Raw genomic sequence first — 230686 nt, forward strand, 5'->3', positions numbered from 1 at the left:
AGCATTGCGGGCACTGGAAGCGGTGGCCGCAGACCCGGCACAGCGTCAGGGGCGCATAGCCGCGCCGGTTGAGGAACAAAAGCGCCTGTTCGCCGCGCTCCACCGTCTTGCCGACAGCTTCGGTCAGTGCGGGCGACAGAAACCGGCCCGGCGGCGGTGGAGAACGCCGCATGTCGATGGTCTTCAGGTCGGGAAGTGCAGCTTCCGCATAGCGCCCGTAGAGCTTGATTCGCCTGTAGCGCCCCTGCTCCGCATTGACCTGGCTTTCGATGGAGGGCGTGGCCGACGCCAGCACCACCGGAAAGCCGCTGATATGGCCGCGCACCACCGCCATGTCGCGGGCATTGTAGAAAACCCGGTCCTCCTGCTTGTAGGCCGGGTCATGTTCTTCATCGACGACGATCAGCCCCAGTTCCTTGAAGGGCAGGAAAAGCGCCGACCGCGCGCCTGCGACGACCCGCACGGTCCCTTCCGCGATCTGCCGCCAGACGCGCTCGCGGGTGCGCGGCGCAAGATCGGAATGCCATTCAGCGGGCTTTGCCCCGAACCGGTCATGGAAACGGTCGAGAAACTGCTGGGTCAGCGCGATTTCGGGCAGGAGAATCAGCACCTGCCTGCCCTGCTCGATCGCCTTGGCGACCGCTTCGAAATAAACTTCCGTTTTGCCCGAACCGGTTACGCCGTCGAGAAGCGAAACCGAGAAACCGCCGGCTTCAACCGCTTCCGACAGCATTTCAGCCGCCGCCTGCTGGTCTTCCGAAAGCGTGGCGCGCGCATAGTCGATATCCGGCCTTGCCACCACGGCTGGCGGCGGCAGCATGACTTCCTCGAAAACGCCTTGCGCCTTCAGCCCGTCCACGACCGTCATCGAGACGCCCGCCGCATGGGCAAGCCCGGATCTGGTCCAGGCAAGCCCGTCGCGGGCGAGCTCCATCACCCGCGACCGGGCGTCGGTCATGCGCTCCGGCTCGCCTCCGGAATAACGAAGGCCCGGCACCGATGGCTCGGGATCGAATGCGGCCGGCACGCGCAGCACCATGCGCGCCACCATGCCGGGCGGCGACAGCGTGTAGTCCGCTGCCCAGCGCATGAAGCGCAGCATGTCGGCACCCACCGGCGGACAATCGAAGACCTCGGAAATTTCCCGCAATTTTCTAGCATCGACCGCATCGGTTTCACCCTCGCAGACGATCCCCGCCACCTCACGCGGTCCAAGCGGCACGCGCACGATCGATCCGGGCTGGACGTTCATACCCGCCGGAACCATATATGAGTAAGGCCGCTCCGCGGGCATGGGCACGAGCACGGGAACCACCCGTGGCGCGAGTTCCGGAAACAGACCAGAAATGGGGTTTGCAATATCGTGCGAATCTTTCGACATGATCGCGTGACCTTGGCGCGGCTTTGCGCTAAAGAAAAGCCACCTTCCGGGAATTAAATGGTTTTAAATTCCTCAAATCCACCCGCGCTCATTATGGAGGAACGCTGTTATGAAGTTTTTCGTGGACACTGCGGACGTCAAGGAAATCCGCGAGCTCAATGACCTTGGGCTGGTCGATGGCGTGACCACCAACCCGTCCCTCATCCTGAAGTCGGGTCGGGACATTATCGAAGTGACCAAGGAAATCTGCAACATCGTCAAGGGCCCGGTTTCCGCCGAGGTTGCCGCGACGGAATATGAGCAGATGATGAAGGAAGCAGCCGTCATCTCCAAGATCGCTGACAATATCTGCATCAAGCTGCCTGTAACGCTGGACGGACTGAAAGCCTGCAAGGCCCTGTCTTCCGAAGGTCACAAGGTCAACATGACGCTTTGCTTCTCGGCCAATCAGGCGCTTCTGGCGGCAAAGGCCGGCGCGACCTTCATTTCGCCGTTCATTGGCCGCCTCGACGATACCGGCATCAACGGCATGGAACTGATTGCCGAAATCCGCACGATTTATGACAATTACGATTTCCGCACCGAAATTCTTGCCGCTTCGGTTCGTACCGTCAATCACGTCAAGGAAGCAGCCCTCATCGGCGCCGATGTCGTGACCGCACCGCCGGCAACGCTCAAGGCACTGGTCAAGCATCCGCTGACCGACAAGGGCCTCGAAACCTTCCTCGCCGATTGGGCGAAAACCGGCCAGAAGATCGCCTGATCGGCGACCTTGCCAGACGTGTGAAAGGCGGGCCATCGGCCCGCTTTTTTATTCCAGCACGGTTTCCCCGTCCTGCTTGCTCACCCGGATCGGCCGCGCGCCGCATTGTTCTGCAATGGCGCTTGCAAGTGTGGCGGAATGCGTCACCACCCATATCTGGCTACGCTCCGATGCCTGGGCAATCATGCGGGCAAGCGAGGGAAGCATATCGGGATGCAGGCTCGCCTCCGGCTCGTTGAGCGCGATCAGCGGCGGCAGGCGATAGGAAAGCAGCGCACCGGCAAGCGCCAGCATGCGGATCTGCCCGTCGGACAATTCTCCGGCCCGGAACACGCGATGTGGAAAGGCCGGAAAATTCAGGCCGAACGTCGCCGTCTCGCCCGGAAAGGGAATATCCAGCGCCGCACCATCCAGCGCATCGGCCACCAGCCGGTCCAGATCGACCGTATCCTGCCGGATATGGGCCAGCGTCGCGAAGACCGAGGCAAGATTTCCGCCGTCCTCGTCCAGCATGGCAGCGGTAGCGGCGATGGAGGGCTGACGCGCCGGTGCGTCGCGGTCGCTTCGAAAGCCATGATAAAAGCGCCAGCTTCGCATTTGCGCGGCCAAATCACCGATCTCCGGATAATGGCCGGATTGCCCCAGCACCGCCAGCCCGCTTTCGGAAGTCAGCAAGCGTGCGGGATGTTCCATGCGCCGCCCTTCCCCGTCCCGTGCGAAGACAACCGGCCCGCGCCGGTCCATCAGGTCGACAGGACGACGCCCCGTATCAAGGCTGAGATTTTCTTCCTTGATCTGCGGCTCGAAGGGAAAGGCGCCCGAAACCGGCGGAGGCAATCCCGCCTCGACACTATAGGCAAGTCGCGATGCCAGTCTTTCATCCTCGAAATGGGCTTCCAGAATGATGCGCGCCGGTTCGTGCTTGCGGCGGTTTCCGCCCCACATGGCCGATTGCATCCCGCCCTCACGCACGATTTCCGTTGAGAAATTGCCCTCGGCGGCCGCCTTCACCAGTTGCAGGGCGCGATAGAGATTGGATTTTCCGGCCCCGTTCTCGCCCACAAAAACCGCTACCTGCCCGAGATCGACACGGACGGAACGGAGCGAGCGATAGCCTTTGGCGGAGAATGAAACGAGCCGCATAATTCTTCCCTGGAGCGTTCTCCGCGAAATAATTCACACTGGACAGCAATGCCCCTGAAAAAACAAAAGGCGGCACCGAGAGTACCGCCTTGTGTCGTGTCACGCCATCGCAACAATCAGAGCTTCGACAATTTCTGCGCAAGAGCGAGGAAGACCTGTTCGGCCAGTTCTTCGGCAGCACGCTTGCGCGCATCGCGTTCGGCGCGCAGGTTCGCAAATTCCTGGCGCGGACGGTCGAAGGAAGCGCCGACCGTACGGGTGCCTGCGGCAAGCGGCTTGCCATCCTTGTCACGCAGCACGAAGTTCGACGTCGCCTTGACGATACCGGACGACGGACGGCCGGTACGGTCGGTCTGGTCGCCAATGTCCACGCTCACCGCGGCAAGCGTGTAGCTGCTCAAGCCAAGGCGAAGCCGATAGGTCGGATTGGCCGGCTCACCGGCACCGCCGCCGAGCAGGAAGATGAGGCGATTGCGGACCTGCTGGCTGAAGACGTCGCCAGCCGGATCGATCGCCACCGAAGCAAGCTTGGTGCGCATATCCGGCGTCACGCTGCCGCCTATGGTTCCACCGGCGCCAGCGCCGGAGGAGTAAAGCGGCTGCACGGTGCATCCAGCCATGAGAACCGCGGCCCCGAGTGCGAAAATCGCAACGCGGAAAGCTTTGATTGCGGAGAAAAAGCGGTCAGGCAACGACATTGACGATCCTTTGCGGCACCACGATAACCTTCTTCGGCGAGCCCCCGTTGAGCGCAGCCTTGACGAAGTCAAGTTCGAGCACCGCCTGCTGGATGCTAGCTTGATCAGCGTCGCGTGCGATTGTCAAATCCCCACGCTTCTTGCCGTTGATCTGCACCGGCAGAACGATCTCGTTTTCCACCACCAATGCCGGATCGAACACCGGCCAGGCGCTGCGGGCGACCAGCGTTTCACGACCGGCAACCTTGCCGCCCAGCGCTGCAAGGCACTGTTCGGCCAGATGCGGCATCATCGGCGCCAGCATCAGGATGAGCTTTTCCGTGGCGTCGCGGACAGCGCCCTTCAACACGTCATCCGCATTGCCCGAAGCAACCTGCTGCAACGGTCCCGCAACCGTGTTGACCAGTTCGTAAAGACGGGCAACGCCACGGTTGAAGGCCAGCTTCTCGATATCGTCGCCGACAGCCTTGACCGCCTTGTGCGCAGCCTTGGAAACGACAAGGGCTTCGCCCTCGGTACCGGTCTTGGGCGCAACGTCCTTCAACTGTTCGGCAGCTTCGGAGATCAGACGCCAGACGCGCTGCACAAAGCGGTGAGCGCCTTCGGCACCGGCCTCTGTCCAGATTACGTCACGCTCGGGCGGCGAATCAGACAGCATGAACCAGCGCGCCGTATCGGCGCCGTAGGAAGCGATGATGTCATCCGGATCAACGACATTCTTCTTCGACTTCGACATCTTCTCGATGGAGCCGATTTCCACCGGCTCGCCCGTGGAGAGCAGGCTCGCCATGCGCTTGCCGTCGGTTTCCTCGATCCGGATATCGGCTGGCGCCACCCACTGGCCATTGGCCTTGTAGGTTTCATGCACGACCATGCCCTGCGTGAACAGGCCCTTGAACGGCTCGTCGATGCCGACATGACCGGCGACCTTCATCGCGCGGGTGAAGAACCGCGAATAGAGCAGATGCAGGATCGCGTGTTCAATGCCGCCGATATACTGGTCGACGGGCAGCCAGCGGTCGGCAACCGCGCGATCCGTGGGCTCGTTTTCCCATGGCGCGGTGAAGCGTGCATAGTACCATGACGAATCGACGAACGTGTCCATCGTATCGGTCTCGCGGCGGGCATCGCCGCCGCATTTCGGGCACTTCACATGACGCCAGGTCGCATGACGGTCGAGCGGATTGCCCGGACGGTCGAACTCGACATCATCCGGCAACTTGACCGGCAGATCGGCGCGCGGCACCGGATTGACGCCGCAAGCCTCGCAATGGATCATCGGGATCGGGCAGCCCCAATAGCGCTGGCGGGAAATGCCCCAGTCGCGCAGGCGGAACTGCACCTTGCGGCTTGCCTGCGGACGATTGCCGAGCGTGGTGTTTTCGAGGCGGTTCGCCACTTCATTGAATGCGGCTTCCGGCGAAAGCCCGTCGAGGAAGCGCGAATTGATCATCACGCCATCGTCGGTATAGGCCGTCTCGCCAATGCTGAAGCTTGCCGCATCCTCGCCCTTCGGCAGAACGACAGGCGTGACCTTCAATTTGTACTTGTTGGCGAAATCCAGATCGCGCTGATCGTGCGCCGGGCAGCCGAAAACCGCGCCCGTGCCATATTCCATCAGGACGAAATTGGCGACATAGACCGGCAGCTCCCAGTTCTCGTCGAACGGGTGCCTGACCTTCACGCCAGTATCAAAGCCCTTCTTCTCGGCCGTTTCGAGCGCCGCCAGCGATGTACCCTGATGATGGCATTCATCGATGAAGCCGGTGAGCGGTGCATTGTTTTCGGCCAGCTTCTTCGCCAGCGGATGATCGGCGGAAATCGCGACGAATGCCGCACCAAACAGCGTATCCGGGCGGGTCGTATAGACTTCGATTTCCGAGAAACCTTCCGGCGCGGTCTTGCCATCCAGCGCGAAGCGGACCTGCAAGCCTTCCGACTTGCCGATCCAGTTGCGCTGCATCAGGCGGACCTTTTCCGGCCACTGGTCGAGCGTATCGAGACCGGCCAGCAATTCCTCGCTGAAATCGGTGATCTTGAAGAACCATTGCGTCAGTTCGCGCTGTTCGACCAGCGCGCCCGAACGCCAGCCGCGACCGTCCACCACCTGCTCATTGGCAAGCACGGTGTTGTCGACCGGATCCCAGTTGACCTTGGAGGTCTTGCGCGTCACCAGGCCCTTTTCAAAAAGGTCGATGAACAGCATCTGCTGGCGATGATAATATTCCACGTCGCAGGTCGCGAATTCACGCGCCCAGTCGAGCGAAAGCCCCATCGATTTCAGCTGGCCGCGCATGGTGGCGATGTTCTGGTAGGTCCATTCCTTGGGATGAACCTTGTTCTGCATCGCAGCATTTTCCGCAGGCATGCCGAATGCATCCCATCCCATCGGATGGAGCACGTTGAAACCCTTGGCGCGCTTGTAACGGGCGACAACATCACCCATCGCATAGTTGCGCACATGGCCCATATGGATGCGCCCCGATGGATAGGGGAACATCTCGAGCACATAATATTTCTCGCGGCTGTCGCTATTGTCGGTTTCGAAAGTCCGGTCTTCTTCCCAGACTTTCTGCCAATGAGCTTCCGCCACGCGCGGATTATAACGTTCGGCTGCCATGACCGTATTTACTCGCACGAAGGTGATGCAATAAGGAGAGTCGATATTTAATGGCGACCTTCACCACGTATTGGCGAAAGCGTCAACCTTTTGCGGATGAAAAGCCTGAAAGCGAGAGTTTCATGTCGGATATCGTAGCGAACCTGAACACGGTCAAGGCCGCAATCGCCAGTGCCGAAAAGGAAGCACGGCGCGAAAAGGGCTCTGTGACACTCGTCGCCGTATCGAAAACCTTCGACGCCGACGAGATCCGCCCGGTGCTCGACGCGGGCCAGCGCGTCTTCGGCGAAAACCGCGTGCAGGAAGCGCAAGGCAAATGGCCGCAGCTGCGCGGGGATTATTCCGGCATCGAACTGCATCTCATCGGCCCGCTGCAATCCAACAAGGCCGCCGATGCCGTCGCTCTCTTCGACGTCATCGAAACCGTCGACCGCGAAAAGATCGCCGCCGCCCTGGCCGCCGAGATCAAAAAACAGAACAAGACCCCGAAGCTGTATGTTCAGGTGAATACCGGGCTGGAAGAACAAAAGGCCGGGATTGCCCCGAAGGAAGCGGTCGCCTTCGTCGAACGCTGCCGCAAGGAACATGGCCTCGCAATCGAAGGACTGATGTGCATCCCGCCTGCGGGTGAAAATCCCGGCCCGCATTTCGCACTTCTGGAAAAGCTTGCCCGTGAGGCTGGCGTTGAAAAACTCTCCATGGGCATGTCGGGCGATTATGAAACCGCCATCGGCTTCGGCGCGACATCGGTGCGTGTCGGCTCGGCCATCTTCGGTGGGCGGAGCTATGCCAACCCCGCCTGAATTGTGACCCGTACTGTTTGTTTTTGTCGCATTATCCTGCGCAAAACCGCATCACTTTTGCTGGAAATGCTCCTAATGCAGGACGATCTCGCCCTGCACATTCCTCCAGTCCGAGGGGCCAAGCAGCCGGAAATGCGTGTAGCTGACCGAATGCAACGGCCCGTCGATCTCCCGATTCCAGAATTCGATGAAATGATTGAGCACCGGAAAATCCGGCGCGAGGTCATAATCCTGCCAGACGAAAAGCTGCAGCAGATGCGGATGATCGGGCAGGTGATAGAAGACTTTCGCCGTCGTCAGGCCGTAGCCGGCAAGTTGCAGTTCAAAGGCTGATTTCGCGTTCAAAGCGGACGTCGTCATGGCGATTTCCCCTTTTTGTGAAGAGCCATATTGCATGGCTCCTGATTAGAAGATAATCACTCCAAATGGTTTTTAAACTGTAAAAACAATATATTAGCAACAGTCGGCGGCGAGTGCTGCCAGTTGCCATTTCTAACGATGCGTCATTGTGGATCATGGACGCGCCGATTGTCTAATTTACCTTGCCCGCAATGGAAGGTAGACAGGGCACCCGATGGTCTCGCCATTCACGGCAGGCCGTCTCATCCGGCGGGAGGTGCCGGGCAGTTTTGGGTGCATTATGCGTGCGGGACATGTCTGTCCGGTTCGCACAATGCTGAAGGAGGACATCATGTCGGAAAAGCTTTACCCGGTTCTTGCCGAGGCAAAGAGAAACACGCTCATCGACAACGCAACCTATCTCGACTGGTATCAGGAAAGCGTGAGCGACCCGGACGGCTTCTGGGCAAAGCACGGACGGCGCATCGACTGGTTCAAGCCCTTCACCAAGGTCAAGAACACCGATTTCAACGGCGACGTGTCCATCAAATGGTATGAGGACGGCGTCACCAATGTTTCCTACAACTGCATCGACCGCCATCTGAAGAGCCGTGGCGACGAGGTCGCCATCATCTGGGAAGGCGACAATCCCTATATCGACAAGAAGATCACCTATCGCGAACTCTATGAAAACGTCTGCCGTCTGGCGAATGTGCTGAAGAAGCACGGCGTGAAGAAGGGCGACCGCGTCACGATCTACCTGCCGATGATCCCGGAAGCCGCCTATGCGATGCTGGCCTGCGCGCGCATCGGCGCGGTGCACTCGGTCGTCTTCGCCGGCTTCTCGCCGGAAGCGCTGGCCGGCCGTATCGTCGACTGCGAATCCACCTTCGTCATCACCGCCGATGAGGGCGTGCGCGGCGGCAAGCCGGTTCCGCTGAAGGAAAACACCGATACCGCCATCGACATTGCCGCCAAGCAGTATGTGATGGTCAACAAGGTTCTCACCGTGCGCCGTACCGGCGGCAAGGTGAGCTGGGGTCCGGGCCGCGATCTCTGGTACCACCAGGAAGTCGCGAGCGTCGAGCCGACCTGCGATCCGGAACCGATGAATGCGGAAGACCCGCTCTTCATCCTTTACACATCCGGCTCGACCGGCAAGCCGAAGGGCGTGCTGCACACAACCGGCGGCTATCTCGTCTATGCATCGATGACGCATCAATATGTCTTCGACTATCATGACGGCGACATCTACTGGTGCACGGCGGATGTGGGCTGGGTGACGGGCCACTCCTATATCGTCTATGGCCCGCTGGCCAATGGCGCGACGACGCTGATGTTCGAGGGCGTGCCCAACTTCCCCGATCAGGGACGTTTTCTGGGAAGTCGTCGACAAGCACCATGTCAACATCTTCTACACGGCGCCGACCGCCATTCGCGCGCTGATGGGTGCGGGTGATGAGTTCGTCACGCGCTCGTCGCGCTCATCCCTGCGCCTGCTCGGTTCGGTCGGCGAGCCGATCAATCCGGAAGCCTGGGAATGGTATTACAACGTGGTTGGCGACCAGCGTTCCCCCATTGTCGATACATGGTGGCAGACGGAAACCGGCGGCATCCTTATCACCCCGCTGCCCGGCGCAACGGACCTGAAGCCGGGTTCTGCGACGCGTCCGTTCTTCGGCATCAAGCCGGAACTGGTGGACAATGAAGGCGCTGTTGTCGAGGGCGCCGCAGACGGCAATCTGTGCATCATCGACTCCTGGCCGGGCCAGATGCGCACGCTTTACGGCGACCACAAGCGCTTCGTCGAAGCCTACTTCTCAACCTATAAGGGCAAGTACTTCACCGGCGACGGCTGCCGCCGCGACGAGGACGGTTACTACTGGATCACGGGCCGCGTCGACGACGTGCTCAACATTTCCGGCCACCGACTCGGCACGGCGGAAATCGAATCGGCGCTCGTCTCGCATCACTCGGTTTCGGAAGCCGCTGTCGTTGGCTATCCGCATCCGATCAAGGGACAGGGCATCTATTGCTACGTCACGCTGATGACCGGCGAAGCAGTTCAGGATGAAGACGCCCTGCGCAAGGAGCTGACCTTGCACGTGCGCAAGGAAATCGGTCCCATCGCCACGCCGGACAAGATCCAGTTCTCGCCGGGCCTGCCGAAAACCCGCTCGGGCAAGATCATGCGCCGCATCCTGCGCAAGATCGCCGAAGACGAGTTTGGTGCACTGGGCGATACCTCGACGCTGGCCGATCCGGGCGTCGTGGACGACCTGATCGAAAATCGGCAGAACAAGAAATGACAAACGAAAGGCCGGGAATTTCCCGGCCTTTTCACATTGCGATTAAACATTCGCTTTCGACATCTACCGAATAGATTTTCCGCGCCGCAACGACCTGAAATGTTTTTTCAAGCGGACGCATATGGGTGATCTCCCAAGCAAGCCAACCATCTTCGAAATATGAGGCACAAGCTGCTTTCATATCGTCTCGGGTAAAGGGCCGAACACGGCCAATCCGGACCAGTGCTACCGCATAGCCATCCGGATCGTAATCGCCATCTTTCTCCAGAAACCGCTGATTCTCCACAATCAGCAAATCTTCGCCTGCATCGAGATTGGGAAGCCAGCGTCTCACCTCAAGGGTTTTCTCCCCAGACGCTATCCGGCGACCGCTTGGAGCGACGATCGAGATTGCTTTTACCAGCATCGATAATCGATCCTCGCAGGATAATCAGAAATCTATCGTCCGCCCCTTGATCTCCCAGTCACCATAACGGGCGGGGTCTTTACCCCCGCGACCGCCGATTTCGCGAGGTGCCTGGGCTTCCTTTTCGACGGCACGGCGCGCTTCGGCTTCCTTCAGCGCGCGTTGGGCAGCGGGCGGCAGATCGTCAAACGGGCGCTTGTCCACGTTTTCCGGGCTTTCGGTTGCTTCGGTTTTCTCGCTCATCGGTCACATTCCTGTTGGCTGCGTCAGCTCCCATTATTGAAGCGAAGCCTGTTCATACCCATCATATAGGCAGAAAGGCACGCGCTGCAAAACCCTTGCGGGCCATGCAGCTTCAGATTTTGGAGACCGCCACGGATGAATATGACGAAAACTGCCATGCTGATCGCCCTCATGACGGTCATGTTCATGAGCATCGGCTATTTGTTGGGCGGCGGGGGCGGCATGATGATCGCGCTTGTGATCGCCGTCGCCATGAACCTGTTCGGTTACTGGAACTCCGACAAGATGGTGCTGCGCATGTACAATGCGCAGCAAGTGGATGAGCGCAGCGCACCGGACTATTACCGTATGGTGAGCGGCCTTGCCGCCAATGCGGGCCTTCCCATGCCGAAGGTCTACATCATCCATGAGGACCAGCCGAACGCTTTCGCCACGGGCCGCAATCCCGAAAATGCCGCCGTTGCCGCCACGACCGGCCTTCTCAACCGGCTTTCACCCGAAGAAGTGGCGGGCGTGATGGCGCATGAGCTGGCCCACGTCCAGAACCGCGACACGCTGACCATGACCATCGTCGCAACGCTTGCCGGTGCCATATCCATGCTCGGCAATTTTGCCTTCTTCCTTGGCGGCAACCGTGAAAACGGCAACGGCATCATGGGTGTGGTCGGCACCATCCTCGCCATGATCGTCGCACCCTTCGCCGCAATGATCGTGCAGATGGCCGTCAGCCGCACACGCGAATATGCCGCCGACAAGCGCGGCGCGGAAATCTGCGGCAACCCGCTTTGGCTGTCCTCGGCACTGGGCAAGATCGCGCGGGGCGCAAAAGCCATCCCGAACGAGGAAGCCGAACACAACCCGGCAACCGCGCATATGTTCATCATCAACCCGTTGAGCGGACGCGGTGCAGACAATCTTTTCTCGACCCACCCGGATACTGATAACCGCATTGCAGCGCTTGAACAGATGGCCGCCGAAATGGGCATCCGCTCTGCCGGAATGGCTCCTCGTGCCGCGGCCCCTTCCCAAAGCAGTGGTCCATGGGGTAATGCAGGCGGTAACAGCAATGGCGGTTCCGGTTTTCGAGGGCCGTGGTCATAAGGCATGATCCCGAAAAGTGGGAACCGGTTTTCGGACAAGATCATGCTTAAACAAAAAGTAGCAGAACAGCGTGAACGATAAAAAGCCTGCGCCGAAGCGCGGAAACAAAAAGCCGCTAACCAACAACAGCGCCGCAGACCTGCGCCCCGGTCTGGCGGCGCGTTTGTGTGCGGCCCGCCTTCTCGGCGCGGTGATCGAAAAGAACACTTCGCTCGACGGCCTGACCGACAATACCCACGGTCATCCGCAATATCTGGCGCTGGAGCCGCGCGACCGCGCACTGGTTCGCGCCATTCTTGGTTCTGCGCTGCGCAATCGCGGCAGCATCGAACGCGCCATCAACAAGCGGCTCGACCGGCCATTGCCGGAAAATGCGGTGGCGCTGAAACATCTTCTGCATGTCGCCATCGCCCAGATTTTCTATCTCGACCTCCCCGACCATTCGGCGGTTGATCTGGCCGTGGAGGCGGCGAACAGCGACCCGCGCAACCGCAAATATGCCGGTCTGGTCAATGCGCTGCTGCGCAGGCTGTCGCGCAACAAGGAACGCGCGCTCGCCCACACGCTTGAGCCTGAAACGAACGTGCCGGAATGGTTTGCAAAGAGCATCACCGAGGCCTATGGCGCGGAAAAAGCGGCAGCCATTCTCGCCATGCACGCCTATGAGCCGCCGATCGATTTTACGGTCAAGGGCGACGCGGAAGCGTGGGCCGAAAAGCTGGGTGGCGTGGCGCTTCCCAACGGCTCGGTTCGCCTGCAGACGGTCGAAGGCAATCTCACCGATCTGCTCGGCTTTGCCGAAGGCGACTGGTGGGTGCAGGATGTGGCGGCAAGTCTGCCTGCGCGCCTGATGGGTGACATCAGGGGCAAACGGGTTGCCGACCTGTGCGCCGCCCCCGGCGGCAAGACGGCGCAGCTTGTGCTCCAGGGTGCGGATGTGACCGCGCTCGACCTTTCCGAAAATCGGCTGAAGCGCCTGCGCGGCAATCTGGAACGGCTCGGTTTCGAGGCGAAGACCGTCGCCACCAATCTTATGGATTTCCAGCCGGACGAACTGTTCGATGCCGTGCTTCTGGATGCGCCCTGCTCCTCCACCGGCACGGTGCGCCGTCATCCGGACGTGCCATGGACCAAGACGCCGCAGGATATCGCCAAGCTTGCCGAACTTCAGGGCAAGCTTCTGGCGCATGCGGCCACTCTGGTCAAACCCGGCGGTGTAATCGTCTTTTCCAACTGTTCCCTGCACCCGCTCGAAGGCGAGGAAATGGCGCGCAAGGCGGCGGAAAATCCGCTGCTGGAGCCTTTCCCGATCACGGAGCAGGATTGTTCCGGTCTGGAGGGGCTGGTAACGGTGGAAGGCTTTTTGCGGTCCACGCCGGCAGACCTGCCGCCGAAGCGTTTTGACGGCAATCCGCAGATGGCCGGAATGGACGGTTTCTTCGCCGCCCGCTTCAAGCGTCGGGCCTGAGACCGGATATAAGCAGACAAGTCGGATAATTTGCCATAACGGGCCGGGATGCCCGTTATGGTTAACGCTCGATTCACCATTTCTGTACAATTGTATCAAGGGAAACCGGCCTTTCGATCTGGCCGCAGCATAATGACAAACAATACGGAGAAAGACCGGGTGGCAGTCGCCCTCAGCGAAACCCCACATCTTTGGGGACTGGCCGTTGCACAGGCGTGGCGCAAGTTCAGCCGCCGTCTGCGCATGGGGCCGCTTTATCGCTGGCGCTTCACCGGCTTCACCCCGGACCGTATCCTGATCGCCCCGCCCGACCTGCGCGTCGCCGACCCGCAGCTGGCGCAGGAATTCTACCACGGCCGCTTTGCGCTTGCCGGTCGACTGGTCGAGACCGGCGGGTTGTCGCCTTTCGCCGTCGAGCCGCCGACGCCGGAGTGGGAAGCGGCACTTCAGAGTTTCGGCTGGCTGCGCCATCTGAAAAGCGCCAACAGTGAACTGGCAACTGCCAATGCGCGCGCGCTCGTCGATGACTGGATGCGCATGTTCGGCAAGCGCATCGGCGGTCTTGCCTGGTCGCCGGAAGTCACCGCCCAGCGCATCATTGCCTGGCTGCAGCATTCCAATCTCATTCTGTCGGGCGCGGAACTTCCCGCCTATCGCAAGTTCATGCGCTCACTCGCCATGCAGGTGCGTTACCTGCGCACCGTCGCTGCCGCCATGGATGATGGCGAGGAACGCCTGCGCGCCCGCATCGCATTGGCTTTCGCCGCCCTGGCGCTGCCGGTTTCGCCGCCGACGGCACGTGCCGCGCGGCGCAATCTGGAATATGAGCTGAAGCGCCAGATCCTGCCCGATGGCGGGCATATTTCGCGCAATCCCGTTACGGTTCTGGAGCTGCTGGCCGATCTTCTGCCGCTGCGCCAGACCTATGCCAATGGCACGGAATCCCCGCCCAAGGCGCTGATCGAAGCCGTCGAGCGCATGCTGCCGGCCCTGCGTTTCTTCCGTCATCAGGATGGCAGCCTTGCACTATTCAACGGCGTCGGCCCCACCATGCCGGAACGCATCATTTCGGTTCTGCGGCACGATGAAACTGCCGGATCGCCGCTGACCCACGCGCCCTATTCGGGCTATGAACGGCTTTCGATGGGTTCGACCACCATCATCGCCGATACCGGACTGCCGCCGCCCGTCACCGCATCGCGGGACGCCCATGCCGGCTGTCTCGCCTTTGAAATGTCCTCCGGACGCCAGCGCTATATCGTCAATTCCGGCGTCGACCGTTTCGGCCCGCCGGAATTTCGTCCATTGGGCCGTTCGACGGCTGCGCATTCCACCGCGACCATCAATGACACGTCCTCGTGCCGTTTCAGCCTGAATGCGGGCCTCTCCAACATGATCGGCACGCCGATTATTGCAGGCCCGACGCGCGTACAGCGCGACCGGATCGAGGAGATGGGAAGGCAGGGGTTTGTCGCCAGCCATGACGGCTATGCGCGCCTGTTCGGCATCTATCACGAACGCCGCCTCGTCCTGTCGCATAATGGCAGCGTGATTCAGGGCGCCGACCGCTTCTATCGCGGCGACGGTCGTCCGCTGAAATCAAACGGACGCGACAATATTGCCGTCCGTTTCCACCTGCATCCCTCGGTCGATATTTCCTTCGATGAGAACGGATTGATCGTCCTTTCGGCTGACCGCGACGATACCTGGGTCTTTTCCTGCTTCGAGGTTGCGCCGCAGCTGGAAGATTCGATCTTCTTTGCGGGCTTCCGCGGCCCCGTGACATCGAAGCAGATCGTGCTCTCCTTCCCGGCTTCCGAATTGCCGGAAGTGAACTGGCAGTTCAGCCGCGTCGCGCTCGGCAGTTACGTGTAATTCGCTCTCCCGCTCCTCCCCTTCGAGACGGCGCCCTTCGACAAGCTCAGGACGCCTCCTCTGGATGAGGGTGGAGCGTAATTAATCAGCCTCGACGAACGGCACGCTGCGTTTGCGAGTCGACAGCGACATATCCATTCTGGAACGCTCTTCAAGCACCACCGCCCTCACCCTGAGGAGGCGTCCTGAGCTTGTCGAAGGGCGCCGTCTCGAAGGGTCGAGGATCAATGGGATCGAATGGAGAGCAAGAAATACCTCTTCACCGTTCCTTTCCGGCCTTTTGCGGTAGGATTCTCGGCGCGCCTGTGTTAGGGCGAGCCGTCCACTTTCCTGAACGCATCCGTTTCAGCAACGAAGAGACCAACTCCCTATGGCTGTCAGCTCCAAGCATATTCCCGCTCCCGATCTTCATCGGGTGCGCCGCGCCCTCCTTTCCGTTTCCGACAAGACCGGCCTGATCGATTTCGCCAAGGCGCTTCACGCGCAGGGCGTCGAAATCCTTTCGACCGGCGGCACCGCCAAATCGATTGCCGCCGAGGGCATTCCGGTGAAGGACGTGTCCGAAGTAACCGGTTTCCCGGAAATCATGGACGGGCGCGTCAAGACGCTGCATCCGGCAGTCCATGGCGGCCTGCTCGCCGTGCGCAATGATCCGGAACACGTCTCGGCCATGGAAGCACACGGCATTGGCGGCATCGATCTCGCCGTCATCAATCTCTATCCGTTCGAGGAAGTCCGCTTCAAGGGCGGCGACTATGACACCACCGTCGAAAACATCGACATTGGTGGCCCGGCCATGATCCGCGCTTCCGCGAAGAACCATGCCTATGTCGCAACCGTCGTCGATCCTGCCGACTATGCAGCAGTCGTCGCTGAGCTGGAAAAGCATTCCGGTTCCCTGCCGCTTGCCTTCCGCAAGAAGCTCGCCGCCAAGGCATTTTCGCGCACCGCTGCCTATGACGCCGCGATTTCCAACTGGTTTGCCGAAGCAATCGAGGAAGAAACCCCGGTCTATCGCTCGGTCGCAGGCAAGCTGCATTCCGTCATGCGCTATGGCGAGAACCCGCACCAGACGGCAGGTTTTTATCTCACCGGCGAAAAGCGCCCCGGCGTTGCCACCGCGACCCAACTTCAGGGCAAGCAGCTTTCCTATAACAACATCAACGACACCGATGCGGCTTTCGAACTCGTCGCCGAATTCGACCCGGCCCGCACCGCAGCCGTTGCCATCATCAAGCATGCCAATCCGTGCGGCGTGGCAGAAGGCGCATCGATAAAAGACGCCTATCTCAAGGCGCTCGCCTGCGATCCGGTTTCGGCCTTTGGCGGCATCGTCGCGCTCAACAAGACGCTTGATGAAGAAGCTGCCGAAGAGATCGTCAAAATCTTCACCGAAGTCATCATCGCCCCGGATGCCACCGAAGGCGCACAGGCCATCGTCGCAGCCAAGAAGAACCTGCGCCTGCTCGTGACCGGCGGTCTGCCGGACCCACGCGCCAAGGGCATTGCCGCCAAGACGGTTGCCGGTGGCCTGCTGGTCCAGTCACGCGACAATGGCGTGGTGGATGATCTCGATCTCAAGGTTGTCACCAAGCGCGCGCCGACCGAAGCCGAACTCAACGACATGAAATTCGCCTTCCGCATTGCCAAGCATGTGAAGTCGAACGCCATCGTCTATGTCAAGGATGGCGCGACGGTCGGTATCGGCGCAGGCCAGATGAGCCGTGTGGATTCCGCCCGCATCGCAGCCCGCAAGGCGGAAGACGCTGCCGAAGCCGCCGGTCTTGCCGAGCCGCTCACCAAGGGCTGCGTGGTCGCTTCCGATGCGTTCTTCCCGTTTGCAGACGGTCTTCTGTCAGCCGTTCAGGCCGGCGCAACCGCCGTCATCCAGCCGGGCGGCTCCATGCGCGACGACGAGGTGATCGCCGCTGCCGACGAACATGGCATCGCCATGGTCATGACCGGCATGCGCCATTTCCGGCATTAATGCATGTCTCCCAAAAGTGGGAACCGGTTTTGGGATAAAGACATGCATGGAAACTAAAGCTTAAAGCGTGTCATACGAGTACGATAAAATGCGACACGCTGTTAAAGCTTATACGCATTATAAAACAGGCATTTATCGAGGCCCCGAAACCAGCCGTTCCGGGGCCTCGTTTTCATTGAGTTTCATATTGTTTCGTTTAAATTCGTTTTCAGAATAGGCCGGATCAACGGAGGAGCCCGCCCCATGACGCAGTTTATCGGTTCCATCGACCAGGGAACCACGAGTTCGCGTTTCATCATTTTCGACCGGCAGGGCGATATCGTCGCCAGCGACCAGCGCGAACACGAGCAGATTTATCCGAAGGCGGGCTGGGTCGAACACAATCCAACGGAAATCTGGCGCAATACGCAGCACGTCATTGCCGCAGCGCTGAAGAAGGCAAACCTGAAGGCAGCCGACATAGCTTCCGTCGGCATTACCAACCAGCGCGAAACCACTCTGCTCTGGGACCGGAAGACCGGCGTGCCGCTCCATAATGCGGTCGTCTGGATGGATACGCGCACGGACGAGCTGGTCGCCCGATACACGAAAGACGGCGGCGCGGACCGCCTGCGCGAAAAAACCGGCCTGCCCATCTCGACCTATTTCTCCGGCCTCAAGCTGCGCTGGATACTCGATCACGTTCCCGGTGCCCGTGAAAAGGCCGAAGCTGGCGACGCGCTTTTCGGCACCATCGACACATGGCTGGTCTGGAACCTCACCGGCGGCACCGATGGCGGCATTCACATCACCGATGTGACCAACGCCTCCCGCACCCAGCTCATGGATCTTTCCACGCTGAAATGGGACGCGGATATTCTCCGCCTGTTCGAGATTCCTGCTTCCTGCCTGCCAGAAATCCGCTCCTCGAGCGAGGTCTATGGCGAGATCGCCCTGCCCTCGCTTTCCGGCGTCAAGCTGGCGGGTATTCTGGGTGACCAGCAGGCAGCGCTCTTCGGCCAGGCCTGTCTGGAACCGGGCGAGGCCAAGAACACCTATGGCACCGGTTGCTTCATGCTGATGAACACCGGCGAGAAACTGGTGCCCTCCAATTTTGGACTGCTGACCACGGTTGCCTACAAGCTGGACGGCGCGAAGCCGGTCTATGCGCTGGAAGGGTCAATTGCGATCACCGGTGCTCTGGTGCAATGGCTGCGCGACAATCTCGGCATCATCAGGCACAGCAGCGACATCGAAACGCTGGCCCGCACCGTAGAAGACAATGGCGACGTCTATTTCGTCCCGGCCTTCTCCGGCCTCTATGCGCCGCACTGGCAGGATTCCGCGCGCGGCATCATTGCTGGCCTCACCCGCTTCGCCAACAAGGGGCACATCGCCCGCGCGGCGCTGGAGGCGAGCGCCTATCAGGTGCGCGAAGTGCTGGATGCGATGGTGAAGGATTCCGGCGTCGAGATCACGGAGTTGCGCGCCGATGGCGGCATGACCGTCAACGAGCTGCTCATGCAGTTCCAGTCCGACATTCTGGACGTGCCGGTCGTGCGCCCGAAAATCATCGAGACCACGGCGCTGGGCGCTGCCTATGCGGCGGGACTTGCCGTCGGCTATTGGAAATCGACGCGGGACATCGTGGAAAACTGGCAGGTGGGCCAGCGCTGGCACCCGCGAATGCCGGTCGAGGAAAGCACGCGCCTGTTCCGCTCGTGGGAAAAGGCCGTGCAGCGTTCCATGGACTGGATCGAATAGAGCCGTCTCGAAAAGACCGGAACCGCCTCCGGCACGTCAATGCGGGCCGGATGCAAGCGGCTTGTCGGCCGGGATAAGGCGTAATGGCAGCCAGATAGAGCCCCACGACAAAAAACAGCAGTAGCACCGACATGCCAATCGCCGCGCAGCCAGTGAGAGCCGTGATCGTCGCGACCAGAAACGGCCCGAGAAATCCCGTCGCCCGGCCCGCCAGCGCATAGATGCCGAAATAGCGACCCGATTCCTCCGGCCTGATGCTGCGCGCAAACCACGAACGGGCGGACGCCTGCACCGGCCCCAGGGCGGCGCCGATCATCAGCCCGTAGACGAGAAATGCCTGTTCCGCAGCCGTGGAGAACAGCCCATGTCCCTCGGAATAGCCAACCGGCAAAAGCCCGAGCAGAAAATAATTCGTTCCGGTGGAAACGATACCGAACGAGGCGATGAGCAGAAGCACCAGCGATCCGAGCACGATGGCTTTTGAGCCGAGCCTTGCATCGAGACGAGCCGCGACGAGGCAGCTCAGGATCGCCGACACATTGGTGATCATGCCGAAGAGGCCGATTTCGTTGATGCTCCAGCGAAACAGTGAAGCGGCATAGCCCGCGCCGAGCGCGACAATGGCATTGAGCCCGTCCTGATAGACAAGGCGGGCGGCAAGGAAGCGGACTATTCCCGGACGCTTCCGCACTTCCCTCAGCGTCGACTTCAGTTCCGTCAGGCCGCTGCCGACCGCCTGGCGCAGCGGCTGGCCGCGCGCCTGATCCGGCGTGAACAGGAACATCGGCATGATGAAAACGAGATACCACAGCGCCGCGATGGGGCCGGTGATGCGGGCATCTTCGCCGCTGGCAGGGTCAAGCCCGAAGAGCGGCGGAAGCCCGATCAGGGTCCTGCCCGTCTCGGGTGACGACGCCAGAAAGACCACGACGAAGATCAGCACCAGCACGCCGCCCAGATAGCCGAGCCCCCAGGCCAGATTGGATACTTTGCCAATCTCCCTGGCGGGGACGAGCCGCGGCATCATGGAATCGTTGAAGACGATGGAAAACTCCGCCGAGATCATGGCGATGCTGAATGCCAGAAGCACCCAAAACAGGTTTGCGCCCGGCACCGCGAACCACAGCGTCATCAGGCCCGCGATCTTCAGGACGGCAAAGAAGCCGATCCACGGTTTGCGCGCGCCGGTCTTGTCGGCAATCGATCCCAGAACGGGCGACAGCAGTGCGATCACGAGGCCCGCGGCGGCAAAGCCGTACCCCCAGGCGATCTGCCCCGCTTCCGGCGTGTCGGCCATGCGTGAGATGAAATAGGGACCAAAGATGAAGGTTACGATGACGGTGAAGAACGGCTGCGCCGCCCAGTCGAAGAATATCCAGCCCCATACGCCACGCCGCGAGGCATGGCTGCGGGCAGCCATAAGCTGATCGCTCAATTACTCTTTCCTTCCCCCCACGCCCGAAGCGGCTTCCGACGATAGAGCACCATGCGCCTTTTGGCGTATAAAGACCACTCCAGCCCGATACATCTGCACACTATGCTTTGCGAAAACCGGTTCCGGATTTCATGCAGATGCACGCAGGCCAGCCGAGCCGTTCGGCTGCATCGTTCCTTCAATGTATCGGATGAATTTCAGGCCCAAATCATATTAGCGGGAGCTTATACCCCGAAATGTGCACTGGAAAGAAATAAAAAGGGCGGCCACAGCCGCCCTTCTGCAATAGAATTTCCCGACCTGCCTACTGGGCGAGATCGGACATCAGGCCCGCTGCAACCGCCAGTCGCGAAACGGTCAGGTCGCCACCTTCCGTCAAGGCGACCATGCGGTTCTGCACCTGCTCGATGCGGGCGCCATCGGCTGCAAACCAGGCTGCCGCCGGGTCCTTGTCCTTGGCGAAACGCTTGAGTGCCGCAATGGTGATGCCGCGTGCAGCCTGCGTGATCGTATCGCTTGCCCGTGACAGCGCCAGCCCGTCATAATAGTCCGTGACGGGGATGGAGCGCGCGGCTTCCTCGATGCGACCGATGCGGAAGGCTTCCGAAACACCGAAATAGGTCTTGGCGGTAACCACCCGGTCGGCGCCCGCCAGATGCGCGATCAGCGCAATGTCCGGCATGATGCCTGCAAGCTGCAGATTGGCAAGACGCTGTGCCAGCTTTTCCGGCGCACCCATTTCCACGAAAGCGGCCTTGTCGGCCTGAAGCGCGGTTTTGAGATATTCCGGCATCAGACCGTCGAAACGCGGCTCCAGTTCGGCGCGCGCCCTGGTGATCGTATCCACCAGTTCCGTCAGGTTGGCGCGCGTCGTGTCGTTGCGCAGCACCCATGCCGTCGTCGCCTGCAGCATTTCGCCGACGAGATGGTAGAACTGGTTCTGCACATCGCCCGGAACGCGATTGTCCAGCGCATCGATGGCGTCATAGATCGTGTCGATGTCGAAGCCGTCACGCACCGCCACATAAGCGCGGACGATATCGGCAGGCGACTTGCCGGTCGTATCGGCCAGGCGGCTGATGAAGGTGATGCCCCCGCGATTGATGACATCGTTCGCCAGCAAGGTGGCGACGATTTCACGGCGCAGGCGATGACCCGAGATTTCCTCGGCATAGGTCTTCACCATGCGCTTGGGGAAGTAGCCCATCAGCAGCGACTGGAAGTACGGCTCGTCCGGAAGCTGGCTCGCCACCAGATCGTCACAGAGCGAGAGCTTCGCATAGGCCAGCAGAACCGCCAGTTCCGGGCGGGTGAGCGGCTGGCCAGCCTTCTGGCGCTCGGCGAGCAATGCGTCCGACGGCAGGTTCTCCACCTTGCGGTCGAGCAGCTTGCGGGCTTCCAGTTCCGCCATGAAGCGCGCCTGATAGGGCAGCTCCGCCAGTCCCTGGCGTTCGCTCAGCGAAAGCGCTAGCGGCTGCAGATAGTTGTTGCGCAGCACCAGTGCCGAAACATCGTCGGTCATGCTGACCAGAAGCTTGTCGCGCGCCGGGCGCTTGAGCTTGCCCGAACGCATGGCCGCAGCCAGCGCGATCTTGATGTTGACCTCGACGTCCGAGCAGTTGACGCCCGCCGAATTGTCGATGGCGTCCGTGTTACCGCGACCGCCCGACAAAGCATATTCGATACGCCCGCGCTGGGTCACGCCAAGATTCGCGCCTTCGCCGATCACCCGCGCACCGACTTCCGAGCCGGTGATGCGGATCGCATCATTGGCGCGGTCACCAACCTGCGCATCCGTTTCAGCGGAGGAGCGGATATAGGTGCCGATGCCGCCGAACCAGAGCAGATCGACCTTGGACTTCAGGATCGCCGTCATGATTTCCTGCGGCGTTCCGGAGGTCTTGCCGAGGCCGATGGCATTGGCCGCTTCCGGAGAGAGCGTGATCGTCTTCTGACTGCGGCTGTAGATGCCGCCGCCAGCCGAAAGCTTGGAGCGGTCATAGTCCTGCCAGCTCGAACGCGGCAACTCGAACAGGCGCTTGCGCTCGGCAAAGCCGTCCGCCGGAACCGGGTTCGGGTCGATGAAGATATCGCGATGGTCGAACGCCGCCACGAGGCGAATCTGTTCGGAAAGCAGCATGCCGTTGCCGAAGACGTCGCCCGACATGTCGCCCACGCCCGCAACCGTGAAAGGCTCGTTCTGGATATCCATGTCGAGTTCGCGGAAATGGCGCTTCACGGCTTCCCACGCGCCGCGCGCGGTGATGCCCATGCCCTTGTGGTCGTAACCGGCGGAACCGCCCGATGCGAAGGCATCGTCCAGCCAGAAATCATGCGCCTGGCTGATGGCATTGGCCGTATCGGAGAAAGTGGCCGTGCCCTTGTCGGCGGCAACGACGAAGTAAGGATCGTCATTGTCATGGCGCACGACTTCCGCCGGCGGCACGACATCGCTGTCCTCGATATTGTCGGTAACGGACAGGAGCGTGGAGATGAAGACCTTGTAGGCATCGCGGCCGGCTTCGAACACCGCATTGCGATCGCCGCCGACCGGCAGACGCTTCGGATAGAAGCCGCCCTTGGCGCCGACCGGCACGATAACCGCGTTCTTGACCTGCTGCGCCTTTACCAGCCCCAGCACTTCGGTGCGATAATCCTGCGCGCGGTCCGACCAGCGCAGGCCGCCGCGGGCGACCGCGCCGAAACGCAGGTGCACGCCTTCCACTTCCGGCCCGTAGACGAAGATTTCGCGGTACGGGCGCGGGTCAGGCAGGCCGTCGACCAGACGCGGATTGAGCTTGAAGGCGAAGGTGACGCGCGGCTTTCCCTCGGCATCCGGCTGATAGGCGTTGGTGCGCAGCGTCGCTTCGATCAGATTGCGGAAACGGCGCAATATCTGGTCGTCATCGATGCTCGGCACGCCCAGCAGCGCCGTTTCGATGCCATCGACGAGCTTCTTTTCAGCCGCATCCCGGCGCTTGGCCGACGGATTGAAACGCAGGTCGAACAGCGAATAGAGGTCGCTGGCGATTTCCGGATAACGGTTCAGCGCTGCCGCGATGAAGCCCTGCGAATAGGCGATGCCCGCCTGCTGCAGATAGCGCCCATAGGAACGCAGGATCATGATCTGGCGTGCCGTCAGGCGCGCGGTCTGCACCAGCGCATTATAGCCGTCATTATCGGCCTGACCGTCCCAGACATTGCGGAACACGTCTTCCAGCATCTCGCCATCGTCGGAAAGATCGACCGGTGCCCCATAGGCGTTCACGAGCTGCATGTCGTGCAGGTAGACGGTCGCACCGTCTTCGCCTGCCTGCGGCAGGTCGATGGTCTGCTCGCTGACGACACGGAAACCCATGTTTTCCAGAAGCGGCACGCGCTGCGACAGCACGACCGGCGCACCGTGATGATAGATCTTCAGCGAAACCGCATCGGGACCGTCGGTGCGATAGCGATAGAAATCCACGAAAAGCGGCGCCTCGGCGCTGAGGCTGGCAATGCGTTCCGCATCGACCAGCGCTTCCGGCGCCGTGAAGATTTCGCGGTAGGACGGCGGAAAGCTTGCGGCAAGCGCTACGGTCTTCGCGTCGGCGCTGTCGGAGCTTTCACGCACCGCGTCGTCCCAGGTGCGGACGATGGCGCGCACTTGCGCTTCCAGCGCTTCCCGGTCCACATGCGGCGTGGAACGCTCGTGACGGCGGATGACGAACTGGACGCGCGTCAGGCCGTTCTGCAGGAAGACTGGATGGAATTCAAAACTGTCGCCGCCATAGACGTCGACCAGATAATGCCCGATCTTCTCGCGCACGACCGAGTCGTAACGGTCGCGCGGGATATAGACCAGCACGGTGGCAAAACGGCCAAACCGGTCGAGACGCGGAACAGCGCGCACCCGGGGACGCTCGCCCAGCGCCAGGATCAGTTCGGCATTGGCCGTCAGGCTTTCCACATCGATCTGGAAAAGCTCGTCGCGCGGATATTCCTCCAGCACGTTGATGAGCGCCTTGCCCGAATGGTCCTCGCGGTTGAAGCCGAGATGCTTGATGACCGCATCGGCCTTGGAACGGATGAACGGAATGCCCGCGACCGAACTCGTATAGGCAACCGAGGTAAAGAGGCCGACCAGGCGCAGTTCGCCGATGGCCTCGCCCTTCTCGCCGAATATCTTCACGCCGACATAATCGAGATAGGAGCGGCGATGCACCAGCGAAAGCGAGTTCGCCTTGGTGACGATCAGCGGCTCGTTGCTGTCGAGGAATTCGGTCACTTCGCGCGGCGTCACCGTGTCGTCGTCATCCTTGCGCAGGACGCGGACCTCGTGATCGTTGAGAATGCCGAGCGTTTCCTTGACCGGCACGAGTTCGCGCTTGTCGCCCTTGCCCTTGAAGGTCAGCTCGCGAAGTCCGAGGAAGATGAAACGGTCGTCGCGCAGCCATTCGAGAAAGGCGATCGCTTCCGGCATGGCGGGATCGCCCGTCATGTCGTGCACGCGCTTGTAATCGGCGATCGCGCCATCGAGGCGCTTCAGCATCGGCTTCCAGTCGCTGACGGCGGCGCGAACCTGCCCCAGCACACGCTTGATGGCGGCGGTCAGGTCGGCCTTGGTCTGCTTGTCGAGAGCCGGGAGATGGATCTGCACCAGGCTGACGCGCTCGACGCCCTTGGCAGGCGCAAGCTGCGATGCCTCACCCAGAATGACGAGCTCGTCCTTCTCGCGCGCAATGTCCAGAACCGGATGCACAACCATGAAAATCTGGTTGGCATGATCGTTCAGCTCACCCATGATGGAGTCGAGCAGGAACGGCATATTGTCGTTGACGATGGTGATGACGCTCACCGGGCGACCATGGCGTTCGATACCGTTATCGACGCTGATGATGCTCTTGCCCTTGCGATAGGATTCCAGAGCGGCATAGCCGTGACGGGCTGAACTGTCGAGAGCGGCGGCATCGTAAGCGGCCAGATCTTCTGGCGGCGCCCATTCGAAGAGAAGCTGCGAGAAGGCTGTAAGCGCCTTCGACTTTCCTCCCTTCTTCTCCTCCTTGCCTGCCTTTGAACCCTTAACCTTGCTCGACCGATCCTGCTTTGCAGTCACGTCGGATACTCCTGTCATGATGGCAATGCGCGCCAAACTAGCAGATTAGGCACCGGATTCGATGGCAATTCGTTGAAAATAACGAAAAATTTCCCGGAAAGTCAGAAAAACCGCATTTAATCCATTTAATTTGGAACAAAACTTCGAAAACTTCCCGCGAAATTTCGGATTATGCCAGTGGATTTCTCCACGGCGCGCAGAAATGATGCCGGAAGGGCAAAGCCGCGGGCCGGTTTTGCCCTGTTTCAGACTAAAGTTGCAGATGATTCTGATGGAACCGAGCGGCTCTCATAACTCGATCAGGTGATCGTCGAGTTCGTTGACATTGTCCGCTCCTGCCGGGAAATGCGTCTCCAGCAAAAGGCCCGCCTGACCGATCGCCAGCACGAAACCCTCGGCCACCTGCGCCCGCGACGCATGATGGACGAGCGTCGCCACGATCGCATTCCACTCGTCCTGTTCGACCCGCGCATTGATGCCCGCATCGGCGATCACCTCGGCATAATGTTCGGCCATGGAGACGAAGAGCAGGATGCCGGTGCGATGCTCGGTGATATGCACATTGCGCGCCAGGAACTGTTGCAGCGCATTGAGATGCGCGCGCTTGTAACGGATGCGGCGCGGCACCAGCAGCATGCGGATGGCCGGAAAGGCCCACAGCACCAGCATCGCGGTCAGGAAGGCCGCCAGCACCGCAAGCCCGAACATGGGGAGGCGGACATCGAACCAGTACCAGTGCGCCAGAAACGCCACGACGACCGATGCCAGCAGAATGCCGCAGGTGGCGACAAAGCCCGCCGCAAAGAAATAATCGTCGCTGGAACGGGCCAGAACCGCATAGATTTCGCCGCTGGTCTCGGCTTCCGCCTTGCGGATCGCCTCGGCAATGCGGGCATGGTCCTCGGCGCCAATCAGCGTGTGATGCTTCATCCCTGCGTCTCCCTACCAGCTACCCGAGGCGCCGCCGCCACCCGATGAACCACCGCCGCCGGAGAAACCGCCGCCGCCCCCACCGGATGACCAGCCACCGCCGCCACCCCAGCTTCGGCCACCCCTGCCGCCAGACCCGCCGCCGCCGCGATTGTTGTAATCCACCACCATGCCGAGCCACTGATACCGGCCCGGCCCGATCTTGCGCCCGAAAACCGGCGTCAGGATCGCCATGCCGAAACCGCCGAAGAAGATCAGGCACCAGAAGGCAATGAAGACGACGAACACCCAGTCGACATCATCGGAACTCGACTGCACATTGCGTCTGGCGCGCGCTTCAAGCTCGGCGGCATCGCCGGAAAGCACCGAAAGAATGCCGTCAACGCCCTGCACGATGCCCTTCGAATAATCGCCGGTGCGGAATTCGGGAATGATGGTGCCATTGATGATGACGCTTGAAAGCGCATCGGTCATGACACCTTCGAGGCCGTAGCCGACCTCGATGCGCACCTTGCGGTCATTGGGCGCCACCACCAGCAATATGCCGTTGTTTTCCTGTTTCTGGCCAAGCGCCCAGGCGCGGAACAGACGATTGGAATAGGTTTCGATGTCTTCGCCATTGAGGCTCGGGACCGTCACCACGACCACCTGATCCGAAGATTTGGCTTCGAAATCGGCAAGCTTCTGCGTGAGGCTCTGGCGCTCTGCCGGATCGATGATCCCCGCCGCATCCACCACGCGGCCAGTCAGGGTCTGTGCGGGTTTCGATGCATCCTGTGCCAAGGCTGCCGTATGCAGCATCAAGGCTGCGGAAAACAGCAGAAAGACAAGCGCAATAAGATGCCGCGGCCAATAAAAGCCACGACGATCACGCATGGGTGCTGCACCCGCCTCCAGACGCATCATGAGACGCGCCGTCAGTTGAAGTTGACTTTGGGCGCGGCCTGGCTGCCTGCATCGGCGCTGAAGCTCTGCATGGGCTGCGCATCGCGATACCAGATCCACGTCCAGATCATCGTCGGCATGGTGCGCAGCGACGTATTGTAGACGCGAACCGCCTCGATATAGTCGCGGCGGGCGACGGCGATGCGGTTTTCAGTGCCTTCGAGCTGCGACTGCAATGCAAGGAAGTTCTGGTTGGCTTTCAGGTCCGGATAGCGCTCGACCACCACCATCAGGCGCGACAGCGCGCTCGTCAGGTTGGCCTGATTATCCTGAAACTGCTTGAAGAGTTCGGGATTGTTGAGTGTTTCGGGCGTGATCTGCACCTGCGTCGCCTTGGCGCGCGCCTCGATCACGGCCTGCAGCGTCTCCTGTTCGTGAGCGGCATAGCCCTTCACGGTCTCGACCAGATTGGGCACGAGATCGGCGCGGCGCTGATACTGGTTTTGCACCTCGCCCCAAGCGGCCTTCGCCCGTTCCTCATTGGTAGGGATAGTGTTGAAACCGCAGGCGGAGAGCAGCGGAACCAGAACAGCCAGACCAAGAGCGATGAAAATACGGCGGCCCAGGGCTGCAAGCGAGAAAGAAGTGGCAACCGTCGTACCCGACATGGATTTCTCCTGAAAAGGGCGCTTTGCCGAGCGCCGGGGAAACAAATTCAACACCCGCATGAGTGCGTTCACGCAAATGCGAGCCGTCAAATCAGCAAGATAGTCGAAATTCACTCGTTTTCCAGTCGGTTTGGACAACAAGGTAAAACCGCGACCGCCTGTTTCAGGGATGCAGGCGGAAAGCGCCGCTTTCGACCGCAGCGCGAACAGCGGCAAGCGTCTGACTGCGCGACCACCCTTCGGCAGCCAGCACGTGCGGCTCTAGCGGCCCCAGCGCGGACAATTGCCCGTGCAGTTCTGCAATCGGACCCGGATCGGTCAGCGTATTGCCGCCACGCTCGCGGCAGCGCCGGATCGCCTCATCGAGAGATGGACGCAGAACCACATAGTGAAGCGGGGTGGCAAGGTTTCGGAAGGGCTCGAGGAACCATGGCCCGATTATGCCGTCGACGATGACGAAATAGCCGCCGTTGGCATAGGCCTTGGCCGCCTTGGTCAGCGCATCCATCACAATGGCATTTTGCGCATGGGCTTCCGGCAGATAGGGCTGGATCGCACCATTATTGATGAAGTGCCAGAAATCGTCCGAATGAAGGTGAACCTTCGGCGAACCCGGCTGGTTCGCAAGCCTCTCGGCGGTCGTGGTTTTACCGGCGCCCGGCGTGCCGGTCAGAATAAGAATTTCACCAGAATGTTCCATGATCCGACCTTATCATGGAATGCCATCAGGCCAGTCCCGATATCTCAATCCATATCGGGATCATCGCCACAAGCACCCGTGGAATAGCATCTGGACCCAATCCTCGCCTTATGGGCGGGCAGCGCGTTGACGTTCTCGCATATGTGGATCAGGGTTGCATAGGTACTATCGATCTCACTCCCGTCGATCATGACAATACCATTCCTGACAACCGGTTCAGCTCCGCCGTTCGAAGTGAGAAGCACAATGATCCTGAGAGCGATGTTCGCCTGATGACAGGGTCCCAGGGCGCTCGCCATGCGTGCCAGTTCGCTGCCGGGAGCAGGCTTCGCCTCACCTGCCGGCGCTTGATTCTGTTCCGCAAGTGCTATCAATGCATCGAGAAAGGGGCCGTCCTCCCTCTCGATTTGCGATGCCAGTGCCTCCAGCCCAGCCTTGTCACCCGCTTCGATGAGGTCGGCAATCCGGTCTTCCAATTGTTGCGCTGCCGCTCCGTCTCGATAAGAGGCGGCTGCCGCAGCCAGTAGCTGCGCGTCGATCGCGCGCGCCGGACTGGCAAGTACGGCGACAATAAGCGCGGGCAGCACGGCGGCGAGTTTCAATGTAATCCCCATTCGCCCCCCAGGAAAGCGGTCAACAAAAAAGCGGCGGATTGCTCCGCCGCCTTTTTATAACGCAAACTGCGCGAAAGATTATTCGCTTGCAGCTTCTTCAGCCGGGGCAGCAGCGGCTTCTGCAGCGGCCGCAGCAGCTTCAGCAGCCTTTGCAGCGGCTTCTTCTTCAGCCTGCTTGGCCATGGCCAGACGTTCCTGGGCCTTTTTGCCCGGCTCGCCCTTGGTCGGGTTGCTGCGGGCCGGACGCTTGGCAATGCCAGCCTGGTCGAGGAAGCGCAGAACGCGGTCGGTCGGCTGTGCGCCCTGTGCAATCCAATGCTGGATGCGGTCGGCGTCGAGCTTCACGCGTTCAGCGTCCTTGGCCAGCATGGGGTTCCATGCGCCAACGGTTTCGATGAAGCGGCCGTCACGCGGGCTGCGGACGTCGGCAACGACGATGTGGTAGTAAGGACGCTTCTTGGAGCCAGCGCGGGCCAGACGAATCTTCAGAGACATTTTTCTTTCCTTTAGACAATTGCTTCGCCCGGGGATGGCCGTGGCAAAACGGGTTAAGCTATCGATATAGCTATTGTTTTCCGCCGTGATTGGCGGCGGCATGCTCATGATGCCGAATGACTTCCTTCACGATGAAGTTCAGGAATTTTTCGGCGAAATCGGGATCGAGATGGGCATCGACTGCCAGCGCGCGCAGACGCTCCACCTGACGCTTTTCGCGGGCGGGATCAGCCGGTGCGAGGCCGCGTTCGGCCTTGAGTACGCCAACGGCCTTTGTGCAGCGAAAACGTTCGGCCAGCATATGGATCAGCGCCGCATCGATATTGTCGATGGAGGCGCGCAGTGCCAGAAGTTCAGCCGGTGCAGTGTTCTGTTCGTCGCTCATGATGCTCACTTCTTCTTCGGCAGGCCCGGAAGACCGCCACCGAGGCCGGGAAGCTTGGGTCCGCCCAGACCGGGCAGACCGCCCGGAAGACCGCCGCCGGGAAGGCCCGGCAGACCGCCGCCTTTCGTCAGGCCCGCTGCTTCCGCCTGCTTGGCAAGCGCCTCAAGCTGCTTGGGGTCCATCTTGGAGAGATCGGGCATGCCCATTCCTCCACCCAGACCGCCGAGCCCCATCTTGTTGGCAAGGCCGCCCATCATCTGCTTCATCATTCCGCCCTTGCCCTTGCCCATGACTTTCATCATGTCGGCCATCTGGCGATGCATCTTGAGAAGCTTGTTGATGTCGGCGGCGCTGGTGCCGGAACCCTTGGCGATGCGCTGCTTGCGGCTGTGCTTGAGAATGTCGGGATTGGCGCGCTCGGCCTTGGTCATCGAGCCGATGATGGCGAGCTGGCGGTCGAACACCTTGTCGTCGAGACCGGCAGCGGCCACCTTGTCCTTCATCCCGCTCATGCCGGGCACCATGCCCATAATGCCGCCCATGCCGCCGAGCTTCTTCATCTGCTTGAGCTGTTCGGCAAGATCGTTGAGATCGAACTTGCCCGACTGCATCTTCTTGGCCATCGCCGCGGCTTTTTCCGCGTCGATGTTTTCGGCGGCTTTTTCGACCAGCGAAACAATGTCGCCCATGCCGAGAATGCGGTCGGCAATGCGCTTCGGATAGAACTCCTCGAGCGCATCCATCTTTTCGCCGGTGGCGATCAGCTTGATCGGCTTGCCGGTGATGGCGCGCATCGAAAGTGCCGCACCGCCACGGCCATCGCCGTCCATGCGGGTGAGCACGATGCCGGTAATGCCGACGCGCTCATCGAAATTGCGCGCCAGATTGACGGCGTCCTGACCGGTCAGGCTGTCGGCCACGAGCAGGATTTCATGCGGATTGGCGGCCTTGCGGATATCCGCCATTTCCACCATCAGCGGCTCGTCAATATGCGTGCGGCCTGCCGTATCGAGAATGACGACATCATGCGCGCCGAGCTTTGCAGCCTGAACGGCGCGCTTGGCGATTTCCACCGGCGACTGTCCGGCAATGATCGGCAGCGTGTCGACGCCGGTCTGGATGCCAAGCTGGCGAAGCTGTTCCTGCGCAGCCGGACGGCGCGTATCGAGCGAGGCCATCAGCACTTTCTTGCGCTGGCGCTCGGTCAGACGCTTGGCGATCTTGCCAGTCGTCGTCGTCTTGCCCGAACCCTGCAGGCCGACCATCATGATCACGACCGGGGCCGGCGCATTCAGGTCGATGGAGACGCCTTCGGTGCCGAGCATTTCGACAAGTTCGTCATGGACGATCTTGACGACCATCTGGCCGGGCTTGATGCTTTTCAGGATTTCGGCGCCGACAGCCTTCTCGCGAACGCGGTCGGTGAAGGAGCGAACCACTTCCAGCGAAACGTCGGCCTCGATCAGCGCGCGGCGCACTTCGCGCAGCGCCGCCGTCACGTCGGCTTCTGAAAGAGCGCCGCGTCCGGTAAGGCCGTTCAGGATGGAGCCAAGACGCTCCTGAAGTGATTCAAACATCGAATTTCCTTTTAATCCGAGAAGAGGCTTATGCTTCGTCAGGGATAAATCGTCCCGTGTGTCTGCCAGTTCAAGAAGCAACCAAAGCGGTACAGCACCCGAGGGCGCATCGCGCTGTCGGATGTGGACCTCCGGGATCTCTTTATACCATGATGGGTCCCGGTCGGTGGCTCGCGTTCTGAAGATCGCGGATAGATTGGAGCAGGCTTTAAGGCGATCAGCCCGCAATGTCAAGCAAAAGGCCCGAAACGGGCTGAAACCTGCACCGGAAGTATCCTCCGGCGCATTCTCCCGCTTGCCGTCCCCAAGAGGTAGCCTGAAGAGGCAGATCGTGGGACCTGCCGGCGGGCTGCATTTCTTCTGCGACCAAAGAAACACTTGCCGATCTGGTGCAAAAATGCTTGAAACCGCGCCGCTCGACCACTCTTCAGCTGCCATTCCGACATGACATTTGGTGTAAGGAATGGCAAGTTCGCGTTGAAGTCGAATCAATTCCAAAGGAGAAACGAATGGCGTTGGTTGCCAAGGGCCGGACTTGGACGGCAGCAGCAGTTCTTGCAATGGGCATGATGACGGGAACAGGCATTGCCGAGGCGGCCCAGTGCGGCAACAACGCCGCAGGCTATAATGCCTGGCTCCAGCAGACCCTGAAGGAAGCGCCGTCGCGCGGCGTTGGCAAGGCGGGCCTCAATGCGCTGGCCGGCACCAAATATGCGCAGGCCACCATCAATGCCGACCGCAATCAGAAGAGCTTCAAGCTCTCCTTTGAAGACTTCATGAAGAAGCGCGGCGCCGACACCATCATCAAGCGCGGCCGCGCCCAGAAGCAGCAGAACGCCGCTCTCTTCGCCGCAATCGAGAAGCGCTATGGCGTTCCGGCCGGCCCGCTGATCGCGATCTGGGGCATGGAAACCGGCTTCGGTTCCTATCTCGGCAAGCAGCACACCCTGTCGGCCGTCGCAACGCTGGCCTATGATTGCCGCCGTTCCGATTACTTCACCGGCCAGCTCTACGCCGCTCTCAAGCTCATCGATCAGGGCGACCTCAGCCCGCAGGCCGTAGGCGCGATGCATGGCGAAGTCGGCCAGACCCAGTTCATGCCGGCAAACGTCCTGAAATACGGTGTCAGCGGTTCGGGCGGCTCCCATTTCGACCTGCGCAACAAGGCGGACGCGCTCCATTCGACCGCGAACTTCCTCGTCGGCCACGGCTGGCAGCGCGGCGCAGGTTATCAGCCGGGAGAACCCAACTATGGCGCGATCCAGGGCTGGAATGCCGCACAGGTCTACCAGCGCGCCATCGCCGTCATGGGCAAGGCCATCGACGGCAACTAGAGCATGATTCCGAAAAGTGGGAACCCGGTTTTCGGATAAAATCATGCTCTAACAAAATTTGGAGCGGGACGACGGCTCAGTTTAAAAACACCCCGCTTTGAAGCCCAAATCCGCAATTTCGCTTTGAAATTGCCACAGAAAAGCCACACGCGACACAAAATAGCCCCAAAATTTGGGGCTATTTTTGCATGTTCTGGTGCGGTTTTTCGCGTTTTGGCAACGAAAAACACCGATTTTCGGTATTTCAGAAAAAACAAAACGGCCCTCTCGATCAGAGAGGAACCGTTTCGGAAGGCATTTTCGGGGAGCCGGATCAGGCAGGATCAGGACGTTTGAAATCGCCTGTCTGATGATCCATCACCCACAGTTCGCCGGTCGAAATATCGAACCATGCGCCATGCAGGGTCAGCTTGCCCTTCTTCTCCAGAATATCGACGCAGGGGAATGTGCGCAGATTATTGATGGAGTAGCGGATCGAGATTCGTTCCAGCGCGGTCTGGCGTTCGCTCTGCGTCATGAGTTGGTTGCCGCTGACGGCTTCGGCGGCGGGAGCGATCAGGCTCATCCACTTGCCGATAAAGTCACCGGGCGAAAGCGGCGCGCTTTCGGTGTCGAGCGCCGCCTTGATGCCGCCGCAGCGGCCATGGCCCATGACGACAATGTTCTTCACCTTGAGGCTCTGCACCGCGAATTCCAGCGCTGCGGAAGCCGCATGATATTCGCCATCGGGTTCGTAGGGCGGGATGAGATTGGCAACATTGCGCAGGACGAAGATTTCGCCGGGCGCCGCGTTGAAGATGGTTTCGGGGGCTGCACGGGAATCACAACAAGCGATAACCAGCGTTTCCGGTGATTGTCCCTTGTCGGCCAGATGGCGATATCGTGCAGTTTCGTGGGCAAAATGCTCGCGCATGAAGGTTCGATAACCGGCGAGAAGTGAGTCTGGAAGATCAACCATATTTTTCCAATATCCCTATCGAAAACCGAGATCAATCGAAATGCATTGAACGGGCTGCGTCGAATTGGACGCATGTTTCCGTTCGCATTCACGCATGTTTCTCAAGCCCAAATCGCCATGCGGAGACCGAAATCGTCGCGTTCCACATGATCAGGATACGGACGCGCCTCGCCACGCGCATGGCGACGGGCCACGAGATACATGGCGCAGGCATCGAGAAAGTCATCCTCCTTCGCGCCGCGCGGAACGGGACTTTTTAAAAAATCCTCCGGCAGTCCGCAGCGCTGCAACAAGGCCCGGCGCTCCGCCAGCCCTTCCGGGTTTACGCGCCCCTTGATCTTCTTCGGCAGGGACATGGAATTCATGCCGTTCAGCGCGGCAAAAGCCAGTTCCGGATGCGATTCAATGATGCGCGCCGCCAATGCGGCATCGCTTCGCAACAGGGTGTCCAGTTCGCAGATCTTCGGGAAAAGCCCGAAAGCCTGCCTTGAAACCTTGCGCGGCGGATCGGTCCGTTCGAGCGACAGGGAACAGCTTTCGCGGTAATCCCCGGCATAGACGGCGGCGCGCGGCGGAATGGAGAAAAGGCTCGACTGCCTTTCGCCAAGATGGGCGCGCGCAGCCCGCTCCGCCGAACGCAAGCCCCTTTCCGGCAGGCCGATCGGCATGTCCACGGCAATGATCGCCTCGTCGGGAAGCGAAGCCGTCAAAGCGGCAAAACTGCCGAACACTTCGGCCCGCAAACTCCCACCATCCCCGGTCACCGCGATCCAGCCGCCGGGGCAGCCGTCCACACCGGCAAGCACGGCTTGCGTCAAGCGCGGAACCCTTTGGTCGGATGCATCAGCCGCCGTGTCTGCACCATGGCCATCGGCGTGGCGAGGCTCGACGCGTCGGCCTCCAGCATCAGTTCGTCCGCACCGCGCTTTGCCGAGCGCGCCATGATCTCGAACACCGCCGCCGTGGTGCTTTGCAGCATTTTCTCCTCTGTCATGCCGGAAAGACGCCGCGCCAGAAACACGGCCGAGGTCAGATCGCCAAGCCCGTTGGTCGGGCCTTCCACGCGGCGATGTTCGGCCATCAGCGCCATGGTCGGCGTCAGCAGAATATTGCCGATGCTGCCGCTCATCAGCGGAAAGGCCGATGTGACCAGCATGGTTGCCGGACCAGCCTCCAGCGCGGCTTCCATCAGGGCTGTGTTGTCTTCGAGCGGCACGCCGGTCAGCCAGGAAAGCTCGAACCGGTTGGGCGTTGCGATATCGGCAAGCGGCAGAAGCTTGTCGCGAATGCCGGTCGCCGTCGCCTCGGGCACGTAAAGCCCCTTCTCGTCGCCGATGACCGGGTCGCACAGATAGACGGCGTCAGGGTTTTTCGCCTTCACGGTCTTCACCAGTTCGGCGACGGCTGCCGCCTGTTCGGGATGGCCGAGATATCCGGTCAGGATGGCGCCCACTTCGCCAAGCCACGGCGCGCGCTGAAGATCCTGCATCAGGCGCGAAAACTCTTCCGCCGGCGGCACGATGCGGCCCGCCGGAGCGCCGGGAACCCCGTGTCCCGGGTGCCATGGCAGCACCACGGTTGGCACGGCCCAGACGGGAAAACCCAGTGTTTCCAATGCGAAAACGGCGGCCCGATTGCCGACCGAACCGCGCACGACATGGCTTGAGATGACAATAACGGTTGTCGCATCCGAAGGCGCAGAAAGCGTCATTGGGTACCTAGCTTTGCATGAGATAGAAAATGAGCCAGACGATGATGGCCAGCGTGATGAGGAAGCCGAGCCCGCGTCCGACACGTGTGGCCCACAGTTCGACGGCATCGTTTTCAGGAGCGTCGGCGGCTGAAAGATGCTGCGCCGTCCGGGTAAATCCACGCCGCACCATGCCTTCTGCGCCGGTCTGCTCGCGCTCGAGCCGGTCGAGAATGCGCCGGGCCTCTTCCTGGCGTTCGCGTCCCGGCCCGCCGCCTTCCCCTATGCCCGCCTGCTGGCGCTCGCCCATGCTCTGCCTGCCCTTGGAGCGCATCCTGAAACGTGTGAAACGACTTTCAGAACAGATGCGCGTTAAAACAAATGACCGGAACGCCGATCCGATTCAGAAGATCGAAACGCGCTTCAGTTTGAATTGACAGGCACAGCATCACGCTCAAAAGGCCGTTCTGCAAGCAGAATATTGCGAGCTCAAGAGAGCTTTACGATAAGCTTTCCGAAATTGCCGCCTTCGAGCAGGGAAATGAAGGCTTTCGGCGCGTTCTCCAGACCTTTGACAATGTCTTCGCGGTAGCGCAGCTGGCCGTCGGCAATCCACTTCACCATGTCGTGATAGAAGGCTGGCCGCTGATCGGCGAAATCGCGCTGGATAAAGCCGCGAATGGTGAGGCTTTTCGACAGGATGTCCCGCATCACCAATGGCAGCCGGTCAGGCCCGTCGAAAGGCCCGCTCTGATTATACTGTGCGATCAACCCGCAGACCGGCACGCGCGCAAACTGGTTCAGCAGCGGAAACACCGCATCGAAGACCTTGCCGCCGACATTCTCGAAATAGATGTCGATACCCTTCGGGCAGGCCTGCGCCAGTTCCTGCGCGAAACTCTGGCTGTGATGGTCGATGGCTGCGTCGAAGCCGAATTCATCGATCAGCGCCTTGCACTTGTCCGCCCCGCCCGCGATGCCGACGGCGCGCGCGCCCTTCATCCGGGCAATCTGCCCGACGGCAGACCCGACCGGGCCGGTCGCCGCCGCAACCACGACGGTTTCGCCGGATTTCGGCTGGCCGATGGTCAGAAGGCCGGAATAGGCCGTAAAGCCCGGCATGCCGAGAACGCCGAGCGCCGTCGTCACCGGTGCCTGTTTCGGGTCGAGCTTGCGCAGGGTGGAAGCATCGGCCACCGCATAATCCTGCCAGCCCGAATGGGACAGCACGAAATCGCCCGGTGCAAAGCCCGCGCTTCTGCTTTCAACGACTTCGCCGACCGTGCCGCCCTCCATCACATCGCCGATGGCCACCGGCGCGGCATAGGATTTCGCCGCGCTCATGCGCCCGCGCATATAGGGATCGAGCGACAGATAGCGCAGGCGCAGCAGAACCTCGCCATCACCGGGACTGGGGAGCGCCGCCTGCTCCAGCCGGAAGTTTTCCGCAGTCGGGCGACCTTCGGGGCGGGACGCCAGCACAATACGGCGATTGATCTTTTGGCTCATGGACGGAACTCCTGATGATCGGCTTCGAGCGTTCCGATCTTATTGAAAGGGATCGGCGCTCCAAGCATTTGTTTTAAGCCGGGATCGAAAAAACTGACCGCCCGCAGCCGAACCAAGCTATACATCGGTTGTGAACGCCTGGCTTGGAAAGCTGTTCCAAATCGCATTCCGAAAAGTGCGAAGCGGTTTACGGAATGCGCGCTCCGAAGCCTGGGATTTTGCGCCACGCATCACCCTTTTGCAGCAACCCCTTGGATGACAGTATGAATCAGGACAAGCTTTTTCTCTTGAAACCGGGTTTTGAGGATCCGGCCTATCCCGGCCAGAAATTTTATTGCTGGCACTGCGCGCTCATCGAGGGCGTGCTGGCTTCGTTTCCAGCATTGGGAAGCGATCTGGACATCGAGCGCGTGGAATGGCAGCGCCCGCGCAAGGCCGTAATCGCGCTGGCTGGCGAGGACAACCAGAGCCTGCCTTTGCTGATTGTGAAGGATGGCGACCGCTCCGCATTCGAGACCGGCGTGCATGACGGGCGGTCGCTGATTGCCGACCCGCACAAGATATTAGCCGCCCTCACGGAACGGCATGGATTTCCGCCCCTGCATCCCTGAAAGCCTGCCTCATTGTCACATTGGCGGTGGGGGGCCCTCACCTCGTCCTTCGAGACGGCACTTTGCGCCTCCTCAGGATGAGGTGACAGACGCCATGCCGCCTGCTTCATTGTCGATGATGACCAACTCGGCGCCCTTATTGATGCCCGGATACAAACAAAAACCCCGCCACAAGGGCGGGGTTTCGCTTGGGGGCAGTAAAGATTGCCAACCACCTCATCCTGAGGAGGCGCAAAGCGCCGTCTCGAAGGACGAGGTGTTTAGCGCAATGCTTACTTCATCGTCGGGATGACGAATTCCGCACCGTCCTTAACACCAGACGGCCAGCGCGAGGTGACGGTCTTGGTCTTGGTGTAGAAGCGGAATGCATCCGGGCCGTGCTGGTTGAGATCGCCGAAGCCGGAAGCTTTCCAGCCGCCGAAGGTGTAATAGGCGATCGGAACCGGGATCGGCACGTTGATGCCGACCATGCCGACCTGCACGCGGCTGGCGAAATCGCGGGCCGCATCGCCGTCACGGGTGAAGATCGCAACGCCGTTGCCATATTCATGGTCGTTCGGCAGAGCCAGCGCTTCCTCGTAATTCTTGGCACGCACGACCGAGAGAACCGGGCCGAAGATTTCTTCCTTGTAGATGCGCATGTCCTTGGTCACGTTGTCGAACAGGCAGCCACCCATGTAGAAGCCATCTTCATAGCCCTGCATCTTGAAGTTACGGCCATCGACGACCAGCTTCGCGCCTTCCTCGACACCGAGATCGACATAGCCGCGCACGCGGTCGAGCGCTGCCTTGGTGACCAGCGGGCCGTAATCGGCGGAATTGTCGGTGGAGGTGCCGATCTTCAGCGATTCAACGCGCGGGATGAGCTTTTCCATCAGGCGGTTGGCGGTGTCTTCGCCGACCGGCACCGCGACCGAGATCGCCATGCAGCGTTCGCCAGCCGAACCGTAGCCCGCGCCGATCAGCGCATCGACGGTCTGGTCCATGTCGGCATCCGGCATGATGAGAAGATGGTTCTTCGCACCGCCGAAGCACTGCACGCGCTTGCCGTTCGAGCAGCCGCGGCCATAGATATATTGCGCGATCGGCGTCGAGCCGACAAAGCCGATGGCCTGCACGTCCGGATCGTCGAGCAGCGCATCGACCGATTCCTTGTCGCCGTTGACGACGTTGAAGATGCCTGCCGGAAGACCGGCTTCCATGAACAGTTCGGCAAGGCGCATCGGCACGCCCGGATCGCGTTCGGACGGCTTCAGCACGAAGGCATTGCCGCAGGCGATCGCCGGACCGGCCTTCCACAGCGGGATCATGGCCGGGAAGTTGAATGGCGTGATGCCTGCCACGACGCCGAGCGGCTGGCGCATGGAATAGGTGTCGATGCCGGTACCGGCATTGTCGGTGAACTCGCCTTTCAGCATATGCGCCGCGCCGAGGCAGACTTCCACCACTTCGAGGCCGCGCTGGATATCGCCCTTGGCGTCGGCAATGGTCTTGCCGTGTTCGCGCGCCAGCAGTTCGGCAAGGCTGTCATATTCGGCTTCGACCAGTTCAATGAACTTGCGCAGGATGCGGACCCGGCGCTGCGGGTTGGTCGCAGCCCAGGCGGGCTGCGCGGCCTTGGCGTTTTCGACTGCGGCACGCACTTCGTCCTTGGTGGCCAGCGCCACCTTGGCCTGCACCGAACCGTCGAGCGGCTGGAAGACGTCCGCCGTGCGGCCGCTCTTGCCTGCCACATGCTTGCCGCCAATGAAATGTCCGATATTGCGCATCGAAGAACCTCCCTGATGATCGCTTTGGAGGGCGCAGGCGCCCCCATCGTTGCCCTCATCTTGACTCTGCAAATTCGTGATTGCAAGGCGCTGAAAAGCGTATCTGTTGTGCAAATTTTATAGTAACAAAGACCATCCTCATGCAGGGAACATCATGAACTGGGACGATATCCGCATTTTTCTCGCCGTTGCCCGCTCGGGCCAGATTCTGGGCGCGGCCAGGAGGCTCGGCCTCAACCACACCACCGTCGCGCGGCGGCTCACCGCGCTTGAAACAGCGCTTTCCACCACGCTTTTGACGCGCCGCACCAACGGTTCGACGCTGACGCAGGCGGGCGAAGAGTTTCTGCTGGCGGCTGAACGCATGGAAGCCGAAATGCTCGCCGCCCGCTCGCAGGTCGGCAATGCCGATATTGCCGTGTCGGGCACGGTGCGCATCGGCGCGCCGGATGGTTTCGGCGTCAATTTCCTGGCGCCCCGGCTGGCGCGGCTGACGCAGAAATACCCGGACCTGACCATCCAGCTTGTGCCGGTGCCACGCTCCTTTTCGCTGTCGCGCCGCGAGGCCGATATCGCCATCACCGTCGAACGCCCGGAGCAAGGCAGGCTGATTGCCCGCAGGCTCGTCGATTATACGCTGGGTCTCTATGCGCATCGCCGCTATCTGGAAGAAAACGGCACGCCGGAAAGCCCGGAAGACCTCCCCCGGCACCGGCTCATCGGCTATGTGGAGGATCTCGTCATCAACCCGTCGCTCGCCTATGCACCGGAAATCAGCCGCGACTGGAAACCGGCCTTTGAAGTGTCGAGCGCTCTGGGACAGGTCGAGGCCGTGCGGGCCGGTGCGGGCATCGGCATTCTTCACGCCTTCATCGCCCGTGCCGATCCCGACCTTGTGCCCGTGCTGCCGGACCGGGTGATCCGCCGCGCCTACTGGCTCGCCTATCACGAATCCGCCCGCACATTGCGGCGCGTGACGGCGGTTTCGGCGCTCATTTCCGAACTGGTGGAAAGCGAGAAATCGCTGTTCAGTTAAGCTGACCCCGAAAAGCGTGAAGCGGCTTTCGGGTCAGATCATGCTGAATCAATCGAGCCGCATATAGGCGATCATCACGCCGACAATCATCGCAGCCGGAACGAACAGGGCGTCGAGACCGATGAAATAATGTCCAAGTCCGCCGCCGACAGCGCCCAGCATCAGGGAGAGCCACACGGCCACGTGCTGGAGCCAGCGCCATTTCGGCGTTTCCCCGCGCAGAGAACAGGCGAGATCTGCGGCAGCGTTGAAAAGCGTGCCGGTCACATAGGTCACGCCGAGGCGTGCGGCACCAATCGGCTGCACCGCCGCGTTCTGCGCGCCCATGGCCGCGGCAAGCAGCAGCACTGGCTGGACAAGCAGCGCGCCCTCGCGTCGCAGCACACCGACCAGAAGCAATATAACCACCACGCTTGCCATCACATAGAGACTGCCGCGACGCCCGCACGACCGCACCGTCAGCGTGCCGAAAAAGGCTCCGGCAAAGAACAACACGATCAGGATGGCCGGAAACCAGACCAGCACGGTGCCCTGCACGCCCGGCTGTCCCGCCAGCCCGACGCCAAGCTGGGTCGTGTTGCCGCTCATGAAGGATGCGAAGAAACCGCCAAGCTGCAGGAAGGCAATCGCATCGACGAAACCAGCCGATGCGGTGAGAACCAGCCCGAGCGACAGTTTGGAATTCGGTGTCATCTGATTGAACTTCGCAATGAAGAAACCCGGCTTGCGGGAAGCCGGGCCTGTTCAGAAAAATATTTGCAGATCAGGCGCGTTTGACGATGCGTAGGATGATAAGCAGGATGGCCGCGCCGATAAAGGCATTGACGATTGCGGCGATGATCCCTCCGCCGATGGAAAACCCAAGGCGCGGCAGCAACCAGCCCGCAAAGAAAGCGCCGATCACGCCGACGATAATATTGCCGATCAGGCCGAAACCGCCACCTTGCACGACCTTGCCAGCCAGCCAGCCGGCGATGAGACCCACAAAAAGAAATACGAGAAGACTTCCAACATCCATGCGTTTTTCTCCCTCTCAGAACGCGCCGTCCGGCGCGCCTGATGCGAGTTGACTATATGTTGGCGGAAGGCACAAGGGGGGCGCGAACACCTCCCCCGTTAAATCAGTCCACGAGATGCCGGAAAGCAGCCACCACATCCTCGTAAACCTTGCGCTTGAAGGGAACGATCAGGCCCGGCAACTCGGCCATCGGCTTCCATTCCCAGCGGTCGAACTCGGCGGTATGGCCGCCCGGCGGCGGGTTGATGGCGATTTCGCTCTCGTCGCCCTCGAAACGATAGGCAAACCACTTCTGCGTCTGCCCGCGATACTTGCCCTTGAGCGCGATGCCGACCAGATGCGGCGGCAGATCGTAATTGATCCAGTCCGAAGCTTCCTCAAGCAGTGAAACCGACTTCATGCCGGTTTCCTCATAAAGCTCGCGCACCGCCGCTTCGACCGGGTCCTCGCCCTTGTCGATGCCGCCCTGCGGCATCTGCCAGAGCTGCGTCGCGCCATCCATCTCGTCGCCCGGAATGACGATACGACGGCCAGCCCAGACAAGACCGGCCTTGTTCAGCACCATCAGCCCGACGCAGGGGCGGTAAGGCAGGCTTTCAGGATCGACCGGATGACCGGCTGAAGCTTTATGCTTCGACATGACATTCTCCATGATATGCAGACTCAGAGCATTTCCAGCTTAAATTGAACCATTGGAAATGCTCTATCTTTTTGTTTTGCGCATTATCCGACGCAAGACCGCTTCGCACTTTTGCTGGAAATGCTTTACTGCCGTTCGGGATCGCGGACCAGCGCCGAAACCGGCACGATTTCAATACCGCGCTTCTTGACCTCATTGGCCCATGCGGCAACCGCATCGACGGTGACGGCAAAGGCCGAACCGGTGCCGATGGCGCTGCCATTGGCCCGCGCTATCCGTTCCAGCTCATCGAGACGGTCGAGGATCGCGCCGCGTTCCTGCGCCGCATCGATCAGCACATCCGCCGCCGCGAAAGGCACGGCATCGCTGGAAGCAATCCGGTCGGCCTCGCTGCGCGCCGAGGTGCCGTCATCCAGATAATAGAGGCCGCGCCTGCCGATCTCGCCCAGCACCGGCGAGAAAACTTCCGTCTCGGATGTGAAACGCGCGCCCATATAGTTCATCACTCCGGCATAGTTGGTCATGCGCGACAGCGCCCACAGCAACGAAGCCTCATTCTTCTTCGCCCCGTCACCGACCGTCAGCGTATTGCGACCGGGATTGACGCGCGGATAATCGAACGGCTCCATCGGCAATTGCAGCACAAGTTCATGACCGTTTTGCCGTGCCGCCTGCATCCAGCGCTGCAAACTGTTGCCCTGCGGCGCAAAACCGAGCGTGACCTCCTGCGGCAGCTTGTCGATTGCCTCCATGCTGCCGGTCTGGGAAAGCCCGAGACCGCCAATCACAAGCGCAATCCGCGCGCCGCGCGCGCCGGACCAGCCGACCGCATAGGCATCCATCGGGCGCAGGCCGTCCGCACCGCGCACGGGAAGCGGCCCGGTCGAGCTCTGCTCGACCAGCGCCGGTTCCGGCAGATGCGCGACGCGCTGATCCTGCCCGGACTGATGCGTGTTCTGCACCACGACCACATTGCCATCCGCCGTACCCGCAGCGACATTTGGCATGCCGGTTGGCATGTCCGGCGTGACCTTGATGATGGCCGGTCCCGGCTGTCCGCCTACCCCGCGCAGCGCGCTGCCGGGCGGCGGCGTGTTGCCGGTCGCGGGTTTCATGACGGGCTTGACGGCGGGGGCTTCGGGTTGCGCCGGTTCCACGGCGGCGGTTTCCGTCTTGCGGAAGCCTGCCTGATTGGTCTGCCAGATGGCGAACACCGCGCCCCCGGCAAGGCAAAGCCCGGCCACCACGGCCAAGGCTTTCATGGAAGAACGAAAAGCGCGGGAGCGTAAGCCCCCGCGCTTTTGCGGTTTCTTGTCCAGTCCTAACGGGCTGTTCAGATCCAGCATGGAGCGATCAGTTCAACACGCCCTTCTTCGGGTCCGGCGGGAAGGCGGCATTGGCAACCTCGCCACGCAGGAGCTTGATGGCTTCATTGAGCTGGATGTCGTCCTTCGGATCAGCCGGGACATAAGCCGACGAACCGGAGCCGTTATCATCCTCGGCATTGCCCTTGATGTGGCCCTTGAGTTCGGATTCGCCGCGAACGACGTCCTCACCCTTCAGTTCCGGCGGCAAAGGCTGGTCCACCTTGATGTCCGGCGTGATGCCCTTGCCCTGGATCGACTTGCCCGACGGCGTGTAATAAAGCGCCGTGGTCAGACGCAGCGAGCCGTTTTCGCCAAGCGGAATGATCGTCTGCACCGAACCCTTGCCGAAGGACTGCGTGCCGAGCACGGTGGCGCGGCGATGATCCTGCAGGGCACCGGCAACGATTTCCGAAGCGCTGGCCGAACCGCCATTGATCAGGACGATGACCGGCTTTCCGTCGGTCAGATCGCCCTTGCGCGCATCGAAACGGGTCACGTCCTGCGGATCGCGGCCACGGGTCGAGACGACCTCGCCCTTGTCGAGGAAGGCGTCGGAGACAGCGACCGCCTGGTCGAGCAGGCCACCCGGATTGAGGCGCAGGTCCAGCACGAAGCCCTTGAGCTTGTCGCCAGGAATCTTGTCCTGAATATCCTTGATCGCCTTCTTCAGGTCGTCGGACGTCTGTTCGGTAAACGAGATGACGCGCAGATAACCGACATCGTTCTCGACGCGATAGCGAACGGCCTTCACCTTGATGACGGCGCGGGCGATCTTCAGCGTGATCGGCTTGTCGGCGCCTTCGCGCTGGATCGTCAGTTCGATCTGCGACCCCACTTCACCGCGCATCTTGTCCACGGCGTCGTTCAGCGAAAGCCCGCGAACTTCCTGCCCGTCGATCTTGGTGATGAGATCGCCTGCCAGCACACCGGCCTTTGAAGCGGGGGTATCGTCGATCGGCGCGATGACCTTGACGAGATCGTTGTCCATCGTCACTTCGATGCCGAGACCGCCGAACTCACCCTTGGTCTGCGCACGCATGTCCTGCGCGGCTTCCGGGTTGAGATAGGACGAATGGGGATCGAGCGAGGTCAACATGCCGTTGATCGCGCTTTCGGTCAGCTTCTTGTCGTCGGGCGGCGTCACATATTGTGCGCGCACACGCTCGAAAATATCGCCGAAAAGGGCCAGTTCCTTGTAGACATCGCTATCTTTCCCTGCCGCAAAAGCAGTGGAAGCCGGCGCGCCCTGGACCATCACCATGGCTGACGCCCCCACAAGGGCCCCGGCGAACAGCAGCGACAGTTTACGCATCATTTTCACGTCCTTCCAGAAAGCCGTTCGGTCCACCACGGTGCGGGATCGACGGGTTTTCCATCCTTTCGAAATTCAATGTAAAGCAATGGCGCGCCATTGCCCACCTCTATCGGTGCAACACTTGCGAGAAGTTTTTCTCCCATTGCGCCGACCGGCTCTCCCGCAAGTACAAATTGGCCTTGCGACACGTCGATTCGACCCATGCCAGCCATTACGACATGATATCCATTGCCCGCGTCGAGTATCAAGAGCTGCCCGTAGGAACGGAATGTGCCCGCGTAAAGTATCACGCCATCGGAAGGTGACGTAATCGTGGCAGAGGGCAAGGTTTCGACGACCTGCCCCATCATGGAACCGCCGACGCCGTCCTTTTCGCCGTAGCGGCGCACCGTCTTGCCCGCCGCAGGCAATGCGAGCTTGCCCTGCAAGGACGCAAAATCGACCTGTGCGCGCAGATGATTGTCGTCGGGCGCGGTTTCCCCGGCCTTTTCCCTTGCTGCGGCAAGGCGATCCGCCTCGGCCTTGCGGGCTGCTTCGGCCGCATCGCGCACGCCCGCCATCTGCTTGTCGAGCCCGTCGATAAGGTCTTTCAGGCTGCCTGCCCTGGCCGCCAGCTCTTCCGAACGCTTGCGCTGCGCCTCGATTTCCTGTTCCGACTGCGCCTGCAATTTCTTCTTCTCTTCAAGAAGAAGTGATTGCCGTTTCTGTTCTTCGGCCTGGTCCGTGCGCGTCGTCTTCAGCTTTTCCTGCTCTTCCGCAATGGAAGCCGTAACCCGCTGCATGTCTTTCAGATCGCCGGTCAACTCCTCCACCTGCTCGCGCATTTCGGGCACCACGGCGCCCAGAAGCACGGCGCTGCGCACCGAGGCGAGCGCGTCGTCGGGCCGTACCAGAATTGCGGGCGGCGGGTTGAGGCCCATGCGCTGCAATGCGGCCAGCACTTCGGCCAGAACGCCGCGCCTTGCGCGCAGCGACGCGCGAATGCCGTCTTCCTGCTCGCGCAGCGCGGTCAGCTTGTCGGCGATATCGGAAATATCCTGCTGCAGCTTCTTGTCGGTCTTGGCCGACTGGATCAGCGCGGCGGTAATGGTCGTCTGGTCCTTCTTAAGCCCGGCCACCTCGTCCTCAAGCTGTTTCAGCCTGTCGCCGGTGACGGTAAGCTCGTTGCTGAGCTTTTCATATTCGCTCGCCGCCTGATCGCGCTGCTGCTGCAAGGCTTCCTGCGCAAGAGCGGACGGCGCAGACAGTCCGGCCAGCCCGGCAACGACAAGGCCGGCGTGCACAGATGCAAGCAATCTTGGTCTTTTGAAAAGGCGTACAGGGTACATGCTGTTCTATCGGGACGAAACAAGGCGAAATTCAGGGCTGAAACCGCAACCTAGACCGATACCGTTAACGAACCATCAACCATAACGGCCAGCATCAGGTTGGAAGGCGCTCCATCAGCTCGATGCGATTCCCGAAAGGATCGGAAACATAGCAGCGCTTGTAGCCTTCCAGCGGCTCATCCTCGCTCACCGGATGACCGGCTTCGGACAGGATATCGATCAGCTCATCAAGATCATCGATCAGAAACGCCGGATGCGCCTTGCGCGCAGCCACGAAGGCCGGATCGACGCCCAGATGTATTTTCAGAGCGCCGCGCTCGAACCAGCAACCGCCGCGGGCGGCAAGGTTCGACGGCTTCGGAACCTCCGGCAGATCCAGAAGGTCTCCATAAAACGCGCGTGCCCGCTCTTCTCCGCCTTGCGGCATGGCAAGCTGTACATGATCCAGTTGCTCGACGCGCATAATGCCCTCCCGCTGTTTACGATCAAGCCTACAAAGCAGGGCATGATCGCACAACGGAATTCAGGAAGGTATCGCCGCCTCCAGCCACTCCGTGAGGGCACGGCGGATTGCGGTCTCCGCTGGCTCGCAACGCGTGAAAGCCCACCAGATATGGGCGCCCTGCCAGATGCTGGCCATCTGCCAGCCGAGACGTTCGGCTTTTTCCGCATCGCTGGAAAGACGTCGCCCGAGCGCACCGGCCAGATAGGCGCCCCATGCTGCGCCCCGCGCCCCGCAGCACCGGATTGCGAATATCTTCGCGCAAAAGCAGAAGCCCATCGGTCGCATTATATTCAGCGGCGTCCGATGGCATCAGCGCCATCAGCAGGTCGATTGCGCCCTGCGGGCCGGGCTCTGCATCCTCATCGGCCGCGCGCGTTGCCGCATCCAGCTTGTCCCACGCCCGCAGCAGCACCGCCTCAAGCATGGATTGGCTGTTGCCGTAACGCTGGACCAGCGTGGCGGCGGAAAGCCCCGCCGCCTTTGCAGCCCGCGCGAAGGTCAGTCCATCGGGACCGGCTTTCGCCACGACAGCCAACAATCGGTCGAGCACTGCCTCATCGGGCACGGATTTGGTTCTTGCCATGGTGAATATATAAACGTATGTTCATTTATAAATCAACCGGAGAAATCACAATGGCGAAAATTGTCGGCTATATCGCCGCCAGTCTCGACGGCTTCATCGCGGACGAGAACGGCAGGCTCGACTGGCTGTTCAAATATGATGGCGCAGATCTGGGCGAGCACGATTACCGCACTTTCATCCAGTCGATCCGCACTGTCGTCATGGGTCGCGCCACCTATGACTTCGTGGCTGAAAGCGATGCGCCCTGGGCCTATGGCGACCAAAGATGCATCGTGGTCACGTCACGGCCTGTCGAAAACCCCAGGGGGCCGCTTGAAACCCGCCATGACGTCGATGCGCTGATTGCGGAACTGCGCGCGCTCGATGACGGCGATGTATGGATGCTCGGCGGCGGCCAGTTGCAAATGGCGTTTCTGGAACGCGGCGCGCTGGACGAAATCGAGATTTACGTCATCCCCGAACTCATCGGCGGCGGCATGCCGCTGTTTCCGCCGACCGGCTTCAAGGCGAGCCCTGTTCTCCTCAGCGCCAGGACGCTTGACCGCGGCTGCGTACGCCTGCATTACGCATTTCACGACCGATGATAGGGGTGGCCACAGAACCAAAAGCGATTGAGATCAGCCTGATGATCATATAAGGAAAAACAGTGTTTAATGATTTTTTTAAAAAAGAACCAATTGGAATTGGTGGTTTTCTGCTAATTCCAATTGTAGCCGTAATATCCTCAGTAATATTCATTTCACTTGATATATTTTATACAATAGAGGCATTCCCCGAGGAAGTCATTATTGAAATATATCGCGAGAATATATTACTCGGATCATCTATAGTTTTTGTTATAATACTACAAGTATTTCTTGTTATTTTAGGCATATTATCTTTATATTTCATGATAAGGCGCGATATAAAAACAACAGGGTGCCTTATTGCATTCTTCATAATAAAAGTAATAACGCTCAATATCGCAAAAGCAAACTTGAATGAACTTTCATACGATTTCATCATTGATGGAATCGAGAAAACTGGCCAATCATTTCTTTCAAGATCGGCGCCATTGCTATTTGTCCCATACCTTGTTCTATCAAGAAGAGTAAAAAATACCTTCAAAAGAAATCAGAAATCTTCAATATGAAAAACCGTCACGACCGATGATAGGGATGGCCTGCCAGAATGGTGGCGGCGCGATAAAGCTGCTCGGCAATCAGTATGCGGGCAATCTGGTGCGGCCATGTCAGTTCGCCCAGCGCCAGAACGAGATCGGCGCGTGATCGCAATGCCGGATCGTGACCGTCCGGCCCGCCAATGGCGACGATAAGCTGGCGCTTGCCGTCGTCGCGCATACGTCCGACCGCCGCCGCAAAAGCTTCCGATCCAAGCGCCTTGCCGCGCTCGTCGAGCAGGATCAGGGCCGCGCCGCCAGAACTGGCATTATCGAGCGCGTCGTGGATGCGCTGGGCTTCCTCGGCCTTGCGCAGTTCCGCCGTCTGGCCACGGCTTTCCGGAATTTCGCTCACACCGGCGAATTCAAGCCCCAAAGGCGGTCCAGCCTTGGAAAACCGGTCGAAATAACGCTCAACCAGTTCCCGTTCGGGGCCGGTTTTCATTCGGCCCACGGCAAAAACACTCACACGCATGACGCTCTCAATTCATCGAATTAAAGCGTGTCACGCTTTAATCTTTTCTTTCACGCATTCTTCCGCGCAAAAGCGCTGCGCACTTTTGGCTCGAAAATGCCCTAATGCACCGTTTCCAGCGCCCGTTCGTCGTCGAAACCCTCATCGAGCCAGATCTTCTCGATATTGTAGAAGTCACGGACTTCCGGTCGGAAGATATGGACGATGATATCGCCGGTATCGATGAGAACCCAGTCGCCACTCTCGAGACCTTCGACCCGCATATCCTTGCAGCCTGTTTCACGCAGGGCCTGCAAAAGATGGTCGGCAACCGCCGTCACATGGCGATGCGAACGGCCCGACGCGACGATCATGAAATCGCCGATCGTTGATCTTCCGCGAATGTCGATGGGGATGATGGATTCCGCCTTGGAGTTTTCGAGACTGGCCAAGGCCGCGTCGAAGGTCTGGGACACGAGATTGGACTCGTCCATCCCGACCGTGGAAGGCACGTGATGAGCCTTCTTCTCAATTGCTGTTCTCAGTGTAATCCCTTTCTCAACAGAACAACGCAGTGTGGCAGTTGTAAGCACCACACTCCCTAAAATAGGCAGAGTCCCTGTTTTGTTTCAAGTGCACGAGCTTTTCCAGCCCGTTCACTTTTTCAGTTTCTTTGCCCGTTCTACCCATATCTTGCAGAAATTGTCATGAAACCATCAAGATGCGGTACGGGTTTTGCGGATAGCGGTGGAGGAAAGCGACGACCGCGGCCCATGGATGAAAGTCCAGGCCGGAGGCGTGCGCCGCGCCAGCATGGGCGCATATTGTTCGTCGATGCGGCTGTCGAAAAATGTCTGCGCCATGCGCGACGACAGATAGGCGAGCGTGGACCCCGGCCGGTCGATGACCGCAATCGGGAAATTCTGCGCAATCTCGCGCCAGCGCTGCCAGCGATGGAACGAAGCGAGATTGTCGGCGCCCATCACCCAGACGAAATGGACGCCGGGATTGGCGTCGCGGATGAGCGCCAGCGTATCCGCCGTGTAGCGGACGTTGAAGGCGGCTTCCAGCGCCGTCACCTTGATGCGCGGGTCTTCGGCCACTTCCTCGCTCAGCTTCAGCCGCTCGGCGAGCGGCACCAGTTCGCGGCTGTCCTTCAGCGGATTGCCGGGCGTCACCATCCACCAGAGCTGGTCGAGCTTCAGCCGCCTTATGGCGATTTCCGCCACCAGCGCATGGCCTCCATGCGGCGGATTGAACGAGCCGCCGAACAGCCCCACCGCCATGCCCTTTTCGACATGCGGCATGCGCAGATAATGCGCACTGACACCCGGATATTTTTCCTTCAATGCGGAAAGCCCGAAGCCGAACTTCATCCGAAACTAACCACGAACCTGTCCGCTGCCGCGCACGCGATATTTGAACGAGGTCAGCTGCTCGACGCCAACCGGTCCGCGCGCATGCATCTTGCCGGTGGCGATGCCGATTTCGGCGCCCATGCCAAACTCGCCGCCATCGGCAAATTGCGTCGAGGCATTGTGCAGGAGAATGGCCGAGTCGATTTCGTTGAAGAAACGCGCAACCGCTGCCGCATCTTCCGCCACGAGGGCTTCGGTGTGATGCGAGGCATAGCGGTTGATATGTTCGATTGCGCCCGAAATGCCATCGACCAGCGCAACGGAAATGATCGCATCGAGATATTCTGTCGACCAGTCCTCCTGCGTGGCGGGCTTCGCCGGATAGAGCGCCAGCACATCGGCGCTGCCGCGAATTTCGCAGCCCGCGGCGACAAGATCGTCAAGGATCGGCGCCAGATGTGTCGCAGCCACCGCACGATCCACCAGAAGCGTTTCCGCAGCACCGCAAATGCCGGTGCGCCGCATCTTGGCGTCGAGCGCAATTCTGCGCGCCATGTCGAGACCGGCGGTTTTATCGATATAGAGATGGCAGATGCCTTCCAGATGCGCGAAGACCGGCACCCGCGCTTCCGACTGAACCCGCGCAACGAGGCTTTTGCCGCCACGCGGCACGATCACGTCAATCGCGCCATTGAGACCCTTCAGCATTTCGCCGACAGCGGCGCGGTCGGTCACCGGCACGATCTGGATCGCATCGGCAGGCAGGTTGGCGGCTTCAAGCCCCCTCACCAGCGCTTTGTGAATGGCAGCCGACGAATGCGCCGAATCCGAGCCGCCACGCAGGATAACCGCATTCCCCGCCTTGAGGCAGAGCGCACCGGCATCGGCGGTTACATTGGGACGGCTTTCATAAATGACGCCAATCACACCGAGCGGCGTGCGCACGCGCTCGATATGGAGGCCGTTCGGACGGTCCCATTCGGCAATCACCTCGCCCACCGGATCAGGGAGCGCCGCGATGGCGCGGATACCATCGGCGATGGCGTCGATCCGGCTGTCATCGAGCGTCAGGCGATCGACGAAAGAAGCCGCCATGCCGTTCTTTTCCGCATTGGCGAGATCGAGCTTGTTGGCTTCCAGAATCTCGGCCCGCGCTTCCAACATCGCCTCGGCGGCGGCAATCAGCGCCTTGTTCTTCTGTTCGGTGGTGGCGATGGAAAGCGGGGCGGCGGCAGCGCGCGCCTTGCGCCCCACTTCCGCCATCACGGCAGCAATATCGTTTGCCGTATCTGCCTTGGTCAGCATGTCCTCTCCCCTTACACCGCTTCCGCATTGCTGGCCGCGCGCACGACCAGATCGTTGCGATGGATCATCGCCGCGCGCGCATCATAGCCAAGAATTTCGCTGATCTCATCGCTTTTATGGCCGGCGATCTTGCGCGCATCCTCGGCATCGTAAGCGATCAGTCCGCGCGCGATCTCGCGCCCGTCCTCATTGAGCACCGCGACCGTATCGCCGCGCTCGAATTGCCCGTCGATTTCCTTCACACCCGCAGGGAGAAGCGATTTGCCGGATTTCAGCGCCTTGGCCGCACCGGCATCCACCGTCAACCGGCCAGCCGGTTCCAGATTGCCGGAAATCCATGTCTTCCACGCATTGACAGGCGCGCGCGCCGGTTCAAACAGCGTTGCGCGCTCGCCGCGATCGATGGCTGAAAGCGGGCCGAAACGCGTGCCCGATGTGATGATCATCGCGGTCCCGGCCGCATTGGCGATCTTGCCCGCATCGAGCTTGGTCTTCATGCCGCCGCGCGACAGTTCGGAAGCCGCCGCTCCCGCCATGGCTTCGATCTGCGGCGTGATGGTTTCGACCAGCGGCAGAAACTCCGCGTCCGGGTTCTTGTGCGGCGGGGCCGTATAAAGTCCGTCAATGTCGGAGAGCAGAACCAGAAGGTCCGCCCCCATCATGGTCGCCACGCGCGCGGCGAGACGATCATTGTCGCCATAGCGGATTTCGGTGGTTGCCACCGTGTCGTTCTCGTTGATGACCGGCACGGCCTTTAATTTCAAAAGCGTCTCGATGGTCGCGCGCGCATTGAGATAGCGGCGGCGCTCCTCGGTATCGGAAAGCGTGACCAGAATCTGGCCGGAACGGATGGAATGTCCGCCGAGCACATCCGCATAGGCCTTGGCGAGCGCGATCTGGCCAGCGGCGGCAGCGGCCTGGCTTTCCTCAAGCTTGAGCGCCTTTTTCGGCAGGCCGAGGACGGTGCGGCCAAGCGCGATCGCGCCGGAAGAAACCACCAGCACCTCGACGCCTGCGTGATGAAGCGCTGCAATATCCTGCCCCAGGCTTTCCAGCCAGTCGCGCTTGAGGCCGGTTGCGCGATCCACCAGAAGGGCGGACCCGATTTTGACAACGATGCGGCGATAGTCCTTCAGTTTCTTCAGCATGTTTCATTCCCTCGCCGCATCCAAAGCGCATCCCGAAAAGTGTGAAACGGTTTTCGGATAAGATGCGCGCCCAAATAAAATCCGACGCTTAGTCTTCGGCTTGCGCCGTACCGGCCTCTGCGGTGCGGCTCTGATCAATCACGGCAGCAAGCTGGCGCAACGCATCGTTCAAACCTTCATGGCTGACCGCCGAAAGCAGCAGCGGATCGCGTCCGCATGCCTTTTTCAGCGCCTTGACCTTGGCCTTGCGCGCTTCCGCATCCAGCGTATCCACCTGCGACAACGCCACGATTTCCGGCTTGTCGGCAAGCCCATGCTCATAGGCTTCCAGCTCGCCGCGAATGACCCGATAGGCCTTGGCCACATCTTCTTCCTGCGCTGACACCAGATGGAGCAGAACCCGCGTGCGCTCGACATGACCGAGGAAACGGTCGCCGAGACCGACGCCTTCGCTCGCCCCTTCGATCAGGCCCGGAATATCGGCAATGACGAACTCGCGGCCATCCACGCGCGCGACACCCAGATTGGGATGCAGCGTGGTGAAAGGATAATCGGCAATCTTCGGCTTCGCCGCTGTCACGCTTGCGAGGAAAGTGGACTTTCCGGCATTGGGCAGGCCGACCAGACCGGCATCGGCAATCAGCTTCAGGCGCAGCCAGATGGTGCGCTCGATGCCTTCCTGCCCGGGATTGGCGCGGCGCGGCGCGCGGTTGGTCGAGGTGGTGAAATGCAGGTTGCCGAAGCCCCCGTTTCCGCCCTTGGCGAGACGATAGCGCTGGCCGATCTCGGTAATGTCGCAGATCAGCGTTTCGTCGTCTTCCTCGAAAATCTGCGTGCCGACCGGCACCTTGAGAACAACGTCGTCGCCCTTGCCGCCGGTCATGTTGCGGCCCATGCCGTGCATGCCGGTCTTGGCCCGGAAGTGCTGCTGATAGCGGTAATCGATCAGCGTGTTGAGACCGTCCACGGCCTCCACCCACACATCGCCGCCGCGTCCGCCGTCGCCGCCGTCTGGACCGCCGAATTCGAGAAATTTCTCGCGGCGGAACGAAACCGCCCCCGCCCCGCCATTGCCGGAGCGGATATAGATCTTTGCCTGATCGAGAAACTTCATCTGAACGTAACCTTCTTGATGCCCGCGCTGCGGCAGGCTTTTGGGCGGCGCGCGCCCTGAATAGGAATTACATGCGGGCGCGCCCGCATGTGGTGTGTTGCAATTACAGCAAAACCGGCTTCCTGCAAACAGTCGAGGAAGCCGGTTTCCGCCTATTTCGGGTTTCGTTCAGGATCGGTGAAATCGATATAGATCAATTCCTGATCCAGATACTGGCCCTGAACGTAAAGCGACTTGGGTTCGACGCCGTAAGTCTTGAAACCAAGCGCATAATAGACGCGTTTGGCGGCTTCGTTCGTGGCGACCACCTTGGCATCCACAACGACGACCTGCGTTGCCGCATGGTCGATGACCTTACCGACAAGCGCCCTGCCGAGTTGCAGCCCGCGCGCTTCGGGAGCCACATAGACGCCCCAGAGCGTGCCGCGATGGCGCTCGGACCTGCGATCATGGCGGAACATGCCCGCCGTTCCCAGCAGGTTTTCGCCATCGAAGGCGCCGAAGACCACATTGCCGTTCACCTGTTCCAGGCGGCGCGCAAAGACGCTGTCCGAATAGGCATTTTCTTCCTCGAAACTCGAACCGAAGGCCATCGGCGCGCGCTGCAAGGCGCTCAACCTTATGGCCCGGTAACGATGCAGGTCGCCCTTTTCGAGCGCGCGCACCACGATCCTGTCGCGTGCGATTGCGTGGGTATCCATCATGTCATTCCCCGATGATTATCGGTCCTGCGCCAGCCGGAAGGGCTTCACGCAGGACCATTTTGCAGCCACACAGGGCTGGTTTTGGAACAGCCCTTACGACTGCCAGCTTCTCAGCCCGATCCAGGTACGCCGATCGAGGACATAGCGTTCGACCGGCACATTGCCTGCGGCGAGCGAGTCGGCCATGCCCATGCTGCTGAACTGGAAGCCGCACTTGTGGATCACCCGGCGCGAGCCGCCATTGATGGCATGGCACGAGACATGCAGCCGTTCGATGGCGGTCGCACGAAAAGCCAGATCGATCAGGGCGTGCGCGGCCTCGGTGGCAAAGCCGTGTCCCCAATAGGGTTCGCCCAGCCAGTAGCCGATTTCAAGCCCGTCGCCACGATCGAGCGGATGGATGCCGCAGCAGCCCATGAAGATGCCGGTTTCCGCTTGCGTGATCGCGTAGATGCAATTGCCCATCTCGCCTTTTCGCACGCGCTCGACAAAGTCGACGGCGTTTTCACGCGTGTATGGATGCGGCATACGGGCAAGCATACTGGAGACGCGGGCGTTATTGGCAAGATAGGAAATCGCATCCACGTCTTCGACATGCGGCGGGCGCAACACCAGCCTTTCTGTGACGAGGACGGGGCAGTCCAGCTCGTAGGCCAGGTCGGGAGCCTTTGCATCCTCCAGGCCGGGCGACAGATCTGCGTAACTGCCTCTTCTTTCGCTACTGCTTGCGTCGTAACAATCTTCTTCCAGAACTTCGACAACCATTTTTCGTTCCTCCAGAGCGTTTCATTTGAGGCGCATCTTGTTTGAAAACCGCTTCGCACTTTTCGAGATGCGCCCAAATGCAAAAAGGGAAGATGGGTGGCCCCATCTTCCCTTCGATCTTTTGGCTAGGCTGCCATTTACACCGGGTCCGATGGGACGCCGGTGCTTGTGAGAGTGCCCGGCTTACTCTGCTGCTTCCGCGATCGGGTTAACCGACACGTACGTGCGACCGTTGGCTTTCGTGCGGAAAGACACGGAGCCGTTTACGGTTGCAAAAATCGTGTGGTCCTTGCCGAGGCCGACATTGGCGCCCGGATGCCACTTCGTGCCGCGTTGGCGCACGATGATGTTGCCGGCGAGCACAGCTTCGCCGCCGAACTTCTTCACGCCAAGGCGTTTGGATTCTGAATCGCGACCGTTACGCGAGGAACCGCCAGCTTTTTTGTGTGCCATTGGTGTTCTCCTTTAATCTCTCTGTTTACTCAGCCGACTCGGCCTTGGCTGCGGCCTTCTTGGGCGCTGCCTTCTTCGGCTTTGCGGCTTCGCCTTCGGCGGCGTCTGCCTTCGGAGCCTTCTTCTCGGCGGCCTTCTTGGAAGGCTTCGCGCCGTCGGTGAGGATTTCCGAGATGCGGATGGTCGTCAGTTCCTGACGATGACCGCGTGTGCGCTTCGAGTTCTGACGGCGACGCTTCTTGAACGCGATGACCTTGCGGGCACGGCCCTGTTCAACGACTTCGGCGGTGACGAGAGCACCGGCGACGGTCGGGGCGCCAATGGTCGAGCCGACCATCAGGACTTCTGCGAATTCTACGATGTCACCGGCTTCGCCAGCAACTTTTTCGACCTTGATGAGGTCGTTTGCGGCAACGCGATACTGCTTGCCACCGGTCTTGATGACTGCGAACATTTGTTGTCCTTTCGGTTGTTCGGTCCGGCTCTCATTCTGCGACATTGGCGTCGAAGCGATGGGCCGTCTTTTTATCAGTCGGTTGATGAGCGGGCTTTTGGCCCTTGATCGCAGTCCCGGAAAAGCCCGAAATCTGCAATCAAAACAATAGGCGCGGATCACCCCACGCCTAAGGTCTGGTGCTTATAGGTGCGAAGCGGCAGAAAAGTCAAGAATTTTCACAAGGGAATGCAAATTAGCTCTTGTCTAATCGGCGCTGGCCCGTTATTGAGCCGCTGCACGCTCGGCATTCGTCATTGATGCTTGTTACTGTGCGATTCTTCAAGGGTCGTTTTACAGTGCTGCACAACGCGGAGAGGTGGCTGAGTGGTTGAAAGCACCGCACTCGAAATGCGGCATGGGGGCAACTCCATCGGGGGTTCGAATCCCTCCCTCTCCGCCATTTATTTCCTTGCAAGAACATCCAGCCACCCGGTGAACAGCGCATCATTTACCGCCGCAAGCATGAGCGCGTGCTTCTCCGCACCGCGCAAACCGTGCTAGAAGAGCCTCATGAGTGTGTTATCCGCCGTTGCTCCCATCTATCATCCCCCGCTGGAACCCTATGTCTCGATCCTTCATCGCGATGCGGGCTTTCTCGTGCTGGACAAGCCGAGCGGTCTCCTGTCCGTACCCGGACGCCATCCTGCCCTGTCTGACAGTCTCGCAACGCGCGTTCAGGAAACATTTCCGCAAGCGCAGATGATCAACCGTCTCGACAAGGATACGTCGGGCATCGTCCTGATGTCGCTCGATCGCAAGACGCATGCCGCTATCGCCGCTCAGTTCGAGGCCCGCACGACGCAAAAATCCTATATAGCCGTCGTCTGGGGAAACGTTGAGGAAGACGAAGGGCTGATCGACCTGCCGCTGGCGATTGATCCCGGCAACAAGCCGCGTCATCGTGTCGATCACGAGCACGGCAAGCCTGCCCAGACACGCTGGCAGGTGCTCGATCGCAGCGAGCGCACGACCCGGCTGCGGCTCTTTCCCCTTACGGGCCGCACGCACCAGCTGCGCGTGCATATGAAAGCGATTGGCCATGTGATCCTCGGCGACGAATTCTACGCCGAAGGCGAAGCGCTTGCCGCCGCAGACCGCCTGTTGCTGCACGCGGAAGAACTTTCCTTCAGGCACCCCGATGGCCGCGCTGTTACCTTCACCGCGCCCTGCCCTTTCTGAGAGCATCCATGTCGCAGAAAATCGATACATCGGAGCTTGTCGTTGATTTCGTCGGCGGCGCTGTCGGCCACCGGTTCCGCTCCGGCGAAGGACGCGGTCAGGCCCTCGCCAAGGCCGCGGGACTGACGCGGGATGCCACGCCGGAAATCGTCGATGCGACGGCTGGGCTCGGGCGCGATGCCTTTCTGCTGGCCTCACTCGGCGCGAAAGTGATCTTGATCGAGCGCTCCGAAAAGATGCACGGGCTTCTCGCCGAGGGGCTGGCGCGTGCAGCCGCGGAAGGAGGCCGCTATGCCGAGACTGTTGCCCGCATGACGCTTTTGCACGGCGATTCCTGCCTGCTCCTGCCCGAATTGAAGCCGCAGGTCGTGCTGGTTGACCCGATGCATCCGCCGCGTGGCAACAGTGCGCTCGTCAAAAAGGAAATGCGGCAGATACGCGAAATCGTCGGCACCGATCCGGATGCCGAAAGGTTGATGCAGGTGGCACTCGAGGCAGCGCAATACCGTGTGGTCCTCAAATGGCCGTTGCGCGCCGATCCCATGGCCGGATTGCGCAAGCCCTCCCATCAGATTCTCGGCAAGAGCACGCGTTATGACGTGTTCGTCAAGGCGAAGATCGGTTGAACATCGCGCAAGAACTATGGCTGTCCGCTTCCATCTGATGCGAAGTCGCGCGGCATCTCGACAGAATAGATACAGACGCTGTTGCGGCCCTTCGCCTTGGCCTCATACATGGCAGCGTCCGCAGCCGCGAGCAGTTCCCCTGCCGACCGGCCATGTCTGGGAAAACAGGCGACACCAATGCTGCACGTGACCTCCAGAGAGGTTCCACCCAGTTCGACCGGCTCGCTTACCCTGCGCCGTATCTCATCCAGCCGGGAACAGAAATCCCCCTCGTCTGCCTTCAGAACCAGAATGAATTCATCGCCGCCCATGCGACCGGCAAGTTCACCCTCGCCGAGCAGAAGCAAAATCCGGCCGGCGACCTGCTGCAAAAGCCTGTCTCCGGCAGCATGGCCGAGTGTATCGTTGACCGGCTTGAACTGATCGAGGTCGAGAAAGCCGACAGCCACCTTCCGTGAATGGCTGGACGCCTGATCGAGCATCTGTTCGAGTTGTCGTTCCAGAAAGGCCCGGTTCGCCAGCCCGGTCAGCGCGTCGTGCTCGGCCAGATAGCGGATGCGCTCGTCGGCGATGCGCCTGTCGATGGCAATTCCAGCCATCCCTGCAGCGGTGGCCAAAAACTCACGCAGGCCGCGATCATCGGAAACCTCGCCATCGACCATGAAACCCAGAACACCATGTCCTGTACCGTCCGCCGAAGGAATTTCGATGCAGAATATCGCTTCGCTTTCAGGAGCCAGCGCTGTCAGTGCAGCTTCAAGGCGCGCCGGGGAAAGCGGCGCCTGTCTCAGACCAGTCGCCAGCGAAGGCAACGAGGGGGCCGAAACAATGACATCATCTGCGTTTTGAGCGGTCACGACGGCGACGCATCGAACACCCCCGGCAAGGCTTTCCAGCAACCGGGCCAGTTGATCGACGAATTCCGATATCGCAACGGCGCTCACCGTCATTTCCAGAATGCGGGCCTGCACCTGCATGAAGCGTTCGGCCTTCTTCTTGATGGAAATGTCGCGCGAGACGCCCACGACACCGATGATGTTGCCGCTCCTGTCGCGCAGTGGGACGCGCGAAATCATCAGCCAGCGATCCGCTCCGCCGCGCATGGCGCGCTCTTCATAGCCGAGGTCAGGCACGCCGCTTTCCATGACCCGCCTTTCGATCTCGGAAATGCGCGCCGTAATCGCTGCTTGGCCGTGTATATCGACGTCCGTCAGCCCGATGAGTTCGTTGATGTCTGACAGGCCATTGTTGCGAACCACCGCATCGTTGGCAAACAGGAACCGCCCTTGCAGGTCCTTGGCATAGATGAAATCCGGCACGTGATTGATCATGGCGACGAGCCAGTCGAGCTGGTCCGTGCCTGTCGGGGCATTGTCGCCTGGCCTTGGCTGTGACAAGCGGTGCAGCCCTTCGCCGGGGCGCGGATCGCCGACACCCTCGCTGGCATTCTCGCCGTTATCCTCGTTGACACCCAGCGTGGATGCGTCTGCCAGACCTTTCATGGATCGGGCCCCTCCATGCCCAAGTTCATATTAGCAATCTTTTGGGTGGTGGGAATGGCATAAAAGAGCCACACCTGCGCTTTGCATCCTATGCGGCATTCTTTTCCGTGACTTTACCCACGGCGCGCAAACTGCCAAAATTAGAGCGCGTTTCGATCTGACTGAGTCAGATCGACGCTCTAAGCTGTTCTATTAATAGCATAATCTTATCGATCCTCGTTTCACTCAGGTCGGATTATGCTTTAAACCGGAACAGAATAACGATGGCAGTCGTTCCAGGTTTGCGGAGTTTCCTGTCAATTGCTCCGGCACATCGTTTCGATCACGAGGTCTTATGAAACAGAGCATCGACCTGACGACAGCCCCGATCAATCAGGCTCTGCTGCTCTTTGCCCTGCCGACCCTTGGCTCGTCCATATTGCAATCGGCCAACGGTTCCATCGACACGATCTGGATCGGGCAGTTACTGGGCGAATACGCACTTGCCGCAACGACGAACGGCAATCTGGTCATGTTTCTGCTGACCGCTTTCGTCTTCGGTTTCGGCATGGCATCGACGATCCTCATCGGACAGGCTTTCGGGCGACGGGATATAGAAACGGCGCGCACCATAGCGGGCACCACGGTCGGCACTTTCGTACCGCTCAGCATCGTGGTCGCGGTCATCGGCTGGCTGCTCGCCCCCAAAGTTCTGGCGCTGCTGGGAACTCCTGAAACCATTGAACCGCTGGCGCGTGCGTTCCTGCAGGTCACTTTTCTGGCCATGCCGGCGATCCTGATGCAGACAATCCTGATGATGGCACTGCGCGGCAGCGGCGACGCCGTGACCCCGCTGATATTCATGGGAATGGCCGTACTCCTCGATATAGTGCTCAACCCCTTCTTCATCCTGGGTTGGGGTCCGCTGCCTGCGCTCGGTATTGCGGGGTCCGCACTGGCAACAGCTGTCGCCAATTACATAAGTCTCGCGGCGATGCTCTATTATATCTACCATCGCGATCTCCCGTTGCGCCTGCGCGGCAGGGAGTTGTGGCTTCTTGTTCCGGACCGGAAGTTGTTGAAGCTGATCTTTGTCAAGGGACTGCCGATGGGCATCCAGATGATCGTTGTCTCAAGCTCGATGCTGACCATGATGCGGCTCGTCAATCGCGAGGGTGTTGACACGACAGCCGCCTTCGGCGCCACGCAGCAGCTGTGGACCTATGTGCAGATGCCGGCAATGGCGTTGGGTGCTGCGGTCAGCGCGATGGCGGCCCAGAACATCGGAGCCGGTAAATGGGATCGTGTCAGCTCCATAACCCGCATCGGAACGATCTACGCAGTGCTGATGACCGGAGCCCTTGTCGGGCTGCTGCTGGTCGCCGACCGGCAGGCCCTGCAGATATTTCTCGGCGCTGAAAGCCCGGCCATCGCGATCGGCCAGCATATCGGTCAGATCGCCACCTGGGGTTTCATCGCGTTCGGCGTGACAATGGTTCTCTTCGGAACAGTGCGTGCAAACGGCCAGGTCATCTGGCCGCTCATCATTCTTTTCGTATCGATGTATCCTGTGCGCCTCGGCGTCGCTATTGGCCTGCGGGAACAGCTTGGTTCCGATGCGCTCTGGCTGAGCTTTCCTGCCGCGATGCTGTCGACCCTGCTGATGTCGACCATCCTTTATTTCCACGGCGGCTGGAGAAAGAATTCCTCCATGCGGGTCGACGCTCATGAGTTGCAGGGCGAAGCGGCATGCGTATCGCAATCAACGGAAGCCGCTCCATCCAGCAACGCCCTTGCTCCCAATGCGCCCCTCGTCGCCGAAGTGAAAGCCGGCAGCTGAAGCTTCCGGCTCCGCCGATGGGGGATGGGTACCCCAACCACTTAAAGCGATTTCATGATCGTTTCGACACCTTCTTCCACTGACAGAACGGACGTATCCAGGCGCAGATCAGTGCTCCATGGCTCGAAGTGGCGTTTCTATATTTGATCCCAGTCTGGTGGCGTCAATCCTTCTACCGTCATTATTCGCGTCTCGGCGCGACGGCGATGCGTATCGACGTCCGAACAGACAACTTCAACCTGAACCCATCTACTGCCGGCTTTTGCCGCGACGTCTCTGAATGCCTGACGGGTGATTTCCGTCGCGTTCACCGAATCGACTATGACGGTACGGCCCAGCTGAAGGTTTTCTGCAGCCAGCGAATAAAGCGTTACATATCCTGCCGGTCCGACTTCATTCCCTGCCGATGGCGGCGCCGCAGAACGAATTGCCTGCTCGACGGTATCCACGCGAAGATAGCAAGCCCCGATACGCACGGCGAGAGCCTGTGCTATCGTGCTTTTTCCAGACGCTGGCGGTCCACCCAGAATAATCAGCATCGGCACCCCCGTGCGGAACATCGTATTTCGGGAGCGTGAAGCTTCGATGACGTTCCAGGCCCGCTGTCCACAACGGGCCACCTGCCGTCACTACCCGTTTAAACGCCAAAACCCGCCGCTTGTGCGACGGGTTTTTATTTTTGGTTGCGGGGGCAGGATTTGAACCTGCGGCCTTCAGGTTATGAGCCTGACGAGCTACCGGGCTGCTCCACCCCGCGTTATGGGTGCGATATTATGACCGGTTTTGGTATTTTTTTTCGCTTTGGGCGTGATTTGATCTGTTTTGCATGGGTTTGAGAAGATGATTTGTGTGCTTAGCAGACCTGGCAGCGACCTACTCTCCCGCATCTTAAGATGAAGTACCATTGGCGCTGGAGCGTTTCACGGCCGAGTTCGGAATGGGATCGGGTGCAGCCGCTCCGCCATAACCACCAGGTCGGCGAAGAACACAAATGAGAAGCTGGTTCAGGGCAGTAAGGCAGTAGGGGAATAGGGCAGTATGTTTGGGCTGCGCCTATCCTTTGCCTTTGTGCTTTGTCTTTCTGTGCTGATAACACGAAGCATGCGACTGCATGCCGCCGGTTTTCCGGCGCCCCGTCCGGAGCGAAGCGGCGTTAGCCGCGACAGCGTGAGGACAGGAGAATGATTTTGGCTTGAACGAAGTTCAAACCAAAATGATGGATATTGTAAATGGGAGTGATCAAGTCGATCGAGCTATTAGTACCGGTAAGCTGCATGCGTTGCCGCACTTCCACACCCGGCCTATCAACGTGGTGGTCTTCCACGGCTCTGATAGGGAATACTCGTTTTCAGGTGGGTTTCCCGCTTAGATGCCTTCAGCGGTTATCCCGTCCGTATATAGCTACCCTGCTATGCCGTTGGCACGACAACAGGTCCACCAGAGATACGTCCATCCCGGTCCTCTCGTACTAGGGACAGATCCTGTCAATATTCCTACACCCACGGCAGATAGGGACCGAACTGTCTCACGACGTTCTGAACCCAACTCACGTACCGCTTTAAATGGCGAACAGCCATACCCTTGGGACCTGCTCCAGCCCCAGGATGCGATGAGTCGACATCGAGGTGCCAAACAACCCCGTCGATATGGACTCTTGGGGGTCATCAGCCTGTTATCCCCGGCGTACCTTTTATCCGTTGAGCGATGGCCCTTCCACGCGGGACCACCGGATCACTATGACCGACTTTCGTCTCTGCTCGACTTGTCAGTCTTGCAGTCAGGCAGGCTTATGCCATTGCACTCGACGAACGATTTCCGACCGTTCTCTTTCCCCTTTCGGGCACATACGGTATTAGCACAAGTTTCCCTGAGTTATTCCGTAGCAAATGGTACGTTCCCACGCGTTACTCACCCGTCTGCCGCTCCCCTTGCGGGGCGCTCGACTTGCATGTGTTAAGCCTGCCGCCAGCGTTCGTTCTGAGCCAGGATCAAACTCTCAAGTTGAAAATTTGATGTTGGCTATAATCAGTCGCATCTCTACGTAAGAGACGCAAACTTCTGGTCACGCTCAAATTGACGAGAACATATTTACACACCAGACAATCCGAAGATCATCCAGGTAACATAGTTCTTATCCAAGAAACGTGTCCGCCAAAGTTCTTTCGACAGTTCGATCTCTCGAACCATCCGCAGACAATGCCGCCCACGTTTCTCTTTCTTCTGTATAAAATTGTCAAAGAACAGACGATCTCAAACCGTCGAAAATCTCAATCCGCTCACAAAGCCCGCCGCCAATCACCCAACCCGAAGGTCAAATCCTGTCAGCGCCTCGTCTGCGGTGCCGGGCTTCTAGATCAGTCAAACCAACCTGTCAACCACTTTTTTCGAAGAAAATCACAAACTTAATCGAAGTTCTTTTCTCCTAACATCAACAAGACTCAATGCCCCGTCAACGCCGCCAGCCTACCAACACCCAGCATCGCTGCCAGACACCTTCAACCAACTCCAAGGACGCATCAGCCTGCCGCTTGCGGCGCCGCCGCCCTCGTTGTGGAGGCGTATATAGGGGGGACCTCTGCTATCTGTCAACAGCATCAAGGAAGTTTTTTGATGTTTTTTTGACAGCTTTCCACAAGCCGCCGGATTTCCACGTATTCGACTTATATTATAGGACTCTCATTGTCCCTCCAGCACTTGGGAGGGCCTTAAACCGGCCTTATTGCCCGAATAGCTTCTGCCGGATTTTCGAAACGGGCAATCGACGCGCCTTGCGGGGGATTGTGGATATCGTTGTCGGGCAGGCTTGTCGTTGACTTACGTTTCTTCGGCAGGCAAAACTCACATGCCCGTTTGGGAGCCTTCCGACAGAATGGAAGACACCTTGATACCGGATTGGCGGCTCTCCGCTTCTCCGACAAACGATTTCAAGCACGTTCGTGCTGTCAATTATAAAGAAGGACCGGCTACAGCAGTATGAAAGACATGGGGCCGAACAATCTCGATCCGGGTGACGAGCCCCCGCTCAGCGTAGGCGGACGGCGGCGGCCTCCGGATCGCCGTGAAGTTTCTGCCCGCTGGCTCGCTGGAACCTTCCTGACTGGCGTAACGTCATGCATGCTGATCGGCGTCGCACTGTTTGCCGCCCTGGACGGGCGCGAACAGCTGGCCACTCCGCCTGAAATCCTTGCCCGAAACGACATGCCGGGTGCGACTGACGATGTCGACGTTACCAAGGGCGGACGTCTGGTCAGCACCGTCTCGCAGCAGAAACCGCGCGACCGGCGCCGTTTCGATCTTTCCACGATGCAGAAAGTGGGTGAGCGCGAGGTTATCCGGACCCGGCCCTTCGAATTCGTCCGCATGGCCCTTGCCGTTGATCATCCGACCAACCGCAAATATCCGGCATTCGACGCCTTGACCGTATTCTCGGAAGGCCCGGCGGCACCGCAACCTGCCGATGCAGGCCAGATTTACGGCGCAAAGGTGGAAAGCGAAGTCAGCCTGCATGTCGTCGACTTCCCGATGAACAGCACAACCTTCGACGCTTCCAGCGACCTTACCGTCGATGAGGTCGAAAAGGTCGTGCGGGATACGGGCGGCCTCCTCACCGACGGGGACGTGCAGGTCGCCTCGCTTCATTATGTCGACCCCGCCCGTTTTGGCGGCTCTGACTCTCCGTTCGCGCTCGGCCCCGCGCTTGGTGTGAAGATTACGCAGGAAAATGTCAGCGTCGCCCAGCGCAGCGATGAAGATACGGTCAGCGAAGGTTTTTCAGAAGAACTGATTCCTTTCCGCCAGACAGCCGAAATTACGCAGGCGCTTGAAGATGCCGGCTACACTGGCGACGATGCCGGAAACATGGCCGACTCGCTTACCAAGCTGATGAACTCGCCCCGATTGAAGGAAGGCAGCGTTCTGAGGGTAGGCACCGAAACCCGTGACGGCGTGGACCGTATCGTGCGCGCCAGCATCTATAATCGCACGACCCATCTGGTGACGGTCGCCCTCAACGATCGCGGACAATATATACCGTCCGACGAACCGGAACAGACCCCGCTTCTGCAGACGGCTTTCGACGGCAACGCATTGCCAACGGCAATTCGTGGCAACCTCCCCAGCGTCTATGACGGGATCAGCCGGGCGGCGCTCGCCTATGGCATGTCGGAAACGATGCGCGAGCAGCTCATCAAGATGCTGGCAAGCGATGTCGACCTGCAGTCACGTCTGTCGCCCAGCGACCAGATCGACGCATTCTTCTCGCTGCCGGACGATCCCGACAAGCCCGAAGCCGATTCACAGCTTCTCTACGTGGCGGCCAATTTTGGTGGGACGACCCGCAAATTCTATCGCTATCAGGCCCCGGACGGCAGCGTCGATTATTTCAACGGCGACGGCAAGAGTGCGAAGCAGTTCCTGCTGCGCAATCCGGTTCCCAATGGTGTCTTCCGCTCGCCATTCGGCATGCGCCGCCACCCGATCCTCGGCTATAGCCGCATGCATACCGGCGTGGACTGGGCCGCACCGCGCGGCACGCCGATCATCGCTTCGGGCAATGGCGTTGTGGAAAAGGCGGGCTGGACCAACGGTTACGGCAATCAGACCCTCATCCGCCATGCCAACGGCTATGTCAGCAGCTACAGCCACCAGAACGCAATCGCCCGCGGCGTCACCGCAGGCGCACGCGTGCGGCAGGGACAGGTGATCGGCTATGTGGGATCGACGGGCCTTTCGACCGGCCCTCACCTTCACTACGAACTGATCGTGAACGACACCAAGGTCGATCCGCTGCGCATTCGCCTGCCGGACAACAAGGCGCTTTCCGGCAAGGAACTGGAAGCCTTCAAGCAGGAACGTGACCGCATCGACGCACTTTTGAACAGCGATGATAACGGCACCAAGCTCGCCTCGAACGGATCGGCCAAGAGCTGATAGAGCGTGACGCCCGGAAGGGGAAACCTGGCTTCCGGGCAAAGACATACGCAAAACAAAAGAATAGAGCATTTCCCGCGATTCAGCTTGAGCGGGAAATGCTCCGGACAGACCGGAAAGGCCCGCCCAGTTCTTTGGATTTACAGGAATGCTTATTCGGTAAATTCGACCGTTACGCCAGCCTTCACCAGCTTTGCCAGCTCTTCCGCATCCCAGTTGGTCAATCGCACGCAGCCATGGCTCGATGTCTTGCCGATTCTCGATGGTTCGGGCGTGCCGTGAATGCCATAGGTCGGCTTTGAAAGCGCGATCCATACCGTGCCGACGGGCCCATTCGGGCCGGGCGGAATGGTCAGGACCTTGTCGTTGTTACCCTGCTTGAAATTGATCTTCGGATTATAGGTGTAGTTCGGATTGATCGCGATACGCTCGACCTGAACGGTGCCGGACGGTGACGGATTGTCGGACGAACCGATGGTCGAGGGATAGGCAACGACCAGCTTGCCGGTTTCGTCATAGCCGCGAACCTGCTTGCGTCCCTTGTCCGCGATGATGCGGGCCACCTTGGTCCGGACAGGCTTGCCGAGATTGGGAACCTTCACGATCGAACCGGGCTGGTTGAAGTTCACGCCGGGATTGATCTCTTTCAGATAGGCTTCGTCTATATGAAACTTTTCACCCAGCATTTCGGTGACCGAAGTATAGGCCATTGCGGGAAGCTGGGCCTTGTGGGCGTAATCTTCCGGGATCGAGGCAACATACTGGCGCCCCACATCCTCGTTGGTGATGGTATATTCGGTGAAAGCCGGGCCGCCGGTGGCCTCAAGTTCCGCATTGACGGCGGCTTCATCCGTCGGATTGACCGACTTGCCGGTCAGTTCGCCATAGGCTGCTGCCGCCTTGTCGACATTGCTGCCCGAACGCCCGTCAATGACGCCGGGCGATGCGCCAGCACGATCGAGAAGTACCTGATAGGCTGCAATCCTTGCCTTGGCGCCCTGCCCTTTCGGCATTTCGATGGCAGGAGCCATATCGCTCGGATTGGGCACACCGCGCGGCGGCTCGTAACCGGGCTGGCCGTAATCCTGCTGGCCATCATAGCCGGGATTGGCGCTGGCTGAATTGGTATTGTCCGGATACTGATCGCCAGCCGGTGGCAGTTCCGACCGCTGCACCTGTCCGTCCCGGTTGCCGCCATATTGCGGCGCTGCCGGAGCATCTGGGTAGTAATTCGGGTCCTCGGGCACATTGCCAAAACCATCATAGGGCGCGCCGCCGTCGACCGGTCCATCGAGCGTCCAGTTGTCATCCGGCTGCGGCGCGCGGCGAACCCGGCGATCATAGGCGTTCGGATCATAATTGTTGGCATCCTCGACACTGAGGATACGCCCGCGGCGGTCCATGGTAACGCGGCGGCCATACTGATCGATGAACACCCGTACCCGGCGATCATGATAGATTTCCTCACCCGGATCGTAAAGCTGCGCAAGCTGTACCGGGCGCTCGGCAACCGTTGCATAACTGCTTTCGTCGGCGCGGGCAGAACCATCGACGGCAACTGCCGCAACGGAAGCAAACAAAGCGAAACGAAGCATGCGTGTGTAATGCGCCATGAAGAATGCCCTGGGTGATCGAGAGATCATGGATGCCGCGAATATGGTTAATAACTGATTAGCTGATAAAGCAGATGCCAGATGAACTGGACATGAAAATGGCCGAGGTCGGCCGAAAACCGGAAAACTTGTCAGGGTTCATATGAAAAAGGCGCCGCAACCTGTCCGGTTGCGGCACCCATGGCTTTCAACTCATGAACGTTCAGGCGTTCTCGTCGACCTTGCGACTTTCATCCTCTTGCGCAGTTCGAATCGGACGGAAGTTGAGCCTGTCCGAACCGGCAGTGATCTTGACGATGGAACCGTCCAGAATGTCGCCCAGAAGAATGCGCTCGGCAAGCGGGTCCTGTACTTCCTTCTGGATCACGCGCTTCAAAGGACGCGCGCCATAGGCCGGGTCGTAACCCTTATTGGCCAGCCATTCGCGTGCATCCTCTTCCAACTGCAGCACGATCTTGCGATCGTTCAGAAGCATCTGGAGACGCTGCATCTGAATATCGACAATCGCCCCCATGTCTTCGCGGCGCAGCCGGTGGAACAGGATGATTTCATCGACACGGTTCAGGAATTCCGGACGGAAGGCAGCCCGCACGACGCCCATCACTTCCTCGCGCACCGATTCGACATCGTCCTTCTCGCCAAGATTGACGAGATATTCGGCACCGAGGTTGGAGGTCATGATGATGACCGTGTTGCGAAAATCTACCGTGCGGCCCTGCCCGTCGGTCAGGCGTCCGTCGTCCAGCACCTGCAACAGCACGTTGAACACATCCGGATGCGCCTTTTCGATCTCGTCGAACAGGATCACCTGATAGGGCCTCCGGCGCACAGCTTCCGTCAGAACGCCGCCTTCCTCATAGCCGACATAGCCGGGAGGCGCACCGATCAGCCGGCTCACGGAATGCTTTTCCATGAATTCCGACATGTCGATACGAACCATGGCCGTGTCGTCCTGGAAAAGAAACGCGGCGAGTGCCTTGGTCAGTTCCGTCTTGCCGACACCCGTGGGGCCGAGGAAGATGAACGAACCGATAGGCCGGTTGGGATCCTGAAGCCCGGCGCGCGCACGGCGAACGGCCTTGGAGATTGCCTGCACCGCCTCGCCCTGACCGACGACGCGTTTTGCGAGTTCGTCCTCCATACGCAGCAGCTTCTCGCGTTCGCCTTCCAGCATCCGGTCGACCGGAATGCCCGTCCAGCGGGAAATGATTTGCGCCACGTGGTCGGGCGTAACGGTTTCCTCAAGCAGGGAACCCTTGTTTTCCTGACTTTCCGCTTCGACGAGCTGCTTTTCCAATTGCGGAATCGTGCCATAGGCAAGTTCGCCAGCCTTCTGGAATTCACCGCTGCGCTGCGCAATGGCGAGGGCATTGCGCGCCTCTTCAAGCTGACGCTTGAGATCGGCCGCAAGTCCGAGCTTCTGCTTTTCCGACTGCCATTTCGACGTCAGTTCCGCCGATTCCTCTTCCAGATCGGTCAACTCCTTTTCCAGGCGCTGGAAACGATCCTTGGAGGCGGCATCGGTTTCCACCTTCAGCGCTTCACGCTCGATTTTCAACTGCATGATGCGGCGATCGATTTCGTCCAGCTCTTCCGGCTTGGAATCGACCTGCATGCGCAGGCGCGACGCGGCCTCATCGACAAGATCGATAGCCTTGTCCGGCAGGAAACGGTCGGTGATGTAACGGTTCGACAAGGTTGCCGCGGCGACCAGAGCCGAATCCGAAACGCGCACCTTGTGATGCTGCTCGTATTTTTCCTTCAGGCCACGCAGAATCGAAATCGTATCCTCAACGGTCGGCTCATCGACGAATACTGGCTGGAAACGGCGGGCAAGCGCGGCATCCTTCTCGACATATTTGCGGTATTCCTCAAGCGTCGTCGCACCGACGCAGTGCAGTTCGCCACGTGCAAGGGCAGGCTTCAACAGGTTCGATGCATCCATTGCGCCATCGGACTTGCCTGCGCCGACGAGCGTATGCATTTCATCGATGAACAGGATGATCTGTCCGGCCGCCGTCTGCACTTCCGAAAGCACTGCTTTCAGACGTTCCTCAAACTCGCCCCGATATTTGGCGCCGGCAATCAGCGCGCCCATGTCGAGCGCCATCAACTGCTTGTCCTTCAAGGATTCTGGCACGTCGCCATTGACGATGCGCAGCGCCAGACCTTCCGCGATTGCGGTCTTGCCGACGCCCGGCTCACCGATCAGAACCGGGTTGTTCTTGGTGCGGCGCGACAGAACCTGGATGGTGCGGCGGATTTCCTCGTCACGACCGATCACCGGGTCGAGCTTGCCCGAACGCGCATCTTCGGTCAGATCGCGGGCATATTTCTTCAACGCATCAAAATTGCTTTCAGCAGACGCCGAATCGGCGGTGCGGCCTTTGCGCATGTCGTTTATGACCTTGTTGAGAGCCGTCGGCGTCACACCGGCGGCCGAAAGAATTTCAGACGTCTTTGCGGATTTTTCCATCGCCAGCGCCGTAAGGAGGCGCTCCACGGTGACGAAACTGTCACCGGCCTTGCTGGCAAGCTCCTCGGCAAGCGAGAAGACCTTGGCAAGCGGCTGGGAAAGATAAAGCTGGTCGTTGCCGCCCGATACCTTGGGCAGCTTTTCGAGCGCGGTCTGCAGTCCGATGCGCACATCGGCAATGCGCCCGCCTGCGCGTTCGATCAGCGATGAGGCAAGTCCCTCGTCGTCATCGACGAAAACCTTCAACACATGTTCCGGTGTGAACTGCTGGTTGCCGGACGATAGCGCGAATGTCTGAGCAGACTGAATGAAACCGCGAACGCGTTCCGTGTATTTTTCAATATTCATGATGTCTCCTTTGCCTTCCGGCCCGTCATGCGGCACCAGAAGATGTATGGTGACGAAGCCCCCACTTTGGGCGAGCTTCTTTCCAAGACAGCATATGGGACGATGGCCGGGTTTCGGCAAGGGTTACAGGCACTTGGAGAACCAAATAAAAATGGCGCGGAAACCGCGCCATTTTGAAGTCAATCCGAGGAAACGATCAGGCGTCGGAATTCGCCGCTTCCGTTACCGGCGTCTCGTCACCGCTATCCTTTGCGGCGCGGCGCGGACGGCCCGGACGGCGCGTGGCGCGGCGCGGTGCTGCTTCTTCGGCCGGTGCTGCATCGGCGGCAGGCGCAGCCTCGGCGGCTGCCGGTGCTGCCTGCGCGGCGACGGCCTCAACGGGGGCCGAAACATCTTCTGCTTCCGGCTGAGCCTGCTTTTCCGGGGATTGTTCGTCGGAACGTTCGTCGGCATTGAAGCGCTCGCGCTGCGGACGGCGGCCACGACCGAGACGGCGGTCGCGATTGTCGCGTTCGCGCGGCTGCTGGCGACCTTCGCCGGACTTTACCGGCTCGCCGCTTTCCTCACCGTAGACAACCTCGGCTGGCGTGCCTTCGATGACCGGCTGCGGGCCGGAGCCGTTGACGGGCTGCTGCGCTGCGGCGGGCGTGAAAACTGCTTCCTCGTCATCCGCGCCGTCATCGTCGAAGGTTTCTTCGCGCTGGAACGGCACCGGATTCTGCGCCATGGCAGCCATGATGATGCGATTGTAATGTTCAGCGTGCTGAAGATAGTTTTCGGCCATCACGCGATCGCCAGATGCCTGTGCATCGCGCGCAAGCGCTGAGTATTTTTCTGCAATATGTTGCGCATTGCCGCGGATCTTCACATCCGGGCCGTTGCTTTCATAGTTGCGCGACAGAGGATTGGGGCCCTTGCGGTTGTTGTTATTATTGTTATTCCCCCGTCCGCGCATGCGCCTGTTCTGCTGTGCTGGCCTCATATTCATCTCTTTTCAGATTAAAGGGCGTAGAAACTCCACAGCCAAAAAAGCTGCCGGTTTCACGCTATCGAGCCATGGAGGAAGTACGCCCTAAAAACTTCCCACAAATCGACTGCTCCTGAGTTAGGTGCACCATTTGAAGGTCACCGAAACTCCGCGGTTGCATTAATGCATAACCATTCCGAAAAGCTCTGCTCTTCGAGATTATGCTTGAAAGTCGTGTACTTCCGCACCAGCCATCCCCAAAGAACCCTCCAGGGAGCATGACCAAAAATCGTCATGGAGCATTTCCGCCACCGCCCATCAGCGGGCAAAACCATTCTGGCTGTATACGGTGGCCGGAAACTAAACGGCTTCGCCGCAAATTCCAAGTGTTTTTTAGCGGTTCGCCGCATCAAAATTACGTATTCGATCTGAGCGCGAAAAGCATGGCCCTTCTGTGGCCGCCAAGATCACTTGCATGTCCTGCGAGTGAAAAACCTGCGCTTTCGAACAGCGCTTCTACATCCTGGAATTGTCCGGCGCCGATCTCTACGGCAACCATTCCTTTCCTATATAGGTGATCTGCGGCCTTCTGTGCAAGGGCCCGGTAAAAATTCAGTCCGTCCACGCCGCCATCGAGCGCCGCAAGCGGATCATGTTCGCGTACTTCGCGCGACAGGCCCGCAATGTCTTCATGCGGAATATAGGGCGGATTTGAGACGATAAGATGAAACCGCCCGCTCACATGCTGGAACCAGTCGCTTTTGAGCGCGGCGAAACGGTCGCCTACCCCATTGGCGATGGCATTGATTCGCGCCATTACCAGCGCCCCTTCCGCCATATCGAGGCCGACGCCATGCGCACGCTCGAAGCGATGCAGAAGCGAGATGATGATCGCGCCCGTTCCCGTCCCCATGTCGAGGAGTTCAAGCGTGTTCTCCTGCTGCGCAAGCACGTCCAGTGCCGGGATGACCAGTTCCACCAGCGCTTCCGTATCGGGTCGGGGTTCCAGCGTTTCGGTGGACAGCCGGAAAGGCAGGCCGAAAAATTCGCGAACCCCCATGATCCGGTGAACCGGTTCGCCTTTAGCGCGTCGCTCCAGTGCATCGCAAAGCGTCTGGATGGCAGCGCCATCCACCAGTTGCTCCGGTGCAGATATCAGGTCGAGCCGCGTCCTGCCCGTCGCCCATTCGACCAGAAGCCGCGCGTCGAGGTCTGGTGTATCCAGTCCTGCCGCACGGAGCCTCGCCCGTGCATCGGCCATCAGCCGGTCGAGGCGCGTCTCGCCCACCTTACTGGCCCAGTTCAGTAAGAAGTGCGGTCTGGTGATCGGAAATCAGCGCATCGACCAGTTCGTCGAGATCGCCTTCCATCACCCGGTCGAGCTTGTAGAGCGTCAGGTTGATGCGGTGATCGGTGACACGGCCCTGCGGGAAATTATAGGTGCGGATACGCTCGGACCGGTCGCCCGAGCCGACCTGGCTGCGGCGCGATTCCGAACGCTCGGTTTCGGCCTTCTGGCGCTCCATGTCATAGAGGCGGGCACGCAGGATCTGCATGGCGCGGGCGCGGTTCTGATGCTGGGATTTTTCAGCCTGGACGACCATGATGCCGGTGGGGATATGCGTAATGCGCACAGCCGAGTCGGTCGTGTTGACGTGCTGCCCGCCAGCGCCCGAAGCTCGCATCGTATCGATGCGGATATCTTCGTTGCGTATCTCGATATCGATGTCCTCGGCCTCCGGCAGAACCGCGACTGTCGCAGCCGAGGTATGGATGCGCCCGCCAGCTTCCGTTTCGGGCACGCGCTGTACGCGGTGCACACCTGATTCGAACTTGAGCTTGGAGAACACGCCCTTGCCCGAAACGGTGGCGATGATTTCCTTGTAGCCTCCGGCATCGCCTTCGCTGGCCGATACCAGTTCGACCCGCCAGCCTTTTTCGGCGGCATAACGCTCATACATGCGGAACAGGTCGCCAGCGAAGAGCGCGGCTTCAAGACCGCCGGTACCGGCACGAATTTCCAGAATGGCGTTCTTCTCGTCGGCTGCGTCTTTCGGCAGGAGGAGAATCTGCACTTCCTGTTCCAGCGTGCCGATGCGCTTTTCGACTTCCGGCAGTTCTTCCAGCGCCAGCGCCCGCATCTCTGCATCCGTGGCCGCATCGTCACGCATCGCCGCCAGATCGACCGCTTCCCTGCGTGCGTCGGTCAGTTCGCGTATCTTGCCAACCACTTCCTGCAGTTCGGAATATTCCGATGCGAGCTTCACATAGGTTTCCGAATCCGGATTATTGGCCATCTGGCTTTCGATCATGGAGAACCGCTTCAAGAGCTGGTCCATCCGATCCTGCGGCAATGCGGTCATATCATGTCCTAGAAATTATCAACGCTTGCAAAAATACGAAACAAGACACCGCGCAATTCTGCACTGCGGCCGTCCAGTCAGGTCAATCTGCTTCGCTATAACGGAATATCGTTGTCTTCGGCAAATCTCATCAGCAGTTCGCGCAGCGAATGCGCGCTGTTGGGCTTGTCCAGCTCTTCCTTGAGCAAGGCGGTGAGCTTGCCCGCGTCCAGCGCGCCAAGCATGGCCTTTACCGGGCCAATGGCCGCGGCCGACATCGAAATCGACCGGAACCCGATACCCACCAGCGCCATGGCTGGAAGCGGCCTGCTGGCCATTTCACCGCACAGGGTAACCGGCTTGCCATGCCGGTTACCGGTCTCCACAATGTGTCGCAGTGCGCGCAGGAATGCTGGCGAAAGCTGGTCGAAGCGACCAGACATCAGCGAGTTGCCGCGATCCGTCGCCATCAGGAACTGGAACAGGTCGTTCGAGCCGACGGAAATGAAATCGACGAGCGACACCAACTCCTCGAGTTGCCAGAGCAGCGACGGCACCTCGACCATCGCCCCGAGCTTCAGGCACATCGGCAACTGGTGGGCAAAACGCGACAGGTGGCGGACTTCACGATCGATAATCTCGCGTGCGGCCTTCACCTCGCTCACTTCCGTGATCATCGGCAGCAGGATTTTCAGCTCGCGCCCGCCCGCCGCCTTCAAAAGCGCCCTTATCTGGGTACGCAGCAGGCCCGGACGATCAAGCGTCAGGCGGATGGCGCGCCAGCCGAGCGCCGGATTTTCTTCCTGCACGGTCGAGCTGAAATAGGGAAGAACCTTGTCTCCACCGATATCCAGCGTGCGGAAAGTCACCGGCTTGTCGCCCGCCGCTTCGATGACAGAGCGATAGAGGCGTTCCTGCTGTTCGGCTCGGGGGAAGGTGGAAGCCACCATGAACTGAAGCTCGGTTCGGAACAGGCCGATACCCGCCGCGCCGGACGCCGAAAGCTGCGGCAGATCGACGAGCAGCCCCGCATTCATCAGAAGCGAGATATCGACACCATCCCTGGTGACGGATGGCTTGTCCCGCAATTCGCGATAATGGGCCTGACGCCGTGCCCGGAAGCGAACCTTTTCGGCATAAGCCGTTTCCAGATCGGCCTGCGGGCGCAGGTGCATGATGCCTTCGTCGCCGTCGACAATGGCCGCATCGTTGTTTTCCGCCATGGAGACGATGCCCTTGGCCTGGCCTACCACGGGAATGCCCATGGCGCGGGCGACGATCACGACATGGCTCGTGGCCGCGCCATCTTCCAGAACGACGCCACGCAAGCGCTCACGCGGATAATCCAGAAGTTCGGCGGCCCCCATCGACCGGGCGACGATAATCGCATCCTTGACCAGTGATTCGGCGATGGTCTTGATGTCATGCCCCATGAGCTGGCGCAGCAGACGGTTTGCAAGATCGTCGAAATCCGACAGGCGCTCGCGCATATAGGGATCGGTCAGGTGCACCATGCGCGCGCGTGTGTCGCTCTGCACCTTTTCAACCGCCGCCTCGGCGGTCAGGCCGTTATGGATGGCTTCTTCCAGCCGCCGCACCCAGCCGCGGTCATGGGCAAACATGCGATAGGCTTCCAGCACTTCGCGATGCTCGCCTTCCACCGCCACGTCACGGCGCGAGAGCATGTCATCGATCGATATGCGCAAGGAGCCAAGCGCTTCGTCCAGCCGGTTCAGCTCCGCCTGGCTGTCCTCGTTGAAAAGATTGGTGACGACGATGCGCGGCTCATGCAGCACCACATGGCCAAGGCCGATACCGTCGTTGAAAGCATGTCCCGTCACGCTCATCGGACGACCGAGATCAAGCTCTATGCCCGGACGGGCAAGGCGCAGACCGTCGCCGGTCGCGATGATTTCGGCAAGGACCATGGCGGTGGTTTCAAGTGCTTCGACCTCGTCTTCGCGATAAGCCCGCTTGGTCTTGTTCTGGACGACAAGAACGCCCAAAGTGCGGCCAGCGCGAAGGACGGGAACGCCGAGGAAGGAATTATAGGCCTCTTCCCCTGTTTCCGGCAGATAGGCGAAGGCCGGATGGCTCTGCGCATCGGTCAGGTTGAGCGGACGGGCGCTTGCAGCAATCGTGCCGACCAGACCCTGACCGAGACGAAGCTGGGCCAGGTGAACAGCCTGCGGATTAAGACCTTCGGTCGCGTAGAGTTCGAGAACGCCATCGGCGCGCAATATATAGAAGGAGCAGACTTCCGCGACCATGTTCTGCGCGATTTCACGGACGATCCGGTCGAGGCGCGCCTGCGGTTCCAGCGGCTCCGCCATCAATTCGCGCAGCCGCTTGAGCAGTACGCGGGGACCGGTTGTCAGCTCACGCATGATCGTCGGGGGCTCCTTTCAGGTTGCTGGCGCGCCTTCGCCAGCCGATTTCCCAATACCCGCCCGCGATGCGTTACGCCAATCCCTTTGTGAGCATTTTTGACACCCGCGTCCAGAACAAATAGTCGCGCCTCGCAAAATGTTGCGATGCCGCGCACCCTTTCGGTTACGCGGCAAAGCTCCAAAGCAGATGCTAATCCTGTTGATTATTTATCGAGACCGTAGACCGCATGCAGCGTGCGCACGGCAAGCTCCGCATAAGGGCCGTCGATCAGGATCGAAATCTTGATTTCGGACGTCGTGATGGCGCGGATATTGATGCCCTTTTCGGCCAGCGCCTTGAAGGCGGTCGCGGCAACGCCCGCATGGCTGCGCATGCCGATGCCGATGACGGAAATCTTGGCAAGGCCGGTTTCCGACTGGATGTTATCGAAGCCGATCTCGCCCTTGACCTTGTCCAGCACCTTCAGCGCCTTGTCGATGTCGCCGGTCGGAATGGTGAAGGTCATGTCGGTCTTGGAGCCGTCTTCCGACACGTTCTGCACGATCATGTCGACATTGATGTGCTCTTCGGCGAGCGGCCCGAAAATTGCCGCCGATACGCCCGGCCGGTCGGCCACGCGCCGCAGCGAGATCTGAGCTTCATCCTTCGCAAAGGCGATACCTGTGACGACCTGCTGTTCCACGATTTCATCCTCGTCGCAAATAAGGGTTCCGGGCGGGTTGATCGGATCACCCATGCCCGGCGCATCTGGGTCCGTAAAGCTCGAGCGCACGAAAGTGCGCACCTTGTGCACCATGGCGAGTTCGACCGAACGCACCTGCAGAACCTTGGCGCCGAGCGACGCCATTTCCAGCATTTCCTCGAAGGAAATCTTCGAAAGGCGCTTCGCCTTCGGCTCCAGGCGGGGATCGGTGGTGTAGACGCCGTCCACATCCGTATAGATATCGCAGCGATCAGCCTTCACACCGGCCGCAATGGCGACGGCGGAGGTATCCGAACCGCCGCGTCCAAGCGTCGCCACGCGGTTGTCCGGACCCAGCCCCTGGAAACCGGCGACCACTGCAACCTGCCCCATTTCCATGCGGCGGATGATTTCCGAACCATCGATTTCCTGAATACGGGCCGCGCCATGGGCGTTGTCGGTCTTGATCGGAATCTGCCAGCCCTGCCACGAACGCGCATCGACGCCGATGGACTGGAGCGCGATCGCCAGAAGACCGCTCGTCACCTGCTCGCCGGAAGCGACGATGGTGTCGTATTCGCGCGCGTCGTAGAAGGGCGAGCTTGCGCCGCAGACCTTCGGCATGTTCTGCACCCAGCCGACCAGCTCGTTGGTCTTGCCGGACATGGCCGAAACGACGACGGCAACCTGATTGCCCGCTTCGACCTCGCGTTTGACGTGGCGCGCCACATTATAGATGCGTTCCAGATCGGCCACCGAAGTGCCGCCGAATTTCATCACGATGCGCGCCATTTAAGGATACGTCCCGCTCTTTAGAAAAATTACACTCTCACCTGCCCAAACCTTATATTGTTGCGACAGGCAAACCCGGGGTCACATAGCTAATATGTCGCGCTTCCGCAAGGCCGCGATTCGCATCGGGGCTCCTGAGAGCGAATTTGATTTGTTCCTCGACTTTGGAGTACTACCTTGAAAGCAGACCTGCACGCTTCCGCCGCTGGAGAATGAAATGACCGAGACCGCCCGCACCACCATCGACGCTTCGGAAATCGAGCATTTTTCACGCATCGCTGCGGAATGGTGGAACCCGCAGGGCAAGTTCCGCCCCTTGCACAAATTCAATCCGACGCGGCTTGCCTATATCAAGGAAAAAATCTGCGCCAGGTTCAACCGCGACCCCAATGCGCCGCGTCCCCTGGAAGGCCTGCGCCTCCTCGACATCGGTTGCGGCGGCGGGCTGCTCTGCGAGCCGATGGCGCGGCTTGGCGCAACCGTGATCGGAGCGGACGCTTCCACGACGAACATCGAGGTGGCGAAAATTCACGCAGCACAAAGCGGGGTCGAGGTGGACTACCGGGCCACGACCGCAGAAGCGCTGGCGGAAGCTGGTGAAAAATTTGATGTGGTGCTGAATATGGAAGTGGTCGAGCATGTCTCCGATGTCGACCTGTTCATGTCGGCAACAAGCGAAATGGTGAAGCCCGGCGGATTGATGTTCGTCGCCACCATCAACCGCACGCTGAAAGCTTACGGCCTTGCCATCATCGGCGCGGAATATGTCCTGCGCTGGCTGCCGCGCGGCACGCACCAATATGAGAAACTGGTGCGCCCGGAAGAGCTGGAATCCGCACTGGCAAAAGGTGGCCTGCGGCTCATCGACAAGCTTGGCGTAACCTATAATCCGCTTGCCGACAGCTGGAACCGCTCCCGCGATACCGACGTGAACTATATGGTGCTTGCCGAACGGCCCGCCTGATCTGTCCTGCTCTCAGCCTTTTTGCGCGCGCGTTGTCATAGCAACGCCAGCGCAAATGACCAGCGCACCGATCCAGGTCAGCGGCGGATAATGTTCGCCGAGGAACAGTGTTCCCGAAATAAGCCCCAGCGCCGCCGCGACATAGCCGATCTGGCTGAGATAAACCGGGCCGCCGACCGCCTGCAGGCGGAAGAACAGGGCGAACATGCCCGCGGATGCAATCGACTGGACAAGGGCAGCCCATGGCGCGAGCGCCAGGGTTTCAATCGGAAACTGGCCGGTGAGCATGAATATTCCGGCAAACAGCATCAGCGCAGACGCCAGATGGCTTCCGGCAGCAAGCTCGGTCGGATCGGAGCTCTTTGGCCAGTCGAGCGTGCGGTAGACATTGCCGATGGCCAGAAAGACCGGAATGAGCAATGCCGCGGCGATCCACAGAGGGTCGGCGGGCTTTCCCACTTCGCCGCGCGTCATCGCCACCATCACCGCGCCGACAAAGCCCAGGGCTATGCCGCCGATCCCGAGCGCATTGGGACGCCGCAGTCCGAATCCCATCGACAGGACGAGCGTGATCACCGGCGACAGCGTGTACATGATGCCGGTAAAACCGGCGCCAAGGCGCGGAATGGCGGAAAGAATGAGGAGATTGGGCACGGCATAGGAGACGAAGGCGGTGCAGATATAATAACGCAACCGACCGCCCGAAAAGCCGATCTTCTTACCTTGCAGGCGAAGAACCGCGAAAAGAATGATCCCGGCACTCGCCGAAAACAGAAAGGTCCAGATGGCAGGCGGAATACCCGCCTGCGCGGCAATCTTGCCGAGCGGCAGGATGAGCCCCAGCAAGGTGCCGGTTGCGATCAGCAAAAAAGGCGCAGAATCCGTCAGTTTCATGCGCCCTGTCTCCTGCGCGGCAATCAGTTCTTGTCTTCTGGAAATACCGGCAGCGGCAGAACGTCGACACCGTCTTCGAGCAAGGAATGCACATCTTCGCGCGAGGCTTCACCGTAGATGCCACGTGTTTCGGCTTCGCCGAAATGAATCTTCCGGGCTTCCTCGGCGAATTTGTCGCCGACATAATCCGCGTTCTCGCGAACCTTGCGGCTCAATTCCCGCATCTCGTCCAGTATCTGTTTCTGCGTGTCGCCGAGCGCCATGGCAATCTTCTCCTTGCCACGGCTTGTCGAAACGGCCGGCGCCATCAGCGATTTCTGGACAACTTGCGAATTGCATACCGGGCACGCGACCAGCTTCATTCCCGACTGGCGGTCGAAATCGGCATTGTCGCGAAACCAGCCTTCGAATTCATGGCCCTGATCGCAATGAAGCGAAAAGCGGATCATGGAATTTATGCGTCCTCTTTCTGTTGGGCGGAGCAAGTCCGTATATCGAACTCCCGCGCATTCTTCAGGTTCGGTATCTTGGCGCGTGCGGCTGCGCTTTCCGCCACGTCGATGTCGGCCAGGATGACACCCGGCTCATCGTGATCGGCTTCGGCGAGAACCTTGCCCCATGGCGAGACGATGATCGAATGGCCATAGGTTTCGCGCCCGTCCTCATGCAGGCCACCTTGCGCGGCCGAGATCAGGAATGCACCATTCTCGATGGCGCGCGCACGCTGCAAAACGTGCCAGTGCGCCTCACCGGTCTGCTTCGTAAAGGCCGCGGGGCCGGTAATCACATTGGCACCGGCAAGCGCCTGCGCGCGGAACAATTGCGGAAAACGGATATCGTAGCAGATCGCCATGCCGAGATTGGCAAAAGGCAGTTCGGCAATAATGGTTTCCCTGCCCGGCTCGTAGGTCGCTGATTCGCGCCAGCTTTCACCATTGTCCAGATCGACGTCGAACATATGGATCTTGTCATAGGTCGCGAGTTTCTCGCCAGAAGGCGTGAAAATTCCGGCGCGATTGGCGATCTTGCCGTCACCCGTATCGATGGCGGTTGAACCGATATGCAGGAAGATGCCGTGTTTCGCCGCCAATGCAGAAGCAGCCTTGAAAACCAGATCATTGGCTTCGTCACGCAGGCTGGCCTTGAAGGCGACCCGATCGCGCATCATCGCGCCGGTCATCTCCGGCGACTGCACATAAGCCGCGCCCTTCGACGCCGCCTCGGCGACGAATTTCTCCAGGGTCTCGACGTTGCGGACGACGTCGGTACCCGATCGCATCTGTATTGCGGCAGCGCGGAACGTGCTCATCGGTTTCTCCCAATAACCTCAGTTCAATTGGCCAGTCTCGAGCAGGCCGTCGAGTTTTCCCTGATCTTCCAGCGCATGAAGATCGTCGCAGCCACCGACGTGAAACGAACCGACGAAAATCTGGGGGAACGTATTGCGCCCGGAACGCGCCTGCATTTCCGCGCGTAATTCCGGCGTTGCTCCCGCATTGATTTCATTGAATTCCACGCCCTTGCGGGTCAGCAATTCCTTGGCCATGGTGCAATATGGGCAACCGGGGCGCGTGTAGATGGTGACGTCAACCATGAAAAACTCCATTCTTTGCCCACTATATAAGCGGCAACGGTGCCCACTGGAAGCCCCGAAGCTTTTCACGAGCCAGTGTTGAGTGGTGAGCCTAATCCGGCAGAACGCGGCTGAACGTCAGCACGTCCACGCTTCTTGCGCCGCCACGCAGCAAGGCGCGCGTCACCGCCTTCACCGTCGCGCCAGTGGTGTAGACGTCATCGATCAGCAGGACCCGGCGCCCGCGAATATGAATCTCATGTTCCTGCGGCACGCGAAACGCGCCGTCCACATTGCGCTTTCGTTCCTTGATGCCGAGGCCGATCTGCTGTTCCGTCCTACGTACCCGCTTGATGCCTTGCGGTGCAAAGGGTTTCATCTCCAGTTTTGCCAGGGCACGGGCAAGCTCCGCCGACTGGTTGAAACGCCGCTGCCAGAACCGCCAGCGATGCAGGGGCACAGGCAGGATCACATCACATTCGTCCAGCAATTCGCGGCCCGCGCGCTGCATCCAGCGCGCCATCCACGGGGCCAGATCGGTCCGGTCATGAAACTTCAGCGAGACCGCCATGCGTTGTGCCGCTCCCCGATGCAGAACCGCGGAGCGGAGCCGCCGGAAAGGCGGCGGGTCGGCAATCGCCTCCGCACTCATGAAATTCTCGCCGAAATCGTGGCTGAATGGTATGCCGAGGACGGGACAATAGGGCCTTTCGATAAACCGCAGTTCCGGCCAGCATTTCGGACACAATGTCCCCGGTTCGGACACATGCATCCGGCAGCCGATGCATGTCGGCGGGAACAGCGTATCCGCCGATGATCGGACAGCCCTGCCGACAAGCTGCCGAAGCCCTTGGCCAGCGCTGCGCAAAAAGGTTTGATGCGTTCTGTCGTCATCCGCCATTGCATTCGCCCCCGTTCGAATGCATCTATCCCGCAACGATTGTACTGAACCTTGCTCGAAAGAGAAGACGGAATCCATGCCTGCGCCGACCGATGATAGCGCGATCTTCGATCGCGACCTCCTGCTCTCGTTTCGCCGCCGCGCCTTTGCGCGCGCCGAACCCGGCGCGGATTTCCTGTTGCAGCGCATCGCCGACGATCTCGCCGACCGCCTCGACGCTGTAGAGCGCCGTTTCCCCGTAGCCGTCGATCTCGCTGGCCATACCGGCGCGGCGGCGGCGGCCATTGCCCGGTCCGGCAAGGCCGACCTGATTGTCCGCATCGAACGCGACAGGGATTTTTTGCAAGGCCCATTCCCGGCTATTGTCGGTGATGAGGAAATACTTCCGCTGAAACCCGCGAGCGCCGATCTTGTCGTCTCGCTGATGGCCCTGCACGCGACGAACGATACGCCGGGTGCCATGGTGCAGGTTGCCCGCGCCCTGAAACCGGATGGGCTTTTTCTGGCTGCTTTGAGTGGCAGCGGAACGCTTGGAGAACTCCGCGAAAGTCTTCTTCAGGCCGAAATCGAACTCACCGGCGGTGCTTCACCGCGCATTTTCCCGTTCCCGGACGTACGCGATGTGGGCGGCCTTCTGCAACGCGCGGGCTTCGCCCTGCCCGTAACGGATGTCGACAACATCACCGTGCGCTATGATTCGCTGTTCAACCTGATGGCCGACCTGCGCGCCATGGGCATGCAGAACATCCTGCGCGACCGTTCCAGAAAGCCGGTATCGAAACGCTTGTTTCTGCGCGCCGCCGAAATCTATGCCGAACGGTTCTCCGACCCGGACGGGCGCATTCGCGCCACCTTCTCCATCATCTGGCTGTCGGGCTGGGCGCCGCATGAATCGCAGCAGAAACCGTTGAAGCCGGGCTCCGCAAAAGCATCGCTGGCGGAAGCGCTCAAAAAGGCAGAAGAAAACTGATCAGCAATCGCCGCGGTGGCTGCCATCGGCCTCGATGATGCAGACGGAGTCGGGGCTTGGCTGAAGCACGCTCTTGCGCACCGTATAGGTCTGGCCTGGTGTGTGGGGCTGGGCGCTGGCGTCACGCTTGACCGAACCGGTCATGGTGCGGTCGATCCCGGCAGGCAGCACCGATTGAGCCGCGATCTTGTTTGCCTGATCGTTGAGGATCGGCACGATGATCAACGCCAGGGCGACAACGGCAGAGCCGAACAGCAGCACAACGCGCAGGATTCCACGACCAGCCTTGGTTAGCGGCTTGGCGGTATATTCGTTGTGATCGGCGCTAAAATAATTGTTGTCGAAACTCATGCTTCAAGACTCCGGGGCAGCTCGTAAACGAGAATGCCTCAACGGAGTGAATCATAGATTAACCGGCCAGCGGAATCGTAAGACGTTGCCAACCTTTTTCCACAGCTGGCGCAAGCAGTTGGCTTAGAGCAGATCAAGCAGGAAAGGGATCAGCGGTTCATCGGCCGGCGGCATCGGATAGTCGCGCATATCCTTCGGGCGAACCCATTTCAGCGCCTGCCCCTCGAGCCCCCGCGCAATGCCTTCATAACGGCGGCAGACATAGAGCGGCATGAGCAGGTGGAAGTCATCATAGGTATGGCTGGCGAATGTCAGCGGCGCAAGGCAGGCCACTTTCGTGGTGATACCGATTTCTTCCTGCAATTCGCGGATTAACGTTTCTTCGGGCGTCTCGCCCGGCTCCACCTTGCCGCCGGGAAACTCCCACAGCCCGGCAAGCTGCTTGCCTTCCGGGCGTTGCGTCAGCAGAACCCGGCCATCCGAATCCACTAGCGCGCAAGCCGCCACCAGAAGAATGCGGCGTCCCTTCACCTCGGTCATTTCTCGTTGCTCTCCCGATAGGCATAGCGATAGGCTTCCTGAAAGCCGAAGCTTTCGTAAAGTGCAAGCCCGGCCACATTGTCCGCCTCGATTTGCAGCCATGCGGTCTTCGCGCCAAGCTTTGCCGCCCATTTGAGCGCCGAACCGACAATCGCATGCCCGTGACCCTTGCGCCTTGCATCACGCAACGTTCCGACATCGAACAGGCCCGCCATCACGCCGTCCTGCACGCAAAGCAGGTTGGAGACGGCACGGCCCCCTTCCTCCAGCACGAACATGCCCTTGTTCGGACGAACATTGTTGAGAAGCTCGGAGAAGCCGGGGCGCATGTCGTCCGGCCTTTCATGGATGGACAGCGAAGCGTCCACGAAACGACCGACATCCTTCAGGGGTATCTGGTCAATCGCGCCCGACAGATCGAGTTCCTCGAGGTTTGCGGTCATCACGATGGTTTCGTCCCGCCGCTTCCAGCCGAGCCCCTCGAGATAATCCTCCAGCTCGCGCGGCGCGAGCGGGGAAAGCCGGAAGCAGGGAATGCGGCCATAGGCGCGGAAACGCTGCGCGGCCAGTTCAACGCGTGTGGGAATGTCGCGCGTGTCGCCGGGATCGAGCGGATTGATCGAGTTGAGACGCCGGGAAGGATGCGCTGCCGTCATGCGTATTGCCCATGTGCCGTCATAGTGGACAGACGTGGCAGGCCAGGCGCGGAAGCCGACGGCTTCAAGCTGGCGGACGATGGCGAGGCTTGGGGTGCCGGGTTTTTCCATCACTTCGATCAACTTCTGTAATCGCCGTTGATGGCAACATATTCCTTGGTGAGGTCGCAGGTCCAGACGGTTGCCTTGCCCTTGCCCATCCCCAGATCGACGCGAATACGAATATCCTCGCCCTGCATATAGGCGGACGTCGCGGCTTCCGAATAGGCCGGATCGCGCTCGCCCTGATGCGCAACGCGAATATCGCCGAACCAGATGGCAAGCCGGTCGCGGTCAGCCGGTTCGCCAGCCTTGCCGACGGCCATGACCACGCGGCCCCAATTTGCGTCTTCGCCAGCGACAGCCGTCTTGACCAGCGGTGAATTGGCGATGGAAAGTGCAATCTTCTTGGCGGAGGCTCCAGACTTTGCGCCTGTCACTTCCACTTCCACCATCTTGCGGGCGCCCTCACCGTCGCGCACGACCTGCAGCGCCAGAGACTTCAGAAGACGGCCAAGCGCCTTCTTGAATTCACCCAGCCGCTTGTCGGCGGGGTCGGTAATCTCCGGCGCACCGCGTTCCGCCGCCGTGCCGGTGGCGAACAGCATCAAGGTGTCCGACGTGGATGTGTCGCTATCCACCGTCACCGCATTGAAGGTGGAGCCAACGCCCTTCGACAGAAGGCTTTGCAGCACATGCGCCTTGATCGGCGCATCGGTGACGACAAAGGAAAGCATCGTCGCCATATCCGGCGCGATCATGCCTGCGCCCTTGGCGATACCGTTGATCGTGACCGGCACCTGACCGAGCAGCACCGTTTCGGTGGCAACTTTCGGATAGGTATCGGTGGTCATGATCGCCTTGGCGGCTTCCGTCCAGAAATCCTCGACCGCGTCCCTGTTCATGTCGCCAAGCAGATGGGAGAACTTGCCGGCATCGAGCGGTTCGCCGATCACGCCGGTCGAAGCGAGAAAGACATCCGTCGTGGCGCAGCCGACAGCCTTGGCGGCGGCTTCGGCGGTTGCTTCCGTCGCCGCGCGACCCTTGATCCCGGTAAAGGCATTGGCGTTGCCGGAATTGACGACAACCGCACGGGCCTTCCCGTGCACGAGGTTGCGGCGGCAAAAATCGACAGGCGCCGACGGGCAGAGCGAACGGGTAAATACGCCAGCGGCTTCCGCCGGTCGGTCGAAGACCATCAGCATCACATCCGTTCGGCCCTTATACTTGATCCCGGCAGCAGCGGTGGCGATGCGCACGCCATGGACAACCGGCATTGTAGGATAGTGTTTTGGTGCGAGCGGAGAAACTGACGCGGACATATGTGCCTCAATGGGATGCGGTTTCGTAGAAAACCCGGAAATCGCAATGCCATCAAATGGCTATTACGTGTTTTCGGATTCAAAAGCCTGACGCGCGCATTGGAAAGGTTTGCGATCTAAAATCAAGCGGGAAACGCAGGATCGAAATAAAAAACGCCCCGGCAAGCCGGGGCGTTGATGCTTGAAGCGGGATTTACTGCTGTGGAGCAGCTTCTTCCGGCGCGTCGTCCTTGTCCGCGCCTTCCTGGGCAGCGGCAGCGTCCTTCATGGCTTTCTCGACAGCCGGGTCCTTGTAGTCGATCTTCATGCCGTCACGCAGCTTCTTGACGGTTTCGACATAACGCTCGCGCATGATGATCGAACGGATCTGGTCCTTGACCTGATCGAATGCCGGAGGCTGCTTGGTGCGGCGATCTTCGAGCTGGATGACGTGGAAGCCGAACTGGGACTGGACCGGCTCCTTGGTGTATTCGCCCGGCTTCAGCGCAAAGGCGGCCTTTTCAAATTCCGGCACCATCTGGCCTTCGGTGAAGTAACCGAGGTCGCCGCCATTGGAAGCCGTACCGTCGGTCGAGCTTTCCTTGGCGAGGTCCTCGAACTTGGCACCGCCTGCAAGCTTCTTGATGATGGCTTCGGCTTCTTCCTTGGTCTTCACGAGGATGTGACGCGCGCGCACTTCCACCTGCGGCGGCATGGCGGCGATTTCCTTGTCGTAGCGCGCACGCACATCGTCATCGCTGATCTTGTCGACAACGGCGTCCTTGAAATATTCGTTATGGAGAGCGCGCTCACGCAGGAATTCCATGCGATCCTTGAATTCCTTCGACTGATCGAGCTTTTCCTTTTCCGCTTCGCCAGCCATTGCCTTGATGTCGATCAGGGCAGCGAGCGCGGCCAGACGACGCTGCTCGGCAGGAAGGCGCGAGAACTGCGGATCGAGATCGCCTGCAGCCTGGTCGACTTCACCGACAGTGATGTCCTTGCCGTTGACGGTCGCCAGAACCTTGGTCGGATCTTCTTTTTCCGCGGGAGCGGCAGCAGGCTTTTCCGTACCCTGGGCGGCATCCTGTGCGAATGCTGGGCCAGAGTAGCTTGCCAGCGCCACCGAGGCCGCCAGAGACATGCCGACGACAGCGAGAGCCTTGCGATAAGGGGCTTTCAGAATGGCTTTCATATGGAATTCTCTCCTTCGTGACCGCTTACGGGCCCGATGAATGCGGCGGAATTTGGCCCGGACACCTTCAATATTACGACAAAGGAAAGGTTTTCCAGCCTTTAAAGCAACGTTGACATCGCCCGAAGCCCCTCTTATCTGTCCTTCGGCTTTACGTCCAGTAAGGGGCGGGGGAATTGCGCCGGAAATGCGCCGTATCTGGCAGCTTTCGCAGCGCAGTTTTCTTGCAATTGTTTCAATACGCGTGAATAAAGCATTCGACATTGCCGGAAGCGCTTCCGGCTGAACGGACAGGAAAGGACCAGTGATGGTCAGCTTTGGCGGCCTCGCCCGCAAGATATTCGGTTCATCCAACGACCGCCGCGTGAAAATCCTGCGCCAGCGGGCCAATCAAATTACTGCTATCGAGAAGAATTACGAAAATCTTACCGATGAGCAACTGCAGGCCAAGACCGCGGAATTTCGCGCGGCGCTGACTGGTGGCAAAACGCTCGACTCCATTTTGCCCGACGCTTTTGCAACTGCGCGTGAGGCCGCCAAGCGTGTGCTCGGCATGCGCCCGTTCGACGTGCAGCTGATCGGCGGCATGGTTCTGCACGAGCGCGGCATCGCCGAAATGCGTACCGGTGAAGGCAAGACCCTGATGGCAACGCTGCCGGTCTACCTCAACGCGCTTGAGGGCAAGGGCGTGCATGTGGTGACGGTCAACGACTACCTCGCCAGCCGCGACGCTGAAACCATGGGCAGGCTCTATAACTTCCTCGGCCTGACCGTCGGCGTCATCAAGCACGGTCTCGACGACGATGAGCGCCGCGCGGCCTATGCCTGCGACATCACCTATGGCACCAACAACGAGTTGGGCTTCGACTATCTGCGTGACAACATGAAGTATGAGCGCGCCCAGATGGTGCAGCGCCCGCACAATTACGCCATCGTCGACGAAGTGGACTCGATCCTCATCGACGAGGCGCGCACGCCGCTCATCATTTCCGGCCCGCTGGAAGACCGTTCGGATTTCTACAATCTCATCGACACCTTCATTCCAGCCCTTGAGCCGGAAGATTTTGAAATCGACGAGAAGCAGAAGACCGCCATCTTCACCGAAGTCGGTACCGAGAAGGTTGAACAGCTTCTGGAAGCTGCGGGCCACCTCAAGGGTGAAAGCCTCTACGACATCGAGAATGTCGCGGTCGTTCACCATCTGAACAATGCGCTGCGCGCCCACAAGCTGTTCCAGCGCGACAAGGACTACATCGTCCGCAATGACGAGATCGTCATCATCGACGAATTTACCGGCCGCATGATGCCGGGCCGCCGCTATTCGGAAGGTCTGCACCAGGCACTGGAAGCCAAGGAACACGTGACCATCCAGCCGGAAAACCAGACTCTGGCCTCGATCACGTTCCAGAACTACTTCCGCATGTACAACAAGCTGTCGGGCATGACCGGCACGGCTGCGACGGAAGCGGAAGAATTCGGCAATATTTACGGCCTCGAAGTACTCGAGATTCCGACCAATCTGCCGGTGCAGCGTATCGACGAAGACGATGAAGTCTATCGCACCGTCGAAGAAAAATACCGCGCCATCGTGCGCGATATCCGCGCCTCGCACGAAAAGGGACAGCCGATCCTCGTCGGCACGACCTCGATCGAAAAGTCGGAACAGCTGGCAGAACGCCTTCGCAAGGAAGGCATCAAGGAATTCCAGGTCCTGAACGCCCGCTATCACGAGCAGGAAGCCTATATCATCGCGCAGGCCGGTGTACCGGGAACGATCACCATCGCCACCAACATGGCCGGTCGCGGTACCGATATTCAGCTCGGTGGCAATCTGGAAATGCGCGTCCGTCAGGAACTCTCCGACGTGCCGGAAGGTCCGGAGCGCGAAGCGAAAATTGCTGCGATCAAGGCCGACATCGCGCAATTGAAGGAAAAAGCCCTGGCCGCCGGGGGGCTTTACGTTCTCGCTACCGAGCGCCACGAAAGCCGCCGCATCGACAACCAGCTGCGCGGCCGTTCGGGCCGTCAGGGCGATCCGGGCCGCTCGAAGTTCTTCCTGTCGCTGCAGGACGACCTGATGCGCATCTTCGGTTCCGACCGCATGGACAGCATGTTGCAGAAGCTCGGCCTCAAGGAAGACGAAGCCATCGTCCATCCCTGGATCAACAAGGCGCTTGAAAAGGCGCAGAAGAAGGTCGAAGCGCGCAACTTCGAAATCCGCAAGAACCTTCTGAAATACGACGACGTGATGAACGATCAGCGCAAGGTGATCTTTGAACAGCGTCTGGAAATGATGGATGAAGAAGACCTGACCGAGACCGTCGGCGAAATGCGTCATGAGGTCATCGAGGACATGGTCGCCCTGCGCATCCCCAAGGACGCTTATGCGGAAAAGTGGGATATCGCCGGTCTCAAGGAAGACATCATCTCCAAGCTCAATCTCGACCTGCCGGTGGAGGATTGGGCCAAGGAAGAAGGCATAGCGGAGGAAGAGTTCGAGAACCGCATCAAGGAAGCCGCCGACAAGGCTGCTGCCGAGAAGGCCGAACGCTTCGGCCCGCAGATCATGACCTATGTCGAGAAGTCGGTCATCATGCAGTCGCTGGATAATCTCTGGCGCGAGCATCTGGTCAATCTCGACCATCTGCGTTCGGTCGTCGGTTTCCGCGGTTACGCCCAGCGCGACCCGCTGAACGAATACAAGACCGAAGCGTTCGAACTGTTCCAGTCAATGCTTGCCAATCTGCGCGAAGTAGTCATCTCCCAGCTTATGCGCGTCGAGATCGTTCGCGAAGCGCCGCCTGAGCCCGAATTGCCGCCGATGACAGGCCGTCATATCGACGGCACGACCGGCGAGAACGACTTCGATGAAGCGGCGTGGGCGGAACACCAGCATGACGACCGCAACGTGCCTGCCGCCGAACGCGATCCAGCCGATCCACGCACATGGGGTAAGGTCAGCCGCAACGAAGCCTGCCCTTGCGGCTCCGGCAAGAAATACAAGCACTGCCACGGCGCTTTCGAGTGATGTGAGCCAAGGCTTCCGCCTTCTCCAATTCATGAACCCCGGCAAGCCAATTGCCGGGGTTTATTGTTTCAGCGGCAATGCATATCGCTACGGTTGACGAGCAGTTCTATGCTTGTTTCATTTTAGATGATTCAAATATAGATACCGTTTAGAAAATACTCACCATTCCTTGAATTCGTCCGACCTTCGGAAGATTAGACTTTTTCTTTTTCTCTTTATAAAGAAGTCCTGTCTAAGGTTTCCCTGCGCGTCGCAGGCAGCAAAGCACAGGCGTGAAAAGCCGGCTTGTCCGGCGCATAACAAGCAGGCCCGAAGAGACCTGCAAAGACAGGGTTGGCAAATAGTGCGGTTTTCGGCAGCTGAAACGGCGAGCCGGTTCTTACCCGGCAGGATCGCGGCCAGGCTTCGTCCCGTGACGGAGCGGCTGGATGCCGTGCTTACGGATAGCGGACCGCAGGCCAGCGCACAGCGCTCTTCCCTCGTCGCCTTTTCGGTGCGCGTGGCAAGCGCCGGCATTGCTCTTGTGTCTCAGGTCATTCTGGCGCGCTGGATGGGCGAATTTGAATACGGCGTTTTCGTTCTCGTCTGGCTGGCCATGATCATCATGGGCGATCTGGCCTGTTTCGGACTGCATACGACCATCATCCGTTTCGTGCCGGAATATGTGCAGCGCCAGTCATTCGGCCTTGTACAGGGCATTATTGCCACCGGACGCGTTTTTGCTTTCACAGCCGCCACACTCATCGCGCTTCTGGGGACGATCCTGCTGCTTCTGCTCAAAGACCATGTTGCGAGCTATTATCTCGTGCCGTTCATCCTCGGTTTCATCTGTTTGCCGATGATTGCGCTCGGCAATATGCTGGACGGCATTGCGCGCTCGCGCACCTGGGTCATGATGGCACTGACGCCAAGCTACATCGTCCGTCCGATCCTGGTGCTCCTGTTCATGGTCATCGCGCACCGGGCCGGGCTGCCCTCCACCGCGACCACCGCCCTGGCTTTGTCGATCGCGGCGACCTGGATAACGACCATCGGCCAATTGCTGACGGTTGACCGTTCATTGAAAAACGACATCCCCGCCGCAGCGAATGAGCAGCATTTTGGCGAGTGGATCAAAGTCTCCCTGCCGATTTTTCTGGTGGAGGGTTTTTTCTTCCTCCTCATCAATGTCGATGTTCTGATGGTCGGCCATGCACTCGATCCCGAGCATGTGGCGATCTACTTTGCAGCGACGAAGATCATGGCGCTCGCCCATTTCGTTTATTTTGCCGTCAAGGCCAGCGTCGCACAGCGTTATTCCGACCTGCTTCACAGCGGCGACCGCGCCGCGTTTGCAAGCTTTGCCGAAGCATCCGTTCGCTGGACATTCTGGCCGACGCTGTTTCTCGGCATCATTATCCTGATGATGGGCTATCCGCTTCTGCGGCTTTTCGGTCCCGCCTTTACCGCCGGCTATCCGCTTCTGTTCATCCTCATCATCGGGGTGATCGCGCGCGCCAGCGTGGGTCCGGCGGAAAGCCTCCTCAATATGTCGGGGAAGCAGAATATCTGCGCGCTCCTCTATGCCGCGACACTTGCCGTCAATGTCATTCTCAATCTGGTGCTGATACCGCAGTTCGGCCTGACGGGCGCTGCCGTCTCGACCGCCATCGCCATGCTGATGGAGGCCGCGCTTCTCTCGACCGCCGTGTCACGCACCCTGCACATAACCATGTTCATTCTCATTCCACGAGACCGTGCCAAGACCTCGGAGGGAACTTCGTAATGGCCGCGAAACCTTTGCTCGAAGAATCGGCAGGCGGAAATGCCGCCCACATCGTTTCGGAACTATCCGAGAGCGGCGTGGCGCATGAAGCCATCAAGAAGATTGAGGAGAGCCTGCACAGTCGCGACATACCGCGCAAGCTCGCGATCTATGGAGCGGCCGCAGGCTTTGAACTGCGCGATGAACTCGATCACCTGAGCAACCGCACGGTCGAACCGAACGTCTTCTTCAATGCGCGGTTTCTGGCGCCTGCCATGCCGCGCCTCGAAGATCGGGAAGTACGCTTCATGGTCATGCGCGACGAGAACGAAATCCGCAGCCGCCTGCGTTTCGTCATGCCCTACACGATCGAGCGTCCCGGCCTGCCGCTTTCAACGCCCGTCATCCGTGCCTGGTCGACGCCGTTCGGGCCGCAGGGCACGCCGCTGATCGATCAGGACGACCCGGTTGGCGTGTTGGAAGACCTGTTCGACATTCTGGCACGCAGGCACCTCAAGATGCCCGACGTGCTTGTCCTGCCGGAAATGCGGGCTGACGGCCCGGCGGCAAGACTGATCCGTTCGGTCGCAGTAGGCCGGCAATTGCCGCTGGTGGCCATTGAGCAGAAAGAGCGTCCATTTCTCGAAAGCGATCTGGATGGCGACGCCTATATCAGGCACGCCATCGGCTCACATCATAGGCGAGACTATAATCGCTTGTGGCGCAGGCTGGCGGAAAAGGGTGAACTTGCCTATCGCGTCGCCCGCACGCCCGACGAAGTCCGCCATGCGTTCGAACATTTCCTGACCCTTGAGGCGAGCGGCTGGAAGGGCAAGCGCGGCACCGCCATGGCCGTCGACCGGTTTCGTGCCGCCTTCGCCCGCGAGGCGGTGAACAATCTGGCCGAGCGTGACTGCGTGCGCGTGCATACGCTTGAACTGGATGGGCGGGTCATCGCCATTCTGATCGTCTTCACGGTTTCAGGGGAAGCCTGGACCTGGAAGACGGCCTATGACGAGAGCCTGAACGCCTGGTCGCCCGGCGTGCTTCTGATGATCGAAGTCGTGAAGAACCATCTCAACGATCCGAACATCAACCGCACGGATTCCTGCGCGGTGCCTGACCATCCGGTCATGACGCGGCTTTTCGATGCACGTGAAACGATCGAAACTCTGGTCATCGGGCTCAATCCGGCGGCCGACAAGCTGGTCCGCCAGGCCGCATCGCAGATCCACCTTTATCAGCGGACACGCAATCTGGCCCGTATCCTGCGCAATCGCATCCGCAGCATCACCGAAAGAAAATAGGGCCAGATTGAAGCAACCTTAAAAAAGCCTAGAAATCACTGTCCTGAATCTCCGATCCCCGAATTTACCGGGCAATAGATGTTGCGATTGCAGTTTTGCGGAAGCCCTGCGAAGCTCCCCATTATGGTTCATCGGCCGGTAGCGGCCAAATCGGATTTGAAGGTTCAGGAATGCGATTTCCACGCCCGTCCATTGCCAGCGGTACGCTTTGCGTCCTGACCGCGATCTATCTCCTGGCCTTCACCAACACTTCTTTCTGGCACCGGCTGATCACCTATTTTTCCGATCATCCGCAAAAGCTCGTTGTCGCGGCGGCGGCCATCCTCCTCATCCATATCGCAGTGCTGATGGCTTTCTCCGCAAAATATGTCATCAAGCCGGTTCTCCTTTTCGCGGTATGGGTCGCCGCCGGCGGGTCCTATTTTACGGATACTTTCGGCACGATCATCGACCGGAACGTGGTCGAGGCAACGTTTACAACGACAAAAGCGGAGTCGGGCCATCTGGTAACGACTGGCTTCCTGCTGCATATGCTGCTTTACGCCGTCATTCCCTCGCTTCTCATCATCTGGGTCCGCGTGAAACACCGGCCATTGCTGCAGAAGCTTGTGGTCAATACCGTTTCGATCATCGCCTGCCTTGCGGTCGCAATTGCGCTGATCGGTTCCGACTATGGCAGCTTTTCCTCGATGTATCGCGAACATCGCTCCGACATCATGGAACGATTGATGCCCGGAACGCCGATCAAGAGCACGGTGCAATATATCGCTCATGACCTGTACGACAGGCAGATCGTGATGCAGTCGCTGGGTCTTGACGCCAAACAATCGCTGCCACCAGCAACCTCCGGCAAGAAGCTCCTGACGGTCATCGTTGTGGGTGAAACAGCCCGCGCCAAGAATTTCAGCCTTTACGGCTATCCGCGGGAAACCAATCCCGAGCTCAAGCAGCAGGATATTGTCACCTTCACGAACACGACGAGCTGCGGCACCGACACTTCCGTTTCCGTGCCATGCATGTTCTCAGCCTTTCCGCGCAAGGAATATTCGAGCTCAAAGTTCCATGGCTCGGAAAATCTGATGGATTTGCTCAATCATGCCGGCGTGCAGGTTTCCTGGTACGAGAACAATACCGGAAGCAAAGGCGTTTCGGATCGGATACCGACGGTCGACCTGCAGAATTCGAACAATGCGCAATATTGCGAAGGCGGCGAATGTCTCGACCAAATTCTGGTCGACCAACTGCGCGATCACCTGAAGGACGTCAGCGGCAATGCCACGATTGTTCTCCATATGACCGGCAGTCACGGACCATCCTACTATCGCCGCTATCCGCCGGAATTCGCCAAGTTCAAACCGGAATGCCGCACAAGCGAATTTTCCGATTGCATCACGGACGAGATCGTCAATGCCTACGACAATTCGATCCTCTATACCGATCACATATTGTCGGAAATCATCAATGTCCTGAAAGCCGGCGAAGACCGTTTTGCTCCGGCCATGATCTATATGTCCGATCATGGCGAATCGCTTGGCGAAGACGGCCTTTATCTGCACGCAGCGCCCTATTTCATCGCCCCTGACGTCCAGACCCATATCCCGTTTTTCGCATGGTTCTCACCAGACTATGCGAACGCCACCAAACTCGATACCGCCTGCATAAAACAGGATGCGGCGGCGCCCGCCTCGCATGACAATCTGTTCCACACGGTCATCGGCATGATGGGCGTGAAGACCTCGGCCTACGATCCGGCGCTCGACCGCTTTGCCAGTTGCCGGAAAGCCAATGTCGCGGCTTCGAACTAGAACGCCTGGGATCGCACGAACACTGTCAATTATGCCAGCCAGACCAATGATTTGAGCCATACGGCAAAGCGTGATACACTTCGTTTTGGGAGAGCGCATGGACAGGCGGAAGAGGAGGTCCGCACCGGTGTAATCCGGCACTTCGAACAAGTGCTTGAAGCCCGGATAATTATAAGCTTCCGTCTGGCTCAAACGCTATCGCGCCCTCCCGGGGAAGGAGATGCGCCATGGAATATTTTCACTATATCAGCACGCTGGATTACGTCCTACTGGGCTTCATCGCCCTGCTGGTCTTCTGGAATCTGGTCGAAGGGAGCCTGCGCAGATAAGCAGGTCGGCTGTCTCGCAGCCGCGCCGAACCCATAAGGCCTGTTGCGTATAACGCCGCGGGAACGAAGTTTTGAGCGAGAGCAGCCGTGCTGACAGGCGGCCGGATGGGTGGTGTGTCGCTACTTCCATGCCTTGATAGCCATTGGCCTCAAGAGCGGTGAAAGCTGCACTTTTGAGCAATTGACCTTGTTTCGTTTAGCCGGTATATCCCAACTCGCTGTCCCTTTGGACCATATCGAACTGCTTCGGCAGCAACGTGCGGGTGTGGTGGAACTGGTAGACGCGCCGGACTCAAAATCCGGTTCCGAAAGGAGTGTCGGTTCGATTCCGACCACCCGCACCATCTTACAAACAATTATCCGAAACCGTTCTCCCCAGAGCATTTCCAGCAAAAGTGTGAAACGGTTTTGCGTTGGATAATGCGATAAAACAAATAGTTAGAGCGGTTCCGGCGATTCTGTTAGAACAGGAACCGCTCTAGCGAGCCTGAGCGCACAGCAGTGGGGATCGAGAAGATTGTCAGAGGACGCTCTGGCAACTTTAGTTGCTTATTCTCTCCATATCGACAACGATGGTGCCGTTTAACACTTCTGGGATACTCGCGCAGGAGGAACCGTCACCATGGATGACACCCACCCCTTTCAGGGACCACAGTTGCAGAATGTGCATTATGAACGTGCGGATATGTCGGGCTCGAATTTCGATGGCGTGGATTTGTCCGGTTCAAAGTTTTTTGCCGTTTTGACCAGGTCAAAGTTCGTCGATACCAATTTGAGCGACGCTGATTTCGACGATGTCAATCTGGCAGGGGCGCGCCTTCATAATATCAATCTGACCGGTGCAACAATTACGAATGCCAACATGAGTGGCTTGGCTATAAGCGGCGTGACTTTGGCACATACGAATATAAGCGATGCAGACTTGACGGGTATGCGGATAAACGGCGTTCTCGTCTCCTCTCTGTTCGAAGCGTACGAAAACGCACGTTCCTTGGACTAACTGCTGAGGAAAGCAGCAACAAACCCGTCGCTGCTTTCCGTCGCATCATGAATCAGGCCGCTTCGAGCGCTTGCGCGAGGTCGGCGATAAGATCGTCGGGATGCTCGATGCCGATGGAAAGCCGGATCGTCGATTCCAGCACGCCGATGCGCTCCCGCACCTCAATCGGCACGCCGGAATGGGTCATCGCCGCAGGATGGCTCGCAAGCGATTCCGTGCCGCCGAGACTGACTGCCAGCTTCAATATCTGCAGCGCATTCAGGAAGCGGAATGCCGCCGCCTGCCCGCCCTTGATATCGAATGAGAACGTCGACCCGGCACCGGTGCATTGACGCTTGAACAGTGCTCCAACATCCGAATTCTCATCCTCGAATGGAAGATAGTGCAGCTTCTCCACCTTCGGATGATCGCGCAGAAATTCCGCGATCGCATGGGCGTTGTTGTTGGCGCGCTCCATGCGAAGTCCAAGCGTTTCAAGCGAGCGCCCCAGCATCCAGCATGAATGCGGATCAAGCTGCGTACCGATGGCGCCGCGCAGAGCCTTGACCTGTCTTACAACAGTCTTGGCCCCCAGCACCGCCCCGGCGATCAGATCGGAGTGTCCGCCGACATATTTGGTCAACGAATAGACCGAAAGATCGGCGCCGTGATCGAGCGGCTTCTGATAGACGGGGCCAAGCAGGGTATTGTCGCAGGCAATGATCGGGCGATGCCCCTGCCTTTGTTCGATTTTTTCCGCGACGCGCCGGATGGCGGCAATATCGACAATACTGTTGGTAGGATTTGCCGGCGTTTCGATCAGGATCACCGAAACGCGGCCCTTGCGAACGGCTTCTTCGGCTGCCTCTTCTATCGAGAACTCATGCACACCATCGGCAAAAGCGACGGCTTCGACGCCGAAATTGAGAAACGTCCTGGCAAGGAGCGTTTCCGTGCCGCCATAAAGCGGTTGCGAATGCAAAATGACATCGCCGGGCCGCACGAAGGCAAAAAGCGTCGTGGCAATAGCCGACATGCCGGATGAAAACAGCGCGCAGCTTTCGGTGCCTTCATAGACCGCGAGGCGATCTTCAACGATCTCGCTGTTGGGATGATTGAAACGGGAATAGACGAGACCGGCGCCGACACCGGCAGGCGGCTCCTTGCGGCCGGAAACGAAATCGAAGAAATCGCGCCCGTCCTCGGCGGTCTTGAAGACGAAAGTCGAGGTCAGGAATACCGGCGGCTTGACCGCTCCTTCGGAGAGTTCCGGATCATAGCCATAATTGAGCATCTGCGTTTCAGGATGCAGCGGATGATTGCCCAACATGGTCTTTGAAGGCCGTGGCGCAGTCATGAATACCTCCTTGAGAAAATCCTCCTGTCCGCATTGGGACAGGAGGAGCTTAACAGAGGTTTTCGGGAATCTTCTTGCGTTGTTTCGCGGTTCGGTGAAATCGCTGCAATGCCGGAAGATGCCTGTCCGGTGGAAATGCCTCGATTACTTGATGACCAATACCGGCACGGTGCTGAGTGACAGAACCTCCGCCGCCTGACTTCCCAGCAGCAATTTGTTCACGCCGCGGCGGCCATGCGATGCAATGACGATCAAATCGGCATCCCTGGCTTTCGCAGCCTCCACGATGCCCTGCGCCGGTGATTGATTCTCGATATGCACAGCTTCAGCGCTGACGCCAAGCTCCGTCGCCTTCACCTTGGCTTTGGACAGGATTTCCGTCGCCGCTTTGGTGATAGCCTCGCGATATTCCTGAAACGCCGCCGGGCTCGACGCCCATTCCGCTGCGACGACAATGCCGTAGGAAGGCAAAAGCTCCGTCACGGAAACGAAGATCACCTTCGCACCTGTTTCCTTCGCAAGCGCCACACCCTGGTCAACGCCTTTTTCGGCAAGTTCCGATCCATCGGTTGCGATCAATATGTTCTTGTACATTCGTGCTCTCCTGACTGCCTGAGACCCGAAGATGCGCGCGTCCCGGTTGGGGTGCATTGACGCGGATCAATCGAGCATTATTCAAGGCTAATACGCGCTCTCCCAATTATGATGGAATTTACTCCTAATTTTCCCGATTATACAGAATAAACTTCCAAATTTGTCCCCTCACGCGCACATGCCCAACTATGCTTTTGCGCAGTTTCCTCTTAAACTTCGCGTGACAAAAAGGGAGATCACGCCATGAACAAGCCCCTGAACGAACCGCAAGCCGGTAAAACCGCAGGCCGTGGCCGCATTTACGATTCAATCCTCGACACGATCGGCAATACGCCTCTGGTGCGCATCGACAAGTTTGCCGAGGAAAAGGGCGTGAAGGCGAACCTTCTGGCCAAGCTTGAGTTCTTCAACCCGCTGGCGAGCGTAAAGGACCGCATCGGCCTGGCGCTGATCGAAGCGCTTGAACGCGACGGCAGGGCCGTGCCTGGCAAGACGGTTTTCGTCGAGCCGACATCCGGCAATACCGGCATTGCGCTTGCCTTTGCGGCGGCAGCCAAGGGCTATCGCCTCATTCTCACCATGCCGGAAACCATGTCGGTGGAGCGCCGCAAGCTCCTCAAGCTGCTCGGTGCGGAACTGGTGCTCACCGAAGGTGCCAAAGGCATGAAGGGCGCCATCGCCGAAGCGGAAGCGATTGCAGAAGGTAATCCGAACGCAATCATTCCTCAGCAGTTCGAAAATCCCGCGAACCCCGAAATCCACCGCCTTACCACGGCGGAAGAAATCTGGAACGACACCAATGGTGAAGCGGATATCCTGATTTCGGGTATCGGAACCGGCGGCACGATTACCGGCGTCGGTCAGGTCATCAAGGGGCGCAAGCCATCGTTCAAGGTGATCGCAGTCGAGCCGAAGGATTCACCCGTGCTTTCCGGCGGCACCCCGGGCCCGCACAAGATTCAGGGCATCGGCGCAGGTTTCGCGCCGAAAACGCTCGACACCAGCATCTATGATGAGATCGTCCAGGTTTCCAATGAGGACGCCTTTGCCAATGCACGCCTGCTGGCCCGCCTTGAAGGCATTCCTGTCGGCATTTCTTCCGGTGCCGCGCTGACGGCCGCCGTCGAAATCGGCAAGCGGCCTGAAAATGCCGGCAAGAACATCGTCATCATCATTCCATCCTTTGCCGAACGCTATCTTTCAACGGCGCTGTTCGAAGGCCTGGAATAAGCCGCATCTCGTGGGGTAGCCAAAAACAAAAGCCAGAGCGGACAACCGTTCTGGCTTTACTTTTTTCATGCCAATCCGCTTGCCGGGCAAACGGAAGCTCAGGCGCTCATGTCAATGATGCGTACGCGCAGCGCAAGCAGGACCTGGCCCGCGCATATAGTGGCGCTCGGGCCTGTAGCTCGGTGCGACGAACTCACGGATGACATTAACGCTGTCACGCAGCTGAACAAGAATGCTCATCGTCTTAACCTTCGTCAAAAACACGCTATTCGGAATGGATGCCCTTCGTCCAATCGGGACGATGAAACGTTTTTCATTTCCGAACATCTTAATGAAAACTTTAACAATCAAAGATGAATAAGCCCTGAACTCATATGGTTAAGGGTAAGCTAATGGTAAGGATGTTGAAGCTTTTCCACAGCCTCCCGAATTGTCGCCACAATTGAAAAAGGCCGGTTCGATCCGGCCTTTTCCATGAAAATAATTGTTCGCTTTAGCGCGTCGGAACCGGATGCTCGCCGCGATAATCGTAAAAGCCACGGCCTGCCTTGCGTCCGAGCCAACCAGCTTCGACATATTTGACCAGAAGCGGACATGGCCGGTACTTGGAATCCGCCAGCCCGTCGTGCAGAACCTGCATGATGGAGAGACAGGTGTCGAGGCCGATGAAATCGGCGAGCTGCAGCGGTCCCATCGGATGGTTGGCGCCAAGCTTCATGGCTGTATCGATGGCTTCGACGCTGCCCACACCTTCATAAAGCGTGTAGATGGCCTCGTTGATCATCGGCAACAAGATACGGTTGACGATAAAGGCCGGGAAATCTTCGGCAACGGTTATCGTCTTGCCAAGCGCGGTCACGAAATCGTTCGACTTGCGGAAGGTTTCCTCATCCGTTGCAATGCCGCGCACCAGTTCGACAAGCTTCATCACCGGAACGGGATTCATGAAATGAATGCCGATGAAACGCTCCGGGCGATCGGTTGTGGATGCAAGGCGCGTGATCGAGATCGACGACGTGTTGGTGGCAAGGATCGCTTCCGGGTTCAGAACCGAACAAAGCTGCGCGAAGATCTTGCGCTTGACGGTTTCGTCTTCCGTTGCCGCTTCGATGGCCAGATCGACGCCCGCCAGATCCTCCATGGAATTTGCCGGACGGATGAGCTTCATCGCGGCTGCGCGCTGATCTTCCAGCAATTTGCCCGATGCGACCTGGCGCGCCATGTTGCCATTGATGGTGGCGATGCCCTTTTCCAGCCGGTCCGCTGCCGCATCGTGAAGAAGCACATCGAACCCGGCCAGCGCGCATACGTGAGCAATGCCGCTGCCCATCTGTCCTGCGCCGACCACCCCTACCGTCTTGATTGCCACGATCATAACTCCTTCATTCAGCCGCTCCACAACAGAGCCGAGGCCGAGAGCATATGCTCTAACTTTTGTTCTTACGCATAATCCGACGCAAAACCGCTTCGCACTTTTGCTGGAAATGCTCTGTCTCTACGCATTATCCAACGCAAAACCGCTTCGCACTTTTGCTGGAAATGCTCTGTCTCTACGCATTGTCCAACGCAAAACCGCTTCGCACTTTTGCTGGAAATGCTTCAGTATACCAATTCTGCCTGAGACAGATACAGCCCTCATTCAGCGAAAGCAAAATCAGCGCTTTCTTGCCCAAAGCCCCCCCGAAACAGAAAGCGGCGGGACTGGCCCGCCGCTTTCTGGTCGATCAAAGCGCTTTCTGCAGCTCTGGCAGGACGGTAAAGAGATCACCGACGAGGCCATAATCGGCGACCTGGAAGATCGGCGCTTCCTCGTCCTTGTTGATGGCGACGATGACGCGTGAGTCCTTCATGCCCGCCAGATGCTGGATCGCGCCGGAGATACCGACAGCGATGTAAAGGTCCGGTGCAACCACCTTGCCCGTCTGGCCAACCTGCCAGTCGTTCGGCGCATAGCCGGCATCGACGGCTGCACGGCTGGCGCCGACTGCCGCGCCAAGCTTGTCGGCAACCGGCAGGATCACTTCCTGGAACTTTTCAGCAGAACCAAGCGCACGACCGCCGGAGATGATGATCTTCGCCGAGGTCAGTTCCGGACGATCCGATTCCGAAAGCGCATTGCCGACGAAGCTCGACAGCGCCGGATCGGCAGCCGCATTAACGCTTTCAACCGCAGCCGAACCGCCTTCGCCCGTTGCCGAGAAGGAAGCCGTGCGCACCGTGATGACCTTCTTCGCGTCGGTCGACTGCACTGTCTGGATCGCATTGCCCGCATAGATCGGACGCTTGAACGTATCAGCCGACACGACTTCCATGATTTCGGAAAGCTGCATCACATCGAGAAGGGCTGCCACGCGCGGCAGGATGTTCTTGGCCGAAGTCGTCGCAGGTGCAATGATCGTGTCGTAATTGGCAGCCAGTTCCACGATGAGCGCTGCCGTCGGCTCGGCCAGACGGTTTTCCAGCGCATCGCTTTCAGCAAGCAGAACCTTGCGCACGCCATTGAGCTTGGCTGCCGCATCAGCTGCAGGTTTTGCACCCTTGCCAGCAACCAGCACATCCACGTCGCCGCCAATCTGGGCGGCAGCCGTCAGCGCCTTTGCCGTCTGGTCGGAAAGGGTTGCATTGTCGTGTTCGGCAATAAGAAGAATAGCCATTTGTCTCGTCCCTTCCGATTTCTTAGATGATGCCGTCGGCTTTCAGCTTCTCAACCAGCTCTGCGACAGAGCCGACCTTGACGCCAGCCTTGCGGCCGCCCGGCTCTTCCGTCTTCAGAACCTTCAGACGCGGCGCAATATCGGCGCCGAAATCGGCAGGCGACTTTTCGTCGAGCGGCTTCTTCTTGGCCTTCATGATGTTGGGCAGCGATGCATAGCGCGGCTGGTTCAAGCGAAGATCGACCGTGACGATCGCCGGAAGCTTCACATCGATGGTCTGGAGACCGCCATCGACTTCACGCGTTACCTTGGCCGAACCATCGCCCAGCTCCACCTTCGAGGCAAAGGTTGCCTGGCTCCAGTTGAGGAGCGCCGACAGCATCTGGCCGGTCTGGTTGGAATCATCGTCGATTGCCTGTTTGCCGAGAAAGACCAGGTCCGGCTTTTCCGCTTCAACCACGCCCTTCAAGACCTTGGCAACGCCAAGCGGCTCGACCGTCTCGTCGGTCTTGACCAGGATCGCGCGATCCGCACCCATGGCAAGTGCCGTGCGCAGCGTTTCCTGCGCCTGTGCCGGGCCAACCGAAACCGCGACGATCTCCGTCACCTTGCCCGCTTCCTTCAGACGGATCGCCTCTTCAACCGCGATCTCGTCAAAAGGGTTCATCGACATCTTCACGTTCGAAAGCTCAACCCCCGAACCGTCTCCCTTTACACGGATCTTCACGTTGTAATCGACAACCCGTTTCACTGCGACAAGGACTTTCATCCGCGATTACCTCTTCAATGACTTCTGCAGCACGACTATGCCGCCGTGAACTCCCACCCGCATGTCAAAATCCGACATGAAAGCGGCACCGGCGCAAAACTGGGTAGTGACGCAAATGCGCTGCCTCTCCGCCGGGAACCGGCACGAAACCTAAAGACGGTTGACGTGCACGTCAATCAGGCACAGGCCGCTATATCGATTAAAATCAATTTATTCTGACAACAGGTCATTCCGAATCCGAGCAACCCGACGCCTCCCCTTTTTCGTGTCGTTTACAAGCGATGCAGCATGCTTTAGGTAACGCCTCGCAATCCGGTCGCAGCCTACCCGGTCAAAACAAGGAACCCTGACTTATGAAAACGCTCGTCGTCTGCTCCGGCGGACTCGACTCCGTGTCGCTTGCTTATAGAATAGCAGGCGAACATCAACTCACAGCCCTCCTCTCCTTCGACTATGGCCAACGCCACAGGAAGGAACTGGATTCGGCCAAAGCCTGTGCCGAAAGGCTCGGCGCTCCCCATCAGATCATCGACATACGGACTATCGGCGCGAGCCTTACCGGCTCCGCCCTCACCGACGATGTCGATGTTCCCGACGGGCATTACGCCGAAGAAACGATGAAGATCACCGTCGTGCCGAACCGCAATGCAATCATGCTGGCGATTGCCTTTGGTGTGGCCGCCGCGCAAAAGGCCGACGCTGTGGCGCTCGCCGTCCATGGCGGTGATCATTTCATCTATCCCGACTGCCGCCCAGGTTTTATTGATGCTTTCCAGACCATGCAGAACCATGCACTGGACGGCTATGCCGACATAAAACTGCTCGCGCCTTATGTGCACGTTTCAAAAGCCGACATCGTTATCGATGGCGCAAAATATGGCACGCCCTTTGCCGCAACGTGGTCCTGCTACAAGGGTGGCGAACATCATTGCGGACGCTGTGGCACCTGTGTCGAGCGGCGCGAGGCTTTCCATCTGGCAGGCATCGAAGACCCGACGCTGTATGAGGATGCCGATTTCTGGCGTGCGGCAATCGAGAAGCGGAGCGTCTGATGTTTCGCATTACCAAGGAATTTCATTTCTCCGCATCGCATCAGTTGACCGGCCTGCCGGAAGACCATCAATGCGCCCGCCTGCACGGGCACAACTATATCGTTGAGGTCGAACTCTCGGCTTCCGATCTCAACGAGCACGGCTTTGTTCGCGACTATCATGAGCTGGCGCCGTTCAAGCGCTATATCGACGATTGTTTTGACCATCGCCATCTGAACGACGTTCTGGGCCATGATCAGAGCACGGCTGAAACCCTCGCTAGGCACTTTTTTGAATGGTGCCACGCGCGCTGGCCGGAAATATCCGCCGTGCGGGTCAGCGAAACGCCCAAGACATGGGCCGAGTACCGACCGTGACGCGGATACGGATCGCGGAAATTTTCGGTCCCACGATACAGGGCGAAGGTGTACTCATCGGCGAGCCGACGGTATTCGTGCGAACCGGCGGCTGCGATTATCGCTGCGCATGGTGCGACAGCCTGCATGCCGTCGAGAGCCGTTTTCGTCATGAATGGAAGACAATGAGCGTCGAGGCGATTTGGGATGAAGTGACGGCACTTTCCCGAAATAAGCCCCTTACAGTGTCACTTTCGGGTGGCAATCCGGCCATCCAGCCGCTAGGACCCTTGATCGAGCACGGCAGGAAACACGGCTATCGCTTTGCGCTGGAAACGCAAGGGTCGGTTGTACAAGGCTGGTTTTCAGCCCTCGACACGCTGGTATTGAGCCCGAAGCCGCCTTCAAGCGCCATGGATACCGATTTCGATGCGCTGGCCGCATGTATCGAGGCTGCGGGCAATACGCCGCGAACGGTGCTGAAATTCGTGATCTTTGATGACGCCGACTACGCCTTTGCCAAAGAAGTGGCCAATCGGCATCCTCACCTGCCCGTCTATCTCCAGCCCGGTAATCACACTCCGCCACCGCCCGAAGCGAACGACGCTGCAATAGACATCGACGGCATTATGCGGCGGATGGAATGGCTGGTGGAAAAGGTGATCGCGGATGGCTGGTACGAAGCGCATGTCCTGCCCCAGCTCCACGTGCTGATCTGGGGCAACAAACGGGGAGTTTAGACTAGCGGTTCGCGCCCGGCACCCAGAGAACATCCTGCGCGCCATTATCATTGACGGTTCGCGACGCCACGAACAGGAAATCGGAAACGCGGTTGATATATTGCAAAGCCTCCGCCGAGACGACTTCACCTTCGACGCGGGCAAGCGCAACCATCAGCCGCTCGGCCCGGCGTGAGATCGTGCGGGCAAGGTGCAATGCGGCAGATGCAGCCGACCCACCAGGGAGAATGAATGAGCGGAGCGGCTGCAGATCGGCATTGAGGAGATCAATGTCCGCTTCCAGACGCGCGACCTGCGAAGCGACGATACGCAGCGGTTCGTAGGCGAGCGGTTTCCCGTCATCCGGCGTCGACAGATCAGCGCCAAGGTCGAAAAGATCGTTCTGGATGCGTGCCAGCATGGCATCGATCTGTGCATGAGGATTGTTTTCACCGCCTGTATGGAGGCGTGCCATGCCGATGCAGGCATTGGTTTCATCCACAGTGCCATAGGCTTCGACGCGCAGGTCCGACTTCAGCCGGCGCGGCCCGCTGGCAAGTCCTGTTGTGCCCTTGTCGCCTGTACGGGTATAGATCTTGTTGAGCTTGACCATGCCTTACTGACCGTTTTTCACGCGGGCGTAATAGATCGCCCCCACGATCAGGACTATGGCGATGAACTGCAGGAAAACACGCAGCTGCATCATCTTGTTGGAAAAATTGGCGTCGCCGCCGCGCATCATGTTGCGCAGGCCGATGATCAGAACGACAGCCACCGCAAACATGGCCACCATTGCCGCGCCCTTGAACAGAACGTCCATTTCATTTCCTTCCCATGCGCACTGTTCCGGACCTCATGACTGGTCGGACAGCATTCGGTAAAGCCAGCGTGCAGGCATCAGGCGCCGCGCCAGTGAACCAAGTTTCGCCGGTCTCGTCACCACGTAATGCGGTCGGGGACGCGGCGCCTCCAATGCATGAAGCAGTACAGCATAGACGGCTTCCGGTCCAAGCTTGTTCTTGGATTTTGTGCCGCCACTTTTCAATTTCGCCATCTGGCGCTGGTAAAGCTCGCGATGAACAGACGCCTCCATATCGATATTGGCTTCCGCATGGCTGGCGGCATTGTAGGTAAAGCGCGACGCAATCGGACCGGGCTCGATCAGCGACACATCGATACCGGAACCTTCCAATTCCATGCGTTGCGCAAGCATCAGCCCTTCAAGCGCAAATTTGGACGCCACATAAGCGCCTCGCCATTTCATGGGCACCAGTCCCAGAATCGATGAGCAATGAACGATGCGCCCGTGCCCTTGCCGGCGCATGACGGGAATCACGCGGCGGGTCAAATCATGCCAGCCGAAGAAATTGGCTTCGAATTGCTGGCGCAAGGCTTCGACCGGCAAGTCCTCTATCGCGCCGGGCTGTGCATAAGCGCCATTGTTGAACAGCGCATCAAGCGTGCCGTCAGTCTGACGCAGCACCCCGTCGACCAGGTTCGCGATCGTCTGCGGCTGCGTATAATCGAGGTAATGCGCCTCAATGCCCTTTGCCCGGAGCGCTCCGATATCCGCATCCTTGCGGGCGGTCGCAAAGACGCGCCAGCCTTGGCTCTTCAGCGCTTCCGCGCAATAGGCGCCGATCCCGGAGGAGCAACCGGTAATGATGATGCTGCGCTGTCGGTTCTGACCGGATCGTGCCGGAGCCATATGTTCGTTTCCCGCTGCCGTTTTGCCAAGATTGCTTGATTCGTGCCCGGTTTAAAACGGGGCCTGCCCTTGCAATCCGCGGACCGATGCTAGATTTAAGGCCTTGAAACATCGGCTGAACGCGTTTCAGACGCCAATCGCGACTTTGGGGACAAATCTGCGGATGCGAAAAATCAGACGTTTTCTCCGTCAGATCACCTGGGACGTCATTGGTCATTTCAGTTCGGACGACGGTTGGGCTTTCGCCAGCCACATTGCGCTTTCCGGCCTGATGGCGCTGTTTCCGTTCCTCATCTTCGCCACGACGCTTGCGAGCTTTCTCGGCACCAAGGAATTTGCCGATACGGCGGTGCATGTCATCTTCGACATGTGGCCGTCGAACATCGCCGCTCCCATCGCCAACGAGGTGATGAACGTGCTGACCGTCCAACGCAGCGGGCTTCTGACCCTCAGCGTCATCGCGGCCGCCTATTTTGCCTCCAACGGCGTCGAGGCGCTGCGCATCGCGCTTAACCGAGCCTATCGGGTGACAGACCAGCGTTCGATCATTTTCTGCCGCCTGCAAAGTCTCGGCTTCGTTCTGGTCGGCACGCTGAGCCTGATGGCCATCAGCTTCCTGCTGGTTCTGGCGCCGCTTGCCGTGCGTATTGCCGAACAATGGTTTCCTGACATAGCCCCGTTCACAGGCACCATCGCCTTCTGGCGCTATACGGTAGCGGTGGCGGTTCTGGTTCTGGCGCTGTTCATGGTACACATCTGGCTTCCCGCCGGGCGACGCAGCCTCGGCGACATCCTGCCGGGCATACTGGTCACGCTCATCGCCTGGCTTGCCGCTGCGATGGCCTTTGCCAAATATCTGGAAACCTTTGCCAATTACGTGACGACCTATGCCGGTCTGGCCTCGATCATGGTGGCGATCGTCTTTCTCTACATGCTGTCGGCAATTTTCATCATCGGCGCGGAAATAAACGCCGCCATCATGATTTTCCGCAAGCGAGAGCAACAGCCCGAGCTTAACTCATAAAAATCAGCGCATGATCCGGTCCGAAAACCAGCTCCCACTTTTCGGCATCATGCTCGACGTAAAGTCGTCAGCGCAACGCCGAGCGTCGTCACCACCATACCCGCAATCTGGATCGCCGACAGCGTTTCGCCGAAAATCAGATAGGCCATGATCGCGGCCGTGCCCGGGACGAGATAAAACAGCGAGGCAACTTTCGACATTGCGCCTTCGCGTATCATGACCAGAAGTGCCAGAATCGCCCCGATGGAAATGGCAAGCGTCAGCCAGACCAGCGCAAAGATCAGCGATGGCGACCAGATCATGACACGCGTCTCGAAGGCAAACGCACACACAGCGGTGAGAATGGCCGCAGCGATGTATTGAACGGCTGTCCCGGCCTTGAGATCTCCCGCCGTGCCGAAACGTTTCTGCCAGACCGTGCCGGTGCTGATCGCCAGCACGGCCACGAAAGCCGCCGCAAGGCTTTTGGGATCGACGCCGCTGCCCGCCGAAAATTTCGGCCATACAACCATCGCCACGCCGATGAAGCCGATGAGAAGCCCGGCCCATTGCCGCCCGCTCGCCCGTTCGCCCAAAAGAATGGCGGCGATCAGCGTGGTCAACATCGGCTGAAGACCTGCCACCAGACCCGACATTCCCGCAGGCAGACCGTGGTGAACGGCCCAGAACAAGGCGGAGAGATAAACGCCGTGGATGAGACATCCGGCAATCGCCGCATGGAGAAGAACATCTCCCTTGGGCCAGATGCTCCGGCTTGCCAGCGCCCAGAGCGTCATGATGAGGGCTGCAATGGAAAAACGCACCGCCATGAAGGTGAACGGTTCGGCATAAGGCATGGAAAGCCCCGCGCCGATGAAACCGGTGGCCCAAAGCAGGACGAACATGATGGGGAAGAAACGGGCGGCCATGGCGGAACTCTCACTTTTGCGGCCCGCCTTATACCGTATTTCGCCGATCCCCTATCGCATAAAACTGATCGCAGCGTTGAATTTGCCAAACAGCCGCTCCCATTTTATGAAGCAGCATGAACACGCAACCCGAAACGATCCACATTTTTGTCGATGCAGACGCCTGCCCGGTGAAGGCTGAAATCTATCGTGTGGCGGAACGGCACAATCTTCCCGTCATGCTGGTGGCCAACAGTTTCATTGCCATCCCGCGCGATGCGGAGCGCGTGGAACGCGTCATCGTATCGGACAAGCTGGACGCTGCCGACGACTGGATCGCCGAAAATTCCCGTCCGGGCGCCATCGTGATTACCGCCGACATTCCTCTGGCCAGCCGCTCGCTCGAAAAAGGTGCCTCGGTAATTGCACCGAACGGGCGCGTTCATACCCAGAGCACCATCGGCAACACGCTGGCGACGCGCAACCTGATGGACAGCCTGCGTTCCGCAGGCGAAGTCACCGGCGGCCCCGCCCCCTTTTCACCGAAAGATCGCTCTGCATTCCTCTCGGCGCTGGACCTTGCCATCATTCGGCTGAAACGAGCCGGTTTTGTCTCAGGCTGACCGCATTGAGGCAGTGGCGACACCCGCGCCGATCAGCAAAGTTCCGCCCGCACGATTGAAGATGCGCAGCGCCCGTTCGCTCGAAAAGAAGCCGCGCGCGCGGGTTGCCAGAAGCGCATAAGCAAAGGCATTGAGAAAAGCGAGCACGAGGAACGTGCTTTCGAAAACCAGCATCTGGGTCAGGAAATCCCGGTGCGGGCTCAGGAACTGCGGAAGAAAAGCCACAAAAAATGTAATGCTCTTCGGGTTGAGCGCCGTCACCAGCCATGCATGAACCAGCATCCGCACCGGATGCACCTTGTCATGCCGGGCGCTTGCATGAAGGGCACCACCAGCCCGGAACAGCTTTATGCCGAGCCAGACCAGATAGGCCGCACCCGCCCATTTGACTGCGGTGAACACGGTTGCCGATGCCGCCAGCAGCGCGCCCACGCCAAGCATGGAAAGCGTCATCGCTGTAAAGTCGCCCAGCGCGACACCGACCGCCATCGGAAAAGCCGCCTTCCACCCCTGTCCCAGAGCGTAGGATACGACGAGCAATACGGTCGGGCCCGGTATTACCAGAAGCACGATGGATGCGGCGGAAAATGCGAGCCAGACTTCAAAGCTCATGGATGGTCTCCTTCCCTCACAGGAAAGAAAGCCACCGCATTTCGCTTTTGTCGAGACTAAAGATTTTTAGCCGCTTCGATGAGTTTTTTGGCTTCCGGGCTGTCCCACGGCGCAGGGCCGTTCATGGATGCGATCTGACAGCCATCCTTGTCTACGAGCAGGGTTACGGGAAGGCCAAAAGCCAGGTTCTTGCGCTTCAATTCGTTGAAGCTCGACATGGAAGCATCCCGGTGCAAGGTCAGGTTGTTGATGCCGATTTCATTGAGAAAGCCCTTGGGCTTGTCGTCGGAGCCGGTATCGATGTTGATGGCGACAACGTCGAAATCGCTACCGCCTTTCTCGCCCTGCAACTTGTCGAGAGCGGGCATTTCCTCACGGCAGGGAGCGCACCACGTCGCCCACAGATTGACCAGCAGCGTCTTGCCCTTGTAGTCGCCGAGCGTCATCTGTTTGCCGTCCGGGCCGGTAAAGGCGATATGCGAGACGGAAATCGGCTTTTCGGCAGCGCGCATGGCTGCCACGCCGCCGGTCGCAGCTGCATCCAGCGCCTTCAGCGCATCAGCTTTAAGAGCGCACTGCGCCGATGCTTCGTCGCTTTCGGCTGCAACATTCGCTGAAACATTCTGGTCAACGACATTGCCAGAAGGCCGCTCCATCACGTATACCGCCACGATACCGGCAATGACACCGGCAAGGGCGGCAAGAAGGACGATCTTGCGATTTCCCGATTTCGTCTGCTGTTCGGAATTCGCCTTTTCGTTGTCTTCTGCCATGTCGCGTTACTTCTTTCCAATATTCCGCCAAATCGTCACTCGGGGCATATGAGCATGAGCGAACAAAAATCAAGCAACCAGATGTGGGGCGGCCGTTTTGCCTCAGGCCCGGATGCGATCATGGAAGAGATCAATGCATCGATCGGCTTCGACCGCAAGCTCTATGCGCAGGATATTCAGGGCTCGCTTGCCCATGCAGCCATGCTGGCAAAGACGGGCATTATTGCGGCGGAAGACCATCGCCAGATCGAAGATGGCCTGAAAACCATTCTCAAGGAAATCGAGGAAGGCAAGTTCACATTCTCGCGCAAGCTCGAAGACATTCACATGAATATCGAAGCGCGGCTTGCCGAACTGATCGGCCCTTCCGCCGGACGTCTCCACACCGCCCGCTCGCGCAACGATCAGGTGGCCGTTGACTTCCGCCTCTGGGTCAAGCGGGAACTGGAAAAGACCGCCGCCGCGCTCAAGAACCTGATCGAAGCATTCCTGGAGCGCGCCGAAGAACACGCCGCCACCGTGATGCCGGGTTTCACCCATCTCCAGACCGCGCAGCCCGTCACCTTCGGCCATCACTGCATGGCCTATGTGGAAATGTTCGGCCGCGACCTGTCGCGCGTGCGCGATGCCATCGAGCGCATGGACGAATCGCCTTTGGGCGCAGCAGCCCTTGCAGGCACGGGCTTCCCGATCGACCGTCATATGACCGCCAAGGCGCTCGGCTTTCGTGAGCCGACCCGCAATTCGCTCGACAGCGTTTCCGACCGTGACTACGCGCTGGAATTCCTGTCGCTTGCCGCGATCTGCGCCGGCCATCTGTCGCGGCTGGCCGAAGAGATCGTCATCTGGTCCACACCGCAGTTCAATTTCGTGCGGCTTTCGGACGCCTTTTCGACCGGCTCGTCCATCATGCCGCAGAAGAAGAACCCGGATGCCGCCGAACTGGTTCGCGCCAAGACGGGCCGCATCAACGGATCGCTGGTTGCACTTCTGACCATCATGAAGGGGCTGCCGCTCGCCTATTCCAAGGACATGCAGGAAGACAAGGAACAGGTCTTCGACGCTGCCGAAAATCTGGAACTCGCCATTGCGGCCTTGGCTGGCATGGTGCGCGACCTGACGATTAATGTGGCCTCGATGAAGAAGGCGGCAGGTTCCGGCTATTCCACTGCGACCGATCTCGCCGACTGGCTGGTGCGCGAATTGGGACTTCCCTTCCGCGAGGCCCATCATGTGACCGGTCGCGCCGTCGCTCTGGCCGAAAGCCGCAAGGTCGATCTGTCGAAGCTGTCGCTGGAGGAACTGCAATCGATCCATCCGGGTATCACCGATGCCGTTTTCGGCTACCTGACAGTCGAAAAATCGGTAAAGAGCCGCCAGTCCTTCGGCGGCACGGCCCCGCAGGAAGTGCGCCGCCAGATCCGTTACTGGAAGAAGCGCATTACCAGGGCCTGATAGTCGATCAACATGACGTCATGTGGAATCATCCAGTCAACGGATGATTCCACTCTTGGAAATTTTGCGTTACAGCTAGCGCCAACAGATTTTATTTCGGGAACCAAAGCTGATGACAGGCCGCTCCGCCATTTCTTCCGTGCTTCTGATCGCCGCCCTTGCGGCCACGCTTGCCGCTTGCGGCCGCAAGGGCCCGCTTGAGCCGCCGCCATCTGCCGTCGTGACCGACGAACAGGGTCACACCAAGCCGAAACCGAAAGAAGACAAGCCGATCATCCTCGACAAGCTGTTGTAAGTTTCCGCTGTAGGGCCTTTTCTGTGAACCATTTCGAATATCGCAACGGCGTCGTTCACGCCGAAAATATCAGCCTGCCTGAAATCGCACAGGCCGTCGGTACGCCGTTTTACGTCTATTCCCGCGCGACCGTGGAGCGCCATTTCCGCGTGTTCAGCGAAGCCTTCGCCGGTATGGAAACGCTCGTTACCTATGCGCTGAAAGCCAATTCCAACCAGGCCGTCCTGAAAACGCTGGCCAAGCTGGGCGCGGGTGCCGACACCGTTTCGGAGGGCGAGATTCGCCGTGCGCTTGCGGCAGGCATCCCGGCAAACAAGATCGTGTTTTCCGGCGTAGGCAAGACGCCGCACGAAATGGATTTTGCGTTGGAAGCTGGCATTTATTGCTTCAACGTGGAATCCGAACCGGAACTCGAAATTCTTTCGGCCCGCGCCGTCAGGGCAGGCAAGGTTGCATCCGTATCGCTGCGTATCAACCCTGATGTGGATGCCAAGACCCACGCCAAGATTTCGACCGGCAAGTCCGAGAACAAGTTCGGCATTCCCCGCGTCAAGGCGCGGGAAGCCTATGCCCGTGCAGCAAGCCTCCCCGGTCTCGACGTGGTCGGCATCGATATGCATATCGGCAGCCAGATCATCGACCTGGAACCATTCGACGATGCGTTTGCACTGATGGCGCAACTGGTCAAGGAATTGCAGGCCGACGGCCACAATATCCGCCACGTCGACGTTGGCGGCGGATTGGGCATTCCTTATCGCACCGACAATACGCCGCCACCTTTGCCCGTGGCTTATGCTGAAATCGTCGCCAGGCATATCAAGCCGCTCGGTCTCAAGACCGTGTTCGAACCGGGCCGCCTGATTGTCGGCAATGCAGGACTTCTGGTGACGGAAGTGATCTTCGTGAAGGAAGGCGATGCCAAGAACTTCGTCATCGTCGATGCGGCGATGAACGATTTGATTCGTCCCACCCTTTACGATGCGTTCCACGACATCAAGCCGGTCACCCTGCCGAAAGACGATGCGCCGCGTATCCGCGCCGATTTCGTTGGCCCGGTCTGTGAAACCGGCGATTATCTGGGCCTCGACCGGGAAGTGGCCAAACCGGCGCCCGGCGACCTGATTGCCGTCTGCACCACGGGCGCTTATGGCGCCGTGCTCTCCAGCACTTACAACAGTCGGCTGCTTATTCCGGAAGTGCTGGTGGATGGCGACCGCTATCACGTCGTGCGCCCGCGCCGAACTTATGAAGAACTGCTCGCGCTCGATTCCGTGCCCGAGTGGTTATAATCCCGCGAATACAATTATCATGGCAAAGCCTCGCCTTTGCCATGATGCGTGTTATCCTGTTGCAAGATGAAAACGTGATACACGCCAGAAAGCCCAGATGACGGACCGTAGCAACGACAGGAAAGACAGGCCGCGCCTTGCGCGAGATGCTTTTCTGCGGCTGTTTTCGGGCGACGGCGCCAGCCTCCGCCGGTTACGTCTGCGCGCCTTTCTCTCAATCAGCTTCGAGCGGTTCTGGCCGCTCATCCTGCCGCTGATACTTCTGATCGGCCTGTTTCTCAGCCTCGGCTGGTTTGGCCTGTTTGGCATGATGCCGCGGTGGCTGCATTTTGGCGTTCTGGCGCTTTTCGGGCTTGCCGGCCTCATATCGATCTATCTGCCGTTCAGGTTTCGAGCCCCGACCGAAAGTGACATTACAAGCCGTATCGAGGCGATCAACGGCCTTGTTCACGAACCGCTCGCAGTGCAGACGGGCCATATGGCAACCGGAGAACATGATCCATTTGCCGTGGCCTTATGGCGCGAACACCAGCGCCGCATGGCGGACCGGCTGAAAAACCTGCAATCCGGCCTGCCTTACACACGGGTCCCCGAACACGACCCTCTTGGCGTTCGAGCGGCGGTCGCCCTCCTTTTCGTAACTGCTTTCGCTTATAGTTTCAGTCCGAACAGCGGCCGCCTAGCCGATGCCTTTCATATCCGTCCGGGCGATGGCACTGCCGTTGCGCGCATCGATGCATGGGTGACGCCACCGCGCTACACCGGTCGCGCTCCCGTGTTCCTGACCGCCACGAACGAAGGCGTGGAGGCAGCAATCAACGTGCCGCAAGGCAGCATTCTTTCGGTCCGGGTGATTGGCGGCGGCTCTGAACGGCTCACCGCGACCGATGCGAAAGGCGAGCGCCGCGACGTGCAGCCGGTAAACGCCGGGGAAGACCAGAAGGCCCCTGCAGAACAGGCTGTCGTCGATGGCAGTCGCAATTTCCGCTATGATCTGCAGCAGGACGAAACTCTGGCGCTTTCCGGCACCGATGCCCGCTGGAAGTTTTCCGTTACTCCAGACAACCCGCCGACGATCCGCTTCACAAAAGAGCCGGGGCGAGCGTTGAATGGCACATTGCAGCTCTCCTACCAGATCGATGACGACTATGCGCCGGTTAAGGCCGAAGGTGAGATCATCCCGCTCAACAACGATGAGGATGAGGAAGCCGCGCCGCTTTACGACGCGCCGGAACTGCCGCTTGCTTTGCCGCGTCGCGGCGTAAAGGACGCCACCACTTCGAAGGACCTGACCGAGCACCCTTGGGCCGGCGAAAAGGTTGCGCTCACGCTGGTTGTAACCGATGCAGCAGGGCAAACGGGCCGCAGCGAAACCAAGGTTATCACCTTGCCGGAGCGCCCTTTCAGCAATCCCCTTGCCCGTGCTGTCGCGGAGCAGCGCCGTATTCTGGCGCTTGACGCGACGCAGCGCGACCATGTGCTCGACATGCTGTCGGCAATAACTCTCCGTCCGAAAGAAACCATCAAGAATGCCGCCCATTATCTGGGACTGGTCACGATTGGCACACGTCTGCGGCTTGCCAGAAGCGATGACGACTTGCGTGATGCGGCGGATTATATGTGGCAGGTCGCACTCGGTATCGAGGACGGCAATCTGTCCGCCGCCGAAAAACGCCTGCGGCAAGCACAGGAAGCCCTGAAGAACGCTCTGCAGAACGGCGCCTCGCAGGAGGAGATCGAAAAGCTGTCAGCAGAGCTGCGCAAGGCGATGCAGGACTTCCTGCGGGAGTTCGCCCAGCGCCAGCAGCAGAATCCGAATGCCCGCCGGGCCGCACCGGATCCAAATGCGCGGATGCTCACGGAAAAAGATCTACAGCGCATGATGGACCAGATTGAAAATCTAGCGCGTCAGGGCTCACGTGATCAGGCGCAAGAACTGCTGTCGCAATTGCAGAACCTGATGAACAACCTGCAGATGGGGCAGGCGCAGCAGGGTCAGCAAGGTCAAGGGCAAGGCCAGCAGGGCCAGATGCAGCAGCAGATGAACAAGCTTGGCGAATTGATGCAGCGCCAGCAAAAGACCATGAACGAGACCTTCGACCTCGATCAGAAAATGCAGCGTCAGTTCGGCGGCAGCGACGGTGAAGGCGAATTCGGCGACAACATGTTCCCGGGTGATGATGGTTCCATGGGCGGTGAAACCGAAAACGGACAAGGCCAGGGTGGGAAGGGCGATGTTCCGCCCGATATGGCGGAAGCCATGCGCAAGCTGCAACAGCAGCAGAAGGACCTCCAGTCCGATCTGCAGAAGCTGATGGACGATCTGAAAGGCATGGGCATCGAACCTGGCAAGGATTTTTCGGATGCCGGAAAATCAATGGGCAATGCAACGGACGCGCTGGGCCGCAGCGAAGGCGCGGAAGCAAATGACCAGCAAGGCAGTGCGCTTGACGCGCTGCGTCGCGGTGGGCACGACATGATGCAGAAGATGCAGCAGGCCATGGGTCAGGACGGACAGGGACAAAGCGGAGCCAACGGCAGCAGGGGCCGCGATCCACTCGGACGGCAGCAGGGTACCGGAGACAGCCTTAACGATGACGTCAAAATTCCCGGCGAAATCGATATTCAGCGCGCGCGTGAAATTCTCGATGAAATCCGCCGCAAGCTCGGTAATGCGCTGACGCCGCAGATGGAAAAGGAATATCTGCAGCGCCTGTTGAAATTCGATTGAGAAACAGGCTCTATTCCATCACCCGACCGACATAAGGCAACTGGCGGAAAGCGTGCCCCACGTCCATGCCATAGCCGACGACAAAATAATCCGGGCATTCGAAAGCCACGAAATCGGCGTCGAGATCGACCTTGCGGCGCACGCTCTTGTCGAGAAGAACGGCGATACTGACGCTGCGGGCTCCGCGTTCCAGCATCAGTTCGCGGACGAACTTCAGCGTCTTGCCGGATTCCAGAATATCGTCGATCAGAAGCACATCGCGGTCGCGCACGTCACTGTCGATATCGCGCAGCAGACGAACTTCCGTGCTTGTCGTCCCCTTGCCGTAGCTCGAAACGGTGATGAATTCCACATCGGGTTCCACACCCGCATCATGCATTGCCCGAATGAGGTCGGCTGCAAAGATGAAGGACCCTTTCAGGATCGAAATCGTCAGCAGATTGTGGAACTTGCGTTCAGCGATGGCCTTGGCAAGCTCAAGATTGCGGCCTGCAATCTCATCCGGACTAAAGAGAACTTCGATTGTCTTGCCGCCGACTTCGGGCATCTGCTGCTTCTCCTGATCGTTCGCTTACGCGCAGACTTGGGCGACGCATAAAGGCGCCGGAAAGGCCGCTCTATACCATGGTTTGAGGAAATTGCACCCCACCACTTGAAGATGCTCCGGCTTCTCCATTTCCCAACGTCGAGATTTCATATAGCGTGGCTTCCATGCATCCGGACATCATCGAACTGCGATCATTTTACGATACCACTCTGGGCCATCTCGCGGAACGCGCCATCCGTATGGCGCTTGCCGGGCTATGGGATCGTGTGCCGGGAGAGCGGCTTGTCGGCATGGGCTACAGCCTGCCCTATCTCGACCGTTTCAGCGCCGATACGGAGCGGACCTTTGCCTTCATGCCTGCCGGTCAGGGAGCCGTCGCCTGGCCGTCTGTGGAAAAGCCGGCGACAGCGCTCGTTTTCGACGAGGAACTGCCGCTGCCCGATTCTTCGATTGATCGCGTGCTCATGGTGCATGCGCTGGAATATGCGGAGAACCCGACGGAAACGCTGAAGGAGATGTGGCGCGTTCTCGCGCCCAATGGGCGGCTCGTTATCGTGGTGCCGAACCGGCGGGGTCTCTGGGCCCGCTTCGAGCATACGCCCTTCGGTAGCGGGCGCCCCTATAGCCGTACCCAGCTGACGACCTTGCTGCGCGAGGCGAATTTCACCGTCAGCACTGTGAGTGACGCGCTGCACTTCCCTCCCGCCACGCGGCGATGGATGATGCGGCCCTGTCTCGCGCTCGAAGGCATGGGGCGGCGGCTGTGGCCGGTCTTTTCCGGCGTTCTGGTGGTGGAAGCACAGAAGCGGCTTTATCAGGGACTGCCGGTTGCCCAGCGCTCGTCGCGCCGTGTTTTCGTTCCGGTTCTTGCGCCGCAAGGAACACCTGTCGGCGGGTTGCGGAAGGTACCGGCAGGAACCGGCAAGACAGATCGCAAAAACTAGTGTGCCGTCGAATTTCGGATTCCAACGCAAACTAGGACATTTACGCACCAAGCCCCGCAAAAACGTACAGTTGCTGCAGCCGACAAGTATTATCGGCCAAGGTTTTTCTCGACTTGAACGCAATGGCGGGATATGCCCCCATCAGACCTTTAACATTGACCTTTTGGCGGAGCCAAAATCATGACCGATACGCAGAACCTTACCCGTCCCCAGCCCAAGGCAGGCCTGCTCGACATCGCGGCCTACGTACCCGGCAAGGAACATGTGGAAGGCGTCGCCAAGGTCTATAAGCTCTCGTCCAACGAAACGCCGATCGGTCCGAGCCCGCATGCCGTGGAAGCCTATCGACGCGCAGGCGAAAAACTGGAGCTTTATCCCGACGGGCAGGCGCTGGCTCTGCGGCAGGCGATTGCCGAAACGCAGGCGCTCAATTTAGCGAATATCATGTGCGGCAACGGCTCCGACGAACTGCTTGGGCTGCTCTGCCAGACCTATCTTGCTCCGGGCGATGAAACCATCATCACCGAACACGGATTTGCGGTTTATAAGATCCAGACCCTGGGTGCGGGTGCAACGCCGGTCACCGTCAAGGAGAAGAACGAGCGGATCGATGTGGACGCCATTCTGGCTGGCCTGTCGCCGCGCACGAAGATCGTCTTCATCGCCAATCCGGGCAATCCGACCGGGACCTATCTTCCTTTCGAGGAAGTCCGTCGCCTTCATGCCGGACTGCCCAAGCATGTGCTTCTTGTTCTCGATGCGGCCTATGCCGAATATGTGCGCCGCAACGACTACGAAGCAGGCCTTGAACTCGTTTCTTCCAACGAGAATGTCGTCATGACGCGCACCTTCTCGAAAATCCATGGGCTGCCGGGCCTGCGTATCGGCTGGATGTATGCGCCCCTGCACGTCATCGATGCCGTCAATCGCATTCGCGGACCGTTCAACATGAACTCGGCTGCCATTGCAGCAGGCGCTGCCGCTATCCGGGACCGCGCCCATGTCGACAAGTCGATCGCCTACAATGAGAAATGGCTTGGCTGGCTGACCGAGGAGTTCACAAAGCTCGGACTTCGGGTAACACCTTCGGTCACGAATTTCCTGCTGATCCACTTTCCCGAAGATGCTGCGCATTCGGCGGACAAGGCTGACGAATGGCTTTCAAGACGCGGTTATATCCTGCGTCGCGTCGGCGGTTACGGCTTTCCGAATGCATTGCGCATTACGGTTGGACCGGAAGAAGCCAATCGCGGCGTCGTCGCCGCCCTGACCGAATTTTTGAAGTAAACCAATGTCCACGGTCCATTTCAACAAGATCGCCCTGGTCGGCATCGGCCTTATCGGTTCGTCGCTCGCGCGCGTCATTCGACGTGAGAAGCTTGCCGATCACATCGCCATCGCCACGCGCAGCAGCGAAACGCTGAAGCGCGCCGAGGAACTGGGGCTCGGCGACAGTTACGCCACGGATAGCGCTGAGGCCGTCAAGGATGCCGATCTCGTCATCGTGTCTGTGCCGGTCGGCTCGTCAGGCACCGTCGCGCGCCAGATCGCTGCAAATCTCAAACCCGGCGCCATCGTAACCGACGTTGGCTCCACCAAGGCGTCCGTGATTGCCCAGATGCAGCCGGAATTGCCCGACACCGTGCACTTCATTCCCGGCCACCCGCTGGCGGGAACGGAATATTCCGGCCCGGACGCGGGCTTTGCAGAACTCTTCACCAATCGCTGGTGCATTCTGACGCCCCTGCCCGATACGGATGAAGCGGCGCTGGAAAAGCTGAGCGATTTCTGGAGCGCCTGCGGCTCGCGCCTTGATCGCATGGACCCGCAGCACCACGATCTGGTGCTGGCCATCGTCTCGCATCTGCCGCATATCATCGCCTACAATATCGTCGGTACGGCCAGCGATCTGGAACAGGTGACGAAATCGGAAGTCATCAAATACTCCGCTTCCGGTTTCCGCGATTTCACGCGTCTGGCCGCCTCCGACCCGACAATGTGGCGCGACGTGTGCCTGCACAACAAGGACGCGATCCTCGAAATGCTCGGGCGTTTTTCGGAAGACCTTGCCTCGCTGCAACGTTCGATCCGCTGGGGCGACGGTGAAGCACTGTTCGACCTTTTCACGCGCACACGCGCCGTGCGGCGCGGCATCATTGATGCCGGACAGGAAGTTGATGCGCCGGACTTTGGCCGTCAGGCTGCGACGCGCGCATAGGGCAGCACAACTGCCCTACTCCCTTACTGCCTTTTTCCCCTGCTCCCCTAAAGAGCGGGCAACCGTCCAAGTGGAATGAATCCGGCGCTGACCTTGCCCTTGCGAACGGCAATTTCCATCACGGGATTGCCGTTTTCGTCTTTCGGCATGGCCGAGAGAGCAAACAGCACGGTGGCTATATTGCCGCCCTGCTCGGGAAACACCGTCTGCCCCGCCTGTGCCAGCGATTGCGGGTTGACCAGCGTCAGCTTCACATCCGCATTGATCAGCCCGTCCGCATCGATGGAAAACGGTCCCGCAACGGAAACCATGGCTCCATTGGGCATGGACAGGAAAGCCTGATTGACAGTGCCGGAATGCCCGCGCAGCCGTTGATGAAACGGTGCGTCGCTCCTCGCCAGCAGTGTTGCGGCATCGGACACATCAATATCTGCCACGCCATCGACTTCAGGGCTGGTTGCATTGCCTATCGCCGCCTTCGCGAGCTTCAATCCGGCAAAGCGGCCATTGAGCTTCAGGATGCCATCCGCTTCGCTCAAGCGGAAATCCATCTGCTCGAGCGTGCTGAGCGGCTCCGTCGTCGTGGTTTCCGTGCGCAGACCAACCGCGACTTCGCGCGCGGCCAGTTCGATTTCGGTCGGGAAAGGACGCGCCAGCCGGGTGTTGGAAGTAAATTTGCTCCAGTTCACTTCCAGCGGCGCCAGCCCCGGAAATTCGATGAAGGCGGGGCCCGCCAGGTCATTCGACAGGGAACGCGGTGCATAGACAGGAGAGCCGGAGGTAAACCGCCCGGCGCGGAACGAGATCCCTTCGGAGGGGCGCTGCCATGAAATACTGTCGCAGATGACATTGACGCGCAGCGGATAGCCGCCCATGCGCAGGTCTTCGCATTTCACGCCGACACCCTGAGCGGCAAGCCTGGCCATGTCAGCCTTGGCTCGTGCTTCAAGCTTGTTTGCGATATAGAACCAGCCCGCCGTATAGCCAGCAACCAGGACAACAAGAATGACGAGGAGCGTTATAGGACGCTTTCTGGCTTTCGGTGCGTTCATTCCAGTATGCGCCATTTCAAAAGCCTTATTTATCAGTCAGTTGTTTCGAGGAGCCCGCGCCGGATTCGGACCAGATCCGAAATCTCGTCAACATTGTGCTCCTCTCGACTGGTGGCCATATTATGGCAGGATTGTGCCTTGTGAAGGGAAGAGGAAGAAAAATCGAGGGATATCCGATGATTACTGGTGGAAATCGACACGCGTCAGAGTGCGTTTCAATCTGATTGAATGAGGTTCACGCTCTTCCTATCTGTTTTGACGGGCATCTTTTCCGAAAATCATTTCACACTTTTCGGGATGCGCTCTAATCATTAGAGCTTGGATCAAAAGCGGCAGGCGATTTGCAGACCGGCCTGGCGCCTTTTGGAACAGCTCTTATAGGCACCCCATGGCCACGGCTCTCGATGACAGGCAAATGAACGATTTCTGGGTTTTCGGCTATGGATCGCTGATGTGGCGACCCGGCTTTGCGCATGTGGAAACGGTCCGCGCACGTCTTTATGGCTACAGGCGCAGCCTTTGCATCTATTCGCATGTCCACCGCGGAACACCGGACCATCCCGGCCTGGTGCTGGGATTGGATGCCGGCGGCTCGTGCCTCGGCATCGCCTTTCGCGTGCCCGGCGACATGACCGGCGAAGTGATGACCTATCTGCGTGAACGTGAAATGTCGAACCACGTTTATCACGAGAAGCATCTCCGTCTGCGTCTCGCCGACGGTCGCAGTGTCGATGCGGTCACCTATGTAGCGGACCGCCATCACATCCAATATGCCGGTTCGCTTTCAGCCGAGAACGCGGCGGCAATCGTCGCGTCCGCCCGCGGCGATTCAGGTGCCAATGTGGATTATGTCGCCAATACGCTCCAGCATCTGCGCAATATGCGCGTGCGCGACCACTGGCTGGAACACGTCAACGATCTAATCCACCGCAATATCAACCAGAATTCGACGATTTAAGCAGTTGCGAGCAGGCACAACGCTCCTCAAAAATTCCGGCGCTCAGGTTCTGAGCCCTTGTTCTTGACCGACGCAACCGCTACATCTCCGCCAATTGCCAAGGAGGCCCCCATGATCGCATTGTTCCGCACCATTGATCTGGCGCTTGATATCTATACCTATATCATTATTGCGAGCGCCATTTTCTCATGGCTCTATGCGTTCAATGTCGTCAATTCCGGCAACCGGTTCGTGGCGTCGATCGGGGAGTTTCTCTATAAGGTAACGGAACCCGTCTTGCGGCCAATCCGCAATCTTCTGCCCAATCTGGGCGGCATCGATATTTCACCGATCATACTGCTGCTGATCATCTTCTTCATCCGCCAATTCATGTGGACGACGCTGCTGCCGCTTTTCCTTTAAAAAGGCCTCCCGAAAAGTGGGAGCCGGAAGCTGGCACGAACGAACGATCAGTACAAATACAAAAGCGCCCGGACATTGCCGGGCGCTTTTGTTTAGACGGATCGAGAAGCTACCGCTTACTTGTTCTTGGCGCGTTCGATAGCTTCGACGATGAACTTGCGTGCGTAATCTTCGTCACCCCAGTCACCGATCTTCACCCACTTGCCGGGTTCCAGATCCTTGTAGTGTTCGAAGAAGTGCGCGATCTGCTTCAGAGTGATCTCCGGCATATCGGTATAGTCGTGAATCTTCTCATAGCGGCGCGTCAAGTGCGGCGACGGCACGGCGATAATCTTCTCGTCCTTGCCGGAATTGTCTTCCATGACCAGAACGCCGATCGGGCGAACATTGATCACGCAGCCGGGAACCAGCGGGCGGGTGTTGCAGACGAGAACGTCGATCGGATCGCCATCTTCCGAAAGCGTATGCGGCACGAAGCCGTAATTGCCCGGATAGGTCATTGGCGTGTAGAGGAAGCGGTCGACGATGAGGGCGCCGGCCTTCTTGTCCATCTCGTACTTGATCGGCTGGCCGCCGACAGGCACTTCAATGATGACGTTGACGTCTTCAGGAGGATTGGAGCCGATGGAGATGGCATCAATATTCATGATGTGTCCTTTCGTGTCGGGCTCTGATAACGGGTTTCAAGGTTGCACGCAAGAAAAACGAAAGTTCTAGAAAACGCGGCGAATTGTCGTTCTCGCAACGCAATTGAACGTGATCAGGCCGTTAACATGGTGTGAAGGTTAAACGCCGAGCTCGTTCAGTCGTTGAACGGCGGTCGGCGGCATCGGGGGAGGATTTGGATCGCGGCTGGCGGCGAGCAGAAATTCGTCGCAGGCGGTTTCCGTCGTTTCGATCAACCTCTTGAGGAATTCCTCTTTCGGCAAACCCGGCGGAATGGGCGGCAGGATACGGGCCCGAACGGTTCCGGGATAACGCAGGAACTTGCGGCGTGGCCAGTAGAGGCCCGCATTATGCGCAATCGGAACAACCGGAATATTGAGCGCCTCATAGAGATGAACGATGCCGTATTTGTATTGCGGCGGAGCGCCCGGCGCACGGCGCGTTCCCTCGGGATAAATGAGGATCTGGCGGCCGTCCGCAATCGCCCTTTCCGCGCCCTTGGTGATGGAGTGCAGCGCCTTGACTCGGGAGCCCCGATCAACCGGAATCATCTGCATCTTGGCGATATACCAGCCGAAAAGCGGAATACGCATCAGTTCCCGCTTCAGGATCAGCACCGGATCATCGAGATAGGGCAGGAAAGCATAAGTATCCCAGGCAGATTGATGCTTCGGCGCGCATATATAGGCGCCTTCGGGAATGTTCTCCAATCCCTCGACGACACAGTCCGTGCCGACGATATGCTTTTGAAGCCAGAGATTGACCCGTGCCCACAGCTTCGGCACGATCCAGGCCTTCTTGCGGGGCAACAGGAAATAAAAGGGCGTATAGACGATCATCTGAACAAGTGTGCAGATATAAAACGCCGCATTGAACAGGATTGAGCGCAGGTAGAGAAGCATCAGTCGGCGGAGACCCTGGCTAAAGCGTTTTCGTTTCCGGGTTCCGGCAAACGATCACGCGCGAATTCTGGACTTTCTTCAGAAAGTGACGGCACCGATATATCAGGAAGATCGGCCATTTCCATCAGGAAATCGTATTCCGTGCGCGAGATCAGTTTGCCGCCGTCGCGCTTTGCTGGGGCTGCGTTCCAAACAACTCGCTTGCACCCACACGCACTACGGCGCCCAGATACTTCACATATTCGATGAACAGCACGCGCAACGTGTCGCCTTCGGCAACCCAGCTGTGTTCGCGACGTTCCCCGTTCACCACCGGATAGGGAACGAATTCCACATCCTTCATGAGATAGGACATCTCCAGCGTGCTGCGCGGAATATGATAATTATTGGTGACTAGGATCACCCGGCGATAATTGTTTGTACGAATCCAGCGTTCACTTTCCGCGGCATTGCCGATGGTGTTGAGCGCCGACCGGTCGAGATCGACGCAGCAGTCGAACAGGCTCTGGTCGGCATGTGTCGCGCGCTGCAGCACCTTTTCGTTGGTCGATGGATGAACGCCGCTGATCAGAAGCCGCTTTCCGCGCTTGTCTTTCAGAAGATTGACCGCAGCCTGGATTCTGGACTGGCCACCGGTCAAAACGATGATCGCATCGGCAGGCTCGTCGATGGCGGGAGGCTGCATGCTGGTGACCTTTTCACCGAACGCAACGAAGCCGACGAGAAACGCCAGAAGAATGACAAACAGAACGATGGAAACCGGCTGAAAACGTCTGAACATGCGCATCATGACAGACCATAGGAAATTGCCGGATGCAAGTGCAAAGGATTGGAGGGAACCGTCGTTCCGGCGGCGGCGCCAGACCACATTGCCTGTAGCGAGCCTGTTTGCTGTCTGCCTCTGTGCCACTGCATCGTCACTCGACCGGTGCCCGCCCGATAGCGCTGGCGGGATTCGCGTACCATCTCTCCTTCCATCATAGCCAGCATTGCGGCGAGAAGTCGGAGAAGCGGATGAAAATCTCGTCCTGAAAGCGCCCGTGGCGGAAAAGGTCTTCATTCGGAGCGCACTCCCGGACCGTCCATGGTTGCAAGCTGGCGGATCACCGTCAGGCGGCTGGTCAGCATGGTCAGGAAACTGACCAGAATGATGATGACGGCAGCACCGATATAGCCGCTGCGCCCGATAGCGAAATTGCCGAACATGGCAGCCGCCTGATCACCTTCAGGCGTTGCCATATGGCTCGACGCCCACCAGGAAAAGACCAGAAATACCAGCATCGCGGCTGCACCGCCGCACAGCGCACCCTTCAAGGCGGTGCGGAAGAAATGCCATTCGAACTCGCGCGCCACGAATTTCGATTCCGCACCGATGAAATGCAGCACTTCGATAATGTGGCCGTTGCCCGACATTGCGCCGCGCGTGGCGAAGATCACGGTCAGTACCGTCGCCGCGATCACGAGCGAGAGAACACCGGTCCCGACGAACACCGTCGTATGCGCCATGGAGACAAGCCTGTCGACCCAAGTGCGATGGTCGTCGAAGGTTGCAGCCGGCATGGCGCGCGTGATTTCAGCGCGCATGGTTTCAAAGTCAGGCGGTGCATTTTCATCGATGGTAACGACGACAAGGCGCGGCACAGGCAATTCATCGATGTTGAGGCCACTGCCGAGCCATGGTTCGAGCAGCCGTGCAGTCGCATCCTTATCGATAATGCTCGCGCCTTTGACGCCAGCAAAACCGCGTGCGATCTCACTCGCCTGGGTCAGCGCCTTTTCCATGTCCTGTCCGTCGACAGGCCGTATCTGGATCGTAGCTTCGCGTGCGATCTGGCTCTGCCAGGCTGCAGCCGAAGCGCGAACGAGCGTCACACCGCCCATCGTCAGACATGCCAGAAAGGTCATGATGGCGATCACAATGACGAGTGCGGTGCCCGTAACGCTGCCATCGGGAACAATGGGACTTGGCCCTTGCCGCTTCCGGCGCTTGCCGATACGCACAAGCAGCATGTCCTTGAGGTCTTCCAGACGGACCCGGACATCATCCAGCTTGCGTTGCAAGGCGTTCTTTGCATCAATCATAGATGTCGAGCCGCCCATGTTCGAGGATCATGCGCCGCGCATCGACCTGATCCATCAGGGAAAGGTCGTGGGTCGCTATAATGACAGCGGTACCCGAACGGTTCAGCTCGGTAAAAAGGCGCAGGAGACGCTTTGCAAGCGGCGGATCGACATTGCCGGTCGGTTCGTCCGCGAGAAGCAGTTCCGGCTGGTCGATCAGGGCCCGGGCAATTGCGGCACGCTGCTTCTCGCCGCCTGAAAGGACCGGCGGAAGGACATTCATGCGATCGCCCAGCCCAACCCAGTGCAGAAGCTCTTCCACCTCATGTCGGTAGGTCGCTTCTTCCTTCCCGCGCACGCGCAGCGGAAGCGCCACATTCTCATAGGTCGTCATGTGGTCGAGCAGGCGAAAATCCTGAAACACGATACCGATGCGGCGGCGCAAAAGCGGAACTTCCGCATGATTGAGCCGCGCAACATCCTTGCCGAAAATGTTGATAAGGCCGCGCGTCGGCTTCAGCGCCATGAAGAGAAGGCGCATGAGCGATGTTTTTCCCGCCCCGGAAGGGCCGGTCAGGAACTGGAATGAACGCGGCGGAATATGGAAACTGACATCGCGCAGGATTTCAGGACCCATTCCATATCGCAGGCCGACATTCTCGAAACGTATCACCGGGCTGTTTCTCTTCAATTGTCCGCGCGCTGAAGGACGCACGGATGACATCGATATCGGATCGACCTTTATCCTCTATGGTTAATGTTGCGTTAATTCAGCCCGAACGAGCCCTAAAAAATGCGCGACCGTTGCATCGGCCATGAAGCATTAACCATTATGAGCCAGTGTATGACACCGGTCGAAGGGGCGAAAACGCAAAGGAAGATGTCGTCATGATGGCGAAACGACCATCAACAGCGCAGATGTCGCATACGCCTTCGCGTGAAAGCCATCCCGCGGCGTGGTTTGCCGCCAGTCGCGGTCCCGTCGAGGATGCCGAATTCGAAACCATCGTCCCGGTTTCGCCTCGCCGAAAATTGCCCTTCCCCGTCATCGCACAAAAGCCGCCCGCTTCGCGGCAGTTCCTGTCGGAAACCCGTCCGACCAGCGAATGGCCGGGGTTCGGATATTGGGTTCTCGTCGCTCTCTGCGCGACAACCGCTTTCTGGATTGCAGGCGGATATACGCTGCTTGCCGACAAGCCCGCTTCCGGCGGACAACCGATGCTGCCGCTGGTTTCGGCACTTCAGCTGACCGATCTCAAAACCAATATGCGTGAGAACAGCGATATTCTCAGCGTCGGGGGCCGCATCCAGAACACCACATCGGAAGAACGCCCTGCTCCCCCGCTGATCGTCATGATTACCTATAGCGACGGCAGCAAACGCGAACGCCGTCTGGCTTCAGGAGAAACGATGCTGAAACCGGGCGAATCTATCGACTTCGAGACGATGCTGCCCGCCCTGCGCGGCACCATCGAAAAAGTCGACGTTCGGCTGGCGGACCGGGCTTAGCAGGCGCGGCCCATACAACCCCGATCTGACTTGTTTGCTACTGCCAGCAGCCGAGATTGCGGCCCTTGAGATTGTGCGAGTCGATCTCGACCACAAGGCGCGGATCTTCACGCAGGAGGACCAATGTCGTGCGCTGTTTGAGATCGATCTTCTGCCAGCCTGCACATTCAGTCGGCATGGGGGTACTGTCGATTTTCACTTTTTCCGTCCATGCCGTCGCCGTGCAGCCGGACAGGGCCGCAACGATCGGAACGACTTTGGCCGCCCCTGAAACGAGCCTTTGCGCTTTCGTCCCACGATGAGTGTTCAAGGCTGACAACTCCAATCTGCCCCGCGAAACCACCCTCCAATCGCTTCTGCGCTGGAGAGCGTCGCCCGTTCGACCTCAATGCTTATAACGTGCCGCGCCCCCCTTCCGCAATATAGCCGGACGGGTTTGACGGCTTTAAAAAAGTCCGGTCGAGCACGGTTGAATGTCCGGGGAAACCCGGTTTAGAACAGATATAAAAGCAAATTCGAATATAAGAAGAATAGCCCTCCTGTTTACTGGAACGACAGGACAAATCCACAGGAAACAAACGCCGAAGTTCAAGTTAAACATTATTGTTGAAAGAAAAAGGGGATTATATGCTTCTTGCTAAATGATTCGCATGCAGCAGTTTCACTACACCAACCCTGGGGATTTCCATGCTGAACAAATTATCGGCTGAATTTTTCGGCACATTCTGGCTCGTTTTCGGAGGCTGCGGCAGCGCAGTCCTGGCTGCGGCCTTTCCTGAACTGGGCATTGGCTTTCTTGGCGTAGCCTTCGCCTTCGGTCTGACGGTGCTTACCATGGCCTATGCCGTTGGCGGCATTTCCGGCGGCCATTTCAATCCCGCCGTCTCGTTGGGACTCATGGTGGCGGGCCGTCTTCCGGCCAAAGACCTTATCCCTTACTGGGTTGCGCAGGTTCTGGGCGCCATCGCGGCTGCGGCCGTACTCTTCCTGATCGCTTCCGGCAAGGACGGCTTCACCGTCGGAGGATTTGCTTCGAACGGTTATGCCGAGCTTTCGCCCGGCGGCTACAGCATGATGGCAGCACTGCTTATCGAAATCGTTCTGACTGCCTTCTTCCTCATCATCATTCTGGGTTCCACCTCGTCGCTGGCACCGGCTGGCTTTGCTCCGATTGCCATCGGCCTAGGCTTGACCCTGATTCACCTGATTTCGATCCCGGTCACCAATACATCCGTCAACCCGGCTCGTTCGACGGGTGTGGCTCTATTTGCCGAAACGGCAGCACTCGGTCAGCTTTGGCTGTTCTGGGTTGCACCGCTCATCGGCGCCGCGATCGGCGCAATCATCTGGAAGGGTCTGCTCGGCAAGGATTGATCCGAAACGACAACCCTCAACAACAAGGAAAGGCCGGTTCAAACCGGCCTTTTCTGCTTTCAGGCCGCACCGCAATTTTCCGGTTCCTGCCTTACAAAATAGTTCACAAAAGTGGTTCCGATCATGGGAAGGATGCTGTAAGTAACGTCTATCTTCTTGTTGTCCCGCATTGTCCAACGCAAGATCGCTTCGCACTTTTGCTGGAAATGCTTCAGATGTTATGAGCAATGTCCCCCACAACCGACGCTTCTTCTGCTGATCGTTACGCAGCGTTCCGGCACTCTGCCTTCAAAAAATATTGGGGCGCCCGTTTCCTGAGCGCTTTTGCGGTACAGATCGTAAGTGTGTCTGTGGGCTGGCAGATCTATGATCTGACCCGCGACGCCTTCAATCTGGGCATGGTCGGGCTGGTGCAGTTTCTGCCGTCGCTGCTGCTCGTTCTGGTGACCGGCGCCGCCGCCGACCGTTTCGGCAGACGCTTCATCATGGGCCTTTCGCTCATCCTGGAAAGCATCGTGACGGCATTGCTGCTCGGTCTGACGCTCGCAGGCCTGTTTGAGCCCCTTACCGTCTTTGCGGCACTGACACTTTTTGGCGTGGCGCGTGCGTTTCTCGGACCATCCTCAGCTTCGCTCGTGGTCAACCTCGTGCCGACGGAGGATTTCGCCAACGCCGTTTCGTGGAACTCATCCGCATGGCAGGTGGCTACCATTGTCGGTCCGGTCGCAGGCGGCCTGCTTTACGGCATTTCGCCGGTGGCGGCCTACTCCGTCGCAACTGTCTTTCTGCTCATCGGTTCGGTCCTGATCTTCTCCATCCCCAAGCCAAAGCAGCACACGCTCGCCGAACAACGGTCGCTGACGAGCATGCTGGCCGGGTTCCGCTACATCTGGAAGGAAAAGATTGTCCTCGGCGCGATTTCCCTTGATCTCTTCGCCGTTCTCCTCGGCGGGACAGTGGCACTGCTGCCGATTTATGCGCGCGATATCCTCGATCTCGGGCCGTGGGGGCTTGGATTGCTGCGCTCCGCTCCCGGTATTGGCGCTGTTCTGACCGCCATCTGGCTGGCCGGACACCCGATCCGCGATCATGCTGGCCGCGTGATGTTCGTCTTTGTCGGCCTCTTCGGCTTCTTCAATATTATTTTCGGCGTTTCTACACTGACGTGGCTGTCGGTCGTTGCCCTTGCGCTTGCGGGCGCCGCTGACATGATCAGCGTCTATATCCGGGAAACGCTGATGCAGTTGTGGACGCCCGATCATGTGCGTGGCCGCGTCAATGCGGTCAATATGGTCTTCGTCGGCGCATCGAACGAACTGGGCGAATTCCGCGCCGGTCTGATGGCCGCGGCCATCGGCGCCGTTCCCGCCGTTGTCATCGGCGGACTGGGATCGATCGCCGTTGCCATCGCCTGGGCTGCCATGTTCCCGCAACTGCGTAAGGCCCGGCACCTGCAAGGCCGGACCTGATCATCTGGAATACCGGGGGTTTCAGGAGGCGGAGGTGCTCCGCTTCGCCTTGTCCATGCGATCCTCTATGGCATTCCGGTCATCTTGCCGGATGCCGACCAGTTCGGCCACCCGCCACATCACGTCTGCCTCGACTTCGCTCACCTTGCCGTCGGCATAAACCATTTCCCACATCAGGCCGATCAGGTCGAGACGAGCCTGATAGTCGAGCTGCCGCTTGAGGACAGACGTGAAATCCGACAGATCGATTGCTTCCTGATCGGCTTTTTCGGCTGCACGGATCAGCCGCTTCAGACTGTCGCCCTTCAGACCATACTTCAGCGACAACATTGAAGAGAGCTTCTTGCGCTCGCTTTCACGCGTTTCACCGTCAGCATCCATGATGTGATAAAGCAGGGCGGCGGCAGCCAGTCGCGGGTCGTCATTGGAAAATTTTTCATTCCGGTCACGAAAACCGCTGGCCGGAAGTTCTTTTAGAAAATCCAGAAGACGATCGAACATTCAACCTCGCTGCCACATTAGAGCTTGCCGGCCGTATCGGCGGCGTTGGCATATTTCATCAGCAAGATTGAAGGTAACGGGCTGGACACGCCGCGCAAGGCGCTAAACGGCCTATACAACCGTTTAGCGTCCAAGAGTTGCGCTGCGTTGTTTTTCGGCAACGATCAGCGGGGCAGAATCAGAATAGCCGCAATCCGCTCTGCGCCTTTTGAGCAGTTTGGCCTTCATCGACGCCCGGATCATCCACCACGATATGCGCGTGATGCTGCCCATCCTCTGAATCACTTGCGCCGGTAACATCAACAGGCACAGGCGGCTTCATCTCGTCGAGCTTGGGCACCGGAGGCATGGAGGGCCCCTTGACTGGCTCGGCTGCTGGCACGATGACCACAGCCTCCTCAACATCGCGAACGATCGGCTTGTTTCCGGCACGCACTGCGGCTGCCGTCACGTCGGCCTTTTCCCCAGGCTCTGCCAGAACGATCTGATTGATCGGTTTGGTTTCCACCGGCCCTTTGATTTCGGGCTTCTCCGCCTCGATGACTGGGGCCAGTTCCACCACAGGAACCTTCCACTCGAAACTGTTCAGCCGTCCGGTAACCGGCGATACCCGGCGACCATTGTTCGGAAACATAGCCATCGGCAGTCCAGGCGGGATCGCGCGGTGCCTTGACGGCACGCGCCAGCCATTCACGAACCTTGCCCTGATCACCGGTTTCAGCTTCTTCGATGTCAGCAAGCAGCAGATAGGCGCTTTCGCGCGGCGACGCACGCAGAACCTGCTCGGCATTGTCGCGGGCAAGGCGATAATCGCCCGCCTCGTAAGCCGCACGCGCCAGAGCAAGACTGCCCTCGGCATTGTTGGAGCGCAACGATACGAGATGCTTGGCACGCTTCAGGCGATCCTGTGCCGTATCACCGGATCGCGCATAGACATAGGTTGAGGCAATGTCAGGATGCGGAAACCGTTTCCAGGCCGCTTCCAGAATCTTCGAGCCTTTCCGGATATCACCATCGGAAAATAGCGCACGCGCAGCAACCACGGCGGCGGGAACCAGATCGGGTGCGAGCTTGTTCGCCTCCAGCGCAAGCGTCCGCGCCTGCGCATGGTCGACATCGACGACCGCCATTGCCTTGGCAGTCAAAAGCGCGGCGCGCTCCTTCTTCACCACATCCTTGCTATGGCTGAGCGCCTGCTTGCGTGCATCGACAAGCTTCAGTGCAGCGTCCCAGTCGCCCTCGGCACAAAACTGACCCATCACCGCTGACGAAGCCCATTCGAGTTGTGGGGCCTGGGCGGCGGCTTCGGCGGCATAGTGGCGGGCAGCATCGTGAGCGCCCACGCGCTGGGCTTCGATATAAAGTCCACGCAAGCCGAGCAGCCGGGTCTCGGGATCGTCCACCATCGCCTCGAAACCCTTGCGGGCATCTTCCGTGCGCCCTTCGAGCATGGCCGTCTGTGCTTCCAGAAGCTTTATCAGCGGCTCCTGATCGGAACTCAACAACTGGCCTGCCTGCTTCGTCATGCGGCGCGCGGCTTCCGCATCGCCTGCACCGGCTGCGATCAGTCCGGTCGAAAGCGATTGATAGCCCCGGTCACGCTTGCGCGCCCGAAAATGACGGCGCAGCGTGTAAGGGGACTGTATGATGCTCTTGACCAGCCACCACAGGATGAGGATTGCCGCGACGATGGCAACGATCCCCGCAACGGCGGTAATCAGCGGCACATTGTAGTGGTTGCCCGCGAAAGTGACATCGAGTTCGCCCGGACGGTCCGCAAGCCAGGCAAAGCCGAAGCCAAGGGCAGCAACGATGACGAGATAAAACAGGACCCGCAGCATCGGCTCGTCTCCTATTGGCCGGAAGAGGCCGGAGCCCCGCCGGTTTCATCTGCGGACGCCTTGGGTTTTAAGCTGTCGGCAACAAGTCGCTGCACAAGCGCGTCGGCATCACGCCGCGCCCGCATCTGATCGGCAAATTCCTGCGAAGTTGCCTTGGCATCGGCAGGCAACTGTTCCCACTCGGTGAGCGCGCGCTCCAGATCGCCAGCCTGAAGGGCAGCCTCCATACGGGCAGTGATCGGGCCGACGCCGGTGCCGCTGACATTGCCAGCAACAGGGGCGCACGCTGACCAATCCTCTGGCGCTGGCGACAAGCTGGTCCCAAATCCCGGCGTCTGGAGGCAGCTTGTTCTCTGTTACAACAATCCGGTTTGCGACGGCACCGAACCACGCATTCAGATCTGCAACAGTCGGGACGCCCTTGTCGGCGTGGGCACGCAACTGTTCGATGGAGGCTTCATCCGGTGCAATCGACGCATAGGTGTCGAGTTCCGCCTTGAACGAACCGCCGCGATCGATCGCCATTTTCAACGCGTTGGCTGCTATCAGCACCGTCGCATCCGGCTGTCGGGAAGCCTGAGTGACCTTTTCCTGCAAGGACGTCAGTTTCGATTCAAGCGATGAAATCGTGCCGGTATTTCCCGTAACTCCGGCTGTCGCCTCATCGGCCCTGTTTTGCGCTGCTGAAAGCTTGGTTTCCAGCGCATCAAGCCGCTCGGTCAAAGCAGACGTATCGGCTGCGGCTTGCTGGCCAGTTTCCTTCGGCAAGGCCGCTATCTGCTGCTGGAGATCGGCGAAGGAACCTGCAACCGCTTCCGCCTTGATTTCGGCTGCCTGCACGTTCTTTTCCAGAGCTGCAAGCTGCGCGCGGCTTGCATCGTCGAGTGGCGCCGGTGCCGGATTGCTCCGCAGATCGGCGATCTGCTGTTCCATATGCGCCAGCTGTTCCGTCGTCACTTTCGCGCCCGGAGACGGGATAACATTGCCCCATTGCAGGGCCAGCAGACCGCCAAGCCCGATCACGCCGCCCGCAATACCGGCAAGGAGGTGTGAGGCCCCCGCGCCGTTCTTTTGTGCAGGCTGATGGGGGTCTGGTTTCACACCCGACGTAAAGGGCGGTTTCGCATATGCCACACTTTCAGGCTTTTCCGTCTTCACGGTCTTTTCGGCGGTTGACGATTCCGCCTTGGGTGGGACGGGCTTTGCAGCTTCCGGCTTTGCGCTCTCGGATTTTGAAAAATTTCCCACCGGCTCCGCGTCTGGCGTTGCCTTCGCTGGTTCGTCAACCCGCTTCACATCCGAGGGATCGAGATTGATCGTCACGGGATTACGGGCCGATTTGGAATGTCGCGGAGTGCCGGGTTTCGCCATGGATCCTCTCGAAAGTGCCGATTGGTTGACTCAAACTCTAGCAGATAAAATCGCCAGATGAAGGAAGGTTGCGCCAAAATGAGTCAAAGTTTGGCAAACAGCCGGAAAAGTCCTTCTTCATCGGGATGGTCCGCAACAAGCGCATTTGCCCGCCAGACCGGCGGCAATCGGCCAGCTACACGGGCCGAAATGCACAGGAATCGTGTTTTCTCGTCAAAAGGCGGTTCGATTTCGCGCATCGCCGCCACAAGGCTCGTCGCTGCAACACCGGAATAGAGCATGACTGCGGCAAAAGGCGTGTCGCCCAGCGCATTTCGAAGTGCCGCACTCGTGTAAGCGATCGCCTCGGTGTCGTAGACATCGACGGCATGCATATCAAGTTTCGCAGCCTTCATTTCGTCTTCAAAAACCGGCTGGCGCACCCTTCCGGCGAGATAAAGGATACGGGCTTGTGCGGGAAGTTCGCGCTGCATGGTCGCCGCAAGCCGAACCGCATCGCCGCCGCCGTCGATCACGTGGCCGAAACCGGCCTTCCGTGCGGCCTGTGCCGTTCCCTGCCCCACGGCAAAGAGCGGCAAGCCAAGAAACAGCTTCAGCCGTTCCATATCCAGATGGCGGAAGGCATTGGCGCTCGTCACTGTCAAAGCCGCAAATGGGCCTTCGGGGAAAGCGAAGGAAAGCGCAATGGTCCGGCTCAGCGGAAGCAGAACCGGTTCATAGCCCCCAGACACCAGTCTTGCGGCGGTCTCAGAGCCAGCTGGCTGTGGCCGCGTCACCAGAACACGGCCGAGCGAAATGGCGTGCGCCCGCCCCGTCAAGTCTACTCCCAGCCTTCAAAGAATTGCGGACCCGCCTTGGCGCGTATCCGCTCTGCGGCTTCCCTACCCAGTGCGGCGGCATTCGATACCGGACCCTCAGCCCTTATCTCATGCGCCTCAGACCCGTCCGGCTTCAGGATCATGCCGTGGAATGAAACCCTATCGCCGTCCACGGTTGCAAGACCCGCTATCGGTGTGCGGCAGGAACCGTCAAGGGCAGCCAGAAACGCCCGTTCACAGGCAAGGGCTATGCCTGTTTCGCGATGTGCGAGAGGCGCCAGCAGCGCATCGATGCGTGTATCCCCGATACGAGTCTCGATCCCGATGGCGCCCTGTCCCGGTGCGGGCAGAAAGCTTTCCGGATCGACCAACTCGGTAATGACATCACCAAGGCCCAGACGCCGTAACCCCGCGCAGGCGAGAAATGTCCCGTCGACTTCGCCAGCTTCCAGCTTGCGCAGACGGGTATCGACATTGCCGCGAAAGATCACCACTTGTATGTCGGGTCGAAGGCGACGGATCAGGGCCTGACGACGCAATGATGACGATCCGACCGTCGCTCCTTGCGGCAGGTCGAGAAGCCGAGAGGCCGTGCGGCCGATAAAAGCATCGCGCGGATCTTCGCGCTCAAGGAAAACGGAAAGATGAAGACCGTCCGGCAGGACCGTCGGCATATCCTTGGTCGAATGGACGGCGAGATCGATTCGCCCGTCCGTCAGCGCCTGCTCGATTTCTTCGGTGAAAAGCCCCTTGCCGCCGATTTCGGAAAGCGCGCGATCCTGAATGCGGTCGCCCGCCGTCGACATGGGAACGATTTCTATGGCTTCTTCCGGAAGACCATGTGCCTCCATCAGGCGGCGACGCGTCTCGTAAGCCTGGGCGAGAGCAAGCTTGCTGCCCCGCGTGCCTATCTTCAACGTGCCATTCTTCAAGGATGCTGTTTGCATATTGCGTCGTCCATGGTACCGGATTTTTCAATGAATTATGAGACAGGCAGGGTCTAACCGCAAATGCGCATTCTTGGAATAGAAACAAGTTGCGACGAAACAGCCGCCGCGATCGTTGAACGCGACGACCGGGGCGAAGGACGGATTCTGTCCAACGTGGTTTTGAGCCAGATCGCCGAGCACGAGCCCTATGGCGGCGTGGTGCCGGAGATTGCTGCACGTGCCCATGTCGAGGCGCTGGATCGGCTGATTGAACGGGCGCTGGACGATGCCGGCATGAAGCTTGCCGATGTTGATGCAGTGGCAGCCACGGCGGGACCGGGACTGATCGGCGGGCTGATCGTCGGACTGATGACTGCCAAGGCGCTGGCCATGGCGGCGCAGAAGCCGTTTTATGCCGTCAACCATCTGGAAGGCCACGCCCTGACGGCGCGTCTCACCGATGGTCTGCCTTTCCCCTATCTGCTGCTGCTCGTTTCCGGCGGTCACACGCAGATGGTTCTGGTACGCGGCATTGGCGATTACGAACGCCTTGGCACCACGATTGATGACGCACTCGGCGAAGCCTTCGACAAGACGGCAAAGCTTCTGGGCCTGCCCTATCCCGGCGGCCCGGCAGTTGAACGCATGGCACTTCAGGGCGATCCGAAGCGATTCGCTCTGCCGCGACCGTTGAAAGGCGAAGCGCGGCTCGATTTTTCCTTTTCGGGCCTCAAGACTGCCGTGCGTCAGACGGCGACAGAGCTGGTGCCATTGTCGGACCAGGACGTGGCCGATATTTGCGCCTCTTTTCAGGCTGCGGTTGCCGACACGCTGTCCGACCGGGTGGGCCGATCGCTGGAACGTTTCAGAAATGAATTTCCCGATTGTGAAACACCGGCGCTCGTGGTCGCTGGCGGGGTTGCAGCCAACAAGACGTTGCGAGCCGCGCTGGAAAGTCTATGTGCCCGGCATGGTTTCAGCTTTGTCGCGCCGCCGCTCGATCTGTGCACCGACAATGCCGCGATGATCGCCTGGGCTGGTGCCGAGCGGGCAGCAACCGAAGCGCCCGATAGGCTTGATCTCGCGCCGCGCTCACGCTGGCCGCTTGATGAGAAATCAGCTCCGCTGATCGGCACCGGACGACGCGGAGCGAAGGCATGAGCGGGCGGGGCATGAGCGGTCAGGGCATGAGCGGAAAAACCAGCAAGATCGCCATTCTGGGCGGCGGCGCCTGGGGCACGGCCCTTGCGGCCATGGCAAGCAGCAGCGGCCACGACACTTGGCTTTATGCCCGCGACGACGAGACGGTCGAGGCCATCAACCGGACACAGCGCAATCCGCGCTATCTGGGCGAAATCGCGCTTCCCGTCGCTATTCAAGCAAGCACGGATGTTGCCGCGGTCGTAGATGGTGCGGATGCCGTTCTGGCGGTCATTCCTGCCCAGGCCATGCGTACCGGGCTTTCGCAATTGAGCAGCCTCATTCCGCAAACAGCGCCCGTCGTGCTTTGCGCCAAGGGGATAGAACGCGCCACCGGGCGGCTGATGTCGGAAGTGGTGGCCGAGGTTCTGCCGAACCACCGGATTGCCGCACTCTCCGGTCCAAGCTTTGCGACGGATGTTGCCCGAGGGCTGCCGACCGCCGTGACGGTTGCCTGCGAGGATGCGGCAACCGCCGATCAGCTTGCAGCGCTTCTATCCGGCCCGGCTTTCCGTTGCTATTCAACAACCGACCTTAAAGGCGTCGAAATCGGCGGTGCCTTGAAAAATGTCCTTGCCATTGCCGCCGGTGCTGCCGTCGGGCGCGGGTTTGGCGCAAGCGCGCAGGCCGCACTCGTCACGCGGGGTTTCGCGGAACTGCGCCGCATCGGACAGGCCATGGGGGCTAAGCCTGAAACGATCATGGGCCTTTCCGGCCTTGGCGATCTGATGCTGACCTGTTCCTCGTCGCAGTCGCGCAACTATTCCTACGGACTGGCACTTGGCCGCGGAGAAGACCTCACCAATCGCCCGCTCGCCGAAGGCGTGGCCACCGCGCCGATTGCCGCCGAATTATGCCGCAAACACGCCATCTCCGCCCCCATCATCGATGCGACGGGCGCACTGCTGGACGGGACCATCACCATTGACGAAGCCGTGACGGCTCTGCTCAACCGACCACTCAAGACCGAGGACTAAACAACTAGAGCATTTCCTTTTTTGATTGAATCATTGGAAATGCTCTATCTATTTGTTTTATCGCATGTCTTTGACACGAAACCGGTTCCCGCTTTCGGGAGACATGCTCTAGGGCGCATCCCGAAAAGTGTGAAACGGTTTTCGGACAAGACCATGCTCGAACGGAAAGGATGATTGACAATGCTTTTTGCTCTTCTGTGCAACGACAAACCGGACCATCTGCAAGTGCGCCTCGATACGCGCCCCGCCCATCTCGATTATCTCAAAGCTCTTGGTGACGGGCTGAAGTTCGCAGGCCCCTTCCTTGGGGAAGACGGCAAACCGAACGGCAGTCTGGTCGTTGTGGAAGCTGCCGACCAAGCCGCAGCGGAAAAGATCGCCACCAATGATCCCTATGCATTGGCAGGCCTGTTCGAGAACGTGACCGTGCGCCCGTGGAACTGGGCGATCAACAATCCGGCCAACGCTTGAGGCTCATGACTGATGGCTTACTGGCTGTTCAAATCCGAACCCTTCAAATGGTCATGGGATATGCAGAAGGCCCGTGGCGAAAAAGGCGAGCAATGGGATGGCGTGCGCAATTATCTGGCGCGCAACAACATGCGCGCCATGAAACTGGGCGACAAGGGCTTCTTCTATCATTCCAATGAAGGGCTGGAAGTCGTCGGCATCGTTGAGGTCTGTGCGCTGGCGCATCACGACAGCACAACGGACGATCCACGCTGGGAATGCGTGGATATCAGGGCTGTCCGCGACATGCCGAAGCCGGTAACGCTGAAAGACGTGAAGGCCAATCCGAAGCTGGAGAAGATGGCGCTCGTCACCTCGATGCGCCTTTCGGTGCAGCCGGTGACGGAAGACGAATGGATCGAAGTCTGCCGCATGGGCGGACTGGACCGAGAGGATGCTCTGGCATGAGCGTCTCATCTTCCAACCGGAACCCGCTTTGGAAAAGCATGTTCTGATGCTCGATCCGGCACATAGAACCGCGCGCGATTTCATTCTGGCCAATACCAGTCTGCAAGCGCCGCCGCATGTGCCGGAAATTCGCCTGCATCTGGCCGACGAAGCCCACGACCTCTGGCACAAGACGGAAGAAGAGCTTGCGACAATCGGCCTGCCGCCGCCCTTCTGGGCTTTCGCATGGGCGGGCGGTCAGGGTGTGGCGCGCTATATCCTCGATCATCCCGAAACAGTCAAAGGCAAGACCATTCTCGATTTCGCGTCGGGTTCCGGCCTTGTCGCCATCGCTGCCATGCAGGCGGGCGCTGCAAGCGTGCTGGCATCCGATATCGATCCCTTCGCGCTTCCCGCCATTGAGATCAATGCATCGGCCAATGGCGTGACGGTTTCCCCCACTCTGGATGACCTCATCGGGCAGGATGGCGGCTGGGATGTGGTCCTGGCAGGCGATGTCTTTTATGAAAAGCCGCTCGCCGAGCGGCTTATTCCCTGGTTTTCGAAGCTTAGCCAACGCGGCACCCGCATCATCGTGGGTGATCCGGGCCGCGCCTATCTGCCCAAAGAAAAGCTGCAACAGCTTGCCGTCTATACCGTGCCTGTCACCCGCGCCCTTGAAGATGCGGAGGTCAAGCACACGACCGTCTGGAGCTTTGGTTAAGCAAAACGCTTCGCGCCCGCCACGCAGACCACCACCACAGCAGCCGTCGCCACCATCCCCATGCTGACGGGTTCACCCGCGATACCGGCGGCCAGCATAAGCCCAAAGAACGGCTGGAGAAGCTGCAACTGGCCGACACTGGCGGCTCCGCCCTGCGCGAGACCACGATACCAGAAGAAAAAGCCGATCAGCATCGAGAACAGCGAGACATAGCCGAGGCTTATCCAGGCTGGCGTGCCGATGCCGACCCATGTCTCCGGACGCGTCATGACGCTCAGCGGCAGCATGACCGGCAGCGAGAACACCAGCGCCCAGCAGATCACCTGCCAGCCGCCGAGCCTGCGCGAAAGCTGCGCGCCTTCCGCATAGCCCAGCCCGCAGACGATAACGGCAGCGAGCATCAGCACGTCACCCAGAAGGGTAGACTGGCTCCCCTGCCCGTAGGCATAGGACGCGACGATGAGGCTCCCGACCACGGAAAACAGCCAGAACGTCGGACGCGGACGCTCCCCTCCGCGCAGGACAGCGAAGATTGCGGTGGCGAGCGGCAGCAATCCGATAAAGACAATCGCATGGGCGGAGGTCATGTGCTGGAGTGCCAACCCCGTGAGAAGCGGAAAGCCGACAACCACGCCGAGCGCCACCACGACCAGCGAAATCACGTCGTTGCGGCGAGGAAAAGGTTCCCGAAAGGCCAGCAGAAGCGCCAGTCCCAGCGCACCGGCAATGGATGCGCGCGCCATTGTCAGGAAGGTAGGATCGATATCGATAACGGCCAGTCGCGTTGCCGGCAGCGACCCGGAGAAAATCAATACACCCAGAAACCCGTTGATCCATCCCGCAGTTTTACTCCCAACATTTTTACGCATTGTGTCTTTTCGGCTTTCTCTAAAATCGTATAAGGATTCGCGAGACAATGCCGTGAAACTGCCGGATTAATCAGGGACAGTTTCTGGACAATTCTGACAAACTGTACTGGTACAAGGGATAGTACAGATGATTTCGACGGGCCTGCTGCGCAGCCTCGAAGCTGTAGAAGCCGCTTATGCAAGCGGCGAAATCGAGCGCGGCAAGGAGGACGCCGCCGTCGACAAAATCCCGCTCGTCGAAAGGGTGATGGGCATTATTCGCGGACGCATTACCGCGATGAGCCTCGCACCCGGCGCCAGACTGCCTTCCATCCGTCGCCTCGCCGAAACCATGAACGTGTCGAAATCCACCGTCGTCGAAGCTTATGATCGGCTGGTGGCGGAAGGGATCATCCAGTCGCGGCGCGGTGCCGGATTCTATGTTTCGGAGCGCGCGCGTCAGCCGTTTTCCCTCGCCGCCCATACACCGCACAAGGAACGCCAGATTGATCCGTTCTGGGTCATGCGCCAATCGCTGGAGGCAAACGAAGCCACCCTGAAGCCGGGATGTGGCTGGCTGCCCGATGCGTGGCTTCCGCAGGATGCGATCCGGCGCGCGATGCGCATGGTCGCCCGGGATGAAACAAGCAATCTGGCGACCTACGGCGAACCGCTGGGCTTCCGCCCCATGCGCCAGCATCTGGCACATCGGCTCGGCGAACAGGGGATCGACGTTTCGAGTGGAGAAATATTGCTGGCCGATTCCGGCACGCAGGCGCTCGATCTCATCTGCCGCTACCTTCTGCAGCCGGGAGATACGGTTCTGGTCGATGATCCCTGTTATTTCAACTTCCAGGCCGCGCTTCTGACGCACCGCGTCAAGATCGTCGGCGTCCCCTATACCACTACCGGTCCCGACCTCGAAGCCTTTGCGAGCGCTGCGAACGAACACACGCCGAAACTCTATATATCCAATGCAGGGCTGCATAATCCAACCGGCGGCTCAATGACACCGGCCACGGCGCACCGGCTGCTGAAGCTCGCCGAAGCGCACGGCATCACGCTGGTTGAAGACAATATCTTCGGTGACTTTCATCCTTCTCCTGCGCCGCTGCTTGCCGAACTCGACGGGTTCGATCGCGTTCTGCATATCGGCAGCTTCTCCAAGACGCTGTCGGCGGCCGCCCGCGTCGGCTATATCGCCGGGCGTCGCGACTGGATCGACGGGCTCACCGACCTGAAGCTCGCGACAAGCTTCGGCGGCAATGCAATGTCACCGCAGATCGTGCATGCACTCCTGACCGACGGCACCTATCGCCGCCATGTCGACAGCCTGCGCGCCAAGCTGGCCGACGCCATGACGCTGACAGCCAGCCGCCTGAAAGCCGAGGGCCTCACGCTTTGGACCGAACCACAGGGCGGCATGTTCCTTTGGGCAAAATTGCCGGATGGGCTGGACTCCGGACAGGTTGCCCGGCATGCTCTGGAAAAAGGTGTGCTTCTGGCACCGGGCGACGTCTTCAGTCCCTCGCGCACGGCAGGCGCCTTCCTGCGCTTCAACGTCGCGCAGTCGCTGGAACCATACGTCTTTGCGGTGCTCCGCGACGCAATGCGGGACGCCCGCAGCAAAGCCGACAGCTGAAAACCCCTCGGCATTAGCGCTCTCGCATCGAAAACAATTTCAACCAAAAGAAGCACAGTCATCCAGACGGCTCCGGTTATACTCCTGCGACATGTCTTTGGAGGAGACATCGCGCATTGCATCGTCGGTCTGGGCGTCGAATGACATGATGCCATGACGATCCAGCGCAGGGAGAACGGAGAGAGCAGGCTGGCGATGCGTTCGCGCCTGCTGGGAGGGAGTATCATTGAATACGCACCAGTCCGGGGCGGATACGCTTTCGCGTCCCGAAGATGAAAAACTATCTGTCACGGCCAATCTGGCTTACGGTTTCCAGCATGTGCTGACCATGTATGGAGGCATCGTGGCGGTTCCGCTGATCATTGGACAGGCGGCAGGCCTCAGCCCGGCCGAAATCGGTCTGCTGATCACTGCGTCGCTTTTTGCCGGCGGCGTTGCAACCGTCCTGCAAACCATCGGCATCCCCTTCTTCGGCTGCCAGCTGCCTCTGGTTCAGGGGGTCTCCTTTTCGGGCGTCGCAACGATGGTCGCCATCGTCACTTCGAGCCAGACCGGCGAGGCAGGCTTGCAGGTCGTGCTGGGTGCCGTCATCGCGGCAGCGGTGATCGGCCTTATCATCACGCCGATATTCTCGCGGATAACGCGTTTCTTTCCGCCGCTCGTCACCGGCATCGTCATCACCACCATCGGCCTGACGCTGATGCCGGTAGCAGCACGGTGGGCCATGGGCGGCGACAGCAACAGTCCCGAATTCGGCAGCATGGCCAATATCGGCCTTGCAGGCCTCACGCTGGTTATCGTTCTCATTCTCAGCAAGATGGGCAATGCCACGATTTCCCGGCTTTCGATCCTGCTCGCCATGGTCATCGGAACCTTTATCGCCTGGGCGCTCGGCATGACGGACTTTTCCCGGGTGGGCGAAGGTTCGATGATGGCGCTGCCTGAAATCTTTCATTTCGGCATGCCGGTATTCAGCCTTGCGGCAACGCTCTCGATGTTTATCGTGATCATGGTCACGCTCGTCGAGACTTCTGCGGACATTCTGGCCGTCGGTGAGATCATCGGCACGAAAGTGGATTCGCGGCGTCTGGCCAACGGCCTTCGTGCGGATATGCTGTCCAGCATCCTATCGCCCGTGGTGGGCTCGTTTACCCAAAGCGCTTTTGCTCAGAATGTCGGCCTTGTCGCGGTGACGGGTGTGAAAAGCCGCTATGTCGTGGCAACCGGCGGATTGATTCTCATCACACTCGGTCTCTTGCCGGTAATGGGCCGGGTGATTGCCTGCGTTCCTCCGGCTGTTCTGGGCGGAGCGGGCATCGTCCTGTTCGGCACGGTGGCTGCAAGCGGCATCCGCACGCTTGCCAAGGTGGACTACGAGAACAATATCAATCTCATCATCGTGGCAACCTCCATCGGGTTCGGCATGATCCCGATTGCCGCGCCGCAGTTCTATCACCACTTCCCGACCTGGTTTGAAACCATTTTCCATTCCGGCATCAGTTCGGCGGCGTTGATGGCTATTGCGCTTAACCTGATGTTCAATGAGATCAAGCTCGGCAACAGCAACCAGATGTCGGTCTTTGCGGAAGGTACGGAACGCATCATCCGCCATCACAACATCGCAGAGCTGCATGACGGGGATTATTTCCTGAACGGCAAGCTTTACGATGCCAATGGCAACGAGGTCAAAGTCGCCGCCATACACTAAAAAGCTATCTCAGGACGCGGATCACGGTCCGGTCCGTCAGGTGAGGCAGAAGGCGCGCCATGTCGGCGCGCCTCAATGCTATGCAGCCTTCGGTGGGTGTATAGCCGGGGCGCGCCAGATGAAAGAAGATCGCGCTGCCGCATCCGCGGCGGCGCGGCGCGATGTTCCAATCCATGACGATGCAGACATCGTAGAGATCGTCGCGTCGCCACATATCCTCATGACTTGCGGCATAAGGCAGCCGGACAGGCCGGTTGTAATTGGCATCCGACGGCGCATCGCACCAGCCGTCGAGACGGCGAACGCGACCAAGCGGCAACCGTGAGGAGGGCAGCAAACCCTTGTCGCCGCGACGGTATCCATAGAGCAGCCGCATCGTCGCCAGGGGCGTCGCGCCATCACCTTCGCGCTTGAAAGCGCTGATTCCCCCCTTGCCAAGAGCACATTCCAGCACCAGATTGCCCGCAACAAGCAAGCCGCGAGTCTTGTGGCCCGGTTTGGCCCGCACATCAATGACGCCAATTCCCCGGCTGATTTCGTATCTGGCCAAGCCCCCGCCTCCGTGACATGCATGTTTTAAAACCGTTGGCGGCGAGAGCAAAAACCTCTTTCGCGTTTCGCCGCTTCAACTTGTCTGCATTAAATGTCATAAAACACCAAGAGCCATTTAAATCAAAGAGTAACGAGGACAGGCATGACAGGCCGTACGATACTGATTGTGGACGATGACGAAGATCTCCGTTCCATCCTCGTCGAACAGCTGGAGCTGTGCGAAGAATTCCAGATTCTGCAGGAAGACAATGCCACCAAGGGCATTCAGACTGCGCGAAACGGCATTGTAGACCTCCTGATCATGGATGTCGGCTTGCCGGATATGGACGGACGTGAAGCTGTAAAGCTGCTCCGTAAAGGCGGCTTCAAGGCGCCGATCATCATGCTCACCGGTCACGATACGGAATCGGATACGATTCTCGGCCTCGAATCGGGTGCCAACGATTACGTCACCAAGCCGTTCAAATTTGCAGTGCTTCTGGCCCGCGTGCGTGCGCAGCTGCGCCAGCACGAACAGAGCGAGGATGCGACCTTCATCGTCGGCCCCTATACGTTCAAGCCCGGCCAGAAGCTGCTGATCGACGAGAAGGGCAGCAAGATTCGCCTCACCGAAAAGGAAGCGGCGATCATCAAGTACCTCTATCGCGCCGGAGACAAGGTTATCGGCCGCGATGTCCTGCTGGAAGAAGTGTGGGGTTACAATTCGGGCGTCACCACGCACACGCTGGAAACCCATGTCTATCGTCTGCGCCAGAAAATAGAAAAAGACCCGTCCAATGCGGCGCTTCTGGTCACAGAAAGCGGGGGATACAAGCTTGTCCCATGATGGACAACGCCTGATGCAGGTGTATTGACGATCCATGGCGCTTGATGACGATATTCGCATTCTCGGCACGGTGGGCCTGTTCGAGTCTTTCACGGCCGAACAGCTGCGGTTGCTTGCCTTCGGTGCCGAACGCCTTGTTCTCAGAGCCGGTCGCGAGCTTTTCCGGGAAGGGCAAAGCGCCGACTGCGCCTATATCGTCGTATCGGGCAGCATTACCCTGTTTCACGAACAAAACGAGGGGCGGGTTGCCATCCGCCCCGTCGGCCCCGGCGCCATGATCGGAGAAATGGCCCTCATCGCCCAGACCTCGCGTCTAACCGGTGCTGTCGCCGAAGCCGAAACCGAAGTCATCCGCATCAGCCGCGCAATCTTTCGGCGTATTCTGGAAGAATATCCGGAAGCGGCAGCCGCGCTTCATTCCCACATCAGCCGCAACCTGCTGGAATTGATCGGCGAAATCGAAAAGGTCGCGCCGCGGCTCAACGACGATTGACCTTTTTCACAGCTCAATCACCCTTTTCGTGCCGATGGCGTCCAGGAAAGCCTGATCGTGACTCACAACGATGAGCGCCCCTTCATATGCATTGAGCGCGGTTTCAAGCGCTTCGATGGAATCGAGGTCCAGATGATTGGTCGGCTCATCGAGGATCAGGAGTTCGGGAAGTTCGGTTCCGCCCAGGACGCAGGCAAGTGCCGCGCGTAACAGCTCGCCGCCGCTGAGCCCCCCGGCAAATCGCGAGGCTCCCTCGCCACGGAAGGAAAACCGCGCCAGCGCGGCGCGCGCTTCATTGTCGTTGGATCCGGGATTGAGACGACGATAATTTTCATAAAGGGTCTGACCGCGATCCATGAGACTCATCTGCTGGTCGAACATCGCCGTTCGCGCGGGACGTATGACGGTCCCAGCCACCGGCTGAAGCTCTCCCGTCATCAGCCGCAGCAGACTGGTCTTGCCCGCGCCGTTCGGCCCCGAGACGACCACCCGCTCGGCGCCCACGATCTTCAACGACAGATTACAGATGACCGGGCGGTCGGCCCGTGGACCACCAGAGACATTCTGCATATCCAGCATCACGCGACCGGAAGGTGGAACCGCGCCCGCCACATCGAAATGCATCGGCTTCACGCGCTCGACTTTTGCCTCGGCCTCCCGCAGTTGCTCGCTGGCACGGCTGGACTGACGTTCCGCCAGCGCAGCACCCCGGCCTTTCGACTGTTGCGCACGATCTTCCCGTGCGTCGAGCAAAAGCTTGCTCATGCCCGCGTCAGCGCGCGACTTGTGACCGCGCGCGTCGCTGCGAGCCTGTCTTTCGGCTGCGGCCTGAGCCTTGCGTTCGACCTGCCTGACCTCGCGCCGCGCTGTAGCTAGATCGCGTGCCGCCGTCTCACGCTCCTCTGCCCTCTTCCCCTGATAGAAATCCCAGTTGCCGCCGTAAAGCCGGAGCCCGTCGGGGGACAATTCCGCGATCATATCCAAAGACTGCAACAGCTCGCGATCGTGGCTGACCACGACGGCCGCGCCCCGCCAGGCGGTCAGCAAGTCGGCCACAGCCAGGCGACCGGCGCGATCGAGATTATTGGTCGGCTCATCCAGGAGAATGAGATCGGGCTTATGAAAGATGAGGGCGGCGAGCGCCGCCCGCGTTTGCTGGCCTCCGCTCAAGGCTGAAAGTGGAGTGTCGGGAGTCATATCGGGCAGGCCAAGCCCCTGCAGCGCGTCCGTAAAGCGCTGCGGCAAGAGCCAGTCGGCCTCGTCCAGATCGCTCTCGCTGGCCACGCCCTGTTCGACGCGTGCCAGAATATCGAAACCGGTCCGTGCCACGAAAAGACCCGCCAGCGTCTCGGCATCGCCACCGCCGATGTTCTGCCGCAGCATGCCGATGCTTCCGGTTGCGGTCACACTTCCATTTGTCGGAAGCAGTATCCCGCTCATGATGCGCAATAGCGTTGATTTACCGACACCATTGCGTCCGACCAGACCGATGCGGCCTGCGGTTACACTGAAATTGACGGATTCGAAAAGAGTACGGCCATCAGCCGTGACGAAGGAAACACCCTGAAGTGTCAGAAGAGAGGACATAGCGAGCCATGGATTGGTTGAACACACTGGTCATTTGAAACAGTGCTGCATAATCCATTGCTCTTGGCTCCTTGTCTGAACTCGCCTCTATATAGAGGCTGCTGACCCGTTAATCCAGATTAAATGTCGCGATAACCGGAACGTGGTCGGACGGGCGATCCCAACCGCGCGCGTCCCGGAGAATTTGCAGGCCCTGAATGTGCTGCTCCAGGTCACCCGAACCCCAGACGTGATCCAGCCTGCGGCCACGATCAGATTCGGCCCAGTCCTTGGCGCGATAGCTCCACCAGGTGAAGATTTTCTGGTCTGCCGGAATAAGCTGCCGCATCAGGTCGCTCCATCCGCCTTTCACACGCAGGTCTTCCAGCGTCTCGGTTTCGATCGGCGTATGGCTGACGATCTTGAGCAATTGCTTATGCGACCAGACATCGTTTTCGAGCGGGGCGATATTGAGATCGCCAACGAGAACCGATGAATGTCCGTCCTGCCGGTCGGCGACAATGGCGCGCATTTCCTCGAGAAAAGCCAGCTTGTGCGCGAACTTCGGATTGATCTGCGGGTCCGGCTCATCGCCCCCCGCCGGAACATAGAAATTGTGGATGCGGAGCTTTTTGCCGCCTGCCTCCACCACAGCGCTCAGGTGCCGACAATCGCCCATGTCGCAAAAGCCGATCTTTTCCACGCCCGTCAACGGACGTTTGGATACCGTCGCCACGCCATGATAACCCTTCTGGCCGCTGATCGCGATATGTTCATAGCCGAGCGCGCGAAATCCCTTCGACGGAAACAGATTGTCGGGGCATTTCGTTTCCTGAAGACACAGAACATCGGGCTGATAATCGCGCAGAAACTGTTCGACCAGCGGCATGCGCAGACGAACGGAATTGATGTTCCAGGTAGCAACGGAAAAGGCCATGAAGATAGGACTCGCAGCAACGAAAGAGATGCCGCGAACCTAATCATTTATCCGGCAAATGCAAACGGATTGCCTGTCACAAACTGACGATTACTGACCTTTGCGCTTCATCGCGATGCGCTGATAATCGATCTTGAACATATCGTCGGTGAAACGCACGCCGCTGCGCACATTGAAGATCATGACTGTCGTATCGAGCTTCTGGGCGTCGGTAATGGTCCACTGCTTCAGCTCATAGGATTTGGGATCGAACATCATGGTGATTTTCGAATCGCCGAAGATCGACTTGTCGCCCAGCACGAGCGTGGTCATGTCCGGCTCCTGCTTCACATTCTGAAGACGTCCCCCACCCAGATCAATCCGATCTGCCAGCAGAAGCTTCAAGGGCGTCTTGGAAAGCGGATAGAGGTCCCAGGTGTCCAGCTTGCGATTATTGATGACGACCGATTCGCCATCCGAAATCACGCGGATCGGGGAATTGTTATAGTTGAAGCGGATCTTGCCCGGGCGCTCGATATAGAAAGTGCCGCCAGTCTGCTCACCCTTCGGGCCGAACTGCACGAACTCGCCGGTCATGGTGCGTACCGATGAGAAATGGTCGGCAATCTGCTGTGCAGCCGCACCGCCGCCAGCGCCCTGCGCCATCGCGGCGACCGGCGCCAGAACCAGCGATGTCATGCCAAGGCCAAGCGCTCCCATTCCCAGCACGGCTGCAACACGACCAGCTTTCGCGAAGACGGAGAAACGGGAGAACATCATCGACAAACTTTCTCTTTTCATCATTCTGTTTAACTACGCCGCCAGTTGGGCGCGAGTATGGCCATCAGAAATCATCGTCGCCAGTGGGAACCAAAATTTCGCGCTTGCCCGCATGGTTGGCCGGGCCGACGATACCCTCATCTTCCATGCGTTCGATGATTGAAGCCGCACGGTTATAGCCGATGCCAAGGCGGCGCTGGATATAGGAAGTAGACGCTTTCTTGTCGCGCAGCACCACGGCCACCGCCTGATCGTAAGGATCGTCGGAATCCTCCAGATTGCCGGTTCCAGCCGGGCTGCTGCCGCCTTCGTCGTCATCTTCATCCTCGGTGATCGCGTCGAGATATTCCGGCACGCCCTGAAGCTTTAGATGCTGCACGATGCGTTCCACCTCGTCGTCGCCGACGAAAGGCCCGTGCACACGCTGGATGCGTCCGCCGCCAGCCATGAACAGCATATCGCCCTGGCCGAGAAGCTGTTCGGCGCCCTGCTCGCCCAGAATGGTGCGGCTGTCGATCTTCGACGTCACTTGGAAGGAAATGCGGGTCGGGAAGTTCGCCTTGATCGTGCCGGTAATGACATCGACCGACGGGCGCTGCGTCGCCATGATGACGTGGATTCCCCGCCGCACGCGCCATCTGCGCCAGACGCTGTACGGCGCCTTCGATATCCTTGCCAGCGACCATCATGAGGTCTGCCATTTCGTCGATAATCACGACGATATAGGGCATCGGCGCCAGATCGAGTTCTTCTGTCTCGTAGATCGCCTCGCCTGTATTGCGGTCGAAGCCGGTCTGCACGGTGCGCGCGATCGGCTCACCCTTTTTCTGCGCAAGGCCGACACGCTGATTGAAACCGTCGATATTGCGCACGCCGACCTTGGACATCTTGCGATATCGGTCTTCCATTTCGCGCACGGTCCATTTGAGCGCGACGACCGCCTTCTTCGGATCGGTCACGACCGGCGTCAGCAGGTGCGGAATGCCGTCATAGACGGAAAGCTCCAGCATCTTCGGATCGATCATGATCAGGCGGCATTCCTGCGGCGTCATGCGATAAAGCAGCGACAGGATCATGGTGTTGATCGCCACCGATTTGCCCGAGCCGGTCGTACCGGCCACGAGAACGTGCGGCATCTTGGCAATGTCGGCTATGACCGGCTCGCCATTGATGGTCTTGCCGAGCGCGAGCGCAAGCTTCGCCTTCGACTGTTCAAAGTCGCGGCTCGCCAGCATTTCGCGCAAGTACACCATTTCGCGCTTCGGGTTCGGCAGTTCGATGCCGATGGCATTGCGGCCGGGAATGACGGCAACGCGCGCTGCAATCGCGCTCATCGAGCGGGCGATATCGTCGGCAAGGCCGATGACGCGCGAGGACTTGATGCCAGGCGCAGGCTCAAGTTCGTAGAGCGTGACCACCGGGCCGGGCTTCACATTGATGATCTCGCCGCGCACGCCGAAATCTTCCAGCACGCCTTCCAGCAGCCGGGCGTTCTGTTCCAGCGCATCCTTGGAAAGCGCCGGATCACGCTGGACGAGCTTCGGTTCGGCCAGGAAATGCAGCGACGGCATTTCGAAAACGCCATTGTCCTTGAGGAAGGACGGTTGCGCTTCGCGCTGAGCGCGCGCGCCAGGCTTCGGCGAAGGAGCGGCCTGTTCCACGCGGGCCTTGCGGGCGCGGGGCGGCGGCGCATCGTGCCATTCCTGACCGGCCAGCGGCGCGCCGCCGTCCATGTCGTCCATATCGAAAGGCGGCTCGTCTTCAATCGGGGCAGGTGCCCCGAAACCGGGCTCGCGGCGCGGCGCATTGCGTGTTTCGGCATTGCGGCGCACCACGCGCATATCCTCGAAATCTTCGTCGCGCGGACGGCGACGGCCAAGGCCCGTCAGGCGTTTGAAGTTCGCGGTCGTGGTCAGCGCCAGATGGGTGAGAGCCCCCATAAGCTGGAAACCGCCACCCGTTGATGCTTCATCGTCCTCGTCTGCCGCAAAATCATCTTCTTCCGCACCACGACGCGCTGACGGCTGGGCCGGGTTGACTATCCCTGCGCCCCGCCCGACGATGCCGCTGGCAAAAAGGCAGAGCCAGAAAGCCGGTACTGCAAGGATGAGCGCAATGCCCGATGCAATAGCGCCTTGCGGGAAACTGCCGAGGAACAGCCCTGGGAATTTCAGGATCATGTCTCCGAAGACGCCGCCGAGGCCGATCGGCATCGGCCAGCTTGCCGGCACTGCGAAGCAACTCGCGATGGCGGCGAACAACAATGCCGCGCCGAGCCATGCGAAGCTGCGCTTGGCCACGCGCCCGATGCCGCCGCGCGTCATCAGCAGCAGCGACCAGACAGCAAGCGGAAGCAGGGCAGGAACGCTCGCCAGCCCGAAAAACTGCATGGCAATGTCGGAGAATACGGCGCCCGGATACCCAAGCGCATTCGTTACCGGATTGTCGGTCGCATGGCTGAAACTCGGGTCAGCCACATTCCATGTCGCCAGCGCGCCAACAGCCATGCCGGTGAGAGCCAGAAGCCCCAGACCGAACAGGATATAGAACTGCCTGCGGAAGAGATTGGCCAGTTTCAGCCGGTCTTCCGTAATCCGCTCGTCACGCAGCGGGTATGAGGGCGAATATCCTTGCCGCATATAGCCTGTCCCGAACCGAATATCTTTGCTGGCCCGTGAGCGGAAATGCTTCGGGCACATTGAATCGGTCCGATCCTAATCGCCGGATGGTTAATTCCTCATTAACCATGCAGGAGCAGCGAACAAAACCGGTGGATGAAATGAAAAAGGCGCGGTTTCCCGCGCCTTTTTCCGCTTGAGACAATCCCGTTCTATTGAACGGATTCGCCGTGCAACGCGATGTCGAGGCCTTCGATCTCTGCCTGCTTGCTGGGCCGCAGGCCCATGATGGCCTTGACCACATAGAGAATGATGGCGGTGGCAATCGCAGTGTAGACGATGGTGATGGCCGCGCCGAAGAACTGCTTGCTGATGGTAGCCCCCTCGCCCGCCGGGTTGATCGCCGCATCGGCAAAGAGACCGGTCAGCACCGCACCGACGAAGCCGCCCACACCATGGACGCCGAATGCATCGAGCGAATCGTCATAGCCGAGCGCGTGCTTGATCTTGACGGCTGCCACATAGCAGACCGCACCGGCAACGACGCCGATGATAAGCGCGCCCATCGGATTGACGAAACCGGCGGCAGGCGTGACGGCCACAAGGCCTGCAACGGCGCCTGAAATGATGCCGAGCACGCTTGGCCTGCCCGCGACCGCCCATTCGACGAACATCCACGCCAGAGCAGCACCTGCGGTCGCAACCTGCGTGTTGAGCATGGCGACCCCGGCAAGCGCGTTGGCCCCGACAGCAGAGCCTGCATTGAAACCGAACCAGCCTACCCACAGAAGGGCAGCACCGATGACCGACAGGACGAGATTGTGCGGCGCCATATTGGTATGGCCGTAACCATCGCGCTTGCCGATGATGAGCGCCGCAACCAGACCGGCGACACCGGCATTGATATGGACAACCGTGCCGCCGGCAAAATCAAGCACGCCATCCGACGCCATGAAGCCGCCGCCCCAGACCCAGTGCGCGACCGGGATATAGACGATGAACAGCCATAGGGTCAGGAAGACCAGCATGGAGGAGAACTTCATGCGCTCGGCAAACGAACCGGCGATGAGTGCGGGTGTGATGACGGCGAAAGTCATCTGGAAGGTGATGAACACATATTCCGGAATGGTTCCCGTCAGCGATTGCATCGTGACGCCCGAGAAGAACGCCTTGGAAAGACCGCCAATATAGGAATTGAGCGAGCCGCCATCGGTGAAGGCCAGCGAATAGCCTGCGATCATCCACAGAATGGACATGAGACAGGTGATGGCAAAGCTCTGCATCACCGTGGACAGCACGTTCTTCTTGCGCACCATGCCGCCATAGAACAGCGCCAGACCCGGTATGGTCATCATCAACACCAGCGCGGTTGAAGTCAGCATCCAAGCCGTATCGCCCGTATCGAGGGTTGGTGTCGGTGCCGCGTCCTGCGCCATTGCCGTTCCGGCCATGGCGACGAGCGCAGGCAAGGTAGCCAGAAGGGCCGTTTGCTTGTTTCTTCCTGTTATGAGCATCGAATATCTCCGTCGAAGGGCGGCTTCAAACGCGGCTGCGCTGGAAAGACCGGTTCAAACAGAGAGAAACAAAATTCATGCCAGTTGACCGAGGCCGGCAAATTAACTTCAAATTTTGTGGCATCGGCGCGGCTTACGGCGAAATTCCGGGCCGAGGATAAGCGTGGTTTCAGACCGAATGAATGACTTAAACGATTCATTCGATTCGCTTTTTACGCATTGGCAGCTCGCAAACGATCAGCGAAATGCCTTATATTTAACCACACCCCTATCCTCTGATTAAAAAATAATCACTCCTTTTCCTCGTGAACGCGGATCAAGCCTTCCTGCGCCACGGATGCGATCAGCACACCATCGCGCGTATATAGCGCGCCACGGTTGAACCCCCGGGCGCCGGAGGCGCTCGGCGTGTCCTGTGTATAGAGCAGCCAGTCATCGAGCCTGCACGGGCGATGGAACCACATGGCGTGATCGAGGCTCGCAACCTGCAGATCGCGATCGAATATGGTGCGGCCATGCGGATGAAGCGAGGTGTCGAGCAGCGTCATATCGGAGAGGTAGGCGAGAATGGCTGCCTGCAGCGCCCGGTCGTCCGGCACGATGCCGCGCGCCCTGACCCAGACATGCTGGACGGGTTCAAGCTTCTCGCGGGAGAAATAGTGGGTGAGTGAGACAGGCTTGATCTCTATGGGCCGTTCCCGCTCCCAGTATTTGCGGACATTGGGTGGCGCCATGTGAAGATATTGTTCCTTGATGTCGCGATCCCCGACGAGCTGTTCAGGCATCGGCAGCCCCTCCGGCATCGGCATCTGATGATCAAGCCCGCCTTCATCGATCTGGAACGACGCGGACAGCGAGAAAATAGCCTTGCCATGCTGCTTGGCCAGAACGCGCCGGGTGGTGAAGCTGGAACCGTCGCGGATACGGTCCACTTCATAGACGATGGGAATGGCCGGGTCGCCGGGGCGCACGAAATAGGCATGGAGCGAATGTACATGGCGCTCGGGCTCGACTGTGCGTTGCGCGGCAATCAGCGCCTGCCCGATGACCTGGCCGCCGAACACCCGCTGCCAGCCCACTTGCGGGCTGTTGCCGCGGAAAAGATCCACCTCGAGGTTTTCCAGATCGAGGATGGAAAGAAGCTCACGCATTGCCGCCGTCTGCTCGACCCCGGACTTTTCTTTCTCAGACATGGACAGCCTGCCTTCCGCAACCATATATGCTTTACAAACTTGGAGAGGCATGTTTGAGCCTGCGCATCCATGCCTGTCAAGAAGCGGGCAGCCCAAGGGAAATGCAATCCCGTGCCAATGGTTGGGCCGGGGCCGGCGGCGCGGCAAAATATCGGGTTTCATGCGCGGCGATATGTGCCAAAACACTGCGCGAAAGACGGATTCTGGAAAGGAACGACAATGGCTGGCCAGAAAAAAGTGGACGCGCCGCGCAATAACGATGTGGTGATTGCAGGCGGCGGCTATGTCGGGCTTGTCACGGCGGTTGCGATCAAATCGGCAGCGCCGCATCTTGTCCTCACCGTGATCGACGGCGCACCGGCGGGGAGCCTGGAAGAACGACCCGCGTGCTTCCTCCATCGCCGCCGCTGCCTCACGCATGCTGGACCAGCTCGGCTGCTGGCAGGAAATCCTTCCCGAGGCACAGCCCATAACGGAAATGGTCATCACCGATTCGCGCACTTCCGATCCCGTGCGCCCGGTGTTCCTGACTTTTGAAGGCGAAGTCGAGCCCGGCGAACCCTTTGCACATATGGTGGAAAACCGCGTTCTCAACACTGCCCTTCACAACAAGGCTGAAACGCTCGGCATCACCTTCCTCGAAGCCACCAGCGTGGATAATTTCAATACGCTCCCCGAAGGGGTGACCGTCACGCTTTCAAATGGAGATACGCTAGAAACGCGCCTGTTGATCGCCGCAGATGGCGCGCGCTCCCGCCTGCGCGACCTGGCAGGCATCAAGACGGTGAACTGGGATTACGGCCAGTCCGGGATCGTCTGCAATGTCGCGCATGAACTGCCGCATGGCGGCCGGGCCGATGAGCATTTTCTCCCGGCCGGACCTTTTGCGATCCTTCCGTTGAAGGGAAATCGCAGTTCCCTCGTCTGGACCGAGCGTACCTCGGATGCCGAGCGCCTCATTCGCGAAGACGACTTCGTATTCGAAGCCGAACTGGAACAGCGCTTCGGTCATCGTCTGGGCGCCCTGCATGTCGAAGGTCCGCGCCGCGCCTTCCCGCTCGGCCTGACGCTGGCGCGTGAATTCGTGAAGCCGCGCTTCGTGCTGGTGGGCGATGCAGCTCACCGCATCCACCCCATCGCCGGTCAGGGGCTTAATCTCGGTTTCCGCGATGCTGCCGCAATCGCGGAGGTCGTGGTCGAAACCGACAGGCTCGGCCTCGACATCGGTTCATTTGCCGCTCTGGAACGTTACCAGTCCTGGCGCCGCTTCGACACTGTCCAGATGGGCGTGACGACAGATATCCTGACCCGACTTTTCTCCAACGACCATCCAGCCGTCCGCTCGATCCGCGATATCGGCCTGGGTCTCGTCGACCGGGTTCCGGTCCTGAAATCCTTCTTCATCAAGCAGGCAGCCGGTCTTTCCGGCGATACGCCGCGCCTGTTGAAGGGCCAGTCCATCTGAGCGCTGGACCCGCTCCCCTGCCGCCCTATATCGGAAGCGGAAACCCCAACCGAGAGGAGAGCTTCCCATGGACAGAAAAGCAACCGCCGTCTGGCAAGGCACGCTGAAGGAAGGCAAGGGCACCCTCAACACGCAAAGCGGCGCGTTGAAGGATCTGCCTTATGATTTCAAGGCCCGTTTTCAGGACGAAAGCGGTCGCTCCGGCACCAACCCGGAAGAACTTCTGGGAGCAGCGCATGCAGGCTGCTTCGCCATGCAGCTTTCCGCACTCCTGACCGAACACGGCACCCCACCGGAAAAACTGGAAGCGACTGCCGCCGTCACGGTCGGCCCCGCAGCCGGTGGCGGTTTTGAAATCAGCCGCAGCGCGCTGACGCTCAATGCCACGATCCCCGGAATCTCGGCGGAGGATTTTGAAGCGCTTGCCACCAAGGCCAAGCAGTCCTGCCCTCTCTCGAAAGCGCTGGGCGCTATCGAGGTGACGCTGGACGCAAAACTCGTCTGAACAGGTATAAGACACGCCAACGAAGAGCGGGCGCAAGCCCGCTTCTTTATTCGGGCAGGTGGCAGACGGCCTCGATATTGTGGCCGTCCGGATCGATGACGAAGGCGGCGTAATAATCGGGGTGATAATCGGCCCTCAGGCCGGGCTTGCCATTGTCCTTGCCGCCCGCGGCTATGGCTGCTTCATAAAAGCGGTCAACCTCGGAACGGGTGCCAGCCGAAAATGCGACATGAAGCACGCCCTCAAGCTTCGCGCCTTTCTGCTTGCCGATCCAGAATTCCGGCTTGCCATTGCGGCCATACCCCACCCAATCGCCGAACTCCATGGCGCGGCCTATGCCGAGCGGTGCCAGCGCCGCATCATAGAAAGCCCGCGACTTGGGCATGCTGGAAATGTTGAAGCCGATATGATCGAGCATGATTGCCCTGTCTCCGATGGATATCCCTAATGAGATATCGGCGCCGCTATAAAGATCAAGCCTTCGGCAAAGATGTACCAAAGTTCAGGTAAAGAAAAAGGGGAAGGTTGGACCTTCCCCTTTTGGTTCGTGGAACGAGCTCGCAACTACACGCGGCGCTCTACCATCATCTTCTTGATCTCGGCACAAGAGGCGCGGAGGCCGTAGGCCGACAGGGAGTAAAAAGACAGGCGATTGCCGCGATTACACGCGGCGCTCAACCATCATCTTCTTGATCTCGGCACAAGAGGCGCGGAGGCCGTAGGCCGACAGGGAGTAAAAAGACAGGCGATTGCCGCGATTACACGCGGCGCTCGACCATCATCTTCTTGATCTCGGCAATCGCCTTGGCAGGGTTCAGGCCCTTCGGGCAGGTCTGTGCGCAGTTCATGATCGTGTGGCAGCGATAGAGCCGGAACGGGTCCTCGAGATTGTCGAGGCGTTCGCCCTTGGCTTCGTCGCGGCTATCGATCAGCCAGCGATAGGCCTGAAGCAGCACGGCGGGGCCGAGATAACGGTCGCCGTTCCACCAGTAGCTCGGGCACGAGGTCGAGCAGCAGGCGCACAGGATGCACTCATAAAGACCGTCGAGCTTCTGGCGGTCCTCATGGCTCTGCAGCCACTCCTTCTGCGGCTCCGGCGAAACCGTCTTGAGCCAGGGCTCGATGGAACGGTGCTGGGCGTAGAAATTGTTGAGGTCCGGCACGAGGTCCTTCACCACCGGCATATGCGGCAGCGGGTAAACCTTGATAGCGCCCTTGATGTCGTCCATGCCCTTGGTGCAGGCAAGCGTGTTCGCGCCGTCGATATTCATGGCGCAGGAACCGCAAATGCCTTCGCGGCAGGAACGGCGCAGCGTCAGCGTCGGATCGATCTTGTTCTTGATATAGAGAAGACCGTCCAGAACCATCGGCCCGCAATCGTCGCGATCGACATAATAGGTGTCAATGCTCGGATTGGCGTCGTCGTCCGGCGACCAGCGATAGATACGGAATTCCGTGACGCGCTTGGCGCCATCAGGCCGGGGCCAGGTCTTGCCCTCCTGAATGCGGGAATTCTTGGGAAGTGCGAGTTCAACCATTGCTCTTTCCCTTGATTAGTAAACGCGCTTCTTCGGCGCAATCTTGGCGAGGCTGATGCCGCCTTCCTCTTCCGTCGTCAACGGATCGAGGTGGACCGGGCGATAGTCAAGCTTGACCTTGCCATCCGGCGACAGCCAGGACAGGGTGTGCTTGCGCCACTCGGCATCGTTGCGATCCGGGAAATCCTCATGCGCATGGGCGCCGCGGCTTTCCTGACGCGCTTCCGCCGAAACAACCGTGGTCAGCGCATTGGCCATCAGGTTTTCCAGCTCCAGCGTTTCCACCAGATCGGAGTTCCAGATCATCGAACGGTCCGTGACCTTGATGTCCGGCAGTTCATGCCAGAGCTTTTCCATGCGCTCGACGCCCTGCTTGAGCGATTCCGACGTGCGGAACACGGCGGCATCTTCCTGCATGGTGCGCTGCATCTTTTCGCGCAGTTCCGCGGTCGGCTGGGAGCCGTTGGCAAAACGCAGGCGATCAAAGCGCTCCATGATCCTGTCGCAGGCAGCGAGGTCGAGATCGGGAATCTTCGACTTGCGATCGATCACCTGACCGGCGCGGATTGCAGCCGCACGGCCGAACACCACCAGATCGATCAGCGAGTTGGAGCCGAGACGGTTCGCCCCATGCACCGAAGCGCAGCCCGCTTCGCCGACGGCCATCAGGCCCGGCTGTACGCGGTCCGGATCGTCGGCGGTCGGGTTCAGCACTTCACCCCAGTAATTGGTCGGGATGCCGCCCATATTGTAGTGAACAGTCGGCAGAACCGGGATAGGTTCCTTGGTCACATCCACGCCTGCGAAAATCTTGGCCGATTCCGAAATACCCGGCAGGCGTTCATGCAGAACAGCCGGATCGAGATGGTCGAGATGCAGGAAGATGTGATCCTTGTTCTTGCCGACGCCGCGACCAGCACGGATTTCCATGGTCATGCAGCGCGAAACAACGTCACGCGAGGCAAGGTCCTTGGCCGATGGCGCATAGCGCTCCATGAAGCGCTCGCCTTCGGAATTGACCAGATAGCCACCTTCGCCGCGCGCGCCTTCAGTGATAAGGCAGCCAGCGCCATAAATGCCGGTCGGATGGAACTGCACGAATTCCATGTCCTGCAGCGGCAGGCCGGCGCGCGCCACCATGCCGCCACCGTCGCCGGTGCAGGTATGCGCGGAGGTTGCCGAGAAATAGGCGCGGCCATAACCGCCCGTCGCCAGAACCACCATCTTGGCGGAGAAGCGATGGATGGTGCCGTCATCGAGGTTCCACGCGACGACGCCGGTGCACACACCGTCGGTCATGATGAGATCGAGCGCGAAATATTCGATGAAGAACTGCGCGTTGTTTTTCAGGCTTTGGCCGTAGAGCGTGTGCAGGATCGCGTGGCCGGTACGGTCGGCGGCGGCGCAGGTGCGCTGGACCGGAGGACCGTCGCCGAAATTCTGCATGTGACCGCCGAACGGGCGCTGATAGATCTTGCCTTCTTCGGTACGCGAGAACGGCACGCCGTAGTGCTCAAGCTCATAGACGGCGGCAGGCGCTTCACGCGCCAGATATTCCATCGCGTCGGTATCGCCGAGCCAGTCCGATCCCTTGACGGTATCGTACATGTGCCACTGCCAGCTGTCCGGGCCCATGTTCTTGAGCGAGGCGGCGATGCCGCCCTGCGCGGCGACAGTATGCGATCGGGTCGGGAAAACCTTGGTGATGCAAGCCGTCTTCAGGCCCTGCTCGGCCATGCCGAGCGTTGCGCGCAAGCCCGCACCACCAGCCCCGACGACCACCACGTCGAACTTGTGATCGACATAGGTGTACTTGCTTGCAGCGGCAGGCGCCGCATTGTTTACTGCACTAGCCATCGGGCTATCAACCTCCGAAGCTCAGCTTGAGGATCGCAAAAATGCAGGCGAAGCCGACAACAGCCGTAAAGAAGCTGTTCAGCATCACCAGCACGACCTTCATGCCTTCGCCATGCACATAATCTTCGATAATGACCTGCATGCCCAAACGCATGTGATAAACGCCGGTCAGAACAAACAGCGCCATCACGATTGCAGTGAATGGATGCGACAATGCAGCCCGGACTTCCGCAAAGCTTGCGCCATTGAGCGAAACGACCAGACCGATGAAAAACATGACCAGCGGCACGAGGGCGACCGCGCTCAGGCGCTGATACCAGAAATGGCCGGTGCCTTCCTTGGCCGATCCCAGACCCCGGACCTTGCCGAGCGGGGTGCGCATATCCTTGTTCATACCGTTCATGAAACCAGCTCCCCTTAGCGCACCGAATAGGCGACGACCCAGACGAGGATCGTGGCGATGACGGAGAATACGACGGTCGTCCAGGCGATCCTGGAAGCGGTGTGCTTTTCAAGGCCTGCGCCCGTATCCCAGATCAGGTGGCGGACACCGCCGGCCAGATGGTGCAGAAGCGCCCAGGTATAGCCGAACAGGATCAGGCGGCCGATCCAGGACGAGAACAATGCATTGACGGTGTTGAAGCACTCTTCGCTGACCGCAGCCGAAATCAGCCAGGCCGCCAGCAGCAGGGTGCCGAAGTAAAGTGCGCCGCCTGTGATGCGATGGACGATGGACATCGTCATCGTAATGACCGGCTTGTAGATAGACAGGTGCGGCGACAAAGGACGCTGGCGCGTTACAGTCGGTTGTGTCATGGCTCTGTAGGCTTCCCTGACGTTTCTCTCCGGCCACACCCGGCTGACGATCATCAGCAAGGCAGCCGGGTTGCGGGTTCTCCCGAACCCTGGTTCGATGCCGTCCGAGGCACAGGGAACCGGACTTTACGATCCCGCGCCGGTACGACCCAAGAAAATATGGCTGGACCGTGGCGTACGGCCCTATGTGGCGCTTTCTACTGCGCTTTTACCATCACGTCAAAGAAGCTTTTTCACGAAAAGACTAACAATTGGTCGCACCTGGGCGACACATTCGCGTGATTGCGGCATTCAAACGATTGAAGACCGCAACCGGCAAAAACATGTGTAAATTCATCAACTTTCAGGTAATCGATCAGTTGCCGAATCGAATCACATAGCTCGACCAGTCGGCAGCCGTGGCGATCTGTTCATAGAGCTTGCGCCCGTCTTCCGGAACGCGCGGGGCATTCAGCACCAGCTTGGACCAGCTGCGCTCCTCGGCCTTGTCGGCAAGGACGTCGATCAACGCCTTGGCGATACCCTTCCCGCGATGATCGTGGTGGACATAGATATGATCGACCTGTCCTGCACGCAGGCCCGTCACCGGTTCGGGCAGATCGTAGAAGATCACGAAGCCGACCAGATTTCCGTCGACCCGGGCCCCCAGCGTTTCAGCGGCGCGGTCCTGAAGCAGGTGCTCGGCATAAAAATCATCGGGGCGGCGTGGCGCACCGCGCTTCAGCGCCTGCGCGTAGCTTGCCAGCAGCGGCGCGAACTCATGGGCATCCCGCAGATGGAGGAGCGCAATATCGACGGCATGATCTTTGGTCATTGGACGTTCCTTGGCGTTTCCAGTTCTTCCATGCGCCGCCTGCGAAGCAGCAGCGCACCGGAAGACCGGTTCGATTGTAGCCAGCACGGATGACAAAGGTAAAGAAAGAGTTAAGATAGTCCTCATTCTCTTGGTGGTCACGGACGATGAGGCTCGAACAACGATGGCAAAACGCAGACCGGCAATGCTTGGCGTGGTTGTCGTCGGGGCGCTTGCACTGACCAGCCCCACGCTGGCCAGCGATGCGATGCGTTCCATCGATGCATCGGGGAACCTCGTCATCCAGATGCCGGATAATGGTGCCAGAATCATCCGGGTCGGAACCGTGCAGCCTGTTTCTGCGCCGCCGCAGCACTTGCGGATAATTTCTGCGCCACGCGATAATGCCATCGCCCACATCGTGGCCAAGCCCAACAGCAATTGCGAAAGCGCGGTCGTGCTGCGTGGACGCTCTTTCATGTATGGGATCGACCGCGGGGAAACGCCGGTTCTGGATCATCCGGGTTGCCGCTACGAACAGCGTCGTTCAGCGCCCGGTCATTGAACGAAGTTCCAGAACGTTTTCATCCACCAGTATCGGAAGCGCGCTGCGGACGCAGTTGCGCCCTCCCTTCTTCGCCTCATAAAGCGCACCATCCGCGCGCTTGTAGAGATCGGAAAACACGTCATCGAATTCCATTTCCGCGATGCCGAAGCTCGCGGTAAAGACAATTGCGCCATTTCGCCCGGGAATATGGATATCGCGGCAGACAAGCCGGGCCTTTTCCGCGAATCGCCATGCTGACTGGATCGTGTTTCCCGGCAGGATGATCGCAAATTCCTCACCGCCTATGCGGGCCGAAATTCCGTTCTTACCGTTCGCTGCCTTGCGCAGTTCGGCAGAGAACGCCGCAATGACGCGATCTCCCAGCGCATGGCCATGCGTATCGTTGATCGCCTTGAAATGATCGATGTCGCACAGGACCAGCGACAGGGCCTGCCGCATGCGCTTCGACTTTTCAATTGCGGCTTCGGCGCGAAACTCGAAACCGCGCCGGTTGAGCAATCCCGACAGCTGGTCCGTCTCGGAGCGTATCAGCATATTGGCGATCAGTTCCCGCATCAGGCTCAACAGCAGGAGCAAACCACCAGCAACGGAAAGAGCCGCCCCGATGGACTGCGAAAACATCGCATAGGTCGTATCGATGTAATCTCTCGGTTCTACGCCTGTCCCTCCCGCCAGCATGGCGATGACCGGCTTGAACAGAAAATGGAGGGCGCTGATGCTGAACAGCACCACCATCAAGGTATCTACGCCGTTGCGATCCACCCGCAGGATCACCCACACCGCTAGAAGCAGAATGAGGAAATAAGGCGTCTGATAGAGAAGCATGCCGAGCATCTGGCTGCGGGCGACGTCATATATGCCGTAAACCATCGCGAGCGATGCAACAGTCAGAACTCCGAGCGCGATCCACGGCACGGGCCGGGCATACATGCGTGCCAGACCGATGACCAGACAGGACAATGCCAGATAGTAGGTCGTGAAGGCGAGCATATAGCCCACGCGGGGATTGGGAATGGAAGGCATGGCAAGCTCTGTGAGGAAATAGAGCATTGCGAAAATAAAGCCGAAGGCAAAGACGGGCGCCGCCGCATTATCCCGCGCGTATACGGCTATGCCGAGGAACGCGAAAGCAAACAGACCTGAAACGGTCATGTTAATCAGAAGGATAAAGTCGGCTCCATTCATCGATTCTCTTCCCATGCCGGCTGTCAAAGTCTTCCCAGACGCCAGCCACCCCACCCCTCCATACAATCAAAGCGTGAAAAACATGCTAATATACATCTAAAGAAAAACCGCCGGGGATGAACCGGCGGTTTGATCAGTTGAAAGCCTGCGGGGGAACCTTAGTTCCACTCGCGAATGTCGACGAAATGTCCGGCAATCGCGGCAGCGGCTGCCATGGCTGGCGACACGAGATGCGTGCGGCCCTTGAAGCCCTGGCGTCCTTCGAAATTGCGGTTCGAGGTCGATGCGCAACGCTCGCCCGGCTTCAGGCGGTCGTCATTCATGGCAAGGCACATCGAGCAGCCCGGCTCGCGCCAGTCGAAACCGGCTTCGATGAAGATCTTGTCCAGACCTTCGGCTTCCGCCTGTTCCTTTACCAGACCAGAGCCCGGTACGATCATGGCGCTTACGCCGGCGGCAACCTTCTTGCCAGCGGCCATGCGGGCGGCATCGCGCAGGTCTTCGATGCGGCCATTGGTGCAGGAGCCGATGAACACGCGGTCGATCTTGATGTCGGTCATCTTGATGCCCGGCTTCAGGCCCATATAGTCAAGCGCACGCCACTTCGATGCGCGCTTGGTCTCATCCTTGATCTCGTCGGGATTCGGAACGATGTCGGTGACGAAGACCACGTCTTCCGGCGAGGAACCCCAGGAAACGACCGGCGAAATCTTGGCGGCGTCCAGTTCGACGATCTTGTCGAAATGCGCCCCTTCATCCGAATGCAGCGTCTTCCAGTAGGAAATCGCCTGTTCCAGCGCTTCGCCCTTCGGCGCGCGCGGCTTGTCCTTGATATAGGCGAAGGTCGTTTCGTCCGGCGCGATCAGGCCGGCGCGTGCGCCGCCTTCGATCGACATGTTGCAGACGGTCATGCGGCCTTCCATCGACAGGGAGCGAATGGCATCGCCCGCATATTCGATCACATAGCCGGTACCGCCCGCGGTGCCGATTTCACCAATGATGGCGAGCGTGATGTCCTTGGCGGTGACGCCGGGCGCCAGCTTGCCATTCACACGCACCAGCATGTTCTTGGCTTTCTTCTGGATCAGCGTCTGGGTTGCCAGAACGTGCTCCACCTCGGACGTGCCGATACCGTGCGCCAGCGAACCGAAAGCGCCGTGCGTGGACGTGTGGCTGTCGCCGCAGACGATGGTCATGCCCGGCAGGGTGAAGCCCTGCTCCGGACCGACGATGTGCACCACGCCCTGACGCTTGTCGCGCTCGGAATAATATTCAACGCCGAAATCGGCGGCATTCTTCGCCAGAGCCTCGACCTGAATGCGGCTTTCCTCGTTCTTGATGCCGTTGATGCGGTCCGGCGAGGTCGGCACGTTGTGATCGACAACGGCCAGCGTCTTTTCAGGATGGCGCACCTTGCGGCCAGCCATGCGCAGGCCTTCGAAAGCCTGCGGGCTCGTCACTTCGTGCACAAGATGGCGATCAATATAAAGGAGGCAGGTTCCGTCTTCCTGCTGATCCACTACATGGTCGTCCCAGATCTTGTCATAAAGTGTACGCGGCGCGCTCATTGCGGGAGGTCCTTTGATTAGTTCGAGAGCATTTCCAGCAAAATGTGAAACGGGTTTTGCATGGGCCAATGCGTGAAAAAAACAGCCAGAGCGATTCCGGCACTTCAAGCCTTGACTGGAACCGCTCTAACTTCCTGTCATATGCACCCGCCGTCACGCTTCGTCAAGAAAGTGAAACCGCAACAGGGTGTCGCAGTAACAATCTTGCGAGATGTTGGCGGAATTATGCGATATGTTACGCAACCCTTTGCTTTTGGCAAATAAAAAAGGCGACCCAAAGGCCGCCTTTTTCAAACAGATCGCTGTGAAACTTATTCAGCAGCAGCCTTGGCAGCTTCGGCCTTGGCAGCGGCAGCCTTGTCGGCTTCGCGCTCGGCCTTGGTGCGGTTGTCTTTCTTTTCAGCAATACGGGCAGCCTTGCCCGTGAGGCCGCGCAGGTAGTAAAGCTTTGCGCGACGAACCTTGCCGCGGCGAACCAGTTCAACGCCTTCTACGATCGGCGAGTAAACCGGGAATACGCGCTCCACGCCTTCGCCGTAGGAAATCTTGCGAACGGTGAAGTTTTCGTTGAGGCCAGCGCCGGAACGGGCAATGCAGACGCCTTCATAGGCCTGCACGCGGGTACGCGTACCTTCGGTAACGCGAACCTGAACGCGAACGGTGTCACCTGGCTGGAAATCCGGAAGCTTGCGCTTTTCTTCGATCTTTGCTGCCTGTTCGGCTTCAAGCTGACGAATGATATCGGTCATCGTCTTTCTCCTTCTGAATTCTTCTCAAACAGTCAGAGCGCTCTGCACTTGCCACCAAGCAATCCTTGGCCCTGTGGCTATGCCTTCAAATTCAGGCAGGAGCGGTACACCATTTATTGGTTTAGGACGTAACGGGCTTTGCCCGAACGGGATATTACAATGTCGGGACTAGCCCGAACTGGCGCGGCAATACACCATTGCTGGCGATGAATCAATATCAGGACGCCAAAATCCCCTCAGATGCGGCCCAGATGCGTATCCTTGAAACCCGATCCATATTTGAGGCCGAAACCGAGTGCGCGGTCGACGCCGATATGCACGGCCCAGATCAGCGCAATTGCAAAGCAGAGCGGCCAGTTCATGGCCCAGCCGAACACCGCCACAAACACGACGCCGATCCAGCTATGGGCGATATTGTAGATGACCGCGCCGGTACGCGGCCCCTTCATATAGCCGAAGAATGAAAGATCGGGCGCAAGGATGAGGATGGCGAACAACCACCAGCTCGCGCCGCTGACCCAATAGGCTCCGAGCGCCAGCAGTGCGAGAGAAAGACTTTCGAGCCGCTGGATCAGATTCATTTGCGCTTGCCCTCGCCATAGGCTTCCCAAAGATCAGGACGCCGCTCCCTGGTGATCCGTTCCGCCTGCTCGTGTCGCCATTTATCGATGGCGCCATGATTGCCCGACGTCAGGATTTCCGGGATCGATCTTCCTTCCCATACCTGCGGGCGGGTATAATGCGGATGTTCGAGCAGGCCGGTCTCGAAGCTTTCCGTCTCGCCGGATTCACGATTGCCCATCACGCCCGGCAAGAGCCGCACAACGGCATCGAGCAGTACGATGGCCGCAGTCTCTCCGCCCGACAGGATGTAATCGCCAATCGAAACTTCCTCGAGATTGCGCGCTTCAATGACGCGTTCGTCCACCCCTTCGAAACGACCGCAGAGAATGATCGCGCCCGGCCCGTCGGCCAGCTCGCGCACGCGCTTCTGTGTCAGCGGTTTTCCGCGCGGGCTCATCAGAAGCATCGGGCGGCGACCGTCGGCGACTGAATCCAGTGCGCGGGCGATAACATCCGGCTTCATCACCATGCCAGCGCCGCCGCCAGATGGCGTGTCATCCACCATACGGTGCCGCCCTTCCGCAAAGTCGCGAATCTGCACCGCGTCCAGCCGCCATTTCGCTTCGGCGAGCGCCTTGCCGGCAAGCGAAGCGCCAAGCGGTCCGGGGAACATTTCCGGATAAAGCGTCAGCACGGAGGCATGAAAGAAACCGGCCTCCTCCGCGACCTTTGAAACTTCGGTCATCACTTCTTCGGCTTTTTCTTTTCGCCCTGCGGGCGCTCGTCCTCATCCTCGGCGATCAATCCGGCGGCATGGGGTTCGACCAGCAATATGCCCTTGTCGAAGTCGATCTCCGGTACGGCCGCTTCCGTGAACGGAATGAGCATGGGACGCTTGCCCTTTTCGGAAAGCTCGATGAGATCGCCGCCGCCGAAATCGAACAGGGCGCTCACCACGCCATAGGGCTTGCCTTCCGCATCGACCGCCAGCAAGCCGATCAGATCGGTCTGGTAGAATTCGTCTTCGTCCAGTTCGTCATCCGGCAGCTGTGAGCGATCGATGAAAAGCTCGGTCCCGTTCAGCGCCTCGGCCGCATTGCGGTCGTTGATGCCCTTGAAACGCACGACCACGACCGTCTTGGCCGGGCGCGCTTCCAGAACTTCGTAGCTCTTGCCCTGTTCGTCATAAAGCAGGCCGTAATCGGCGATGGCCAGCGGATCGCCGGTAAAGGTCTTCACTCGCACTTCACCGCGCGTGCCATGGGCGGCACCGATGACGGCGAGCTGGATCGGGTTTTCTGGACGCGGCATTGCCAACCTTGTTTTTTGCTGCACGGAGAGAACTATTTTTCGTTCAATAGCTCTTTCGTTGGCCTTTTTCACGTCATTTCGTCACAAAAGCGCTCTTCAACCCACGAAAACCAGCCGGTAACCTATCGCTGGCAGACTGCCTTGCGAATCCAGAGTGAACGATCGGCCCGATTATGACGACGAACAGCGAATTTCTGATCCCTGCCCGCGCCGACCTCGCAGCCGCCAGGGAAGAATGGCTGAAGACGCTGAAAGATGCGCGGCGCCTGTCGGAAAATACGCTTGATGCCTATGAGCGCGATACGCGCCAGTTTCTCAATTTCCTGACCGGCCATCTGGGCGAACCGCCGTCGCTGAAGGATGTCGGCAATCTGCGGATCGCCGATCTGCGCTCGTTCCTGGCCAGCCGCCGCAACGAAGGCGTCGGCGCGCGAACGCTGGGGCGCGGACTTGCGGGCGTGCGCTCGCTGCTGCGTCATCTGGAAAAACGCGGTCTTGCCAATGCCGCAGGCGCGAGCGCGATGCGCGCGCCGCGACAGCCGAAATCACTGCCCAAGCCACTGACCGCCGAAGATGCCCGCCGCGTGGTTGCCGCCGACGGGCAACTGGCGGAGGAGCCATGGATTGCCGCGCGCAACGCCGCCGTTCTGACCTTGCTCTATGGTTGCGGCCTGCGCATCTCCGAGGCGCTCGGCCTGACGGGTGACGCATTATCCGACAGCACCGCCCTTTCCATCACCATTACCGGCAAGGGCAACAAAGCCCGCCTCGTGCCGTTGCTGCCGGTGGTGCATCGCGCTGTAGCGCAGTATCGGACGCTTTGCCCATTCGATCTTTCGGCCGACAAACCGCTGTTTCGCGGCGCCAAGGGCGGCATTCTTCATGCGGCGATCATCCAGCGTGAAATGCAGAAACTGCGCGCTGGCCTTGGCCTGCCGGACAGCGCGACGCCGCATGCGCTGCGCCATTCCTTTGCAACGCACCTTCTGGGACGCGGCGGCGATCTGCGCACCATTCAGGAACTGCTTGGCCACGCCAGCCTTTCCACGACACAGGTCTATACCGGCGTGGATACAGAGCGATTGCTGGAAGTTTACGACAAGGCGCACCCGCGCGCTTGATATTGGTCTGGCATCCGTGAAAACCGGCTCTATATTGCCCTCATGAAAAAGCTGTTTCTGACCCTTCTCCTTGCCTGTCTTGCAGGCTCCATCGCCGCTCGCGCCGACAATGCCCCTGCCGCGGCTACCTGTACCCCACACGGCGTCAACCTCATGGAAGGACTTGAGGCGAAAGACCCGGTTAGCTGGCAGGAATTGCAGCGCGAAGCCGATAAGGTTCCCAATCGCACGGGGCTCCTCTGGAAAATCGAGAAAGAGGGCATCGAGCCATCCTATCTCTTCGGCACGATACATTTTTCCGATCCCCGCGTCATGACATTGCCGAAAGCGACCGACACGGCCTATCGATCGGCGAACACGGTTGTCGTGGAAACGACGGATATGCTGGACCCGAAGTTTTTCCTGCGTGTCAGGCTCGAACATCCCGACCTGCTGCTCTTCACCGATGGCACCACGCTCAAATCCCATCTTCCCGCAGAGCAGCGTGACGAGATCGAACGGAAGCTTGCAGAACGCGGCATCATTCTCGACGCGGTCGCCACAATGAAACCCTGGGTCCTATCCAGCCTGCTGACGTTTCCCAAATGCGAGAGACAGCGCAAAAGCGAGGGCGAGAAATCGCTCGATGAAAAGCTTGCTCTCGACGCGCAGGCCGAGGGCCGCGATGTTCAGGGCCTTGAAAGTGCGGAAGAACAGCTCCTGGCGATGAGCCGGATGCCGCTCGATTTCCATGTCCGCAGCCTTGTGGCTACCATCGATTATGGTGACGGGATCGAGAATGCCATGGAGACAATGACTGCACTTTATCTCAAGGGCGAGATCGGGATGATCATGCCGACGCTCCGGAAGATTGTTCCCGACAACCTTTCCGACGAGGACTATAATTTGTTTCTAAAATATCTCATTTCGGACCGCAATCACGTCATGGCTGATCGCGCCGTCCCGATCATCGACAAGGGAAATGCCTTTATTGCCGTTGGCGCGCTGCATCTGCCGGGCGCGGATGGGGTAATCGAATTGCTGCGTGCAAAGGGTTATCGGGTGGTTCCGCTATAATCGTCGATAGAGCATTTCCGGTGTTGCAGGAAATGCTCTAGCCGGCTTTCAGGTCCGTGATGCTGTTCTCGATGGCGGTTATATTGAGTTCGAGTTCGGCAATCTGTCTCAATATGGATTTTCCCGGAAGCGCTTCTTCCCGAGCCGCCTCATCCAGAAGCTTGAACTGTTCATCGCGCAGAAGCGACGAAAGTTTCTCGAAGCGTTCAATGGTTTTCAGGTTTTCTTTCGACGGCATAATGTCATTCCTCAAAATTTCGGCGTCGTCTCTGATCGCTTGTAACGATCCTGCCTTATCAGTGCTTTACAGTGATAAAGCCCGGATAGCCAGTTGATCGATCATATTTTCGATCAGCAGATCGCATCCGTGATTGAATATACATAAATGATGCGCAGTTTCTCTTGCGTTAACACCAGCGCCGCCGCCCCGCTCCGCACGTCTATTCGTACTGGCTCGTACGCATATTAGCGCTTCTGGAACTATCCGCTCTTTTTCGCATTGATATACACCGGGTTTGTTATTGCAGCGCATGACGGCACGCATTCGAGGCGGTCGGAACATCGATTGCCCGAGGACCACACGCAATGCCCGGCCAACTGTCACTTCCCGACTGTCGTTTCGATGGCGGAAGGGACCATTGGAGGACCCGATATGGTTGACCCCCTCGACCCGCGAAACAATGACCCGCGGAACAACGACCCGCGCACGACAACCGACCCCAGGCTTTCGGCCCCATCCGGGATGCCGCCGCCACCGCCCGCGCGCGGCGGAAGCGGCTATCTGCTTGGCGCGGTGCTGCTGGCGGCGATAGTCATCCTGGCTTATTTCTTTTACCGCAACGGCAGCGGGACAGACACAGCCGCTCCACCTTCGCCTCCCCCTGCGACGCAGAGCGAGCCTGCAACACCTGCTCCGGCTCCCCCGGCCAGCCCGCCAGCGCAAAACTAGAGCGGTTCCTGTTCTGACAGAATCGTCGGAAATGCTCTAGACATCGAAAAAAGGCCCGCATCTGCGGGCCTTTTGCAGTTCCATATAATGGCCGATCACATATGGATCGGCTTGGCGAAGGTCGCCAGGGCGGATTCGCGCACGGCTTCCGACATAGTCGGATGCGCGTGGCAGGTGCGGGCCAGGTCTTCCGACGATCCGCCGAACTCCATCAGAACAGCCAGTTCGTGGATCATTTCGCCGGCATTGTAGCCGAGGATATGAGCGCCCAGGACGCGGTCCGTCGCCTTGTCGGCGAGGATCTTCACGAACCCGTCCGTGTGCAGCATGGCGCGTGCGCGACCATTGGCCGTGAACGGGAACTTGCCGATCTTGTATTCGATACCGGCAGCTTTTAGCTCTTCTTCGGTCTTGCCGACGGAAGCCACTTCCGGCTGCGTGTAAACGACGCTCGGAATGACATCGAAATTCACGTGACCGGCCTGACCGGCAATGATTTCGGCAACCGCAATGCCTTCGTCTTCGGCCTTGTGCGCCAGCATCGGACCCTGCACCACGTCGCCAATGGCATAGATGCCTTCGACATTGGTACGCCAGTGACCGTCGATGGCAACGCGGCCGCGATCATCGACATTCACGCCAGCTTCCTGCAGGCCGAGACCGTCCGTGTAAGGACGGCGGCCGGTCGCAATCAGAACGGCATCGGCTTCAAGCGTTTCAGCCGCGCCACCCTTTACCGGTTCAAAGGTCACTTTCGCGCCCTTACCTGCCTTCTCCACGCCGGTCACCTTGGCGCCGAGCTTGAAGGCAATGCCCTGCTTTTCGAGGAGACGCTGGAACTGCTTCGACACTTCGCCGTCCATGGGCCCGAGCACCTTGTCGAGATATTCCACGACCGTGACCTTGGCGCCGAGACGCGCCCAGACGGAACCAAGTTCGAGGCCGATCACGCCGCCGCCGACGACGATCAGGCTGCCCGGAACCTTGTCGAAGGAAAGCGCGCCGGTCGAGGAAACAATGACTTTCTCGTCAATATCGACCTTGACGCCGGGAATGCCGGCAACGTCGGAGCCGGTGGCGATGATGATGTTCTTTGCTTCGATTTCCTCGACCTTGCCGTCTTCGGCGGTCACGGAAACCTTGCCCTTGGCCACGATCTTGCCGGTGCCGATGAAGGACGTGATCTTGTTCTTCTTGAACAGGAATTCAACGCCGGTGACGTTGGACTTCACGGTCGCATCCTTGTGCGCCAGCATCTTGCCCAGATTGAGCTTCGGCGTCACTTCCACGCCGAGCGTATCGAAGGAATGACCGGCTTCGGCAAAAACTTCCGATGCATGCAGCAGCGCCTTGGAGGGAATGCAGCCGATATTCAGGCAGGTGCCACCGAAGGTCTTGCGCTTCTCCACAACAGCAACGGAAAGACCAAGCTGTGCAGCCTTGATCGCGGCGACATAACCGCCGGGGCCCGTACCGATGACAACCACATCGTATGACATTGAACTATCCTTCTTCAGTCTGTCCTGAACGCTTTCGGGCGACCCGGTTCATCCGGCGATGCCCTTCATCCGCAATTATTCACATGCAACCGGCATTTTTCAGGAGCCGGTCATTCCTGGTCGGGCGTGCATCCCTGAAAGCGGAACACTTCCCACTGCAGCGGCTTTTCGGGTTTTGCCGCTCCAAAATCATAACCATCGAGCGCCGTTACCAGATCGGGCAGCAGGATCGCCTGCGCCGCCGGTTCTTCCGCCTTGGGCAGCACCTCGGCTTCCGCGCCTTCCTTCAAGGCATAGATGACGCTCTGCCAGATGCTGCAATCGTCGAGGTCTTCCGGATTGGAACCATCGCCCTTGCAGTTGAAGGTCAGCAAGGCATAGGGGCGCGCCACGCCCTCCTCCGGCCAGATCACCATGCCGCTCAGCTTGAACTCCGGCTTGTCGTTGGCCGTGATGGTGAACTCATTGGTCGGCGCCGGGGTCATTTTCAGATCATTCGGCTGCTCCGGACGGAAGGTCAGCGTGTAGGCATCGTCGCGATCGCGATAAATCGCGCGGTTCTGCGTGCAAGCCGCCTGAACGGCGGTGGAGAACACCGAAAGCGCGAGCGCGGCAAAGGCGGTGGTCCTGAAAAGCTTTTGTGCAACATGCATCTGTCGGTTCTCCCTGGGTGTTCCGGCTGAGCTTTTCCGGCAGCGAATCCTCGGCTTGCGAAGATAAGGATTACATAGCCTTTTCGGTGGCAAGTTTAAGCCCCAACGCGATGAACACAACTCCGCTGGCGCGATCGATCCACTTCGAGGCGCGCGAGAAGGCCGCGCGCATCTTCGGTGTCGTCATGAAAAGGCTGACGCCGACGAACCAGGAGATCAGCGCGGTCGCCATCACGACGCCATAACCGAGCTTCACCTCGGTCGGCGTATGGGCATGAACGACCGTGGAGAAAATCGACAGAAAGAAGAACACCGCCTTGGGGTTCAGCGCATTGGCGGCAAAGCCGAGGCCGAAGGCCCTGGCGAAGCTCTGCTGCTTGCGCGGCTCCTTTGGCGAAGCCTCCACGTCGATCTTCGTCGTACCAGCCCGCAGCGCCTTGATGCCGATATAGACCAGATAGGCCACGCCGCACCATTTGACGATGTTGAACAGGTAGATCGACTTGGAAATGATGAGCCCGAGCCCGAGCACCGTATAGGTGACATGCATCATCAGGGCGGCGCCGATACCGAAGCTCGTGATGATCGCTTCACGGCGGCCATGCAGCAGCGATTGCCGGATGACCATCGCAAGATCAGCGCCGGGGGAAACGATGGCAAAGACGAAGATCGCCATCAGGGATGCAAGTTCGAAAAGATAGGGATGCATCGTGTTTCCTTCGTTGCGCGTGTTTCACGTGCAGGCTGTCATCACAGAACCAAAGCCAGAAGCATGATACCGAGCCCCACCAGGCTGATGAGCCAGACGAAGGAACGGAAATAGGGAATGCCCGCCAGATAAAGCGGGATATAGACGATGCGGCCCAGCAACCAGAGCCACGCCCCGAGGATACCCCACCCGGACGGGTCGCCTTTCAGCACGAGCGCCAGCGCCAGACCGATGAAGGCCGGATAGGTCTCGCGGAAATTGGCGGAGGCCCGTTCCGCGCGACCGGCAAACTTGCCGGAGGGTTTCAGCCCCTCGTCGCGCGGACCGGCATTCCACCGGGGAGCCGAGTTCCTTCGTTGCCGCAAAGCCCTGCAGGAGGATATGAACCACCAGCAGGACGACGCTCCCGCCGATCAGCGGCAGGAACGGGGATGCGGAGAAGAGGCCCGGCTCCATCGTTCTTCCTTAGAGATCGAGAACCAGACGTTCCGGATCTTCCAGGCTTTCCTTGACGCGCACGAGGAAGGTCACGGCTTCCTTGCCGTCCACGATGCGGTGATCGTAGGAAAGCGCCAGATACATCATCGGGCGGATCACGATCTGGCCACCGACGACAACCGGACGTTCCTGGATCTTGTGCATGCCAAGGATGCCCGACTGCGGAGCGTTCAGGATCGGCGAGGACATCAGCGAACCGTACACGCCGCCATTGGTGATGGTGAACGTGCCGCCCTGCATGTCGGCCATGGACAGCGAACCCTCGCGAGCCGCCTTGGCCAGACGTCCCAGTTCCTTTTCGATTTCCGCGATCGACATGCTGTCGGCGTCACGGATGACCGGAACCACGAGACCCTTGTCGGTGCCGACGGCCATGCCGACATGGGCGAAGTTCTTGTAGATGATGTCGGTGCCGTCGATCTCGGCGTTGACCGCCGGGATTTCCTTCAGCGCATGGGTCACGGCCTTGGTGAAGAAGCCCATGAAGCCGAGCTTCACGCCATGCTTCTTTTCGAAGATGTCCTTGTACTTGGTGCGCAGTTCCATGACCGCTGACATGTCGACTTCGTTGTAGGTCGTCAGCATGGCGGCAGTGTTCTGGGCGTCCTTCAGACGCTTGGCGATCGTCTGGCGCAGGCGGGTCATCTTCACGCGCTCTTCGCGCGATGCGTCGTCAGCTGGCGATGCCGGGCGGGCAGCAGCCGGTGCGGCGGCGGCAGGAGCAACCGAAACACCTTTTGCAATAGCGTCAAGCACATCGCCCTTCAGCACCTGGCCGCGCTTGCCCGAACCTTCCACCTGATCGGCGGAAAGGTTGTTTTCATTAAGCAGCTTGGAAGCTGCCGGAGCAGGCTGCATGGCCGGGCCGGACGAGGCGGAAGCGACCGGCGCCGCAGCAGCGGGAGCGGCAGGCTTGGCTTCTTCCTTCTTCGCAGCCGGGGCCGCAGCGGCGGCAGCGCCGTCACCGGAAATCTGGCCGAGAAGCGCGTTGACTTCGACCGTGTCGCCTTCCTTGGCCACGATCTCGGCCAGCACGCCAGCAGCAGCAGCCGGAACTTCCACTGTCACCTTGTCGGTTTCCAGTTCCACCAGCGGTTCGTCGACAGCGACGGCATCGCCAACCTTCTTGAACCACTTTCCGATGGTTGCCTCGGTAACGGACTCCCCAAGCGTGGGAACGCGAATTTCGGTAGCCATGGTTTCTTCTTCCGTTGATCTTCAGTCTTTAAAGTTCGTTCGATGTGAATTGCCGGGCGGCGCTCAGCCGAGCGCATCCTCAAGGAAAGCGGCAAGCTGTGCAAGATGCTTCGACATCAGGCCCGTTGCAGGCGACGCTGCGGCCGGACGGCCCGCATAGCGCACGCGCTGATGCTTGGCGTCGATATGAGCGAGCACCCATTCCAGATACGGGTCGATGAACGACCATGCACCCATGTTCTTCGGCTCTTCCTGGCACCAGACCATTTCCGCCTGACGGAACCGCGACAGCTCGTTGATGAGCGCCTTGGCCGGGAACGGATAGAGCTGTTCCACGCGCAGCAGGTAGACGTCGTCGATGCCGCGCTTTTCGCGCTCTTCGTAAAGGTCGTAATAGACCTTGCCCGAGCAGAGAACGACGCGACGGATCTTTGCATCCTTCTGGAGCTTGATGCCTTCGTCCTTGTTGTACTGCGCATCATCCCACAGCAGGCGGTGGAACGAGGATTCGCCCGACATTTCGGCCAGCGTCGAAACGGCGCGCTTGTGGCGCAGCAGCGACTTCGGCGTCATCATGATGAGCGGCTTGCGGAAGTCGCGCTTCATCTGGCGGCGCAGGATGTGGAAGTAGTTGGCCGGCGTCGTGACGTTCGCCACCTGCATGTTGTCTTCGGCGCAGAGCTGGAGATAGCGTTCCAAACGAGCGGAAGAGTGTTCCGGACCCTGGCCTTCATAGCCGTGCGGCAGGAGGCAGACGAGGCCGGACATGCGCAGCCACTTGCGTTCGCCCGACGAGATGAACTGGTCGAACACGACCTGTGCACCATTGGCGAAATCGCCGAACTGGGCTTCCCACAGGACCAGAGCGCGCGGATCGGACAGCGAATAGCCGTATTCATAGCCGAGCACCGCTTCTTCGGAGAGCATCGAATTGATGGCCTCGTAGATAGCCTGACCCTTCTGGATATTGTTGAGCGGGATGTAGCGGTTCTGGGTTTCCTGATCGTAGAGAACCGTATGGCGCTGCGAGAAGGTGCCGCGCTCGACGTCCTGACCCGACAGGCGGATCGGGCTGCCTTCGGCAACCAGCGAACCGAACGCCAGCGATTCCGCCGTCGCCCAGTCGATTCCCTCGCCCGTTTCCATCATCTTGGCGCGGTTGTCGAGGAAGCGCTGGATCGTGCGGTGGACATGGAAGTCCTTCGGCACTTCAACCAGCTTCTTGCCGATTTCCTTGAGCGTCTTCATCGGCACGGCGGTCTTGCCGCGGCGCTGTTCGTCGGCGTTGTCGGCAGTACGCAGACCAGCCCATGCGCCGTCCAGCCAGTCGGCCTTGTTCGGCTTGTAGCTCTGTCCGGCTTCGAATTCGGCTTCCAGATTTTCGCGCCACTGCGCTTTCATCTGGTCGATTTCTTCCTGCTTGATCAGGCCTTCGGCGATCAGCTTTTCGCTGTAGAGCTGAACCGTGGTCTTGTGCCCGCGGATCGCCTTGTACATCAGCGGCTGGGTGAAGGACGGCTCGTCGCCTTCGTTGTGACCGAAGCGGCGATAGCAGAACATGTCGATGACCACCGGCTTGTGGAAGGTCATGCGGAACTCGGTGGCAACCTTGGCTGCAAACACCACGGCTTCCGGATCGTCGCCATTGACGTGGAAGATCGGCGCTTCGATCATCTTCGCCACATCCGACGGATAAGGCGACGAACGCGAGAAGGCCGGATTGGTGGTGAAACCGATCTGGTTGTTGATGATGAAATGGACCGTACCGGCAACGCGGTGGCCCTTCAGGCCCGAAAGGCCGAGGCACTCGGCCACGACGCCCTGACCGGCAAAGGCGGCATCGCCGTGCAGCAGAAGCGGCAGAACCTTGGCGCGGGTTGCAAGCGGAACCATGTCGTCGCGGGTGCGACCGGCCAGCAGATCCTGCTTGGCGCGGGCCTTGCCCATGACGACCGGATTGACGATTTCAAGGTGCGACGGGTTGGCGGTCAGCGACAGGTGAACCTTGTTGCCGTCGAACTCACGGTCCGACGAAGCGCCCAGATGGTACTTCACGTCGCCCGAACCTTCCACGTCGTCCGGCGCATAGGAGCCGCCCTTGAACTCGTGGAAGATGGCGCGATGCGGCTTGCCCATGACCTGGCTGAGCACGTTCAGACGGCCACGGTGGGCCATGCCGAAGATGATTTCCTTGACGCCCATGGCGCCGCCGCGCTTGACGATCTGTTCCAGCGCCGGGATCAGCGATTCACCGCCATCGAGGCCAAAACGCTTGGTGCCCTTGTACTTGACGTCGATGAACTGCTCGAAGCCTTCCGCTTCGATAAGCTTCGACAGGATGGCCTTCTTGCCTTCCGGCGTGAAAGCAACCTTTTTGTCCGGGCCTTCGATGCGTTCCTGAATCCAGGCCTTTTCAGCCGGATCGGAGATATGCATGAATTCAACGCCGATCGTGCCGCAATAGGTGCGCTTCAGGATGTCGAGCATTTCCGGCACGGTCGCATATTCGAGGCCGAGCACGTTGTCGATGAAGATCTTGCGGTTGTAGTCGGCAGGCGTGAAACCGTAGTTTTCGGGTTCCAGCTCGTTGTAATCGTTCGGCTTTTCGGAGAGACCGAGCGGATCGAGATTGGCGTGCAGATGGCCGCGCATGCGATAGGCGCGGATCATCATGATGGCGCGAACGCTGTCGCGTGCAGCCTGCGTGATCTCTTCGCTGGTCAGCGCTGCGCCGGTCGCGCCCTTCGCTTCGCCCTTTGCCGCCTTGCCCTTCAGCTTGTCGGTGACGTGCTTCTCGACTTCGGCCCAGTTGCCATCGAGCGCGGAAATCAGTTCGCCATTGGCGGCAATCGGCCAGTTCTTTCTGGTCCAGGACGCGCCTTCAGCGTTCTTCTTCACATCGTCGGCATTATCGCCCAGCTTCGCGAAGAAATCGCGCCACTGCGGATCGACCGAATTCGGATCGTCCTCATACTTGGCGTACAGCTCCTCGATATAGTCGGCATTGCCGCCATAGAGGAATGAGGTAAGGGCGAAAACGTCGTTGGCTTGTTCTTGCCTTGCCATAGCCTATCCGGAGCAGCGCTCCGTCTCCTTGTCAGTGGCTCATCTTGCGCGGGCCGGAAGTTTGAAACTTCATCCCTCACGCCGCCGGGGAGGAACCGCTACAGACCCCGGCATGACTAAACTCTACGCGTCGGAACGGATATCCGTCCCTCTAAACGGATCACATGACCCGCTGTTATGCCAAACCCGGCAGCGGCTTTCGCCGCAGCCGGGATATTCAGATCGTTACGCGATCTCAGCCCTTGAGGACTTCGACCAGCGTCTTGCCGAGCTGCGCCGGCGACGGCGACACGCGAATGCCAGCCGATTCCATGGCTGCAATCTTGTCTTCCGCGCCGCCCTTGCCGCCGGAGATCACGGCGCCGGCATGGCCCATGGTGCGTCCGGCAGGAGCCGTACGGCCAGCGATGAAGCCGACCATCGGCTTCTTGCGGCCGCGCTTGGCCTCGTCCTTGAGGAACTGCGCCGCATCTTCTTCAGCCGAACCGCCGATTTCACCGATCATGACGATCGACTTGGTTTCGTCGTCGGCCAGGAACATTTCCAGCACGTCGATGAACTCGGTGCCCTTGACCGGATCGCCGCCGATACCGACAGCGGTGGTCTGGCCGAGGCCTTCGTTGGAGGTCTGGAACACTGCTTCATAGGTAAGCGTTCCGGAGCGGGAAACAACGCCCACCGAACCCTTCTTGAAGATATTGCCCGGCATGATGCCGATCTTGCATTCTTCAGGGGTCAGGATGCCCGGGCAGTTCGGTCCGAGCAGGCGCGACTTCGAGCGTTCCAGACGCTCCTTGACGCGAACCATGTCCATGACCGGAATGCCTTCGGTGATGCAGACGATGAACGGGATTTCAGCTTCGATGGCTTCGATGATCGCGTCTGCTGCGCCTGCTGGCGGAACATAGATCACGGATGCGTCGGCACCGGTGCGTTCCTTGGCTTCGGCAACGGTTGCGAAGATCGGCAGCTTTTCGCCCTTGGCGCCTTCCCAGGTTTCGCCACCCTTCTTCGGATGGATGCCACCGACCATCTGCGTGCCGTAATAGGCAAGCGCCTGTTCGGTGTGGAAGGTGCCGGTCTTGCCGGTCAGGCCCTGCACGAGAACCTTGGTGTCCTTGTTGACGAGAATGGACATGCCTTAATTCCCCTTCACTGCAGCGACGATCTTCTGCGCCGCATCGTCGAGATCGTCGGCCGAAATGACGTTGAGGCCGCTCTCGTTGATGATCTTCTTGCCGAGTTCGACATTGGTGCCTTCGAGACGGACAACCAGCGGAACCTTGAGGCCGACTTCCTTGACCGCGGCGATCACGCCTTCAGCGATGACGTCGCACTTCATGATGCCGCCAAAGATGTTGACCAGAATGCCCTGGACAGCCGGATCGGCGGTGATGATCTTGAACGCAGCCGTCACCTTCTCCTTGGAAGCGCCGCCGCCAACGTCGAGGAAGTTGGCAGGTTCTGCGCCGTAGAGCTTGATGATGTCCATCGTTGCCATGGCAAGGCCTGCGCCGTTGACCATGCAGCCGATATTGCCATCGAGAGCGACATAGGCGAGGTCGTACTTGGAAGCTTCGATTTCTTTTTCGTCTTCTTCCGACAGATCGCGCAGTTCCTGGATGTCGGGATGACGGAACAGGGCGTTGCCGTCGAACGACACCTTGGCGTCGAGAACGCGCACGCGGCCATCGGTCATAACGATCAGCGGATTGATTTCCAGAAGGCTCATGTCCTTCTCGGTGAAGGCCTTGTAGAGGATCGGGAACAGCTTGACGCCGTCTTCGCGAGCCTGGCCTTCAAGCTTCAGCGCATCGGCGAGCTTGTTGGCGTCCTCATCCGTCACGCCCTTGGCAGGGTCGATGGCGACGGTGACGATCTTTTCAGGGGTTTCCTCGGCAACAGCTTCGATGTCCATGCCGCCTTCGGTCGAAACGACGAAAGCCGGACGGCCAACGGTGCGGTCGATCAGGATCGAGAGATAAAGCTCGCGATCGATGTCGGCACCGTCTTCGATGTAGAGACGGTTGACCTGCTTGCCGGCAGGGCCGGTCTGCTTGGTGACGAGCGTGTTGCCGAGCATTTCCTTCGCATTGGCAACCACTTCCTCGACAGACTTGGCGAGGCGCACGCCGCCCTTTGCATCGGCTGGCAGTTCCTTGAACTTGCCCTTGCCGCGTCCGCCAGCATGGATCTGGCTTTTGACGACATAAAGCGGTCCGGGAAGCGTCTTTGCCCATTCTTCCGCCTGTTCGACGGAATAGACAGCCACACCATTGGCGATCGGCGCGCCGTAGGTGTGAAGCAGGCGCTTGGCCTGGTATTCGTGAATATTCATCTGGTTGTCCTCTGCGGATTCCCGGTCCGTTGCATATTGGGATTGAACGGAACCGGTACGGATTGACAGCCGGAAAAGGCCGGAGCCGCAGGCAAGCGACAATCCGGCCTTGTCTGGAATTTACTTCAGCGACGGAGCGATGGCGATGCAGGCTTCGCAAAGACCGGCGACGGAAGCCACCGACTTGTCGAACTGCGCCTTCTCGTCCTTGTCGAGATCGATTTCGATGATGCGCTCGACGCCATTGGCGCCGATCACGGTCGGCACGCCGACATACATGTCCTTGACGCCATACTGGCCGGAAAGCTGGGCAGCGACCGGCAGGACGCGCTTCTTGTCCTTGAGGTAGGATTCAGCCATCTGAATGGCCGACGAGGCCGGAGCGTAGAAAGCCGAACCGGTCTTGAGGAGGCCGACGATTTCCGCGCCGCCGTCACGGGTGCGCTGGATGATCTTGTCGAGCTTGTCCTGGCTGGTCCAGCCCATCTTGACGAGGTCTGGCAGCGGGATGCCGGCAACGGTCGAGTAACGGGCGAGCGGAACCATGCTGTCGCCGTGGCCGCCCAGCACGAATGCCGTGACGTCTTCAACCGACACGTTGAATTCTTCCGAGAGGAAATAGCGGAAGCGGGCGCTGTCGAGAACGCCGGCCATACCGACGACCTTGTGCGCCGGAAGACCGGAGAACTTCTGCAGCGCCCAGACCATGGCGTCGAGCGGGTTGGTGATGCAGATGACGAAAGCTTCAGGGGCATATTTCTTGATGCCCGCGCCAACCTGCTCCATCACCTTGAGGTTGATGCCCAGAAGGTCGTCGCGGCTCATGCCCGGCTTGCGCGGCACGCCTGCGGTCACGATGACAACGTCTGCGCCTTCGATTGCAGCGTAGTCGTTGGCGCCGGTGTACTTCGCATCAAAACCGTCAACGGGCGAAGATTCGGCAATGTCCAGTCCCTTACCCTGCGGGATGCCTTCCGCAATGTCGAAAAGGACGACGTCGCCGAGTTCCTTCAGACCGGCCAGATGAGCGAGCGTGCCGCCGATCATGCCGGAGCCGATGAGGGCAATCTTGTTGCGTGCCATGATTGTTTCTTTCCTCACTTTTGATCCAGAAACGCATCAAGCCATCCGGAATCCTCCCCGGAAACGCTCAAGCGTTGGAACTGCGAGATAGGACTCTTTGGCGATAAACTCAACTCATTATTTTGCGACCAATGTTTTCAATCGGTTAGATTTATCGGTTCTTACGTAAAGGTAAGATAATTTGTCAATATCAAGGCAAAAACACCCTTCCCGCCGTCGCGGACCATCCCCGACGAAGCGGCGAGGGAGCGAGCGGCAAGCTGCCAATTCCAACAGCGTCGCGCACCCGTCCGAAACCGGTTCAGGATTCCAGACAGGCGCCGCATCGGAAGTTCCGCGCAAACGCGCCCCGCCTCCGCATGAATTGCGTGAGCAACATAGCCCACCCGGCTTATAAGTCCAGTCTGTGGCAGTCTGATGATGGGGCCGCCTGACGAGGAGGGACGCGGAAGGCCTCAACCGGCCTTGCCGGGGGGCTCGGCCAGATATTCCGCGCTCTGCATCTCGAAAAGGCGGGAAGCGGTGCGGTCGAACTCGAAGGCCTCCGTGCCCTTGCTGGCAAGATAGAGCTTTTCCGGCTGCGCTTCGGCGGAAATGAACACCCGCGCATGATGATCGTAAAGCACGTCTATCAGCAGGATGAAGCGCTTCGCCTCGTTGCGGCGCGCATAGTCCAGCACCGGCACATCCTCGATGAACAGCGTCGGATAATGCTTGACGATGGCGATATAGTCCGATGCGCCGAGCGGCTTCGTGCAGAGCGCATCGAAAGTGAAGCGTGCCGCGCCATGCACGGAACGGGCGATCTCGATGTCGCGCCCCTTGATGCGGATGACGTCCGGTTTTTCAGGCGCGCCATCCTTTTGTGCCGCCCAGGCCGCATCCATGCGCCTGGTGGTTTCCGCACCGAGCGGCGACAGATAGACCGGCTGGCGGTCCAGCTTTTCAAGGCGGTAATCGGTGCGGGAATCCAGATTGATCACATCGACATGGTTCTTGAGAATATCAATGAAGGGCAGGAAGAGCTGCCGGTTCAGGCCGTCGCGGTAAAGATTGTCCGGCGCGACGTTGGATGTCGCCACCAGCACCACGCCACGAGCGAAGAGCGCGCTGAACAGGCGCGACAGGATCATCGCATCGGCAATGTCGGTCACGGTGAATTCATCGAAGCAAAGCACCCAGGCCTGCTGGCTGAGCGCGTCCGCCACCGGCGGTATCGGATCGTCCTGCTTGGTCTCGCCGCGCTTCAGCGCCTGACGGTGCGCATAGATGCGCTCATGCACATCGGCCATGAAATCGTTAAAATGGGCACGGCGCTTGCGTTCGACCGGCAGAAGCGAAAAGAACATGTCCATCAGCATGGTCTTGCCGCGTCCGACCTCGCCGTGCACGTAAAGCCCCTTGATGACGCTCGTCGCCTCCTTGCGCTTGCCGAACAGCCAGCCGAGCGCGCTCGACTTGCGTGACAGGCGCCGGGTGCAGATTTCCTCGATCAGCCGGTCGTAACGGACGGTAAGTTCGAGTTGAGCGGGATCGGCGTCCACATCGCCCGCCGCGACCATCGCATCGTAATGTTCGCGGACGGAGGGGAAGGCTTTCAGATTACCGTCGAAAGACATGATTGCTTCCGTTCAACCTTTCAATTGCAAAAACGGCGGACCATCTTGCGATGATCCGCCTGTCTCCAGAGCGCATCCCGAAAAGGGCGAAGCGGTTTTCGGGCAAGATGCGCGGCAAAACAAACAATTGGAGCGCCGATCTGATTCAATCAGATCGAAATGGGCTCCAAACGAAAGAATGTCTTAGCGCGAGAGCGATACGGCCTGACCGCCCGAGGTCTGTCCATCGAAGCGGCTCGCCCCCGAGGAATAGAGCGAGGCGACGGTGCCGCCATTCGCATCATAGAGAACGAGCTGCTTGCCGTTGACGGCCCAGGAAGCGAGATTGCCGAGTTCACCGGGGCAGCGCAGCGGACCGGCGCGGAAGCCCTGGCCATATTTGGTCTGCGGCGTCGCGATCTTGCAGCTCTGGCCGCCAAGCGATGCGTTCCACACACCGGCGACGGAGCCGGGCGTCAGATCGGGCGCGGAAGCCGGCGGCAGGCTTGCAACCTGCGTGCCCGGCTGCGCGTTCGGGTTCGTGGTCGGAGCCGTCGGGAACTGCGAAGCATTGGGAGAAGAAAGATTGCCCTTCTGCACCGTGCCGGCCGGAGCGGCGGCTACGGGTGGCGGCGGCGGCGGTGGCGAAACCGTATCGAGATTGCCGAACCGGGAGCTCTGGCACCCGGCCAGGACAATGCCAGCCGCCGCGAGGCTGAGCAGACTTGCTTTCGAAATTCCCATCTGGTTCTCCATTTCCGCATTTCTCATCAGGGGTGGGGATGCCCCGGGCTTCCTACCGAAGCCCTGCAATGTGACAATATTGGACCGATAAAATGGCTATATGGTTAAAAAAGCAACACCGAATACTGTCATTTTTCCCCTCCAAACCCTTCAAGATCGCTTGAAACCGCATGATAATCCTGAAACTGGGACAGGAAGGCCACAGTTTCTCCGATATTGGGGGCTGTTCTGCAGAAACCTCCGGGCCGCAACTTTTCCCAATCTCATCCGGGTACTGGCAATTTGCGGGCTTTTCCGCCATATAGACCCTAATTGTCCCATAGGCTTCATGAGCATAAGCCGCAGGAAAACGGAACCACGATAGTTATGGCCACCAGGGCAGCCTTCGCCAAGATGAACGGGCTCGGCAATCAGATCATCGTTGCCGACATGCGCGGTCGCGCGGACCGGATCACGCCTGAAGCCGCGATCCGTCTTGCAAGCGACAGCGAGACCGCCTTCGATCAGATCATGGCGATCCATGATCCACGTACAGCGGGAACCGACAACTATATCGCGATCATCAATTGCGACGGCACACAAGCACAGGCTTGCGGCAATGGCACGCGCTGCGTGGTGCAGGCGCTGGCCGCCGAAACGGGCAGGCAGGCCTTCACCTTCGAGACCCGCGCCGGAATTCTGACCGCAACAGAACACGAAGATGGCCTGATTTCGGTCGACATGGGCAAGCCGCGCTTCGACTGGCAGGACATTCCGCTTGCCGAAGAGTTTCGCGATACGCGCATGATCGAACTGCAGGTCGGCCCCATCGACGCGCCGGTGCTGCATTCGCCGTCGGTTGCATCCATGGGCAATCCGCACGCCATATTCTGGGTCGACCGCGATGTCTGGTCCTATGAGCTGGAAAAGTTCGGACCGCTTCTGGAACATCATCCGATCTTCCCGGAACGCGCCAATATCTCCATTGCCGAGGTCACATCGCCCGAGACGATGAACCTGCGCACATGGGAGCGTGGCGCGGGCCTCACCCGCGCCTGCGGTTCCGCCGCCTGCGCCGCAGCCGTCTCCGCAGCGCGCACGCGCCGCACGGGGCGAACTGTCACCGTCAATGTTCCGGGCGGTCCTCTCCTGATCGAATGGCGTGACGACGATCACGTCATCATGACCGGGCCGGCCGAATGGGAGTTTTCCGGCATTTTCGATCCGGCAACCGGTGAATGGAGCCGCGACGCCCAGTCTCACAAGCCATCTGACAGGGGTGCAGCCTGATGTCGGTGGAAGTCGTCACATTCGGATGCCGCCTCAACACCTATGAATCGGAGGTGATGAAGCGCGAAGCCGACGCCGCCGGACTGGGCGAGTTGAAGGACGGGGCGATCATCTTCAATACCTGCGCCGTGACGGCGGAAGCCGTGCGTCAGGCGCGTCAGGCGATCCGCAAGGCACGCCGTGAAAATCCGGAAGCGCGCATCATCGTCACCGGCTGCGCTGCGCAGACGGAAGCGGACAATTTCGCCGCCATGGATGAAGTGGACCTCATTCTCGGCAATGAGGAAAAGCTCAAATCCAACTCCTACCGGATGCTGCCGGATTTCGGCGTCAATCAGTTCGAGAAAGTACGCGTCAACGACATCATGGAAGTGCGCGAAACCGCAAGCCATATGGTCGATGCCATCGAGGGCCGCGCGCGCGCCTTCGTGCAGGTGCAGAACGGCTGCGACCATCGATGCACCTTCTGCATTATTCCCTATGGTCGCGGCAATTCCCGCTCGGTTCCGATGGGTGCTGTGGTGGACCAGGTCAAGCGTCTCGTCGGCAATGGCTATGCCGAAGTGGTGCTGACCGGCGTGGACATGACCTCCTACGGTCCCGATCTTCCCGGCAATCTGCGCCTCGGCAAATTGGTGAAGACTGTTCTCAATCAGGTGCCGGATTTGCAGCGCCTGCGTCTTTCCTCCATCGATTCCATCGAGGCCGATGACGATCTGATGGATGCGATTGCCAATGAAAAGCGGCTGATGCCGCATTTGCACCTGTCGCTGCAGGCGGGCGACGACATGATCCTGAAGCGCATGAAGCGCCGCCACTTGCGCGACGATTCGATCCGCTTCTGCGAAACAGTGCGCGGGCTTCGTCCCGATATCGTCTTCGGCGCTGACATCATCGCCGGTTTCCCGACCGAAACCGAGGAGATGTTCCAGAACTCGCTGAAAATCGTCGAGGAATGCGGCCTCTCCCACCTGCACGTCTTCCCCTACAGCGCGCGCGAAGGCACGCCTGCCGCCCGCATGCCGCAGGTGCGGCGCGAAATCGTCAAGGAACGCGCGGCACGCCTGCGCGCGGAAGGCGACCGTGCCTATAAAAAGCATCTTGGCGCGCTGAATGGCACCATGCAGCGCCTTCTGGTCGAGAAGGAAGGCATTGCCCGCACGGAAGGCTTTACGCTGGCATCGGTCGACGGCGGCGCACCGGGCGAAATCATCGAACGTATCGTGACAGGCCATGACGGTGAAAAACTCCTCACCCGTCAGGCAGAGCCGCAAGCGGCTTGAAGCTTAAGGGCATCAGAATTCATGGCAATGGGTTTCATCAAGAAAATGTTCTCCTTCGGCAAGAAGGAGGTCGAGGAAAAACCGGTCGAACAACCGGCCCCCGATGCCGTGGAAGCGGCTTTGGAAACAGAACCTCCTGAAACCGCCGCAGCGCCTGAAGAAACGCAAGACACCGCCGTTGAAGTGGTCGTTTCCGAACGGGAAATGCCGGTTATCGCCCACGAGCCCGAGCCGATGGAAGAGCCTGCCTCTGAAACGGTTGAGGAGGAAAAGGCGAAACCGGAACATCCGGTCGCCGAGATCGAAATCCCGATCGAACAGCCTCCGGTGATGGAACCCATCGCGGTCGAGGCACCTGCGCCAGAACCGGTTGTTGAGCCTGTTGTCGAGCCTGGGCCGGAACCGGTTTCCGAACCCGAGCAGCCCGAAGTCGCAAAAGCTCCTGATGCAGCTGTAGTAAAGGAAGCGGTCGAACCCGCAACTCAGCCGGAGCCGGTGAAGCCCAAGAAGGTTAAGGTCGCCAGGGCCGTCGAGGAACACAAGGAAGAAGCGCCGGTTGAGGCGGCGCCTGAACCCAAGCTGTCCTGGTTCGAGCGGCTGCGTCGCGGCCTGCTCCGTTCATCGAATTCACTCAGCGAATCCATCGGCGGCATTTTCACCAAGCGCAAGCTCGATGACGATACGCTGCAGGATCTCGAAGACGTGCTGATCCAGGCCGATCTCGGGCTTGAAACCGCCATGCGCGTCACCGACGCGCTTGCCTCGGGGCGCTACGGCAAGGACGTGACGGGCGAGGAAGTGCGCACCATCATGGGCGCGGAAATCGAAAAGGTTCTGGGCCCGGTGGCAAAGCCGCTGGAACTTGACCTGTCGCACAAGCCGCATGTGATCCTCGTCGTCGGCGTCAACGGCACCGGCAAGACGACGACCATCGGCAAGCTTGCGGCAAAGCTCACCGCTGGCGGCCTCAAGGTCATGCTCGCGGCAGGCGATACGTTCCGCGCAGCCGCGATCGAGCAACTGCATATATGGGGCGAGCGTACCGGCTCGCCGGTCGTCTCCTCCAAGCTCGGCGCCGACGCGGCGGGGCTTGCCTATGATGCATGGGAAAAGGCCAAGGAAGCGGGCAGCGATGTGCTGATCATCGATACGGCGGGACGCTTGCAGAACAAGGCCGAACTGATGGACGAGCTTGCCAAGATCGTGCGCGTTCTGGGCAAGCATGACCCGGAAGCGCCGCATACGGTGTTGCAGACGCTCGACGCCACCACCGGCCAGAACGCGCTTAATCAGGTCGAGATTTTCAAGAATATCGCGGGCGTCAACGGCCTCGTCATGACCAAGCTTGACGGAACCGCGCGCGGCGGCATTCTGGTAGCCATTTCGGCCAAGCATAAACTGCCGATCTATTTCATCGGCGTCGGCGAAGGCGTCGACGATCTGGAACCCTTTGCGGCCAAGGATTTTGCCCGCGCCATCGCAGGAGTTGCCTGATGGAGCATCCCGTTTTCGAGCGCGACCCGTCGCAGAAAAGTGAAGTCGAGCGCCGGGAAGTCCCGCCGCTCCTGAAGCTGGCGCTGGAACTGGGGCCGCTTCTGGTCTTCTTCTTCGCCAATGCGCGCGGTGAAATGCTGATCGAGCGCTTTCCGGTGCTGGCGTCCATCGGCGCGCCTATCTTTCTGGCGACAGCCCTTTTCATGGCGGCAACCGTGATCGCGCTTGCCATTTCATGGTCGATGACGCGCACGCTGCCCATCATGCCGCTCGTCTCCGGCATTGTTGTGCTGGTGTTCGGCGCGCTGACGCTCTGGCTGCACAATGACACCTTCATCAAGATGAAGCCCACCATCGTCAACACGCTGTTCGGCGCAATCCTGCTGGGGCGGGCTTTTCTTCGGCAAATCCCTGCTCGGCTATGTCTTCGATTCTGCCTTCCGTCTCGATGCCGAGGGCTGGAGAAAACTGACGCTGCGCTGGGGCCTGTTCTTCATCTTCCTCGCCGTGGTCAACGAACTTGTCTGGCGGAATTTTTCGACCGATGCCTGGGTATCGTTCAAGGTCTGGGGCATTATGCCCATCACCGTTGTCTTCACGCTTTTACAAATGCCGCTTATCCAGAAGCATTCACTGACGGAAGACAACAAGACCGCGTCGTAACGGGAGGACGGACACCATGAACGACATCGCACCACGGCTTGAAATCGAACAGTTCATCTGCCGCAGCGACAATTACGGCGTCCTCATCCACGATCCGCAAAGCGCGCTCACCGCTTCCATCGATGCGCCCGACGCGGCGGCTGTCGAGGCGGCGCTGAAACGGCGCGGCTGGACACTCGACTTCATCTTCACCACCCATCACCACCTCGACCATGTGGAAGGCAATGAAGCGCTGAAGGCGAAATACGGGGTCGGCATCATCGGTCCCAAGGCCGAGGAAACGAAGATTCCGGGCATCGACCGGACCGTGAAGGATGGCGACGAGTTCACCTTCGGTCTCTTCCGGGTGAAGGCCATTGCCACACCGGGGCATACGGCGGGCGAGATCTCCTACTATATTCCCGACGCGAAAGCCGTCTTCACGGGCGACACGCTGTTCGCGCTCGGTTGCGGGCGGCTTTTCGAGGGAACGCCGCTCACCATGTTCCAGTCGCTGCTGAAGCTGATTGCGCTTCCGGGCGACACGGCGGTCTATTGCGGCCATGAATATACCGAAAGCAATGCCCGCTTTGCCCTTACCATCGACCCGGCCAATTCCGCACTCAAGGAGCGTGCCGCAGAGATTGCGCGCCTGCGTGCCGCCGATCGCATGACATTGCCGTCGAGCATCGCGCTTGAAATGGCGACGAACCCTTTCCTGCGCTGGCACGATGCAGGCATTCGCAGCCGCCTCGGCTTGCAGGATGCGCCCGACGAAGCCGTGTTTGCCGAAATCCGCAAGCGCAAGGATATGTTCTGACATATGGTATTGAGCGCGAATCGTTCCACAGTTCGAGGATAGAAGAATGACGGTGTTATCCCGTTTCAAGATTGCAGGCTGCGCCGTTTTCCTCGGCCTCTCGCTTGTCGCCCTGCCCGGTTCGATGACTGCCGCGTTTGCCGATGACCTGCTGCTCGACGTCGCACCGAAGCAGACGCCTGCCGAGATCAATAATTTCAAGCTGAGCGAAGATTTCCTCTCGCGCATGGAAAAGGTGCAGGAACAGCTGGGCGGCATGGAACTTTCGGCGACGGAAGAGGAAGGACAGGACGCCACGCCTTCTTTCGACAAGATGGTGAAGAGCGTCGAATCCCGCCCGCAGGTCGTGGAAGTGCTCAAGGCCCAGAACATAACGCCCAGCGATTATATCCTGGGCTATTTCGCCCTGATGAGCAGCCTTGCGGCGGCTGATGCGGAGAGCGAGCCGCAGCTGGTGGACGAGTTGAAGGACATCAATCCCGAACATCTCGCCTTCGGCAAGCAGTATAGCGAGCGCATCCGCGTCCTGATCGGCGAGTAAGTTTTCCGCGATTGCCAATCTCCTCATCTTGAGGAGGTATCTTGAGCTTGCGAAGGATACCGTCTCGAAAGATCGGAGATGGACCCTTCGAGACGCGGCCCTCGAATTCTCGGGCCGCTCCTCAGGATGAGGGACGGAGCGCAGGCAACTGGAGCGTTTCCAGTTGAAACAGAGCAGTGGGAACCGCTCTAAGTATTTTCTTCATCGCATTATCCACGGCATCGAAGCGGGAATAGAAATCAGTCCAGTGGACTGATTTCTCCGCGTAGACGCTTCGCACTTTTGCTGGAAATGCTCTATTTTACCGCACAGGTTGCCTCAAAAGCCGCAATGCGTTGATCGTCACAAGAACGGTCGCGCCCGTATCGGCCAGAATGGCGGGCCAGAGGCCGGTGATGCCCAGCACCGTGGTCACCAGAAAGACAGCCTTCAATCCAAGCGCTATGGCAATGTTTTGATGGATATTGCGCATGGTCCGCTTGGAAAGGTCGACCATTTCCTCCACATCGCCAACCCGACCGTGCAGGACGGCGGCGTCCGCCGTTTCCAGCGCCACATCGGTGCCGCCGCCCATGGCGATGCCGACATCGGCGGCGGCAAGCGCTGGCGCGTCGTTGATGCCGTCGCCAATCTTGGCGACGATCAGCCCTTCCTTGCGCAATTCGCCAACAATACGCTGCTTGTCTTGCGGCAGAAGCTCGGCCCGCACCTCGATCCCGAGATCGCGCCCGATGGCTTCCGCCGTGCGGCGATTGTCGCCGGTCAGCATGACGGTGCGAATATTGGCCGCTTTCAATTCCTGCAAACCGGCAATGGCATCGGCGCGCGGTTCGTCGCGCATGGCGATTGCACCGGCGATCCTGCCATTGGCAACCAGCACAGAAACCGTCTTGCCTTCGTCGTTGCAGGCGGCAATGCGGTTGGCCAGCGCATCCGGAATAGCCGCAATATCATCGGCGGCGCGACGGGAACCCAGAAACAGGTCCTTCTCGCCCACCATGCCCGACACGCCCTTGCCGCCATGGGCCTTTCCTCCCGTCACCGGGGCAAGTTTCAGCCCGCGCTGTTCTGCGGCACCGACAATCGCCAGCGCCAGCGGGTGGCTTGAGCCCGCATCCAGCGACGCGGCAAGACGCAGCACTTCATCTTCGGGCAGGTCGCCCGCCAGCACATCGGTCACCTTCGGCTTGCCTTCGGTCAGCGTGCCAGTCTTGTCGAAGCACGCCGCCGTGATCTTGCCGATGGTTTCCAGCACCGCGCCACCCTTCATCAGAAGACCGCGCCGGGCGCCCGACGAGAGCGCGGCTGCAATTGCCGCAGGCGTGGAAATGACCAGCGCGCAGGGGCAACCGATCAGGAGGATCGCAAGTCCCTTGTAGATCCATTCGTTCCAGTCGCCGCCCGCAAGAAGCGGCGGCAGGATGGCGACGAGCGCCGCCACCACAACCACGCCCGGCGTGTAATAGGTCGAAAAACGATTGATGAAACGCTCGGTCGGCGCCTTGGCTTCCTGCGCTTCCTCGACCAGCCGCACGACGCGGGCGATGGTGTTATCCTGCGCGGCAGCCGTGACCCGCACCCGCAGTACGCCGTCGCCATTGATCGTGCCGGCAAAAACCGTGTCGCCTTCAGCCTTGCCGACCGGCGTGCTTTCACCAGTGACGGGCGCTTCATCGACCGCGCTTTCACCCGTGAGGATTTCACCATCGGCAGGCATGCGGTCGCCGGGGCGCACGGAAATCACATCGCCAACCGCCAGGCTGTCAGCCGCAACTTCCGAAGTCGTCCCGTTCTTCTCGAGAAACGCAGTCTTCGGCACCAGCGCGGTGAGCGACTGGATGCTGGCGCGCGCCTTTCCGGCGGCCACCCCTTCCAGAAGCTCGCCGACCAGGAACAGAAACACGACGGCTGCCGCTTCCTCGGTCGCGCCAATGAACATGGCACCTATGGCGGCAATCGTCATCAGCATCTCGATGGAAAATGGCGTACCGTTGATCGCCGCCATATAGGCGCGCCTGGCAATCGGCACGAGACCGATCAGCATCGCCGCCGTGAAAGCCCACAGCTCGATCGCCGGGTAGAGATGCCCGGCTATATAGGCGGCGACCAGCCCGCCGCCGCAGGCCAGCATCATCTGGCCCTTCTTCGAGCGCCACCACGGCAGCGGTTTTGCAGGCGCGCTTGCCTTTGGCGCAGCCCTGCCGCCGCTGGCAGCGGGAGCGGTGTCGGCAAGCGTGGTCCTGTAGCCCAGAGCCGTCACCTTGGCGGCGATTTCATCGCTCCTTGCTGTCCCGTCATGATTGACGTTCATCGCGCCATTGGTCACGGAGACAGACACGTCCGTCACGCCGGGCAGGCGGCGCACGGCGGTATCGATCTTGGCCGCGCAGGATGCGCAATCCATGCCATCGACCCGAAAGCGCAGACTGTCCGGCGTTGCCGCAATCTCGCTGTGGCCGTCCTGATCGTGCTCATGCCCATGATCATGCGCATGATCGTGGCTGCCGCCGCACGCCCCGTGGTCATGATCATGGTCATGGTCATGGTGAGAATGATCGTGCGAATGTTCGCCCTTTGCCGGGGCTTTTTCCGACGCGACCGGCTCCGCACCATATCCGAGGCTGCGAACCTTGGCGGCAATCTTGTCGAGATCGCCCGTTCCATCATGGCTGACGGTCATCGTGCCTCCCGCAACCGAAACGGAGACATCCTTGATCCCGCGCACGCGCCGCACGGCAGTTTCGATCTTGGCTGCGCAGGACGCGCAATCCATACCGTCGATGCGAAAGCGAATCTGGTTCAGTGTTTCACTCATGATCTGCTCTTTTCAGGACTGCTCTTGAATTGTCTTGAGCAAGGTCTACATCCTCTAGTGACTAGAGGAGCAAGCGGAAAATGATCACGAATGTGCCCATCGGCGAAGCATCGAAGGCGAGCGGCGTCAAAGTGCCGACCATCCGTTATTACGAGCAGATCGGCCTGCTGCCTTCTCCGCCGCGCAGTGACGGCAATCGCCGCCTCTATGACCGGAGCGACATCCAGCGGCTTCTCTTCATCCGCCATGCCCGCGATCTGGGGTTTGAGGTGGATGCGATCCGCACGCTTCTCGATCTTCAGGACAATCCCGACCAGTCATGCGCGGCAGCCGACGCCATTGCACGCGCGCGCCTCAGCGATGTGGAGCATCGCATCGCCAAACTGCTTTCGCTCAAGACGGAGTTGCAGCGCATGCTGGAATGCACCGCGCATGGCCGCATCGACCAGTGCCGCGTGATCGAGATTCTCGGAAACCACGAGGAATGCGTGCACCCGAAGCATTAATTGGACTCGAGCGCATCCCGAAAAGGGAAATTAGTCCACTGGACCGATTTCTGATCCTGCTTCGATCAGATGAGATGCGCGATAAAACAAAAGACAGAGCATTTCCAACGATTCATGAAAAACAGGAAATGCTCTGGCTGTCGGTCAATTCACTTTTGAAAAACGGGTCGCCTGAATCTTGAGCGTGCCGATCTGGGTGCCGATCCGGGCCACGACGGGCGCATAGATGCCCGAATTGCCAAGCGATGCGAAGGAAATCGTCATCCGGCTGCGATTGCTCAGGTAATCGATGGCCTTCTTGCCCTTCTGATAACCGGAAATCGGAATGAATTTCGCCGAGCAGATGACCGATTCGCCGGTAAAGCCATCGGTCGTGAACGATTCGGTGCCGTTGAAGGAAAGCCTGATCTCGGCTCGCGTCTGGCCGTCGAAGACGCTCAGCGAACGATCGCAGACTGCCCGGCCATTCTTGGCCGGAATCATGAGGGCGCTCAGCGGATCGCTGACACTCAGCAGATCCTGCGGCGATGTTTCCACCCAGGGGTCGCGCTTTTTCACCGGAGGCTGGTTTTCCGCCGCCACGACATTGCCATTGGCGAAGCGGATCGTGGTGCTCTTGTTCTTGCGGCCATGCTTGTAGGCGAGATCGAAGCTCTTCGGCACGACCTTGCCGCCGACGGCGCTGCCGGTAACGTGCACGGTGCCGTCCGTATCGTCGAACACCCGCGCCAGACCGGAGGTCAGGAAACGGCCATTGAGGTTGTAATTCGCGCCATTGACCGTGGTTTCTATGGCGGACCGCGCAATGGAAAGCCCGAAAATGGAAATATCGTATTCCGTCCGGTAAAGATCATCGGCCCGGGCCGCGCCGCTGGCCATCGTCAGTGCCCCCAAGCTCAGGCCCGCGAAGGCCAGTCCTGCCGCAGCCGCCACACCATACTGCGCCAGCCGGTGCCGGACGGGCTTCAACACATGCGACGGTTCGATCATACTCGGCATTCCTTTCGCCTGCTTTTCCAATGAAGGTTTTCAACCACATTGGACCGCCAGAAAGTTGCGTGGGATTCTTCGATACAGTATCTGTGCAACAGGCAAAACCGGCGAAGTTATGATTGCAAGCTTTCGTGAAGACCGTTCGGAAGCCGGAAAACCGCGTCTTTGCGCGATGGATACGGAATCTCACTTGACTGCAACGGCTGCTGTCACTATAGAAACGCGACTTTCCCAATAGGCCGCCTGTCCGAGATCGCGCGCCAGCAGCATCAAACTGCGTTGATTGCTTGAATTCGGACATTCGGGTCGGGGCCTGAAGAACGTAATTGAAGGTGAGACCAAAATGTCCCGCGCTTGTGAATTGACCGGCAAGTCGGTCCAGTACGGCAACAATGTCAGCCACGCGAACAACAAGACGCGTCGCCGCTTTCTGCCGAACCTCTGCAATGTTACGCTGATGTCCGAAACCCTCGGCCAGAGCTATCGTCTGCGCGTTTCCGCCAACGCCCTGCGTTCGGTCGAACATCGCGGCGGTCTGGATGCGTTCCTCGTCAAGTCCGACGACAAGGAACTGTCGCAGCGCGCTCGCCTGCTGAAGCGTCAGATCGCAAAGAAGCAGGCTGAAGCAGTCGCTGCCTAAGCTTTCGGCCAAATGATTTGACAAAAAAGGCCGGCTCTCGTCGGCCTTTTTTGCTGGTTCCATCACCCAGGATAAAAAAATGTCAATCGAGACACCCACTTTTTCCCGGCTTATGCCAGCGATACTGGCCATGTGCGTGGCGGTTGCCGCGTCGAATATTCTCGTCCAGTATCCGTTCCAGCATTTCGGCCTCGGTGAAGTTCTGACCTACGGTGCCTTCACCTATCCTGTCGCCTTTCTGGTCAATGACCTGACGAATCGCCGCTTCGGCCCTGCCGCCGCGCGCAAGGTGGTCTATGCCGGTTTCGTGCTGGGCGTCGTCATGTCGATCTGGCTGGCAACCCCGCGCATCGCGATTGCCTCGGGCTCGGCCTTTCTTTTCGCACAGCTGATGGACATCACCGTCTTCGACCGCCTGCGCCGCAAGACCTGGTGGAAGGCGCCCTTTGCCGCCGCCATGTTCGGCTCTGTGCTCGATACGGTCCTGTTCTTCTCGATTGCCTTCGCAGCCGGATTTGCGTGGATCGACACGCTCACGGGAATGCCCGATTCGTCGCTTGCCGAACCGGCGTCCTTCCTCGGCCTCGGCGTGCCGCTCTGGGCATCGCTGGCTTTTGGCGACTTCTTTGTGAAGGTCATCATGGGGACGCTTATGCTGATCCCCTATGGGGCAATCCTCGCCGTCTTCGCCCCGTCGCTTTATGCGCCGAGCCGGACAACGGCGGAAGAGGCATGACAAAGGGCGCCTGAAGCATTTCCAGCAAAAGCGTGAAGCGCCTTTGCGTTCGGAAATGCATCACAATGAACTTCAAGCCCCTTTGCTTTACCTTCTGCCAGCCCGGCGCCTGCCCTTGGCCGGAGCCGCGGCCCCCTGCTCCTCGAAAAGCGAGGCAAGCTGTTCGGTCATGGCGCCAGCCAGTTCTTCCGCATCGACGATGGTGACGGCGCGCTGATAATAGCGCGTGACGTCATGGCCGATGCCGATGGCGATCAGTTCCACCGGCGAACGCGTTTCGATTTCCTCGATTACGGCGCGCAGGTGCCTCTCCAGATAGTTGCCGGGATTGACGGAAAGCGTCGAGTCGTCGACCGGCGCGCCATCCGAAATCATCATCAGGATCTTGCGCTGTTCAGGCCGTCCAAGCAGGCGCTGATGCGCCCAGATCAGCGCCTCGCCGTCGATGTTTTCCTTCAGCAGCCCTTCGCGCATCATCAGGCCGAGATTGCGCCGGGCGCGCCGCCAGGGCGCATCGGCGCTCTTGTAGACGATGTGGCGCAGATCGTTGAGGCGACCTGGATTGGCGGGCTTGCCGCGTCCAAGCCACGCTTCGCGCGACTGGCCGCCCTTCCACGCCTTGGTGGTGAAGCCCAGGATTTCCACCTTCACGCCGCAACGCTCCAGCGTGCGGGCGAGAATATCCGCGCAGGTCGCGGCAACCGTGATCGGGCGACCGCGCATGGAGCCGGAATTGTCCAGCACCAGCGTGACGACCGTATCGCGGAAATCCGTATCGCGCTCCTGCTTGTAGGAAAGCGGCTGCGTCGGGTCGATGACGATACGCACCAGACGCGCCGAATCGAGATAGCCCTCTTCCAGATCGAAATCCCACGAGCGGTTCTGCTGCGCCATCAGGCGGCGCTGCAGGCGGTTGGCGAGACGCCCCACCACGCCCTGCAGATTGGCAAGCTGCTTGTCGAGGAAACCGCGCAGACGATCGAGTTCCGCCTCGTCACAAAGATCGGTCGCTTCGACCTCTTCATCGAACTCGCGCGTGAAGACCTTGTAATCGACATGCTCGGCAAAATTGGCGAAAGGCTGGTTCGGACGGCGTGTATCGCCCGGCGTTTCCGCGTCGATATCCTCGCTGTCGTCCATGTCGTCGGCGGAAGCGTCGGCGGCATCCATTTCGCCCTGCTCGCCTTCATCGCTCGAACTGTCGGATTCCTCGCTTTCAGCCGAATCGGAACCTTCCTGGCTCTCGTCGCCGCCTTCCTCGTTCTCGTCGGAATCCGGCGTCTGTTCGTCGTTCTGTTCTTCTTCGTCGCTCGGTTCTTCCTGCGACAGCTCTTCCGCCATGTCCATGGAAGCGAGCATGTCGCGCACCGTGCGCGCAAAGGCCTGCTGGTCTTCGAGATTGTCGCCAAGCCGCGCAATGTCGGCTGCAGCCTTCTGTTCGATCCAGTCGCGCCACAGTTCCAGCACCTGCCCAGCTTCCGCAGGGGCGGCCCGCCCGGTCAGCTTCTCACGCAGCAGAAGCGACACGGCTTCCTCGAGCGGCGCATCTTCCCTCTCGGTGACGGTGGAGAAATTGGCTTTCGAATATTTATCCGCAAGCATGGTGGAAAGATTGTCCGCCATGCCCGCCATGGCGCGCGCGCCGATGGCTTCAACACGCGCCTGCTCCACAGCATCGTAAATGGCGCGCGCCTGCTTTCCTTCTGGAGCAAGGCTCGCATGAATGCGTGGGTTATGGCGCGCCTGGCGCAGCGCCATGGAATCGCCAAGGCCGCGCGTGACGGCAATATCATGCGCGGTCGGACGTTTCGGCAGGTCGGGAAGGCGGGCACGATTGGCGCTCAGGGCCGGGCGGTCGTTGGTAAACGCCACTTCCAGCTCATGCTCGCCGGAAATGGCGCGGACGCAAGCCGTTATCGCACGCTTGAACGGTTCGGAATCCACCGGTCCCGGTTTACGCTCGCGCGAATTATCGCCTATTCCTGACTTCTGGCCCGACATATGCCTATCCTGACTTCGCTTTCAAGCAAGGGCGAAGCTCATCGCCCCCGCACCAGACAGTGCACTGCCGCCGGATGATCGGGCGGCAGGCTTCCTCCGCATCAAGCGAGAACGATGTTGGCCGCCGATTCCGGCAGTTCAACGCCGAAAGCACGCTGATAGAACTCAGCCACGGTCGCGCGTTCCAGCTCGTCGCACTTGTTGAGGAAGGTCAGGCGGAATGCAAAGCCGACATCGTTGAAGATCGCGGCATTTTCGGCCCAGGTGATGACCGTGCGCGGGCTCATGACGGTCGAGAGATCGCCATTGATGAAGGCCTGACGGGTCATGTCGGCCACGCGCACCATCTTGTTCACGATCTCGCGGCCTTCGGCATTCTGGTAATGCTTGGCCTTGGCGAGAACGATGTTCACTTCATTGTCGTGCGGCAGATAGTTCAGCGTCGTCACGATGGACCAGCGGTCCATCTGCGCCTGGTTGATCTGCTGGGTGCCGTGATAAAGGCCGGTCGTGTCGCCGAGACCGACGGTGTTGGCGGTCGCGAACAGGCGGAATGCCGGGTGCGGACGGATGACGCGGCTCTGGTCGAGAAGCGTCAGGCGGCCGGAGGATTCCAGAACGCGCTGGATGACGAACATCACGTCAGGGCGGCCGGCGTCGTATTCGTCGAACACCAGCGCCACATTGTGCTGATAGGCCCAGGGCAGGATGCCGTCCTTGAATTCGGTGACCTGCACGCCTTCCTTGACCACGATGGCGTCCTTGCCGACGAGATCGATACGGCTGACATGGCTGTCGAGGTTGACGCGCACGCAAGGCCAGTTGAGGCGGGCCGCGACCTGCTCGATATGGGTCGACTTGCCGGTGCCGTGATAGCCCGAAACCATCACGCGACGGTTATAGGCAAAGCCTGCGAGGATCGCGAGCGTCGTCTGACGGTCGAAAAGATAATCCGGATCAAGCTCCGGCACATAGGAATCGCCTGCCGCATAGGCCGGCACCGTCATGTCGGAATCGATCCCGAACACTTCGCGCACCGAAACCGTCGTATCCGGCAAATTGGCTATATCCCGCTCAACCTTGTTCATCATGCCTCCAGAGCGGCAGGCAGCGACCGGCCGCGAATTAATACCGGCAAGCTGCCGACCGGCAACTTTCATCCGCGGGCATGTTTTTCCGGCGAGCCGGACGGTATGCCCCTTCCGTAATTCGTTGCGGGCATCCGTGCTTGCATCCACGCCTTGGCGCGGCAGAAGAATGTCCGTCGGAGCCGTCGGCGACCGCTCCATAGTCAGCTTTCAGTCCCAAACAGGCTTTAGCAAAAACCTGCCTGCTTGAGCAATTGATAAGCCTGAATAACATCGCGAAATCTCTCTTCCGATCCGCGATCACCACCATTCGCATCCGGATGGTGCTGCTTTACCAACTCTTTATAGCGCGCCTTGATCTTATCGCCAGTCGAATTTGGTTCAAGACCGAGGGTGGCCAGCGCCTTTATTTCCAGCGTGCGGGGTTTGCGCTGCGCCTTCTGGCCCGGCGCATGTCCCTTCGCTTCCTTGAAAAGATTGAAGGGATCGCGGATGCGGTTGTGATAGGAGGCCGAACCTGACCGCATCTTGGCCACGTCGGGCGAGGTGCGCGCCTTGGCGGTGGAATTCGCCGTCGTCGACCAGGTCGGGCGGTGGCCGGTGATCGCATCCTTCTGGAATTTCGCGATGTCGCCATCGGAAAGACCGGAGAAGTAATTGAAATTCTTGTTATATTCCCGCACATGGTCGATGCAGAAGCGGAAATATTCGCCTTCACGCATCCGCCCCACAGGGCGCGCGATGCGTGCCCGGCTTGTCGCAACCATCCCACTGGCAGCAGGGTGCTGAAGACTTCGCTTCCGCGGTCTTCTTGGGCTTGATGCGGATACTGTCGAAAAATTTTGAGTTCGTTGTCATCGAATCGAATTATGCGGATTATCAGTTGCTGAACAAGAATTGACATTTCGTCCGGTCGGGCTTTTGGCCATTTCAACTGGGCGAAATTTTGAAGCGGAGTGCTTTCCTGTGCGGATTTGCCCCACCTTTGCCGCCGAAGCAGCGTTATATGAGGCACAGCGTCTATATGGGGAGAAGTGGCTCAAATGTCCATTCACAATAGCAAACAAAGCGCGATGGAAGCGAAACTGACCACGGCTTTCGCTCCCCAGCGCCTTGAAGTCATTAACGAAAGCCACCTCCACGCCGGCCATCACCATGAGGATCGCGGTCATCATGAAGTCTATGACGGCACCGGCGAAACGCATTTCCGCATCCGCATCGTTGCCGACGCCTTTGCCGGAATGAGTCGCATCGAGCGCCACCGCGCCATCAACGCGCTGTTGAAGGAAGAACTGGAGAGCGGCGTCCACGCGCTGGCGCTTGAGCCTTCCGCCCCCGGGGAAGCAACGCGGCGCTGAAGATTTTTCGGAACAGGGCATGTCTTCCGAAAGCGGAAATCGTTTCGGGTAAAGCCAGGCGCAAAGCCGGTCGGATGGAGCATCTCCGCGTTTCAATCGAAACGGAAATACTCTGGAGCCGGACCCTTCGGCTGTGCCTAGCAGCCGGGACCGGGAGGGCAACTTATCGCTGAGCCCTATCAGGAAACAGGCTATCCAGAGCCCGCCCCAAAACATGCAAAGCGCCCTTTCGGGCGCTTTTGCTATGCATCCAATGCCATGCGATCAAATCGATCGAACTTCGCGGAGAAAAGCAATTTCAGAATAGCATCCGATGTTGGCACAAATAGAGAAGGCTGTATCTATCTCATTATAAAGCATGTGATATGAAATTTCTCCGCAGTTTTCGTATCAGAACATAAGCTATCTACAATGAACGGTATCGCATGCTTATAGATGAACATGCCTGCCGCAATACAACCCTAGTAATACATAAATCCGGCGCTATTTCAAATGAAATATTCTATGCTTAAATAGAGCACGACCAGCGTTTATTAGTAATATTTGTTATTACTGTCTTCCTGCTGCCATTTCGTCTTCTATCGGCGCGGCACCGCCGCGACGATGGGGGCCGGTTTTCCATCGGCGTCGAGCGGCACGATGCGCAACCGCGTCAGGCGGTTCCTTTCCTTCTTGAGCACAGAAAAGCGTTTCCCGTAAAAGGTGAAGGCCTGCTTCACTTCCGGGATTGTCTGCGTCTCATGAATGACCAGACCGGCGATTGTGGTCGCCTCCTCATCCGGCAGGTGCCAGTCGAGCGCGCGGTTGATATCGCGAATCGGCAGCGAGCCGTCGACGATCACCGAACCGTCAGGCTGCAGACGAACGCCCTGCATGTCGATATCGTGCTCGTCGGCAATATCGCCGACGATTTCCTCCAGGATATCCTCGAGCGTCACCAAGCCCTGCACATCGCCATATTCGTCGACAACGATGGCAATGTGGGCCTTGCGGCGGAGAAAAGCGTCGAGCTGGTCCTGCAATGTCGTTGTGTCGGGCACGAACCACGGCTTGCGCGCGACCTTCATGATGTCGATGCGGGTGAAATCATTGTCGACGTCGTAAAGTGCGCGCAACAGGTCCTTGGTATGGATGATGCCGACGATATTGTCGATATCGTCGCGCCAGAGCGGCATGCGCGTGTGCGGGCTGGCCAGAATATCGCGCACGATCTCTTCCGCCGCGGCATCGGCATTGACGGTGCCCATCGAGGTCCGGTGCACCATCACGTCGCTGACTTCCAGCTCCTTGAGGTCGAGGAGGCCGCCAAGCTGATCGCGGTCTTCCTTGATGAGCGACTTGTCGCGATGCAGCACCTCGACCGCGCCGCGCAATTCCTCCTGCGGGCTCAACATGGACCGGCCCGCGGCAAGATTGACGCCGCAGAGCCTCAGGATCGCGCGCACGATCCAGTTCACTGCGGCAGAAACCGGCCCGAGGATCAGCACCACCAGCGAAACGCTGCGCGCAACGACAAGCGAAAACCGGTCGGGACCGGAGATCGCCCAGGATTTCGGCAGCACTTCAGCGAAGATGACCAGAATGACCGTCATCGCGAGCGTCGCATAGGCGACGCCCGCATCGCCGAACAGGTTGAGGAAAATGCTGGTGGCAATCGAGGAGGCCAGAATATTGGCGAGGTTGTTGCCGATCAGAAGCACGCCGATCAAGCGGTCGCGACGGCTGATGAGCCGCTGGACCAGTCCCGCGCGCTCGTCGCCATTATGCTCGAGCGTGAGCATTCTGGCCCGCGATGCCGCCGTCAGCGCCGTTTCGGAGCCTGAAAAGAATCCGGAAAGAATGACGCAGAGCAGGATAATGCCGCACAGAACCCAGAGCTCGAAAGCCATTCGCCTTGTCCTCTTGCTTCGTATCTAGTGGATTTTCGAATTTGACCTTTGAAACAGCATCGCATTCAGGCGGCATTCAAATGTCGAATTTAGTCCACCAGACGGTCTTTCAAAAATTCCAGCACGGCTGCCGGCGGAACATCCTTGGCAATGAAGGACTGGCCGATACCGCGTGTCAGGATGAAGGTGAGCGCGCCGCGCGCCACTTTCTTGTCCTGCGCAATATAATCCATCAGTTTTTCCGCAGACGGCAAGCCGCCTGGCACATCCGACAGGCGGTATGGCAGGCCGACGGCTTTCAGATGCCTCTCGACGCGCTCCGCATCCTCGATGCCGCACAGATTCATCTTGACGGAGAAGCGATGGGCCAGCGCCATGCCGATGGCGACACCTTCGCCATGCACGAGGCGGGTTGAATCGTAGCCCGTCGCCGTTTCCAGCGCGTGGCCGAAAGTATGGCCGAGATTGAGCAGCGCCCGGTCGCCGGTCTCGCGCTCGTCGCGCGCAACGACAGCCGCCTTGCAGCGGCAGGATTCGGCGATGGCTTGCGTCCGCGCCGCGCCGCCGGAGAAAACCTCCTGCCAGTTCCGTTCCAGCCATTCGAAGAAGTCAGGGCGGTCGATCAGGCCATATTTCGCGACCTCCGCATAACCGGCGCGGAACTCGCGCGGGCTCAGCGTATCGAGGACTTCCGTATCGGCCAGAACCCAGTTGCGGCTGATAGAAGACGCCGACGAGGTTCTTGCCGTGCGCCGTGTTGATCCCCGTCTTGCCGCCGACCGAGGAATCGACCTGCGACAGGAGCGAGGTCGGCATCTGCACGAAATTCATGCCGCGCCGAACGATACCGGCAACGAAACCGGACAGGTCGCCAACCACGCCGCCGCCGAAAGCCACGACCGCATCGCCGCGTTCCAGCCGCGCCGCCAGCACGGCATTGGTGACCGTTTCAAGCGTGCCGAATGACTTGGATTTCTCGCCCGGCGCAACGATCACCGGCGTTACATCGATACCGGCCCTGACGAAGCTTTCGGTGAGGCGCTCCAGATGCGCTCTCGCGACATTCTCGTCCGTCACCACCGCCACGCGCACGCCTTTCAGACGCTTCGCCAGTTCCTCGCCCGCCCGGTCAACCAGTCCCTTGCCGATCAATATGTCGTAGGAACGGTCGCCAAGCGACACGGGAACGGTGGTGACACCGGCGATGGAAGGCGCGTTCATGCATAGTCTCCGATACATATAGCGAGGCAGGCAGCCGTTAAGCCTCTAATCCTTCGAGATGACCGGCCAGAACATCGAGCAGTTCGGCGGCGATCACTTCCTTCTTGTCGTCACGCGTCATGAGCTGGAGATCGGCCAGCGCATAGACCGGATAGCGCTCGTTCATCAGCCGCAGCATGACACCGCGCGGATCGCTGTTCTTCAAAAGCGGGCGGTTCTGGCGGCGCGATACGCGCTCCATAAGAATATCGATTTCCGCATTGAGCCAGATGGAAACGCCTGCACGCGCGATTGCCGCGCGCGTTTCGGCGTTCATATAGGCTCCGCCGCCGGTTGCCAGAACCATCGGCCCGTCTTCGAGCAGGCGCATGATGACGCGGCGTTCCAGATCGCGGAACTCCACCTCGCCATAGGCTTCGAACAGTTCGGGGACGGTCATGCGCGAAACCGCTTCGATCTCCGTATCGGCATCGCGAAACGGCAGGCCGAGAAGGCTCGCCGCCTTGCGCCCGACGGTGGATTTGCCCGCGCCCATCAGCCCCACAAGCACCACGACTTTCGAACCGAGCAGATCGCGGATCAGTTCCGCTTTCTCATGTAGATTGTTTTGTTTTGCCGTGCTGCTCATTGTCCTCGTCCATTTGTTCCGGTTCCACATGAAAAACGGTTCGACGTCAATCGCTTTGATTGGTTTTGGAGGCGCGCGGGGCCGCAAGCACGGCTTTTTTGCAAGATGGTGCGCGCGGGTTCCCTTCGTCGCCGTCCTTGCTTTCGTCCAAATGCCGCAGCATAAGTGATGCATGCCAACGCTGACGCGCCTTGTCCTTTTTCTCGCTCTGGTCGCCGCCATCGTCTATGGCGCGATGTACGCGCTTGCCAATTTCGTGGAGCCCGACACGCGCGAGATCACCGTCGAAATACCGGCCTCGAAGCTGAAGCCGGTGACGATTGCACCTCCCGTGGCCGCGCCCGATCCGGCGGAAACTGCCGACACGGCCCCCGAACCGCCCCAGGCACCGCAGGAGTGAGGATGCGCGCATCGCTGGCGATCGAAAACTTTCTGGAAATGATGAGCGCCGAACGGGGTGCTGCCCGCAATACGCTTGAATCCTACCGGCGCGACCTTGAAGCGGTGGCGGAAGCCATGGCGGCGCGCGGCGTCAATCTTGCCGAGGCCGGCGCGGACCATGTCCGCAGCGCCATCGATGCCATGGCCGCGGAAGGTTTTGCCGCGACCTCGCAGGCAAGGCGCCTGTCAGCGCTGCGCCAATTCTTCCGCTTTCTCTATTCGGAAGGCTACCGGCAAGACGATCCGACCGGCACCGTCGATGCGCCGAAAAAGCAAAAGCCGCTGCCGAAGATCATGAGCGTCGAAAACGTGACGCGGCTTCTCGACCGGGCAGTGCTTGAAGCCGATGAGCCCGGCGGACCGGCTGATCTCACTTCCGACCGGCTCCGGGCCTTGCGCCTTCATGCGCTTCTTGAAACGCTTTATGCGACGGGGCTTCGGGTTTCGGAACTCGTGGGCCTGCCCGTCACCGTCGCCCGCACCGATCACCGTTTTCTGCTGGTGCGCGGCAAGGGTTCCAAGGAACGCATGGTTCCGCTTTCGCCCAAGGCGCGTGAAGCCTTGCAGCGCTTTCTCGCCTTGCGGGATTCCCTGCCCGGCAGCGATGACAATCCCTGGCTGTTCCCGGCATTCTCCGAAAGCGGCCATCTGGCGCGCCAGGTTTTTGCCCGCGAGTTGAAGGGCCTTGCCGCGCGCGCGGGATTGTCGGCCTCTGCCGTCTCGCCGCACGTGCTTCGCCACGCCTTTGCCAGCCACCTGCTGCAGAACGGCGCTGACCTGCGCACCGTGCAGCAATTGCTCGGCCATGCCGACATTTCAACGACGCAAATCTATACGCATGTGCTTGAGGAAAGACTGCATAAGCTTGTCAGCGAGCATCATCCGCTTGCCGATTAGCCGCTCTACGGTTATGAGAAAACCGAAAATTTGCAAGATGAGCCAGTAGTGAATATGTAAGGCGCCGTAAAACAGCCTTTTTCAGGCTGGTCATAGAGCGGCACGTCCCTTTGTAAAACGCACGAACAGTCAGGCCCGATGTACAATTATCTCGATTTTGAAAAACCCGTCGCCGACCTTGAAGGCCAGATTCTCGAGCTGAAGAAGCTCGCGCAGGAACAGGGCAGCGTCGAGATGAGCGACGAGATTCGTCGCCTCGAGAAGCGTTCGGCGGATGCGCTGAAGGACATCTATCGCAAGCTGACCCCGTGGCAGAAGGCGCAGATCGCCCGCCATCCGGACCGCCCGCACTGCCTGGAATATATCGACCGGCTGTTCACCGAATTCACGCCGCTTGCCGGCGACCGCAAGTTCGCCAATGACGAAGCCCTCCAGGCCGGTTTCGGCCGCTTCAACGGTCAGCCCGTCGCCATCATCGGGCAGGAAAAGGGTTCCGACACCAAGACCCGTCTCAAGCACAATTTCGGCTCGGCCCGCCCGGAAGGCTACCGCAAGGCCGTCCGCATCATGGAAATGGCCGACCGCTTCCAGTTGCCGCTCATCACCTTCGTGGATACTGCGGGCGCCTATCCCGGCGTCAGCGCCGAGGAACGCGGCCAGGCGGAAGCCATCGCCCGCTCGACGGCGGAGTGCCTCAAGCTGCGCGTTCCGGTCATCTCGATCATCATCGGCGAAGGCGGCTCCGGCGGCGCGATTGCAATCGCCGTCGCAAACCGTGTCTACATGCTCGAGCATTCGATCTATTCGGTGATTTCGCCCGAAGGTGCAGCCTCGATCCTCTGGCATGATTCGACCCGCGCCAAGGATGCCGCTTCCAACATGCGCATCACCGCGCAGGACCTGTTCGACCTCAAGGTCATCGACGGCATCATTCCCGAACCGATGGGCGGCGCGCATCGCGGCAAGGAAGCCGTGATCGACGCCACCGGCGACATCATCACCGCATCGCTGCGTTCGATGAAGGATATCGACGGCGAAACGCTGAAGCAGGAGCGCCGCCAGAAGTTCCTCGAAATCGGCCGCAATATCTGATTTACGCCGGGAATTGGCGCGCATCCCGCAAACTCGGCGCGGTTTTCGGGACAGGATGCGCGGTTCAAGACAAAGTGAAAAACCGTACGGGAGGCCAGGCGCCTCCCGCATTTGCATCAAGCTGCAAATTCGGCCATATTGCCGACGCGCCGGGTTTTAGCTATCTGGGCAAGGATTTATAAACGATACCGTAAGGTTTCATTTATAGGATCGGACCTTCAGGAAATCGACTTTTGCTCATAAAGTCTCTGGCGTAGCTCTAACAGACTTGATGCGACATGAAGATCAGAACCGCAATTCTAGGCTCCTTACTGGCAACCACGCTTCTTGCGGGCTGTCAGGGTTCGTCCGTATCCGACCTTAGTCTGCGGGCCGAAAAGCCGCTTCCCGAAAAGGTCGTTGCCAAGATGAAGGCGAAGGGCATGACCCGCACCTCGCCGATCATGGTGCGCATCTTCAAGGAAGAAGGCGTGCTCGAAGTCTGGAAGCAGAAGAACAACGGCAAATACGACCAGATCGCTTCCTACGAAATCTGCAAATGGTCGGGCAAGCTCGGCCCGAAATATATCGAGGGCGACCGTCAGGCGCCGGAAGGTTTCTACACCGTCCGTCCCGCCCAGATGAACCCCAACTCGAACTATTACCTGGCTTTCAACATCGGCTTTCCCAACGCCTATGACCGCGCCAATGGCCGCACCGGCCAGCACCTGATGGTGCACGGCGCATGTTCCTCGTCGGGCTGCTATTCGATGACCGACGAGCAGGTCGCCGAGATCTACGCCTTCGGTCGCGACGCCTTCAAGGGCGGCCAGCGCGACTTCCAAATCCAGGCGTTTCCGTTCCGCATGACCGCCGCCAACATGGCGCGCTACAAGAGCGATCCGAATTATTCGTTCTGGAAGATGCTGAAGCAGGGCTATGACGCCTTCGAGACCACCAAGGTTCCGCCGAAGGTCGACGTCTGCGAGAAGCGCTACGTCTTCAACGTATCGACGCCGGACGGCCAGCCCCTTTCGCCGACCGATGCCTGCCCGCCCTCGGTTGGCGGCGAGGCCATGTCCTATGCATCTTATGAAAAGACCTACCAGTCCGCTTTCAGCGCTGCGCAGAAGGCACCGGCACCGTCCATTCAGGGCATTGCCGAAGCCAAGCTCGTCTCCGCATGGTCTGCGGCCCGCGCGCGCGGCGAAAAGGTAACGCGCGAACCGCCGTCGCTTACGCCTGCTTCGGCTGAAAAGGCCGGTGCGCCCGACATTCGCCCGGCAACGCCGTCCGTGCAGCCGACAGCCATTGCTGCAACGCCGCAACCGGTCGCCGTTCCGGCACAGCCCGCGACGCAGACCGCAGCCGTGCCCGCACCGCAGCCGAACCCGGCAGCAGCGCAGGCTGCTGCCCCACAGGTTTCACCGCAAGTCTCACCCCAGATCTCGTCAATGACGACCGCCAGCACGGTGGCGCAGAATGTCGAACAGGCGGCACCTGTCGCAGCCGCCGAACCGAAGAAGCCGTGGTGGAAGATCATCGGGAATTGATCGCCTTGCAGGAGGAGATTCCTGTCTACGATCTGAGGGGGCTTAAATGCCCCCTTCCAGTTTTGAAGACCCGCAATCGTCTGGAAAAAATGCCGAGCGGAGCGCTTCTCTGGGTGGAAGCGACCGATCCGCTGTCAGGCATAGATGTGCCGCATTTCTGCACGCAGGAAGGCCACGCCCTCATCACGCAGGAGCGGGAAGGCCCGCTGCACCGCTTTCTCATTCGCAGGAAGTGAGTATCAGTTCCGGGGCGAAAAGCCCGGAATGGCCAGCGGATTTTCGGTCAGCGCGGCCCGGTCCGGCCGGTCGAGGCCCGGACGTCCGAGAAACGCATCGAAAAGCTCACGCACATAGGTTTCCGGCAGATCCTTCACGATCATCACCAGAAGCGTCTCCTGCTTGTCCTGCGGCCACTGCGGCAGGCGTGCAGGCGGATGGAAAATCTTCTGCACCCCGTGGATGACCACCGGACGATCCGGGTCTTCGGCAATCTGCACGATGCCCTTCACCCGCAAAAGCTTTTCCCCATGCGTCGACCGCAGAAGATCGAGGAACATGTCGAAGGTCGAGAGCGGGATCGGCGCATCGTGACGCAGTGAGAAGGACCGGATCGCATCGTCGTGGTGATGATGATGCGTGTGCTTATGATGGTGGTGGCCATGATGGTGCCCGTGATGGTGATCATGGTGATGATGGTCGTGATCGCAATCCGGCCCGCAAACATGATCATGGTCATGATGCGCACCCTCGTAGGCTTCCGCCTTGAGCCAGCGCTGCACATCGGCCGATTTCGTTTCCGGATTATAGAGGCCGCATTCGAAAAGCGCCGCATAGCCTGTGCGCTGTTCACCGGCTTCCAGAATGTCCGCGCCGGGATTGAGCGCACGAAGACGCGCGGTCAACGCCGCAAGTCCTGCCTGCGCTTCCGGCAGATCGGTCTTGGTGAGCACGATGCGGTCGGCCATCGCCGCCTGCTTGACGGCTTCCTCATGATTGTCGAGCGTCGCCATGCCGTTGACGGCATCCACCGTCGCCACAACCCCGTCCAGCCTGAAAGCCTGCATGAGCACCGGATGCCCCATGATCGAATGCAGCACCGGCGCCGGATCGGCAAGGCCGGTGGTTTCGATGATGACGCGCTTCAGCGCCTTGATGCGCCCGGTCTGGAGCCGGTCGATCAGGTCGGCCAGCGTATCCACCAGTTCGCCGCGTACCGTGCAGCACAGGCACCCGTCGGCAAGCTCGATCACGCCTTCGCTGGCCTGCTCGACCAGCAGATGATCGATGCTGACCTCGCCGAACTCGTTGATGATGACTGCCGTGTCGCTGAGCGCCGGATCCTTCAGGAGCCGGTTGAGGAGCGTCGTCTTGCCTGAACCGAGAAAGCCGGTCAGCACGGAAACTGGAATGGGATTTGGCATATCAGTTGATCGCGGTGGTCGTGGCGCCCGCCGAACGCTGCGGACGCGGCATCGGCACCGGAACCTGCGAAATATCGAGCTGGCTCGGCCGGGTGATCGGCCCCGGTTCGGACACCAGGCCCACGCGAACCGGAACCGGATCGCGATCCATCGCATGGATATAGGGCGAATTGATTTTCAACTTGCCTTCGACATCGCGGCCATCCCAGCGATCGGCCATCGCTTCCTGGCTGCAGATCGCCTTGCGCATATCGGTGGCCTGATTGAGATTGCCGCCCCCCGTCGGGCGCAGCGTCGCCAGCGTCGCGCCGCCGCCGGCACTGGCGCGGAAAGCATCGGTCATCAGCTGCGCGGCCTGAACCGCGCGCGCTTCCTGCCGGTCGGCGCCCAGAACGATTGCCAGCACGGTGCGGCCATTGCGCGTGGCCGAGCTTGCAAGATTGAAGCCGGAGGCGCAGACGAAGCCGGTCTTCATGCCATCCGCACCGTCATAACGGCCAAGCAGGATGTTGTAATTGGCCTGCACTTTCTTGCCTGCGCCCGGATCGATCGCCTCGGTCGCGAAATAATGCGCATATTGCGGAAATTCACGGCGAAGCTGTACGGCCAGAACCGCCAGATCGCGTGCCGTCGTGTAATTCTGGGGATCGTGCAGCCCGTTCGGATTGGCGAAATGCGAGCCGACCATGCCGATGCGCTGCGCTTCCGCATTCATGCGCTGCACGAAGGCGGATTCGGTGCCGCCCACGGCTTCGGCAACCGCGACCGCAACGTCATTGGCCGACTTCACCAGCATGATCTTCAGCGCCGAATCGAGCGTCATGACCGATCCCGGCTTGTAGCCCATCTTGCTCGGCGGCTCCTTGGCGGCATTGACCGTCATGCGCACCGGCGACTCGAGCGTCATCTGCCCCGACTGAAGCGCACGGAATGCCACATAGGCCGTCATCATCTTGGTCAGGGATGCGGGATACCAGCGCTGGAAGGCATCCTGCTGTGCATAGACCTTGCCGGTTGCCACATCCACTGCAATCGAGGGATTAGCCGCAGCAGACGCCAGTGCGACAGCGGAAAGGCCCGCAGCTGCAAACCAGATTTTCAGTGATTTCGACATCATTCCGTAGTTCCAATCGAAACGGCTTGCGACTTCTGCGGATTCGAATTGCGCCATAATGGGAGATTAACGATTTCTTTATCTATGCCATGTGGCGATGAAAAGGCAAACAGGGATTGCCCGCTTTCACCGAAACGTCATATCCTTGCAGGATCAAATCATGTCCATTCCGGCCAAATCCGGGGAGTCATCCAAAAATGCCAGTGCTGAATCGTGCCGTTGAATCGCAAGCGGAAATTGCCGCATGGCGGCGAAAACTGCACCAGAATCCCGAACTTCTCTATGACGTGCACGAAACCGCAAAATTTGTCGCCGAAAAGCTCACCTCCTTCGGTTGCGATCATGTGGAAACCGGCGTCGGCCGCACCGGCGTGGTCGGCATCATAAAGGGACGGCACGGCGACGGCCCCGCCATCGGCCTGCGCGCCGACATGGATGCGCTGCCCATAACTGAAACGAGCGGCGTGGAATGGGCCTCGCAAAATCCGGGCAAGGCGCATTCCTGCGGCCATGACGGACACACCTCCATGCTGCTCGGCGCGGCGCAATATCTGGCGGAGACCCGCAATTTCCGCGGCTCGGTGGCCCTTCTGTTCCAGCCTGCCGAAGAAGGCGGCGCCGGTGGCCTCGCTATGGTCGAGGACGGCGTGATGGACCGTTTCAGCATTTCGGAAGTCTATGGCGTCCACAACATGCCGGGCCTGCCGGTCGGACAATTCGCGATGCGAAAAGGCCCGATCATGGCGGCGACCGATGAATTCGATCTCTTCATCAGCGGGCGCGGCGGCCATGCGGCACAGCCGCACCGCACCATCGACCCGATCCTGGCCGGTTCGCAGCTCATGATCGCCTTGCAGGGCATCGTGTCGCGCAATACCGATCCGCTCGATTCGCTCGTGATCTCGGTGACGAAGTTCATCGCAGGCGAGGCTTACAATGTGATCCCGGAAAAGGCGACGCTTTCCGGCACGGTGCGCACGCTCAAGAAGGAAACCCGCGCCTTTGCCGAACGCCGCATCCGCGAAGCCGCCGCCGGTATCGCAGCAGCCACTGGCGCTGAAATCACCGTGCGCTACAAGAACAATTATCCGGTCACCTTCAACCACGATGCGCAGACGGAGTTTGCCGCCCGCGTCGCAGGCTCGGTTGCAGGCGAAGGCAAGGTGGACGAGAATGTCGAGCCGATGATGGCGGCGGAAGATTTTTCCTACATGCTGGAAGCGCGCCCCGGCGCCTATATCTTCCTCGGCAATGGCGACACGCCCGGCCTTCACCACCCGGCCTATGACTTCAACGACGACGCCATTCCCTATGGCGTCAGCTATTTCGCATCATTGGTGGAAACGGCGCTTGCCGCCTGAAACGGAATAAATCCGCCTTCCCCGCTTTTTGCGGGGTTGGCGACCGACTTGAAAAACAGTATGTGTCTGAAAGCGTTCACGATGCCGGAATCAACGGCACAATGCGCATCGGTTGGTCCCGTAGCTCAGTAGGATAGAGCGACAGATTCCTAATCTGTAGGTCACAGGTTCGATTCCTGTCGGGATCACCACCGAAATCAAGCGTTAATTTTGTGCAATGTTGCAAGTGAATGGTGAGCGCTTTCATAGGTTCGCACTGGATCATGCTACATCGACGCAACAAGGTTTGACGTTTCAGCCTTGTTCTGCAAGTTCTCTGAGAAGAACAAGGGGGAAGGATGGGAAATGATCTGCCGTACTACATTCGAATCGTTGCGGCTCTCGGTCCGCTTTTGATAGGTCTTTACGTAGCTTATGTTGCGTGGCGACAATGGCGCACAGCTCGAGACAAAATAATATTAGATATTTTTGATAAACGGTTTGCTGTCTTTATGGATGTCCGGCGCTTAGCTAGCATTTACCTCCAAATGACTGAGATACCAGAAAACGAAGCTTCTCTTCCAAACGAGATCGTTGCCAAAGGCCGTTTTCTATTTGGAGAAGATGTAAACATTATTCTCAACGAGATTTATCAACTTAGCTACCAAGCACAGCATGACTATAACGCTAGGAGAAAAATAACTGAGAAGCTAAACGAATTTGTTGAGGTCGCCGAAGCCTACATGCTTATCGACGCGAAAAGAAATCGATCATGGGCTGAATGGTTCAATGAAATAGTATCAGCGACGCTTAAGCTCCGATGCAGAAAACGCCAATAATGGCAGCATCATAAAGGGCACCCCTTTTACTCAAGACCCAGTACAAGGTTAGTCAGACTGATCAGATCCTAAATCGCTCTCCGTACATCCGCCAGCTTCATATCTATTGGTTCGCCGGTATGGTGGTTTTTCCTCTTCGTCTGAGCGCAAAATGCGCCCGTTGCAGACTGGAACCAAAACCGCGCTATCCCTCATACGGCCAGTTGGCCTGCGAGAAGACGCCGCCATCGACCCAGATGGTCTGGCCGGTGACGAACCGTGCCGCGTCGGAGGCAAAAAACAGGACAGGGCCGGAAATGTCCTCCGGCGTTCCCACCCTGCGCAGCGGCGTGATGCGGGCCCAGGTGCCCGCATAGTCGGGCTGCTCTTCGGCCGTCCGCTCATTGAGGATCGCACCCGGCGCAACGCAATTCACCCGGATGCCGTGCGGCCCGAGCTCCACCGCCGAAGCCTTGGTGAACTGCTCTATCCCGCCCTTCGATGCCGTGTAGGAAACGAGCCTGGGAAAAGCGAGCTTGTTGCAGCCGGAGCCGATATTGACGATGGCGCCGTCCTTGTCCGCCTCCACCATGCGCCTGGCAGCGGCCTGCGTATTGAGGAAACAGCCTTTCAGATTGGTGCGGATGACATCGTCCCACCCCTCTTCGGAAAGTTCCAGCAAGGGCGCCCAGGTCTGGATGCCCGCATTGTTGACCAGCACGTCCGGCGCATCGCCGAACCAGTCGCAAACCTCGTCGAAAAAGCTTTCGACCTCGACGCGCCGTCCGACATCGCAGCCGAGCCCCAGCGCCTGACCGCCAGCCTCCTCAATGGCTTCCACGAGCGATTGCGCAGCTTCGTCGTCGTGCCTGTAGCTGAACGCCACCGTGTAGCCCGCTTCCGCAAAGGCGGAGACAAGATGCCTCCCGATGCCGGTGCTGCCTCCCGTCACGACTGCGAATTCACCCATGGCCAACTCCCTCCCGGATATATTTCCCGCACCGAATTTAATCGGTTTTCGGCAGTGGTAAACCGGCAAAAAACAAAATAGCCTTCGTGCAAATGCGAGGTGAGAAAATGAATCCCGATATCAAGGAAACCAATGGCGCGTGCCACTGCGGCACCGTGCGTTTTCGCGTCAGATTATCCAACGGCCTGCATTCCGCGCGGCGCTGCACCTGCTCCTATTGCCGGATGCGCGGGGCCGTCGCCGTTTCGGCCGATCTGGACGGGCTGGAAATTCTCGAAGGCGAGGATGCGCTGACGCTCTATCAGTTCAATACCCGCGTGGCGAAACACTATTTCTGCTCGAAATGCGGCATCTACACCTTCCACCAGCGCCGCTCCAATCCGCGCCAGTACGGCGTGAACGCGGCCTGTCTGGAAGGCGTGTCGCCATTCGATTTCGCGGCCGTCGCGGTGAGTGATGGCGTCAACCACCCATCCGACAACCCGAACCGGAAAGGCTCGGGCGTGGTGGGCTATCTGCGCTTCGAGCCGGTCGAAAACGATTAGAGCATTTCCAGCAAAATTGTGAAACGTCCACGCGAGGAAATCAGTTCACTGGACGTTCCGCAACGCGGGCACCGCCTGCGGCGAAAAACAGTCAAAAACCCGGAGCGGGATGGCGATTCCGCTTTAGGATGTTTCGGTCTAGCGTCCGATCACTCTGCGTGCGTTGCGCTCCCAGGAAAAGACGACCGGCGGCAGCGGGTCGAGGCCGCGAATAATGTCCGCGCACTTTTCGCCGATCATGATGGTCGGCGCATTGGTGTTGCAGGAAGGAACGCGCGGCATGATCGAGCTGTCGCACACCCGCAAGCCCTGGAGACCGCGCACTTTCAGATCGAGATCGACAACCGCCATCGCGTCGGTTCCCATCTTGCAGGTGCCGACCGGATGGTGATCGGTCTTGGCATTGGCGCAGGCATAATCGAACAGGTCATCATCGGTGACCACTTTCGGCCCCGGCAGGCGCTCGGCCATGACATAGGGTTTCAGTGCGTCCTGCTGCATGATTTCGCGGGCGATCTTCAGGCCCTCCAGCGACATTTTGCGATCATGCGGGTCGCTCCAGTAATTGGGATCGATCAGCGGCGCCGCAGCCGGATCGCTGGAAGCAAGCCGCACCGTTCCGCGCGAGCGCGGATGCAGATAGGCGGAATTGAGCGTCACGCCGGCATTCTTGAGCTTTTCGACGCCGGCTTCGATGCCCGAACCAAGCCCCAGATGAAACTGTATATCCGGTGAGCGCGCATCCGGGTCCGCATACCAGAAGCCGCCGGTTTCAAACAGGCTCGACGCCACCGGGCCGGAGCGCAGCAATATATATTGCAGGCCCGCGCCAAGCGTGCGGTGCAGTTTCGCCACGCCGTCATAGGTATGATCGCCGGTGCATTCGGCAATGACAAACAGGTCGAGGTGATCCTGCATGTTTTCGCCCACGCCGGGCAGATCGTGCTTCACGCCAACGCCCACCTTTTTCAGATGATCGGCAGGGCCGATGCCCGATTGCAGCAGGAGTTTCGGCGAGCCGATCGCGCCGGACGCAACGATCACCTCACGGCCTGCCCGCAGGGTCTCGCCGCTCATCAGCGTGACGCCGGTGACCAGTGTCTTTTCCAGCTCGATGTTGGCTACCTGCGCATTCATGCGCACGGTAAGATTTTTGCGATCCCTGATCGGCGCGAGATAGGCAAGCGAGGCCGAAGAGCGGCGGCGGTCACGTTGTGTGAGTTGATAAAAACCGACGCCCGCCTGCTCGCGCCCGTTGAAATCCGGATTATAGGGAATCCCAAGTTCCTGCCCCGCACGGATATAGGCATCGCAGATCGGCAGCGGTGCGGAAGGCATCGAAACGCCAAGCGGCCCGCCATAGGAATGATAATCGTCGTTGAAACGCTGATTGTCTTCGGCGCGTTTGAAATAGGGCAGCACATGGCGATAGTCCCAGCCGGTGCAGCCATCCTCGCCCGCCCACAGATCATAATCGGCGGCATTGCCGCGCGTATAGATCTGCGCATTGATCGAGGAGCCGCCGCCGATGACTTTCGCCTGCGTATAGCGCAGCACGCGGTTTTTCAGGTGCTTCTGCGGAACGGTTTCAAAACCCCAGCTGGCCACGCCCTTAGTCATTTTGGCAAAACCGGCAGGCATGTGAAACAGCGGATTCCAGTCGCTTCCGCCCGCTTCCAGCAGCAGCACTTTTACGGACGCATCTTCGCTCAAGCGATTGGCGAGAACGCAACCAGCAGGCCCGCCACCCACGATGATATAATCGTATTCCATCGCCCTACCTCTACAGTTTTGCAATCGACAGGCCGCCATCGGCATTGATTGCCGAACCCGTCGCAAAGATGAAATCGCCACCGGCAAGCCCGGCAACAATCGCGCCGACATCGCCCGCCTCGCCCCAGCGCTTCATCGGCACTAACCCACCTTCAATCAGCCCGTCATAACGCTCTGCGACCTTTGCCGTCATATCCGTGCGGATAATGCCGGGCCGCACCTCGAACACGCCGATCCGCGCTTCGGCAAGCCGCAGCGCCAGCCCCTGCACGAAGGCGGTCAGCCCCGCCTTGCTGATGCAGTAATCAAGCCGTTCCGGCGACGTCATCACGGACGAAACGGAGCTGATGGTTATGATGCTGCGCGGAAACTGCACCTCATTTGCCGCCAGCATGGCTTTCACGACTGCCTGCGTGAAAAACACCGTGCCCCGCAGGTTCACATCCATGATCGTGTCAAAATTTTCAGGCTTCAGCCTCAGAAAATCGCCGCGCTCGACCGAACCCATGCCCGCATTGTTGACCAGACAATCAATGCCGCCAAATTCCTTCATCACCGCGGCAACCGTCGCCTCATGTTTTCCAACAGCTGCAAGATCGCTTTCAAGAAAGACCACCTTTCCGCCCAGCGCCCGCAATTCATGAATGACGGCATCGTCACGCTCGCGGTCGGTGATCGCCAGATCGAAACCCTTGGCGGCGAGCGTGCGGGCGATGCCAAGCCCGATCCCGCGCCGCCCGCCAGTCACCAGTGCCACAGGTCTTTGACGGCTCATGCCAGTACCCCCGCTTGAATGTGATCAGCGACGCGCAAGGCCTGCGCGGCAATGGTCAGCGCCGGATTGACCGCCGCCGATGTCGGCAGAAACGACGCATCGACCACATGGAGATTGGGGTGGTCGTAGGCGCGGCACCAGGGATCAAGCGGCGCTGTCGCCGGATCATTGCCGATGCGCACCGTGCCGCATTGATGCGACGGCGTGCGCCGGTCAAACGCCCGCGACAGCACCACCGGGAAACCCGCCTGCCTGAGAGCTGATTTGAGCTTATCAACCAGCATCAGATGCGCCTTCCAGTTGGTGCGCACCCAATGCAGGACGATGCGGTCGCCATCCACGCTCACGCGGCTTTCCGGCGAGGGCAGGTCTTCGCTCATCGCGTAGAAATCGATCGTGTGTCCGGCAATGCGGTGCAAAAGCCATTCCGGCACACGGGGCATGTTGGATTTCAGGATCGCGCCCGATACACGGCCCAGCAATTGTACATTGCCGAGCGGTGGCCCGCCTGCCCCATCCGACAGATAGTAATCGTTGAAGCCGAATGTCTTCTGATAGACGCTGTCATTGCGATAGCGTGGGTCGAAAGCGATCACCGCGCTGGAATTATGGTTCATGAAATTGCGGCCAACCTGATCGGAACTGTTCGCCAGCCCCGAACGCAGCAGGATTGCCGCCGACTGCACCGCACCCGCTGAAAGAATGACCAGCTTCGGCCGCAGAACCAACACTTCGCCATTCTTCACATAATGCACGGCAGTGATCGCCTTGCCGTCCGGGCCCAGCTTCCAGCCGCGTCACCCGCGCCGAGGTTTCCAGCCGGACATTGCGATATTGGAGCGCCTGCGCAAGCGGGCAGCTTTCCGCATCCATCTTGCCATCATCGCAATTGGGATGCGCATCCCACGGCGTTTTTGCCTTGGCAAGCCAACGATCAATATCGACGCCAAGCGGCAGTGATGCCGGATGCAGGCCCGCCTTCTTCAGCCGCGCCCGCACATCGGCAATCGGGCGTTCATCGCGGACAGCCGGATAAGGATAAACCTTTGAGTGATGCGGCTCAGTCGGGTCGTCGCCCAGTTCACCGCGCACCTGGAACAGTTCTTCCGCCTTGCAATACCATGGTTCCAGCACGTCATAGGCAAAGGGCCACGCCGGGGACACGCCCTCCAGATGCGCAAGCTCCTCAAAATCCTCACGCCGATAGCGGATCAGCACCGCGCCGAAGAATTTGGAATTGCCGCCGACATTGTAATAATTGCCGGGGTTGAACGGCGCGCCATTGGTCTCATACCAGAACTCTTGCGGACGAAAGAAACCGCGCTGGAAAATGGCGCGTGGATCGCGGTTTTCCGGCCTGTCCGGCAAGCGCTCCCCCGCTTCCAGAATGAGAATGTCGGCACCTGACGCAGCAAGTCCCGCGGCCATGGTTGCGCCGCCGATACCCGATCCGATGATGACTATATCCGGCTGTCCTCCCAAAGCCGTCACTCCCTACTTTGCTTGCGGCATCCACCAGCCCGTCCGCGCACCGATATGCATGTTGAGCGTCTTGGTTTCGGTATAATCCTCCACCGCATGCCGCCCCAGCTCGCGGCCCAGACCCGACTGGCGATAGCCGCCGAATGGCAGTTCCGGCGTGCCGTCCATGAAGGTGTTCATCCAGACAGTGCCCGCCCGCACCTTGCGGCCGATATTCATACAGGTGTCGAAATCACGGCTCCACACGCCTGCTGACAAGCCGTAATCGACCGCATTGGCAATGGAGATTGCCTCATCCACGCTATCGAAGGAAAGCACCGACAGAACCGGCCCGAACACTTCCTCACGCGCCACGGCCATATCCGCCTTCACGCCTGCAATGATGGTCGGCCCCATATATTGGCCAAGGCCCAGATCCAGAACATCGCCGCCATGGGCGATTGCGGCACCCGCCTTTCTGGCCTGATCGACATAGGCGCCGACCTTGGCGAGATGTTGCGGCGTGATGATCGCGCCAACCTGCGTGCTGACATCGAGCGGATCGCCAACGATCACCTTTTTCGACAGATCGGCCACCCGCTCGACAATCTCATCGACAATCGAGCGATGCACGATCAGCCGCGACCCGGCATTGCAGCATTCACCCGCATTGAACCATGCGCCGAACACAGCCGCATCGATAAAGGCATCCATATCCGCATCCGGGAACAGGATTTGCGGATTTTTGCCGCCAAGCTCCAGCGACACTTTTTTCAGCGTTTGCGCGGCATTGGCCATGGTCAGCTTGCCCACGCCCGTGGAGCCGGTGAACGACACCATATCGACTTGCGCGTGCGTGCTCATATGCTGGCCGACATCGGCACCCGTTCCGGTGATGATGTTGACGACGCCGTCGGGAACCCCTGCCTCGGCCAGAATTTCGCCTAGCACCAGCGTCGAGCCGGAAGTCAGTTCCGAAGGCTTCACCACCGCCGTGCAGCCCGCAGCAAGCGCGAAAGGCAGCTTTTGGCCGACGATCAGGAACGGAAAATTCCACGGCGTGATGATGGAGACAACGCCGATCGCCTCACGCAGCACGACGCCCAGAGTGCCATCGCCAAGCGTGTTGTAGCTTTCGCCATGCAGATCACGCGCGAGTGCGGCCGCATAGCGCCAGATGTCGACGGAACCGGCAATCTCGCCGCGCACCTGCGAAATTGGTTTGCCGGCTTCAATCGCATCGAGATAGGCAAGTTCTTCCGCCCGCGCCTCGATCAGATCGGCGGCTTTCAGCAGCACCAGCGAACGCTGCGAGGCCGTTTTGGAAGACCAGCGCCCATCGTCAAACGCCTTGCGCGCAGCCGCCACGGCGCGTTCCACATCGGCCTTGTTTCCCGCCGGATAACGGCTGACGGTAACGCCATGGCCGGGGGCCACGCGGTCAATCGTCTGGCCGCTCTCACTTTGCACCCATTTGCCATCGATCAGCATGGAGAATTCGCGGACTTCCAGCCCGGTCAACGGCTGCGGCTTTACGATCGTGCTCATTACCATTTCCCTTCAAAATTCGCTTCGCGCTTTTCGGCAAAGGAGCGCACGCCTTCCTTCAGATCGCCGGTCTTGGCGACGAGGATGGAACCGAGCGCCTCAACCGCCGTTCCATTGTCCTCGCCATTGGCGACGGACAGCATCAGTTTGGAAATTTCGAGCGCAGCCGGCCCGCGTTTTGCCACTCGCGCCGCATAATCCTTCGCTGCCTGCAAAGCCGCGCCCGTCTCCACCACATGATCGACAAGCCCGTGAGAAAGCGCTTCTTCGGCTGTGAACATTTCGCCGCCCAGCACCATGCGACGCACGATCTGCGCCCCGAAACGGCGCACAAGGCGCTGCGTGCCCGACCAGCCGGGCACCATGCCAAGCGAGGTTTCCGGCAGGCCGATTTTTGCCTGTTTTTCAACAATGCGGATATCGGCGGCACCTGCCAGTTCCAGCCCGCCGCCAAGCGCATGGCCGTTCATCGCCGCAATCAGCGGCATGCGCAAAGTCGCCAGCCGCTCGAACACGCGATGACCATAGCGCACCCATGCATGGCCGAACTCCTGCGGTTCCAGGCCGCCCCAGGCCTTGATGTCGCCGCCTGCGCAAAAAGCCTTGCCCTCGCCGGTCAGGATCGCAACCCGGACGCTGCTGTCAGCCTCCACGTGATCACAGGCGGCAGACAATTCCTGCAACAGCTCAATATCAAACGCATTGAGCTTTTCGGGTCGTCTGATCGTCATGACCGCGATGTGGTTCTCAATCGATATTTCTATCCGTTGAGCCATCTCAGGCCTCCAGCTTTCGCGCAGGCTTTTGCGGCAATTCAAGACCGATTGGCTCTTCGCGAAACAGCGCCTCATCCATGGTCTTGAGCTTGTCCGAGACAATCAGCGGAAACTCGGCCTGATCCAGAATATGCGCCTGCAAATCCACACCCGGCGCGATTTCGGTCAGCATAATGCCTTCCGGCGCAAGCTTCAGAACAGCGCGTTCGGTGACATAGGTAATGTCCTGTCCCTGCGCGACACCACGCGGGCCGGAGAAGGTGACGTGCTCGACCTCATTCACCAGCTTTTTGAGCTTGCCTTCCTTCTCGATCACCAGTTTTCCGTCCATGACCGACAGTTTCGCACCGGCGTTGAACATGCCGGAAAAGACGATCTTCTTTGCCCTTGATGTAATATCGACAAAGCCGCCTGCACCCGCTGTCACATGCGGACGGAATGAAAGCTTCGACACATTGACCGAACCGTCACGCCCGATCTCAAGGAAGGAGAGAAGCGAGGCATCGAAGCCCGCGCCCTGAAAATAGGTGAACTGATAGGGCGACGGCATATAGGCATCGGCATTGGATGCGCAGCCAAAGGCAAAATCCAGAAGCGGCACGCCGCCAACCGCCCCCTGCTCGATCACCCATGTCACGGCACCATGCAGGCCCTCTTCCAGCAGAATGCGCGGCACATTGGCGGAAATGCCGAAGCCAAGATTGACCGCGCTGCCCGCCTGCAATTCCTGTGCGACACGCCGCGCAATCGCCTTCTGGATATTGAACTCGGGCAGACGGAACGTATCGAGCGGGCGGAAAATCTCGCCGGAAATCGCCGGATCATAAAGCGTCTGCGTGGTCTGCTTCTGGTCGGGGTCAACCACGATATAATCGACCAGAACGCCCGGCACCCGCACATCATGCGGCTTCAGCGTTCCTTCCTTGGCGATGCGCTTGACCTGCGCAATGACAATGCCGCCATTGTTGCGCGCCGCCAGCGCCTGATCCAGACCGCCCAGATAAGCGCCCTCATGTTCATAGGTGAGGTTGCCGCGATCATCCGCGGTGGTGGCGCGGATGATCGCGACATGCGGCACGATATTGGGGAAATAGAGCCAGTCTTCGCCTTCAAAACTGACATGCTTGACGACCGGTTCCTCTCGCGCCTTGTCGTTCATCGCCGATCCCTGACGTTTGGGGTCAACGAAAGTATCGAGCCCCACCTTGGTCAACACGCCGGGGCGCTTGGCAGCAGCCTCACGGTGCATATCGAACAGAATCCCGGACGGGATATTATAGGCCGGAATCTCGTTATTGGTGATCATCTGCCAGATCAGCGGCGGCTCGGTGCTTGATGGCCCGGACGGGTAGGACCCGCCGATAATCTTTTTCAAAAGCCCCTTCTTGGCGATGTAATCGACACCCTTGATGCCGCTCATGTCGCCCGCCGCAATCGGGTGCAGCGTGGTGATGTTTTTGGGATGGCCGGTTTCATCGAACCGCTCCCCAATGGCTTTCAGCATCATATCCGGACAGCCGAGCCCGCTCGATGAAGAAACCGAAACAACGGCATTGTCGGGAATAAGTGAAGCGGCTTCTGCAAATGAAATATGCTTGCTCATAATTCTCAAAGTCCTGAATGAACGGCGGTGGCCTTGCCGGTCTTTGCGGCTTGCATGACGGCAAGCCCGGTCGCGAGCGACCAGATGCCGTCCTCCAAAGTGGCCGATGGCTGGCCTTTGCCCTCGATGGCATTGTGGAAAGAATGCAAGGCGGTTTCGTAGAGATTTTTCTGGTCGAGCGGCAGTTCATGCTCGCCGTTCTGATCGCGCAGGATGACGCTTCCAACCGGCTTTTGCGTCATGACAGTGCGTGCAATGAGCGAACCTTCGCTGCCATGCACCTCGAAGCCGGTTTCGGCATATTTGGTGGTAAAGGCATCGTGGAACTGGGCAATTGCGCCGGAAGGGAAACGCAGGACACCCATCACGCCGTCTTCCAGCCCGTGACCGCTTAGGCCGCCCTGCTGGCTGAAAGCCACCGCCTCAACCGGGTTTTCACCCAGCACGAAGCGCAGCGTATCGGCATCATGCACGGTAATATCGAGGATCACGCCGCCGCCCGCATCGGGCCGCTCGATGCGCCAGCCTTGCAAGTGCGGCGGCAGATAAACCGCATGGAAAACCCGCGCACCCAGCACCTTGCCGATCTTGCCCGCAGCAATGGCATCACGCATGGCGCGGTGGCTTGCGGCATTGCGCAAATGATGGTTGGTGCCGGCCACGACACCCGCCTCGCGCACGGCTTTCAGCATCTGGTGCGCGTCATCAATCGTCAGCGCCAGCGGCTTTTCGCAAAGTATATGCTTGCCCGCTTGTGCCGCGGCAATCGCCTGATCGCGGTGCAGTTCATTGGTGGTGGAGATATAAACGGCATCGATTTCATGATCGGACAAAAGCGCTTCAAGGCTGGTCACCGAGCGGGCTATGCCGTTTTCGCGGGCATAAGTTTCACCGCGTTCGGCATTGGTGCTGTAAACGGAAACGACCTCGCCCCCGGTGACGCGAATGGCTCCGATCACCCATTCCTTCGCAATGGTGCTTGCGCCTATAAGGCCCCACTTTGCCATTCGAGTTTCTCCTCCTGTTTTCGGAACGGCGCACCGCAACTTGCCCGTACCGCAAGGCGCACCGACAGGCGCTGCGCCTCCGCCTCCACCCGTTCCGAATTGATCTGTTTGAGCAAAAGCTGCGCCGCACGTTCTCCCAAACCTTGCGGATCCACAGCCACAGTCGTCAGCGCCGGAACAGCGGTTTTGGCTTCGATCACATCGTCAAAACCGACCACGCCAAAATCCCGCCCTGGCTCAAGATTGGCGGCCCGCAGCCCGTCGCAGACGCCGAAAGCAACCGCATCATTGAAGCACACCGCCGCCGTGGGCTTCATGCCATGCCGGAGCATCTGCTCCACCACTTCAACGCCGCCTGCGCGGGACGGAGCGCTTGCAAAGACCAGCGCATCATCAAAGGCAATTCCGGCCTGCTCCAGCCCGGCGCGATACCCCGCGACACGCTCCGCAAACACCGCCGTATCGGCATAACCGCCCATGAAAGCGATGGCGCGATGCCTGAGCGACACCAGATGCTCGACCGCCTTTGCCACGCCGCCGCGATTGTCCGAAACGATGGAAGAAACACCCGATCCCGGCACATCGCGCACCATCTGCACAACCGGCAGGCCGCTTTTCGCCAATGGTTTCAGATCATTCGCCTCGGTTCCACGCGCTGGCGAAACAATCAGTCCGGCAATGCCATGCTCGCGCATCGAGGCAATCACCTCGCGCTGGCGATCGATGCTTTCCGCCGTATTGGCCAGAAACTGCACATAGCCAGCCGACTGCATGACGCGATCCACGCCGACAGCCAGTTCGGCAAAGAAGCTGTTGGTCAGATCATTGACCACAAGACCGATGATCCTTGAATTCGCCTGGCGCAGATTGGCGGCGGAACGGTTATAGACATAACCCAGTTTCTCGATCGCCTCCTGCACCTTGACCCGGGTTTCAGCATGAACCAGCGGACTGTCACGCAGCACCAGCGACACGGTCGATTTCGACACGCCAGCCTCGCGTGCGATATCGATAACGGTGACGCTGCTCTTGCTCATGATCTGCTCCGGTTTATGCTGCTCATTTAATTGGAACGTTCCAATACTGTCAAGAGCTGAGCGGAAAGCAGCCATTTGCCATGTGTTCGCCACAATTCGCGTTGGTTTTTAGTGCCGATTTTCTGCTGAAACACGTGTTCTAGGTGCAAACCCCGCCAAATCACATTTCTGCCGCAATTTTCGACGGGATTGCTATTTGGAACGTTCTAAACTAAAAATCGGCTGACAAGCGGAGGAACGATCATGGGCATGAACGACCAGCAACTGATCTTGCCGGATGGCAACGGGAGCCTTGTTTCCTACACGCTGATCGGCACGCCCACTCCGCGCCCGGCAAGCCCGCCGCAGTTCAACCGCATCGCCTATGCGGCTGCGCATGTGGTTTCCGATCCGCTGAAAGATGCCCGCCCGTGGAACGACCCGGCCATCGACTGGGACGCGACCATGGCTTTCCGCCATCACCTGTGGAGCCTCGACTTCAAGATCGCCGAAGCAATGGACACCTCACAGCGCGGCATGGGCCTGAACTGGGCCGGCGCGCAGGAACTGATCCGCCGCTCTCTGGCAGAAGCGAAAAGCGTAGCGGGTGCCGATCTTGCCTCTGGCGCCGGCACCGACCAACTCGATCCGGCGGAAGCCAAAAGCCTCGATGACGTTATCAGGGCTTATGAGACACAGGCAGGCTTCATCGAGAAGCACGGCGGACGTTTCATCCTGATGGCAAGCCGGGCGCTGGCCCGCATCGCCAGGTCGCCCGACGATTATGCCAAAGTCTATGGGCATATTCTGGCGCAGGCCCGCGAACAGGTCGTGCTGCACTGGCTGGGCGACATGTTCGACCCACAGCTCAAAGGCTATTGGGGTTCCCAAAATTTCGATGAAGCACTGGATACCGTCATCGGCATCATCGAGGCCAATCGCGACAAGGTGGAAGGCATCAAGATTTCTCTGCTGGAGGAGCGCTACGAAATCGCCTTGCGCAACCGCTTGCCGAAAGGCGTGCTGTGTTTCACCGGCGATGATTTCAACTATGCGCCGCTGATCGAAGGCGACGGAAACAGGCACAGCCATGCCCTGCTCGGCATATTCGATGCGGTCGCCCCGCAGGCATCCAGCGCGCTTGCAGCGCTCGCCGCAGGCGACAATGCCCGCTTCCGCGCGATCATCGAGCCGACCGTGCCGCTATCGCGCAAGATTTTTGAAGCACCGACGCAATATTACAAGGCGGGTGTCGTGTTCCTCGCCTGGCTGAACGGACACCAGAGCCATTTCACCATGCCTGCCGGAATGCAGTCGGCACGCGGCATCCTGCATTATGCCGACATATTCCGCCTCGCCGACAAGGCCGATGTGCTCGACCAGCCGGAGCTTGCCATCCACCGCATGAAAAAGCTTCTGGCCGTTCATGGCATATCGTAAAGACAGGCGGCTCTTGCCGCCTGTCCCGTCAAATCACCGCCAGCCAAGACCGGGCGCGACGTGCTTCAGGATCGCTTCGATCACATGGGCATTGTACTCGACGCCAAGCTGGTTCGGCACGGTGAGAAGCAGCGTATCGGCCTCGGCAATCGCCTCGTCTTTGGCCAGCTCCTCGATCAGCCGGTCAGGCTCGCCAGCATAGGACCGCCCGAAGACGGCCCGCAGGTCTTCCTCGATATAGCCGATGGAATCCTGCTCCTTGCCGCCATTGCCGAAATAGGCCCGGTCGCGATCATCGACCAGCGCGAAGATGCTGCGGCTCACCGAAACACGCGGCGTGCGCGTATGTCCGGCTTCCTTCCAGGCCTCGCGATAGGCACGAATCTGTTTGGCCTGCTGGATGTGCAGCGGCTCACCTGACTCGTCCTTCTTCAAGGTCGAGCTTTGCAGATTCATGCCGAGCTTTGCGGCCCACACAGCGGTGGCATCCGAGGCGGCACCCCACCAGATACGGTCCCGAAGACCTTCCGAATGCGGCTCGATCCGCAGGAGGCCAGGAGGGTTCGGAAACATCGGACGGGGGTTCGGCTGTGCAAAGCCCTGCCCCTTCAGCGCTTCGAAGAACACTTCGCCGTGCTGGCGGCCCATATCGGCATCGCTCTTGTCTTCTTCCGGCGCATAGCCGAAATAACGCCAGCCATCGATCACCTGTTCCGGCGAGCCGCGGCTGATGCCGAGTTGCAGGCGACCCTTGGAAATCAGGTCGGCGGCACCGGCATCCTCGACCATATAGAACGGGTTTTCATACCGCATGTCGATGACGGCGGTACCGATCTCGATCCTGCTCGTCTTCGCGCCGATGGCTGCAAGCAGCGGAAAGGGCGATGCAAGCTGGCGCGCAAAATGGTGCACGCGGAAATAGGCGCCATCCGCGCCCAGCTCCTCTGCGGCGACCGCCAGATCGATGGATTGGAGAAGCGCGTCGCTGGCCGAGCGGGTTCCCGACTGGGGAGACGGCGACCAGTGGCCGAAGGAAAGAAAGCCGATCTTCTTCATGATTATGTTCCCTGAATTCGGGCAAGAGGATTGTTCCTGCCCAATATGGCGGCGCGGGCCAGGAATGGAAGGGCGCGGAAAGGAACACACTGTTCAGTATTTGCACCCTCTGTTCCGTCCGCTTTTTTATCGCGCGCCATGAGTTGCCCGATACCCACGCCTTGTCCGGTACATTGACAGTGCATCCGGACGCTATTAAGCCTCGAAACAGGCGGATAAACCTTCAATCTGAGGTTATTGGAGAAAAGGTGTTTGCCGATAAGCAACGCACCAAAACAGGGGAGATTTTCATGCGTTCCAAATTTCAGGCTATGCTTCTGGGCTTGCTGGCCGCAACGGCCCTCGCCACCTCGGCACAGGCCAAAGACGTCACCGTCACCGTGACCGCCATCGTGGAGCATCCCGCCCTCGACGCCGCCCGCGACGGCGTGAAGGACGCGCTGGCGGAAGCCGGCTTCAAGGAAGGCGAGAACCTCAAATTCGTCTATCAGTCCGCACAGGGCAACCCGGCGACCGCAGCGCAGATCGCCCGCCAGTTCGTCGGCGAAGCTCCGGACGTGATCGTCCCGATCTCCACCCCGTCGGCGCAGGCCGTCGTTTCGGCCACCCGCGACATTCCTGTCGTCTTCACCGCCGTTTCCGATCCGGTCGGCGCGCAGCTCGTCAAGGACATGGCGAAGCCCGGCGGCAACGTGACCGGCCTGTCCGACATGTCGCCAGTGGCTGAGCACATCAAGCTGATCAAGGAAGTGATGCCGAACATCAAGAAGCTCGGCTATCTCTACAATTCCGGTGAAACCAATTCCGTGTCGCTGCTGGCGGCACTGAAGGAAGCCGCTGCCGCCGAAGGCATCGAAATCGTTGAATCGGCCGCCACCAAGTCGGCGGAAGTCCAGGGCGCGGCCCGTGCCCTCGTCGGCCGGGCCGATGCCATGTATGTGCCGACCGACAACACCATCGTTTCGGCGCTGGAAAGCGCCGTCGGCGTTGCCGAGGAAAGCAAGCTGCCGCTCTTCACCGCCGATACGGATTCGGTCAAGCGCGGCGCGCTGGCAGCGCTCGGCTTCAACTACTACGATGTCGGCAAGCAGACCGGCGCCGTCGTGGTGAAGGTTCTCAAGGGTGAAAAGCCGGGCGACATTCCGGTCGACATCGCCAAGGGCACCGATCTCGTCATCAATCTTGGCGCCGCCAAGAAGATGGGCGTCGAATTCCCGCAGGCCGTGATCGACCGCGCCACCAGCAAGATCGACTAAACATACAGCATGACGGAAAAAGGCGGGGTCGCTCCCCGCCTTTTTCTTTGACAGGATTTGACCAGAGTTTTCGAAATGCCCGCTATCCGCATTCTTCCCGCAGACGACAACACCAATGGCTGGAGCAGGATATTGCCAGCCCGCGCGCCGAAGGCGGCGCTGGCAGGCGATATCAAGGCCGACTGGATCGTGCTCGGCGCGGGATATGCGGGCGTGGCGGCAGCGCGACGGCTGGCCGGAAACCGTCCCAATGACCGGATTGCATTGATCGATGCGCAGGAGGTCGGGAAAGGCACGTCGGGCCGCGCCGCGGGCTTTGCCATCGACCTGCCCCACAATGTCAGCTCCTCGATGGAGGAACTGGCCAAGTCGCAAAGCTATCGTGCGCTGGCCCGCGCCGCCATCGATCATTTGAAACAGCAGATCGACCGGCATGGGATCGACTGCGACTGGCGGCAGGATGGAAAATTTCACGCAGCGGTTTCTGATCAGGGCATGCGCGAGGTTCTTGAGCCGACCGTCAGGGAACTGGAACGCCTCAAGGAACCCTTCGACTGGCTCGAAGGCGATGCACTGGCCAAAAGGCTTGGCACGAACCATTTCAAGGCGGCGATCTTCACCTATGGCACGTCGCTTCTGAACCCGGCTGCCCTTGTGCGCGGCCTCGCCGACAGCCTGCCCGGCAATGTCACGCTTTACGAAAATTCCGCGGTCACCAGGATCGACTACGGCGAGCGCATCCACATCACGACGGCAAAGGGCAGCATTCAGGCGCCGGCCATGATCCTTACGGTCAATGGCTTTGGCGAGCAGTTCGGCTTTTTCAGGCGAAAGCTCCTCAACTTCGCCGCCCATGCCAGCCTGAGCCGCAAGCTTTCCGACGACGAATACAAGGCCATTGGCGAAATCGCGCCATGGGGGCTGACGCCCGCCAATTCCTTTTCCGGCATCACCATGCGCCTCACCTCGGACCGGCGCATACTGGTGCGGCAGAACGTGCATTTCTGCCCGTCGCTCCGCCAGTCGGATGCGCGCCGTGAAACGGTCAGGCGTGAGCACAAGCGCCTCTTCGACGAGCGTTTTCCCATGCTGCCCAAGGTCGATATGGAGCATACATGGACGGGCTTCATCTGCCTGTCGCGCAATGGAGCGCCGGGTTTCGGCCAGATTGCGAAGAATGTCTACACATCGCTCTGCCAGAACGGCGTCGGCATCACCAAGGGCACGATAGGCGGCATTCTTGCCGCCGACATGGCCTGCGATATCGACAATCCGCTGATCGACGACATGCTCAAGCTCGGCAGCCCCACCGGGTTGCCGCCACGGCCTTTCCTCGATCTCGGCGTGCGGGCGCGTTTCGCATGGGAGCTGTGGCGGGCGCGCGCCGAAGTGTGACCCAAATCAACCGGGCCAGATGTTGTAACACTCCCACAGAATAGCGCTTTTTAGCGGCCTTGCAGCGATAATGCTTGCGCGCTGCCGCGTTTTGCGTTGTATCGCCAGAGCGATATAGCAAGAAACCGCAAGCAATGCGGTGAATGGAATTTGCAGTGCGCTGCGCCCGGTCGGATGCGGGTTCGCTGCAAGCATAAACCGGGGAAATGTTTCAGGTGGCAGGAACACCGGAAGCGAACTCAGAACAAACCGGTCGTGACTGAAGCTGGCCGAGCGGAACACCCGGATTTCCGGTTTCCGCAATGCCGTTGATCGGTGCCGCGCTGAAGCGGAAATCGTTCGTTTGGTCACGGCGAGAAACAAGGAATGACATTGTGAGTCAGATCGCCTTCTGGGGTGCGGTCGAATTGGGCCTCGTCTTTGCATTTGTAGCCATCGGCGTCTATCTGGCGTTCCGTGTCCTCGATTTCCCCGATCTGACGGTTGACGGTTCGTTTCCGCTGGGCGCCGCCGTAACCGGCGTGCTGATCCTTGGAGGCATGAATCCATGGCTCGCCGCGATCATCGCCATGATTGCCGGTGCCGCCGCCGGGCTCGTGACCGCGACGCTGAATGTGCGCTTCAAGATTCTCAATCTTCTTGCCTCCATTCTGACCATGATCGCGCTGTTCTCGGTCAATCTGCGCGTCATGGGCGCGCCCAACATTTCACTCATCAGCCAGGACACCATGCTGACGCCGTTCTTCGGCCACGGCATCCCCGAATATTATGTGCGTCCGCTGTTCCTCTTCGTGCTGGTTGCCATTGCGGTGTTCATCGTCTGGCGCTTTCTGGAAAGCGACATGGGGCTTGCCATGCGCGCAACCGGCGCCAATCCGAAAATGGCGCGCGCGCAGGGTGTGCGCACCGACCGGCAGATCTATCTCGGCATGGCGCTCTCCAACGCTCTGGTGGCACTTGGCGGCGCGCTCTTCGCGCAGACCAACGGCTTTGCCGATGTGACCTCAGGTGCCGGCACCATCGTGGTTGGTCTTGCGGCGGTCATCATCGGTGAAACGCTGCTGCGCAGCCGGTTCATCCTGGTCATCCTGCTTGGCTGCGTGCTCGGTTCGATCATCTATCGCATCGCCATCCAGTTTGCGCTTTCCAAGGGATCGGCATTCGGCTTGCAGGCATCCGATCTCAACATCGCGACCGCCCTTCTCGTCACCTTCGCCCTGATATTGCCGCGCCTGCGTCGCGGAGGAGCATCGGCATGATCGAACTTTCCAATCTCGATGTCGTCTTCGGTCGCGGCACTCCGCTTGAAAAACAGGTCCTGAACAAGATCAGCCTGACCATGGACAAGGGCTCCTTCGTCACCGTCATCGGGTCGAACGGTGCCGGCAAATCGACCATGCTCGGCGTTC

General features: G+C 59.5%; 206 protein-coding genes, 4 tRNA genes, 1 rRNA gene, 11 pseudogenes and 2 other annotated features (2 of these 224 running past the window's edge). Of the genes and pseudogenes, 84 read left to right on the forward strand and 138 right to left on the reverse strand.

The genetic code is table 11. The annotated features are described in order from the left end of the window. On the reverse strand, positions 1-1381 hold the 5' portion of the coding sequence (locus OINT_RS10665; protein WP_006467815.1) for a primosomal protein N'. The gene continues 842 nt to the left of window position 1, outside the view; only the first 1381 of its 2223 coding nucleotides appear in the window; the start codon lies at positions 1379-1381; the stop codon falls past the left edge of the window. 109 nt (positions 1382-1490) lie between these two features. On the opposite strand from OINT_RS10665, the gene fsa reads away from it, so the two are divergent. Beyond that, positions 1491-2144, forward strand: coding sequence for a fructose-6-phosphate aldolase (gene fsa, locus OINT_RS10670; RefSeq protein ID WP_006467816.1), 654 nt, complete (start codon positions 1491-1493; stop codon positions 2142-2144). A gap of 48 nt (positions 2145-2192) precedes the next feature. Here fsa and OINT_RS10675 read toward each other — a convergent pair whose 3' ends face one another. From OINT_RS10675 to leuS, 3 genes are all read right to left on the reverse strand, one after another. Next, complete coding sequence (locus OINT_RS10675; protein WP_006467817.1) at positions 2193-3287, reverse strand: AAA family ATPase; 1095 nt, start codon at positions 3285-3287, stop codon at positions 2193-2195. Between the two features lie 116 nt (positions 3288-3403). Further along, the gene (lptE, locus tag OINT_RS10680) at positions 3404-3985 is read right to left on the reverse strand and encodes an LPS assembly lipoprotein LptE (protein ID WP_006467818.1); all 582 of its coding nucleotides are present in this window, start codon (positions 3983-3985) and stop codon (positions 3404-3406) included. Beyond that, on the reverse strand, positions 3972-6605 hold the full coding sequence (gene leuS / locus OINT_RS10685; RefSeq protein ID WP_006471252.1) for a leucine--tRNA ligase: 2634 nt from the start codon (positions 6603-6605) through the stop codon (positions 3972-3974). Before leuS ends, lptE begins: the two co-directional genes overlap by 14 nt. Positions 6606-6727: 122 nt before the next feature. Between leuS and OINT_RS10690 the strand changes: the two genes are divergently transcribed. Beyond that, positions 6728-7408 carry a YggS family pyridoxal phosphate-dependent enzyme gene (locus OINT_RS10690; RefSeq protein WP_006471251.1) on the forward strand — a complete coding sequence of 227 codons (681 nt, stop codon included), beginning with the start codon at positions 6728-6730 and terminating at the stop codon, positions 7406-7408. Between the two features lie 72 nt (positions 7409-7480). On the opposite strand, the gene OINT_RS10695 is transcribed toward OINT_RS10690, so the two are convergent. Then, positions 7481-7768, reverse strand: coding sequence for an usg protein (locus OINT_RS10695; RefSeq protein ID WP_006471250.1), 288 nt, complete (start codon positions 7766-7768; stop codon positions 7481-7483). A 331-nt stretch (positions 7769-8099) separates the two neighbouring features. On the opposite strand from OINT_RS10695, the pseudogene acs reads away from it, so the two are divergent. Next, positions 8100-10056 (forward strand): annotated as a pseudogene (gene acs, locus OINT_RS10700) (acetate--CoA ligase). Positions 10057-10087: 31 nt separating this feature from the next. Here the strand turns inward: acs and OINT_RS10705 are convergent. Together OINT_RS10705 and OINT_RS10710 are read right to left on the reverse strand one after the other, a co-directional pair. Continuing rightward, on the reverse strand, positions 10088-10462 hold the full coding sequence (locus tag OINT_RS10705; RefSeq protein ID WP_006467822.1) for an ASCH domain-containing protein: 375 nt from the start codon (positions 10460-10462) through the stop codon (positions 10088-10090). 24 nt (positions 10463-10486) lie between these two features. Beyond that, on the reverse strand, positions 10487-10705 hold the full coding sequence (locus tag OINT_RS10710) for a DUF1674 domain-containing protein (protein ID WP_006467823.1): 219 nt from the start codon (positions 10703-10705) through the stop codon (positions 10487-10489). Between the two features lie 135 nt (positions 10706-10840). Between OINT_RS10710 and htpX the strand changes: the two genes are divergently transcribed. The 5 genes from htpX (at position 10841) to glpK (ending at position 18879) form a co-directional block, all read left to right on the forward strand. Continuing rightward, positions 10841-11806, forward strand: a complete 966-nt coding sequence (htpX, locus tag OINT_RS10715) for a zinc metalloprotease HtpX (protein WP_006467825.1) — start codon at positions 10841-10843, stop codon at positions 11804-11806. A 70-nt stretch (positions 11807-11876) separates the two neighbouring features. Next, on the forward strand, positions 11877-13274 hold the full coding sequence (locus OINT_RS10720; RefSeq protein WP_006467827.1) for an RsmB/NOP family class I SAM-dependent RNA methyltransferase: 1398 nt from the start codon (positions 11877-11879) through the stop codon (positions 13272-13274). Between the two features lie 132 nt (positions 13275-13406). Next, a complete protein-coding gene (locus OINT_RS10725) occupies positions 13407-15149 on the forward strand; it encodes a heparinase II/III family protein (RefSeq protein WP_021588077.1) in 1743 nt (580 codons plus the stop codon). A 370-nt stretch (positions 15150-15519) separates the two neighbouring features. Further along, positions 15520-17136, forward strand: a complete 1617-nt coding sequence (gene purH / locus OINT_RS10730) for a bifunctional phosphoribosylaminoimidazolecarboxamide formyltransferase/IMP cyclohydrolase (RefSeq protein ID WP_006467831.1) — start codon at positions 15520-15522, stop codon at positions 17134-17136. 243 nt (positions 17137-17379) lie between these two features. Then, the gene (glpK, locus tag OINT_RS10735; RefSeq protein ID WP_006467832.1) at positions 17380-18879 is read left to right on the forward strand and encodes a glycerol kinase GlpK; all 1500 of its coding nucleotides are present in this window, start codon (positions 17380-17382) and stop codon (positions 18877-18879) included. 70 nt (positions 18880-18949) lie between these two features. Here glpK and OINT_RS10740 read toward each other — a convergent pair. The 10 genes and pseudogenes from OINT_RS10740 to ffh form a co-directional block, all read right to left on the reverse strand. Beyond that, a pseudogene (locus OINT_RS10740) lies at positions 18950-20299 on the reverse strand (MFS transporter); the annotation flags it as partial. Positions 20300-20618: 319 nt separating this feature from the next. Then, positions 20619-25409: an NAD-glutamate dehydrogenase gene (locus tag OINT_RS10745; protein WP_006471245.1), complete on the reverse strand. Its 4791-nt coding sequence runs from the start codon at positions 25407-25409 to the stop codon at positions 20619-20621. Between the two features lie 288 nt (positions 25410-25697). Then, positions 25698-26339 (reverse strand): TPM domain-containing protein, encoded by a 642-nt coding sequence (locus OINT_RS10750; RefSeq protein WP_006467835.1) that lies wholly within the window; start codon positions 26337-26339, stop codon positions 25698-25700. Between the two features lie 12 nt (positions 26340-26351). Next, the gene (locus tag OINT_RS10755) at positions 26352-27140 is read right to left on the reverse strand and encodes a TPM domain-containing protein (protein ID WP_404990617.1); all 789 of its coding nucleotides are present in this window, start codon (positions 27138-27140) and stop codon (positions 26352-26354) included. Positions 27141-27256: 116 nt separating this feature from the next. Then, a complete protein-coding gene (locus OINT_RS10760) occupies positions 27257-27892 on the reverse strand; it encodes a LemA family protein (RefSeq protein WP_006471244.1) in 636 nt (211 codons plus the stop codon). 163 nt (positions 27893-28055) lie between these two features. Further along, entirely contained in the window at positions 28056-28592 is a 537-nt protein-coding gene (locus tag OINT_RS10765; RefSeq protein ID WP_006467838.1) for an ATP-binding protein, read from the reverse strand. A 44-nt stretch (positions 28593-28636) separates the two neighbouring features. Further along, complete coding sequence (locus OINT_RS10770) at positions 28637-29206, reverse strand: hypothetical protein (protein ID WP_006467839.1); 570 nt, start codon at positions 29204-29206, stop codon at positions 28637-28639. Positions 29207-29284: 78 nt separating this feature from the next. Beyond that, the gene (rpsP, locus tag OINT_RS10775; protein ID WP_006471243.1) at positions 29285-29701 is read right to left on the reverse strand and encodes a 30S ribosomal protein S16; all 417 of its coding nucleotides are present in this window, start codon (positions 29699-29701) and stop codon (positions 29285-29287) included. A gap of 70 nt (positions 29702-29771) precedes the next feature. Further along, positions 29772-30086, reverse strand: a complete 315-nt coding sequence (locus OINT_RS10780; RefSeq protein WP_006471242.1) for a chorismate mutase — start codon at positions 30084-30086, stop codon at positions 29772-29774. Between the two features lie 5 nt (positions 30087-30091). Continuing rightward, entirely contained in the window at positions 30092-31663 is a 1572-nt protein-coding gene (gene ffh, locus OINT_RS10785) for a signal recognition particle protein (protein ID WP_006471241.1), read from the reverse strand. Between the two features lie 509 nt (positions 31664-32172). On the opposite strand from ffh, the gene OINT_RS10790 reads away from it, so the two are divergent. Then, positions 32173-32997 (forward strand): lytic murein transglycosylase, encoded by an 825-nt coding sequence (locus OINT_RS10790; RefSeq protein WP_006467843.1) that lies wholly within the window; start codon positions 32173-32175, stop codon positions 32995-32997. A gap of 313 nt (positions 32998-33310) precedes the next feature. On the opposite strand, the gene OINT_RS10795 is transcribed toward OINT_RS10790, so the two are convergent. The 5 genes from OINT_RS10795 to OINT_RS10815 all read right to left on the reverse strand — a co-directional run bounded on the left by OINT_RS10795 (position 33311) and on the right by OINT_RS10815 (position 37154). After that, positions 33311-33955, reverse strand: coding sequence for a carbonic anhydrase (locus OINT_RS10795; protein ID WP_006467844.1), 645 nt, complete (start codon positions 33953-33955; stop codon positions 33311-33313). A 101-nt stretch (positions 33956-34056) separates the two neighbouring features. Further along, positions 34057-34773 carry a DUF429 domain-containing protein gene (locus OINT_RS10800; RefSeq protein ID WP_006467845.1) on the reverse strand — a complete coding sequence of 239 codons (717 nt, stop codon included), beginning with the start codon at positions 34771-34773 and terminating at the stop codon, positions 34057-34059. Further along, on the reverse strand, positions 34770-35666 hold the full coding sequence (gene pdxY / locus OINT_RS10805; protein ID WP_006467846.1) for a pyridoxal kinase PdxY: 897 nt from the start codon (positions 35664-35666) through the stop codon (positions 34770-34772). Before pdxY ends, OINT_RS10800 begins: the two co-directional genes overlap by 4 nt. Positions 35667-35673: 7 nt before the next feature. Beyond that, on the reverse strand, positions 35674-35955 hold the full coding sequence (locus OINT_RS10810; protein ID WP_006471240.1) for a hypothetical protein: 282 nt from the start codon (positions 35953-35955) through the stop codon (positions 35674-35676). Positions 35956-36134: 179 nt separating this feature from the next. Continuing rightward, a complete protein-coding gene (locus OINT_RS10815) occupies positions 36135-37154 on the reverse strand; it encodes an NADP-dependent oxidoreductase (protein WP_006467849.1) in 1020 nt (339 codons plus the stop codon). A gap of 263 nt (positions 37155-37417) precedes the next feature. On the opposite strand from OINT_RS10815, the gene OINT_RS10820 reads away from it, so the two are divergent. After that, positions 37418-37765, forward strand: coding sequence for a DUF3088 domain-containing protein (locus OINT_RS10820; protein WP_006471239.1), 348 nt, complete (start codon positions 37418-37420; stop codon positions 37763-37765). 272 nt (positions 37766-38037) lie between these two features. Here the strand turns inward: OINT_RS10820 and OINT_RS10825 are convergent, their stop codons facing one another. Beyond that, positions 38038-39534, reverse strand: coding sequence for a CoA-acylating methylmalonate-semialdehyde dehydrogenase (locus tag OINT_RS10825; protein WP_006471238.1), 1497 nt, complete (start codon positions 39532-39534; stop codon positions 38038-38040). A 154-nt stretch (positions 39535-39688) separates the two neighbouring features. On the opposite strand from OINT_RS10825, the gene OINT_RS10830 reads away from it, so the two are divergent. Further along, the gene (locus tag OINT_RS10830) at positions 39689-40570 is read left to right on the forward strand and encodes a LysR family transcriptional regulator (RefSeq protein WP_006471237.1); all 882 of its coding nucleotides are present in this window, start codon (positions 39689-39691) and stop codon (positions 40568-40570) included. 48 nt (positions 40571-40618) lie between these two features. On the opposite strand, the gene OINT_RS10835 is transcribed toward OINT_RS10830, so the two are convergent. The 8 genes and pseudogenes from OINT_RS10835 to OINT_RS10870 all read right to left on the reverse strand — a co-directional run bounded on the left by OINT_RS10835 (position 40619) and on the right by OINT_RS10870 (position 47326). After that, positions 40619-41263: a YoaK family protein gene (locus tag OINT_RS10835; RefSeq protein WP_006467854.1), complete on the reverse strand. Its 645-nt coding sequence runs from the start codon at positions 41261-41263 to the stop codon at positions 40619-40621. 70 nt (positions 41264-41333) lie between these two features. Next, on the reverse strand, positions 41334-41588 hold the full coding sequence (locus OINT_RS10840; RefSeq protein ID WP_006467855.1) for a GlsB/YeaQ/YmgE family stress response membrane protein: 255 nt from the start codon (positions 41586-41588) through the stop codon (positions 41334-41336). Between the two features lie 103 nt (positions 41589-41691). Beyond that, positions 41692-42228 (reverse strand): RNA pyrophosphohydrolase, encoded by a 537-nt coding sequence (locus OINT_RS10845; RefSeq protein ID WP_006471236.1) that lies wholly within the window; start codon positions 42226-42228, stop codon positions 41692-41694. Between the two features lie 125 nt (positions 42229-42353). Beyond that, positions 42354-43574: a divergent polysaccharide deacetylase family protein gene (locus OINT_RS10850; protein ID WP_006467857.1), complete on the reverse strand. Its 1221-nt coding sequence runs from the start codon at positions 43572-43574 to the stop codon at positions 42354-42356. 7 nt (positions 43575-43581) lie between these two features. Then, the gene (locus OINT_RS10855) at positions 43582-44910 is read right to left on the reverse strand and encodes a S41 family peptidase (RefSeq protein ID WP_006471235.1); all 1329 of its coding nucleotides are present in this window, start codon (positions 44908-44910) and stop codon (positions 43582-43584) included. 2 nt (positions 44911-44912) lie between these two features. After that, positions 44913-46238, reverse strand: coding sequence for a murein hydrolase activator EnvC family protein (locus OINT_RS10860; protein WP_006467859.1), 1326 nt, complete (start codon positions 46236-46238; stop codon positions 44913-44915). A gap of 94 nt (positions 46239-46332) precedes the next feature. After that, on the reverse strand, positions 46333-46701 hold the full coding sequence (locus OINT_RS10865) for a VOC family protein (RefSeq protein WP_006467860.1): 369 nt from the start codon (positions 46699-46701) through the stop codon (positions 46333-46335). 60 nt (positions 46702-46761) lie between these two features. Beyond that, positions 46762-47326 (reverse strand): annotated as a pseudogene (locus OINT_RS10870) (TetR/AcrR family transcriptional regulator). A 50-nt stretch (positions 47327-47376) separates the two neighbouring features. Here OINT_RS10870 and OINT_RS10875 point away from each other — a divergent pair. Together OINT_RS10875 and OINT_RS10880 are read left to right on the forward strand one after the other, a co-directional pair. Then, positions 47377-47910, forward strand: a complete 534-nt coding sequence (locus OINT_RS10875; RefSeq protein ID WP_006471232.1) for a dihydrofolate reductase family protein — start codon at positions 47377-47379, stop codon at positions 47908-47910. A gap of 62 nt (positions 47911-47972) precedes the next feature. Continuing rightward, positions 47973-48458, forward strand: a complete 486-nt coding sequence (locus OINT_RS10880) for a DUF2569 family protein (RefSeq protein WP_022567918.1) — start codon at positions 47973-47975, stop codon at positions 48456-48458. A gap of 7 nt (positions 48459-48465) precedes the next feature. Here OINT_RS10880 and rlmH read toward each other — a convergent pair whose 3' ends face one another. From rlmH to rplU, 10 genes are all read right to left on the reverse strand, one after another. Beyond that, the gene (gene rlmH, locus OINT_RS10885) at positions 48466-48960 is read right to left on the reverse strand and encodes a 23S rRNA (pseudouridine(1915)-N(3))-methyltransferase RlmH (RefSeq protein WP_006467863.1); all 495 of its coding nucleotides are present in this window, start codon (positions 48958-48960) and stop codon (positions 48466-48468) included. 101 nt (positions 48961-49061) lie between these two features. Next, entirely contained in the window at positions 49062-49433 is a 372-nt protein-coding gene (gene rsfS / locus OINT_RS10890; protein WP_021588110.1) for a ribosome silencing factor, read from the reverse strand. A 222-nt stretch (positions 49434-49655) separates the two neighbouring features. Continuing rightward, positions 49656-50315 carry a nicotinate-nucleotide adenylyltransferase gene (locus OINT_RS10895; RefSeq protein WP_006467865.1) on the reverse strand — a complete coding sequence of 220 codons (660 nt, stop codon included), beginning with the start codon at positions 50313-50315 and terminating at the stop codon, positions 49656-49658. A gap of 6 nt (positions 50316-50321) precedes the next feature. Further along, on the reverse strand, positions 50322-51602 hold the full coding sequence (locus OINT_RS10900; protein WP_006467866.1) for a glutamate-5-semialdehyde dehydrogenase: 1281 nt from the start codon (positions 51600-51602) through the stop codon (positions 50322-50324). An 11-nt stretch (positions 51603-51613) separates the two neighbouring features. After that, positions 51614-52750, reverse strand: coding sequence for a glutamate 5-kinase (gene proB / locus OINT_RS10905; RefSeq protein WP_006467867.1), 1137 nt, complete (start codon positions 52748-52750; stop codon positions 51614-51616). An 88-nt stretch (positions 52751-52838) separates the two neighbouring features. Continuing rightward, complete coding sequence (obgE, locus tag OINT_RS10910) at positions 52839-53864, reverse strand: GTPase ObgE (protein ID WP_006467868.1); 1026 nt, start codon at positions 53862-53864, stop codon at positions 52839-52841. Positions 53865-54016: 152 nt separating this feature from the next. Then, positions 54017-54568 carry a GNAT family N-acetyltransferase gene (locus tag OINT_RS10915; protein WP_006467869.1) on the reverse strand — a complete coding sequence of 184 codons (552 nt, stop codon included), beginning with the start codon at positions 54566-54568 and terminating at the stop codon, positions 54017-54019. A gap of 93 nt (positions 54569-54661) precedes the next feature. Then, positions 54662-55333, reverse strand: a complete 672-nt coding sequence (locus OINT_RS10920) for a GNAT family N-acetyltransferase (RefSeq protein ID WP_006467870.1) — start codon at positions 55331-55333, stop codon at positions 54662-54664. A 183-nt stretch (positions 55334-55516) separates the two neighbouring features. Next, positions 55517-55786 carry a 50S ribosomal protein L27 gene (gene rpmA / locus OINT_RS10925; protein WP_002964927.1) on the reverse strand — a complete coding sequence of 90 codons (270 nt, stop codon included), beginning with the start codon at positions 55784-55786 and terminating at the stop codon, positions 55517-55519. A 25-nt stretch (positions 55787-55811) separates the two neighbouring features. Beyond that, on the reverse strand, positions 55812-56240 hold the full coding sequence (gene rplU, locus OINT_RS10930; RefSeq protein ID WP_006471230.1) for a 50S ribosomal protein L21: 429 nt from the start codon (positions 56238-56240) through the stop codon (positions 55812-55814). A 352-nt stretch (positions 56241-56592) separates the two neighbouring features. On the opposite strand from rplU, the gene OINT_RS10935 reads away from it, so the two are divergent. The 3 genes from OINT_RS10935 (at position 56593) to OINT_RS10945 (ending at position 58087) form a co-directional block, all read left to right on the forward strand. Further along, positions 56593-56682, forward strand: a tRNA-Ser gene (locus OINT_RS10935). 110 nt (positions 56683-56792) lie between these two features. After that, complete coding sequence (locus OINT_RS10940) at positions 56793-57461, forward strand: pseudouridine synthase (RefSeq protein ID WP_006467872.1); 669 nt, start codon at positions 56793-56795, stop codon at positions 57459-57461. An 8-nt stretch (positions 57462-57469) separates the two neighbouring features. Continuing rightward, positions 57470-58087, forward strand: a complete 618-nt coding sequence (locus OINT_RS10945) for a class I SAM-dependent methyltransferase (RefSeq protein ID WP_006467873.1) — start codon at positions 57470-57472, stop codon at positions 58085-58087. Between the two features lie 14 nt (positions 58088-58101). Here the strand turns inward: OINT_RS10945 and OINT_RS10950 are convergent, their stop codons facing one another. Further along, a complete protein-coding gene (locus OINT_RS10950) occupies positions 58102-59589 on the reverse strand; it encodes a GGDEF domain-containing protein (protein ID WP_006467874.1) in 1488 nt (495 codons plus the stop codon). 334 nt (positions 59590-59923) lie between these two features. Here OINT_RS10950 and OINT_RS10955 point away from each other — a divergent pair, with 334 nt between their 5' ends. After that, the gene (locus OINT_RS10955) at positions 59924-61408 is read left to right on the forward strand and encodes an MATE family efflux transporter (RefSeq protein WP_006467875.1); all 1485 of its coding nucleotides are present in this window, start codon (positions 59924-59926) and stop codon (positions 61406-61408) included. Positions 61409-61545: 137 nt separating this feature from the next. Here the strand turns inward: OINT_RS10955 and OINT_RS10960 are convergent, their stop codons facing one another. The 3 genes from OINT_RS10960 to rrf all read right to left on the reverse strand — a co-directional run bounded on the left by OINT_RS10960 (position 61546) and on the right by rrf (position 62383). Beyond that, positions 61546-61968 carry a P-loop nucleotide/nucleoside kinase family protein gene (locus OINT_RS10960; protein WP_328284839.1) on the reverse strand — a complete coding sequence of 141 codons (423 nt, stop codon included), beginning with the start codon at positions 61966-61968 and terminating at the stop codon, positions 61546-61548. Positions 61969-62088: 120 nt separating this feature from the next. Further along, positions 62089-62165: transfer RNA gene (locus OINT_RS10965), tRNA-Met, on the reverse strand. A gap of 103 nt (positions 62166-62268) precedes the next feature. Further along, positions 62269-62383: ribosomal RNA gene (rrf, locus tag OINT_RS10970) — 5S ribosomal RNA — on the reverse strand. Between the two features lie 273 nt (positions 62384-62656). Next, positions 62657-63312 (reverse strand) — a sequence feature (mutual gap in cmsearch alignment for this rRNA model is longer than 100). Then, positions 63078-63359: a sequence feature (16S ribosomal RNA rRNA prediction is too short), on the reverse strand. (Overlaps the previous feature by 235 nt.) Before the next feature lie 1022 nt (positions 63360-64381). On the opposite strand from rrf, the gene OINT_RS10975 reads away from it, so the two are divergent. Continuing rightward, positions 64382-66337 carry a M23 family metallopeptidase gene (locus tag OINT_RS10975; RefSeq protein ID WP_006472263.1) on the forward strand — a complete coding sequence of 652 codons (1956 nt, stop codon included), beginning with the start codon at positions 64382-64384 and terminating at the stop codon, positions 66335-66337. 152 nt (positions 66338-66489) lie between these two features. Here OINT_RS10975 and OINT_RS10980 read toward each other — a convergent pair whose 3' ends face one another. From OINT_RS10980 to OINT_RS11010, 7 genes are all read right to left on the reverse strand, one after another. Then, complete coding sequence (locus tag OINT_RS10980; RefSeq protein ID WP_022567615.1) at positions 66490-67950, reverse strand: L,D-transpeptidase; 1461 nt, start codon at positions 67948-67950, stop codon at positions 66490-66492. A 202-nt stretch (positions 67951-68152) separates the two neighbouring features. Beyond that, complete coding sequence (gene clpB, locus OINT_RS10985) at positions 68153-70774, reverse strand: ATP-dependent chaperone ClpB (RefSeq protein WP_006472259.1); 2622 nt, start codon at positions 70772-70774, stop codon at positions 68153-68155. 196 nt (positions 70775-70970) lie between these two features. Further along, positions 70971-71756, reverse strand: a complete 786-nt coding sequence (locus tag OINT_RS10990; protein WP_036565504.1) for a DUF4167 domain-containing protein — start codon at positions 71754-71756, stop codon at positions 70971-70973. A gap of 400 nt (positions 71757-72156) precedes the next feature. Then, a complete protein-coding gene (prmC, locus tag OINT_RS10995) occupies positions 72157-73002 on the reverse strand; it encodes a peptide chain release factor N(5)-glutamine methyltransferase (protein WP_006472256.1) in 846 nt (281 codons plus the stop codon). Between the two features lie 28 nt (positions 73003-73030). Next, the gene (gene prfA / locus OINT_RS11000) at positions 73031-74104 is read right to left on the reverse strand and encodes a peptide chain release factor 1 (RefSeq protein ID WP_006467882.1); all 1074 of its coding nucleotides are present in this window, start codon (positions 74102-74104) and stop codon (positions 73031-73033) included. Positions 74105-74199: 95 nt separating this feature from the next. Beyond that, positions 74200-76470: a phosphoenolpyruvate--protein phosphotransferase gene (gene ptsP / locus OINT_RS11005; RefSeq protein ID WP_006467883.1), complete on the reverse strand. Its 2271-nt coding sequence runs from the start codon at positions 76468-76470 to the stop codon at positions 74200-74202. Between the two features lie 206 nt (positions 76471-76676). Next, positions 76677-77948, reverse strand: a complete 1272-nt coding sequence (locus OINT_RS11010) for an aspartate kinase (protein WP_006467884.1) — start codon at positions 77946-77948, stop codon at positions 76677-76679. A 217-nt stretch (positions 77949-78165) separates the two neighbouring features. On the opposite strand from OINT_RS11010, the gene ubiG reads away from it, so the two are divergent. Beyond that, entirely contained in the window at positions 78166-78912 is a 747-nt protein-coding gene (gene ubiG / locus OINT_RS11015; protein ID WP_006467885.1) for a bifunctional 2-polyprenyl-6-hydroxyphenol methylase/3-demethylubiquinol 3-O-methyltransferase UbiG, read from the forward strand. Between the two features lie 12 nt (positions 78913-78924). On the opposite strand, the gene OINT_RS11020 is transcribed toward ubiG, so the two are convergent. The 5 genes from OINT_RS11020 to OINT_RS11040 all read right to left on the reverse strand — a co-directional run bounded on the left by OINT_RS11020 (position 78925) and on the right by OINT_RS11040 (position 82280). Continuing rightward, on the reverse strand, positions 78925-79806 hold the full coding sequence (locus OINT_RS11020; RefSeq protein ID WP_006467886.1) for a DMT family transporter: 882 nt from the start codon (positions 79804-79806) through the stop codon (positions 78925-78927). 23 nt (positions 79807-79829) lie between these two features. Further along, positions 79830-80255, reverse strand: coding sequence for a DUF1178 family protein (locus OINT_RS11025; protein WP_006472255.1), 426 nt, complete (start codon positions 80253-80255; stop codon positions 79830-79832). A 5-nt stretch (positions 80256-80260) separates the two neighbouring features. Beyond that, positions 80261-81115, reverse strand: coding sequence for a carbon-nitrogen hydrolase family protein (locus OINT_RS11030; protein WP_006467888.1), 855 nt, complete (start codon positions 81113-81115; stop codon positions 80261-80263). Between the two features lie 18 nt (positions 81116-81133). Further along, positions 81134-81400 carry a glutaredoxin 3 gene (grxC, locus tag OINT_RS11035; protein ID WP_006472254.1) on the reverse strand — a complete coding sequence of 89 codons (267 nt, stop codon included), beginning with the start codon at positions 81398-81400 and terminating at the stop codon, positions 81134-81136. 91 nt (positions 81401-81491) lie between these two features. Beyond that, positions 81492-82280, reverse strand: a complete 789-nt coding sequence (locus OINT_RS11040) for a ComF family protein (RefSeq protein WP_006472253.1) — start codon at positions 82278-82280, stop codon at positions 81492-81494. 76 nt (positions 82281-82356) lie between these two features. On the opposite strand from OINT_RS11040, the gene OINT_RS11045 reads away from it, so the two are divergent. Continuing rightward, positions 82357-83250: a methyltransferase domain-containing protein gene (locus OINT_RS11045; protein WP_006472252.1), complete on the forward strand. Its 894-nt coding sequence runs from the start codon at positions 82357-82359 to the stop codon at positions 83248-83250. Here OINT_RS11045 and OINT_RS11050 read toward each other — a convergent pair whose 3' ends face one another. From OINT_RS11050 to OINT_RS11070, 5 genes are all read right to left on the reverse strand, one after another. Further along, the gene (locus OINT_RS11050; protein ID WP_006467892.1) at positions 83251-83601 is read right to left on the reverse strand and encodes a hypothetical protein; all 351 of its coding nucleotides are present in this window, start codon (positions 83599-83601) and stop codon (positions 83251-83253) included. A gap of 123 nt (positions 83602-83724) precedes the next feature. Continuing rightward, on the reverse strand, positions 83725-84141 hold the full coding sequence (gene mutT / locus OINT_RS11055; RefSeq protein ID WP_006467893.1) for an 8-oxo-dGTP diphosphatase MutT: 417 nt from the start codon (positions 84139-84141) through the stop codon (positions 83725-83727). Beyond that, a complete protein-coding gene (locus OINT_RS11060) occupies positions 84138-84908 on the reverse strand; it encodes a GNAT family N-acetyltransferase (protein WP_031346633.1) in 771 nt (256 codons plus the stop codon). The genes mutT and OINT_RS11060 overlap by 4 nt, the downstream gene beginning before the upstream one ends. Positions 84909-84916: 8 nt before the next feature. Further along, on the reverse strand, positions 84917-86158 hold the full coding sequence (argJ, locus tag OINT_RS11065) for a bifunctional glutamate N-acetyltransferase/amino-acid acetyltransferase ArgJ (protein ID WP_006467895.1): 1242 nt from the start codon (positions 86156-86158) through the stop codon (positions 84917-84919). Between the two features lie 193 nt (positions 86159-86351). Beyond that, positions 86352-87332, reverse strand: coding sequence for a peptidylprolyl isomerase (locus tag OINT_RS11070; RefSeq protein ID WP_006472251.1), 981 nt, complete (start codon positions 87330-87332; stop codon positions 86352-86354). Positions 87333-87639: 307 nt separating this feature from the next. On the opposite strand from OINT_RS11070, the gene secA reads away from it, so the two are divergent. The 6 genes from secA to OINT_RS11100 all read left to right on the forward strand — a co-directional run bounded on the left by secA (position 87640) and on the right by OINT_RS11100 (position 96545). Continuing rightward, positions 87640-90360 carry a preprotein translocase subunit SecA gene (secA, locus tag OINT_RS11075; RefSeq protein WP_006472250.1) on the forward strand — a complete coding sequence of 907 codons (2721 nt, stop codon included), beginning with the start codon at positions 87640-87642 and terminating at the stop codon, positions 90358-90360. A 343-nt stretch (positions 90361-90703) separates the two neighbouring features. Next, the gene (locus OINT_RS11080) at positions 90704-92125 is read left to right on the forward strand and encodes a lipopolysaccharide biosynthesis protein (protein WP_036565501.1); all 1422 of its coding nucleotides are present in this window, start codon (positions 90704-90706) and stop codon (positions 92123-92125) included. Next, the gene (bspF, locus tag OINT_RS11085) at positions 92125-93411 is read left to right on the forward strand and encodes a type IV secretion system effector crotonyl transferase BspF (RefSeq protein ID WP_006467899.1); all 1287 of its coding nucleotides are present in this window, start codon (positions 92125-92127) and stop codon (positions 93409-93411) included. The genes OINT_RS11080 and bspF overlap by 1 nt, the downstream gene beginning before the upstream one ends. A gap of 170 nt (positions 93412-93581) precedes the next feature. After that, complete coding sequence (locus OINT_RS11090; RefSeq protein WP_006472248.1) at positions 93582-95216, forward strand: phosphoethanolamine transferase; 1635 nt, start codon at positions 93582-93584, stop codon at positions 95214-95216. A 588-nt stretch (positions 95217-95804) separates the two neighbouring features. Continuing rightward, a tRNA-Leu gene (locus OINT_RS11095) sits at positions 95805-95889 on the forward strand. A gap of 278 nt (positions 95890-96167) precedes the next feature. After that, positions 96168-96545: a pentapeptide repeat-containing protein gene (locus OINT_RS11100; RefSeq protein WP_006467901.1), complete on the forward strand. Its 378-nt coding sequence runs from the start codon at positions 96168-96170 to the stop codon at positions 96543-96545. Positions 96546-96597: 52 nt separating this feature from the next. Here the strand turns inward: OINT_RS11100 and OINT_RS11105 are convergent, their stop codons facing one another. Next, a complete protein-coding gene (locus OINT_RS11105; protein WP_006467902.1) occupies positions 96598-97881 on the reverse strand; it encodes a cystathionine gamma-synthase family protein in 1284 nt (427 codons plus the stop codon). A 144-nt stretch (positions 97882-98025) separates the two neighbouring features. Continuing rightward, positions 98026-98475 carry a universal stress protein gene (locus OINT_RS11110; RefSeq protein ID WP_006472247.1) on the reverse strand — a complete coding sequence of 150 codons (450 nt, stop codon included), beginning with the start codon at positions 98473-98475 and terminating at the stop codon, positions 98026-98028. Between the two features lie 243 nt (positions 98476-98718). Here OINT_RS11110 and cysK point away from each other — a divergent pair, with 243 nt between their 5' ends. Further along, positions 98719-99705, forward strand: a complete 987-nt coding sequence (gene cysK / locus OINT_RS11115; protein WP_006467904.1) for a cysteine synthase A — start codon at positions 98719-98721, stop codon at positions 99703-99705. Between the two features lie 493 nt (positions 99706-100198). On the opposite strand, the gene OINT_RS11120 is transcribed toward cysK, so the two are convergent. The 3 genes from OINT_RS11120 to OINT_RS11130 all read right to left on the reverse strand — a co-directional run bounded on the left by OINT_RS11120 (position 100199) and on the right by OINT_RS11130 (position 103128). Continuing rightward, the gene (locus tag OINT_RS11120; protein WP_025092165.1) at positions 100199-101074 is read right to left on the reverse strand and encodes a 3-hydroxybutyryl-CoA dehydrogenase; all 876 of its coding nucleotides are present in this window, start codon (positions 101072-101074) and stop codon (positions 100199-100201) included. Positions 101075-101429: 355 nt separating this feature from the next. Next, positions 101430-102359 (reverse strand): electron transfer flavoprotein subunit alpha/FixB family protein, encoded by a 930-nt coding sequence (locus OINT_RS11125; protein WP_006467907.1) that lies wholly within the window; start codon positions 102357-102359, stop codon positions 101430-101432. 22 nt (positions 102360-102381) lie between these two features. Continuing rightward, positions 102382-103128: an electron transfer flavoprotein subunit beta/FixA family protein gene (locus OINT_RS11130; protein WP_006467908.1), complete on the reverse strand. Its 747-nt coding sequence runs from the start codon at positions 103126-103128 to the stop codon at positions 102382-102384. A gap of 353 nt (positions 103129-103481) precedes the next feature. Here OINT_RS11130 and queC point away from each other — a divergent pair, with 353 nt between their 5' ends. From queC to queE, 3 genes are read left to right on the forward strand one after another with little or no spacing between them, the layout of a single operon-like run. Further along, positions 103482-104180: a 7-cyano-7-deazaguanine synthase QueC gene (queC, locus tag OINT_RS11135; protein WP_006467909.1), complete on the forward strand. Its 699-nt coding sequence runs from the start codon at positions 103482-103484 to the stop codon at positions 104178-104180. Continuing rightward, complete coding sequence (gene queD, locus OINT_RS11140) at positions 104180-104536, forward strand: 6-carboxytetrahydropterin synthase QueD (protein WP_006467910.1); 357 nt, start codon at positions 104180-104182, stop codon at positions 104534-104536. The genes queC and queD overlap by 1 nt, the downstream gene beginning before the upstream one ends. After that, positions 104515-105255 carry a 7-carboxy-7-deazaguanine synthase QueE gene (queE, locus tag OINT_RS11145; RefSeq protein ID WP_006467911.1) on the forward strand — a complete coding sequence of 247 codons (741 nt, stop codon included), beginning with the start codon at positions 104515-104517 and terminating at the stop codon, positions 105253-105255. Before queD ends, queE begins: the two co-directional genes overlap by 22 nt. A 1-nt stretch (position 105256) precedes the next feature. Here the strand turns inward: queE and OINT_RS11150 are convergent, their stop codons facing one another. From OINT_RS11150 to OINT_RS11160, 3 genes are read right to left on the reverse strand one after another with little or no spacing between them, the layout of a single operon-like run. Next, positions 105257-105847, reverse strand: a complete 591-nt coding sequence (locus OINT_RS11150; RefSeq protein ID WP_006467912.1) for a cob(I)yrinic acid a,c-diamide adenosyltransferase — start codon at positions 105845-105847, stop codon at positions 105257-105259. A gap of 3 nt (positions 105848-105850) precedes the next feature. Continuing rightward, on the reverse strand, positions 105851-106054 hold the full coding sequence (locus tag OINT_RS11155; RefSeq protein ID WP_006467913.1) for a twin transmembrane helix small protein: 204 nt from the start codon (positions 106052-106054) through the stop codon (positions 105851-105853). Positions 106055-106087: 33 nt separating this feature from the next. After that, positions 106088-106942 carry an SDR family oxidoreductase gene (locus tag OINT_RS11160; RefSeq protein WP_006467914.1) on the reverse strand — a complete coding sequence of 285 codons (855 nt, stop codon included), beginning with the start codon at positions 106940-106942 and terminating at the stop codon, positions 106088-106090. 163 nt (positions 106943-107105) lie between these two features. On the opposite strand from OINT_RS11160, the gene OINT_RS11165 reads away from it, so the two are divergent. Beyond that, entirely contained in the window at positions 107106-107966 is an 861-nt protein-coding gene (locus OINT_RS11165; RefSeq protein ID WP_006470933.1) for a YihY/virulence factor BrkB family protein, read from the forward strand. Positions 107967-108013: 47 nt separating this feature from the next. Here the strand turns inward: OINT_RS11165 and OINT_RS11170 are convergent, their stop codons facing one another. Further along, positions 108014-108874 (reverse strand): DMT family transporter, encoded by an 861-nt coding sequence (locus tag OINT_RS11170; RefSeq protein WP_006467917.1) that lies wholly within the window; start codon positions 108872-108874, stop codon positions 108014-108016. 116 nt (positions 108875-108990) lie between these two features. Here OINT_RS11170 and OINT_RS11175 point away from each other — a divergent pair, with 116 nt between their 5' ends. After that, a complete protein-coding gene (locus OINT_RS11175) occupies positions 108991-109476 on the forward strand; it encodes a YaiI/YqxD family protein (protein ID WP_006467918.1) in 486 nt (161 codons plus the stop codon). Here the strand turns inward: OINT_RS11175 and OINT_RS11180 are convergent. Next, the gene (locus OINT_RS11180) at positions 109468-110088 is read right to left on the reverse strand and encodes a LysE family translocator (RefSeq protein WP_006467919.1); all 621 of its coding nucleotides are present in this window, start codon (positions 110086-110088) and stop codon (positions 109468-109470) included. The two genes, OINT_RS11175 and OINT_RS11180, sit on opposite strands and share 9 nt — an antisense overlap. 56 nt (positions 110089-110144) lie before the next feature. Further along, the gene (gene tlpA / locus OINT_RS11185) at positions 110145-110861 is read right to left on the reverse strand and encodes a thiol:disulfide interchange protein TlpA (protein WP_006467920.1); all 717 of its coding nucleotides are present in this window, start codon (positions 110859-110861) and stop codon (positions 110145-110147) included. 54 nt (positions 110862-110915) lie between these two features. Here tlpA and argH point away from each other — a divergent pair, with 54 nt between their 5' ends. The 4 genes from argH (at position 110916) to OINT_RS11205 (ending at position 116631) form a co-directional block, all read left to right on the forward strand. Then, complete coding sequence (gene argH / locus OINT_RS11190) at positions 110916-112316, forward strand: argininosuccinate lyase (protein ID WP_006470934.1); 1401 nt, start codon at positions 110916-110918, stop codon at positions 112314-112316. A gap of 112 nt (positions 112317-112428) precedes the next feature. Beyond that, positions 112429-112611 (forward strand): LPS translocon maturation chaperone LptM, encoded by a 183-nt coding sequence (lptM, locus tag OINT_RS11195; RefSeq protein WP_006467922.1) that lies wholly within the window; start codon positions 112429-112431, stop codon positions 112609-112611. A 23-nt stretch (positions 112612-112634) separates the two neighbouring features. Continuing rightward, positions 112635-113900, forward strand: coding sequence for a diaminopimelate decarboxylase (gene lysA, locus OINT_RS11200; protein ID WP_006467923.1), 1266 nt, complete (start codon positions 112635-112637; stop codon positions 113898-113900). Between the two features lie 97 nt (positions 113901-113997). Then, positions 113998-116631 carry a TIGR02302 family protein gene (locus tag OINT_RS11205; protein ID WP_006467924.1) on the forward strand — a complete coding sequence of 878 codons (2634 nt, stop codon included), beginning with the start codon at positions 113998-114000 and terminating at the stop codon, positions 116629-116631. A 10-nt stretch (positions 116632-116641) separates the two neighbouring features. Here the strand turns inward: OINT_RS11205 and hpt are convergent, their stop codons facing one another. Continuing rightward, positions 116642-117178 carry a hypoxanthine phosphoribosyltransferase gene (gene hpt / locus OINT_RS11210; RefSeq protein WP_006467925.1) on the reverse strand — a complete coding sequence of 179 codons (537 nt, stop codon included), beginning with the start codon at positions 117176-117178 and terminating at the stop codon, positions 116642-116644. A 164-nt stretch (positions 117179-117342) separates the two neighbouring features. Here hpt and OINT_RS11215 point away from each other — a divergent pair, with 164 nt between their 5' ends. From OINT_RS11215 to OINT_RS11225, 3 genes are all read left to right on the forward strand, one after another. After that, the gene (locus OINT_RS11215) at positions 117343-118122 is read left to right on the forward strand and encodes a class I SAM-dependent methyltransferase (RefSeq protein WP_006470935.1); all 780 of its coding nucleotides are present in this window, start codon (positions 117343-117345) and stop codon (positions 118120-118122) included. 180 nt (positions 118123-118302) lie between these two features. Continuing rightward, complete coding sequence (gene hisC, locus OINT_RS11220; protein ID WP_006467927.1) at positions 118303-119409, forward strand: histidinol-phosphate transaminase; 1107 nt, start codon at positions 118303-118305, stop codon at positions 119407-119409. A gap of 4 nt (positions 119410-119413) precedes the next feature. Further along, positions 119414-120340 (forward strand): prephenate/arogenate dehydrogenase family protein, encoded by a 927-nt coding sequence (locus OINT_RS11225; RefSeq protein WP_006467928.1) that lies wholly within the window; start codon positions 119414-119416, stop codon positions 120338-120340. Positions 120341-120387: 47 nt separating this feature from the next. On the opposite strand, the gene OINT_RS11230 is transcribed toward OINT_RS11225, so the two are convergent. After that, on the reverse strand, positions 120388-121407 hold the full coding sequence (locus OINT_RS11230; protein ID WP_006467929.1) for a DUF2125 domain-containing protein: 1020 nt from the start codon (positions 121405-121407) through the stop codon (positions 120388-120390). Between the two features lie 400 nt (positions 121408-121807). Here OINT_RS11230 and OINT_RS11235 point away from each other — a divergent pair, with 400 nt between their 5' ends. Together OINT_RS11235 and OINT_RS11240 are read left to right on the forward strand one after the other, a co-directional pair. Continuing rightward, positions 121808-122350, forward strand: a complete 543-nt coding sequence (locus OINT_RS11235; protein ID WP_391530001.1) for a gamma-glutamylcyclotransferase — start codon at positions 121808-121810, stop codon at positions 122348-122350. A gap of 111 nt (positions 122351-122461) precedes the next feature. Beyond that, positions 122462-122752, forward strand: coding sequence for a YggT family protein (locus tag OINT_RS11240; protein WP_006467933.1), 291 nt, complete (start codon positions 122462-122464; stop codon positions 122750-122752). Between the two features lie 116 nt (positions 122753-122868). Here OINT_RS11240 and ppa read toward each other — a convergent pair whose 3' ends face one another. From ppa to ftsE, 5 genes are all read right to left on the reverse strand, one after another. Further along, on the reverse strand, positions 122869-123399 hold the full coding sequence (ppa, locus tag OINT_RS11245; RefSeq protein WP_006467934.1) for an inorganic diphosphatase: 531 nt from the start codon (positions 123397-123399) through the stop codon (positions 122869-122871). Between the two features lie 138 nt (positions 123400-123537). Then, entirely contained in the window at positions 123538-124320 is a 783-nt protein-coding gene (locus OINT_RS11250; RefSeq protein ID WP_006467935.1) for a lysophospholipid acyltransferase family protein, read from the reverse strand. Positions 124321-124471: 151 nt separating this feature from the next. After that, on the reverse strand, positions 124472-125380 hold the full coding sequence (locus OINT_RS11255) for a YdcF family protein (RefSeq protein ID WP_006467937.1): 909 nt from the start codon (positions 125378-125380) through the stop codon (positions 124472-124474). After that, on the reverse strand, positions 125377-126402 hold the full coding sequence (locus tag OINT_RS11260; protein ID WP_006470938.1) for a cell division protein FtsX: 1026 nt from the start codon (positions 126400-126402) through the stop codon (positions 125377-125379). Before OINT_RS11260 ends, OINT_RS11255 begins: the two co-directional genes overlap by 4 nt. Continuing rightward, on the reverse strand, positions 126395-127018 hold the full coding sequence (ftsE, locus tag OINT_RS11265) for a cell division ATP-binding protein FtsE (RefSeq protein WP_025092146.1): 624 nt from the start codon (positions 127016-127018) through the stop codon (positions 126395-126397). The genes OINT_RS11260 and ftsE overlap by 8 nt, the downstream gene beginning before the upstream one ends. A 251-nt stretch (positions 127019-127269) precedes the next feature. Between ftsE and OINT_RS11270 the strand changes: the two genes are divergently transcribed. Next, positions 127270-127890, forward strand: a complete 621-nt coding sequence (locus tag OINT_RS11270) for a hypothetical protein (RefSeq protein WP_230349484.1) — start codon at positions 127270-127272, stop codon at positions 127888-127890. Positions 127891-127927: 37 nt separating this feature from the next. Here the strand turns inward: OINT_RS11270 and OINT_RS11275 are convergent, their stop codons facing one another. Then, complete coding sequence (locus OINT_RS11275; protein ID WP_006470940.1) at positions 127928-128200, reverse strand: hypothetical protein; 273 nt, start codon at positions 128198-128200, stop codon at positions 127928-127930. A gap of 377 nt (positions 128201-128577) precedes the next feature. On the opposite strand from OINT_RS11275, the gene aqpZ reads away from it, so the two are divergent. Together aqpZ and OINT_RS11285 are read left to right on the forward strand one after the other, a co-directional pair. Next, entirely contained in the window at positions 128578-129264 is a 687-nt protein-coding gene (aqpZ, locus tag OINT_RS11280; protein WP_006467942.1) for an aquaporin Z, read from the forward strand. Between the two features lie 227 nt (positions 129265-129491). Further along, entirely contained in the window at positions 129492-130733 is a 1242-nt protein-coding gene (locus OINT_RS11285; protein ID WP_006467944.1) for an MFS transporter, read from the forward strand. A gap of 21 nt (positions 130734-130754) precedes the next feature. Here the strand turns inward: OINT_RS11285 and OINT_RS11290 are convergent, their stop codons facing one another. From OINT_RS11290 to hemC, 5 genes and pseudogenes are all read right to left on the reverse strand, one after another. Further along, positions 130755-131234 carry a tellurite resistance TerB family protein gene (locus OINT_RS11290; protein ID WP_006467945.1) on the reverse strand — a complete coding sequence of 160 codons (480 nt, stop codon included), beginning with the start codon at positions 131232-131234 and terminating at the stop codon, positions 130755-130757. Positions 131235-131412: 178 nt separating this feature from the next. After that, a pseudogene (locus OINT_RS11295) lies at positions 131413-133075 on the reverse strand (heme biosynthesis HemY N-terminal domain-containing protein). 11 nt (positions 133076-133086) lie between these two features. Further along, positions 133087-134446, reverse strand: a pseudogene (locus tag OINT_RS11300) (COG4223 family protein). An 83-nt stretch (positions 134447-134529) separates the two neighbouring features. Beyond that, positions 134530-135264 carry a uroporphyrinogen-III synthase gene (locus OINT_RS11305; protein WP_006467948.1) on the reverse strand — a complete coding sequence of 245 codons (735 nt, stop codon included), beginning with the start codon at positions 135262-135264 and terminating at the stop codon, positions 134530-134532. Between the two features lie 2 nt (positions 135265-135266). Then, positions 135267-136211, reverse strand: a complete 945-nt coding sequence (gene hemC, locus OINT_RS11310; protein WP_006467949.1) for a hydroxymethylbilane synthase — start codon at positions 136209-136211, stop codon at positions 135267-135269. 63 nt (positions 136212-136274) lie between these two features. Between hemC and tsaD the strand changes: the two genes are divergently transcribed. The 5 genes from tsaD (at position 136275) to OINT_RS11335 (ending at position 139991) form a co-directional block, all read left to right on the forward strand. Then, positions 136275-137354 carry a tRNA (adenosine(37)-N6)-threonylcarbamoyltransferase complex transferase subunit TsaD gene (gene tsaD / locus OINT_RS11315; RefSeq protein WP_006467950.1) on the forward strand — a complete coding sequence of 360 codons (1080 nt, stop codon included), beginning with the start codon at positions 136275-136277 and terminating at the stop codon, positions 137352-137354. 26 nt (positions 137355-137380) lie between these two features. Next, positions 137381-138370 (forward strand): NAD(P)H-dependent glycerol-3-phosphate dehydrogenase, encoded by a 990-nt coding sequence (locus tag OINT_RS11320; protein WP_036564867.1) that lies wholly within the window; start codon positions 137381-137383, stop codon positions 138368-138370. Between the two features lie 180 nt (positions 138371-138550). Further along, positions 138551-138841, forward strand: coding sequence for a YciI-like protein (locus OINT_RS11325; protein ID WP_006467952.1), 291 nt, complete (start codon positions 138551-138553; stop codon positions 138839-138841). 12 nt (positions 138842-138853) lie between these two features. After that, positions 138854-139288, forward strand: coding sequence for an EVE domain-containing protein (locus OINT_RS11330; RefSeq protein ID WP_006467953.1), 435 nt, complete (start codon positions 138854-138856; stop codon positions 139286-139288). A gap of 46 nt (positions 139289-139334) precedes the next feature. Beyond that, the gene (locus tag OINT_RS11335) at positions 139335-139991 is read left to right on the forward strand and encodes a class I SAM-dependent methyltransferase (RefSeq protein ID WP_006470944.1); all 657 of its coding nucleotides are present in this window, start codon (positions 139335-139337) and stop codon (positions 139989-139991) included. On the opposite strand, the gene OINT_RS11340 is transcribed toward OINT_RS11335, so the two are convergent. After that, the gene (locus tag OINT_RS11340) at positions 139988-140860 is read right to left on the reverse strand and encodes a DMT family transporter (RefSeq protein WP_006470945.1); all 873 of its coding nucleotides are present in this window, start codon (positions 140858-140860) and stop codon (positions 139988-139990) included. The two genes, OINT_RS11335 and OINT_RS11340, sit on opposite strands and share 4 nt — an antisense overlap. A gap of 127 nt (positions 140861-140987) precedes the next feature. On the opposite strand from OINT_RS11340, the gene OINT_RS11345 reads away from it, so the two are divergent. Together OINT_RS11345 and OINT_RS11350 are read left to right on the forward strand one after the other, a co-directional pair. Continuing rightward, a complete protein-coding gene (locus OINT_RS11345) occupies positions 140988-142481 on the forward strand; it encodes an aminotransferase-like domain-containing protein (protein WP_006467956.1) in 1494 nt (497 codons plus the stop codon). 226 nt (positions 142482-142707) lie between these two features. Beyond that, entirely contained in the window at positions 142708-144189 is a 1482-nt protein-coding gene (locus OINT_RS11350) for a nucleobase:cation symporter-2 family protein (RefSeq protein WP_006467957.1), read from the forward strand. A 4-nt stretch (positions 144190-144193) separates the two neighbouring features. Here OINT_RS11350 and OINT_RS11355 read toward each other — a convergent pair whose 3' ends face one another. Then, positions 144194-144739, reverse strand: a complete 546-nt coding sequence (locus OINT_RS11355) for a L,D-transpeptidase family protein (RefSeq protein ID WP_021587466.1) — start codon at positions 144737-144739, stop codon at positions 144194-144196. Between the two features lie 144 nt (positions 144740-144883). On the opposite strand from OINT_RS11355, the gene OINT_RS11360 reads away from it, so the two are divergent. Both OINT_RS11360 and OINT_RS11365 read left to right on the forward strand, forming a co-directional pair. After that, positions 144884-145567 carry a response regulator transcription factor gene (locus OINT_RS11360; protein ID WP_006467959.1) on the forward strand — a complete coding sequence of 228 codons (684 nt, stop codon included), beginning with the start codon at positions 144884-144886 and terminating at the stop codon, positions 145565-145567. 34 nt (positions 145568-145601) lie between these two features. Beyond that, positions 145602-146060, forward strand: coding sequence for a cyclic nucleotide-binding domain-containing protein (locus OINT_RS11365; RefSeq protein WP_006467960.1), 459 nt, complete (start codon positions 145602-145604; stop codon positions 146058-146060). A gap of 6 nt (positions 146061-146066) precedes the next feature. Here OINT_RS11365 and OINT_RS11370 read toward each other — a convergent pair whose 3' ends face one another. The 6 genes and pseudogenes from OINT_RS11370 to tesB all read right to left on the reverse strand — a co-directional run bounded on the left by OINT_RS11370 (position 146067) and on the right by tesB (position 154647). Beyond that, the gene (locus OINT_RS11370; RefSeq protein WP_006470947.1) at positions 146067-147647 is read right to left on the reverse strand and encodes an ABC-F family ATP-binding cassette domain-containing protein; all 1581 of its coding nucleotides are present in this window, start codon (positions 147645-147647) and stop codon (positions 146067-146069) included. Positions 147648-147756: 109 nt separating this feature from the next. Continuing rightward, the gene (locus tag OINT_RS11375; RefSeq protein ID WP_006467962.1) at positions 147757-148563 is read right to left on the reverse strand and encodes an exodeoxyribonuclease III; all 807 of its coding nucleotides are present in this window, start codon (positions 148561-148563) and stop codon (positions 147757-147759) included. Between the two features lie 90 nt (positions 148564-148653). Further along, entirely contained in the window at positions 148654-149322 is a 669-nt protein-coding gene (locus tag OINT_RS11380) for an outer membrane lipoprotein carrier protein LolA (protein WP_172491103.1), read from the reverse strand. Positions 149323-149386: 64 nt separating this feature from the next. Next, a pseudogene (locus tag OINT_RS11385) lies at positions 149387-151961 on the reverse strand (DNA translocase FtsK). Between the two features lie 191 nt (positions 151962-152152). Further along, a complete protein-coding gene (locus OINT_RS11390; RefSeq protein ID WP_006467965.1) occupies positions 152153-153454 on the reverse strand; it encodes an ammonium transporter in 1302 nt (433 codons plus the stop codon). A gap of 290 nt (positions 153455-153744) precedes the next feature. Next, positions 153745-154647, reverse strand: coding sequence for an acyl-CoA thioesterase II (tesB, locus tag OINT_RS11395; RefSeq protein WP_006470950.1), 903 nt, complete (start codon positions 154645-154647; stop codon positions 153745-153747). 53 nt (positions 154648-154700) lie between these two features. Here tesB and OINT_RS23835 point away from each other — a divergent pair, with 53 nt between their 5' ends. From OINT_RS23835 to OINT_RS11405, 3 genes and pseudogenes are all read left to right on the forward strand, one after another. Next, entirely contained in the window at positions 154701-154904 is a 204-nt protein-coding gene (locus OINT_RS23835) for a hypothetical protein (protein WP_198510840.1), read from the forward strand. Beyond that, positions 154867-156112 (forward strand): annotated as a pseudogene (locus OINT_RS11400) (ubiquinone biosynthesis hydroxylase). Before OINT_RS23835 ends, OINT_RS11400 begins: the two are co-directional and overlap by 38 nt. Positions 156113-156179: 67 nt before the next feature. Beyond that, on the forward strand, positions 156180-156617 hold the full coding sequence (locus OINT_RS11405; protein WP_006467968.1) for an OsmC family protein: 438 nt from the start codon (positions 156180-156182) through the stop codon (positions 156615-156617). Between the two features lie 46 nt (positions 156618-156663). Here OINT_RS11405 and OINT_RS11410 read toward each other — a convergent pair whose 3' ends face one another. The 6 genes from OINT_RS11410 to OINT_RS11435 all read right to left on the reverse strand — a co-directional run bounded on the left by OINT_RS11410 (position 156664) and on the right by OINT_RS11435 (position 161642). Beyond that, positions 156664-157035, reverse strand: coding sequence for a VOC family protein (locus OINT_RS11410; RefSeq protein WP_006470952.1), 372 nt, complete (start codon positions 157033-157035; stop codon positions 156664-156666). 340 nt (positions 157036-157375) lie between these two features. Next, complete coding sequence (locus tag OINT_RS11415) at positions 157376-158155, reverse strand: succinate dehydrogenase iron-sulfur subunit (RefSeq protein ID WP_006467970.1); 780 nt, start codon at positions 158153-158155, stop codon at positions 157376-157378. Positions 158156-158170: 15 nt separating this feature from the next. Next, on the reverse strand, positions 158171-160012 hold the full coding sequence (sdhA, locus tag OINT_RS11420; protein ID WP_006467971.1) for a succinate dehydrogenase flavoprotein subunit: 1842 nt from the start codon (positions 160010-160012) through the stop codon (positions 158171-158173). A gap of 7 nt (positions 160013-160019) precedes the next feature. Beyond that, positions 160020-160415, reverse strand: coding sequence for a succinate dehydrogenase, hydrophobic membrane anchor protein (sdhD, locus tag OINT_RS11425; RefSeq protein WP_006467972.1), 396 nt, complete (start codon positions 160413-160415; stop codon positions 160020-160022). 14 nt (positions 160416-160429) lie between these two features. Next, positions 160430-160828 carry a succinate dehydrogenase, cytochrome b556 subunit gene (gene sdhC, locus OINT_RS11430; RefSeq protein ID WP_006470953.1) on the reverse strand — a complete coding sequence of 133 codons (399 nt, stop codon included), beginning with the start codon at positions 160826-160828 and terminating at the stop codon, positions 160430-160432. Between the two features lie 355 nt (positions 160829-161183). Beyond that, positions 161184-161642: a GNAT family N-acetyltransferase gene (locus tag OINT_RS11435; RefSeq protein ID WP_006470954.1), complete on the reverse strand. Its 459-nt coding sequence runs from the start codon at positions 161640-161642 to the stop codon at positions 161184-161186. Positions 161643-161805: 163 nt separating this feature from the next. On the opposite strand from OINT_RS11435, the gene OINT_RS11440 reads away from it, so the two are divergent. Further along, positions 161806-162186: a hypothetical protein gene (locus tag OINT_RS11440; RefSeq protein WP_230349483.1), complete on the forward strand. Its 381-nt coding sequence runs from the start codon at positions 161806-161808 to the stop codon at positions 162184-162186. Here the strand turns inward: OINT_RS11440 and OINT_RS11445 are convergent. The 6 genes from OINT_RS11445 to rimM form a co-directional block, all read right to left on the reverse strand. Continuing rightward, positions 162169-163374 carry a GGDEF domain-containing protein gene (locus tag OINT_RS11445; protein ID WP_006470955.1) on the reverse strand — a complete coding sequence of 402 codons (1206 nt, stop codon included), beginning with the start codon at positions 163372-163374 and terminating at the stop codon, positions 162169-162171. The two genes, OINT_RS11440 and OINT_RS11445, sit on opposite strands and share 18 nt — an antisense overlap. Before the next feature lie 158 nt (positions 163375-163532). Continuing rightward, positions 163533-164942: a 3-isopropylmalate dehydratase large subunit gene (gene leuC / locus OINT_RS11450; RefSeq protein ID WP_006470956.1), complete on the reverse strand. Its 1410-nt coding sequence runs from the start codon at positions 164940-164942 to the stop codon at positions 163533-163535. Between the two features lie 311 nt (positions 164943-165253). Then, positions 165254-165691 carry a 50S ribosomal protein L19 gene (gene rplS / locus OINT_RS11455; RefSeq protein ID WP_006467977.1) on the reverse strand — a complete coding sequence of 146 codons (438 nt, stop codon included), beginning with the start codon at positions 165689-165691 and terminating at the stop codon, positions 165254-165256. A gap of 236 nt (positions 165692-165927) precedes the next feature. Beyond that, positions 165928-166272, reverse strand: coding sequence for a DUF4260 domain-containing protein (locus OINT_RS11460; RefSeq protein ID WP_006470957.1), 345 nt, complete (start codon positions 166270-166272; stop codon positions 165928-165930). Continuing rightward, positions 166269-167000, reverse strand: a complete 732-nt coding sequence (trmD, locus tag OINT_RS11465; RefSeq protein ID WP_006470958.1) for a tRNA (guanosine(37)-N1)-methyltransferase TrmD — start codon at positions 166998-167000, stop codon at positions 166269-166271. The genes OINT_RS11460 and trmD overlap by 4 nt, the downstream gene beginning before the upstream one ends. After that, positions 167000-167566 carry a ribosome maturation factor RimM gene (rimM, locus tag OINT_RS11470; protein WP_006470959.1) on the reverse strand — a complete coding sequence of 189 codons (567 nt, stop codon included), beginning with the start codon at positions 167564-167566 and terminating at the stop codon, positions 167000-167002. The genes trmD and rimM overlap by 1 nt, the downstream gene beginning before the upstream one ends. 173 nt (positions 167567-167739) lie before the next feature. Between rimM and OINT_RS11475 the strand changes: the two genes are divergently transcribed. Both OINT_RS11475 and OINT_RS11480 read left to right on the forward strand, forming a co-directional pair. After that, entirely contained in the window at positions 167740-168687 is a 948-nt protein-coding gene (locus OINT_RS11475) for a tyrosine recombinase XerC (RefSeq protein ID WP_006467980.1), read from the forward strand. A gap of 42 nt (positions 168688-168729) precedes the next feature. Continuing rightward, entirely contained in the window at positions 168730-169743 is a 1014-nt protein-coding gene (locus OINT_RS11480) for a TraB/GumN family protein (protein WP_006467981.1), read from the forward strand. Between the two features lie 37 nt (positions 169744-169780). Here OINT_RS11480 and OINT_RS11485 read toward each other — a convergent pair whose 3' ends face one another. After that, the gene (locus OINT_RS11485; protein ID WP_006470960.1) at positions 169781-169981 is read right to left on the reverse strand and encodes a hypothetical protein; all 201 of its coding nucleotides are present in this window, start codon (positions 169979-169981) and stop codon (positions 169781-169783) included. A gap of 414 nt (positions 169982-170395) precedes the next feature. Between OINT_RS11485 and OINT_RS11490 the strand changes: the two genes are divergently transcribed. Next, the gene (locus OINT_RS11490; protein WP_039852793.1) at positions 170396-170692 is read left to right on the forward strand and encodes a hypothetical protein; all 297 of its coding nucleotides are present in this window, start codon (positions 170396-170398) and stop codon (positions 170690-170692) included. 95 nt (positions 170693-170787) lie between these two features. Here the strand turns inward: OINT_RS11490 and lpdA are convergent, their stop codons facing one another. The 11 genes from lpdA to OINT_RS11545 form a co-directional block, all read right to left on the reverse strand. Next, a complete protein-coding gene (gene lpdA, locus OINT_RS11495) occupies positions 170788-172191 on the reverse strand; it encodes a dihydrolipoyl dehydrogenase (RefSeq protein WP_006467984.1) in 1404 nt (467 codons plus the stop codon). 110 nt (positions 172192-172301) lie between these two features. Next, a complete protein-coding gene (locus tag OINT_RS11500; protein ID WP_006470962.1) occupies positions 172302-172844 on the reverse strand; it encodes a hypothetical protein in 543 nt (180 codons plus the stop codon). 70 nt (positions 172845-172914) lie between these two features. Next, positions 172915-173553: a LysE family translocator gene (locus OINT_RS11505; RefSeq protein WP_006467986.1), complete on the reverse strand. Its 639-nt coding sequence runs from the start codon at positions 173551-173553 to the stop codon at positions 172915-172917. Positions 173554-173594: 41 nt separating this feature from the next. Next, entirely contained in the window at positions 173595-173918 is a 324-nt protein-coding gene (locus OINT_RS11510; RefSeq protein WP_006467987.1) for an MAPEG family protein, read from the reverse strand. A 100-nt stretch (positions 173919-174018) separates the two neighbouring features. Next, complete coding sequence (odhB, locus tag OINT_RS11515) at positions 174019-175248, reverse strand: 2-oxoglutarate dehydrogenase complex dihydrolipoyllysine-residue succinyltransferase (RefSeq protein ID WP_006467988.1); 1230 nt, start codon at positions 175246-175248, stop codon at positions 174019-174021. A 63-nt stretch (positions 175249-175311) separates the two neighbouring features. Continuing rightward, positions 175312-178314 (reverse strand): 2-oxoglutarate dehydrogenase E1 component, encoded by a 3003-nt coding sequence (locus OINT_RS11520; RefSeq protein ID WP_006467989.1) that lies wholly within the window; start codon positions 178312-178314, stop codon positions 175312-175314. 235 nt (positions 178315-178549) lie between these two features. Continuing rightward, positions 178550-179452 (reverse strand): succinate--CoA ligase subunit alpha, encoded by a 903-nt coding sequence (sucD, locus tag OINT_RS11525; protein WP_006467990.1) that lies wholly within the window; start codon positions 179450-179452, stop codon positions 178550-178552. Between the two features lie 3 nt (positions 179453-179455). After that, the gene (gene sucC / locus OINT_RS11530) at positions 179456-180652 is read right to left on the reverse strand and encodes an ADP-forming succinate--CoA ligase subunit beta (RefSeq protein WP_006470964.1); all 1197 of its coding nucleotides are present in this window, start codon (positions 180650-180652) and stop codon (positions 179456-179458) included. A gap of 120 nt (positions 180653-180772) precedes the next feature. Further along, entirely contained in the window at positions 180773-181735 is a 963-nt protein-coding gene (mdh, locus tag OINT_RS11535; protein WP_006470965.1) for a malate dehydrogenase, read from the reverse strand. Between the two features lie 455 nt (positions 181736-182190). Then, the gene (gene zapE, locus OINT_RS11540; protein ID WP_006467993.1) at positions 182191-183354 is read right to left on the reverse strand and encodes a cell division protein ZapE; all 1164 of its coding nucleotides are present in this window, start codon (positions 183352-183354) and stop codon (positions 182191-182193) included. Between the two features lie 183 nt (positions 183355-183537). Continuing rightward, positions 183538-184077: a protease inhibitor Inh/omp19 family protein gene (locus OINT_RS11545; RefSeq protein WP_006470966.1), complete on the reverse strand. Its 540-nt coding sequence runs from the start codon at positions 184075-184077 to the stop codon at positions 183538-183540. Between the two features lie 366 nt (positions 184078-184443). On the opposite strand from OINT_RS11545, the gene dapF reads away from it, so the two are divergent. The 6 genes and pseudogenes from dapF (at position 184444) to OINT_RS11575 (ending at position 190126) form a co-directional block, all read left to right on the forward strand. After that, the gene (gene dapF / locus OINT_RS11550) at positions 184444-185346 is read left to right on the forward strand and encodes a diaminopimelate epimerase (RefSeq protein WP_006470967.1); all 903 of its coding nucleotides are present in this window, start codon (positions 184444-184446) and stop codon (positions 185344-185346) included. Further along, the gene (mtaB, locus tag OINT_RS11555; RefSeq protein WP_006467997.1) at positions 185346-186629 is read left to right on the forward strand and encodes a tRNA (N(6)-L-threonylcarbamoyladenosine(37)-C(2))-methylthiotransferase MtaB; all 1284 of its coding nucleotides are present in this window, start codon (positions 185346-185348) and stop codon (positions 186627-186629) included. The genes dapF and mtaB overlap by 1 nt, the downstream gene beginning before the upstream one ends. A 21-nt stretch (positions 186630-186650) precedes the next feature. Further along, positions 186651-188123 (forward strand): signal recognition particle-docking protein FtsY, encoded by a 1473-nt coding sequence (gene ftsY, locus OINT_RS11560; RefSeq protein ID WP_006467998.1) that lies wholly within the window; start codon positions 186651-186653, stop codon positions 188121-188123. After that, a pseudogene (locus OINT_RS11565) lies at positions 188123-188786 on the forward strand (septation protein A). Before ftsY ends, OINT_RS11565 begins: the two are co-directional and overlap by 1 nt. A gap of 16 nt (positions 188787-188802) precedes the next feature. Then, positions 188803-189585 (forward strand): hydroxyacylglutathione hydrolase, encoded by a 783-nt coding sequence (gene gloB, locus OINT_RS11570; RefSeq protein WP_006467999.1) that lies wholly within the window; start codon positions 188803-188805, stop codon positions 189583-189585. 46 nt (positions 189586-189631) lie between these two features. Beyond that, positions 189632-190126, forward strand: coding sequence for a hypothetical protein (locus OINT_RS11575; RefSeq protein ID WP_006468000.1), 495 nt, complete (start codon positions 189632-189634; stop codon positions 190124-190126). A 301-nt stretch (positions 190127-190427) separates the two neighbouring features. Here the strand turns inward: OINT_RS11575 and OINT_RS11580 are convergent, their stop codons facing one another. Continuing rightward, positions 190428-192941 carry a heavy metal translocating P-type ATPase gene (locus OINT_RS11580; RefSeq protein WP_006468002.1) on the reverse strand — a complete coding sequence of 838 codons (2514 nt, stop codon included), beginning with the start codon at positions 192939-192941 and terminating at the stop codon, positions 190428-190430. 83 nt (positions 192942-193024) lie between these two features. Between OINT_RS11580 and OINT_RS11585 the strand changes: the two genes are divergently transcribed. Beyond that, positions 193025-193447: a MerR family transcriptional regulator gene (locus tag OINT_RS11585; RefSeq protein ID WP_025089912.1), complete on the forward strand. Its 423-nt coding sequence runs from the start codon at positions 193025-193027 to the stop codon at positions 193445-193447. Positions 193448-193591: 144 nt separating this feature from the next. Here OINT_RS11585 and OINT_RS11590 read toward each other — a convergent pair whose 3' ends face one another. Next, on the reverse strand, positions 193592-194437 hold the full coding sequence (locus OINT_RS11590; protein ID WP_006468004.1) for a DUF3108 domain-containing protein: 846 nt from the start codon (positions 194435-194437) through the stop codon (positions 193592-193594). A 346-nt stretch (positions 194438-194783) separates the two neighbouring features. Between OINT_RS11590 and rpmB the strand changes: the two genes are divergently transcribed. Together rpmB and OINT_RS11600 are read left to right on the forward strand one after the other, a co-directional pair. Next, a complete protein-coding gene (gene rpmB / locus OINT_RS11595; RefSeq protein WP_006470974.1) occupies positions 194784-195080 on the forward strand; it encodes a 50S ribosomal protein L28 in 297 nt (98 codons plus the stop codon). Between the two features lie 79 nt (positions 195081-195159). Next, the gene (locus OINT_RS11600) at positions 195160-195816 is read left to right on the forward strand and encodes a queuosine precursor transporter (protein WP_006468006.1); all 657 of its coding nucleotides are present in this window, start codon (positions 195160-195162) and stop codon (positions 195814-195816) included. Positions 195817-195903: 87 nt separating this feature from the next. On the opposite strand, the gene cobT is transcribed toward OINT_RS11600, so the two are convergent. The 3 genes and pseudogenes from cobT to OINT_RS11615 form a co-directional block, all read right to left on the reverse strand. Next, entirely contained in the window at positions 195904-197817 is a 1914-nt protein-coding gene (gene cobT / locus OINT_RS11605; protein WP_006468007.1) for a cobaltochelatase subunit CobT, read from the reverse strand. A 101-nt stretch (positions 197818-197918) separates the two neighbouring features. After that, positions 197919-198905, reverse strand: a complete 987-nt coding sequence (gene cobS, locus OINT_RS11610; RefSeq protein ID WP_006470975.1) for a cobaltochelatase subunit CobS — start codon at positions 198903-198905, stop codon at positions 197919-197921. A 227-nt stretch (positions 198906-199132) separates the two neighbouring features. Beyond that, positions 199133-199763, reverse strand: a pseudogene (locus tag OINT_RS11615) (J domain-containing protein). A gap of 185 nt (positions 199764-199948) precedes the next feature. On the opposite strand from OINT_RS11615, the gene OINT_RS11620 reads away from it, so the two are divergent. Beyond that, positions 199949-200263 carry a BolA family protein gene (locus OINT_RS11620; RefSeq protein ID WP_006470977.1) on the forward strand — a complete coding sequence of 105 codons (315 nt, stop codon included), beginning with the start codon at positions 199949-199951 and terminating at the stop codon, positions 200261-200263. A gap of 578 nt (positions 200264-200841) precedes the next feature. On the opposite strand, the gene OINT_RS11625 is transcribed toward OINT_RS11620, so the two are convergent. From OINT_RS11625 to OINT_RS11635, 3 genes and pseudogenes are all read right to left on the reverse strand, one after another. After that, positions 200842-202152, reverse strand: coding sequence for an HlyC/CorC family transporter (locus OINT_RS11625; RefSeq protein WP_006468010.1), 1311 nt, complete (start codon positions 202150-202152; stop codon positions 200842-200844). Positions 202153-202241: 89 nt separating this feature from the next. After that, positions 202242-203373: pseudogene (gene aroB, locus OINT_RS11630) on the reverse strand (3-dehydroquinate synthase). 37 nt (positions 203374-203410) lie between these two features. Beyond that, the gene (locus tag OINT_RS11635) at positions 203411-204001 is read right to left on the reverse strand and encodes a shikimate kinase (protein WP_006470979.1); all 591 of its coding nucleotides are present in this window, start codon (positions 203999-204001) and stop codon (positions 203411-203413) included. Between the two features lie 172 nt (positions 204002-204173). On the opposite strand from OINT_RS11635, the gene OINT_RS11640 reads away from it, so the two are divergent. The 5 genes from OINT_RS11640 to OINT_RS11660 all read left to right on the forward strand — a co-directional run bounded on the left by OINT_RS11640 (position 204174) and on the right by OINT_RS11660 (position 208199). Next, entirely contained in the window at positions 204174-204401 is a 228-nt protein-coding gene (locus OINT_RS11640; protein ID WP_006468013.1) for a hypothetical protein, read from the forward strand. A 2-nt stretch (positions 204402-204403) separates the two neighbouring features. Further along, positions 204404-205339: a site-specific tyrosine recombinase XerD gene (gene xerD / locus OINT_RS11645; RefSeq protein WP_006470980.1), complete on the forward strand. Its 936-nt coding sequence runs from the start codon at positions 204404-204406 to the stop codon at positions 205337-205339. A gap of 138 nt (positions 205340-205477) precedes the next feature. Continuing rightward, positions 205478-206431 carry an acetyl-CoA carboxylase carboxyltransferase subunit alpha gene (locus OINT_RS11650; RefSeq protein ID WP_006468015.1) on the forward strand — a complete coding sequence of 318 codons (954 nt, stop codon included), beginning with the start codon at positions 205478-205480 and terminating at the stop codon, positions 206429-206431. 278 nt (positions 206432-206709) lie between these two features. After that, positions 206710-207963 carry a L,D-transpeptidase family protein gene (locus OINT_RS11655; protein ID WP_006468016.1) on the forward strand — a complete coding sequence of 418 codons (1254 nt, stop codon included), beginning with the start codon at positions 206710-206712 and terminating at the stop codon, positions 207961-207963. Further along, complete coding sequence (locus OINT_RS11660; protein ID WP_006470981.1) at positions 207942-208199, forward strand: sulfurtransferase TusA family protein; 258 nt, start codon at positions 207942-207944, stop codon at positions 208197-208199. Before OINT_RS11655 ends, OINT_RS11660 begins: the two co-directional genes overlap by 22 nt. A gap of 3 nt (positions 208200-208202) precedes the next feature. Here the strand turns inward: OINT_RS11660 and OINT_RS11665 are convergent, their stop codons facing one another. Together OINT_RS11665 and OINT_RS11670 are read right to left on the reverse strand one after the other, a co-directional pair. Next, positions 208203-209384: a CobW family GTP-binding protein gene (locus OINT_RS11665; RefSeq protein ID WP_006468018.1), complete on the reverse strand. Its 1182-nt coding sequence runs from the start codon at positions 209382-209384 to the stop codon at positions 208203-208205. A gap of 1 nt (position 209385) precedes the next feature. Further along, positions 209386-210501: a D-alanyl-D-alanine carboxypeptidase family protein gene (locus OINT_RS11670; RefSeq protein WP_006470982.1), complete on the reverse strand. Its 1116-nt coding sequence runs from the start codon at positions 210499-210501 to the stop codon at positions 209386-209388. Between the two features lie 194 nt (positions 210502-210695). Between OINT_RS11670 and OINT_RS11675 the strand changes: the two genes are divergently transcribed. The 3 genes from OINT_RS11675 (at position 210696) to OINT_RS11685 (ending at position 212677) form a co-directional block, all read left to right on the forward strand. Next, positions 210696-211859, forward strand: coding sequence for a M20 aminoacylase family protein (locus OINT_RS11675; protein WP_006470983.1), 1164 nt, complete (start codon positions 210696-210698; stop codon positions 211857-211859). Between the two features lie 114 nt (positions 211860-211973). Beyond that, positions 211974-212050, forward strand: a tRNA-Arg gene (locus OINT_RS11680). Between the two features lie 147 nt (positions 212051-212197). Continuing rightward, the gene (locus OINT_RS11685; protein WP_006470984.1) at positions 212198-212677 is read left to right on the forward strand and encodes a hypothetical protein; all 480 of its coding nucleotides are present in this window, start codon (positions 212198-212200) and stop codon (positions 212675-212677) included. Between the two features lie 184 nt (positions 212678-212861). Here the strand turns inward: OINT_RS11685 and OINT_RS11690 are convergent, their stop codons facing one another. Further along, entirely contained in the window at positions 212862-213626 is a 765-nt protein-coding gene (locus tag OINT_RS11690) for an SDR family NAD(P)-dependent oxidoreductase (RefSeq protein WP_006470985.1), read from the reverse strand. A 107-nt stretch (positions 213627-213733) separates the two neighbouring features. Between OINT_RS11690 and OINT_RS11695 the strand changes: the two genes are divergently transcribed. Beyond that, entirely contained in the window at positions 213734-214171 is a 438-nt protein-coding gene (locus OINT_RS11695) for a GFA family protein (protein WP_006470986.1), read from the forward strand. A gap of 138 nt (positions 214172-214309) precedes the next feature. Here OINT_RS11695 and OINT_RS11700 read toward each other — a convergent pair whose 3' ends face one another. The 8 genes and pseudogenes from OINT_RS11700 to OINT_RS11735 form a co-directional block, all read right to left on the reverse strand. Further along, the gene (locus OINT_RS11700) at positions 214310-215944 is read right to left on the reverse strand and encodes a GMC family oxidoreductase (protein WP_006470987.1); all 1635 of its coding nucleotides are present in this window, start codon (positions 215942-215944) and stop codon (positions 214310-214312) included. 10 nt (positions 215945-215954) lie between these two features. Further along, complete coding sequence (locus tag OINT_RS11705; RefSeq protein ID WP_006468025.1) at positions 215955-216719, reverse strand: 3-ketoacyl-ACP reductase; 765 nt, start codon at positions 216717-216719, stop codon at positions 215955-215957. Further along, positions 216716-218201, reverse strand: a pseudogene (locus OINT_RS11710) (GMC oxidoreductase). Before OINT_RS11710 ends, OINT_RS11705 begins: the two are co-directional and overlap by 4 nt. A 12-nt stretch (positions 218202-218213) precedes the next feature. Further along, entirely contained in the window at positions 218214-219734 is a 1521-nt protein-coding gene (locus OINT_RS11715; protein WP_006468026.1) for an aldehyde dehydrogenase family protein, read from the reverse strand. Continuing rightward, complete coding sequence (locus OINT_RS11720; RefSeq protein WP_006470989.1) at positions 219728-220504, reverse strand: enoyl-CoA hydratase/isomerase family protein; 777 nt, start codon at positions 220502-220504, stop codon at positions 219728-219730. The genes OINT_RS11715 and OINT_RS11720 overlap by 7 nt, the downstream gene beginning before the upstream one ends. Before the next feature lies 1 nt (position 220505). Next, on the reverse strand, positions 220506-222107 hold the full coding sequence (locus tag OINT_RS11725; RefSeq protein WP_006470990.1) for an acyl CoA:acetate/3-ketoacid CoA transferase: 1602 nt from the start codon (positions 222105-222107) through the stop codon (positions 220506-220508). Positions 222108-222112: 5 nt separating this feature from the next. Beyond that, positions 222113-223114, reverse strand: a complete 1002-nt coding sequence (locus OINT_RS11730) for a Gfo/Idh/MocA family protein (protein WP_006470991.1) — start codon at positions 223112-223114, stop codon at positions 222113-222115. Next, entirely contained in the window at positions 223093-224151 is a 1059-nt protein-coding gene (locus OINT_RS11735; protein ID WP_006470992.1) for a LacI family DNA-binding transcriptional regulator, read from the reverse strand. The genes OINT_RS11730 and OINT_RS11735 overlap by 22 nt, the downstream gene beginning before the upstream one ends. Positions 224152-224400: 249 nt before the next feature. Here OINT_RS11735 and OINT_RS11740 point away from each other — a divergent pair, with 249 nt between their 5' ends. Then, positions 224401-225570 carry a dihydrodipicolinate synthase family protein gene (locus tag OINT_RS11740; protein WP_006470993.1) on the forward strand — a complete coding sequence of 390 codons (1170 nt, stop codon included), beginning with the start codon at positions 224401-224403 and terminating at the stop codon, positions 225568-225570. Between the two features lie 33 nt (positions 225571-225603). On the opposite strand, the gene OINT_RS11745 is transcribed toward OINT_RS11740, so the two are convergent. Then, positions 225604-226626 carry an LLM class flavin-dependent oxidoreductase gene (locus OINT_RS11745; RefSeq protein ID WP_006470994.1) on the reverse strand — a complete coding sequence of 341 codons (1023 nt, stop codon included), beginning with the start codon at positions 226624-226626 and terminating at the stop codon, positions 225604-225606. A gap of 290 nt (positions 226627-226916) precedes the next feature. Between OINT_RS11745 and OINT_RS11750 the strand changes: the two genes are divergently transcribed. The 4 genes from OINT_RS11750 to OINT_RS11770 all read left to right on the forward strand — a co-directional run. Continuing rightward, the gene (locus OINT_RS11750; protein ID WP_006470995.1) at positions 226917-227882 is read left to right on the forward strand and encodes an ABC transporter substrate-binding protein; all 966 of its coding nucleotides are present in this window, start codon (positions 226917-226919) and stop codon (positions 227880-227882) included. A 75-nt stretch (positions 227883-227957) separates the two neighbouring features. After that, the gene (locus tag OINT_RS11755) at positions 227958-229277 is read left to right on the forward strand and encodes an NAD(P)/FAD-dependent oxidoreductase (protein WP_006470996.1); all 1320 of its coding nucleotides are present in this window, start codon (positions 227958-227960) and stop codon (positions 229275-229277) included. Between the two features lie 374 nt (positions 229278-229651). After that, a complete protein-coding gene (locus tag OINT_RS11765) occupies positions 229652-230536 on the forward strand; it encodes an ABC transporter permease (protein WP_006468035.1) in 885 nt (294 codons plus the stop codon). Continuing rightward, positions 230533-230686 carry the beginning of an ABC transporter ATP-binding protein gene (locus OINT_RS11770; RefSeq protein WP_006468036.1) on the forward strand. It continues 641 nt past the right edge of the window, so only the first 154 of its 795 coding nucleotides appear in the window; the start codon lies at positions 230533-230535; its stop codon lies beyond the right edge, outside the window. Before OINT_RS11765 ends, OINT_RS11770 begins: the two co-directional genes overlap by 4 nt.

The sequence above is a fragment of the Brucella intermedia LMG 3301 genome, assembly GCF_000182645.1.
Lineage (GTDB): Bacteria > Pseudomonadota > Alphaproteobacteria > Rhizobiales > Rhizobiaceae > Brucella > Brucella intermedia.

Coding starts and splice junctions, on each gene's coding strand:
- fsa (WP_006467816.1), top strand. CDS start 1,491: ATGAAGTTTTTCGTGGACACTGCGGACGTCAAGGAAATCCGCGAGCTC.
- OINT_RS10675 (WP_006467817.1), bottom strand. CDS start 3,287: ATGCGGCTCGTTTCATTCTCCGCCAAAGGCTATCGCTCGCTCCGTTCC.
- lptE (WP_006467818.1), bottom strand. CDS start 3,985: ATGTCGTTGCCTGACCGCTTTTTCTCCGCAATCAAAGCTTTCCGCGTT.
- leuS (WP_006471252.1), bottom strand. CDS start 6,605: ATGGCAGCCGAACGTTATAATCCGCGCGTGGCGGAAGCTCATTGGCAG.
- OINT_RS10690 (WP_006471251.1), top strand. CDS start 6,728: ATGTCGGATATCGTAGCGAACCTGAACACGGTCAAGGCCGCAATCGCC.
- OINT_RS10695 (WP_006471250.1), bottom strand. CDS start 7,768: ATGACGACGTCCGCTTTGAACGCGAAATCAGCCTTTGAACTGCAACTT.
- OINT_RS10705 (WP_006467822.1), bottom strand. CDS start 10,462: ATGCTGGTAAAAGCAATCTCGATCGTCGCTCCAAGCGGTCGCCGGATA.
- OINT_RS10710 (WP_006467823.1), bottom strand. CDS start 10,705: ATGAGCGAGAAAACCGAAGCAACCGAAAGCCCGGAAAACGTGGACAAG.
- htpX (WP_006467825.1), top strand. CDS start 10,841: ATGAATATGACGAAAACTGCCATGCTGATCGCCCTCATGACGGTCATG.
- OINT_RS10725 (WP_021588077.1), top strand. CDS start 13,407: ATGACAAACAATACGGAGAAAGACCGGGTGGCAGTCGCCCTCAGCGAA.
- purH (WP_006467831.1), top strand. CDS start 15,520: ATGGCTGTCAGCTCCAAGCATATTCCCGCTCCCGATCTTCATCGGGTG.
- glpK (WP_006467832.1), top strand. CDS start 17,380: ATGACGCAGTTTATCGGTTCCATCGACCAGGGAACCACGAGTTCGCGT.
- OINT_RS10750 (WP_006467835.1), bottom strand. CDS start 26,339: ATGAAGCATCACACGCTGATTGGCGCCGAGGACCATGCCCGCATTGCC.
- OINT_RS10755 (WP_404990617.1), bottom strand. CDS start 27,140: ATGCTGCATACGGCAGCCTTGGCACAGGATGCATCGAAACCCGCACAG.
- OINT_RS10760 (WP_006471244.1), bottom strand. CDS start 27,892: ATGTCGGGTACGACGGTTGCCACTTCTTTCTCGCTTGCAGCCCTGGGC.
- OINT_RS10765 (WP_006467838.1), bottom strand. CDS start 28,592: ATGGAACATTCTGGTGAAATTCTTATTCTGACCGGCACGCCGGGCGCC.
- OINT_RS10770 (WP_006467839.1), bottom strand. CDS start 29,206: ATGGGGATTACATTGAAACTCGCCGCCGTGCTGCCCGCGCTTATTGTC.
- rpsP (WP_006471243.1), bottom strand. CDS start 29,701: ATGTCTCTGAAGATTCGTCTGGCCCGCGCTGGCTCCAAGAAGCGTCCT.
- OINT_RS10780 (WP_006471242.1), bottom strand. CDS start 30,086: ATGAGCGACGAACAGAACACTGCACCGGCTGAACTTCTGGCACTGCGC.
- ffh (WP_006471241.1), bottom strand. CDS start 31,663: ATGTTTGAATCACTTCAGGAGCGTCTTGGCTCCATCCTGAACGGCCTT.
- OINT_RS10790 (WP_006467843.1), top strand. CDS start 32,173: ATGGCGTTGGTTGCCAAGGGCCGGACTTGGACGGCAGCAGCAGTTCTT.
- OINT_RS10795 (WP_006467844.1), bottom strand. CDS start 33,955: ATGGTTGATCTTCCAGACTCACTTCTCGCCGGTTATCGAACCTTCATG.
- pdxY (WP_006467846.1), bottom strand. CDS start 35,666: ATGACGCTTTCTGCGCCTTCGGATGCGACAACCGTTATTGTCATCTCA.
- OINT_RS10810 (WP_006471240.1), bottom strand. CDS start 35,955: ATGGGCGAGCGCCAGCAGGCGGGCATAGGGGAAGGCGGCGGGCCGGGA.
- OINT_RS10815 (WP_006467849.1), bottom strand. CDS start 37,154: ATGAGCCAAAAGATCAATCGCCGTATTGTGCTGGCGTCCCGCCCCGAA.
- OINT_RS10820 (WP_006471239.1), top strand. CDS start 37,418: ATGAATCAGGACAAGCTTTTTCTCTTGAAACCGGGTTTTGAGGATCCG.
- OINT_RS10825 (WP_006471238.1), bottom strand. CDS start 39,534: ATGCGCAATATCGGACATTTCATTGGCGGCAAGCATGTGGCAGGCAAG.
- OINT_RS10830 (WP_006471237.1), top strand. CDS start 39,689: ATGAACTGGGACGATATCCGCATTTTTCTCGCCGTTGCCCGCTCGGGC.
- OINT_RS10835 (WP_006467854.1), bottom strand. CDS start 41,263: ATGACACCGAATTCCAAACTGTCGCTCGGGCTGGTTCTCACCGCATCG.
- OINT_RS10840 (WP_006467855.1), bottom strand. CDS start 41,588: ATGGATGTTGGAAGTCTTCTCGTATTTCTTTTTGTGGGTCTCATCGCC.
- OINT_RS10845 (WP_006471236.1), bottom strand. CDS start 42,228: ATGTCGAAGCATAAAGCTTCAGCCGGTCATCCGGTCGATCCTGAAAGC.
- OINT_RS10850 (WP_006467857.1), bottom strand. CDS start 43,574: ATGCTGGATCTGAACAGCCCGTTAGGACTGGACAAGAAACCGCAAAAG.
- OINT_RS10855 (WP_006471235.1), bottom strand. CDS start 44,910: ATGATGCGTAAACTGTCGCTGCTGTTCGCCGGGGCCCTTGTGGGGGCG.
- OINT_RS10860 (WP_006467859.1), bottom strand. CDS start 46,238: ATGTACCCTGTACGCCTTTTCAAAAGACCAAGATTGCTTGCATCTGTG.
- OINT_RS10865 (WP_006467860.1), bottom strand. CDS start 46,701: ATGCGCGTCGAGCAACTGGATCATGTACAGCTTGCCATGCCGCAAGGC.
- OINT_RS10875 (WP_006471232.1), top strand. CDS start 47,377: ATGGCGAAAATTGTCGGCTATATCGCCGCCAGTCTCGACGGCTTCATC.
- rlmH (WP_006467863.1), bottom strand. CDS start 48,960: ATGCGTGTGAGTGTTTTTGCCGTGGGCCGAATGAAAACCGGCCCCGAA.
- rsfS (WP_021588110.1), bottom strand. CDS start 49,433: ATGGACGAGTCCAATCTCGTGTCCCAGACCTTCGACGCGGCCTTGGCC.
- OINT_RS10895 (WP_006467865.1), bottom strand. CDS start 50,315: ATGAAGTTCGGCTTCGGGCTTTCCGCATTGAAGGAAAAATATCCGGGT.
- OINT_RS10900 (WP_006467866.1), bottom strand. CDS start 51,602: ATGCTGACCAAGGCAGATACGGCAAACGATATTGCTGCCGTGATGGCG.
- proB (WP_006467867.1), bottom strand. CDS start 52,750: ATGCTGAAGAAACTGAAGGACTATCGCCGCATCGTTGTCAAAATCGGG.
- obgE (WP_006467868.1), bottom strand. CDS start 53,864: ATGAAGTTTCTCGATCAGGCAAAGATCTATATCCGCTCCGGCAATGGC.
- OINT_RS10915 (WP_006467869.1), bottom strand. CDS start 54,568: ATGATGGATACCCACGCAATCGCACGCGACAGGATCGTGGTGCGCGCG.
- OINT_RS10920 (WP_006467870.1), bottom strand. CDS start 55,333: ATGGTTGTCGAAGTTCTGGAAGAAGATTGTTACGACGCAAGCAGTAGC.
- rpmA (WP_002964927.1), bottom strand. CDS start 55,786: ATGGCACACAAAAAAGCTGGCGGTTCCTCGCGTAACGGTCGCGATTCA.
- rplU (WP_006471230.1), bottom strand. CDS start 56,240: ATGTTCGCAGTCATCAAGACCGGTGGCAAGCAGTATCGCGTTGCCGCA.
- OINT_RS10940 (WP_006467872.1), top strand. CDS start 56,793: ATGAGTGTGTTATCCGCCGTTGCTCCCATCTATCATCCCCCGCTGGAA.
- OINT_RS10945 (WP_006467873.1), top strand. CDS start 57,470: ATGTCGCAGAAAATCGATACATCGGAGCTTGTCGTTGATTTCGTCGGC.
- OINT_RS10950 (WP_006467874.1), bottom strand. CDS start 59,589: ATGAAAGGTCTGGCAGACGCATCCACGCTGGGTGTCAACGAGGATAAC.
- OINT_RS10955 (WP_006467875.1), top strand. CDS start 59,924: ATGAAACAGAGCATCGACCTGACGACAGCCCCGATCAATCAGGCTCTG.
- OINT_RS10960 (WP_328284839.1), bottom strand. CDS start 61,968: ATGTTCCGCACGGGGGTGCCGATGCTGATTATTCTGGGTGGACCGCCA.
- OINT_RS10975 (WP_006472263.1), top strand. CDS start 64,382: ATGAAAGACATGGGGCCGAACAATCTCGATCCGGGTGACGAGCCCCCG.
- OINT_RS10980 (WP_022567615.1), bottom strand. CDS start 67,950: ATGGCGCATTACACACGCATGCTTCGTTTCGCTTTGTTTGCTTCCGTT.
- clpB (WP_006472259.1), bottom strand. CDS start 70,774: ATGAATATTGAAAAATACACGGAACGCGTTCGCGGTTTCATTCAGTCT.
- OINT_RS10990 (WP_036565504.1), bottom strand. CDS start 71,756: ATGAGGCCAGCACAGCAGAACAGGCGCATGCGCGGACGGGGGAATAAC.
- prmC (WP_006472256.1), bottom strand. CDS start 73,002: ATGGCCGATGCACGGGCGAGGCTCCGTGCGGCAGGACTGGATACACCA.
- prfA (WP_006467882.1), bottom strand. CDS start 74,104: ATGACCGCATTGCCGCAGGATCGGATGGACCAGCTCTTGAAGCGGTTC.
- ptsP (WP_006467883.1), bottom strand. CDS start 76,470: ATGCGTGAGCTGACAACCGGTCCCCGCGTACTGCTCAAGCGGCTGCGC.
- OINT_RS11010 (WP_006467884.1), bottom strand. CDS start 77,948: ATGGCGCGCATCGTGATGAAATTCGGCGGCACTTCGGTGGCCGATCTG.
- ubiG (WP_006467885.1), top strand. CDS start 78,166: ATGACCGAGACCGCCCGCACCACCATCGACGCTTCGGAAATCGAGCAT.
- OINT_RS11020 (WP_006467886.1), bottom strand. CDS start 79,806: ATGAAACTGACGGATTCTGCGCCTTTTTTGCTGATCGCAACCGGCACC.
- OINT_RS11025 (WP_006472255.1), bottom strand. CDS start 80,255: ATGATCCGCTTTTCGCTTCATTGCGATCAGGGCCATGAATTCGAAGGC.
- OINT_RS11030 (WP_006467888.1), bottom strand. CDS start 81,115: ATGAGCACGTTCCGCGCTGCCGCAATACAGATGCGATCGGGTACCGAC.
- grxC (WP_006472254.1), bottom strand. CDS start 81,400: ATGGTTGACGTCACCATCTACACGCGCCCCGGTTGCCCATATTGCACC.
- OINT_RS11040 (WP_006472253.1), bottom strand. CDS start 82,280: ATGGCGGATGACGACAGAACGCATCAAACCTTTTTGCGCAGCGCTGGC.
- OINT_RS11045 (WP_006472252.1), top strand. CDS start 82,357: ATGCCTGCGCCGACCGATGATAGCGCGATCTTCGATCGCGACCTCCTG.
- OINT_RS11050 (WP_006467892.1), bottom strand. CDS start 83,601: ATGAGTTTCGACAACAATTATTTTAGCGCCGATCACAACGAATATACC.
- mutT (WP_006467893.1), bottom strand. CDS start 84,141: ATGACCGAGGTGAAGGGACGCCGCATTCTTCTGGTGGCGGCTTGCGCG.
- OINT_RS11060 (WP_031346633.1), bottom strand. CDS start 84,908: ATGGAAAAACCCGGCACCCCAAGCCTCGCCATCGTCCGCCAGCTTGAA.
- argJ (WP_006467895.1), bottom strand. CDS start 86,158: ATGTCCGCGTCAGTTTCTCCGCTCGCACCAAAACACTATCCTACAATG.
- OINT_RS11070 (WP_006472251.1), bottom strand. CDS start 87,332: ATGAAAGCCATTCTGAAAGCCCCTTATCGCAAGGCTCTCGCTGTCGTC.
- secA (WP_006472250.1), top strand. CDS start 87,640: ATGGTCAGCTTTGGCGGCCTCGCCCGCAAGATATTCGGTTCATCCAAC.
- bspF (WP_006467899.1), top strand. CDS start 92,125: ATGGCCGCGAAACCTTTGCTCGAAGAATCGGCAGGCGGAAATGCCGCC.
- OINT_RS11090 (WP_006472248.1), top strand. CDS start 93,582: ATGCGATTTCCACGCCCGTCCATTGCCAGCGGTACGCTTTGCGTCCTG.
- OINT_RS11100 (WP_006467901.1), top strand. CDS start 96,168: ATGGATGACACCCACCCCTTTCAGGGACCACAGTTGCAGAATGTGCAT.
- OINT_RS11105 (WP_006467902.1), bottom strand. CDS start 97,881: ATGACTGCGCCACGGCCTTCAAAGACCATGTTGGGCAATCATCCGCTG.
- OINT_RS11110 (WP_006472247.1), bottom strand. CDS start 98,475: ATGTACAAGAACATATTGATCGCAACCGATGGATCGGAACTTGCCGAA.
- cysK (WP_006467904.1), top strand. CDS start 98,719: ATGAACAAGCCCCTGAACGAACCGCAAGCCGGTAAAACCGCAGGCCGT.
- OINT_RS11125 (WP_006467907.1), bottom strand. CDS start 102,359: ATGGCTATTCTTCTTATTGCCGAACACGACAATGCAACCCTTTCCGAC.
- OINT_RS11130 (WP_006467908.1), bottom strand. CDS start 103,128: ATGAAAGTCCTTGTCGCAGTGAAACGGGTTGTCGATTACAACGTGAAG.
- queC (WP_006467909.1), top strand. CDS start 103,482: ATGAAAACGCTCGTCGTCTGCTCCGGCGGACTCGACTCCGTGTCGCTT.
- queD (WP_006467910.1), top strand. CDS start 104,180: ATGTTTCGCATTACCAAGGAATTTCATTTCTCCGCATCGCATCAGTTG.
- queE (WP_006467911.1), top strand. CDS start 104,515: ATGGGCCGAGTACCGACCGTGACGCGGATACGGATCGCGGAAATTTTC.
- OINT_RS11150 (WP_006467912.1), bottom strand. CDS start 105,847: ATGGTCAAGCTCAACAAGATCTATACCCGTACAGGCGACAAGGGCACA.
- OINT_RS11155 (WP_006467913.1), bottom strand. CDS start 106,054: ATGGACGTTCTGTTCAAGGGCGCGGCAATGGTGGCCATGTTTGCGGTG.
- OINT_RS11160 (WP_006467914.1), bottom strand. CDS start 106,942: ATGGCTCCGGCACGATCCGGTCAGAACCGACAGCGCAGCATCATCATT.
- OINT_RS11165 (WP_006470933.1), top strand. CDS start 107,106: ATGCGAAAAATCAGACGTTTTCTCCGTCAGATCACCTGGGACGTCATT.
- OINT_RS11170 (WP_006467917.1), bottom strand. CDS start 108,874: ATGGCCGCCCGTTTCTTCCCCATCATGTTCGTCCTGCTTTGGGCCACC.
- OINT_RS11175 (WP_006467918.1), top strand. CDS start 108,991: ATGAACACGCAACCCGAAACGATCCACATTTTTGTCGATGCAGACGCC.
- OINT_RS11180 (WP_006467919.1), bottom strand. CDS start 110,088: ATGAGCTTTGAAGTCTGGCTCGCATTTTCCGCCGCATCCATCGTGCTT.
- tlpA (WP_006467920.1), bottom strand. CDS start 110,861: ATGGCAGAAGACAACGAAAAGGCGAATTCCGAACAGCAGACGAAATCG.
- argH (WP_006470934.1), top strand. CDS start 110,916: ATGAGCGAACAAAAATCAAGCAACCAGATGTGGGGCGGCCGTTTTGCC.
- lptM (WP_006467922.1), top strand. CDS start 112,429: ATGACAGGCCGCTCCGCCATTTCTTCCGTGCTTCTGATCGCCGCCCTT.
- OINT_RS11205 (WP_006467924.1), top strand. CDS start 113,998: ATGACGGACCGTAGCAACGACAGGAAAGACAGGCCGCGCCTTGCGCGA.
- hpt (WP_006467925.1), bottom strand. CDS start 117,178: ATGCCCGAAGTCGGCGGCAAGACAATCGAAGTTCTCTTTAGTCCGGAT.
- OINT_RS11215 (WP_006470935.1), top strand. CDS start 117,343: ATGCATCCGGACATCATCGAACTGCGATCATTTTACGATACCACTCTG.
- hisC (WP_006467927.1), top strand. CDS start 118,303: ATGACCGATACGCAGAACCTTACCCGTCCCCAGCCCAAGGCAGGCCTG.
- OINT_RS11225 (WP_006467928.1), top strand. CDS start 119,414: ATGTCCACGGTCCATTTCAACAAGATCGCCCTGGTCGGCATCGGCCTT.
- OINT_RS11230 (WP_006467929.1), bottom strand. CDS start 121,407: ATGGCGCATACTGGAATGAACGCACCGAAAGCCAGAAAGCGTCCTATA.
- OINT_RS11235 (WP_391530001.1), top strand. CDS start 121,808: ATGAACGATTTCTGGGTTTTCGGCTATGGATCGCTGATGTGGCGACCC.
- OINT_RS11240 (WP_006467933.1), top strand. CDS start 122,462: ATGATCGCATTGTTCCGCACCATTGATCTGGCGCTTGATATCTATACC.
- ppa (WP_006467934.1), bottom strand. CDS start 123,399: ATGAATATTGATGCCATCTCCATCGGCTCCAATCCTCCTGAAGACGTC.
- OINT_RS11250 (WP_006467935.1), bottom strand. CDS start 124,320: ATGCTTCTCTACCTGCGCTCAATCCTGTTCAATGCGGCGTTTTATATC.
- OINT_RS11255 (WP_006467937.1), bottom strand. CDS start 125,380: ATGAAGACCTTTTCCGCCACGGGCGCTTTCAGGACGAGATTTTCATCC.
- OINT_RS11260 (WP_006470938.1), bottom strand. CDS start 126,402: ATGATTGATGCAAAGAACGCCTTGCAACGCAAGCTGGATGATGTCCGG.
- ftsE (WP_025092146.1), bottom strand. CDS start 127,018: ATGGGTCCTGAAATCCTGCGCGATGTCAGTTTCCATATTCCGCCGCGT.
- OINT_RS11270 (WP_230349484.1), top strand. CDS start 127,270: ATGATGGCGAAACGACCATCAACAGCGCAGATGTCGCATACGCCTTCG.
- aqpZ (WP_006467942.1), top strand. CDS start 128,578: ATGCTGAACAAATTATCGGCTGAATTTTTCGGCACATTCTGGCTCGTT.
- OINT_RS11285 (WP_006467944.1), top strand. CDS start 129,492: ATGTCCCCCACAACCGACGCTTCTTCTGCTGATCGTTACGCAGCGTTC.
- OINT_RS11290 (WP_006467945.1), bottom strand. CDS start 131,234: ATGTTCGATCGTCTTCTGGATTTTCTAAAAGAACTTCCGGCCAGCGGT.
- hemC (WP_006467949.1), bottom strand. CDS start 136,211: ATGCAAACAGCATCCTTGAAGAATGGCACGTTGAAGATAGGCACGCGG.
- tsaD (WP_006467950.1), top strand. CDS start 136,275: ATGCGCATTCTTGGAATAGAAACAAGTTGCGACGAAACAGCCGCCGCG.
- OINT_RS11320 (WP_036564867.1), top strand. CDS start 137,381: ATGAGCGGAAAAACCAGCAAGATCGCCATTCTGGGCGGCGGCGCCTGG.
- OINT_RS11325 (WP_006467952.1), top strand. CDS start 138,551: ATGCTTTTTGCTCTTCTGTGCAACGACAAACCGGACCATCTGCAAGTG.
- OINT_RS11330 (WP_006467953.1), top strand. CDS start 138,854: ATGGCTTACTGGCTGTTCAAATCCGAACCCTTCAAATGGTCATGGGAT.
- OINT_RS11335 (WP_006470944.1), top strand. CDS start 139,335: ATGCTCGATCCGGCACATAGAACCGCGCGCGATTTCATTCTGGCCAAT.
- OINT_RS11340 (WP_006470945.1), bottom strand. CDS start 140,860: ATGCGTAAAAATGTTGGGAGTAAAACTGCGGGATGGATCAACGGGTTT.
- OINT_RS11345 (WP_006467956.1), top strand. CDS start 140,988: ATGATTTCGACGGGCCTGCTGCGCAGCCTCGAAGCTGTAGAAGCCGCT.
- OINT_RS11360 (WP_006467959.1), top strand. CDS start 144,884: ATGACAGGCCGTACGATACTGATTGTGGACGATGACGAAGATCTCCGT.
- OINT_RS11365 (WP_006467960.1), top strand. CDS start 145,602: ATGGCGCTTGATGACGATATTCGCATTCTCGGCACGGTGGGCCTGTTC.
- OINT_RS11370 (WP_006470947.1), bottom strand. CDS start 147,647: ATGTCCTCTCTTCTGACACTTCAGGGTGTTTCCTTCGTCACGGCTGAT.
- OINT_RS11375 (WP_006467962.1), bottom strand. CDS start 148,563: ATGGCCTTTTCCGTTGCTACCTGGAACATCAATTCCGTTCGTCTGCGC.
- OINT_RS11380 (WP_172491103.1), bottom strand. CDS start 149,322: ATGATGTTCTCCCGTTTCTCCGTCTTCGCGAAAGCTGGTCGTGTTGCA.
- OINT_RS11390 (WP_006467965.1), bottom strand. CDS start 153,454: ATGCTCATAACAGGAAGAAACAAGCAAACGGCCCTTCTGGCTACCTTG.
- tesB (WP_006470950.1), bottom strand. CDS start 154,647: ATGTCTGAGAAAGAAAAGTCCGGGGTCGAGCAGACGGCGGCAATGCGT.
- OINT_RS11405 (WP_006467968.1), top strand. CDS start 156,180: ATGGACAGAAAAGCAACCGCCGTCTGGCAAGGCACGCTGAAGGAAGGC.
- OINT_RS11410 (WP_006470952.1), bottom strand. CDS start 157,035: ATGCTCGATCATATCGGCTTCAACATTTCCAGCATGCCCAAGTCGCGG.
- OINT_RS11415 (WP_006467970.1), bottom strand. CDS start 158,155: ATGGTTGAACTCGCACTTCCCAAGAATTCCCGCATTCAGGAGGGCAAG.
- sdhA (WP_006467971.1), bottom strand. CDS start 160,012: ATGGCTAGTGCAGTAAACAATGCGGCGCCTGCCGCTGCAAGCAAGTAC.
- sdhD (WP_006467972.1), bottom strand. CDS start 160,415: ATGAACGGTATGAACAAGGATATGCGCACCCCGCTCGGCAAGGTCCGG.
- sdhC (WP_006470953.1), bottom strand. CDS start 160,828: ATGACACAACCGACTGTAACGCGCCAGCGTCCTTTGTCGCCGCACCTG.
- OINT_RS11435 (WP_006470954.1), bottom strand. CDS start 161,642: ATGACCAAAGATCATGCCGTCGATATTGCGCTCCTCCATCTGCGGGAT.
- OINT_RS11440 (WP_230349483.1), top strand. CDS start 161,806: ATGGCAAAACGCAGACCGGCAATGCTTGGCGTGGTTGTCGTCGGGGCG.
- OINT_RS11445 (WP_006470955.1), bottom strand. CDS start 163,374: ATGAATGGAGCCGACTTTATCCTTCTGATTAACATGACCGTTTCAGGT.
- leuC (WP_006470956.1), bottom strand. CDS start 164,942: ATGAGCGCGCCGCGTACACTTTATGACAAGATCTGGGACGACCATGTA.
- rplS (WP_006467977.1), bottom strand. CDS start 165,691: ATGACCGATATCATTCGTCAGCTTGAAGCCGAACAGGCAGCAAAGATC.
- OINT_RS11460 (WP_006470957.1), bottom strand. CDS start 166,272: ATGAATCTGATCCAGCGGCTCGAAAGTCTTTCTCTCGCACTGCTGGCG.
- trmD (WP_006470958.1), bottom strand. CDS start 167,000: ATGACCGAAGTTTCAAAGGTCGCGGAGGAGGCCGGTTTCTTTCATGCC.
- rimM (WP_006470959.1), bottom strand. CDS start 167,566: ATGCCGCGTCCAGAAAACCCGATCCAGCTCGCCGTCATCGGTGCCGCC.
- OINT_RS11475 (WP_006467980.1), top strand. CDS start 167,740: ATGACGACGAACAGCGAATTTCTGATCCCTGCCCGCGCCGACCTCGCA.
- OINT_RS11480 (WP_006467981.1), top strand. CDS start 168,730: ATGAAAAAGCTGTTTCTGACCCTTCTCCTTGCCTGTCTTGCAGGCTCC.
- OINT_RS11485 (WP_006470960.1), bottom strand. CDS start 169,981: ATGCCGTCGAAAGAAAACCTGAAAACCATTGAACGCTTCGAGAAACTT.
- OINT_RS11490 (WP_039852793.1), top strand. CDS start 170,396: ATGGTTGACCCCCTCGACCCGCGAAACAATGACCCGCGGAACAACGAC.
- lpdA (WP_006467984.1), bottom strand. CDS start 172,191: ATGTCATACGATGTGGTTGTCATCGGTACGGGCCCCGGCGGTTATGTC.
- OINT_RS11500 (WP_006470962.1), bottom strand. CDS start 172,844: ATGCATGTTGCACAAAAGCTTTTCAGGACCACCGCCTTTGCCGCGCTC.
- OINT_RS11505 (WP_006467986.1), bottom strand. CDS start 173,553: ATGCATCCCTATCTTTTCGAACTTGCATCCCTGATGGCGATCTTCGTC.
- odhB (WP_006467988.1), bottom strand. CDS start 175,248: ATGGCTACCGAAATTCGCGTTCCCACGCTTGGGGAGTCCGTTACCGAG.
- OINT_RS11520 (WP_006467989.1), bottom strand. CDS start 178,314: ATGGCAAGGCAAGAACAAGCCAACGACGTTTTCGCCCTTACCTCATTC.
- sucD (WP_006467990.1), bottom strand. CDS start 179,452: ATGTCCATTCTCGTCAACAAGGACACCAAGGTTCTCGTGCAGGGCCTG.
- sucC (WP_006470964.1), bottom strand. CDS start 180,652: ATGAATATTCACGAATACCAGGCCAAGCGCCTGCTTCACACCTACGGC.
- mdh (WP_006470965.1), bottom strand. CDS start 181,735: ATGGCACGCAACAAGATTGCCCTCATCGGCTCCGGCATGATCGGCGGC.
- zapE (WP_006467993.1), bottom strand. CDS start 183,354: ATGTCTTTCGACGGTAATCTGAAAGCCTTCCCCTCCGTCCGCGAACAT.
- OINT_RS11545 (WP_006470966.1), bottom strand. CDS start 184,077: ATGGGAATTTCGAAAGCAAGTCTGCTCAGCCTCGCGGCGGCTGGCATT.
- dapF (WP_006470967.1), top strand. CDS start 184,444: ATGGCCACCAGGGCAGCCTTCGCCAAGATGAACGGGCTCGGCAATCAG.
- mtaB (WP_006467997.1), top strand. CDS start 185,346: ATGTCGGTGGAAGTCGTCACATTCGGATGCCGCCTCAACACCTATGAA.
- ftsY (WP_006467998.1), top strand. CDS start 186,651: ATGGCAATGGGTTTCATCAAGAAAATGTTCTCCTTCGGCAAGAAGGAG.
- gloB (WP_006467999.1), top strand. CDS start 188,803: ATGAACGACATCGCACCACGGCTTGAAATCGAACAGTTCATCTGCCGC.
- OINT_RS11575 (WP_006468000.1), top strand. CDS start 189,632: ATGACGGTGTTATCCCGTTTCAAGATTGCAGGCTGCGCCGTTTTCCTC.
- OINT_RS11580 (WP_006468002.1), bottom strand. CDS start 192,941: ATGAGTGAAACACTGAACCAGATTCGCTTTCGCATCGACGGTATGGAT.
- OINT_RS11590 (WP_006468004.1), bottom strand. CDS start 194,437: ATGATCGAACCGTCGCATGTGTTGAAGCCCGTCCGGCACCGGCTGGCG.
- rpmB (WP_006470974.1), top strand. CDS start 194,784: ATGTCCCGCGCTTGTGAATTGACCGGCAAGTCGGTCCAGTACGGCAAC.
- OINT_RS11600 (WP_006468006.1), top strand. CDS start 195,160: ATGTCAATCGAGACACCCACTTTTTCCCGGCTTATGCCAGCGATACTG.
- cobT (WP_006468007.1), bottom strand. CDS start 197,817: ATGTCGGGCCAGAAGTCAGGAATAGGCGATAATTCGCGCGAGCGTAAA.
- cobS (WP_006470975.1), bottom strand. CDS start 198,905: ATGAACAAGGTTGAGCGGGATATAGCCAATTTGCCGGATACGACGGTT.
- OINT_RS11620 (WP_006470977.1), top strand. CDS start 199,949: ATGTCCATTCACAATAGCAAACAAAGCGCGATGGAAGCGAAACTGACC.
- OINT_RS11625 (WP_006468010.1), bottom strand. CDS start 202,152: ATGGCTTTCGAGCTCTGGGTTCTGTGCGGCATTATCCTGCTCTGCGTC.
- OINT_RS11635 (WP_006470979.1), bottom strand. CDS start 204,001: ATGAGCAGCACGGCAAAACAAAACAATCTACATGAGAAAGCGGAACTG.
- OINT_RS11640 (WP_006468013.1), top strand. CDS start 204,174: ATGCCAACGCTGACGCGCCTTGTCCTTTTTCTCGCTCTGGTCGCCGCC.
- xerD (WP_006470980.1), top strand. CDS start 204,404: ATGCGCGCATCGCTGGCGATCGAAAACTTTCTGGAAATGATGAGCGCC.
- OINT_RS11650 (WP_006468015.1), top strand. CDS start 205,478: ATGTACAATTATCTCGATTTTGAAAAACCCGTCGCCGACCTTGAAGGC.
- OINT_RS11655 (WP_006468016.1), top strand. CDS start 206,710: ATGAAGATCAGAACCGCAATTCTAGGCTCCTTACTGGCAACCACGCTT.
- OINT_RS11665 (WP_006468018.1), bottom strand. CDS start 209,384: ATGCCAAATCCCATTCCAGTTTCCGTGCTGACCGGCTTTCTCGGTTCA.
- OINT_RS11670 (WP_006470982.1), bottom strand. CDS start 210,501: ATGATGTCGAAATCACTGAAAATCTGGTTTGCAGCTGCGGGCCTTTCC.
- OINT_RS11675 (WP_006470983.1), top strand. CDS start 210,696: ATGCCAGTGCTGAATCGTGCCGTTGAATCGCAAGCGGAAATTGCCGCA.
- OINT_RS11685 (WP_006470984.1), top strand. CDS start 212,198: ATGGGAAATGATCTGCCGTACTACATTCGAATCGTTGCGGCTCTCGGT.
- OINT_RS11690 (WP_006470985.1), bottom strand. CDS start 213,626: ATGGGTGAATTCGCAGTCGTGACGGGAGGCAGCACCGGCATCGGGAGG.
- OINT_RS11695 (WP_006470986.1), top strand. CDS start 213,734: ATGAATCCCGATATCAAGGAAACCAATGGCGCGTGCCACTGCGGCACC.
- OINT_RS11700 (WP_006470987.1), bottom strand. CDS start 215,944: ATGGAATACGATTATATCATCGTGGGTGGCGGGCCTGCTGGTTGCGTT.
- OINT_RS11705 (WP_006468025.1), bottom strand. CDS start 216,719: ATGAGCCGTCAAAGACCTGTGGCACTGGTGACTGGCGGGCGGCGCGGG.
- OINT_RS11715 (WP_006468026.1), bottom strand. CDS start 219,734: ATGGTAATGAGCACGATCGTAAAGCCGCAGCCGTTGACCGGGCTGGAA.
- OINT_RS11720 (WP_006470989.1), bottom strand. CDS start 220,504: ATGGCTCAACGGATAGAAATATCGATTGAGAACCACATCGCGGTCATG.
- OINT_RS11725 (WP_006470990.1), bottom strand. CDS start 222,107: ATGAGCAAGCATATTTCATTTGCAGAAGCCGCTTCACTTATTCCCGAC.
- OINT_RS11730 (WP_006470991.1), bottom strand. CDS start 223,114: ATGGCAAAGTGGGGCCTTATAGGCGCAAGCACCATTGCGAAGGAATGG.
- OINT_RS11735 (WP_006470992.1), bottom strand. CDS start 224,151: ATGAGCAAGAGCAGCGTCACCGTTATCGATATCGCACGCGAGGCTGGC.
- OINT_RS11740 (WP_006470993.1), top strand. CDS start 224,401: ATGAACGACCAGCAACTGATCTTGCCGGATGGCAACGGGAGCCTTGTT.
- OINT_RS11745 (WP_006470994.1), bottom strand. CDS start 226,626: ATGAAGAAGATCGGCTTTCTTTCCTTCGGCCACTGGTCGCCGTCTCCC.
- OINT_RS11750 (WP_006470995.1), top strand. CDS start 226,917: ATGCGTTCCAAATTTCAGGCTATGCTTCTGGGCTTGCTGGCCGCAACG.
- OINT_RS11755 (WP_006470996.1), top strand. CDS start 227,958: ATGCCCGCTATCCGCATTCTTCCCGCAGACGACAACACCAATGGCTGG.